Origin of the sequence: Nocardiopsis sp. MT53, assembly GCF_019598965.1 — a bacterium.
GTDB classification, from domain to species: Bacteria; Actinomycetota; Actinomycetes; order Streptosporangiales; family Streptosporangiaceae; genus Nocardiopsis; species Nocardiopsis changdeensis.
Map to the genome: position 1 here is coordinate 172,717 of NZ_CP080599.1, position 230,686 is coordinate 403,402.

Genomic DNA, 230,686 nt, shown 5'->3' on the forward strand with positions numbered 1-230,686 from the left:
CCGTCGCCCCTCCTCCCCGTGCTCGGGGAGCGGTCCCGGCCGGGAAATCGACGAGATGCAGCGCCCGCCCCGCCCCGAGCCCGGGGGTGCGCGGGCCCGAGGAGCGACCACACCGTGCACCCCGATGACCAGAGCCGAGTGGACGAGTTCGCCGACTTCTGGGCTCCCGATCCGCCGGCCGCGACCTGGCGCGAGACCCTGGCCGACGCCGCCTCCGCCCTGTCCCCCTCCCGGCGCCGCCGCGCCGGCCGGGCGCGTGTCATCGCCGTCACCCTCTCCCTGGGGGCGGCGCTCGTCGCCCTGCCCCAGACTCCGGCGCTGGCCCTGCCCATGGAGCCGGAGAGCATGGAGTCCCTGCGCGAGCGCGCGGAGACCCTGGGCGAGGAGTACAACGGCGAGCTGCGCGACATGGAGGGCGTCATCCAGGAGGCCGAGCGCGCCACCGAGCGGGCCGAGGAGACCGCCGAGGAGGCCCAGGCCTCCAAGGAGCAGGTCCGCACCCTGGCGTACGCCTCCTACACCGGCAACGGCATCGACCCGTCCATGTCGCTCTTCGTCGACGCCGACCCCGACCAGGTCATCGACCGCGCCGTGGTCATCGACTTCCTGGCGTCGAGCAACCAGGACAAGATCGCCGAGCTGGAACAGGCGCTGGAGCGCGACGAGGAGGCCCAGGAGGCGGCCCAGGAGACCCTGGAGGAGGCCGAGGCCGACCTGGAGGCGCTGGAGGAGCGGCGCGAGGAGGTCCAGGCGATGATCGCGGACCACCCGAACCAGCCGATGGGCGGCCAGTACAACATCACCCCCCGGACCGAGCAGATGCGCGAGCTGGTCATCGAGGAGTTCGGCGAGGGCACGGAGGTCGGCGGGGTCGGCTGCTACCGGGCGGTCGGCGGCTGGGTCGTCGGCGAGCACCCCAAGGGCCGGGCCTGCGACTTCATGGTGGACGGCAACGGGTCGATGCCCTCCCAGGAGCAGGTCGACCGCGGCTGGGCCATCGCCGAGTGGGCCCGCGAGAACGCCGACCGCCTGGGGATCATGTACGTGATCTACCGCCAGCAGATCTGGGACGTCCGGCGCGGCGACACCGGCTGGCGCGCGATGGCCGACCGCGGCAGCATCACCGAGAACCACTTCGACCACGTGCACATCTCGATGTTCTGACCCGCTCCGGGACGGCCGGGCGCTCCGCCGCGCCCGGCCGTCCCGGGGAATGGACGGACGGAAACGAGCGGTGCACGTGATCGACACGAAACAGTGACGATTCGCTCTCGCTCCCCGGCCCCGGCCTGCCGCACCCCGGGGTGCGCCGAATAGGATGCTCACGTCCCCGGCCGGCGGCATGCACGTCGGCCGCCCCGGAGCACCACACCGGGGCCACCTGGAGACACACAGGGCCCGCTCCTCCCCCGCTCCCCCGTCCTCGCCCGCGGTTCGGTGGCCACGGAAGGCGCGCCCTGCCCGTGTGAACGTCACCGGCGTCCCTTTCGACCCGACTTCGGAAAGTCACACGAACCCACAGGCGCCGACACGCGTCCCAGACAACACGTCAACACATCATCCGGGCGAGGGGAGCCATGAGCGAAAACGGACCTTACAACCAGCCACCGCAGAACCCCTACGGCGGTGACGGCCCGGGAGGGCAGCCTCCCTACGGCCCGCCGGGCGGCCCCTACGGCGACCCCCACACGGGCGGTCAGCCGGGCTACGCCCAGCAGGGCGCGTACACGGGCGGCCAGCCGGCCTACGGTCCCCCCGGGGGCTACCCGCCGCCGCAGCAGCCCAAGAGCGGCGGCAAGGCCGCCCTGTGGGTGGTCATCGGCGGCGGCGCGGTGATCGTGGTCCTCGTGGTCGCGCTCATCGTCATGCTCGCCACCAACCGCGGTGACGAGGGCGGCACCGTCGCCTCCCCGCCGGAGGGGAGCACCGAGGCCAGCGACCCCGTCACCGACCCGGCCGGCGAGGAGCCGGTCGAGGAGCCCGCGGGCGGCGGCGGCCCGGCGGGCGAGCCCCCGTACTCGCTGCCCATCGAGCCCTGCGAGGCCCTGACCGACCGCGTGGCCGAGGGCCTGCTCATGGGCCAGGACGGCTCCAAGAGCACCAGCGACAACCGCTCCACCTGCTCCGACATCAGCGGCACCCCGCCGGAGGGCAACCCGGACACCATGTTCGGGACCTACGACGTGACGTACCAGACCCCCTACGCCGGGTCGGACTCCATCGAGGGCGCCAAGACCGACTACCAGGACGCCGTCTCCAACATCCGCGGCGAGGGCTCGTACTCCCTGTACGACTCCGAGCACCTGGACCAGGACAAGGAGCTCCCCCTGGGCGACGAGGCCGTCTTCATCACCACGAAGTACGACTTCCTCGGCCAGTTCGTCCCCCGCGCCGCCGTGCTGATCCGTTCGGGCAACATCACCATCGAGGTCACGTACACGATGAGCCCCTCGTTCAGCGCCTCCGACGACGACGTCGAGAAGTTCACGCTCCCCGACGACATCGAGGCGACCATGACCATGGCCGGCGAGGACGCCCTCGCCCTGCTCGAGTCCGCCTGACCCGGAGGCCACCGGGCGCACGGAAGAGCATGAAGGGAGGGGCCGCGGCGACCGCCGCGGCCCCTCCCCCTTTCGTTCCGGGACCGGTCCCCCCGGTGCGGCGCCTACAGGGTCCTACAGGGTCGAGCGGACCCGGCGGGCGGCCTCGACCATGTTGCGCAGGGCCTGTTCGACCTCCTCGTAGCCGCGGGTCTTCAGACCGCAGTCCGGGTTGACCCACAGCTTCCCGGCGTCGATGTGCTCCACCGCCAGGCGCAGGGACGCCTCGATCTCCTCCACCGACGGCACCCGCGGGGAGTGGATGTCGTACACGCCCGGGCCTATGCCCCGCCGGTAGCCGCGGCGGCCCAGGTCCTCCACCAGCTCCATGCGAGAGCGGGCCGCCTCGACGCTGGTCACGTCGGCGTCCAGCTCCTCGATGCCGTCGACGATCAGGCCGAACTCGGAGTAGCACATGTGCGTGTGGACGGTCGTCGACGGCGAGACGCCGGAGGTGGCCAGCCGGAAGGAGCCCACGGCCCAGTCCAGGTACTCCCGCCGCTTCTCCGCCCGCAGCGGCAGCAGCTCGCGCAGCGCGGCCTCGTCGACCTGGATGTGGCGGATCCCCGCCCGCTCCAGGTCGGCGACCTCGTCGCGCAGGGCCAGTGCCACCTGGCGGGCGGTGTCGCCCAGCGGCTGGTCGGTGCGCACGAACGACCAGGCGAGCATGGTCACCGGTCCGGTGAGCATGCCCTTGACCGGCTTCGCGGTGCGCGACTGGGCGTAGGTGGTCCACTCCACCGTCATCGGCTCCGGGCGCGAGACGTCGCCGAAGAGGATCGGCGGGCGCACGCACCGGGAGCCGTAGGACTGCACCCAGCCGTTCTCGGTGGTGGCGTAGCCCCGGAGCTGCTCGGCGAAGTACTGGACCATGTCGTTGCGCTCGGGCTCGCCGTGGACGAGCACGTCCAGGCCGATGTCCTCCTGGAGCGCGATGACCCGGTCGATCTCGGCGCGCAGGATCGCCTTGTACTCCTCCTCGCCCAGCTCGCCGCGGCGGTGCGCGGCGCGGGCCCGGCGCAGCCCGCCGGTCTGCGGGAACGACCCGATGGTGGTCGTGGTCAGTGCCGGGACGCCGGGGGCGCCGCGCTCCCGCGGCCGCTCGTGGGCGTCCGCGCCCAGGGCCTCCAGGCGGGCGCGCACGCGCGCGTCCACGAACGACGCGCCGGCCGGGGCCGGGGCGGCGGCGTAGCCGTCCCCGGTGCCCTCGGACAGCACCCTGCCCAGCAGCGCGACCTCACGGGTCTTCTGCTCCGCGAAGGCCAGCGCCGCGCGCAACTCCGGGGGCAGCGAGGTCTCGGCGTCCAGGTCGATGGGCACGTGCAGCAGCGAGCAGGAGGTGCTCACGGAGATCCCGTCGGCCAGGCCCAGCAGGGTGCCCAGGGTGGCGACGGCGGCCGGGACGTCGGTGCGCCAGACGTTGCGGCCGTCGACCACGCCCGCGACCAGGCGGGTGGAGCCCAGCCCGGAGACCGCGGTCAGGTCGGCGATGCCCTCGGCGTCGGTGACGAGGTCCAGGCCCACGGCCTCGACCGGGGACTCCTTGAGGACGCGCAGGGCGTCGGCGCCGATGGAGCCGAAGTAGGTGGAGACCAGGATCTCCGGGCGGTCGGCGAGCCCGCCCAGGACGCCGTAGGCGCGCTCCAGGTGGCCCAGGGCGGCGCGGCCCTCGTCGGTGGCCAGCACCGGCTCGTCCAGCTGCACCTGCTCGGCGCCGGCGGCGCGCAGGTCCGCCAGCACGCGGCCGTAGGCGTCCAGCAGGTCGTCGAGCAGCGCGATGGGCGACCAGCCCCGCGGGGCGTCGTCGGCGGCCTTGGACAGCAGCAGGAAGGTCAGCGGGCCGACCAGCACCGGGCGGGTGGGGTACCCGGCCTCCAGGGCCTCGCGGAACTCGGCGACGGGCTTGTCGCCGGCGACGCGCGGCCGCACGGCCGGGGAGAGCTCCGGGACCAGGTAGTGGTAGTTGGTGTCGAACCACTTGGTCATCTCCAGGGGCGGGGCGCCCTGGACCCCGCGGGCCAGCGCGAAGTAGCGGCGCAGCCGCCCGTCGGCGTCGGCGGCCGCGCACGGGTCCTCGAACCGCTCCGGGACCAGGCCGAACAGGACGGCGGTGTCCAGCACCTGGTCGTAGTAGGAGAACGTGTTGGAGGGGATGTCGTCGATCCCGGCGGCGCGCAGCCGGGCGTAGGTGTCCAGGCGCAGGCCGGCGGCGGCCTCCTCCAGGTCGGCGGCGGTGGAGGCGCCCTTCCAGTAGGACTCCTCGGCGCGCTTGAGCTCGCGGTCGGGGCCGATGCGCGGGTAGCCGTGCACCGTGGACCGCACGGCGGGTCCGGGGGTGTTCATGAAGCTTCTTCTCCCTCGTCGAAAGCCGGGCACCGTGCCCGGGGTCGGCGAGGGGGCACGCCGGTGGGGCGCCGCTCGACGGGCGCCCACGGGTGCCGACCTCGGCCCTCCCTCGGGGCACGGGACCACCGGCGGCACGGGTGCGCCGCCGGGTGGAGGCAGGTCTTCGGACTCACGGGCGCGACCGGTGGGCCACCGGTCCCCTAATGCCCGCCGCTTCCCGGTCCCCGACCTCTCCGGTCGGTCCACCAGTGCTCCATGGCGGGGGTCGTTCCCGTACACCGCTGCGGGGCAGTCCCGGATTCGCACCGGGTTCCCTCTTGCGACGCGCGCCACCGGCCCGGGATCGCCCCGGGCGGAAGGATGGCGCACGAACCTTCCACGCCTGCGAGTATAGGGAGACATCCCCTCGCCCCTGCCCCCCGGCATGCCCCCTGTGCCCCTCGCCGCCCCGGAGTCCGAACCCTCCGCCCGTGGGCGGCGTCACACCCGATGAAGACGTCGCACGGTGGCGCCCCCGCCGGCCCCGTGCACGTTCGTCTGCGAAATGGACGCGGAGAACCCCTGGTGAACAAGCTGCCCCGAACCGCCATGACCCCCGACCACCCGGTCATCACGGTGGGCGTCTCCCTCGTGGTCCTGGCCGGCATGGTGCTGTTGTCGGTGCGACCACCGGAGTCGTTGGGGGCGGGCCCGGCCGGGGGCGTGGCGCACGGCCTGGCCGACGCCATCGAGCAGCGCATCCCCGCCACCGGCGAGCCCGACGCGCTGACCGTGGTCGACGAGGCCGCCCTGACCGGGGTGGAGACGGAGGAGCTGGAGTACGACGGGGTCGCCACCGAGGTGTCCTTCCCGGTGCTGCCCAACGCCGAGCCGCTCACGGAGTTCCTGCGCGGGAGGCTGGGCGCCGACGTGGAGGCGTTCGACGCCGCCAACCCGGGCGCGGAGTCCTACACGGCGGGGTGGAACATCACCGCCGCCTCCGACGGCCTGGTCGGCGTGCGCATGACGGGCGAGGAGACCGACTCCGAGGGCACCCGGGAGTTCCACTCCACCTACTGGTACGACACCGGCGACGGCGTCACCCGCGGCTCGCAGTCGCTGCTGGCCGGACAGGACGAGCTGGCCGCCCTCAACACCCTGGTGCGCGACCGCCTCGGCGACGCCGCCGAGACGGGGACGGTGCTGCCGGTGGCGTCGCTGTACGACTCGGTCGGGTTCAACCCCGACGGCGACCTGGTCGTGGAGTTCGACACCGGGCAGGTCGCCCCGGCCGACGCCGGACCCCTGACCGCGGTCGTCGAGCGCGCCGAGTCCGAGCCGCTGCTGTCGGACTTCGGGCGCCGGGTGCTGCGCGCCGCCACCACCGGGGTCGAGGAGTTCGCCGTCTCCGCCGCGCCCGGGGAGGGCCCCGGCGTCGCGGACGAGCCGGTCCCGGGCGTCATCTCCCCCGTGGACGAGTCCGTCGACTGCGCCGACCCCGAGGTCAAGTGCGTGGCCCTGACCTACGACGACGGCCCCGGCGGGGGCACCCCCGAACTGCTGGACACGCTCGCCGAGTACGACGCCAAGGCGACCTTCTTCGTCACCGGCCTGCCGGTGATGGAGCACCCGCACACGGTGCGGCGCACCTACGCCGAGGGGCACGAGATGGCCAACCACACCCTGAACCACCCCGACCTGGCGGGGCTGGGGGCCGACGGCGTCCACGACAACCTGAACAGCGTGCAGGCCCTGGTGTACCGGGAGACCGGGTACACGATGGACCTCATGCGCCCGCCGTACGGGTCGACCAACGACGGCGTCGCCTCGGTGACCCGGGACATGGGCCTGGCCCAGGTCCTGTGGAGCATCGACACCAACGACTGGAAGGACCGGGACCCCTCCGTGGTCGCGGACCGGGCGATCGCGGGCGCCTCGGACGGGGCGATCATCCTCATGCACGACATCCACCCCACCACCATCGCGGCCTCGCACAAAATCATCCGCGAGCTGGACGCGCAGGGGTACACGATGGTGACCGTGTCGCAGCTGCTGGGCGACGCCGAGCCCGGCGAGCGGTACGTGGACGGCGTGCCCGACGAGCCGCCCTCGGACGCGCCCTCGGACGGCGCCGGGGAGGACTCCGGGGAGTAGGCCGCGCCTTCCGGGCCCCGGGCGGACCCCCGCAGGGGTCCGCCCGGGGCACCGCGCGCGGCGGCGGCGGTCACCGAGAGCGCAGGGGCTGACCACATGTGGTCAGCGTCACGGCCGGGCCGCCGGATTCCCCTATGTTGCACCCAACAGCCCCGGTGCACATGTTCTGGATGAGGGAGTCCGGTGTTCTCGTCGAGCCGTACGCGTCCGCAGCAGCCCCTCCCCCGCGGGGTGGGAGCCGCACGCCGGCACCCGTGGGCGGTGGGGGCCGCCGTGGCCCTGGTGCTCCCCCTGGCCTCCTGCCAGAACCCGCCGGCCGCCGCCCCGGAGGAGGCCGACGGCGAGGCCGTCACCGTACTGGTCGACGGCCCCGGGGACGTGGTCACCGAGTGGAGCGGCGAGGGGGACGACTTCCCCGACCACCCCTACATCCCCGAGGACGTGGAGATCTCCGTCGCCCACCCGGAGTTCCCGGGCGCCGAGGCGTTCTCCACCGCCCTGCACGGGCACATCGACCGGGAGGTCATGGACTTCCGCGGGGCCAGCCGGGAGCCCGTGGGCCTGGAGATCGCCTGGGAGGTCGTGGCCGCCGGCGAGGGCGTCCTGGGCGTGCGCCTGGTCGGCACCGAGGAGGACCTGCACGGGAGGCGCCAGACGTACGCGACGTACTGGTACGACGAGTCGACCGGGCACACCGGGTACGCCACCGAGCTGCTGGCCGACGACGCCGCGCTGGCGGAGCTGAACGACCTGGTGGGCGAGGAGCTCGCGGACCACCCCGACGTGGACCCGCGGGGGCTGCTGCCGGTCATGCGCACCTACGACTCGATCGGGTTCAACGCCGCCGGCGACCTGGTCGTGGAGTTCGACGACGGGCACCTGTCGCCCGTGGTCGAGGGGCACCCGCCGGACGCGTCCCCGGGGCGGATCGCCGCGGTCATCGACGCCGAGCGGGCCGGACCGCTGCTGTCGGACCTGGGCGAGCGGGCCCGGAGCGCGTCGCTCACCGAGGAGCCGGTGCTGTCGGTGTCCGAGCCCGACACCGCCCTGGAGTCCGCCCCGGTGCCCCCGGGCGTGGTGACCGAGCGCGGCCCCGACGTGGACTGCACCGACCCCGGGGTCGAGTGCGTGGCGCTGACCTTCGACGACGGCCCGGTGGAGGCGACCGCGCACGTGCTGGACATCCTCGCCGAGCAGGAGGTGACGGCGTCGTTCTTCCTCAACGGCGACCCGCTGCTGACCCGGCCGTGGCTGGCGCGGCGGATCTACGCCGAGGGGCACGAGCTGGGCAACCACAACGACCTGCACGAGAGCATGACGGAGGAGTTCACGCCGGAGGAGCTGCCCGCGCAGGTGGCGATGGTCGGCGCGGGGATCCGCCGCCAGACCGGGTACACCGTGGAGCTGTTCCGCCCGCCGTTCGGGGCCACCGACGACGGCGTCAAGGCGGAGCTGGCCCGGCAGGAGCTCGCCGAGGTGATGTGGACGGTCGACAGCGAGGACTGGACCGGGTCCGACCGGGACACGGTCGCGGACCGGGTGGTGGACCTGGTGGAGCCCGACGGGGTGGTCCTGCTGCACGACCCGCAGCCCACGACGGTCGCGGCCCTGCCGGAGATCATCGAGCGGCTGCGCGAGAAGGGCTATGTCTTCGTGACCGCGTCACAGGCCTTCGCCCCCGAGGCCGGCGGCACCTACCCCCCGGACTGGGACGGCAGCTGGTGACACGCCGACGGCCCGGGCCGGGGCGGGATGCCCCGGGCCGGGCCGTCGGCGGTGGTCCGTGCGGTGCGGGTCAGGCGGTGGCGGCGGGGCTCGCGGCCGGCGCGGTGTCCGGGACCTCGGAGCCGACGGCGTCGGCGATCGAGGTGTACCCGGCGGCGCGGACCAGGCGGGCCAGGCCGCGGTGGACGCGGCGCGGCCAGAGCGGGCCGCCGTAGATCATGCCGGTGTAGCCCTGGACCAGGGTCGCCCCGGCCCGGATGCGGGCCCAGGCGTCCTCGGGGGTGTCGATGCCGCCCACCGCGACCAGGGTGAGCCGGTCGCCGGCCCTGGCGCGCAGGCGGCGCAGCACCTCCAGGGAGCGGTCCTTCAGGGGCGCGCCGGACAGGCCGCCGCCCCCGGCCGCCTCGACCTCCTCGGCGGAGGAGGCCAGGCCCTCGCGGGAGACGGTGGTGTTGGTCGCGATGACGCCGTCCAGCCCCAGCTCCAGGGCCAGGTCGGCGACCGCGTCGACGTCCTCGTCGGCCAGGTCCGGGGCGATCTTGACCAGCAGCGGCAGCTCCGGGCGCCCGGCCTCGGCCAGCGCCCCGCGCACGGCGGACAGGATCGGCCGCAGCCGCTCCACGCTCTGCAGGTTGCGCAGGCCCGGGGTGTTGGGCGAGCTGACGTTGACCACCATGTAGTCGGCGTAGGGGGCCAGCCGCCGGGCGCTGAGCGCGTAGTCGCCCTCGGCCTCCTCCTCCGGCGTGACCTTGGTCTTGCCGATGTTGATCCCCAGGATCGGGCCGGGCCCGCCCCGCCGGTGGTGCAGGCGCTCGGCGACCAGCGCCGACCCCTCGTTGTTGAAGCCCATCCGGTTGACGATCGCCCGGTCCTTCACCAGGCGCGTCAGGCGCGGGCGCGGGTTGCCCGGCTGCGGCTGGGCGGTGACCGTGCCGATCTCGACGAACCCGAAGCCGAGCGCGCCCAGGGCCCGGGGGCCCTCGGCGTTCTTGTCGAACCCGGCGGCCAGGCCCAGCGGGCCGGGGAACTCGCGGCCGAACGCCCGCACGGCCAGCTCGGGCTCGCGCGGGCCCAGCACCCGCTCGGCCGCCGCGGCCGCGCCGGGCACGGCGGCGGCGCAGCGCAGGGCGCCGAAGCTCACCTTGTGGATCGTCTCGGCGTCCAGGTGGCGCAGGACCGAGCTGAAGAGGATCTGGTAGAACACGACTGTAATTTAACCGTTTCCGTCGCTCTCGCGCTCGGCGAGAAAGCGTTCGAGTTCAGCGCCGAGCTCCTCGGCGGTGGGCAGGCCGGCCTCGTCGTCGGCCAGCGGGAGCACCCGGCGGTCCTCCGGGTCGGTCCGCGAGGACATGATGTCGTCGTACTGGCGCTCCAGGTTGACGACGATGCGCTGGACCTCCTCGGAGGCGCTCACCTGTTCGGCGATCTCCACGTCCGTGGCCTGGGCGACCTCCTCCAGGCCCGTGGCGGGCAGGGACAGGCCGGTGGCGTCGGCGATGTACCGCAGGGCGGCCAGCGCCGCGCGCGGGTAGGTGGACTGGGCCAGGTAGCTGGGCACGTGGACGGCGTAGCCGAGGAAGTCGTGCCCGGCCTCGCCCAGCCGGAACTCCAGCAGCGACACCGCACTGCCGGGCACCTCGACCCGGCCGATCCAGGGCGTGTGGCCCTCGACCAGCTCGGGGCGGGTGGAGTGCGGAGTGACCGTGGCCGGCCGGGTGTGCGGCACGGCCATGGGGATGCCGTGGACGCTCAGGGACAGCGACACCGAGAAGCGCTCCACCAGGCCGATGACGGCGGCGGTGAAGGCCTCCCACTCGCGGTCCGGCTCCGGGCCGTGCAGGACCAGGAACGGGCTGCCCTCGGCGTCGCGCATGCGGTACAGGGCCAGCTTGGGGGCCCGGTACTCCGTCCAGGTGTTCTCGACGAAGGTCATGGGCGGGCGCCGGGCCCGGTAGTCGACGAGGCGGTCCACGTCGAAGACCGCGATCTCCTCGGCCTCGAAGCGTTCGAACAGCTCCTCGACCATCTGCCTGCCCGCGTTGCCTGCGTCGACGAAGCCGTCCAGGGCGACCAGCATCGCCAGGCCGGCGACGTCGTCGAAACCGGGTCGGAGTTCGTACAGATCTGCTGGGTTGCGCACCGGGGTCTCGTCTCCAGAAAGCTCGGGGTTTCAGGGGGCCGCGTGGCAGTCCAACACCGACCGGCGTCACCGTGTTCCCGGTCGTCCTCGGGCCGTTCACCCCGGTATCCCAGATTACCGACCCGTATTCACCACCGCTGCCCGAGGACCCGCAGGGAGCGCAGCCGGTTGAGGAGCGCCGCGACCTCCTGCCGGCGCGGCAGCGCGTAGTCGCCGCCGAAGTCCGCGCCCAGCCGGGTGACCCCGTGTTCGGCCAGCTCGGCCTCCAGGGCGTCCAGGGCCTCGGCGAGCGTGCGGTCCCGCAGGTCGAGGGCGCGCAGGGCCAGCCCGGCGCCGATGATCTGCCCGGGGTCGACGAACTGCTCGACGGAGCGCACGTCGACGTCGTCGTCGCCGAAGACCAGCACGTCCATGTCGCGGCGCTTGATCCGGGACCGGCCGCGCGCGTCGGAGGGGTCGACCGAGCGCGGGTCGACGAGGCGGGCGCGCGGAGCGGTGAACACCGCGTCCGTCCGCTCCCGGGCCAGCTCCCGCGCGCGCTCCCCGACGTCGTGCGGGTGGTAGGCGTCCATCATGACCACGTGGTCGGCGACGTCGAAGTAGTCGCCGCTGCCGCCCATGACCAGCACCGTGGAGACGCCGTGGTCGCGGTACAGCGGCCGCACCAGGTCGACGAACGGGACGAGGGGCTCGCGGTCGCCGTGCACCAGGGCCTGCATGCGCTCGTCGCGGATCATCAGGTTGGTGGCGGTGGAGTCCTCGTCCACCAGCAGGGTGCGCGACCCGGCCTCCAGCGCCTCGCAGATGTTGGCGGCCTGCGAGGTGGAGCCCGAGGCGTTGTCGGTGCGAAAGTCCGCGGTGTCGGCGCCGGTGGGCAGGTTGCGCACGAAGGAGCCCACGTCGACCCGCTCCACCCGGCGGCCCTCCTCGGCGCGGATCTTGACCGCGTCGGCGCGGGTGACCACCAGTTCGCGCCCGTCGCCCGGCACGTGGTCGTAGACGCCCCGCTCCAGGGCGTGCAGCAGGGTGGACTTGCCGTGGAAGCCGCCGCCCACGATGAGGACGACGCCCTCGGGCACGCCCATGCCGGTGACCGTGCCCCGGTGCGGCAGGTCCACCGACACGCGCAGGCTGTCGGGCGAGGAGAACGGGACCGCGCCCTCGGCCATGGGCTCGTCGCTGATCCCGCTGCGGCGCGGCAGGACCGCCCCGTCGGCGACGAACGCGACCAGGCCCCGCTCCGCCAGCGCCGAGCGCAGGGCGACCGTGTCGGCCACGCTGTCGGCGAAGGCCCGCGCGGCGTCCCGGTCGACCGCCTCCCAGTACAGGTCGTCGACCACCCCGGGCAGGGTGTCGCAGAACTCGCGCTCGGCGGCCCGGCCGTCGATGCGGCGGCCGCGGCCGGGCAGGTCGATACCGATGCGCAGCTCCAGGCCGCCGCCCTCGGTGACCCGGCAGGAGGAGCGCTCCAGGACCTCCTGCCCGCCGGTGTCGATGCGCAGCAGCGAGCGCCGCAGCAGCCGCCCGGCCCGGCGGCCCAGGAAGTCGGCGGTGGCCCGGCGGCGCACGGGGTCGGCCCAGGCGTCCTTGGGAATGCCGGCGTCGGGCAGCGCGACCAGGATCCGCGAGGGCGGCGCGAACGGGTCGGCCTGCACCCGCTGGACGGTCAGCGTGAAGTCCCCGAAGTCCCAGTCCCCCCTGAGGGACTTGTAGCGGCCGTAGGAGTCGCCGTCCATCCGCAGCAGCTCCCGCGAGAGCCGCTCGTCGTCGCGCACCCCCTGGAGGGGCTCCGGCTCGGGCCGGCGCCCGCCGCCCCGGCCCCCGTGGCCCCCGCGCCCGCCCCGGCCGCCCCCGTACCGCTCCGCCATCTCCCGCTCCCCCGAACTCAGGTTCCGTGCTCCCCGCCAGGTTAGGCCGTCCCGCCCGCCCCCGCCCGCCCCCTGTGGACGACGCCCCGCATGCCGGCCGGAGCGGTGGCGGAGCGCACGTGAAAGGGCCGGGCCCGGTGCGACTTCCGGGTCCGGCCCTTCGGGGTGGGACACGGCCCGCGGCGCCAAGGGGGTGCACCGGGGCCGTGCGGACACCTCCCCGGGAGGGGTGGGGAGGTGCCACGCCTTCATTTTTACCGGAACTCGATCTCCCGCGCGGGGGAAACCTCGATTCCGTCGGCCCGCAGTTCCCGTTCGACGGCGGCGGCGCGCTCGGCCGCGCTCGCCCCGTCCGCCGGGAAGGTGCCGTGGGCGCCCGCGGCGAGGACCACGCGGTAGCCCTCGCCGCGGGCGCGGCGGCCCGTCGCGGAGATGCAGTACTCGCTCTGGAAGCCCGCCAGGACCAGCCCGCGGGCGCCGGTGACGGCGAGCGCCTCGGCCAGCCCCGGCGAGGTGAAGGCGTCCGGGCCGGTCTTGCGGAACACCGGTTCGTCCTCCCGGGCCGGGAAGGTCGGCTGCCAGCCCTCGCCGAACGGCTCGTCGGGATCCCCCTCGTCCCCGTCGTTGAGGACGTGCACGACGGGGGTGCCCGAGGAGCGGGCGCGGTCGAGGAGGGAGGCGAGCTCGGCGCGCAGGGGCCCGGCGTCCGGGACCGCCTCGGCCCCCTCGAGGAAGTTGTCCTGCACGTCTACGAACACCAGTACGAACGACATGCCCCTATGGTGACACAGCTCACCGGCCGCCGGTCGCCTTTCCGGCGGCGCGGCGGAAGGCGAGGTCGCGCCCGTCCACCGGCGGGTCGGCCGGGTCCTGCACGAACACCGCGAAGAGCCGGTCGGTGTCCCGCAGGTCGTCCAGCAGGTCCCGCCAGGCGAACAGGTTGGGGTGGTCGAACACGGTGCACGCCTGGGCCGGGGCGAGCCCCCGCTCGGCCGCGCGCAGGTCCTCGGCGGTCAGGTCGTACACGGCGGTGCCGCGGGTGTGCCCCAGGACCCGGCCCAGGACGACGGCGGGCAGGCCGTGCATCGCGCCGGGGACGTTGACCACGGGGAAGGCCGGCTCGCCGTCGCGCTCGCGCCCGACGGCGAAGGCGGACGGCCGCTCCCAGCCGGGGTGCCCCTCCTCCAGGCGGGTCCGTGCGGCGTGGATGTCGTCTTCGGTGACCCACTGCTCCATGGGTGCTCCTCGCGTCGGGGGGCGGGGGTACGGGAGCGGGAGGGGTGCGCGCCCACCGCGCACCCCTCCCGCTGCGTCCACGTTAGAGGTTCAGCTCCCCCCGGGCCACCGAGACCGCGTGACCGCCGATGAGCACCCGGTCACCCCGCCACTCCAGCAGCAGGTCACCGCCGCGCGCCGACGCCTGGTGGGCGGACAATTCCTTGCGGCCCAGCCGCTCGGCCCAGAACGGGGCGAGCACGGTGTGGGCGCGGCCGGTGACCGGGTCCTCGGCGATGCCGACCCGGGGGGCGAACACGCGGGACACGAAGTCCACGCCCTCCTCCGCCCGGGCGGTGGGGATGACCAGGTGGTAGGGCAGCCGGCCGAGGGCCGCGATGTCGGGCTCCAGGCCGCGCACCGTCGCCTCGTCGGCGACCTCGACGAGGAGGTCGTCCGCGCCGCCCAGGCCGACCCACAGGGGCTCGGTCCCCAGCGCCTCGGCCAGCCCGTCGGGGGCCGCGACGGGCACCGGGGGCTTGGCCGGGAAGTCCATCCACAGGCGCCCGTCGCGTTCGGCGACGGTGAGCAGGCCGCTGCGGGTGGTGAACCGGTACGGCCCCGGGACGCCGAGTTCGACCAGGGCGTGGGCGGTGGCCAGGGTGGCGTGTCCGCACAGGTCGATCTCGACGGTGGGGGTGAACCAGCGGAGTTCGTAGTCGGCTCCGGGGTCGTCGACCGGGCGGGCGAAGGCGGTCTCCGAGAGGTTGAACTCGGCGGCGACCCCCTGGGCCCAGGCGTCGTCGTAGGCGTCCTCCAGGACGAGGACGGCGGCGGGGTTCCCGGCCAGCGGCCGGTCGGTGAAGGCGTCGATCACGCGGTAGTCGGGCATGGGCCCATCCTGCCGACGCCGGACCCGGCGGGAAAGGGCCACTCGCGGGGCCAATGGCCCCTCCCCTCACAGGGGCGGCTCGTCCAGGATGAACATGGTCTGGGTGCTCTTGACCTCGGGGATGCGCTGCAGGCGCTCCAGGACGAAGGTGCGCAGGGCGCCGGCGTCGGCGACCCGGACCAGCAGCAGCAGGTCGACGTCGCCGGAGACGAGGGCGGCGTGGTCGACCTCGGGGATGTCGCGCAGGTACTCGCGGAACCTCTCCCAGGAGTGCTGCTCGATGCGCACCGAGACGTAGGCCGACAGGCCGATGCCGTACTTCTCGGGGTCGATGACGGCGGTGAACCCGCGGATGACCCCTTCGTCGCGCAGGCGCTCCAGGCGGGAGTAGGCGTTGGCCCGGGAGATGTGGGCCTGTTCGGCCACGGCCCGGATGGACATGCGGCCGTCGTCGCGGAGCAGGGAGATGATGCGGCGGTCGGTGTCGTCCAACGGCACGGCCATGTGTCTTACCTCATACCGCTCAGGCCGCGCTCCCATGAGACCCGGGGGATCGCGCGGCGGCGCTACTGAGCAGTTCGTCCAGTATCGGCGTGGGGGCATCGACAATATGGGGTGATTCGCCTCATATTCAAGACACGGAGTACACCGATCCGGGAACGCCTCCGGAGACCGCCGACGGCAATGGCGCCGCCGGAACCCGCGGTCCCGGGAGTGACAGGGTCGGCGGGCGGGCCGGTCGACGGCGACCGGCGCCGCCCCCGGACATGCCGAAGGGCCGTGGTCGTCGAGACCACGGCCCTTCGTCGGCCCGCCGGGTCGCGTGCCCCGGAGAGTCCTTTGTCCGTGAGGACACCTGGCGTCTCGGGCTCCCCGCGATCACGGGGACCCGGCAGGCCGGGCGGGGATGTCCCCTACCCGCGGCCTCGCAGGCGGTCGAACAGGGAGCCCAGGCTGTGGCGGCCGCTGCTCTGGGCGGTCAGGCCGCGGCCCTCGTCCTCGGCACCGGCGTGGGCGCCGGCGGGACGCCGGTTCCAGGCGAAGAACAGGGCGATGAGGATGGCCGGGATGATGGCCAGGGCCAGCAGGCCGGTCCCGCCCAGGACGCCGTCGCCGGCACCGGTGAGCTGGACGCCGGAGAGGTCGTTGGCGGCCGTCTGGGCGCTCACGCCGGAGTCGTCGGAGCCCTCGGAGTCGTCGGAGTCCGCGGCCGCGGCCTGCTCCTCGGCCTCCTTCTTCTCCGCCTCCTCCTTCTTCTCGGCCTCGGCCTTCTCGGCCTTCTCCTGCTCCTTCTTCTCCGCCTCTTCCTTCTTCTCCTCCTCGGACTCCTCGTTGAGGACTTCCTCGGGGATCGGCGAGACGGCGTCCTCGCACTTGTTGTCGGGCTGCTGGAAGGGGTGCGGGGCACCCTCGGTGCCGTTGCCGTCGCCCCACTCGGTGATGTAGTACTCGACGCCGTAGAGGTGGCCGTTGCCGCCGCTGACGGTGTAGTTCGTGTCGTCCCAGGTCTCGCCGGTCAGTTCGGCGAAGGTCTTGCCGTCCATGTCCAGCAGGACGTCGCAGTCGTTGGAGGGGACGCCGGGACCGCGGTCACCGATGAAGAATTCGGCCTTCTTGCCCTCGTAAACGACGTAGCCCTCGGTACCCAGCGGCCAGCTCGGGCTGGAGAAAAGGCCCTTCTGCATGGGCTCGCCGCCTGCGGGCGCGCCCGTGTCACCGTTGATGCCGGAACCGTCGTCCCAGAAGTAGGTCGCGGTGACTTTGCCGTACTGGATGGGAGTTTCGTTGCTCATTGAGTATCTGCCAGGTAGACAACAGGGCCGAGAAGACCTTCGGGCACGTCGCAGCAGTTCACCGGGCATGCTCGGGCACGCCTCGGAAAGGGCGACATGACAGGGCTCTCCCGCCGTGGAAATCGGCGGGTGGGAATCGGAAAGCGCCGATGGACTTCGGCGGTCCGCGGGGCCGGCTCATGGAGCGGGCGGCCCGGATTCCCGGAAAGGGTCTCGATTCCCCTGCGGCTCACAGGCCGGTCAAGGGCTCGGCACCACTTCGTAGAAGACTCATAACGAAGCGATCACGAGGACACTAACCCAGGTTTAAGCAAAGTGCGCAAGGATTCCGGGTAAAATGACGATCCGTGTTCACCCGGGCACGGTCCGGGTCGTTTCCCCGAGGCCTCCGGGAACAGCGGAACCCCCGTCGTGGCAGGGGTTCGGGCCCGCCCGGGGACGGCGGGCGGGCCCTGTCCGTGGCCCTCGTCACGGATTCCCTCCGACACGCCGCGAAGGCCGCCGGACCCCTTACGGGGACCGGTGTACGCGCCGGTAGGTCACGGCGGTCCCGGCCCGGGCGGCGCGGGCGCGCACACGGGCGCGCATCGTCAAGCCAGGGCAATCCGCCCTCTCCGGCAGGGTCACCGGGAGGGCGGGTGTTCCCCTCCCGACGCAAAGAACCCCGGGGGCCGCAACCCCCGGGGCCGTCTCCGGACTCAGGTCACCTGCCCGCGCCGGGCAAAGCGCTCCTCACGCCACTCCCCCGTGCGGACCACCTCGTGCAGGGCCTCGGTCGCGTCCCACACGTCCGTGTACCGCAGGTACAGCGGGGTGAAGCCGAACCGCATCACGTCCGGCGCCCGGAAGTCGCCGATCACACCGCGGGCGATCAGCGCCTGCACGATCGGGTACCCGGCGCCCTCCTCCGGCTCCACCAGGGCGACCTGGCTGCCGCGCCGGGCGTGCTCGGCCGGGGTGACCGAGGAGATGCCGGCCTCCGCCGCCCGGGCCAGGAACAGGTCCGTCATCGCCAGGCTCTTGGCGCGCACCAGGGCGAGGTCGGCCCGGGCCCACACGTCCAGGCTCGCCTCCAGGGCGGCGTCGGCCACCAGGGGCTGCGAGCCGCTGAGGAAGCGCGACACCCCCGGGGCGGGCTCGTAGTCGCCGGTGAAGTCGAAGGGGCGGGCGTGCCCGTGCCAGCCGCTGAGCGGCTGGTCGGCCGCGGCGTGGTGGCGGCGGGCGGCGTACAGGAACGCGGGGGCGCCCGGGCCGGCGTTGAGGTACTTGTAGGTGCAGCCGACCGCGAAGTCGGCCCCGGAGGCGGACAGCTCCACCGGCACCGCCCCGACGCTGTGGCACAGGTCCCAGATCACCAGGGCGCCGTGCTCGTGGGCCAGCCGGGTGATGCCGGGCATGTCGCGCAGGGTGCCGGTGCGGTAGTCCACGTGGCTGAGCAGCAGCACCGCCACGTCCCCGGCGGCCAGTTCGCGCTCCAGGTCCGGGCCGTCGGGGTCCACCCGGCGCTGGACCGCCCCGGCCAGGGAGACGGCGCCCTCGGCGACGTACAGGTCCGTGGGGAAGTTGCCCGCCTCGCCCAGGACGACGGAGCGGTCCGACATGCGCAGCGCGGCGATGACGCACTTGAACAGGTTGGCCGAGGTGCCGTCGCCGACGATCACCTCGTCGGGGTCCGCGCCGACCAGCGGGGCGACCTTGGCGCCCAGGGTGCGGGGCTTGTCCCACCAGCCGGCGTCGTTCCAGCTGCGGATGAGGTCCTGCCCCCACTCCCGCTCGATCATGTCGGCGACCCGGCCCGGGGTGCTGCGCGGCAGCGCGCCCAGCGAGTTGCCGTCCAGGTAGATCACCCCGGCGGGGAGCACGAACTCGTCGCGCAGCGGGGCCAGCGGGTCGGCGGCGTCGAGCGCGGCGCACTCCTGCCGGGTGGTGGGCGTCATCGGGCGTCCTGCTTCCTGCTCATGGTGGTTCGGTGTCACGGGGCCGGGCTCAGATGGTGCTGCGCAGGGACCACAGCTCGGGGAAGACGTCCTTCTCGACGTTGCGGGCCAGCCAGGTGAGGCCGTTGGAGCCGCCGCTGCCGGGCTTGCCGCCCATGGTGCGCTTGACCGCCATGAGGTGCAGGTGGCGCCACCGCGTCACCCGCTCGGCGACGTCCATCAGGGCCTCGGCCAGCAGGTAGAGGTCGTTGCCGGGGTTGTCGTCGGCGTAGACGCGCGCCCACGCCTCCTCCACGCGCGCGTCGGGCGCGTACTCCTGCGTCCAGTCGCGCTCGGCGGCCCCGGCGGGCACCGGCAGGCCGCGCCGGCGCAGGAGGCGCAGCGCGGCGTCGTACAGGCTCGGCCGCTCCAGCAGGTCGCGCAGGTCGGCGGCGACGCCGGCCATGCCCTTGTGCGGGCGGATCATGGGGGCGGACTTGTTGCCGAGCACGAACTCCAGCTTGCGGTAGCCGAAGGACTGGAAGCCCGACGCCTCGCCGAAGGAGTCGCGGAACCGGTTGAACTCGGTGGGGCTCATGTCCCCGAGCAGCTTCCAGGAGTCGTTGAGGACGTCCTGGGCGGCGGTGGCGCGGCGCAGCCAGGCCAGCGCGCCGGGGACGTCGTCGTTCTCCAGGGCGTCGCGGGCCCGCTCCCAGCGCTCCTGGACCAGGACGAACAGCAGCTCCATGATCTGGGTGCCGATGATGAACGCCGTCTCGGCGGGCTCGTCGGTGCGCGGGTTCTGCAGGCGCAGCAGCGTGTCGATCCCGGCGTAGGCGACGTAGGGGGTGTTGCGGTCGAAGGACAGGGTGGGCTGCCCCGCGTTCTCCTGCGCCCGCCGGGCCCGGGCCTCGGCATCGGTGCCCTCGACATCGGCGGGGATGTACGGGCACTGCTGTGCGGACGTCGTGGTGAGCATCGGGAGGACCCCTCGTGTACTGCGCGGAACGTGCTGGGTGCACACGGCGCCGCCCGTGGAACCCCCGTCACGGCGCTGTGTACGTCAGCACACATGATCGAGCAGAAGAGGGGGGAAAGGAATGGACGTTGCACTCCAAAGCAGGACATCAACCTGGTATCCATAACATGTCCGGAAAATCTACTTTTGGATTGCAAAGCATGGCCTCACGAGCGCCCACGGCGCTGGACGGCGTCGACCAGCGGATCCTCGCCGAGCTCCAGCGGGACGGCCGCCTGTCCTTCAACGAGCTGTCCCGCCGCGTCAACCTCTCGGCCCCCGCCGTGGCCGACCGGGTGCGGCGCCTCACCGACCGCGGGGTGATCACCGGCTACCATGCGCACGTGGACCCGGCCGCCGCCGGCCTGCCGGTGACCGCTCTGGTACGCATGCAGTGCTTCGGCGCGCACTGCCTGCTGCGCGAGCCGGGGTCGCTGGAACGGCCCGAGATCCTCCAGGCCCACCGGGTCACCGGCGACGACTGCTGCGTCCTGCTCATCGCGGTGCGCACCATGGAGCACTTCGAGGAGGTCATCGACGGCCTCGCCGCGCACGGCCGCCCCTCCAGCACGATGATCCTGTCCAGCCCGGTGCCCTGGCGCCCGGTCTCAGCCCCGAGGACCCCATGAGCGTGCTCATCGACACCCCCGTCTGGCCCGGCCCCCGCGGCTGGCTGTTCGCGCACCTGGTGAGCGACAGCTCCTACGCCGAACTGCACGACTTCGCCCGTGAGCTGGGCGTGCCCGAGCGGGCCTTCGACCGCGACCACTACGACATCCCCGAGCACCTGCACGCCCGGGCCCTGGCCCTGGGCGCCGAGCACGTGACCGGGAAGGAGCTGGTGACCCGGCTGCGGGCCGCCGGCCTGCGCCGCCCCAGGCTCCGGGCCTAGGCCGCGCCCTTGTGGACCCCCGCTCCGCTCCGGCCCGCCCGTCGAGTGGCGGAAGGTCCTCGACGGGCGCCTCACGCGCTCCGCGGGCCGTCCGGGGACGCCGCCTCGGCGGCCAGCCGGTCCAGTTCGGCGAGCATGTTGGACCGGGCCCTGGCCTCCCAGTGGATGCGGCCGAACTCGGTGTGGAATATCTGCGGGGCGTCCAGCATGCCGCGCAGCACCCGGGAGCGGCCCTCCCGGAACGCCTCCTCGGGCACCCGGCGGTACTCGGCGCGGACCGCCGCCGTGTAGGCCAGGTACTCGTCCGGGGCCCCGGCCAGGACGGACAGGTCGGCGTCGGAGAGCACCTGCCCGTCGGAGTCGTCCGGCCCGGGGGCGTGCTCCCTGGTCATCAGGACCAGCCGGGCCACCTCACCGACCCGCTCGGGGGCCAGGCCCAGCATGGGGAGCAGCTCGCGGGCCAGCCCGGCGCTGCGGTCCTCGTCCAGTCCGGGCTCGGTCTCGTACACGGCGTCGTGGAACCAGACCGCGTAGCGGACCAGGTCGGGCGAGACCGCCTCTTCGGCCAGGATGTCCACGGCCCGCAGCGTCGCCCACAGGTGGGTGAGGGTGTGGTAGCGCCGGTGGGGCTCGCTCCAGCGCGTCAGGAGCTCGCGCCCCACGGCCCGGGCCTGCGGGGAGTCCCCGGCCAGCCGTTCCCAGGAGGCTTCGAGCAGGATCCCCTCCTCCTCGTTGAGCATCCGTGCCCTCCTCCTCGGCCGCCGCCGCGGCCTCCGTCTCCCGTCGCGTCCGCCACAGTCTCCCCTACCCGGGTACCGCGGTTCGAGTCCCGTACCCCGTTCCCGGCCGACGCGCCTCAGCCGTCGGCGGTGAGCCCCGCCTCGTAGGCGAGGATCGCCGCCTGCACGCGGTTGCGCAGCCCCAGCCGGTTGAGGATCGCGCTGACGTAGCTCTTGACGGTGCCCTCCACCAGGAACAGGCGGTCGGCGATGTCGGCGTTGGACAGGCCCGCGCCCACCAGGGCCAGGACCTCCCGCTCCCGCTGGGTCAGCTGCTCGACGCGGGTCCTGGCCGCGGCCTCGCGGGCCGGGCGACCGCCGCCGAAGCGGTCGATCACCTGCCGGGCCACCTGCGGGGACAGGTAGGCGCCGCCGTCGGCGACCGCGTGCACGCCGGTGATCAGCTCGCGCGGGTCGCCCGCCTTGAGCAGGAACCCCGAGGCCCCGTCGCCCAGGGCGCGGGAGATGTAGGCGTCCTCTCCGAAGGTGGTGAGGACGACCACCGCGGTGGACGGGGCCAGCCGGCGCATCTCGGCCGCCGCGGCGAGCCCGTCCAGGCGGGGCATGCGGATGTCGACCAGGGCCACGTCCGGGCGGTGGGAGACCGCCAGGTCCACCGCCTCCCGGCCGTCGGCGGCCTCGGCCACCACCTCGATATCCGGGTCGCTCTGCACGATGGCCCGCACCCCCGCGCGGATCATCGCCTCGTCGTCGGCGATCAGCACCCTGATCACGTGTGCTCTCCTCATGGTCGTCGTCGCGGGCCCGGCGGGCGCGCTCACCGTATCGGTGCCTCGCCCTTGGCGGACAGCCGGCCGTCGGTGAAGCACAGCTGGTAGAACACCTGGTCCTCGTCGAACAGGTCGGCGCTGCTGCGGTAGTAGCTGCACACGGCCCCCTCGGGCACCGCGCCCTCGGCCAGCTCCCGGGCGTCGAACGGCACCGAGAAGGGCGGCAGCGCCTCCTCGACCTCGCTCTGCGGTGTCCCCGGGCGCAGTGCCCCGAACTCCTCCGGTGTGAGGGTGGTCTCCTCCATGCTCGCGGCCATCACCCAGAAGACCAGCGCCGCCAGCCCCGCGACGGCCGCCAGGGGCACCGCCACCAGGGCCATCGACCAGCCGCGGATGCGGCGCCGCGCGGCCCGCTGGAGCCGGTCGATGGCGGTGTCCTCGTCCTCCTCGGCCGCCTCGCCGGGCGGCGCGGCCCCGCCCCGCCGGGGGATGACCGCGCACACCTCCCAGGCCCCGTCCCCGGTGGGGCCCGCGGCGAAGGCCCCGCCGGCCAGCCGGACGCGTTCGCGCAGCCCGATGAGGCCGCGCCCGCCGCCGACCCCGTGCCGCCCCGCCGCCGCCTCCTCGGGGACGGGGTTGACCACCCGCACCTCCAGGCGCTCCCCGTCGCCGGCGATGGAGACCGCCACCTCCGCTCCCGGGGCGTGCCGGGTGGCGTTGGTCAGGGACTCCTGGACGACCCGGTGCACCGCCCGGCCCACCATCGGCGCCAGGGCCGCGGTGTCGATGTCGCGGACCAGGGCGATCCGCATGCCGGAGTCGCGGGCCCGCTCGACGAGGTCGGCGACCCCCTCCCCGGTCGGGGTGACGGGGTCGGGCTCGGCCTCGGTGCGCAGCACCCCGATGATCTCCCGCAGGTGCTCGGTGGCGGTGACCGCGGTGGCGCGCAGTTCGGCGACGGCCTCGCGGTGGCGCTCCCCCAGCCCGGGGTCGACCTCCAGGGCCCCGGCGCGCAGGGCGATCAGGCTGAGCTCGTGCCCCAGGGAGTCGTGCATGTCCTGGGCGATCCGCGAGCGCTCCCGGCTGCGGGCCTGCTCGGCGACGAGCCGGTGCTCGCGGCGGAGCTGGCGGGCGTGCTCCCACCCCGCGGCGGCCAGCTCGGTGTGCTGGCGGCGGTGGGCCCCGAGCAGCCAGGCGGGTCCGGTGTTGACCAGCAGGGTGACGACCGCCACCGCCCACGTGCTCAGCGGGTAGGCGCCCCACAGCAGCGGCAGGGTCCCCAGCACCAGGGCCGCGGCGGCCAGGGCCAGGGCGGGGCGCGTGTCGGGCGAGCGGCGGCCCGCGAGGTAGGAGACACAGGCCAGCAGCAGCCCGCCGCAGAAGAACCAGAACGAGGCGGCCGCGGACACGACCAGGGCGGCCGGGGGGTGGCGGCGGGCGAGCAGGGCGGCGGCCGCCGCCACCGCCACTCCGGTCGCGCCCCGGGCGGCGGCCTCGCCCGCACCGGTCGCGCCCACTGCGAAGACCACCACCGCCTCGCCCGCGAACAGCAGGGCCGCGACCGCCCCCAGGGCCGCATCGCCCAGCGCGGCGGCCCGGGTGGGCGGCCCCGGCAGCGGCCGCACCGCGCGCCGCAGGGCGCGGCGGGCACGGGTCGCTCGGGTCGGGGCGGGTTCTTCCATGCCACCGAAGCTACCGACCGGCACGCCGCCCCCGGTACCCACGAAAGTCAGTTCCGGTACGACCGGCGTTGCCTATCATGGGATGAATTGCGGTCCCCTTCCGTGGTCCCCCTCGTCGCGTCGTGCTGGTACCCGGAAAGCGCCCAGGACGAGCGCGCGGGACGGGAACCACGAAAGGGGCGGACGCATGTCGCCGCTGGAGACGCTGCGCCGGATGCACCACCTGGCCGGATGGCCACTCCTCACGGCGAGCTTCATGGCCCGCCTGCCGATCTCGATGTCCCTCATCGGCCTGCTCACCCTCGTCACCGGGGCGACCGGCAGCGTGGCCGCGGGCGGGGCGGTGACCGGGGCCTTCGCCCTGGGCGAGACCGTCGGCGGGCCCGTCATCGCCCGGTTCGCCGACCGCCACGGCCAGCGCCGCCCCCTGCTGGTGATGTCGCTGGTCGACGCCGTCCTCATCGCGCTGCTCGTGGCCGCCGTCCTGGCGGGGTACGGCCTGCCCGTCCTGGCCGGGCTCGCCGCCCTGGCCGGCCTGTGCCTGCCCCAGGTCGCCCCCATGGCGCGGACCCGGTGGGTGGTGCTCATCCGCCGGCGCGGCGACCGGGGCGTGGAGCGGGAGCGCTCGCTGGCCGCCGCCATGTCGGTGGAGGGCGTGCTCGACGAGGCCGCCTTCGTCCTGGGCCCGGCCCTGGTCGGGGTCCTGACCGTGCTGGTCTCGCCCACCGCCAGCGTGCTGGGCGCCGCCGTGCTCATCGGCGTGTTCGGAACGGTGTTCGCGCTGCACCCCACGGCGCCGCCCGGGTCCGCGCCGGTCCGCGGCCGGGGCGGCCGGATCGCCGTGCCCGCCCTGCTGGTGCTGACCGTGCCCATGTTCTGCCAGGGCCTGTTCTTCGGCGGCATGTCCACGGGGGTCACCGCGTTCGCCGCCGAGTCGGGGTACGGCGACCTGTCAGGGCTGATGTACGCGGTGATGGGCGCCAGCAGCGCCGTGGCGGGCCTGCTGATGGCCTCCCTGCCGGCGGGCTTCACCCTCACCTCCCGCGCGCGGGTCGCGGCCGGGGCGCTGTTCCTGCTCTCCCTGCCGCTGTACCTGCCGCACGGGGCGGCCACCCTGGCCCTGGCCGTGTTCGTCCTGGGCGCCGCGATCGGCCCGCACCTGGTGACCCTGTTCGCGCTGGTGGAGAGGGCCGCCCCGGCCAGCCGCCTGTCGCAGTCGATGGCGATCGTGCTGAGCAGCCTCATCCTGGGCCAGGCGCTGGGCTCGGCGGTGGCCGGGACGCTGGCCGACGCGCACGGCTACCAGGGGGCGTTCGCCCTGGCCACGCTGGGCGGGCTGGTCTCCCTGCTGGTGACCGTGGCGGTCATGCGGACCCGCTGGTACGGGCGCTCCCCCGAGGCCGGGGAGGCCCCCGGATCCGGGGGCGCCGCGGACATACCGCCCCACGGGAGTGATACCGGGAACATCAGGCGTTAAACGAGCGTTAAAAGACGACCTGCAGATCCTGACGACCCTTAGGCTCGGACCTTGTGCTCGGACTCATGACCATCCTCGACTCCCGCCGTTCGAAAGAGGACGACGTGCCACAGCTCACCGGACTGGCCCGCATCACCCTCTCGGTGCGCGACCGCGACGAAAGCGTGGACTTCTACCGCGACGTGCTCGGCTTCAAGGTCAAGTGCCGCCGCGACCACGACGGCACCCTGCGGACCGAGTGCCTGCACCCCGCCTCGGGGCTGCTCCTGGCACTGATCCAGCACCGGAACAACTTCAAGAACCGGTTCGACCGCAGGCACTGCGGCCTGGACCGGCTCACCCTCGGCGTCGCCAACCTCGGCGAGCTGGAGGCGTGGGAGGAGCGGTTCGCCGACAAGGACGTGGACCACCTGCCGATCGTGCACGGCGAGGAGGGCTCCACGCTGCTCTTCTACGACCCCGACGGCACGGAGCTGGCCCTGTTCACCCGCGCCGACCTGGAGGAGGACGCGGGCTGACAGGGCCCGTCCCTCAGCGCTCGCACTCCACCAGCTTCAGGCGCACGTCGCGCTCGGCGAGTTCGTCGACGGCCGAGCGCGGGAGCCGGTCGTCGGTGATGATGAGGTCGAACTGCTCCAGGCTCGCCACCCGGAAGGTGCCGAACTTCCCGTACTTGGTGCTGTCCACGGTGAGCACGCTCTTGGAGGCGATGCGCAGCAGCTGCTGCTTGGCCACCACCTTGGCCTCGGACGGGGTGGTCGACCCGCGCTCGGCGTCCCAGGAGCTGCTGGCGATGAACGCCAGGTCCACGTTGACCTGCTTGAGGAACTCGGCGGTGAAGCGGCCCACCGACGAGTGGTCGGAGTGGGACACCACGCCGCCGGTGTGGATGAGCTCGATGCCCGGGTACTCCATCAGGTGGCCCACGACGTTGAAGTCGCTGGTGATGACGGTGAGCCCGACCTTGTCGGTGAGCATCGGGACCATCTGGAGCGTGGTCGTGCCCGCGTCGAGGTAGATGGTGAAGTTCTCGCGCACCAGGTCGGCCGCGGCCCGCGCGATGGCCCGCTTGGCGGGCACCTCCAGCTGGGCCTTGGCCAGGTAGGACGGCTCGCTCTTGAGCCGCGCGGCGAGCCGCACCCCTCCGGTGACCGACAGGACCTTGCCGTCGTTCTCCAGTGCCTGGATGTCGCGACGGACGGTCATGTGGGACACGGACAGCATCGAGGTGAGCTCGTTGATACTCAGCACATGCCGCTCCTGGAGGAGCTTGAGGATGTGCTCTCGTCGCTGGTCCGGAATCATCGTTCGCCTCACACTCGGGGGCCTGGCCGCTGCGCCGTGCGGTCACGACGCCGTGTAACAAAGTTTCCCAGTTCGCGGCACCGGGGACGGCTGTCCCACGACGTGAGTCCGCTCGCAATCGCGCGGGAACCCCCCGGACACACCGCCGTTCGCGCCCCGGCGGCCGCCCGCCGCAACCGGTTTCGGCGTTTTTCCTGTTTGCCCCACGTGCGCCGGTGGTTTTTGCCACCCTTGACAGCATGACGTTGTCCATCGCACTGCGCGGAGACACCGCACGTTTCCCCGGGAACACGCTCCCGGCCCTGCGCTCAGCCTGGCGCGCCGGGGCCGACCTGGTCAAGATCGACGTCCACCTGACCTCCGACGGGTACCCCGTCCTGGTCGACGAACGCACCGTGGCGACCCCGGGGTCCCCGCCGCGGCCGGTGGCCGAACTGACCCTCGCCGAACTCGCCGGAGCCCGCGACGACGTGGACCGGCGCATCCCGACACTGATGGAGGTCACCGCGGAGTTCACGGGTGACGAGGGGCCGCCCCTGCTGGTGGACTCCGCCACCCCGGAGGCCGCCCTGGCCGCGGACACCCTGCTGCGCGACCGGGTCACCGCCCGGGTCCTGCACACCGGCTCCACCGAGACCCTGGCCGCCCTGCGCGCCCAGAACCCCGACGCCCGCCTCATGATCGCCTGGGACCAGCCGACCCCGCCGTCGGAGTCGGCCCTGCGCGGCCTGCGGCCGACGTACCTGGGGACGCACCACACCCTGATCACGCGGGACTCGATCGGGGAAATGCACCGATTCGGATATTCGGTCGCCGCGTGGACGGTGAACGATTTCACGGAGATGGCGCGTTTGGTCGGAATGGGAGTGGACGCCATCGCCACCGAACGGGTGGACGACCTCGTCCCCCTCACGACCGGCCGCGTCCAGGGGGGAGTGCAGACGACGGGGCAGCTCTGAGCCGCTTCCGCGGCCTCGTGCGCACCGTGGCGCCCCTGGGGAGGAGGCGCCACGGAGGGCATTTCACGCGACATTTCTCGCATGGTTCACATGTGTCACCGAACTTCGCCATTAATCACCGAGTTCTGCGGTTCCGCCCGTTTCGCCGTGCGATCGCGGATATCCTCGAAAGCGATTCACGCAAGGAACCCTGACGCGCGCCGCCGTCCCCTCGACGGTGCGCCCCCGAGCGATGAGACACCGACACATGACGGCCGACATCTCCCCTCACGCGCTCCGCGCGACGGCCCCCGTCCTGGACTGTGCCGCCAGGCTGTTCGCCGAGCACGGCTCCCGAGGCCTGCCCATGTCCGACCTGACCCGCCGCATCTCGGCGGAGACCGGGACGGACCCCGCCTCGCTGCGTCGTGTCTTCCCCACCCGCTTCGACCTGGCCTACGCGGTGGTCCTGCGCGCGGCCCGGGACCGGGTGGAGCGCCAGCTGGCCGCCGACGACCCCGCCGCGGGCGCCGTCGAGCGCATGTCCGCGCTGGTGGTCCGGCACGTGGAGACAGGCTGGCGGCACCGGACCGCCACCGCGCTCGCCCACGAGATCCTGCCGACCCTGCGCGCCATCCACCAGGAGCGCCACCGGGAGATCGGCGCCCTCCACCGCACCTACCGCGAGCACATCCGCCGGATCATCGTCGACGGCGTCCTGGCCGGCGCCTTCCACGTGGACGACCCGGGCCGGGCCGCCGACGAGGTGCTGGACACCTTCGACTCCCTGCTGCACTGGTACCGCCCCGAGGGCGGGCTCAGCCTGGCCGACCTGGGGGCCGTCTACGTGGACCTGGTCATCCACCACCACCTGGGCTGTCCGCGCTGACCTCGTCGGGGGAGCCGCCGTCGGCGCGGGGGCGGCCCATCAGCGCGTCGAGGTCGATCGACTCCGCCAGGGCGCGCAGGCCCGCGTCCCCGGGGTGGATGTGGTCGCCCGAGTCGTAGGCGGGCAGCAGCCGGGTCGGGTCCTGCGGGTCGCGCAGCACCGCGTCGAAGTCCCACACCCCGTCGAACGGCGACGAGGGGTCCTGCGCCCGCGACCGCAGGTGCGCGTTGACCGTCTGGCGGGCGGCCTCCACCTGCGCGGTGCAGCGCGCCTCGCCCGCGCACGGGCCCAGGGTCGCCACGAACACCCGCATCCCGCGCTCGCGGGCCGAGGCCGCCAGGTCCTCCAGCCCCGCGATGACCTGCTCGGGCGGGGTGCCCCAGCGCAGGTCGTTGATCCCGGCGAAGAGGACCAGCGCCTGCGCCCCGTGCTGGCCGAACACGTCGCGGGGCGCGCGGTGGAGCCCGGAGACCCCGGAGGCGTTCACCGAGACCCCCTCGCCCGGGTAGGCGTCGCTCACCACGTGGTTGCCCGTGATGCCCAGGTTGAGGACGCCCGGGTGGGGCAGGTCGGCGCGGGCGTGCAGGCGTGCGCTGAGCACGTCCGGCCAGCGCCTGTGCGCGTCCCGGGTGGAGCGGGCGCCGTCGGTGATGGAGTCGCCGAACGCGACGATCGCCCCGGGCGCGTCCATGACCTCGATACCGGTGAGGAAGGGCCACTGGTAAAGGCGGCCGGTGAACGGGGCGCCGGTGGTGTCCAGGGTGTGGTCGCCGCCGCCCGGCTCTCCGAGGTAGCTCGTGTCCCCCGCCGCGTAGTGCAGCGGCGCGGCGTACACGGGGTCGGGCAGGTAGAGGCTGACCAGGGCGTCGGTCTGCGGCGGCAGCAGCAGGTCGACGGGGTCGCTGTAGACCTGTCCCCCGGCCGGGATGGAGACGTCGGAGCGGCCGCCGAAGGTGAGCGGGACGGCCGAGCCGTGCGTGGCGGCGCCGGTCCCGCGCAGGGCCACCGAGGCGGCGCCGATGGTGACCGGCTCGGCGGCGAACGTGTTGTCCAGGCGGATCCGGACCCGGTGGCCGCCCGTGGTGCTGCGCACGGCCAGGCGGACCGTCTGGTCCTGCCAGGGCCCCACCTCCATGTAGGCCGAGGTGGCCCGGGCCCAGGTCCCGGTCCAGCCGTGGTCGGCCGCGCGGGTCCCGATGGAGAAGACGTGCAGGTCCCCGGGGTCGGTCTCGGGCAGCACCAGGTGGGAGACCTCCCGCCCGGGGTCGGCGGGCACCGAGCGCGCGTACAGGCGCACCGAGCCCAGCACCGTGTCCGCGCCGTCCGTGACACCGGTGTCGTCGGCGTCCGTGTCGGCGTCGTCGGTGTTGGCGTAGGGCAGGACCAGGGCGGCGTCGCCGGCCGGGCCGCTGACCCAGTCCGGGGAGGTGAGGGCGAAGGGCTGCTCGGTGCCGTCGGTGTAGACGATCCGGCCGCTGCCGCCGACGGGGGCGCCGCCCGCGCCGGTGGCCGTGACCAGGAACGTCAGCGACTCGTGGCGGCCGTGCAGGCGTACCTCCTGACCGTCGGCGACCAGGTGGTCCGGGCGCCCGGGCGCGTAGTCGGGGACCTCCAGGGTGGTGCCCAGCAGGGTGATCTCACGCCCGGGCGTCCATCCGGCCAGGGCCAGGGCCTGGGCGGAGAGGCTGTTGCCCGCGCCGTCGAGGTCGACGTCGGCCGTCGAGCCGTCCCGGGAGACGCCGACACGGTCGAGGAGGCTGCTGAACGGGCGGCCCGGGGGCGCGGCCGGCGCCTGCGGGGCGGGCTCGGTGGGCCGGGCGTCCACGTCCCGGGAGACGGTGGCGTGCAGGACGGTCACTAGGGCGGCGCCCACCAGGACGGCGGCGGACGCGCGCAGCAGGCCCCTGTTCCAGGGGCCGGGCCCGCTCTGCCGGGACCCGCGGTGCGCTCCGCGCCCTCGTCGCCGCTCGTCCACACCACACCCCTCACGGTCCGCCGGACACACCCCTGCTAACGATCCGTCCGACGGCGCCGGGTTCGGGATGGTTGGTGAGACGTGGGCCACCACCGGGACGGAGAGGGGGGCCGCCGCCGGGTTCAGGGGCGGGAAGGGCCCGCACGCGCTCCCGCGGGCGGAACGGGGTAGGCCGGGCAGGACTCGAACCCGCGACCCAGGGATTATGAGTCCCCTGCTCTAACCAGCTGAGCTACCGGCCCGCCGTCGTCGACGCACGTCATCCTAACAGGGTGTGTCCGACGTTTCCGAGTCGTGAATGCGCTGCCGCGCAAGGGATGGCGGGCCCCGGGCCGCCGCCGGGGCGCGTTGGGCGCACCTGGGTCGCGGTGTGCGGCGCGGTGCGGTCTAGTGTGGTGTGGTGCGGCGCGCGCCCGGCGACCCCGGCGCCCGGTACCGGCGCCGCTTCGTACCCGTTGGTAACATCGCGGGTCGCACATCGTCGTCAGGAGAGTTCACGCCATGTCCAAAGCACCCGTCAACGTCACCGTCACCGGCGCCGCCGGTCAGATCGGCTACGCCCTGCTGTTCCGGATCGCCTCCGGCCAGCTGCTCGGCGCCGACACCCCGGTGAAGCTGCGTCTGCTGGAGATCCCCCAGGCCGTCAAGGCCGCCGAGGGCACCGCGATGGAGCTCGACGACTGCGCCTTCCCGCTGCTGCAGGGGATCGACATCTTCGACGACCCGCGCCAGGCCTTCGCGGGCGCCAACATCGCCCTGCTCGTGGGCGCCCGCCCCCGCGGCCCGGGCATGGAGCGCGGCGACCTCCTGGAGGCCAACGGCGGCATCTTCAAGCCCCAGGGCGAGGCCATCAACGCCGGCGCCGCCGACGACATCCGCGTCCTGGTGGTCGGCAACCCCGCCAACACCAACGCCCTCATCGCCCAGAGCCACGCCCCGGACGTCCCGGCCGAGCGCTTCACCGCGATGACCCGCCTGGACCACAACCGCGCGCTCACCCAGCTCGCCAAGAAGCTCGACGTGTCGATCAACGACATCAAGAAGCTCACGATCTGGGGCAACCACTCCGCGACCCAGTACCCGGACCTGTTCCGCGCCGAGGTGAACGGCGCCAACGCCGCCGAGGCCGTCAACGACCAGAAGTGGCTCGAGGACGACTTCATCCCGACCGTCGCCAAGCGCGGCGCCGCGATCATCGACGCCCGGGGCGCCTCCTCGGCCGCCTCGGCCGCCAACGCCGCCATCGACCACGTCTACGACTGGGTCAACGGCACCCCCGAGGGCGACTGGACCTCCGCCGCCATCCCGTCCGACGGCTCCTACGGCGTGCCCGAGGGCCTCATCTCCTCCTTCCCCGTCGTCTCGCGCGGTGGCCGGTGGGAGATCGTGCAGGGCCTGGAGATCGACGAGTTCTCCCGCGGCCGCATCGACGCCTCCGTCCAGGAGCTCGTCGAGGAGCGCGACACCGTCAAGAAGCTCGGCCTGGTCTGAGGACCGGCGGGTCCCGGGGGCCGGCCGGCCCCATGAGACCCCGACCGCCGCACGGCGGGCGCGCCCCGGGGCGCGCCCGCCGTCGCCGTGTCCGGCCCCCTACCAGCGCTGGAGCGGGCAGTGGACGGGAGCGGGCAGTATAGAGACCGTGAGTCTCATTGATGCGCTTCCGGCCGAACCCGAACCCGACTCCCTCTACGAGGCGTTCGCCGCCTGGGCCGAGGAGCGGGGCCTCACCCTCTACCCGCACCAGGAGGAGGCGCTCATCGAGGTCGTCTCCGGCTCGAACGTCATCCTCAACACCCCGACCGGCTCCGGCAAGAGCATGGTCGCGACCGGCGCCCTGTTCGCCGCGCTGGCCCGGGACGAGTGCGCGTTCTACACCGCGCCCATCAAGGCCCTGGTGTCGGAGAAGTTCTTCGACCTGTGCAAGATCTTCGGCACCGAGAACGTCGGGATGATGACCGGCGACGCCAGCGTCAACTCCGACGCCCCCATCGTGTGCTGCACCGCCGAGGTGCTCGCCCAGATCGCCCTGGCCGAGGGCGCGGACGCCGACATCAACACGGTCGTCATGGACGAGTTCCACTTCTACGCCGAGCCCGACCGCGGCTGGGCCTGGCAGGTGCCGCTGCTGGAGATGCCGCAGGCGCAGTTCCTGCTGATGTCGGCGACCCTGGGCGACGTCACCCGGTTCGAGGAGGACCTGGAGAAGCGCACCGGGCGGTCCACCGCGGTGGTCACGTCCGCCGAGCGCCCCGTCCCCCTCTACTACGACTACCGGGTCACCCCGCTGCACGAGACCCTGGAGGAGCTGCTCCAGGGCGGCGACGCCCCCGTCTACATCGTCCACTTCACCCAGGCGCAGGCGATCGAGCGGGCGCAGTCGCTCACCAGCATCAACATGTGCACCAAGGAGGAGAAGGCGCAGATCGCCGCGGAGATCGGCGACTTCCGCTTCACCACCCGGTTCGGCCGCAACCTGTCCCGGTACGTGCGCCACGGCATCGGCGTCCACCACGCCGGGATGCTGCCCAAGTACCGGCGGCTGGTCGAGCGGCTGGCCCAGCGCGGGCTGCTCAAGGTCATCTGCGGCACCGACACCCTGGGGGTGGGCGTCAACGTGCCCATCCGCACCGTGATGTTCACCGCGCTGAGCAAGTACGACGGGGTGCGGGTGCGGCGGCTGCGGGCCCGGGAGTTCCACCAGATCGCCGGGCGGGCGGGCCGCGCCGGGTTCGACACCGTCGGCAACGTGGTGGCGCTGGCGCCCGAGCACGTCATCGAGAACGAGAAGGCCCTGGCCAAGGCCGGGGAGGACCCCAAGAAGCGGCGCAAGGTGGTGCGCAAGAAGGCGCCCGAGGGCTTCGTGTCGTGGGACAAGGCCACGTTCGAGAAGCTCATCGAGGCCGAGCCCGAGCCGCTGACCTCCCGGTTCCGGGTGAGCAACGCGATGCTGCTGAGCGTCATCGCCCGCCCCGGCAACTGCTTCACCGCCATGAAGCACCTGCTGACCGAGAACCACGACGACCGCAAGGCCCAGCGCAGGCACATCCACGAGGCGATCGCCATCTACCGGTCGCTGCTGGACGGCGGGATCGTGGAGACCCTGCCCGAGCCGGACGGGCAGGGCCGCACCGCCCGGCTCACCGTGGACCTCCAGTCCGACTTCGCGCTCAACCAGCCGCTGTCCACGTTCGCGCTGGCGGCGCTGGAGCTGCTGGACCGCGAGTCGCCGTCCTACGCCCTGGACGTGCTGAGCGTGGTGGAGTCCACCCTGGACGACCCCCGGCAGATCCTGGGCGCCCAGCTCAACAAGGCGCGCGGCGAGGCCGTGCAGCGGATGAAGGAGGACGGCGTCGAGTACGAGGAGCGCATGGAGCTCCTGGAGGACGTCGACTACCCCAAGCCGCTGGAGGAGCTGCTCTCCCACGCCTACGACACCTACCGGCGCGGCCACCCGTGGGTGGGCGACCACCCGCTGCGGCCCAAGAGCGTGGCCCGCGACATGTACGAGCGGGCGATGACCTTCACGGAGTACGTGGGCCACTACGAGCTGGCGCGCTCGGAGGGCCTGGTGCTGCGGTACCTGGCGGGCGCCTACAAGGCCCTGGACCAGACGGTGCCCGACGACGCCAAGACCGAGGAGCTGCACGACATCATCGCGTGGCTGGGCGAGCTGGTGCGGCAGGTGGACTCCAGCCTCCTGGACGAGTGGGAGCAGCTGACCAACCCGCAGCAGGAGGTGCCGCAGGAGCAGGTGCCCGAGGAGCGGGTGCGCCCCGTCACCGCCAACCCGCGCGCCTTCCGGGTGCTGGTCCGCAACGAGCTGTTCCGCCGGGTGGAGCTGGCCGCCCGCCGCCGCTACCAGGAGCTGGGCTCCCTGGAGGACGCGGGCGAGTGGGACGCCCAGGCCTGGCAGGAGGCCCTGGAGGAGTACTACGACGAGCACGACTCCATCGGCACCGGCCCCGACGCCCGCGGCCCCAAGATGCTCCTCATCGAGGAGGAGGACGGGCTGTGGCGGGTGCGGCAGATCCTCGCCGACCCGGCCGGGGACCACGACTGGGGCATCTCCGCCGAGGTGGACCTGGCGTCCTCCGACGCCGAGGGGCGCGCCGTCGTCCACATCGCGGACGTGAACCGGCTCTGATCCGCAGGGCCCGCGCGCGCCGGACGGGCCGCGCGGGCCGGCTCAGCCGAGCAGGTGGGCGTTGACCTCGCGGACCCCGTCCGCGAGGTCGGGGCGCTCCAGCACCGTGCGGCCGGCGGCGCGCAGGCGCTCGGCGCCCACGCAGTCGACGAATACCGACGGCTCGCGCCAGGCGAAGACCACCCGCGGGACCGGGGTGGTGAGGATGAGCGACGCGCACGGCAGCGGGCGTGAGGAGCGGGAGCTGCACGGCTCCAGCGACGAGTACAGGGTGGCCCCGGCCAGGCGGGGGTCGTCCGGCCCGACGTCGCGCAGGGCCGCCTCCTCGGCGTGGTCGTGGGGGTCGTCGCGGCGCGAGTAGCCCTCGCCGAGCACCGTGCCGTCGGCGGCCACGACCACGCAGCCGACGGAGAACGCGGTGTCCGAGGGCGGGCACAGCCGGGACAGGTCGACGGTGCGGCGCAGCCAGTGGGCGTCCGCGTCGCCCGCGGCGGGCGCGGGCCCGGCGCTCACGCGGCACCCTCCGCGTCGAGGCGGTAGCGCAGGACCGCGATGTCGCCGACCGCACGGGCCTCCACCAGGCGCATCGGCGCGGCCGGGGTGGCCGTGAAGGCCCCCGGGTGAACGAAGGACGGGGCGTCGGCCTCGCCCACGAAGAACGGGGCGACGGCCAGCCTCAGCTCGTCGACCAGCCCGGAGGTGAGGAACAGGGTGTGGATGCGGCCGCCGCCCTCCACCAGCAGCCGCCGCACCCCGCGGGCCGCCAGGTCGGCCTGGATCGCCTCCACGGTGGGCGGGTCCCCGGCGTCCACCACGTCGACCGGGGGCAGGCCGCCGGGGCGGCCCGCGAACCGGTCCCGGGCGCGCCCGACCCCGTCGCCGCCGGTGTAGACGACCGCTCCGGCGTCCCCCGTGGTGAAGAGCCGCGCGCCGGGGTCGAGGTCCCCGGTGCGGGTGACGACGGCCTTGAGCAGGTTCTCGGTCAGCCCCCGCTCCCGGCGGCGGGCGCGCAGCCGCTCGGAGCGGACCAGCAGCCGGGGGTCGTCGTTGCGCAGGGTGCCGGCGCCGACGAGGATCGCGTCGCACTGCGCGCGCAGTTCGTCGATCTCGGCGAAGTCGGCCTCGTTGGACAGGCGCAGCCGCTCGGGACCGGTGTCGTCGATGCGCCCGTCGACGGACACGGCGCAGCTGAGGATGGTGTGGGGACGGTCCATGGGCCCAGGCTAGCGGCGTCCGCGCGGCGGGTGCGCCCGGTCGGCGCGCGGTATTCGCCGGCGCTCGGGACCTTGTGCCATTTCGGCGGCCGAAACCGATTGTCGCAGGCCGTGGGCGCGCTCTCGAATTTCTCTCCGCGTCGGCCGGGATATGGGACAACGACCGATATTCGTGTTCGGAGGGGCCGCGGCGGTCCACGGGGGCGCCCGCCCCGGGGGTACCACATGCGTCACCTCAGCCCCACCGGGCTCCACTCGGAACCGGAAGATGCTTCGTGGCAAGGCTTCTCGCGCTCCGCGAGCACGGAACCCGATTCCTCGCATAATTGGACATCGGTCATATAAGTGCCACTAACCCCAAGGTGGTCGCAACCTGCCCCGGAGACCACGACAAGGGCGTACGTCCCGCTGTTTTTTACGACCGGTGTCCCCGACTCGGTTAACAACCGAGCCAACGATGAATAGAATCCTCCTGTCGGCCACACTTCCCCACCTCAGACAAGAGGACGGCGATGTCGCGATTCACCTCCCCCGATTTCCTGAGGCAGGCGGGGACCCGTCAGGAGCACGCCAATCCCCCACCCGCCGTCGACCTCACCCGGCCGAGCCTGGCCCGGTTGCACTCCTTCCACCTCAAGGGCAAGGACCACTTCGAGGTGGACCGCGACCTCGCGGTCGCCGCCGAGCAGGCCGCCCCGGGCTTCCAGGACCTGGTCCTGGGCGAGCGGGCGTTCCTCCAGCGCGCGGCGCGCCACCTCCACGAGGATGCGGGCATCGACCAGTTCGTGCAGTTCGGCGCCGGACTGCCCGCCCCCGGGGACCCGCACGAGATCCTCCCGCGGGCCCGGGTCGTGTACGCCACCGACGACCTCATGGTGCTGGCCCACCACCGGGCGCTGGTCCGCGAGGACCGCGCCGCCGCCGTGGAGGGGGGCCCGACCCGCCCGGCCGACCTGTTCGCCGACCCCGTCCTGCGCGACCTCATCGACCTGGACCGCCCGGTGGGCGTGCTCATGGCGGGCGCCCTCTCGCACGTGGCCGACGTCGACACCCCGGGCGCGCACATGGCCGCCCTGCGCGGGCTGCTGCCCGCCGGCAGCCACCTGGTGTTCAGCCACTACCACCGGCCGGACGCGGCGGTCTTCCCCAAGGACGCCAACCGGGCCGAGCAGCTCCAGAACGTCTTCCGCCGCCACCTCAACTCCGGCTACTGGCGCACGCGCGAGGAGATCCTCGGCCTGCTCGACGGCTGGGAGATCCTCAGCCCCGGCCTGCTGGAGGTGCAGCGCTGGCGGACCCTGCCGGTGGCCCCGCCCGTCCCGGGCAGCTACCAGATGCCCCAGCGCAACCGCCGCCTGCTCTACGGCGCCGCCGCCCGCGTCTGAGCCGCCGGGCCGCACCCGCGGCTCGGCCTGCACCTCTCCGACGGCCGCCGCACGACAGCGCCGTCACGCCGTCCGACACACGCGAAAGGGCCCCTCTCACCCGAGAGGGGCCCTTCGTCATGGCTCCCGCGATTGGACTCGAACCAATAACCTGCCGGTTAACAGCCGGCTGCTCTGCCAATTGAGCTACGCGGGATCGCGTGTCGGGAACAGCCTAGCGCCCCCGCCGAGGGAGGCGCCAACGGTTTTCCCCTGCTCCCGCGATTGGACTCGAACCAATAACCTGCCGGTTAACAGCCGGCTGCTCTGCCAATTGAGCTACGCGGGATCGCGTTCACCAGGGGCCCTGCGGGCCGTGGCGACACCAATAGACTAGCGCCCTTCCGGAGTACTCGTGACCGGTGTCGGCCCGTGTGGGCGCCACCACGACAGGGTAACGTGCGAGACACGGAACACCACGACCGTCTCCGAGGCCTGAAGAGGGTACCCATGCGCTACCGGATCACTTTCGTCGCCGGACTCGCCATCGGCTACGTCCTGGGCGCCAAGGCCGGCAGGGCCCGTTACGAACAGATCGTCCGCACCGCCCGCAAGGCGGCCGACAGCCCCGTCGTCCAGGAGGTCGCCGGACTGGTCGGCGCCCAGGTGAGCAGTGCGGGCCGCACCGTGTACGACAAGACCGTCGCCAAGATGCCGATCACCTCGGTACGCGACTTCCTCGCCCGGCCCACCGAGGAGGAGATCGACCTCATCGAGTGGGAGACCGTCAACGGGGAGCCCCCGAGGCGCAACGGCGCCAACGGCCACAACGGCTCCGCGGAGCACTAGATGGGCCTGCTGGGCCGGGGCGTCCCGGCCGCCGTGCGCTCCCGGCTGGAGCGGGGCGAGCGCGTGCTCGCGCACGCTCCCGTCTCCACCGGGGGCGGCGCGGTGCTGGCGGCCACCACCCGCGCCCTGCACCTGCCCGACGGCCGCACCGTGCCGTGGCAGGACATCGACCGGGCCCGCTGGTCGCGCGAGGAGTTCTCCTTCGTCGAGGAGGGCAGCGGCGAGCACACCGTCGCCCTGCGCGACGCGGTGGACTACCGGTCGCTGGCCGAGGCGGTCTCCGAGCGGGTCACCGCCACCATCCTGGTGAACCGGTTCGTCCCCTTCCCCCGCCCCGACTCCACCACGGGCTTCCGCCTGGTGGCCCGGCGCAGCCCCGGCGGCAGCGACGCCTCCTGGCGCATCCACCTGGGCGAGGGCCTGGACGAGAAGGACCCCCGCCTGCCGGACGCGGTCTCCCGCGCCCTGGACCTCCTGCACGACCAGATGGGCGTCTAGGACCCGCTCATCGGACGCCCCGCTCCGCCGGGCAAGGCGGCCGGGCTGCGGCCGCAGGACGTCCGTCGGGGGCAGTGGCGGGCGACGCTCGGGCCGCAGGGCAGCGGAGGTTCTCAGAACACCGTCTAGATCGTTGATGGGAAATCCCTGAACCCGCTGCGCGCATGGCGAAGGGCGTCGAGGATCAGAGTGTGACCAATGACCTTGACGCCCTTCTGACAGCACTCTACGTCCATCTCGACGACCATGTGCTCCCTTCGGCGAACCAGCGCCGCGGCCCGGGCCGCCCCCGAAAGCTCACCGACGCCGAACTCGTCTGTGTCGCCCTGGCCCAGGTCCTGCTCAGGTGTGACTCCGAACGCCACTGGATGCGGGCGGCACCGGCCCGGATCGGGCACCTGTTCCCCCGCCTGCCCGGCCAGTCCGAGTACAACCGCCACCTGCGCGATGCGGCCCCGGTCCTGCTCAAGGCCGCGATGTGGCTGGCCCGCTCCGTCCCGACCTGGTGGGAGAACCTGCGGTTGATGGACGGCACCCCGGTGCGGTGCGGGGCCTCTCGCGTGACGGTGGACCGCTCCGGCCCGGGCGAGGTGGCCGGGTACGGGCGGGACGTGTCCCACCACGCCTTCTACTGGGGTGCCAAGCTCGTGCTCATCACCACCGCGGAGGGGTCGGTGTGCGCGTTCTCCCTGGCCCACCCCAAGGAGTTGGACGAACGCAAACAGGCACTGCACCTGCTGCACGTCCGACCGTGCGCTCCGGGGCCGGCGGTGATCGTGTGCGACAAGGGCTTCGCCGGGGTCGGTATCGAGACGGCGGCCGCCGGGTTGGGGTTTGCCCTGGTGCGTCCGGCGCTCAAGGGCGAATCCGTCGAGGGCCGGTTCCCGGGCTGGTTGCGTCAGAGGATCGAGGCCGTCATCTGGACGTTGAAGAACCAGCTCGGCCTGGAGCGCCACCAGGCTCGCACCAGTGAGGGGCTGTGGGCGCGGGTGTGCCAGCGCATCTGCGCGCTCAACGCCGCGATCTGGCACAACTGGCTGGTGGGTGCCCCGGTCAAGCGGTCGTTGATCGCCTACGACCACTGACCAGGACACATTTCCCCATCAACGATCTAGGGCCGGTCCCCGCGCGCGTCCAGGCCGCGGGCGAGGAGCTCGGCCAGGTGCAGCGGGCGGCGCCCGGCGCCCTGGAGGATCTGGGTGCGGCAGCTGTAGCCGTCGGCGAGGACGAGGGTGTCGGCGCCGGCCGCGCGCACGCGGGGCAGCAGCTCGCGCTCGCCGATGGCGGCCGAGACCTCGTAGTGGCCCTCGGTGAACCCGAAGTCCCCCGCCAGCCCGCAGCAGCCCGCGTCCAGCACCTCCCCGTCCACGCCCGCCCGGGCGATCAGCTCGCGGTCGGCGTCGAAGCCCAGCACCGCGTGCTGGTGGCAGTGCACCTGGGCCAGGGCGGCCGCCGGGATCCGCGGCGGGCGCCAGTCCGGGGCGTGCTCGGCGAGGAAGCCGGCCAGGGTGTGCACCGCCGCGGCCACCCGCTCGCTCTCCGGGCCGGGCACCAGCTCCACCAGGTCGTGGCGCAGCGCCGCGGTGCAGCTGGGTTCGAGCCCCACCACCGGCAGCCCCTCCTCCACCAGCGGCCCCAGCGCGCGCAGGGCGCGGCGCATCACGGCGCGGGCCGTGCCGAGCTGTCCGGTGGACACCCAGGTCAGCCCGCAGCACACCGGCCCCCGCGGCAGGACCACGGTGAACCCGGCGTCCTCCAGCACCCGGACCGCCGCCGCCGGGATCCCCGGGTCCATGTGCTCACCGAAGGTGTCGGGCCACAGCACCACGCGCGGCCCGCCGGTGCGCGCCCGCCCGCGGGCGGCGCGGCGCCGGAACGCCCGGGTGAACGTGGTGCGCGCGAACCCCGGCAGGTCGCGTTCGGCCGCCACCCCCGCCAGCCGCTTGGCCAGCCGGGAGACCCCCGACAGCCGCAGCGCCCGGTCCAGCTCGGCCGGGGCCAGCGCCGCCAGCCGGGCCCAGACCGGCAGCCACCCCATCGAGTAGTGCGCCGCCGGGCGCACCCGCCCCCGGTAGTGGCGGTCCAGGAACTCCGCCTTGTAGGCGGCCATGTCCACGTTGACCGGGCAGTCGCTCAGGCAGCCCTTGCAGGACAGGCACAGGTCCAGGCTCTCGCGCACCTCCTCGGAGGCCCAGCCGTCGGTGACCACCTCCCCCACCGCCATCTCGAACAGCAGGTGGGCCCGGCCCCGGGTGGAGTGCCGCTCCTCCCGGGTGACCTGGTAGCTGGGGCACATGACCCCCGGGCCGTCGTGCCTGCGGCACTTGCCCACCCCCGAGCAGCGCCGCAGCGCCCGCGCCGGGTCGCCGCGGTCGTCCCGGTAGGCCAGCGTCGCCTCGTCGAGCAGGGGCAGCGGGCGCGCCGCCAGCCGGACGTCGGCGTCCACCGGGGCCGGGTCGACGATCACCCCGGGGTTCATCACCCCGGCCGGGTCGAAGAGCCGCTTGAAGTCGGCGAAGGCCCGCAGCAGCCCCGGCGGGTACATGCGGGCGAGCAGGCCCGAGCGGGCCCGGCCGTCGCCGTGCTCGCCCGACAGCGAGCCGCCGTGCGCCACGACCAGGTCGGCGGCCTCCTCCAGGAACCCCCGGTAGGCGGTGCGGCCCTCCTCCGTGGTGAGCTCGAAGTCGATGCGCACGTGCAGGCAGCCGTCGCCGAAGTGCCCGTAGACCACCCCGTACCGGCCGTGCCGCTCCATGAGGGCGTCGAAGTCGCGCAGGTACCCGGCCAGGTTCTCCGGGGGCACGGCCGCGTCCTCCCAGCCCGACCAGGCGTCCTCCCCGGCGGGCGTGCGCTGGGTGAGCCCGGCCCCCTCCTCCCGGATCCGCCACAGGGCGCGCTGATGGGCCGGGTCGGACACCACGAGGGAATCGGCCGGGCGGGTGGCGACGGGCAGCGCGGCGAGCATGTCCCGGGCGGCCCGCCCGGCGTCCTCGGGGTCGGCCCCCGCGACCTCCACCAGCAGCCAGGCGCCGCCCTCGGGCAGGGCCACCCGGGTGGTGCCGGGCCGCCCGTCCAGGACGTCGACCATCCGGCGGTTGATGCCCTCGACGGTGAGCGGGGCGTGCCCGAGCAGGTCGGGGACGGCGTCGGCGGCGGCCGGGGCGTCGGGGTAGCCCAGCACGGCCAGCGCCCGGGCCCGGGGCGCCTCCACCAGCCGGACGGTGGCGCGCAGCACGAAGACACAGGTGCCCTCGGTTCCGACCAGGGCGGCGGCGACGTTGCGCCCCTTCTCCGGCAGCAGCCGGTCCAGCGAGTAGCCCGAGACCCGGCGGCGGAACGCGGGCATGGCGGTGCGCAGCTCGGCCCGGTGCTCCTCGGCGAGGCGGGCCAGCCCCCGGTACACCTCGCCCTCCCGGCCGGGACGGCGGGCCAGCTCCTCGAACTCCCCGGCGCCGTGCCGGGAGCCGACGGTCATCCGGGTGCCGTCGGGGAGCAGCACCTCCAGGGAGACGATGTTGTCGGCCGTGGTGCCCCAGGCCACCGAGTGGGAGCCGCAGGAGTTGTTGCCGACCATCCCGCCGACGGTGCAGCGGCTGTGCGTGGCGGGGTCGGGTGCGAAGGTCAGGCCGTACCCGGCGGTGGCCGCCCGCAGCTCGTCCAGGACCACCCCCGGCTGGACGGTGGCCGTGCGGGCGACCGGGTCGATGTCCTCGATGGCGGTGAGGTGGCGTGAGGTGTCGACGACCACGCCCGGGCCGATGGCGTTGCCCGCGATGGAGGTGCCGCCGCCGCGCGGGGTGACGGGCACGCCGTGGGCGGCGCAGACCCGGACGGCCGCCGCGCAGTCCTCGACCGTGGCGGGCAGCACCACCCCCAGCGGGACCACCCGGTAGTTGGAGGCGTCGGAGGTGTACAGGGCGCGGGTGCCGGGGTCGAAGGCGACGGTCCCCCGGACGGCCTCCTCCAGGTCCCGGCGCAGGGACTCGGTGTCGGCGGACGGGGCGGGCTGCGGGGTCTGCTGCGGGTCGGCCATGGCGCCAGGGTGGCCCCCCGACCGCACGGGGCGCAACCGCGCCGCGCGCTCAGCGCAGGGCCTCGTCCATGGCGCGCACGAGGTCGCCGGTCGGGTCCATGTCCAGGTTCCACACCATGAGGCCGCCCAGGCCGCGGCCCAGCACGTAGTCCCCCTTGATCGCGATGACGGCCGGGTCGTCGTAGGCCCACCACTGGTCGCCCGCCCGCACCGCGAAGGCGCCCGCCTCCTCGTCCAGGTACCGCTCCCCCTCCAGCTCCTCCAGCTCGGAGAACGCCATGGTCGGGCCGTCGTAGGCGTCGTCGGCCGGCCGGGCCGGGAGGCCCAGCCCGTCGCCGGAGCCCTCCACGCCCTGCCAGCCGCGGCCGAAGGCGGGGATGCCCAGCACCAGCTTCTCCGGCGGCGCCCCCAGGTCGACGAACCGGGTCACCGCGGCGTCGGCGCTGTTGGCGTCGGGGTCCGCCGCGGGCGGGTAGAGGTTGGAGTGGTAGGCGGTGACCTCGCTCCAGGGGCCGGAGAAGTCGTAGCCCTGCACGGTGGCGAAGTCCAGGTGGTCGAAGATCTCCGGGTCGTAGGCCCCGGCCTGGTCCGGGGCGCCCGACAGCGACGCCGACAGGGTGTACTCGCGGCCGGTCTCCTCCGACAGGGCGTCGAGCTGGCGGCGGAACTCGGCGACCAGCAGCGTGAAGTTGGCGGCGTCGCCGGGGTCCTCGACGTTGTGCGGGTTGCCGGCGCCGCCCGGCCACTCCCAGTCCAGGTCGATGCCGTCGAAGATCCCCGCGGCCGCCCCCTCCCCGCCCTGGGGCTCGCCCCCGCGCACCGGCAGGTTCCCCCGCAGCCACAGGTCCACGCAGGAGGACACGAACGCCCGGCGGGACTCCTCGGTGCGGGCGGCGGTGGAGAAGTGCCGCGACCAGTTCCAGCCGCCCAGGGACAGGCTGGCCCGCAGGTCGGGGTACTCGCCCTGGAGCAGGCGCAGCTGGTACAGGCTCCCGGCCAGTTCCTGCTCGTACTCGTCGGCCTCGCCGCTCACGCTCTCGCGCGCGGAGTAGCGGCGCTGGTACAGCTCCCAGGACTGCTCGTGGCCGCCGGGGACGTGGCACAGGCCGTCCTCGGAGATGTCGCCGAAGGCCCACATGAGGCGGTCCAGGCGGGCGGGGGCCCCGCTGTCGGCCAGGTTCCCGACGGTGAAGTCGCGGTTGGCCACGTTCCAGTCCGCGAAGTAGCCGATGCGCAGGGGCCGGTTGCCGTTGGCGATGACGAAGACCCCCGTGATCAGGAGCGCGGCCGCGAGGGCCGCGCCCAGGGCGAGCAGGCGCCGCCGGCCCGGGCGGGCGTTCCGGCGCCGGTGGCTCCGTGGCGGTGTGGCTTTCACCCTTCCGACCGTAGGGGCACCGGGTCACGAAACCCGCCGGTTCGGCCCGCATCGGCCACATCAGGCCGCGCGGGCGCCCGCGGGAACCCCTCCCCGCCCCCGGCCGTTGTAGGCCCGGGCGCCCGGCGGGACCCGGGGAGCGCGCTACAGGAAGTCCCGCAGGGTGCCGGCCCGGGAGGGGTGGCGGAGCTTGGCCAGGGTCTTGGCCTCGATCTGGCGGATCCGCTCGCGGGTCACCCCGAACTCGCGGCCGACCTCCTCCAGCGTGTGCGGGTGGCCGTCGGCCATGCCGAAGCGCAGGCGCAGGATGCGCTGTTCGCGGTCGGACAGCCCGGCCAGGATCTCGGTCAGGTGCTGCTGGAGCAGCGTGAAGGCGGCGGCCTCCACCGGGACGACGGCGTCGGAGTCCTCGATGAAGTCGCCGAAGTCGGCCTCCTCGTCGCCGATCGGCGCCTGGAGGGAGACGGGTTCGCGGGCGATCCGCTGGATCTCCAGGACCCTCTCGCCGCCGAACCCGGCGGCGTGGGAGATCTCCTGGATATTGGGCTCGCGGCCCAACTGCTGGTGCAGCTGGTGCTGCACCCGGACGAGTTTGTTGATGGTCTCGACCATGTGCACCGGAATACGGATCGTGCGCGCCTGGTCGGCGATCGCGCGGGTGATCGCCTGGCGAATCCACCAGGTGGCGTAGGTGGAGAATTTGAAGCCTTTGGTGTAATCGAACTTCTCCACCGCGCGAATCAGTCCGAGGTTGCCCTCCTGGATGAGGTCGAGGAAAAGCAGACCCCGCCCCATATAACGTTTGGCGATCGACACCACCAGCCGGAGATTTGCCTCTATGAGTGCTCGCTTGGCCTTTTTGCCCGCTTCTATGATCGCGTCGAGTTCGTCCCCCGTGCGCACTCCTTCGACCGGTTCGCACCGTTGCGCGTACAGGCCGGCCTCGACCGCCTTGGCCAGCTCCACCTCCTCCTCGGCGGAGAGCAGCGGGACCCGGCCGATCTCGCGCAGGTAGAGCCGTACCAGATCCGACCCCGAGCGCCGTCCCGGGTCGGGGACGAGGGGCGTCTCCTCGCCGTCGGACACCTCCACCCCGGCCCGGGCCAGCAGGGCGACCGCCTCGTCCAGGGAGTCGGGGGGCGCGTCCAGGCGTTCCAGGACCGACGCGACCTCGCCGCGGCTGACCGTTCCCCGGCCCGCGTCGGGGAGCAGCCGCACCACCTGACGAATGGGCGGAATTTCATTGGTCACAACCGTGGGAGCCACCACACCATTGTGCACGTCCGCCCGCCGCCGACGGGAGGAGCATTATTGTCACCTTCGTGCTACATGCCCCCGGCGAGCTCCTCCTGAAGGGCGCGTTTGTGCTGTTGGAGGGCCATGAGCTCGGTCAGCAGCCGCTGCTGTTCCCCGGCGTCCCCGGAGCCGCCCAGACGCGACAACTCCGACTGGAGGTTTGACTCGCGGCGATTGATGGAATGAGTCCTGACTGTGCCCAGAATTTGCCGGGCGGAATGCTCGTCGAGTTCTCCGTACAACTCGAGTTGTTCCACCGCCAAACGGGTCACGAAATCGCGCTGCGCCTCCGTGGGGGCCGCCTCGCGCAGCCGCGCCGCCCAGGACGCGGGGTCCCCCGCCGCGGCCACCCCGCCCTGCCCGGCGATGAGCGCCAGCATCGCCCGGTGCTGGGGGACGGTGAAGTCCTCGGCGGTGAAGGAGTCGAACCCGGCGGCCAGGCCGGGGAACTGCACGGCCACCTTCAGCGCCAGGCGCTCCCGCTGCAGGGACGGGTCGCCCAGGTCGTAGGGCGCCTCCCGGGCGTCGGGGGTGGGCACCGGGCCCGCGGCGGGGGCCGGCGCGGACCGGGCGCCCCGGGCCGTGGCCCGGCGGATGTGCTGGTTGACCCGGTTGAGCACGAAGGCCTCGTCCAGGGTGCCCAGCCAGCGGTCCAGGTTCTTGCCGTAGAACCGGCGCACCCCGTGGTCGCGGATGCTCGCCACCACGGGGGCGGCGGCGTCCAGGGCGGCGATGCGCCCCTCGGGGGCGGAGAGGTCGTACTCCTCGATGACCTTGCGGATCATGAACTCGTACAGCGGCAGCGGGTGGTCGACCAGGTCGACCACCGCCTGGTCGCCGTGGTGCAGGCGCAGGTCGCAGGGGTCCAGGCCGTCGGGCTGGACGGCCACGAACGTCTCGGAGGCGAACCCGTGCTCCTCGGCGAAGGCGCGCACCGCGGCCTTCTGCCCGGCGGCGTCGCCGTCGAAGGTGAACACGACCTTCCCGCCCTGGTTGCTGCGGCCCAACAGCATCCGGCGCAGGATCTTCAGGTGGTCCTCGCCGAACGCGGTGCCGCAGGTGGCCACGGCGGTGGTCACCCCGGCCAGGTGGCAGGCCATGACGTCGGTGTAGCCCTCGACGATGACGGCCTGGTTGCGCGCGGAGATGTCCCGCTTGGCCAGGTCCAGCCCGTACAGCAGGCGGCTCTTGTGGAAGACGGGGCTCTCGGGGGAGTTGAGGTACTTGGGCCCGTCCTCGGCGGGGTCGAGCTTGCGGGCGCCGAACCCGACCACCTCGCCGGTCACCTCCCGCACCGGCCACAGCAGTCGGTTGCGGAACCGGTCGTAGGCGCCGCGCCGCCCCTGGGCGGCCAGCCCCCCGGAGATCAGCTCGGCGTCGGTGAACCCCTTGCGGCGCAGGTGCGAGGTGAGGTTCTCCCACCCGGCGGGCGCGTACCCGAGCCCGAAGTGCTCGGCGTGCGCCCGGTTGAACCCGCGCTCGCTCAGGAAGCGGCGGGCCTCCACCGCCCCGGGCGAGAGCAGCTGCTCGGCGTAGAACTCCGCCGCGGCCCGGTGCGCGTCCAGCAGCCGCTGCCGCTTGCCCTCGTCCCGCCGCGTCGAGCGCCCCCCGCTCTCCTCGTACCGCAGCGTCACGCCGATCTGCCGGGCCAGCGACTCGACCGCCTCCGCGAAGGCCAGCCCCTCGATCTTCTGCACGAACGAGATCGCGTCCCCGCCCTCCCCACAGCCGAAGCAGTAGTACAAATTTTTGGAGGGGGTGACGTTGAAGGAGGGGGACTTCTCGTCGTGGAAGGGGCACAGGCCCTTCAGCGAGCCGCCGCCCGCGTTGCGGAGCTGGAGGTACTCGCCGATCACGTCCGCGATGGGGGTGCGCTCGCGCACCAGGGCGATGTCTTCGTCTTTGATCCGGCCTGCCACGCCTCCCAGGGTAGTTCTCACCCGGGACGGTCCGGTCGGCGGTCCGCGGTCGGGGCTTCCCGTGGAGGCCACCCCGCGTCCACCTCACCGTGGGGTGGGGGACGACTGCGGCGGGCATGATGGGCAACCCCCTTTTCTCCACGTACCAGGAGGAACCGCACGGTGAGCCCCATCCCCCTCCCCTCCGGCCGGCGCGCACGGCTGCTGCTCGGGGCGGCGAGCGCGGTCGTGGTGGCCCTGGTCGTCGCCATCGGAGCGGTGCTGGTCGACCGGTTCGCCGGCGGCACCACCGTGGTCGAGGGCGTCGTCGGGTCCGAGAAGGTCGACTTCTTCCGCGACGAGGAGGTCGTGGCCCGGCTGGCCGAGCTGGGCTACGAGGTGCGGGTGCGCCCGCGCGGCTCGCGCCTGATGGCCCAGGACACCGAGGGCTCCGACTTCGTCTCCCCCGGCTCGGACACCGCCGCCGACCACATTCGCCGCCTGCACGGCGTCTCCACCGAGCACCGGCTGTTCAGCACGCCGATGGTGCTGCTCTCCTACGAGCCGCTCGCGGAGGCGCTGCGCGAGGCCGGGGTCGCCCGCAGGTCCGAGGAGGACGGCACCTGGTCGTTCGACGTGGCCGCCTACCTGGAGCTGACCGGCGAGCGCACCCGCTGGCGGGACCTGCCCGGGGACTCGGTGGGCTCGGAGAACCGCAACGAGGTGCTGGTGCGCACCACCGACCCGCGCACCTCGAACTCGGCGGGCATGTACGCCGCGGTGATCTCCTACCTGCTCAACGGCGAGGAGGTGGTCCCGCCCGGCGGCCCGGACCCGGGGATCACCTCCCGCCTGTCCGACCTGTTCCTGGCCCAGGGCCAGCCGCCGGAGTCGTCCCAGCAGCCCTTCGAGCAGTTCCGGGACCTGGGCCCGGGGCACACCCCGCTGCTGTGGGCCTACGAGGCGCAGTACGTGCACGCCATGGTGAGCGGCCCCGCCCTGCCCGGGGACGCGGTGCTGATGTACCCCGAGCCCACCGTGTTCTCGGTGCACGCCCTGGTCCCGCTGACCGACGCGGGCGACGAGGTGGGCGCGCTGCTGGCCGAGGACCCCGAGCTGCGGGCGCTGGCGACCCGGCACGGGTTCCGCGCCGAGGGCGGCGACGCGTTCGCGGACCTGGTGGCCGAGCACGGCCTGCCGGTGCGCACCCGGGTCGACGACGTGGTCAACACCCCGACCTACGAGGCCCTGGAGGCTCTGCTGAGCGGGATCGAGGACGCGTACGAGGACAGCGGCATGGGTCCGCCCGCTCCCGAGGAGCGGCGCCCGGCCGCGGGTCCGGCCCGGGAGGAGGGCGAATGAGGCGCGCTGTGTCCGCCGCGGCCCTGGCGGTGGCGGTGGCGGCCTCCGGCTGCACCGCGTCCGGTTCCGGCGGCGAGGACGCGACCCTGCGCATTCTGGCGGGCAGCGAGCTGGCCGACATGGAGCCGCTGCTGGAGGAGACCGCCGAGCGGACGGGGGTGACGGTGGCGATGGAGTACACCGGGACCCTGGACGGGCTCGCCCGGGTCGCCGCGGGCGAGGCCGAGGAGTTCGACGCGGTGTGGTTCGCCTCCAACCGGTACCTGCACCTGTACGACGGCGGCCGCGACCGGGTGCGCGAGGAGACGCCGGTCATGCTCTCCCCCGTCGTGCTGGGGGTGCGGGAGCCGCGCGCCGACGACCTGGGGTGGTCCGAGGGGGCCGAGGTGACCTGGTCCGACGTGAACGGGGCGGTGCGCGACGCGGAGTTCACGTACGGGATGACCAACCCGGGCGCCTCGAACTCGGGTTTCTCCGCGCTGATCGGGGTGGCGTCGGCGCTGGCCGACAGCGGCAGCGCGCTGACCGCCGAGGACGTGGAGCGGGTGGGCCCGGACCTGGCCGGGTTCTTCAAGGGCCAAGAGCTGACGGCGGGCTCATCGGGCTGGCTGGCGCAGGCGTTCACCGAGCGGGCCGACGACGAGCGGCCGGTGGACGCGCTCATCAACTACGAGTCGGTGCTGCTGTCGCTGAACCGGGACGGCGCGGACCTGCGCCTGGTCTACCCGGCCGACGGGGTCATCACCGCCGACTACCCGCTGACCCTGCTGGCCGGTCCCGACGAGGAGGCCGAGCAGGGGTACGGGCGGCTGGTGGAGGACCTGCTGTCGGAGGAGGTGCAGGCCGACATCGCGGAGCGGACGCTGCGCCGCCCGGTGGTGTCCGGTGTTTCGGGGGCGGACCTGCCGTCCCTGGTGGAGCTGCCGTTCCCCGCCCACCGCGAGGTGGTGGACGGGCTGGTCGCGGACTACTTCAGCGATCTGCGCCGGCCGGCGCGCACGGTGTACGTGCTGGACGTGTCGGGGTCGATGAAGGGCGACCGGCTGGAGGAGCTGAAGGAGGCGCTGGGTTCGCTGACCGGGACCGGCGGGGGGTCGCTGGAGCAGCGGGTGCAGGCGTTCCAGGAGCGCGAGGAGATCACGCTGCTGCCCTACTCCACCGAGCCGCACGAGCCGCGGACGTTCGTGGTGGAGCCCGGCAGGCTGGACGAGTCGCTGGGCGAGGTGGCGGACGCGATCGGGGGGCTGGAGGCGCTGGGCGACACCGCGACCTACGACGCGGTGCTGGCGGCCTACGGGCTCGTCGAGCGGGCCCCCGAGGACGACCACCTGACGTCGATCGTGCTGATGACCGACGGCGAGGTCAACTGGGGCATGGGGCCGACGCCGTTCGCCCGGGGGCTGGAGGAGCTGTCGCCGGAGGCGGCGCGGGTGCCGGTGTTCACGGTGCTGTTCGGCGAGGCGGGCGAGGACGAGATGGCGGACCTGGCCGAGCAGACCGGGGGCCGGGTGTTCGACGCGCGCGAGCAGAGCCTGGAAGAGGTGTTCCGGGAGATCCGCGGCTACCAGTGACCGGTGCTGGCCCGCGGGCGCAGGGTCGCGGCGGGTGCCTGTACGTCGGGGGCGCCGCGGCCCTCCAGCCGTTCCAGCAGAAGGCGGGCGGCCCGCTCCCCGACCGTCCGGGCCGCGGTGTCGGCGGTGGTGAGGGAGGGGACGAGGTGGGCCGCCTCGGGGCGGTCGCCGATCCCGGCGACGTGGACGCGGCCGGGGACCGCCGGGCCGGTGTCGGCGAAGGCCCGCAGCACGCCGAGGGCGAGGGTGTCGTCGGCGGCCAGCACTGCGGTGACGTCTTCTCCCGAGGCCCGGCGGGCGGTGATGAGGCGTCCGGCGGCACGGCCCGCGGCGGGCCCGGTGCCGCCGGGGACCGGGACGGGGACGGCGGCCCCGGCCTCGGCCAGGGCGGCGCGCCAGCCCGCCTCGCGTTCGGCGGAGCTGTGGGAGCCGGGGATCCCGGCGACGTGGTGCACGGTGCGGTGGCCCAGGCCGAGCAGGTGCCGGGTGAGGGCGCGGGCGGCGCCGCGGTGGTCGGGGGCCACGGCGGGCCCCAGGGGGGTGGCGGGGCCGTCGACGACGACGGTGGGCGGCGGGTCGGCGAGGGCGCCCAGGAGGTCGAGCAGGGCCGGGGGCGGGGCGACGGCCAGGCACCCGTCGACGACCCGGTCCAGGAGCCGTTCCGCGGCGGCGGGGTCGTCGGGGGGCACCGCGGTGACGAGGAGGGTGCGTCCGGCGGCGCGCACGGCCGCCTCGATCCCGGCGAGCAGCAGGTCGGTGTCGGGGCCGGGGGCGAGGAGGGCGCCGATGAGGCCGCTGCGCCGGGTGACCAGGGCGCGGGCGGTGGCGTTGGGCCGGTAGCCCAGGCGGGCGATGGCGGCGCGGACCCGTTCGGCGGTCTCGGGGCGTACGCCGGGGTGCCCGTTGACCACGCGTGAGACGGTCTGGTGCGAGACGCCGGCCAGGCGCGCGACGTCGATCATGCCGGGGGTGCCGCTCCGTGCGGGCAATGGGGGGTGCGCCCTCTCCGGTCGCCGCTTCGTCGGGGCGTCCGGCGCCGGGTGCGCCCGCGGGGGCGCGCGGGGCGCGGGCGGCCGCGACCTGTTCGTGCAGAGCAGTGTGCGCGGCTCCCGGCGGGCGCGTCAAGGGGGCCTGCGGCCGGGTCCCGGGGGCCCGGTCAGGAGGTCAGGCGTTCGTGCAGGGCGATGGCGGAGGTGTCGGTGAGCGAGGCGACCTGGTCGATGACGGCGCGCAGGGCGGCGGCGTCGTCGGGGGCGTGGGTGAAGGCGTCGCGGAACTGCGGGTCCAGGGCCTGGGGCGCGTTCTTCCACAGGGCGTCGACGAGTTCGGTGATGAGCAGGCGTTCGCGGGCCTGGTAGGCCAGGGCCTCCTCGCGGGCCATGACGAAGTGGGCGGCCACGGCCTTGAGCAGGGCGCATTCCAGGAGGGCCCGGCGGGGCACGATGAGGGTGGCGCCGTAGCGGGTGAGGCGGCCGGGGCCGTGCGCCTCGCGGGTGGCCTGTTCGGCGGCCCGGCAGAACCGGCCGATGAGTTCGCTGGTGAGGTTCTTGAGCCCGGCCAGGGAGGCGAGGTCGCCGGTGAACTCGGTGGGCCAGACGGGGGCGGCGAGCAGGTCGGCGTAGACCTCGTCGAGTTCGGCGGGGTCGGCGGTGTCGCAGTAGCGGTCGGCGGCGATGCGAACGACCTCGGCCCGTTCGGCGGGGCTGCGCAGGGCGGCCATGGAGACCAGTCCGGCGTGCAGGGCGTCCTCGACGTCGTGGACGGAGTAGGCGACGTCGTCGGACCAGTCCATCACCTGGGCCTCGAAGCAGGTGCGCCCGGCGGGGGCGCCCTCGCGCAGCCAGGCGAAGGCGTCGGCGTCGTCGGGGTAGCAGTTGAACTTGTGGGTGTCGCCGCCCCCGCCGCGGTGCCAGGGGTACTTGACGGTGGCGTCGAGGGTGGCTCGGGTGAGGTTGAGCCCGGCGCTGGTGCCGTCGGGGTCGATGACCTTGCCCTCCAGGCGCACGAGCAGGCGCAGGCTCTGGGCGTTGCCCTCGAACCCGCCGCAGTCGGCGGCGGCCTCGTCCAGGGCGCGCTCCCCGTTGTGGCCGAAGGGCGGGTGGCCCAGGTCGTGGGAGAGGCAGGCGGCCTCGACGAGGTCGGGGTCGCAGCCCAGGGAGTTGCCGAGTTCGCGGCCGATCTGGGCGCACTCCAGGGAGTGGGTGAGGCGGGTGCGCGGGAAGTCGCTCACCCCGGGCCGGACCACCTGGGTCTTGGCGGCCAGGCGGCGCAGCGCGGAGCTGTGCAGGACCCGGGCCCGGTCGCGCTCGAAGGGGCCGCGGGCCCGGTTCTTGCGGTTCTCCGGGGTACGTCTCCGGATGTCGCGGCCGGTGTAGCCGGCGACGGCGCCCTCGGCGCCCGAGGTGGTGTGCATAGGTCTGCGAGCCTACTTCCCGACAGGGACGGAACGCGTCATCGGCCCTGTTCAGGCCGCGTTGACGCGGATGTCGCTGCTGTCGTTGAAGATCCAGTAGTACCAGAGGGAGGCGGTCTCCCTGGTGATGTACCAGAGCTGGGTGCGCCGTTCGATGACGGCGGGTCCCGAGCGCGAGGGCGAGGTCCCCGACTCGATGCCGTGGTCGGAGGCCATCACCTTGGAGCGCAGGCTGTGCCAGGGGTCGGAGACCAGGGTGGCCTCGTCCCAGCCGTTGTCGGAGAAGACGGCGGAGACGGCCCGGACGCTCTGGAGGGTGTCGCTGCCCTCCTCCACGGCGATGATCCGGTCGGCGGGGATGCCGACCTCGACGAGCCAGTTGCGGCCGGCGGCGGCCTCGGTGTAGTTGTCGCCGGGCTGTTTGCCGCCGACGGTGACGATCATGGGGGCCACGCCCTCGAGGTAGAGGACCTGGGCGTGGCGCAGGCGGGCCTCGAAGACGGGCGAGGGGACGCCGTTGTACTGGCTGGCACCGAGGACGACGATGGCGTCGGTGGCGGCGCGGTCGTCCTGGCGGGCGGTGTACCAGACCCAGCCCCAGGTGGCGGGGGGCAGGGCCAGGGCGGTGAGCAGGAGCGCGGTGACGATCCAGCGCAGGCGCAGGCGGCGCCTCCTCCGGGGGCGCGGGGTGGGGCCCGGGCGGCGTCCCCGGCGCGGGGGCCGTGCCGTGCCGGGCGGTTCGGGCGGCCCGGCGTCGCGGGCGGGCGGCGGGGTGTCCGGGCGGAGGGCGCCGCGGCCCCCGGGCCGGTCGCGGACGAAGCGCCGGGTGAAGCCCCGGGGCCCGTCGGGCGCGTCGGCCCCGGCGGGGTCCGCGGGGTCCGCGGGGTCCGGGGCGTCGTCCGCGGCCGGGACGCCGCGGGTGAACTCGCGGGTGGTGGAGGACCGCGGGGCCCGGGAGAACTCCCGGGTGTCCGAGACGTCCGCCGCGGGGGCGGATCCGCGGGCGGCGAAGGGGTCGGAGCCGGTCCCGCGGGAGAACACGGCGGTGGCGTCGGCGTCGCCCGGCCCGTCCGGGCCGCCGGGGCCGGACACGGCGACGGGCTCGTCCAGGGGGGCGGCCGGTCCGGCCGCCGGGGCGGAGGGGCCCGTCACGGAGGCGGGCAGGTCGGCCCGGGACATGACCCGGGTCGCATCGTCATCGGGCGCGGCGGAGGACGGGGCGGGTTCCTCCCACGTCTCGTCACCGCGTCCGTCGTTCGCCGTTCGCACCGGCGTACCTCCGCACTCGTTCTTCTGGCCGGGGTCGATCACCCTTCTGGGACGGCTCGCGGGCACCGCCGGTTCTCGGCGGAGGGGTCCCGGGCAGCCCGGACGGGGGTGTGGAGGGAAGGGTGAGGAGATCACACCGGCGATCAAGAATGTATCACGAAAGGGTCACGGAAGCTCTTCGTGGCCGTATCCGCCCCGGGGACACGAGTTTAGGGGCACGGAGCCCGGCGGCGTGCCGGGGGTGCCGCCGCCCGCCCCCGCGGGCGGCGGCGACACGGGAGGTCAGCCCGCCTGGTGTCCGGCGGCACGCCCGGCCTCCAGGCGCGCGACCGGGACGCGGAACGGCGAGCAGGACACGTAGTCCAGGCCGACCCTGTGGAAGAAGTGCACCGACGCGGGGTCGCCGCCGTGCTCGCCGCACACGCCCAGCTTGATGCCGGGGCGGGCGGCCCGCCCCTCCTCCGCGGCGATGCGGACCAGGCGGCCCACCCCGTCCACGTCCAGGGACTCGAAGGGCGACACGCCGAACACGCCCTTCTCCAGGTAGGCGGAGAAGAACGACGCCTCCACGTCGTCGCGCGAGAAACCCCACACCGTCTGGGTGAGGTCGTTGGTGCCGAACGAGAAGAACTCGGCGTGCTCGGCGATCTGCCCGGCGGTCAGGGCGGCGCGGGGCAGCTCGATCATGGTGCCGACCGGGAAGTCCAGCTCCAGGCCGTTCTCCTCGCCGACCTCGCGCAGCACCCGCAGCGCGTCGTCGCGGATGATCTCCAGCTCCTGGACCGTGCCCACCAGCGGGATCATGATCTCCGGCCGGGGGCGCCCGCCCGCGCGGACGCGGTCGACGGCGGCCTGGGCGATGGCCCGGACCTGCATGGTGAACAGGCCGGGGACGACCAGGCCCAGGCGCACGCCGCGCAGGCCCAGCATCGGGTTCTGCTCGTGCAGCCTGTGCACGGCCTGGAGCACCCGCAGGTCGTTCTCGTGGCTCTCGCCGCGGGCCTCGGCCACGGCCACGCGCACCGACAGCTCGGTGATGTCGGGCAGGAACTCGTGCAGCGGCGGGTCGAGCAGGCGCACGGTGACGGGCAGGCCGTCCATGGCCTCCAGGATGCCGTTGAAGTCGGCGCGCTGGAGCGGCAGCAGGGCCGCCAGGGCCTCGGTCTGCTCGTCCTCGGTGTCGGCCAGGATGAGCCGCTCCACCAGCTGGCGGCGGTCGCCCAGGAACATGTGCTCGGTGCGGCACAGGCCGATGCCCTGGGCGCCCATGCGCCGGGCGCGGGCGGCGTCCTCGGCGGTGTCGGCGTTGGCGCGCACCCGCATGCGGCGGGCGGCGTCCACGTAGTGCATGAGCCGGTCCACGGCGCGCACCAGGTCGTCGGCCTCGTCGGAGGCGGGGTCGATCTCGCCCTCGAAGTAGCGGACCACCGGGGAGTCCACGACGGGCACCTCCCCCAGGAACACCTTGCCGCTGGTGCCGTCGATGGAGATGACGTCGCCCTCCTCGATCACCTCGCCGCCCGGCGCGGTCAGCCGCCGGTTCTTGGTGTCGATGTCGATCTCCTCGGCGCCGCAGACGCAGGTCTTGCCCATGCCGCGGGCGACCACGGCGGCGTGCGAGGTCTTGCCGCCCCGGCTGGTGAGGATGCCCTCGGCGGCGATCATGCCCTCGAGGTCGTCGGGGTTGGTCTCGCGCCGGCACAGGATGACCTTCTCGCCGCTGCGGGACCACTTGACCGCGGTGTAGGAGTCGAACACGGCCTTGCCGACGGCCGCGCCCGGGGAGGCGTTCATGCCGCGGCCCAGCAGGTGGGCGCCGCCCGCGGCGACGGCGGCCTCGTCGAAGCGGGGGAACATCAGCTGGGCGAGCTGGTCGCCGGTGACCCGCTGGACGGCCTCGTCCAGGGTGATCATGCCCTGGTCCACGAGCTGGTCGGCGATGCGGAACGCGGCGGCGGCGGTGCGCTTGCCCACACGGGTCTGGAGCATCCACAGCCTCCCGCGCTCGATCGTGAACTCGATGTCGCACAGGTCGCGGTAGTGGTTCTCCAGGGTCTCCATGATCCCCATGAGCTGCTCGTAGCTGCGGGGGTCGATGCCCTCCAGGTCGGCGAGGGGCACGGTGTTGCGGATGCCGGCGACGACGTCCTCGCCCTGGGCGTTCTGGAGGTAGTCGCCGTAGACGCCCTGCTGGCCGGAGGCGGGGTCGCGGGTGAAGGCCACGCCGGTGCCGGAGTCCATGCCGAGGTTGCCGAAGACCATGGAGCAGACGTTGACCGCGGTGCCCAGGTCGGCGGGGATGCGCTCCTGGCGGCGGTAGAGGACGGCGCGGGGGGCGTTCCAGGAGTCGAAGACCGCCCGCACGGCGAGGATCATCTGCTCGCGGGGGTCGGTGGGGAAGGGGCTGCCGGTCTGCTCGTGGACGATGGCCTTGAAGCGGTCCACGAGGGCGCGGAAGTCGGCGGCGTCCAGGTCGAGGTCGTCGGTGACGCCCTTGGCGGCCTTGGCCTCGTCGATGGCGTCCTCGAACAGCTCGCCGTCGATGCCCTGGACGGTCTTGCCGAACATCTGGACGAGGCGGCGGTAGGAGTCCCAGGCGAAGCGCTCGTCGCCGCCCTGGCGGGCCAGGCCGACGACGGACTCGTCGTTGAGGCCGATGTTGAGGACGGTCTCCATCATGCCGGGCATGGAGAATCTGGCGCCCGACCGCACGCTGACCAGGAGCGGGTCGTCGGCCTGGCCGAGGCGGCGGCCCATGGCCTTCTCCAGCTCCTCGAGGTTCTCCTCCACCTCGGCCTCCAGGCCCGCGGGGAAGCCGCCGCTGGAGAGGTAGTGGCGGCAGGCCTCGGTGGTGATGGTGAAGCCCGGGGGGACGGGAAGGCCGAGGTTGGTCATCTCGGCGAGGTTGGCGCCCTTGCCGCCGAGGAGGTCCTTGAGGTCCTTGTTGCCCTCGGTGAACTTGTAGACGTACTTGGCCACGGGGGTTCTCCCTCGTTCGCTCGGCGACACCCCTGCGGGGTCGACCCTGGTGCCCGGATGGGCGCGACTCTATCCACTCCCTGCACGGCCACCCCTTCATGAACCACCTTTTTATTGCATTTTCCCAGCTCATGGGCTTTAAAAAGGTCTAGACCAATGGTCCATGAAGGGTGCACGTACCCCTTGACCTCGAAAGACACACGGGAGAGGGCAAGGGTCGGGGACTCCGCTGGTCACGGCGCCCGGAACGCACCCTAGCGGGTCCGGGGGGATCGGAACAGCGGCGGCCGACCCGAATCGACCACTCCGCGCCCGCGACCCCCGCGAAGACGGCACTGTGCCGCTCGACACACCCCTACCTTCAAGTAACCTACGGTTCCGTAAGTTAGGCTTCGAACAGGGCCCGACACCGTGCCGGGCCCGGGGATTACGGGGAGTGGAACGTGTCCAGGGACAAGGCGCGGGGAACCGGATACGCGCGGTCGCGGCAGCAGGAGGGCAGCCTCCCCGAGCGGGCCGCCGCCGCGGCCGAGGGGTTCGTGGAGGCGGTCAAACCCCGCCTGCGCGGCTGGCTGCACCTGGGCACCGCCCCGCTGGCCCTGGCCGCGGGCATCGTCCTGGTGGCCCTCTCCCCCACCGCGCCCGCCGTCGCGGCCAGCGCGGTCTACGCGCTCAGCTCGGTCCTGCTCTTCGGCACCTCCGCGATCTACCACGTGGGGCGCTGGTCGCCGCGGGCGCAGAAGGTCCTGCGCCGCATGGACCACTCGAACATCTACCTCATCATCGCGGGCACCTACACGCCGTTCATCGTGCTGGTGCTGGAGGGGACCCTGCGCACGGCGATGCTCGCCCTGGTCTGGGGCGGGGCGATCGCGGGGGTCGGGTTCAAACTGCTGTGGCTGAACTCCCCGCGCTGGCTGTCCACCGCGCTGTACCTGGCCATCGGCTGGGTGGCGGTGCTGTTCATCCCCGAGCTGGTCGCGGGGACCCACCCGGCGACGTGGATCCTCATCCTGGTCGGCGGGGTGCTCTACAGCGTCGGCGCGGTGGTCTACGGCATGAAGTGGCCCGACCCGGCACCCCGGTGGTTCGGCTTCCACGAGATCTTCCACTCGCTGACCATCGCCGCGTTCGTCTGCCACTACATCGCGGTCTCGTTCGTGGTCTACACCGCCGGCTGAGCGGCGGCCGGGCCCGAAGGCCCGGCCGCCCCCGGTCAGGCGAAACCGAACACCGGCGGGAACACCAGCACGACCACCGCGGCCCACGCCGCGTAGACCGGCAGGTAGGCCGTCTGCCACCGCTCGACCGCCGCGAACGGCCGGCGGCCGCGGACGAAGCCCGCGAGCAGCCACGCCGACCACACCAGGTGGACCAGCAGCACCAGGTTGAGCCCCAGGGCCGCGGTCTTGTTGGCGGTGAACCCGAACTCGGCGATCCGGGTCAGCATCGCCGTCAGCGCCACCGCGTTGACGGCGAGCGCCGCCCCGACCAGCGCCAGCTGGAGCCAGTCGAAGACCCCGGGCGGGGCCAGCGGGTCGCGGGCCGAGACCGAGTACAGCAGCAGGAACAGGACCAGCACCAGGATCGCGTCCATCAGGATGAGCAGCTCGCGGTCCACCGTGGTCAGCGGCCCGTTCACCAGCAGCACCACCAGGTCCGCCAGCAGCATCACGAGCGCCAGCGGGGTGAAGACCCGGGTCAGGACCGGTGCGATGTTCTCCACCACGCCCTTCTTGGCCTCCACCAGCCAGGCGGCCACCAGCAGCGCGCCGGGCCCGCCGAACGGCAGCAGCCAGTCCTCCATGAACGGTTCGAGGTCCACGCCGGCCAGGGAGAGCACGCCGGCGGTCAGCCCGAGCAGGACCATGGACCCCAGCATGATCAGCGCCAGGTACATCGCCAGCTCGCCGGTGAACCGCACGAAGTCCATCCGCCGGTCGTGGGAGCGCCAGTCCCCGCCGGTGTGCAGGACGCCCGCGAGCAGCCACAGCAGGACCGGGGCGTGCGTGAACGCGAGCACGCCGGTCATCCCGGGCGCGGGGTACGGCCCACCCGTGGTCTCGAAGGGGTACAGGTCGACCGCCAGCAGCGGCACCGCCGCGACGGCCGCCGTCACCGCCCACACGCGCCAGGGGACGCGCCGCTTCCACGCGAACCACCCGGCCAGGAACGGCAGGACCACGAAGGCCAGGTTGCGGACCAGCACGAACTCGTCGTCGACCAGGGTGGCCAGCAGCTTGACCGCCAGCCCGGCGCCGAGCGCGAACGCGATCATCACCGCGAGCTCGCGCCAGCGCGCCGGCCCGCCCGCGCCGTCGTCGGCCTCGGGGACCAGGACGAGCTGCTTCCAGAGGCGTTCGGAGTGCTCCCGCGCGAACTCCCGCGACACCTCGTCCAGGTTGCCCATGCGCTTGACCGCCACGAGGAAGGCCTCCTCGGCGTCCAGGCCGTTCGCCTCCAGGTCGGCGATCCGCTCGCGCAGGTGGTCCTCCATCTCCTCCACGTCCGCGGCGGAGATGGCCTTGCGGCGGCGGACGAAACCGCGCCACTGGTCGATCTGCTCCTCCACGCCGCCCGTCATGCGATCCCTCCCGCCGGTGCCGCGCCGCCCGGGAGCGGGTGGTGTGCGGCGGCCTCCCAGACCTGCTTGAGCGTGTCCGCGACGACGCTCCACTGCGCGCGCCTCTCGGCCAGCGCCGCCAGCCCCTCCTCCGTGATGGCGTAGTGCTTGCGGCGGCGCCCCGCCTCGGACGTGCCCCAGGACGCCCGGACGTGGCCGTTGCGCTCCAGCCGGTGGAGCAGGGGGTAGAGCATCCCGTCCGTCCACTGCATGCGCCCGCCGGAGAGCTCGTTGACGCGTTTGACGATCGCGTAGCCGTAGGACTCGCCCTCGGCCAGGATGCCCAGGACGAGCGGCGTGGCCGAGGCCGCGACGAGGTCCTTGTCGATGTGCATGCGCCTTCCTCATACCTAGTTCTGCTAGGGATGGTAACCCTAGCAGACCTAGGCATAGAAGAACTAGGTATCCGGTGCGCACCGGTCCGTCGTCACGATTCGCTTACGCGGTAGGGCAAACCACGACAAACAACCCTTTGCCGCCCGGGCCCGACCGCTAGGTTGGGCACAGGGTCCCCTCGGCCGTGTGCGGCCGGGGCCCACAGAGGCGGCCGGAGACCATCCCCCCGGGTCCGGCCGTCTCGCCCACAACGACGGCGCCGCCCGTGCCCCCTCGGGGCACGGGCGGCGTTGTGGCGTGCACGCGGGGCGCCGGCCGTTCCGGAGCGGCACCGCCGGGAACGGCGGTCGCCCGCCCCCGCCCTCGGCGGGCGGTGGCGGGCGACGGGGCCGTGCGTCGGCGGGGCGCCGGTCAGCAGCCGGGCAGGCGCTCGAACAGGTAGGTCTCCACCCGGTCCAGCGACACCCGCTCCTGGGACATGGTGTCGCGCTCGCGCACGGTCACCGCCTCGTCCTCCAGGGTGTCGAAGTCGACCGTGACGCAGAACGGCGTGCCGATCTCGTCCTGGCGGCGGTAGCGGCGGCCGATCGCGCCGGCGTCGTCGAACTCCACGTTCCAGCGGCGGCGCAGCCGCGCGGCCAGGTCGCGGGCCTTGGGCGACAGGTCGGCGTTGCGCGACAGCGGCAGCACCGCGGCCTTGACCGGGGCCAGGCGCGGGTCCAGGCGCATGACGGCGCGCTTCTCCAGCTTGCCCTTGGCGTTGGGCGCCTCGTCGACGTTGTAGGCGTCGAGCATGAACGTCAGGACCGCGCGGTCGACACCGGCCGCGGGCTCGATGACGAACGGGGTGTAGCGCTCGTTGTTCTCCTGGTCGAAGTACGACAGGTCCACACCGGAGGCCTCGGAGTGCGTCTTGAGGTCGTAGTCGGTGCGGTTGGCGATGCCCTCCAGCTCACCCCACTCGCTGCCGATGAAGTTGAACCGGTACTCGATGTCCACGGTGCGCTTGGAGTAGTGGGACAGCTTCTCCTGCGGGTGCTCGTACAGGCGCAGGTTGTCCTTGGCGATGCCCAGGTCGACGTACCACTGCAGGCGGGTGTCGATCCAGTACTGGTGCCATTCCTCGTCCGAGCCCGGCTTGCAGAAGAACTCCATCTCCATCTGCTCGAACTCGCGGGTGCGGAAGATGAAGTTGCCGGGGGTGATCTCGTTGCGGAACGACTTGCCGATCTGGCCGATGCCGAAGGGGACCTTGCGGCGGGCGCTCTGCTCGACGTTCTTGTAGTTGATGAAGATGCCCTGGGCGGTCTCCGGGCGCAGGTAGGCCAGGCCCTTCTCGTCCTGGACCGGGCCCAGGTAGGTGCGCAGCAGGCCGTTGAACATGCGCGGCTCGGTGAAGGAGTTCTTGGCGCCGCAGTTGGGGCAGGACAGCGCGGACAGGCCGCCCTCCGGCTCGTGGCCGTGCTTCTCCTCGTAGGCCTCGATGAGGTGGTCGGCGCGGAAGCGCTTGTGGCAGGACTGGCACTCGGTGAGCGGGTCGACGAACTCGCGCACGTGGCCGGAGGCCTCCCAGACCTCACGGGCGAGGATGACGCTGGAGTCCAGGCCGACGATGTCGTCGCGCTCCTGGACCATCGTGCGCCACCACTGGCGCTTGACGTTGTTCTTCAGCTCCACACCCAGCGGGCCGTAGTCCCAGGCGGCGCGCAGGCCACCGTAGATCTCGCTGGAGGGGTACACCAGACCCCGTCGCTTGGCGAGGTTGACCAGTGCGTCCATTGCCTCTGACTTTGCGGCCATGGGGTGACTCTCCATCCGGCTGGCGGTCGGTGGATCGCAGTGCGCGATACATCGGTGTGTACTGGGAAAGGGGTCGCCCACCGGTACCGGGAGTGGCCACGGTGAGTGCCCGTCCACCCAGGCTAGAGCACCGGCCGGGCCCGCGCGCACGGATTGTTCGGTCAGGAAGCGGGAGGAGTCGGGCTTTCCGCGTCCATGATCTCGAAGGCGGTCGGCTCGTCCAGCGCCCGCGACAGCAGCGGCACGGCGTGGACCTTGACGTCGAAGTCCGAGAGCGCCCGCCGGTAGAAGCCCGCCCCGTCCCACTCCGTGACCACCGTCCACAGCGTGGGCTCGTCGGCGGCCCGTCCCAGCCGGTGGCCCCGGTACCCGGGGCGGCGGGAGAGCACTTCGACCGCCCGGGCGGCGTCGGCGCGGAAGGCCTCGACATCGGCCTCGGACACGGAGTAGCGGGTGATGACGATCACGCCCCCATTCTGGCGCACCGCGCCCCCGTCTCCGTACGGGGGACGGGGGCGGCGGGGCGGCGGGCACGGGCCCGCCGCCCCGGCCGGCGTCAGTCGGCGCCGAAGACCCGGTCGACCACGCGGCGGGCCGCACCGCCGTCGTCGAGCGGGCAGAACTGCTCCACGAACGCCCGGTAGGCCCGGGCGCTGTCGCGCGCCACGTCGTCGATCCCGCGCAGGGCCTCGATGACCTGGTCGGACTCCATCAGCAGCGGCCCCGGCGCGGTCTCCTCGAAGTCGAAGTAGAACCCGCGCAGGTTGTCCCGGTACCCCTCCAGGTCATAGGTGAAGAAGAGCATCGGGCGCCCCGTGTTGGCGAAGTCGAACATCATCGACGAGTAGTCGGTGATGAGCACGTCCGTCACCAGGAACAGCTCCATGATCTCGGGGTACAGCGACACGTCGTGGACGAAGTCGCGGCCCACGATCGGCACGCTGTCCACCACGCGCGGGTGGCGGCGCACCAGCAGCACGTGGTCCTTGCCCAGCTCGTCGTACAGCCGCTGGAGGTCCAGGTGCAGGTCCAGCTTGTGCTTGCCGCGGGTGTAGTACTTGTCGTCGCGCCAGGTCGGCGCGTACAGCACCACCTTCTTGTCCTCGGGCAGCCCGAGCCGGGCGCGGGTGCGCTCCGCGATCGCGTCCCGCTCGGGCGAGAAGAAGACGTCGTTGCGCGGGTACCCGGTCTCCAGGATCTCGCCCTCGAACCGGAAGGCGCTGCGCAGGATGGGCGTCGCCCACGGGCTCGGGGACACCAGGTAGTCCCACTGCCGCGTCTCCCAGGCCAGCTTGTCGAAGTAGTCCCGGGACTTGCCGCGGATGTTCTCCACGTCGAAGCCGATGCGCTTGAGCATCGACCCGTGCCAGGTCTGCACGACGGTCTGGTCCGGGTGGCGGTGGAACCACGCCGGCTGCCGGGAGTTGGTGACCAGGTACCGGCTGCGCGCCAGCCCCTCGTAGTACTCGCGGCCGCGGTGGCGGACCCGGGTGAGGTCCTCGGGCAGGTTCACCTGCCCGTCGGCGACCAGCCACGACATGGGGTGGTCGGCCCAGCGCTCGCGGCGGCGCAGCTCGGCGTAGATGCTCTGCGGGCTGTCGGAGTACTGGCGGCCGGTGTAGGTGTCGAAGAGGACGCCGTCCACGACCGGTTCCAGCCGCTGCGCCGGGTAGAAGGTCTCGCGCAGCTCGCGCTGGGCGAAGGTGCCCTGCTCGGCGGGGCGCAGGTCGCCGCCGACCTGGAGGACCGGGATGCCCCGGCCCTGGTAGGAGAGGGTGTAGCCGCGCTCCGCGGTCTGCATCTCCAGCGGCAGCGAGGCGAGCAGGTCCTCGGCGAACTCCACGCCCACGTCCGCGTGGCGCTCCCCCGACTCCGGCGTGTCCACCCGCCCCCACAGCTGGTACCCGCCCGCGGGCAGCGACAGGGTCCCGGACAGCGTGGGGACGTCGGCCGGGGAGAACCGGGCGGTGAACCGCTCCCCGGAGCGCTCCACCTCCAGCGCGTGCTCCTCGTCGCGCCCGCGCGCCTTGGCGACCAGGCTCAGCTCGGCGGCGGCCCGGAAGACCCCGGACAGCACCAGGGTCCGCCCCTCCCAGCGGGCCTCCTCCACCGAGGGCCGGGCGTGGCCCGCGCGCAGCCGCAGGTGGCCGACGGCCGAGCGCAGCACGGACAGTTCGCGGCGGCCGTCGCCGTCGGCGTAGGCGGCCGGCGCGACCTCCTCCGGCACGACCAGGGACACCACCTGCTTCTCGCGGGTGACCAGGTGGGCGTCCCAGGTCTCCTGGCGGATGACGCCGCCGCACTCGTCGACGGCGCGGTCGTACAGGTCGCCAGCGGCGATCCTGGCCTCGAACCGGCCGCCCTCGGACTCCAGCGGCACGCTGACCGTGGCGGTGCCGGGCCGCCGGGTCAGTCTCAGCTCGACGGCCTCGGCCGCGGGTGCGGCGACGGGTTCGCCGCGCAGCTCCAGCACCCCGGCGCGCTCGTCGAACCGGTGCCCGGTGATCCTGGCCAGGCAGGGCTCCACACTGATGACCAGCTGCTGGTCGCGGCTCCAGTGCGGGCGGACCCACACCTCCTCGTCGACCCGCTGGTAGGCGGGCCGCTTGGCGGGGCCGGGCACCGGGTTGGAGACGGTCCGGCGCCGGGTGATGCCCCGGTTGAGGACGACCAGTTCGATCTTCCAGTCGGAGGCGTCCCAGCGGCCGGAGTCGCGCAGTCGGCGCGGGTCGACGATGACGGTGAAGCCGCCGTAGTCGTGCCGGGCGGCGTCGAGCACGTCGGGCAGCCGGTACTCGGCGGCGCGGCGGATGCGCACCGGCAGGCGGACCCGGCGGCGGTCGTCGGAGCGCACCGCGTAGGCGGTGACGTGCTGGTGCCAGCGGCGGTGGGCGCGCAGGTGGCGGATGCCCAGCCGGCCGCGGATGTGCAGCCGCCCGTCCTCCCAGGCGATCTCCTCGGTCTTCTGGCGGACCTTGATGTCGTCGTCGACGCGGTAGATCTCTCGGGGGACGGCCTTGGCCGGGTCCTCGGACTCGAAGAAGGGGTAGCGGATGTAGTAGCCGAACCCGCGCCGGACCAGCGTGGCCTTCTTGATCTCGACGCTCTTGGCGAAGGTGGCGACCTCCAGCACGTCCTCGACCCGGTGCTTGCGGACCAGGTGGTACAGCAGGCGGTCCAGGACGCCGAGGCCGTCGAGCAGGCGGGCGGGCACGTGGTCGAGGTAGGTGTTGACCAGCGCGACGGCGGTGGCGCGGGTCTCCTCGTCGGCGTCGTCGAGCCGCATCAGCAGGCGGTGCAGCTCGCCGTGCAGGAGCGTGCGGTCCCACAGGTCGCGGTCATGGGTGGCCAGTCCCTCGGCGAGCCGGGTCATGGCGCCCAGTCTGCGGGTGAGGGTGTCCTCGTCCAGGGGGAGCGCCTCCCGCTCGCTGCGGCGCCTGAGCAGGGCGGGCCCGGGCAGGACGTCCACGGTGCGGGCGGACAGGGCGGCGCGGCGCAGGCCGAGGTCGGCGTCGTCGGGGTGCAGGCCGTGGTCGGTGAGGGAGTTCCAGAAGTCGCGCCGCCACAGCTTGTTGCCCAGGACGCCGTCGGAGGCCAGTCCGGGGATGTTCCGGGGGTCCTCGGCCAGGCGCGGGCGGGCGTAGTGGCGGCGGTGGCGCTTGGAGGGCGCGGCGCCCAGCTCGTCGAACATGTACACGTTGCCGACGACCAGGTCGGATCCGCTGTCCAGGGCGCTGCCCAGCAGGTAGGAGAGCGCGTAGCCGGTGAGGGCGTCGGAGCCCTCCAGGAAGAGCAGGTGCCCGCCGCGGGCGGCCGCGGCCCCGCGGGCGCGGGCAGCGGGCGCGTCCGGCGCGGGGTCGTCGGCCAGCAGGACGGCGGTGACCCCCGCGGGGGGCGCGGCGGCGAACGCCGCGGCGACGGCCAGGGCGTCCTGGGCCCGGTCGACGGCCTCGTCCCCCTGCTCGCCCTCCTCGCCGGGGGCCCCGTTGCCGGGGGCGGTGCCGTCCTGTTCGTTCTCGTCGTCCTCCTCGTCCGGGGCGGCGTCGGACACGGCCGTGCCGGGCGCGGAGGCGTCGGGCGCTCCGGTGCGGGGCGCAGCGGTCGCCGGGCGGACGGGGACGAGGACGACCTCGATCCCCGCGTCCGCACCGGACGCGGGCTCTCCCCCTCCCGGGAGGCCGGTCTGGCGGCCCAGGGAGTCGAGGCAGTGCTGGAGATGGGGCTCGGTGACGTCGAACGTCACGATGACTGTCGGTTCGGGCACGGAAGTTGACACCCTCCGAAGGGTTCGCGCATGCGGGACCCGGCAGATGCGGCTCGCGCGTGGACGGTAACGGTGCTGGGAGCTTTTCGTGGTTCTCTTTTCACCCTGAGTGAGAGGTCCCTCGACGGGGGTGTCCTCTCCGGGGGATGGGGAGGCCGCGCGGGGCCGGTCGGGTTCGACGTCGGCCGCGGGCCGGAGCCCTGCACTAGGGTTTCGGTACAAGTATCACAGGAGTGGGAATCGGGCGCTCCGGACGGGTATCGGTCGTGTGACGACCCGGCCCGATGCCACCCGAGAGCGAACGGACCCCCATGGCACCTCCCGAACACGGTGATGACAAGCGAACGGACGAGGGAGGCGCTCCCCTGCCCTCCGGGGACTCCCTGTACACCCCGGGCGCGGGGCCGGTGCGCCGGGCGGTGGAGCGGCGCAGCGCGGTGCCCCTGGTGTGGCTGCACCGGGCGCCGCGGTGGCTGTCGCCGGTGCTGCTGGGGGCGCTGTTCGTGGCGGGGCTGCTGGCCCCGGGGCTGGCGGGCGGGCTGTGCCTGCTGCCGGTGGCGCTGTTCCTGGCCTGGCTCGCGTACCTGACCTGGCCCTCGCTGGACTCCCGGCAGCGGGCCCCGCGGGTGCTGATCGTGGTGGTGATCGCGGTGCTGGCGGTGGCCCGGTTCCTGGGGTTCTGAAGTGTTATCCCCCCGAGTCCGGGTATTTTGACAATCATTTTCGTTTTCGTGATAATGGGGTTCGTGTACGCCCAGATCAGGGACGAGTCGGTCCCGCCCGCCTTCCAGGCCATCGACGCCCGCGTCTCCTACGACGGGGTCCCCGTCCTGGACGGGGTGAGCACGGCGATACGGGCGGGCGAGACCGTGGCCGTCCTGGGCCCCAACGGGTCGGGCAAGTCCACCCTCATGCGCGCGATGCTCGGCATCGTGCCGCTCTCCTCCGGCGAGATCCGCGTCCACGGCGCACCGCTGTCCCGGTTCCGGGACTGGCGCCGGATCGGGTACGTGCCCCAGCGGCTCACCGCGGGCGGCGCCGTGCCCGCCACGGTGCGCGAGATCGTCTCCTCCGGGCAGGTCGCCGCGCGCCGCCGGCTGTCGCTGCCCACGCGCGCCGACCGGGCCGCGGTCGACGAGGCCCTGGCCGCCGTCGGCCTGACCGACCTGGCCCGCGCCTCGGTGCGCGAGCTGTCGGGGGGCCAGCAGCAGCGCGTGCTCATCGCCCGCGCCCTGGCCGGGCGCCCCGACACCTTCGTCATGGACGAGCCGATGGCCGGGGTGGACCACGAGAACCAGCGCGCGCTCGCCCGCACCATCACCCGCCTGCGCGACCAGGGCTCCACCGTCGTCCTGGTCCTGCACGAGCTGGGACCGCTGGAGGACGTCATCGGACGCTCCGTGGTGCTGGAGTCGGGCCGGATCGTGCACGACGGCGCCCCGCCCGCGCCGACCGGCGAGTGCGCCCGGCCCGGCCACGAGCACCAGCACCCCCACCCCGACCCCAACGACCCCGACCCGCGGGCGGCCGAGCCGTCCTCCCCCGCGGACCTGATGCGACTCGAGGTGCCCGGCCGTGATTGACCTCCTCCAGTACGAGTTCATGCGGCGCGCGCTGATCGCCGCGGTGCTGGTCGGCCTGATCACCCCGGTCATCGGCACCTACCTGGTGCAGCGGCGGCTGGCCCTGCTGGGCGACGGCATCGGGCACGTCGCCCTGACCGGCGTGGCCCTGGGCCTGCTCACCGGCACCTCGCCGCTGCTCACCGCCGCCATCGTGTCGATGATCGGCGCGGTCCTCATCGAGGTGGTGCGGACGCGCACCCGCACCAGCGGGGACGTGGCCCTGGCGCTGCTGTTCTACGGCGGCATCGCGGGCGGCGTGCTCCTCATCGGGCTCACCCCGGGGGCGAGCAACGCCACCCTGACCGGGTTCCTGTTCGGCTCGGTGAGCACCGTGAGCGAGGAGGACCTGTGGGTCGTCGCGGTGCTGGCGCTGGGCGTGGCCGCCGTGGTCGCGGTGTTCGGCCGCGAGCTGTTCGTGCTGTGCCAGGACGAGGAGGTGGCCCGGGCCCACGGGCTCCCGGTGCGCTTCCTGAGCGTGCTGCTGGCCGTTACCGCCGCGTTGACGGTGGTGATCGCGATGCGCGTGGTGGGCCTGCTCATGGTGAGCGCCCTGATGATCGTCCCGGTGGTCGCCGCCCAGCAGCTCACCCGCAGTTTCCGGGTGACGATGTCACTGGCCGTGGTGATCGGCCTGCTGTCCTCGCTGGGCGGGCTGAGCACCGCGTTCTACGCCGACCTGGCCCCCGGCGCCACGATCGTGCTGCTGGCCCTGGCCGTCTTCGTCGTGGCGGTGGGCGTGGGCGGGGTCCTGCGCCGGGCCTCGGGGCACAGGGCCGCCAGCACCCGGCCACCCGCCGTCACCGCGGAGGCCGGTACGATGCCCGAGAGCGATCCGGGGAGGGTGAGCCGTTGAGTACGACGACACGACGTGAGGCGGTCCGTCGGGCGTTGAACGCGTCCAGCGGTTTCCGCAGCGCCCAGGACCTGTACGCGGACCTGCGCGCCGAGGGTTCCAAGATCGGCCTGACCACCGTCTACCGGGCGCTCCAGGCGCTGAGCGACTCCGGCGAGATCGACGTGCTGCGCACCGACGACGGCGAGGCCGTCTACCGCGCCTGCGGCAGCGAGAGCCACCACCACCACCTGGTGTGCCGGGTGTGCTCGACCGCCGTGGAGGTGGAGGGGCCGGCCGTGGAGCGCTGGGCCGCCGAGATGGGCGAGGCCCACGGGTTCACCGGTGTCACCCACAGTGTGGAGATCTTCGGGACCTGCGCGTCCTGCTCCCGCCGGAGCTGAGGGCTCCGCGCGCCCGCGCCCGTCCGAGAGGCGACCCCATGGACGACCACCCCCTGCTGGGGCCGGAGATCGACGTCCGCTCCCTGTTCCCCGCGGAGCGGGCCGCCCTGCTGTCCCTGCTGCGCTCCCTGGAGCCCGGTCAGTGGAGGGCCGAGGCCGTGCCCGGCTGGAGCGTGCGGGACCTGGCCGCCCACCTGCTGGGCGACGACTACGGACGGCCGACCTGGCGCCGGAGGCGGCCGGGCCGGTGCTGGACACCTTCCTGCGCGCCCTGCCCCACACGCTGCGCGGGTTCGGGGCCGAACCCGGCACCAGGGCCCGGGTCGTGGTGGAGGGCCCCGCGGGCGGGACGTGGACGGTGGTGCGCGCCGGCGGGGGCTGGGCGCACGACCCGTCTCCGGGGGCCCCGGCCGCCGCGACCGTGCGGCTGGACGCCGACACGGCCTGGCGGATGTGCACGAGGATGATCGACCCCGGTGAGGCCGCCGCGCGGGGCGTCCTCACCGGGGACCGGGAACTGGCGGCCGCCTGCTGCCGGATCGTGTCGATCCTGCGCTGAGGGCCGGCGGGCCGGTGCGGGATCCCGCCCAGGGCCGCTCCCCGGTCAGTGCTCCCGGCGCAGCGGCTCCAGGGCCGGGCGCTTGGCGGTGACGTTGTCGCCGGAGGAGCGGCCGGTCAGGCGGCGGTGGATCCACGGCATCAGGAACTCGCGCGCCCAGTGCAGGTCCTCCTGGCGGGCGGCCCGCCAGTCGCGGGGCTCCGCGGGCGGCCACGGCTCCTTCCAGTCGCCCTCGACGGGCACGCCCAGGACCTCGCACACGCGCAGGGCCAGGCGGCGGTGGCCCTCCGGGGAGAGGTGGAGGCGGTCCCAGTTCCAGGCCCGGGGGTCGTCGAGGATCCGCATGCTCCACACATCGACCACGTCGCAGCCGTAGCGGTCGGCGATGGCGCGCATGTGCATGTTGTAGGTGGCGATCTTGCCGCGCATGTGGCGCATGACCGGCTGCCAGTTGGTGTCGAAGCCGGTGAAGACCACGATGCGCGCGCCGGTGCGGGAGAGTTCCGCGATGGCCTCCGCGAAGACCACGGCCACCGCGTCGGGGTCCGAGCCGGGGCGGATGATGTCGTTGCCGCCGGCGCAGAGGGTGATGAGGTCGGGGGAGAGTTCGACGGCGCGGGGCAGCTGCTCGTCGACGATCTGCCGGATCAGCCGGCCGCGGACCGCGAGGTTGGCGTAGCGGACCTCGCCGACGTGGTCGGCGAGGTGCTCGGCCACCCGGTCCGCCCAGCCGCGGTACCGCCCGTTGGGCACGCTGTCGCTGTCCGGGTAGGGGTCGCTCATGCCCTCGGTGAAGCTGTCCCCGAGGGCGACGTAGGACAGGATGTCCTTCTTGGTGAGGTCGTTCGTCCCAAAGCCGCTCATGGTAGACGATGATGCAACCACGCGCCATGGTTACGCGACAGTAGGTTTCCGCTTTTTCGGGTTTTGAGCGTGACGTCACACCCGCGGATCCCCCATGAGCGGCTTCGGGACCCGGTCAGCGCTCCTTGGTGACGAGCGTCAGCTCCGGGCGCTTGGCGGTGACGGTGTCACCGGAGGAGCGGCCGGTCAGGCGGCGGCCGATCCACGGGCCCAGCGACTCCCGGACCCAGGTCAGGTCCTCCCGGAGCGCCTCCGCCCGGCCCACCGGCTCCGCCTCGGGCCAGGGCTCGTCCCAGCGCTCGGCGACCGGGACGCCCAGCACCTCGGCCACCCGCAGCGCCAGGCGGCGGTGGCCCTCCGGGGACATGTGCAGCCGGTCGGCGTCCCAGGCGCGGGAGTCGGTCAGCACGCCCATGGACCACTGGTCGACCAGGAGGCAGCCGTGGCGGTCGGCGATCGCGCGCACGTTCATGTAGTAGCGGGCGAACAGGCCGATGGTGCCGCGCATGTAGCCGGTGGCGATGTTCACGCCGGTGAACAGCACCACCTGCGAGCCGTTGGCGCGCAGCCGGGCCACGGTGCCGTCCAGGATCCTGGCCATCCGCTCCGGGTCGCCCGCCGGGCGCAGCAGGTCGTTGCCGCCCGCGCACAGGGTGACCAGGTCGGGGGCCATCTCCAGGACCGGCGGCAGCTGGTCGGTGACGATCTGGCGCATCAGCTTGCCGCGCACGGCGAGGTTGGCGTACCGGACCTCCCCCAGGTGGTCGGCCAGGTGTTCGGCCGTCCGGTCCGCCCAGCCGCGGAAGCCCGAGCCGTCCGGGTAGGGGTCGCCGACCCCCTCGGTGAAGCTGTCACCGATCGAGACCAGCGACATCCCCGGGCGCAGCAAAGGCGCGTCCTGCCCCGCCATCCCTCATTCCCCCTCTTCTTCGGGTACGGCCACCGGGTTCGGTTCGGCGCCGCCGTAGCGGCGGTCCCGGCGCGCGTAGATCTCACAGGCCCGCCACAGGTCGCGGCGGTCGAAGTCGGGCCAGAGCGTGTCCAGGAAGACGAACTCGGCGTAGGCGGACTGCCACAGCAGGAAGTTGGACAGCCGCTGCTCGCCCGAGGAGCGGACGAACAGGTCCACCGGCGGGACCTCCGGCGAGTACAGGTGCCGGGAGAGGGTGTCCTCGGTGATCTTGTCCGGGGAGATCTCCCCGGCCGCGGCCTTGCGGGCCAGCGCGCGCACGGCGTCGACGATCTCGGCCTGGCCGCCGTAGTTGACGCAGAACTGGAGGGTGAGCGCGGTGTTGTCGCGGGTCAGCTCCTCGGCGTCGCGCAGCTCCTTGATGACGCTCTTCCAGAGCATGCCCGGGCGGCCGGCCCAGGTGACGCGCACCCCGCGGGCGTGCAGCTCGTCGCGGCGGCGGCGGATGACGTCGCGGTTGAAGCCCATGAGGAAGCGGACCTCCTCCGGGGAGCGCTTCCAGTTCTCCGTCGAGAAGGCGTACGCCGACAGGTTGGGGATGCCCAGCTCCAGGGCGCCCTCGATGACGTCGAAGAGGGACGCCTCACCGGCCTTGTGGCCCTCGGTGCGCGGCAGGCCCCGCTGCTTGGCCCAGCGGCCGTTGCCGTCCATGACCACGGCCACGTGCCGGGGCACCAGGTCGGCGGGCAGGCCGGGAGGACGCGCCCCGCTCTCGTGCGGGACGGGTGCGGTGTACCCCCGCCGGTTACCGGTGTCGAAGCTGAACAGACTCAAGAACGCTCCACATGGCGCAGTGATCGGATTCCGTTTTCCAGGTGCCACTGTAGGTACGCCGCGACCAGGCCGCTGCACTCGGTGCGGTGCCGTGGGTCGCTGGCGTCCGCCGCCGCCCAGTCGCCGCCCAGCAGGGACGACATGAGGCGGACGGTCTCGGCCGAGGGGTGCACGCTGCCGTGGGGGCGGCACACCGAGCACACCGTTCCGCCCGCGTGGATCGCGAAGGACCGGTGCTCGCCGCGGTCGCCGCAGCGGGCGCACTCGGACAGGGCCGGGGCGTACCCGGCCACGGCCAGGGAGCGCAGCAGGTAGGCGTCCAGGACCAGCCGGGCGTCGTGCGTGCCCTCGCCCAGGGTACGCAGTGCGCCCAAGAGCAGGAGGAACTGGCGCAGGGCCGGGTCCTTCTCGACGGCGACGACCTTCTCCGCGGTCTCCAGCATCGCGGTGGCGGCGGTGTACCGGGAGTAGTCGGCGACGATCGCCTCGCCGTAGGCGCGGACGGTCTCGGCCTGGGTGACGACGTCCAGGGTCCGTCCGGTGTGCAGTTGCAGGTCGACGTGGGTGCAGGGCTCCAGCCGGGCACCGAACCGCGACCGGGTGCGCCGCACGCCCTTGCCCACCGCCCGCACCAGGCCGTGGCGCCTGGTCAGCAGGGTGATGATGCGGTCGGCCTCGCCCAGCTTCTGGTTGCGCAGGACGACGCCCTCGTCACGGTAGAGGCTCACTCCCCCATTGTCGCGGATGCCGGTGACCGTCCTCGCGCCGGGCCGGAGCACATATGACGGACGCGCACCGCCTTGACCAGGTTGATCACGTTTTGGATTCCCTTTTCAAGATATTTGGTCTACTCTCACGCGCTAGACGTGACCCGCCGGGTCGGCCGCCCTTCCCCCGCGGCGCCCCCGGCGCCGCCACGCGGAGGCGCGGCCCCCTCGCGGCCGGACCACCGAGATCTCACGTGGCGATGGGCGAACCCAGAGCCGCCCCAGGGTACGAACCCGGCTTCGGGCGGCGAACCCGCCCGTATCCCGCACACACCGGAGGAGAGCGATTATGGCGCGCGGTCGTCGAGGAAAACGGCGGGCAGGCCCCCGGCGCTCCCAGCGCAGAAGGCCGGTACCCCTGGCCGTCACCCTGGCGGCGGTGCCGGTGGGGCTGACCCTGGCCGGAACGCTCCTGGTCACAGGGTTCGGCGAGGAGCTGAACCCGTTCCGGACCACCGCGGACGGCTCGGCCCTGCCCGAGGACGGTGCGACCTCGTCGGTCGGCACCGAGGCGCCGCCGGTCCCGGACGCGTCCGAGGACCCGGACTTCTTCGTGTCCCCGGACGCGCCCGCCCAGGAACGCACCCCGTCGGGGGACAGCGAGCCGCAGAGCGCCGACGTCACCGCCTCGTCCTCCCCCGAGGACACCGGGACCGAGGACGCGGACGCCGACGGGAACCGCGGTGGGAACGCCGGCGGGGCGGGCGGCTCCGGCGGAGGCGGCGGGTCCGGGGGCTCGGGCGGTTCCGGCGGGGGCGGCGGCGGTGGCGGCACGGGGACCTCCTCCGCGGTCACCGACGAGGTCGTGCGCCTGGTCAACGCCGAGCGGGCCGACGCCGGGTGCGACGCGCTGCGCGTGGACTCGCGGCTCACCGCCGCGGCCCAGGAGCACAGCGAGGACATGGACCGGCGCGACTACATGAGCCACCAGAGCCCCGAGGGCGAGGGCCCCGGCGACCGGGCCCGACGCCACGGGTACGACGCCTGGGGCGCCGAGAACGTCGCCAAGGGGCAGACCAGCGCCGCCCAGGTGATGGACGCCTGGATGAACAGCCGGGGCCACCGCGACAACATCCTGAACTGCGGCCTGGTCGCGATCGGCGTGGGCGAGTCCGGCAACGCCTGGACCCAGCTGTTCGGCTGGGAGTGAGTCCGGCCCACGGCTCCTGTACGGGGCGGTCCGCGTTTCTCCGCGCGGACCGCCCCGCCCTCTTTCGGGGCCCGGAGAGTGGGAGCGCTGAACCGTTAGCAGCGGAGCCCTCGAAGAGGGTTGAGAAGGAAGCGCTCCCGGTGCCGGGAGCACCGGGTGAGGAGAGTGGCCGGGCTGTGTCTTTCCGGAGAGGGATAAGAGAAGGAAGCCCGCCCGTGGGCCTTGCGGGCCGGAGCCTCACCCGGTGTGGGGGCGGAGGGTGCGAGGGCTGGGTGCGAAAATAAGAAGGAAGCCCACCCGTCGCCCACCACCGCCCTCAACGGACGCCTTCGGCGACGGACCTTTTCGCGGTGCCGCCCTGGCCGGGCCCGCCATGGGCCCGACCGGGAGAGCGGGGAGTGAACCGGCTGCGGTTTTCTTAAAGAGAGAAAAAAGGAGAAGGAAGCCGGTTCGGGGCCGCTCCGCCCACAACGTTAGCGAGCGGGGCGGCCCGGCGCCACCGGGTTTTCAGGACGCGGGACCGGGCTCGGGACCGGTGTCGGGGAGCAGCGAGGCCAGCGTCGGCAGGGTGATCGCCCGCACCCCGTCCGGCAGCCCCTCCGGGAGCTCCGTCCCCAGGTAGCCGACCCGCAGGCCCCCCGTCGCCAGCCCCTCCGCCTCCTCCTCGGTGAGCGGGCCCGCCTCGCGCACCCGGACACCGCGTTCGGCCATCATGCCGACGAGGTCGCCGACGGTCAGGTACCGGCGCGAGAGCACGCCGCGGGCCAGCAGGTTGCCCGGGACCCCGGTCTCCTCGACCCGGTTGAACTGCTCGTCCGCCGCCAGGAACAGGTGCATCCAGCGGGCCGACCAGGTGCCGTCCTCCCCCTTGGCGAAGGCCAGCGGCACCAGCACCCGCGACTCCCCCTCCAGGTCGGAGCGGACCCGGACGGTCCGCGGCTCGAACGGCATCCCCTCCTGCGCGGTGTCCAGAGACATGTAGCCGAAGAACGCCTCGGGCAGGAAGGTGAACCGGTCGCCGCTGTACACCAGCACCTGCGGCACCACGTACCGCACCCCCGGGTCCAGCGCGGCGAGCTCCAGGTCGATCATCTCGGTCGCGCCGCCGGGCGCCGGGGCCTCGACCAGGTCGCCGGAGTGCACGGCCCCGGTGTCCTTGAGGTTGGTCCAGGAGACCTGGCCGAGGGGGCCGAAGTCCTCGCCGAGCAGCATCACCGACAGGTCCAGGTCGGTCGTGGTGTCCGGGCCCTCGACCCAGTGCACGAAGAAGCGCAGGCGCTCCCCCTCCACCGCGGTCACGCTGCCCCGCGGCAGCACGCCCGTCCCCTTGCCGGCGCCGCGGCCCGAACGCGGTACCGCCACGTCCCGCACCGCCGGGTCGACGAGGAGCAGGTCCACGTCGGGCAGGCGGTCGGCGATCAGCGCGTCCAGGGCGGCGGTCACCGCGGCCGTGTCGGCCTCGGGCAGCGGCGGCCGGGTGTCGGGGACCGTCCACCCGCGGGCGGTCTCGTTGGCGAACAGCCGCACCGAGCCGGGCAGGCTCCGGTTGGCGAGCTGCTCGCGGGCCGAGGCCAGCACGCGGCCCGACACCCGGTGGCCGACCGCGTTCAGGCGCTCCACCAACAGGTCGGTGACCGCGGATCCACCCGCGACGATGATCCGGTCCAGGGAGCGGACGAGGGTTCCGGGCGCCCCCGCCAGGAGGTGGACGGCGGCCGCCACGTCCCCGGACCCGAACGCGGCCTCCACCCGGGCGGCGAGGGTGCGCACGCGCTTGTCGCCCCGGGCCACCGCGAACACGTCGCGGGCGTGGCCCAGCGCCGGGTACTCGTGCGGGTGCAGCCCCTCCCCCAGGCGCTTCCAGCCCTGCACCCGGCGGCCCACGTCGGCCAGCTTGCCGGGATCGGCGGCGACGATGCCGTCCAGCGCCGTCAGCAGCAGCCGGCGCTCGCGCCGGGTGAAGGAGCGCAGGCGCGCGGGCGCCACCAGGGTGGGGTCGCCGTCGGACAGGGCCTGGGCCAGGCGCAGCACGTCGGTGACGGTGTCGAGCACCGGGGGGCGGCCGGCCAGGACCCGGGCGGCGTTGACCACGGCCCGGTTCTCCCGGACGGGGATCGCGGAGGGCTCGTGGTCGGGGCACTGCGCGGCCAGGCGGCCCAGCAGGTCGCGGTCGGCGTCGGAGAGCGGCACCGTCGACCCGGCCAGGTCCGTGTAGAGCAGGCGGGCCTCCTCCTCGGGGGTGCCGCCGCGGTGCAGCAGGGTCCACCGGTCCTTCGCGCCGGCGACGAAGGCGTCGCGGACGGCCGCCAGTTCGGCGTAGGTGTGCCGCAGGCGTCCGTAGGAGGGCAGGGAGAGCAGGTCGAGGCCGTCGGGGCCCAGGACCACCGCGTCGCGGTGGGCCGGGTCGGTGACCGCGGCGACCAGGCACTCCAGCCAGAACTCCACGGTGTCGGGGACGTTCCGGGGGAAGTCCGCGAAGTACACGTTGTGCTCGGCGTCGGCGCCGACGAGGCCGCGGACGGCGGCGAGCAGGGGGTCGGCGGTGCGCAGCACCGCGTCGGGGGCCAGCCCCTCCAGGTGGGCGCGCAGGTCTGCGGTGAGCGCGAACCCGAGGGACAGCAGCGCGGCGTCCAGCCGCCGCACCGCGGCGGTGCCGTCTCCGGGCTCGGCCGCGGGAAGGGGGACCCGCAGGGTCCGCTGGATGATCTCGGTGTGCACCATGCCCGGAATGCTCCCATCGCGCGAACCCCCGTCGCCAGGGGTTTTCCCGCCCCCGATCGAGGTGTCCGGACGCGGTAATAGGGTGAGCGGCACCGCAGCGAACAGGTGGGAGGGCACGGGTGCGCGAGCTCAGTGAGCTGGTCGAGGTGGACCGGCCCGGATGGCCGGTGGTGGCCGCACACCTGGCGGACGCCAGGGTGCCGGTGCGGGTGCTGCCCGGCGACCCCGAGCGGGGCCGGACCTGCCTGCACCGGCTGCAGGTGACGGCGCGGTCGTTCCTGGGCGCGATGGCGCTGGAGAGCGGCGGCCTGCTCGTGGACGACGGCTGGCTGCGCGTGTACGGGGGCGGCGGCCCCGGGCTGCCCGGGCTCGGCGAGGTCAACGACCTGAGCGCCGCGGTGGTGCACGGCCCCCCGCCGCACCTGGTCGTGGGGCACGACGTGCTGGGCGGGGTGTTCGCGCTCAACGGCCCGGCCTGCGAGGACGACCGGTACCCGGGGCGGCCCGGGGAGATGGTGTACTTCGCCCCCGACTCCCTGCGGTGGGAGCCGCTGGAGGCCGCCTACTCGTCGTGGCTGCTGTGGATGCTCCAGGAGCACAACCTGGAGAACTTCTACGCCGACCTGCGCTGGCCGGGGTGGCGCGAGGCGGTCGCGGGGCTGGCCCCGAACCGGGGGCTGTCCTCGGTGCCGTTCCTGTGGACGGAGGAGGCCGCCGCGGACCCGGCGGCGGTGCGGCGGCGGCCGGTGCCGCTGGCCGAGCTGACGGGGCTCAACCGGGAGTTCGCCGCGCTCGTGGGCGAGCCCGACCCGGGGCCGTTCGGGACGCTGTGACGGGCGAGGGGCCCGCGGCCGGTGCCGCGGGCCCCTCGCGCGCGCGTGTCAGGCGCGGCCGATGGCGCTGCACAGGGCGCGCAGCGAGGCGGTGGTGATGCTGCTGTGGATGCCCACGCCCCACACCACGCGGCCGTCGATCTCGGCCTCCACGTAGGCGGCGGCGCGGGCGTCCCCGTCGGCCCCCATGGAGTGCTCGACGTAGTCCATGACCCGTACCTTGACGTCGACGTCGGCCAGGGCGTCGCAGAACGCGGAGATCGGGCCGTTGCCGGTGCCGACCAGCTCGCGGATCTCGCCGTTGACGCGGGCGTCGGCCTCGATCCGGTAGGTGCCCTCGGCGTCGGTGCTGGAGCGGTGCGCCAGGACGGCGACCGGGCCGTTCTCGCGCAGGTAGGTGTCGGAGAAGATCTCCCAGATGCGCTCGCCGGAGAACTCGCCGCCCTCGGCGTCGGTGAACTTCTGGATGACCTGGGAGAACTCGATCTGCAGGCGGCGCGGCAGGTCCAGCGAGTGGTCGCGCTGCATGATGTAGGAGACGCCGCCCTTGCCGGACTGGCTGTTGACCCGGATGACGGCCTCGTAGTTGCGGCCGACGTCCTTGGGGTCGATGGGCAGGTAGGGCACGTCCCAGCCGTATTCCCCGACGGGGACCCCGGCCGCCTCGGCGTCGGCCTCCAGCGCGGCGAAGCCCTTCTTGATGGCGTCCTGGTGGGAGCCGGAGAAGGCGGTGTAGACCAGGTCGCCGCCGTAGGGGTGGCGGGGGGCGACGGGCAGCTGGGTGCAGTGCTCGACGGTGCGGCGGATCTCGTCGATGTCGGAGAAGTCGATCCGGGGGTCGACGCCCTGGCTGAACAGGTTCAGGCCCAGGGTGACCAGGCAGACGTTGCCGGTGCGCTCGCCGTGGCCGAACAGGCAGCCCTCGACGCGGTCGGCGCCGGCCATGACGGCCAGTTCGGCGGAGGCCACCCCGGTGCCGCGGTCGTTGTGCGGGTGCACCGACACGACCACGTGCTCGCGCCGCGACAGGTTGCGGCTCATCCACTCGATCTGGTCGGCGTAGACGTTGGGGGTGGCGCGCTCGACGGTGGCCGGCAGGTTCAGGATGATCTCGCGGCCGGGGCCGGGACGCCAGACGTCCATGACCGCCTCGCAGACCTCCAGGGCGAAGTCGATCTCGGTGTCGATGAAGATCTCGGGCGAGTACTCGTAGCCGAAGTACTCGGTGTCGCCCAGGTACTGCTCGGCGAAGCGCATGACGTGGCGGGTGCCCTCGACGGCGATGGCCTTGCAGGCCTCGCGGTCCACCTTGAAGACGACGCGGCGGAAGGTCGGCGCGGTGGCGTTGTACAGGTGGACGGTGGACCGCTTGGCGCCGACCAGACTCTGCACGGTGCGCTCGATCAGGTCCTCGCGGGCCTGGGTCAGGACCGAGATCTGGACGTCGTCGGGGATCAGGTCGCCCTCGATCAGGGAGCGCACGAAGTCGAAGTCGGTCTGGGAGGCGGCCGGGAAGCCCACCTCGATCTCCTTGTAGCCCATCCTGACCAGCAGCTCGAACATCTCGCGCTTGCGGTCGGGGTCCATCGGCTCGATCAGGGCCTGGTTGCCGTCACGCAGGTCGGTGGACAGCCAGCGCGGCGCCTCGGTGATGGTCTTGGACGGCCAGGTGCGGTCGGGCAGGTCGACCGGGGTGAAGGGGGTGTAGCGCTGGAACGGCATGGGGGAGGTCTGCTGCTGGGGCACCATCTCGGTGGCTCCTCGGATTCGCGGCGTGGTCAATGGTCGACCGTGGACAAGCCGAAGCCCCGCGGCGAGGGAGCCGACCCGTACTAACGACCCCCGCCGCGGCCGCTAAGAAGGAGCAGCTCGCACAGCATGATGGGCTCACGCTAGCAGAGCGTCCGGAAATCCTGGTACTTCCTGTCCACACTTTGGGACGAGCATCACGTGACCTGCGCCTTTCCCGGCGGACGCGTGTCGGCGATCGATCCCCCTCTGTCCGGGTCATCTCGATTTCGAGACAACCGATACCTTGATCTCGAGATACAGGGCAGAGGTCTGTACCATTGGGGGGAACCCTTCAGTGCTAGGGGGGTCGTTCGAGTCCCGCCGGGGGACCCAGGGTGCGGCCAACACCCGAGGCCGCCGTCGTTGCGCGCCGTTCACACGTAAGCCGCGACCGACGGCCGGGCCGGCCCCCCGGCGGGATTTCTCCTTTCCGGCACCCCGGTGCCGCCCCGGACGGGGTCAGGCGCCGGCGAGGTGCGGGTAGTCGGTGTAGCCGGTGCGGTCGCCGCCGTAGAAGGTGGCGGCGTCGGGCGCGTTGAGGTCCGCCCCCGAGCGCAGGCGCTCGTCCAGGTCCGGGTTCGCGAGCCAGGCCGAGCCCAGGGCGACGGCGTCGGCCCCGTTCGCCAGGGCCGCGTCGACGCCGGTCAGGTCCAGCCCCGTCGCCGGGTTCACCACGAGGGTGCCCTCCCACAGACGGCGGACCAGCGGGGTCAGCTCGGCGCCGCCGATCTGCGTGGTGTGCAGGAAGGCCAGGTCGGAGCGGTGGCGCAGCCCCTCCAGGAGGGCCGTGTACTGCGCGGCCGGGTCGCCGTCCGACATGCCGTTGTAGTTGTTCTCCGGCGAGATGCGCAGGGCGGTGCGGTCCGCGCCGATGGTGTCGGCGATGGCGTCCACCACCTCGATCGCGAACCGGGAACGGCGCTCGGCGTCGCCGCCGTACTCGTCGGTGCGGTGGTTGGAGCCGTCCGCGAGGAACTGGTGGACCAGGTAGCCGTTGGCGCCGTGGACCTCGACGCCGTCGAACCCGGCCTCGACCGCGTTGCGGGCGGCGTTGGCGAAGTCGTCGACGACCTCCTGGATCTCCGCGACGGTCAGCTCCCGGGGCTCCGGGTGCGGGAGCATGCCCGAGCCGTCGAACAGCTCCTGGCCCGAGGCGATCGGGGACGGGGCCACCGGCAGCCCGCCGTCGGGGTACAGCACCGGGTGGCCGATCCGGCCGGTGTGCATGAGCTGCGCGAAGACGAGCGAGCCGCGCGCGTGGACGGCGTCGGTGACGGGCTTCCACGCCTCCACCTGGCCGGCGTCGTGCAGGCCCGGGGTGTTGATGTAGCCCTGGCCGCGCACGCTGGGCTGGATGCCCTCGGTGATGATGAGGCCCGAGGAGGCGCGCTGGCCGTAGTACTCGGCGACGAGCGCGTCGGGACGGCCTTCGGCGTAGCAGCGCGACCGGGTCATCGGGGCCATGAACAGGCGGTTGGCGGCCTCGTGGCGGCCGACCTTGATCGGCTGGAACAGGGAGTCGTCCACGGTTCTCCTCCGGGTCTCACGTGTCGGGGGCGCTCGCCCCCGGGGACGTTCCGAAGCTAGGCCGGGGCGCCGTCCGGCCGCTTGCCGCGCGCTGTCCGTCGGCTGTCGTGACCCCGGTCTCACCGTGAGGAGCGCCGCGGAACCGCGCGTATAGGCTCTCCGGTATGCGATTCGGGGTGCTGGGGCCGCTGGCCGTGTGGACCGACGGGGGTTCGTCCGTACGCGTTCCGGGGGCCAAGGTGCGCGCCCTGTTGGCGCTGCTGCTCGTCCACCGCGGCGAGTCGGTCTCGGCCGACCGGCTGGTCGACGAGCTCTGGGACGCCCCGCCGCCCGATCCTGCCGGCGCCGTGCAGACGGCGGTCTCCCGGCTGCGCGGTGCCCTGGAGCGCGGCGAGGCCGGGTTCCGGACCCGGCTGGAGTCGGGCCCCTCGGGCTACCGGCTGCGGGTGGACGCCGACGCCGTGGACGCGGGCCGGTTCGAGGCCCTGGTGTCCCGGGCCCGCGGCGGCGGCCCCCGGGAGCGGGTCCGGCTGCTGGACGAGGCGCTGGAGCAGTGGCGCGGCCCGGCACTGGCCGACCACGCGGACGCCGCCTTCGCCGCGGCGCCCCTGGCCCGCTGGGAGGAGATGCGCCTGGCGGCCCTGGAGGACCGCGCCCGGGCCAGGCTCGACCTGGGCGAGGGCCCCGAGCTCGTCGCCGAGCTCGGCGGACTGGTGCGCGCGCACCCGGCCCGGGAGCGGCTGCGGGCGGCGCACATGCTCGCCCTGTACCGGGCGGGCCGCCAGGGCGAGGCCCTGGAGAGCCACCGCGGGCTGCGGGAGCTGCTGGCCGAGGAACTCGGCGTGGACCCGGGCCCGGAGATCACCCGGCTGCACTCGGACATCCTCGCCCAGTCCCCCGTACTGGACCCGGCCCCCGCGGTCGCGGAGGTCCCGGCGGCCCCGGCTGCGGCTGCGGCTGCGGCTGCGGCCGTCCACCACCCGCACGCCATGGCGCCCCCGGCCGATCCGGCCCCCGCCGCCCCTGCCCGGGGCTCGGTGCCCGCCCCCCTGACCGACCTGGTGGGGCGGGACGACTGCGTCGCCGAGGTGCGGCGCACCCTCGCCCGGTCGCGCCTGACCACCCTGCTGGGGCCCGGCGGCGTCGGCAAGACCTCCATGGCCCTGGCCGCGGTCGCCGTCGGCGACGGCCGCTTCGGCCCGGTGTGGTTCGTGGAGCTGTCCGGGCGCGAGGACGGGGAGGGGGTCGCCGAGGAGGTCGCGGCCGTGCTGGGCCTCCAGGACGAGGGGTCGCGGTCGGCCCGGGCGCGGCCGGTGGCCGCGCGCATCGCCGAGTCCCTGGGCGGCGGACCGGCCCTGCTCGTGCTGGACAACTGCGAGCACCTGATCGCGCCGGCGGCGGACCTGGCCGCCCGCCTGCTCGGAACCGTGCCGGGTCTGCGGGTCCTGGCCACCAGCCGGGAGCCGCTGGGCATCCCCGGCGAGCACCTGCACCAGGTGAGGCCGCTGGGGCTGCCGGACGGCACCTCACCGGAGGAGGTGGCCGCCTCCGACGCCGTGGCGCTGTTCGTCCGGCGGGCGGCCGCGTCGGTGCCCGGCTTCACCGTGGACGCGGCGAACGCCGAGGCGGTGGCCGGGATCTGCCGCCACCTCGACGGACTGCCGCTGGCCCTCGAACTGGCCGCGGCCCGGGTGCGCTCCCTGGGGGTGCACCGGCTCGCGGAACGGCTGGACGACCGCTTCCGGGTCCTGGGGGCGGGCGGGCACGACCGCAGGCGCACCCTGTGGGAGACCGTGGACTGGAGCTGGCGGCTGCTGACCGGCCCCGAACAGGCGGTGCTGCGCCGCCTGTCCGTGCCGACCTGCGTGTTCACGCTGGAGACCGCGGAGGCGATCGCCGCCGACCCGCAGGGGCCGCCCGGAGTGGAGCCGGCCGACGTCGCGGGGATCCTGGCGGGCCTGGTGGACCGGTCGCTGGTGGCGGTCGGCCAGGAGGGCACCCGGTACCGGCTGCTGGAGACGATCCGCGCCTACGCCGCGCGGCGGCTGGCCGCCGCCGGCGAGGAGGACGCCGTCTGGCACCGGTACGCACGGCACATCGCCGACCGCTCCGGACGGGGCGAGGCGGCGGACTTCACCCTGGACCCGCACCAGGCGGACGCGGACCGGCAGGCGACCGACGTGCGCGCGGTCATCGAGTGGTCGGCCGACCACGGGCACGCCGACCTCGCGCTGCGTGTGGCCGCCTACCACGGCTGGTTCTGGTACCTGCGCGGACGGTACCGGGAGGGGTGCCGCCTGCTGTCCCGGGCGCTGGCCGCCCAGGGCACGGGCTCCCCCGCGGACCGGGCCGAGGCCCTGCTCTGGCACACCGTCCTGGGGGTGGCCGAGTGCACCGACCACGCGGAGCACGCGCCGGCGCGTGAGGCCGAGCGGATCGCCCGGGGCCTGTCCGACCCCCGGACCCGCGCCCGCGCGCAGACCCTGCTGGTGTTCGTGACGGCCTTCTCCGACGCCGTCGGCCCCGGCGACGACTGGCCCGACGACCGGCTGTCGGAGGCGCTGGAGGTGTTCGAGGCGGCCGCCGACCCGTGGTGGACCGCGTTCGCGCTGCACCTGCGCGGGTGGCGGGCGCTGCGCCGCAGCGAACTGGGTCCCGCCCGCCGCGACGCCGACCGGAGCCTGGCCCTGTTCTCCCGCGCCGGGGAGCCGTGGGGCGAGGCCCGGGCGCACAGCCTGCTGGGCGTGGTCGCGGGCATCGAGGGCTCCTACGCCGAGGCCGCCCGCCGGCACCGCAGCGCCCTGGGGATCGCCGAGGGCCTGGGGCTGTGGCCGACGGTGGTCGACGAACTGGGCCGCCTGGCCCGGGTCCACCTGCTCAACGGCGACCTGGAGGCCGCCGACGCGCACAACCTGAGGGCCCTGCGGATCGCCGGCGAGCAGGCGTTCCGGGCGGGGCGGAGGTTCACCGTCGCCGGGCTGGGGATGACCGCCCGGCGCCGCGGCGACCTCGACACCGCGCGGGAGCACCTGGAGGAGGTGCTGGCGGTGCACCGGCAGGACGGGTACCGGCCGGGGCTGGCGTTCGCGCTGGCCGAACTGGGCTTCACCGCCGAGCAGCGCGGGGACGCCGGAGCCGCCCGCGACCTGCACCGCCAGGGCCTGGAGCAGGCCCGGCTCACCGGGGACCCGCGCGCGGTGGCCCTGGCCCTGGAGGGGCTGGCGGGGGTCGCCGCCCTGGAGGGCGACGGCGTCGCCGCGGCCCGGCTGGTCGGCGCCGCCGAGCGGCTGCGCGAGGCCGCCGGGGCGCCGATGCCCGCCGCCGAGCGGTTCGACGTGGACCGCGTCCTGGCCGCCGCCCGCGCCCTGGCGGGTCCCGAGGCCGTCGGGGCCGCCCGGGCCGCGGGCCGCGCCCTCCCCCCGGAGGCCGCGGCCGCCGAGGCCCTCTCCCCCGCCCCCCAGCCGCGGTAGACGGGTGGCCGGATGCGGCCAGGCGGGGACGGGGTACCCGCGGCGGGCGGGGCGGACCGGGCGGGCGTGACGTGGGGTTTCGCCGCTTTCAGCGGCAAACATTCCTATATGACTCAGAGATCATGAATGTTGACAGAACGTGGTGATCTCTTCTGCAATGTCGCCACCGTGTCCGATCGCCTCACCCCCGCTCACGGAGGCATCCCGTGGAGACCACCCGTTTCCCGTCCCCCCGGCGCGCCCGCATCCCCTCGGGCGTGCGCCGCACCCTCGTCCCCCTGACCGTCGCCGCGCTGATGCTCGGCACCCTGGCCGCCGGGAGCGCGACCGCCGAACCCGAGTACGACCTGTACATCGTGGACGGCGCGAGCACCCCGCGGGACCGCACCGCCATCGCCTCGACCGGCGCCGCCATCGACCAGGTGGCCGCCGAGGAGGTCCTGGTCACCGCCACCCCCGACGACGCCGCGGAGATCGCCGCGCTCGGCTTCGGCGTGGAGGTGCTGGAGGTCTCCGGGACGTTCGCCGCCCCCGACCCCGGTTACACCGACTACGCCGAACTCCTCGACCTCGTCGACAAGGTGGTCGCCGACCACCCCGACCTCGCCGCCCCGAGCGTCATCGGCACCTCGCACGAGGGCCGCGACATCGTCGCGGTCAAGATCAGCGACAACGCGGCGGCCGACGAGGACGAGCCCGAGGTGCTGTTCACCCACGCCCAGCACGCCCGCGAGCACCTGACCGTCGAGATGGCCGTCTACCTGATGGACCTGCTCACCGACGGGTACGGCACCGACGAGCGCATCACCGGGCTGGTCGACGGCCGCGAGATCTGGATCGTCCCCAACGTCAACCCCGACGGCTCCGAGTACGACATGGCCGGCAGCGCCTGGCGGGACTGGCGCAAGAACCGCCAGCCCAACGCCGGGACCTCGGCGGTCGGCACCGACCTCAACCGCAACTGGGACTACGAGTGGGGCTGCTGCGGCGGCTCCTCCGGCAACCCGAGCAGCATCACCTACCGCGGCCCGGCCCCCGAGTCCGCCCCCGAGGTGCGGGTCATCGCCGACTTCGTGCGGAGCCGGGTGGTGGGCGGCGAGCAGCAGATCACCGCCGCCATCGACTTCCACACCTACAGCGAGCTCATCCTGTGGCCGTTCGGCCACACCTACTCCGACGTCACCGACGGGATGACCCGCGAGGAGTACGACACGCACGCGGCCCTGGGCGCCCACATGGCCGACGCCAACGGGTACACGCCCCAGCAGTCCAGCGACCTGTACGTCACCGACGGCTCGATCAACGACTGGCTCTGGGGCGACCAGCGCATCGTCAACTTCACGTACGAGATGTACCCCCGGTCGGCCTGGGAGGGCGGCTTCTACCCGCCGTCCTCGGTGATCGACCGGGAGACCGAGCGCAACCGGGAGGCCGTGCTGCGGCTGCTCGACTACGCCGACTGCCCGTACCGCATCATCGGCGAGGAGGAGGCCTACTGCGGCTGACCCCCGCGCGGACGGCCCCTCCCCCCGAGCCAGTAGGGGGAGGGGCCGCTGTGCACCGCGGACACAGGTGCAGGAGGAACCCGTCCGCGGCGGCCTGTGAGAGCGATGGCGCCCACGGCCCGGAGCGAACGTCTTCGAGGACGAGGGCGGCCGGCCGCCAGGCCGTCCGTTGAGGGTGGTGGCGGGCGACGGGTGGGCGGGGATGTGAGCGCAGGGCCGAGGGTTCCCGTTCTCCGGGCGCCATCGCACGGGACGAAGCGGAGCAAAGGCCCGAAGCGAGCGGCGTCGACTACGCGCCGGGGACCGGCTCGAACTCCTTGACCGCGTCGATCGCCGGACCGTGCGGGGTGTTGGCCTCGCGCTCGATCATGATCTCGACGAGCACCGGGCGGGAGGTCGACCTGGCCTCCTTGCGGGCCCACTCCAGGGCGTCGCGGATCTCCCCCGGCTCCCAGACGCGGCGGCCCGCGCAGCCGTACGCCTCCATGATCTTGACGTTGTCGGTGCCGTACTCGTCGTAGTGGATGTCCACCTGGTAGTTCATCTCGTAGGGGATGGACGCCTGGCGGATCAGGCCCAGGTACTCGTTGTTGAGCATGATGATGACGTAGGGGACGTTGTACTGGGCGGCGACGGCCAGTTCCTCGACCATGTACTGGAACCCGTAGTCGCCGACGATGCCGACGACCTCGGCGTCCGGGTCGGTCTCCTTCAGCGCCTTCTTGACGCCGATGGCCGCGGGGATCTCCCAGCCCAGGGGGCCCGCCTGGCCGCAGATCTGGTAGCGGCGCGGCTTGTACGCCTTCTGGTGCTGGCCGCCCCAGATCTGGTACAGGCCGATCGCGGTGACGAAGTAGGTGTCCTCGTCGAAGACCTCGTTGATCTCCTTGTAGACGCGCGGCGCCTTGACCGGCACGCTGTCGAAGTCCTCGCGCCGGGTCAGGGTGGCCTTGAGCTCGCCGACCCGGTCGATCCAGGCCCCGACCCCGGCCCGGGCCTCCCGCCGCTTCGCCGCGGCCAGCAGCTCGCGCAGGAAGAGGCGGGCGTCGGAGACCACGCCCAGGTCTGGCTCGAAGACCCGGCCGATCTGGGTGGCCTCGATGTCGACGTGGATGAACTTTCGCTCGCCCCGGTAGACGTCGATCTGGCCGGTGTGCCGGTCGGCGAAGCGCGCGCCCACCGCCAGGACCAGGTCGGACTCCAGGAACGAGGCGTTGCCGTACCGCTGGGAGGTCTGCACGCCGGTCATGCCCGCGTACAGCGGCGAGTCCTCGTCGAAGGAGCCCTTGCCCATGAGGGTGACCTGGACCGGGACGCGCAGGTACTCGGCGAGTTCGCGCAGCTCCCCGGAGGCCTCGGCCAGGATGACGCCGCCGCCCGCCAGGATGAGCGGGCGCTCCGCCTCCAGCAGCAGGTCCAGGGCGCGCTCGACCCGGGGCAGGTGGGGCTCGACGGTGTTGACCTTGAGCGGGGCGTCCAGCTCGGGGTCGTAGTCGATGAGCTGCTGGGCGATGTCGACGGGGATGTCGACGAGGACCGGCCCCGGGCGGCCCTCGCGGGCGATCCGGAACGCCTCGCGGAAGATCCACGGGGCGGTCGCCGCCTCCTTGATCTGCACCGCCCACTTGGTGACGGGCTTGGCGATCTCGACGATGTCGACCGCCTGGAAGCCCTCCTTGTCCAGCAGGTCGGTGCGCTGCTGGCCGGTGATGCAGACGATCGGGATGGAGTCGGCGATCGCGGTGTACAGGCCGGTGATCATGTTGGTCCCGGCGGGGCCGGAGGTGCCGATCGCCACGCCGACCTTGCCGGTGGTGCGCGACCAGCCGTCGGCCATGTGGGTGGCGCCCTCCTCGTGGCGGACGGTCAGGTGCTCGATCCCGCCGACGTCCTCCAGCGCCTTGTAGAGGGGCAGGATGGCGGCGCCGGGGCAACCGAAGGCGGTGTCGACGCCCTCGTCCTTCAAAACCTCGACGACCGCGTTCATCACGGGCATCCGTGTCATGGCTGTTCCTTCAGTGCTAGGGGGGAGTTCCGGGGACGGGCCGGCTCCGGACGGTCACGCGGTGCGGCCAACACACGCGGCCGCCGGGCGGCCCGGGGCGGCGGAGTGCTCTGCTCCGCCGCGCGGTCGCCTACTGCTCGCGGCCCGAGAGCTGTTCGACGATCTTCAGCAGCGCGGAGTGGTCGAGGCCGCCGTGGCCCTGCTGCTTGAGGGCCGCCACGTACTGGGCGACCTGGGAGCCCAGCGGGATCACCACTCCGGCGGCGTGCGCGGAGTCGGTGACGATGCGCATGTCCTTGTCGTGCAGGGCGATCCGGAAGCCGGGGGCGAAGTCGCGCTCGCGCATGGCCCTGCCCTTGCGCTGGAGCACGGTGCTGCCCGCGAGCCCGCCGCCCAGGACCTCCAGGCCGGCCTCGGTGTCGACGCCGTGGGCCTCCAGGAAGACCAGGGCCTCGGCCAGCAGCTGGATGTTGCCCGCGACGATGAGCTGGTTGGCGGCCTTGACGGTCTGTCCGGCGCCGTTGGGGCCGACCAGGACCGGGGTGGTGCCCAGGACGTCGAAGAGCGGGCGGGCCGCCTCGAAGTCCTCCTGGGAGCCGCCGACCATGATGGACAGCTTGGCCTCGATCGCCCCGGCCTCGCCGCCGCTGACCGGCGCGTCCAGGACCCGGAACCCGCGCTCGGCGCCGGCCTCGGCCACGGAGCGCGACACGTCGGGGCGGATGGTGCTCATGTCGATGATGAGCGTGCCGGGCTTGGCGTTCTCGAACACGCCGCCCTCCCCGAGCAGCAGCGCCTCGACGTCCGGGGAGTCGGGGACCATCGTGATGACGGCGTCGGCGTCGGCGACCGCCCCGGCGACGCCGCCGCCGCGCAGCCCGCCCTCGGCGACGAGGGCGTCCACGCGCTCGGGGGTGAGGTTGTGGCCGGTGACGGTGTACCCGGCGCGGACGAGGTTGACGGCCATGGGCAGGCCCATGATGCCGAGTCCGATGAAGGCGACCTTGCGGATGGACACGGTGTGCCCCTTCCTGTTCGTGGCTGTGGGTGCGGGCGCGCGGTTCAGCGCAGGCGGCCGAAGCTCTGCGCGGTGGGGACGGTGGGCTTGTACTCCAGGCCCACCAGGCCCTGGTATCCGCCCTTCTGGGCGGCGGTGAGGAGGTCGTCGATGGGCAGCTCGCCGGTGCCGGGCTCGCCGCGGCCGGGGACGTCGGCGATCTGGACGTGCCCGAACTCGGCGGCGTGGTCGCGGACGACGGCGGCGACGTCGTCGCCGTTGGCGGCCAGGTGGTACAGGTCGGCCAGCAGGGCGACGTTGCCGGCCCCGGCGGCCCGGGCCTCCGCGACGAAGTCGAGGCCGTCGCGGGCGGTCTTGAGCGGGTAGTCCTCGGCGCCGCTGAGGGGCTCGATGAGGACGGTGCCGCCGACCCGGGCGACCGCCTCGGCGGCGGCGACGGTGTTCTCCAGTGCCAGGCGGTCCTGCTCGGCGGGGTCCACCCCGGCCTGGCGCAGGCCGTACAGGGCGTTGAACCCGGTGGTGCCGGTGCGCTCGGCGATCGCGGTGACGACGTCGAGGTTGGCGCGGAACTCGGCGGAGCGCGCGGGCTGGGAGAGCACGCCCCGGTCGGGCCCGGGCAGGGCGCCGGCGAAGAAGTTGAGGCCGGTCAGCCGTACGCCCGCGGCCTCGATGGCGGCGATGAACGCGTCGACGTCCTCCCGGGGCGGGGTGGCGCTCTCGAAGGGCCACCAGAACTCGACGGCGTCGAACCCGGCCTCGCGGACGGCCCGGGGGCGCTCGTTGAGGGGCAGCTCGGTGAAGAGCATGGAGCAGTTCACCGTGTACCCGAGGGTGTGGCTCATGCACGGCCTCCGTGGTTACTTCCGCAATGTGGAACTTGATTTTCGCTTTAAGGAATGATTTGAGTGTGCGTCGGGTCGCCCCGGTTGTCAACACCCCCGCGGCCGACCGGCCGCCGCCGACCGCGCCGACCGCCCCCGACACCCTCCGGACCGCGACCGCCTCCGCACGTTCGGCGGATCTTTTGCCCATGTCATGAATCCGCTTGTTTTTCACCGAAAGCCCCTTGCGAGTGTTGACAAGGTCACACTGCCATCAACTAGAGTCCCTGCAATCCGTAATACGGAATCGCATGTCTGCACTATGAAAGCCCGGCTTCGGCCGGGTCACGGGAGAACCCCATGCCCGAAAGCACCTCGGCGGAGCCGGACACCCGGCCCGACCAGGGTCTGGACCGGCTCAACGCCCTCTCCGAGGAGGCATTGCGCGCCGAGCTCGCGCAGTGCCTGGACGTGGAACGCTGGGTGCTGGCCGTCGCGGCCGCCGCCCCCTACGCCGACCGCGCCGCCCTCCTCGACACGGCCGACGCCCACGCCCGCGAGATCACGGCCGACGAGGTCGCCTCCGCGCTGGCCCGCCACCCCCGCATCGGGGAGAAGGCCCGGGGCCGGGGCACCGAGGCCGCCTGGTCGCGCGGAGAGCAGTCCGCGTTCGCCTCCGAGACCGACGACGCCGCCGTCCGCGTCCAGCGGATCTTCCAGTACGCCCAGCAGGAGTACGAGGAGAGGTTCGGGCAGATCTACCTGGTCTGCGCCAGCGGCCGCGGTCCCCGCGACCTGCTGTCCGACCTGGTCGGACGGCTCGGCAACGACCGCGACACCGAACTGGCCGTCGTCGGCGGCGAACTGCGCCGGATCGCCGCCCTGCGCCTGGTCAAACTCCTGGAGGCCGAAGGATGAGCCACGTCACCACGCATGTCCTGGACGCCGCGCTCGGCCGCCCCGCGGCCGGCGTCCCCGTCCGGCTGGAGGCCGCGGCCGACCCCGGCCGCTCCTCCTGGAAGACCGTCGCCGAGGGCGTGACCGACGGCGACGGCCGGGTCGGCGACCTGGGCCCCGAGCGGCTCGCCGCCGGATACCACCGGATCACCTTCGACACCGCCGCCTACTTCGGGGCGACGGGGCAGCGGGGGTTCTACCCCGAGGTCTCCATCGTGTTCGACCTCGCCGACGAGGACGCGCACTACCACGTGCCGCTCCTGCTCAGCCCGTTCGCCTACTCCACCTACCGGGGCTCCTAGGCCCTGTTCCCGAACACCCCCCTGCGCCGCCGGGCACGGACCCGCAGCGCAGCGGAGGTTCAGGGGAACACGGCGACGGACACCCGAACGCAACCGAAAGGACACGCCTCAGGACACGGCGGCACGCAGGATCACAGACTCAGGGTGCGTGATAGGTCCTTCCGCATGACCAGCGGTCCTCCCTCGTACGCACAGCGTTCACACGCGAACGACGAAGACTTATCCACACGGATGGAGTTCACCCTGATGGGCATCAGACTCGGAGACAACCAGTACGGCAAGGCCGAGGTGCGCCTCGTCCACGTCGACCGCCAGACCGACGTCCACCGGATCAAGGACGTCAACGTCACCTCCCAGCTGCGCGGCGACCTGGAGGACGTCCACACCGTCGGCGACAACGCCACGTGCCTGCCGACCGACACCCAGAAGAACACGGTCTACGCCAAGGCCCGCGAGTGGGGCGGCGTCGGCGCCGTCGAGGACTTCGCGCTGCGCCTGGCCCGCCACTTCGTCGACGAGCACGACTACGTGCACGGCGCCCGGCAGGAGATCGAGGAGTACTCCTGGGAGCGCATCGTCACCTCCGACGGCCCCCACGACCATTCCTTCGTGCGCAACGGCGCCGAGACCCGCACCACCGTCGTCACCAAGGACGGCGGACGCGAGTGGGTCGTCTCCGGCTTCACCGGCCTGACCGTCCTGAAGTCCACCGGCTCGGAGTTCCACGGGTACCCCAAGACCCGCTACACCACGCTCCAGGAGACCACGGACCGCATCCTGGCCACGGACGTCACCGCCCGCTGGCGCTACATCGGCACCGACCACGACTTCGACAAGGCCTACGCGTCCATCCGCGCGCTGTGCCTGGAGGCCTTCGCGAACACGCACAGCCTCGCCCTCCAGCAGACCCTCTTCCAGATGGGCACCGCCGTCCTGGAGGCGCACCCCGAGGTCGCCGAGATCCGCTTCTCGATGCCCAACAAGCACCACTTCCTGGTGGACCTGTCGCCGTTCGGCCTGGACAACCCCAACGAGGTGTTCTTCGCCGCCGACCGCCCCTACGGCAAGATCGAGGCCGTCGTCGAGCGCGACGACGCCCCCGAGCCGGGCGATGCGTGGAAGTCCGTGCCGGGCTTCGTCTGATCCCCGCCCTCCCCCGGGGCCCGACGTGCGGCCGGGCCCCGGACCCGCCCCCCGATCCGAGGTGACCCCTCGCCTGCCCGCAGCGCAGCGGGCTGCCCGCCTCCGCCGTGCCCCGGCACGGGCCGCAGGCGGCGCGATTCGTCGGGCGCACGCGCCCGAGAGACCGACCACCCCCCGTGGTCACCTGAACAAAGGCTGGAAACTGGCCATGTCGAACAGTCCGTCCGCGAAGGACTCGGCCACAACGAACGCCCCCGCCCCGCGCCCCGAGGACGAGAAGCTGCCGCCCCGGCTGCTGCTCGTCTACGGGATCCAGCACATCCTCACCATGTACGCCGGCGCGGTCGCGCCGGCCCTGGTCATCGGCGCCGCCGCCGGACTCGCGAACGACCCCGCCTCCATGGGGATACTCGTCAGCGGCGCGCTGCTGGTGGCCGGGATCGCCACCCTCATCCAGACCGTCGGCCACCGCCGGATCGGCGCCCAGATGCCGATCGTGGTCGCCGCCTCCTTCGTCCCCGTCAGCGCCGTCACCACCCTGGCCGCGGGCGAGAACGGCGAGAACCTGCCGGTGGCGTTCGGCGCCTCCCTGGCCGCCGGCGTCTTCGCCCTGTGCCTGACCCCGTTCTTCGGGCAGCTCATCCGCTTCTTCCCGCCGATCGTCACCGGCACGATCATCACCGTCATCGGGGTCAGCCTGATGCCGGTGGCCGCCCGGTGGATCATGGACGGCGGCGTCCACACCGGCGCGGACGGCGCGTCGGTCCCGGCCGCGCCCCTGGCCAACCTGGCCCTGGCCGGGGTCACGCTCGCCGTCATCCTCCTGGGCTCCCGGGTGCTGCCCGGGATCTGGGGGCGGCTGTCCATCCTGCTCGGCATGGTGGTGGGCACCCTGGTGGCGCTGCCCCTGGGCATGGCCGACTTCAGCCGGGTCGGCGAGGCCGACATCGTGTTCAACCCGACCTCGGTGTTCTACTTCGGCGCCCCGCAGTTCCAGCCCGCCGCGATCGCCACGATGTGCGTGATCATGCTGGTGGTCCTCACCGAGGGCGCCTCGCACATCATCGCCGTCGGCGAGATCACCGGGACGAAGGTGGACGCCCGGCGCATCTCGGCTGGCCTGCGCGCCGACGTGAGCGGGTCGATCATCGGCCCGATCTTCAACTCCACCCCGACCAGCTCGTTCGCCCAGAACATCGGGCTGCTGGCGCTCACCGGGATCCGCAGCCGCTACGTGGTGGCGGTGGGCGCGGGCATCCTCATCCTCCTGGGGATGTTCCCGATCCTGGGCGGCGTGATGGCCGCCCTGCCCGCCCCGGTCCTGGGCGGGGCCGGCCTGGTGCTGTTCGGCAGCGTGGCCGCCAGCGGCGTCAAGACGCTGGCCAAGGTGGACTTCACCCGCAACCTCAACCTGGTGCTGGTGGCCGCGTCGGTCGGGGTGGCGGTCATCCCGCTCGCCTACCCGACGTTCTACTCCTTCCTGCCCCCGTCCGTGGAGATGATCGCCCACTCCGGGATCATCGGCGCCGCGGTGTCGGCGATCCTGCTGAACATCTGCTTCAACGTGATCGGCGGCGGCGACCGGGCGGAGCCGGCCGCGATCGACACCCGGGAGATCGGCTCGGCCGGCCCGGGCGAGGCCAAGTACACCGACCAGGCGGGGGCCGCCTACCGCGAGGAGGACCCCGACCGGATCTGAGCCGGTCCCCCACGGCGGGGGCGGGTGCGTGCCATCGGGGCGCACCCGCCCCCGTTCCCTTTCCCGTTCACCGGAGCCGAATGGTATGCCTGTGACCATGACCGACTGGGACCTGCGCAAGCTGCGCGTGCTGCGCACCCTCGACCGGGTCGGGACGGTGCGCGCCACCGCCGAGGCCCTGTCCACCACCCCCTCCGCCGTCTCCCAGCAGCTGTCCGCCCTGTCCCGCCAGGTGGGGGTGGAGCTGCTGGAGCCGCACGGGCGCCGGGTGCGGCTCACCGACGCCGCCCGGGTGCTGCTGCGCCACACCGACATCGTGCTGGCCCAGCTGGAGCGGGCCGAGGCCGAGCTGGACGGGTTCGCCCGCGGCGGGGCCGGGACGGTGCGGGTGGGCGCGTTCGCCACGGCCGTGCCCGGGCTGGTGGTGCCCGCGCTGAGCGCGGTGCGCGACGCCCACCCGGGGCTGGCGGTGCGGGTGCACCAGGCCGAGGCGTCGGAGGTGTACGACCTGCTGGCCGCGGGGGAGATCGACATCGGCCTGTCGCTGGCCGCGCAGGCCCCGACCGGGCGCGACGACCGCTTCGAGCGCGCCGGCCTGCTCACCGACCCCATGGACGCGGCCCTGCCCGCCCGGCACCGGCTGGCCGGGGCCCCCGCGCTGCGCCTGCGCGAGCTGGCCGGGGAGCCGTGGATCTACGGCGCCGACGGCCCGTGGCGGGACATCACGGTGGCGGCCTGCGCCCAGGCCGGCTTCGCCCCGGAGCAGGCGCACGTGGCCTCGGACTGGCGGGCCATCCTCGACATGGTCGCCGCCGGGCTCGGGGTGGCGCTGGTGCCGCGGCTGGCGGCGGCCGGGGACAGCCCCGGGGTGGCCCTGCGGGTGCTGCACGAGGACCGGCCGCGGCGGCACGTGGTGTGGGCGGTGCGCGCCGGGTCGCGGGAGCGGCCGCAGATCGCGGTGGCGCTGCGGGCCCTGGTGGACCGCGCGGCCGCCCTCGCCACCGCGAATGTTCAGTTCGACTGAACACGGTGATCGGAAAGTTTCGCTGGAAATGACCGTTTCCTCCTGCCAATCTGAGGATGTCCGAAAGATCCCTCGCTCGGCAGGAGGACCATGAGCACCACCCCCGACTTCGATCCGCGCGCCTACAACGCACGCCCCTACTCCGGCGGCGACCCCTACGCCGACTACCGGCCCACCGACCTCGACCTCGGCGGCCTGGTGGACCTCGCGGACCGCAGGCTCGGGGGCGCCGTGGTCGCCGCCAACGACGAGTTCTTCGCCCACCGCGAGAACATGCTGCGGCCCGAACCCGCCGAGTTCGACCCCCACGCCTTCGGGCACAAGGGCAAGGTCATGGACGGCTGGGAGACCCGGCGCCGCCGCGGCCCGGCCGCCGACAGCCCCCACCCCTCGGCCGACGACCACGACTGGGCGCTGGTCCGCCTGGCCCTGCCCGGCGTGGTCCGCGGCGTGGTCGTGGACACCGCGCACTTCCGCGGCAACCACCCCACCGAGGTGAGCGTGGAGGCCGCCCACGTGGAGGGCACCCCCACCACCGACGAGCTGCTCAAGGCCGAGTGGACCGAACTGGTGGCGCGCACCCCCGTGTACGGGCACGCCGCCAACGGGTTCGAGGTGGCCGACGGGCACCGCTGGACCCACCTGCGGGTCAAGCAGTTCCCCGACGGCGGCATCGCCCGCCTGCGCGTGTACGGCGAGCCGGTCGCCGACCCGGCCTGGCTGGCCGCCCTGGGCTCCTTCGACCTGGTCGCGCTGCTCAACGGCGGCGCGGTGGAGGACGCCTCGGACCGGTTCTACTCCTCCCCCGAGAACATCATCGCGCCGGGCCGCTCCCAGAAGATGGACGACGGCTGGGAGAACCGGCGGCGCCGCGACGACGGCCACGACTGGGTGCGCTTCCGGCTGGCCGCCCAGGGCGAGATCCGCGCCCTGGTCCTGGACACCTCCTACCTCAAGGGCAACTCCGCCGGGTGGGTGACGGTGCTGGGCCGCGACGCGGAGGGGGACGACCCCGAGGCGTGGTTCGAGATCCTGGGCCGCACCCGGCTGGAGCCGGACGGCATCCACCGGTTCGTGCTCCCGGCGCCGGTGACCGCCACGCACGTGCGGACCGACGTCTTCCCCGACGGCGGCCTCGCCCGCCTGCACGTGTACGGATCCCTGACCGAGGCCGGGACCGCCGGCCTGGAGCGCCGGTGGGCACGGACCCGCGCCTGACCGAGAGCCGGGGGCCGGTGTTCGGCGGTCGGCCGCCGGCCCCCTCCCCTCCGCCGGCACGGGGAGAGGACGGAGGGCGGCGCACCCGCACGGGTGCGCCGCCCTCCCCCGTCGTCTCAGGAGCGCTCGATCATCCGCCCCGCCGTGGAGTCCCCGGTGACCTCGGCCCCGCGCAGCAGGGTGCGCCGGACCCGGCCGGTGAGCACCGCGCCGTCGTAGGCGCTGACCGGGTTGCGGTGGGCCAGCTCCCGGGCGTCCACCCGCACCTCTTCCTCCGGGGCGAAGAACACCAGGTCGGCGTCGGTCCCGGCGGCGATCGCGCCCTTGCCGGACACCCCGGCCACCCGGGCGGGGGCGGCCGACATCCAGGCCACCACCTCGGCCAGCGGGACACCGCGCCGCCTCGCCTCGGTCCACATCGCGGGCAGCCCCACCTGGAGACCGGAGATCCCGCCCCAGGCGGTGCCGAAGTCACCGGTGTCCAGGTCCTTGAGGTCGGGGGTGCTCGGCGAGTGGTCACTGACCACACAGTCGATCAGGCCCTCGCGCAGCGCCCGCCACAGCAGGTCGCGGTTGCCCTCCCCGCGGATCGGGGGACAGCACTTGTACCCGGTGGCGCCGGCCGGGACGGCCTCGGCGGCCAGGGTCAGGTAGTGCGGGCAGGTCTCCACCGTGAGGCGGACGCCCTCCTCCCGGGCCCGCGCGATGAGCGGCAGCGCCGCGGCGCTGGACAGGTGCAGGATGTGCGCCCGCACGCCGGTGCGCCGGGCCGTCTCGATCACCAGGGAGATCGCCCGGGTCTCGGCGTCGTCGGGCCGCGAGGCCAGGAAGGCGGCGTAGTCGCGCCCGGCGGCGACCGGGGCCGCGGCCAGCACGTCGGGGTCCTCGGCGTGCACGATGAGCAGCCCGTCGAACGCGGCGATCGCCTCGGCGGCGGTGGCCAGCTCGGCGGCGGACAGGTGACCGAACTCGTCGACCCCCGAGGGCGACAGGAACGACTTGAACCCGAAGACCCCGCGCTCCCACAGCGCGGCCAGCTCCCCGGTCCCGCCGGGACGGCTGTTCTCCGGGACCGCGCCGCCCCAGAAGCCGACGTCCACCGCCAGGACGCCGTCGGCGGCCGCCCGCTTGGCGTCCAGCCCGGCGACGGTGGTCGTGGGCGGGACGCTGTTGAGGGGCATGTCCACCAGGGTGGTCACCCCGCCCAGGGCGGCGGCCCGGGTGGCGGAGGCGAAGCCCTCCCACTCGGTGCGGCCGGGTTCGTTGACGTGCACGTGGCTGTCCACCAGCCCGGGCAGCAGCACCTCGTCGGCGGCGGCGCGCAGCTCGCGCGCCCCGGTCAGCGGCGCGTCCGCGCCGTCCAGGACCTCGACCACCGTTCCGTCGCGCACCCCGAGGGTCACCGGGCGCTCCCCCCGCGGGGTGAGGGCCCGCTCGGCGCGGACGACCAGATCGAGACGGTCCATCTCCTACCTTTCCTTCACGGGGACGCCCGGACCCCCTCGGGGGTCCGGGCGTCCCGACAACGGCCGCACGGGGCGGCCCGGTCCGGCGCCCGTTCCGTGCCGGGGCGCCGGACCCGGTCAGCCCACCCGGCGGGTGGCCAGGGCCAGGAGGGTGTCGGCGTCGGTGCCGGTCGCCTCGGCGACCTCCCCGCCGTCCAGGGCACCGCAGCGCAGCCCCTGGGCCAGCACCGAGGCCAGCGCCTGGGCGGTGGCGGGCTCGTCGGCGACGTTGCCGCCCTCCACCGATCCCAGGTAGGCGCGCAGCCGCGCCGCGGCCGGCGCGAACGCCTCACGGTAGAACACGAATCCGGCCAGGTGGCGGATCGGCAGCTGGCGGGGGTGCAGGTCCCAGCCCTGGTAGAAGCCGCGCTCCAGGGAGCGGGACACCAGGCCGGCGTGCAGCCGCCAGGCGGCGTGCACCTCCTCGGCGGTGCCGACCGGCAGGATGTTGCTGCCGCCGTCGGAGAGCCACACGCCGGTCCCGGCGGCGGCCACCTGCATGACGGACTTGGCGTGGTCGGCCACCGGGTGGGCCAGGCTCTGGTGGGCGGCGGTGATCCCGCAGGCGGCGCTGTAGTCGTAGGTGCCGTAGTGCAGGGCGGTGACCCGGCCCGCCCCGGCGGCGATCATCCGGGGAACGGCGACGGTGCCGTCGGCGAGCAGGATCGACTGGGGGGTCTCGATCTGCAGCTCGAAGCCCAGCCGCCCCTCCTCCAGGCCGTAGCGCCGCTCCAGCCGCCCGGCCAGCCAGGCCATCGCCTCCACCTGCTCGACGGAGGTGATCTTGGGCAGAGTGAGGACCAGGCCCTCGGGCAGGGAGCCGTGCGCCTCCAGGAGGGTGCGCAGGAAGAGGTCGAGGGTGCGCACACCGCGGTGGCGGCCGGCGGCCTCCATGCCCTTCATCCGGATGCCGAAGTAGGGGGTGGCCTCCCCCTTGGCCAGGTCCGCGGCGAACGCCTCGGCCACGGCGCGGGTGTGGGCGTCCTCCGCCTCGTCTCCGGGGGCGCCGTAGCCGTCCTCGAAGTCGGCGCGCAGGTCCTCGACGGGCTCGGAGGCGAGCTTGGCGCGCACGCGGGGCAGGGCGTCGGCGACGGCCGCCTCGTCCAGGCCGGTGATCCGGGCCAGGTCGGCGGGTTCGGGGGCGTACTCGTCGAGCGAGGCCAGCGCCTGCGCACCCCAGTCGGCGGCCAGGCCCGGGCCGACACGGTCGGCGGGCACGTAAACGCTGTGCACCGGCTGCCGGGCGCCGCGCGCACCCGGGTACTCCCTGCCCAGGCGGGCGTCCGCGTCGGCGAGCCGGGAGTCGAGTCCGGCGACCAGATCAGCAAGGTCCCGGGGGGTGTCCTTGGCCACGTCCGATGTCCTCCTCCGTGGTCGGCGCGTCTTTGCGAGGCACGCGCAAATTCCTATATGCGGATACTAACTTCTACTATCCGGAAGAACAAGGGTTCAGGGCGGCCCGGACCACGGGTCCCGGGAGTTCCCTCGGAAAGCAAGAGCGAAAACCCTCTTTCGTATTGCAAAATAAGGAGGGTGACCGCAGCGGCCCACAGCAGGGGAGCACCAGCCTTGGCAGCCTCACAGACATCCGGCGCGGACCTGGCCCGCCCCGACGACCCGGTCCGGCGCACCGGCGGGGTCCAGTCCCTCGACCGCGCGTTCGCGCTGCTGGAGATCATGGCGGACGCCGGCGGGGAGACCTCCCTCAGCCAGCTCGCCGACGCCTCCGGCCTCCCCCTGCCCACCATCCACCGGATCATCCGCACCCTGGTCGGCAACGGGTACGTGCGCCAGCTCCCCTCCCGCCGCTACGCCCTGGGCCCCCGCCTCATCGGCCTGGGCGACAAGGCCGCCAAGATGCTCGGCACCTGGGCCCGCCCCCACCTGGCCCAGCTCGTGGAGGAGCTCGGCGAGACCGCCAACCTCGCCATGCTCGACGGCGACAAGGCCATCTACGTCGCCCAGGTGCCCTCGCCGCACGCCATGCGCATGTTCACCGAGGTCGGCCGCCGCGTCCTGCCGCACTCCTCCGGGGTCGGCAAGGCACTGCTCTCCCAGCTCGGCGACGAGGAGGCACTGGCCACCGTCCGCCGCACCGGGATGCCCGCCGCCACCAACCGCACCATCACCGACCCCGAACGGTTCATCGCCGAACTCCACACCATCCGCCACAACGGCTACGCCATCGACGACGGGGAGCAGGAGATCGGCGTGCGGTGCGTCGCCGTCCCCGTCACCGGGGCCCCCTCCGGGATGGCCGTGTCCATCTCCGGCCCCGAGGCCCGGGTGAGCTGGGACTTCGTCAACCGCGCCGCCCCCATCGTCCAGCAGTGCGCGGCCACCCTGGCCGGGGACCTCAACAACCAGAACCCCCGGGACTGAGCCCGCCCGGGCCCCGCGCCCGGCGCGGGCCCCGGAACGCGAACGGGCCCCGGAGCGGTCGCTCCGGGGCCCGTTCGCGCACACCCTGCTACGTCGGCTGGTCGAAGCCCAGCTTGCGCAGCTGCTTGGGGTCGCGCTGCCAGTCCTTGGCCACCCGCACCCGCAGGTCCAGGAACACCCGCTGCCCGAGCAGGCCCTCGATCTGCTTGCGGGCCCGCGAGCCCACGTCGCGCAGGCGGGAGCCCTTGGTGCCGATCACGATCGCCTTCTGGCTGGGGCGCTCCACGTACAGCGAGGCGTAGATGTCCACCAGCTCCTTGCCGGGCCTGGTGTTCTCCCGCTCCCCCATCTCGTCGACGACCACCGCGATCGAGTGCGGCAGCTCGTCGCGCACGCCCTCCAGGGCGGCCTCGCGGATCAGCTCCGCGACCAGCATCTCGTCCGGCTCGTCGGTGAGGTCGCCGTCCGGGTACAGCGGCGGCCCCTCCGGCAGGTGCGAGCACAGCACGTCGGTGACGGTCTCCAGCTGGTAGGAGGCCTGCGCCGACACCGGGACGATGTCCGCCCACTCCCCCAGCCGGTCCACCGCCATCAGCTGCTCGCCCACCTGCGCCCTGTCGGCCAGGTCGGTCTTGGTCACCAGCGCGACCACCGGGGTGTTCGTCTGCTCGGCCAGCTCTTTGGCGATGTAGGTGTCACCGCGCCCGATCGGCTCGTTCGCGGGCAGGCAGAACGCGATGACGTCCACCTCGACCAGCGTGGACCGCACCAGCGAGTCCAACCGCTCCCCCAGCAGGGTGCGCGGCTTGTGCAGTCCGGGCGTGTCCACGATGATCAGCTGCGCGTCGGGCCGGTGCACGATCCCGCGCACCGTGCGCCGCGTCGTCTGCGGCCGGTTGCTGGTGATCGCCACCTTCTGGCCGACCAGGGCGTTCATCAGGGTGGACTTGCCCACGTTCGGGCGGCCGACGAAGCACGCGAAACCGCTGCGGAAGCCCTCCGGGTAGGAGGGCATCGTCAGCGGCACCCGCAGCTTCTCCAGGTCGAGGTCGTTCATGTGTCCTTCTTCAGCGGCGGATGATGCCCGCCGGCACCCCGTCGGGGGCGGCGATCACCACCGTCGCGGTCTTGAGGTCGTCCAGCACGGCGCGGTCGGCCCCGTCGAGCTCCGGCTCCGCGGTGACCACCACCGCGGCCTCCAGCGCGGTCGCCTCACCGGAGACCGCCGCGGCCACGGCCGCCTGGAGCGCGCTGAGCTTCAGCGAGGGCAGCGACACCGTGGTCGCCACGTAGGTACGGCCGGTCTCGTCGCGCACCGCGGCGCCCTCGGGCGCGGCGTTGCGGGCCCGCGAGGCGCGCGCGAGGGTGACGAGCTTGGTGTCCTCGGCGCCCAGGGTCGTGTCGCTCACTGTTCCGTGCTCCTTGTGTTCTTGTTCCCGTCCCGCTCGTCCTCACCCTGTTCTCCGGGAAGGCGTTCCACGAGGACGGTCGTCATCCGGTTGCGGCGGCTGCTCTTCCCCTCCAGGGTGAGCCTGAGCCCAGCGTATTGCGCCTGGGCCCCGCCCGCCGGGACCCGCCCCAGCACGAACGCCACCAGGCCGCCGACCGTCTCGACGTCGTCGACGTCCAGGTCCTCGTCCGGGAACAGCTCGGCCAGCTCGCCCAGCGGCAGCCGCGCCGTCACCCGGACCCGGTCCTCGTCCAGCCACTGCACCGGGGGGATCTCGTGGTCGTACTCGTCGGTGATCTCGCCGACGATCTCCTCCACGATGTCCTCCAGCGTGACCAGCCCGGCGGTGCCGCCGTACTCGTCGATGGCCACCGCGACGTGGTTGCGCTGCTTCTGCATCTCGCGCAGCAGCTCGTCGATGGGCTTGGTGTCGGGCACGTAGGTGGCCGGGCGCATGACGTCGCCCGCGGTCAGCGGCACCTCCCCGCCGGGGTTGCCCGCCGCCGCAGCCCAGCGGTCGCGCAGCCGGTCCACCAGGTCCTTGAGGTAGACGATGCCGACCACGTCGTCCTCGTCCTCCCCGGTGACGGGGATGCGCGAGTACCCGCTGGCCAGCGCCAGGGTGAGCACGGCGTCGGCGTCGGCCTCCCGCGAGGTGAACACGATGTCGGGGCGGGGCACCATGACCTCGCGCACCGACGTGTCGTCGAGCTTGAACACCGAATGGATCATCTGGCGCTCCTCGGGGTCGATGACCTCCCCCTGCTCGGCCAGGTCCACCAGCTGGCGCAGCTCCACCTCGGTGCTGAACGGCCCCTCCCGGTCGCCCTTGCCGCGCGGGGTGAGCGCCCGCCCGGCGCCCACCAGCAACTGCGCCAGCGGGCCCACCACGACCTGGACCGGGTACACGATCGCCACGGAGGCGCGGGCCAGCTGCCCGGAGAACTGGCGGCCCAGGATGCGCGGGGTGACGGCGATCAGCACCGACTCCACCACGACCATCGCCACCGCCGTCAGGACCAGCGCGGGCCAGCCCAGTCCCAGCAGGAAGACCATGCCGACCGCGGCGGCGATGACCGCGCACACCTCGCAGACCACGCGCAGGAACAGCAGCACGTTCAGGTGGCGGGTGGGGTCGGCGGCCACCTTCTCCCAGCCCCGGCCGGTGCCCTCGGGCAGGCCCACGGACGCCACCCGGGTGACGGCGACCTCGGCGGCCACCAGGAACCCGGCCACGGCGGTGAGCGCCAGGGCGACGGCGAACGACGTGATCCATTCGACGGGGTCGCCGGTGGTCAGGGCGGCGACATCGGGCCACACCGACGGTCTCATCAGGCGGTCTCGTTCCCCTCCGCGGCCCGCTGGGCCTCGCTCTCCCGCCAGGAGGCGAGGATCTCACCCTGGAGGCCGAACATCTCCTTGTGCTCGTCCGGCTCGGCGTGGTCGTAGCCCAGCAGGTGCAGGATGCCGTGCGTGCACAGCAGGTCGATCTCCGCCTCGGTGCTGTGCCCGGCCTTCTCGGCCTGGCGCTCGGCCACCTGCGGGCAGATGATCACGTCACCGAGGACGCCGGGCTCGCTGGTGCGGCCGGGGCCGCCGGGGCGCAGTTCGTCCATGGGGAACGACAGCACGTCCGTCGGTCCGGGCTCGTCCATCCAGCGCACGTGCAGGTCGGCCATCGGGCCCTCGTCGACCAGGACCACGGACAGCTCGGCCAGCGGGTGCACCCGCATGGCGTCCAGGACGTACCGGGCGAGCCGGGAGAGCCGCTCCTCGTCCACGGTGGTGACGCCGGACTCGTTGGCGACGTCGATACTCATCGGTTGCGGATGCCTCACTTGATCGTTGCGGTCGGGCGCCGCAGGGCGGGCACCCCTAGGGCAGCGGAAGCGGTGAGCGCGCACGCGGCGCGCCCACCGGCTCCGTTGCCACCCCTTAGTCTGCCCGCTGTCGTGGGTGGGCGCTCCCGGTCCCGGTCTCGCCCGGGGTGTCGGGGGCCTCGCGGCGGGGCGACAGGCCCCGCCCCCGGCCGCCGCGGCGGTCGCCCTGACCGCCCCCGGCGCCGTTCTGCCGGTCGGCGTCGTAGCGCCCGTAGGCGTCGACGATCTGCCCCACCAGCTTGTGCCGGACCACGTCCTCGCTGCTCAGCTTGCAGAACGCGATGTCGTCGATATCACGCAGGATCGTCTCGATGGTGCGCAGCCCGCTGGCCTGCCCGCTGGGCAGGTCCACCTGGGTGACGTCGCCGGTCACCACGATCTTGGACCCGAACCCCAGCCGCGTCAGGAACATCTTCATCTGCTCGGGCGAGGTGTTCTGCGCCTCGTCCAGGATGATGAAGGAGTCGTTCAGCGTGTTGTGCGTGAGCAGGAAGTCGTCGGTGACGTAGAGGGAGTCCTCCGCCGCCACCTGGATGCAGACGCACTCGGCGGTGCCCGCCGGCTCGATGGCGTCGACGAACCGCATGGGGCGGCCGCCGCCGGTGGTGTCGTAGCGCTCCCGCTTGCGGGCCAGCCGGAACGGGGCCACGCCCTCCGGCAGCCGCAGGTCCAGGATGTGCGCGTCCTGGCGGTGGAAGACCTCCCGCCCGCGGGCCAGGCCGGGCGTCCGGCCCTGGGCCGGGCGGACCCGGCTGTAGACGACGCCGCCGAGCGAGCGCACCAGGAACCGCACCGCGTCCGCCAGCCGCGGCGAGGCGGTGGTGTACTGGACGCGGCAGGTGCGGCCCTTCTGCACGACCGGCCCGCCGTCGGAGTCCAGCAGCCCCTGGAGCAGGGAGAGCCGGACCTCGGCGGTGTTGTACAGGTAGTCGTCCGGGACGAACTTGGTCCCGGAGTCGGCCCCGCACAGCCCCAGCTCGCGCATGACCGCCGTCACCGGGTTGGCGATGGTGATGACGTCGCCCGGGGCGCTCTCCCGGTTGAGGACGTAGTCAACGCCGGACTTGTGGCGCACCCGGATCCCGGGCAGCGCCGCGCCCAGGGCCTCGACCAGCTCGGGGTCGCGGGTGGCGAAGCTCGGCGTGGTCTTTCCTGTCAGGCAGCCGTCCCCGAGCAGCAGCCCCAGGGCGTAGGGGTCCATGGGGACCTCGCGCTCGGGGAACTCCACCGGCCGGCTGAGCAGCGGCAGCTCGTACTTGCGGTAGTGGGAGCTGCGCAGGCCGCTCTGGGCGATCTCCTTGGCGGTGAGCACCCGCGGCGGCCTGCCGCGGCGGGCGTCATCGCGCGTGCGGACCGTCCACAGGTGGTCCTCGGAGCACAGGGTGGACGACCCGTCCTGGGCGGAGAAGCGGTAGATCGCCTTCTCCCCCTGCGGGTACACCCCCAGCACCGGGGTGGGCCTGCCGTCGGAGCCGACGACCAGGTCGCCGACCTCCAGCTCGCCGATCGGCCGGTAGCCGTCCGGGGTGAGCACGGGCGTGTCCACGGGCTGCGCCCTGCCGCGCATGTACGCCAGGGGGGCGACCTCGATGGTGCCGGCGGCCATCAGCTTGGGGATGGAGTCCGGGTCGAGCATGTCGTGCAGGGCGTCGTAGAGCGGCCGCAGGTAGGGGTCGATCTTGTCGTAGAGGGTGCCGGGCAGGAAGCCCAGGCGCTCGCCGGCCTCGACCGCCGGGCGGGTGAGGATGATCCGGTTGACCTCTTTGTCCTGCAGCGCCTTGACCGCCTTGGCCATCGCCAGGTACGTCTTGCCGGTACCCGCCGGGCCGATCCCGAAGACGACGGTGTGCCGGTCGATGGTGTCGACGTAGCGCTTCTGGTTGACCGTCTTGGGGCGGATGGTCTTGCCGCGGTTGGACAGGATGTTGGTGGTGAGGACGTCCGCCGGGCGCTCGGTCCCCGGTGAGCGCAGCATGTGGACCATGCGCTCGATGGTGTCCGGGGTGACGTGGGTGCCGCTCTTGGCCAGCTCGATGAGCTCTTCGATCAGGCGGACGACGACGGCGGTCTCCTCCGGGGAGCCGCTGATGGTGAACTCGTTGCCGCGGACGTGGATGTCGCTCTCGAAGGCCCGCTCCAAGGCTCTGAGGAGTTCGTCCCCCGAGCCGAGCAGGTTGATCATCGTGTGCTCGTCGGGCACCACGACCTTGACCTGGGCGTCCCGTCGCGGATGCGTGTGCGTTGTCTCGGCCATGGTGTGGCCTTGCGGCCGCTGTCCCTGCCCTTCGGGGTCGGGCGTCCCGACGGCGGGTGGGGCGCCTCATGTGACGGTCCGGGCCGCTTGCGCTGCGGCGCCGGCGGGGCCCCGGGCCGGGGGTCGGCGAACCCCCTCAGCCTCCTCAGGCCCACGGCCACGAGTCTAGCAAGGCACCCCGCACCCGCTCGATCGGTTATTCGCGGGTCATCCCGGGGGCCAGTTGAGGCCGCGCCCGCCCAGGAGGTGCCCGTGGAGGTGGAAGACGGTCTGCCCCGCGCCGCTGCCGGTGTTGAACACCAGCCGGTAGCCGCTCTCGGCGACGCCCTCGTCCTCGGCGACCGCGCGGGCCTCCCGCACGATCGCGTCCAGCAGTCCGGTGTCGGTCTCGGCCGCGGCCCCGGCGTCGGCGTAGTGCTCGCGCGGAATGACCAGGACGTGGGTGGGCGCCTGGGGGTTGATGTCGCGGAACGCGATGGTCCGCTCCCCCTCCCGGACGATCTCGGCGGGCACCTCCCCCCGCACGATCTTGCAGAACAGGCAGTCGTCCTGTGTGGTCATCGGCAACCTCCGTCGCATCGGGTCCGCACCATGATGCCGCAGGCCGGGCCCGGGGGCCGCACGCGTCCGTTCCACCCGGAAAGGGACGGTTCCCGCCGCGGCCCGCCGGAAGCGCGATAGGCTTCCCTCCCGTGCGCGTCGGCGGCTCGAGCACCGTCCATCTCGGCCCCGTTCGGGCGTGTTCGGGTTGAATCGCGCCCCTACCTGGAAAAGAAGAGGTATGCCCTTTCGTAAACCCCGCGACAAGGGTGTGCGTCGAACTGATGTGACGACAGAAACCATGGTGGCCGGAGCCACCACGGCGCCCCTGGCCGTGGAGTGGGACGCGGACCATGCCGTGACGGAGCTCTACCGGGAGCACTACCGTCCGCTCGTCCGTCTCGCCGCCCTGCTGGTCCGGGACCACGCGACGGCCGAAGAGGTCGTGCAGGACTCGTTCGTGGCCATGCACGGCGCGTGGCGGCGCCTGCGCGACCCCAACAAGGCCCTGTCCTATCTCCGCCAGGCGGTGGTGAACAAGGCCCGGTCCGTGCTGCGTCACCGTGCGGTCGTGGAGAAGCACGCTCCCAAGGCCCTGCCCGACGCCCCCAGCGCCGAACACGGCGCACTGAACCTGCTGGAGCGCGAGGCCGTGATCCGTGCCCTGCGCAAACTTCCCACCCGTCAGCGAGAGGCCATCGTGCTCCGGTACTACGGCGACCTGTCCGAGGCTCAGATCGCGGACGCCATGGGGATCAGCCGGGGTGCGGTGAAGAGCCACACATCCCGTGGCATCTCCGCGCTCCGCTCTGTTCTGGAGCAGACGACATGAGCAGCCCTACAGATCCCGCGAACGACGACTTCGAAGCCCTACTGCGGCAGGCGCTGAAGGCGGAGGCCGACACCGTCGTGCACTCGCCCGAGGCCCTGAACCTCATCCGCGAGCGGACCGCCGCCCGCCGCGGCGGCGCCTGGTTCGGGCTCCCGTGGCTGCGTCCGGCGCTGGCCGTGGCCGGTGCCGTGCTCATCGCCGCCTCGGTGGCCATGTCCACGCCCCAGGTGCGCGAGCAGGTGCTGGAGATGGTGCCCGCGGGCGCCGACAGGTTCGGCACCCCGCCGGAGCAGGACGGCGGCGGGGTGGCCGCGCCCACCCTGGAGGAGGAGGCCCCCGCGCCGGAGCCGCAGACCTCCGCGCCGGAGCCCTCCCCCGAGCCCTCGACCGAGCCGAGCGCGCCCGCCGAGGGCGGGGAGGACGGCGGCGGCCCCACCGCGACCTCGACCTGCCCGTCGGTCCCCCCGACCGCGTCGGCCGACGACGAGGAGAAGGAGGAGGACACGGGCGGGCAGAAGGACGAGGAGTGCGCCCCCTCCGAGGAGCCCTCCTCCGGCGGCACCGGCGAGCCCGGTGGCGGCACCGGCGGTGAGGAGCCCGGTAGCGGCACCGGTGGTGGTTCCGGCGGCGACACCGGTGGCACCGGCGGTACCGGCGGCGGTTCCACCGGCACCGAGGGGACCGAGCAGCAGTCCTCGTCGGGCGCGTCCGCCACGGAGTAGCGCGTGGACGTGGAGAAGGGGGCCTCCCGGGTCTGATTCCGGGAGGCCCCCTTCTTCTGTTTCTGTGTGCGGCCGTCTCGGCGGCGGCCGGATCCCGCGGCTACCAGCGCCCGGTGCGGGTCTGGAGCACGGAGAGCGCGGCCACCCCCGCCGTGGAGGTGCGCAGGACGGTGGGGCCCAGCAGGGCGCGCACGGCGCCCGCGGCGTCGAAGGCGTCCAGTTCGGCGTCGGAGAAGCCGCCCTCGGGGCCCACCACCAGGACCACGCCCGCCCCGTCGCCGTCGGTGGGGACCGGCACCTGCGACAGCCGCAGGCCGGCGTCCTCGTGCAGGACCACGCCCAGGTCGGCGGCGGCCAGCAGTTCGGCGACGGCGGTCCGGTCGGCGGGCTCGGCCACCTCGGGCAGCCGGGCCCGGCGGGCCTGTTTGGCGGCCTCGCGGGCGGTGGCCCGCCACTTGGCCAGTGACTTGGCCGCCCGGTCGCCCTTCCAGCGGGTGATGCTGCGCTCGGCCGACCAGGGGACGATCGCGTCGACCCCGGCCTCGGTCATCGTCTCCACGGCGGTCTCGCCGCGGTCGCCCTTGGCCAGGGCCTGCACCACGGTCAGCCGCGGGCGCGGAGCGGGTTCCAGGGTCCGTTCCAGGACCCGGCAGACGATGTGGTCCCTGCCGGTGTCGACGACCGTGCAGCGCAGCCGCAGTCCCAGCCCGTCGGACAGGTCGACGGCCTCACCGGCCCGCAGGCGCCGCACCGCGGCGGCGTGGTGCCCTTCCGGGCCGGTGAGGGTGACGGTGTCGGCCGCCAGCTCGGCCGTGTCGGCGAGGAAGACCGGCGGCGTCACTTGGCGCCGAAGGCGTCGCGGAGCTTGGCGAACAGGCCGCCGTGGCCGGGGCTGAACCGGCCCGGGGCGCGGTCCTCGCCGCGCAGCTCGGCGAGCTTGCGCAGCAGCCCCTCCTGCTCCTCGTCGAGCTTGCCCGGGGTCTCCACGTCGACGCGGATGCGCAGGTCGCCCCGGCCTCCGCCGTCGAGGTGGGTGACGCCCTTGTTGGGCAGGGTGATGACGTGGCCGGAGTTGGTGCCCGGGCGCAGGTCGATGTTCTCGGTGCCGTCGAGGGTCTCGAAGGCGAAGGAGGCGCCCAGCGCGGCCGCCGTCATGGGGACGGTGACCGTGCAGTGCAGGTCGTCGCCGCGCCGCTCGAAGGTGGGGTGCGGCCGCTGGACGATCTCCAGGATGATGTCGCCGCGCGGGCCGCCGTTGGGGCCGACCTCGCCCTCGCCGGCGAGCTGGATGCGGGTGCCGTCGTCGACGCCCGCGGGGATCTTGACGGTGCGGGTGACCTTCTCTCGCACCCGGCCCTCGCCCGCGCAGTCGGGGCAGGGGTCGGGGATGACCGAGCCCTGGCCGCCGCACTGGGGGCAGGGGCGGGAGGTCATGACCTGTCCGAGGAAGGAGCGGGTGACCTGGGAGACCTCGCCCTGACCGTGGCACATGTCACAGGTGGTGCGGTGGGTGCCGGCGGCCGTCCCCTCGCCCTGGCAGGTGGCGCACAGGATGGCGGTGGGGAAGGTGATCTCCTTGGTGACGCCGAACGCGGTCTCGGCCAGGTCCAGCTCGACGCGGATCTTGATGCTGCGCCCGCGCCGGACGCGCTCGCGGGGACCGCGCCCGCCCGCCTGGCCGCCGCCGAAGAAGGCGTTCATGATGTCGTCGAACGGGAACCCGGCGGCGCCGCCGAAGCCGCCCGCGCCGCCCCCGCCCGGGGCGAAGGGGTCCTGGCCCATGTCGAACATCCGGCGCTTGTTCTCGTCGGAGAGGACCTCGTAGGCCTGGGTCACCTCCTTGAAGCGCTCCTGGGTGGCGGGGTCCGGGTTGATGTCCGGGTGCAGCTCGCGCGCGAGCCTGCGGTACGCCTTCTTGATCTCGTCCTTGGAAGCGTCGCGACGCACACCGAGGACCTGGTAATAGTCTCTGGCCACTGAGTTACTGTCCTGCCAAAATCTGTCCGACATACCGAGCAACGGCGCGTACCGCCCCCATCGTCCCGGGGTAGTCCATCCGGGTGGGTCCCACGACACCGATCTTGGCGAGCGACTGGTTTCCCACACCGTAGTCGGCCGACACGACCGAGGTGGACCGCAGCCCCTCGTGGAAGTTCTCCGCGCCGATGCGCACCGTGAGCATCGACGGGTCCTTCGCCTCACCCAGCAAACGGATGAGGACCATGTTCTCTTCCAACGCCTCCAGGACGTCCCTCAGGCTGGCGGCGAAATCGACGGCCGCGAGGTTGGCCGTGCCCGCGAGGACCAGCTTCTCCTCGTGGCGTTCGACCAGGCTCTCCAGCAGTACGGACAGGACGGACGCCGCCATGGCGCGGTTCTCCTCGGGAACCTGCTGGGGCAGGTCCTCGACCGCGCCGGGGACCTCCGCGAGGTGCAGGCCGGCGGTGGCCCGGATGAGCATGCCGCGCAGGTCGGCGACCGCGTCGGCGTCGACCTCGCCCAGGCCGTCGATGACGCGCTGCTCGACCCGGCCGGTGTCGGTGATGACCACCAGCATGAGCCGCTGGCCCGCGAGGGGCACCAGCTCGACGTGCTGGACGGAGGAGCGGGTCAGCGACGGGTACTGGACGATCGCCACCTGGCGGGTGAGCTGCGCGAGCAGCCGGACCGTGCGGGCGACGATCTCGTCGAGGTCGACGGCGCCGTTGAGGAACGACTCGATGGCGCGGCGCTCCGCGGCCGAGAGGGGCTTGACCGAGGACAGGCGGTCGACGAAGAGCCGGTACCCCTTGTCCGTGGGCACGCGCCCGGCACTGGTGTGGGGCTGGGTGATGTACCCGTCCTCTTCCAGCGCGACCATGTCGTTGCGGATGGTGGCCGGGGAGACCCCGAGCCGATGGCGGTCGGCGAGGGCCTTGGACCCCACCGGTTCGTTGGTGCTGACGAAGTCCTCGACGACGGCACGCAGGACCGCGAGCTTGCGCTCATCCAGCAACTCGCCACCTCCTGGCACTCGATGGTCCTCAGTGCTAATTCTATGCCCGGACGCAAACCCCGGCCGCTCCGCGGGCGGGTGCGGCGCCGGCGCGGCGCCTTCCCCGCCGGCGGGGGGCGCCGTCTGTAGACTGCACCACCGTGGCTACCAAGGGAACCGGCCGGTACGGCCGCGATGTGCTGGCCTCGGCGCGCAACCGACCCGAGCGGAGGGTCCGCGAGGTCCCGCTCGACCGCGACCTCGTGGTGGAGGACGCCGGGGAGGCGTTCTGCGGCGCGGTGGTCGGCTGGGACAAGGCGACCGTGACCCTGGAGGACCGGTACGGGCGGCGCCGGGTGTTCGCACTGGAACCGGCCGCCTTCCTGGTGGACGGCGAGCCGGTGACCCTGGTGCGGCCGTCCGCCGCGCCGCGGGGGCCGCTGCGCAGCGCCTCCGGCTCGGTCGCCGTCCAGGGCCTGAGGGCGCGCACGGCCCGGGAGGGCCGGATCTACGTCGAGGGCGCCCACGACGCGGAGCTGGTCGAGAAGGTGTGGGGGCACGACCTGCGCGTGGAGGGGGTGGCCGTCGAGTTCCTGGAGGGGGTCGACGACCTGCCCGCGATCGTGGCGGAGTTCACCCCCGGCCCGGGGCGGCGCCTGGGGGTCCTGGTGGACCACCTGGTGCCGGGGTCGAAGGAGTCGCGGATCGCCGAGCGGGTGCGGGGCGGGGACGTCCTGGTGGCGGGCCACCCCTACGTCGACGTGTGGCAGGCGGTGCGGCCGGCCGCGCTGGGCATCCGCGCCTGGCCCGAGGTGCCCAGGGGGGTCCCCTGGAAGGAGGGGGTCCTGGAGGCGCTGGGCTGGCGGATGAGCACGGGTGAGGCGTGGCGCCGGATCCTGGGTTCGGTGCGAACCTATGCTGACCTGGAACCGGCCCTGTCGGGTCGGGTGGAGGAACTCATCGATTTCGTCACCGGCCCGCACGGACCGTGACCCCCCTTGCGCCTAGGATTCAGACCGGACACGAGGCCGGTTTCTGCCTCCGGTCGTCGGTACGGCCCGGTAGACACGAGATAGCGCCCCTCACCAGCGGAGCCGAGGAAGAGCATGAGCGAGACCCCGACGAATCCCCCGTCCCCGGAGGACCCGAACCAGGGCCCGCCCTCCGGCGAGCAGCCGCAGGCGCCGTCCCCCTACTCCCCGGAGTACGGTGAGCAGCGGGGGCAGGAGCAGTACGGCGCGCAGCCGTCCGGCGGGTACCCCGCCCACGGCCCCTCGGGAGAGCAGCCGGGGTACGCGCAGCCCTCCGGCTCCCAGCCCGGGTACGGCCAGTACGGCCAGCCCTCCGGCGGACAGCCCGGCCACGGGCAGTACGGCGGGCAGCCCTCCGGCGAGCAGCCGGGCCACGCGCAGCCCTCCGGCTCCCAGCCCGGATACGGGCAGTACGGCCAGCCCTCGGGCGGACAGCCGGGGTACGGACAGTACGGCGGGCAGCCGCAGTACGAGCAGCCCCAGGCGCAGCCCCCGCAGGCACAGCAGCCGCAGTACGGACAGGGCCAGCCCGGCTTCGCCCCGGCGCCCGGCGCCCCGCCCTACGGCCCGCCTCAGCCGCAGGCCCAGCCGCCCTACGGGGACCAGGGCCCGTACGGCGGGGCCCCGCAGCAGCCGCAGCCGCAGGGTCAGCCGCAGTACGGTGTACCCCAGGGGCAGCCGCAGTACGGGCAGCCGCAACCCGGGGCCGGTGCCTCCGGCGCCCCGGTCCAGAACGGCGACAACGACGTCCTGATGGCGATGCTCGCCCACCTGTCCGGCTTCATCATCGCCTGCCTGGGCTGGATCCCCCCGCTGGCGATCTACTTCGCCAGGCGGAACACCTCGCCGTACGTGCGCCACCACGCCTCCGAGGCGGCGAACTTCCAGATCACGCTGCTCATCCCGTACATCTTCGCCGGGGTGGTCTTCATCGGTCTGGGTATCTTCTTCCCGAACCTGTCGTGGATCGGTTCCCTGCTGATCGCCCTGATCTGGATCGTTTCGATCGTGTTCGGCGTCCTAGGAGCCAACGGAGCCAACAAGGGGGCGTGGTACCGCTACCCGTTCAGCATCCGTCTGCTCAAGTGACCGACCGCACCCGCGAACGCACCCGTCCCTAAGGAACCCGAGATGTCCTACCCCAACACGCCACCGCCGGAAGACCCCTACGGCCAGCACCCGCAGCAGGGCGGCCAGGACCAGTCCGGCGGCTACCCCGCGCCCGGTCAGCAGAACCCGTCCGGCGGCTACCCCGCGCCCGGTCAGCAGAACCCGTCCGGCGGCTACCCCGCGCCCGGCTACCAGGGCCAGTCCGGCGGCTACCCGGCGCCCGGTCAGCAGGACCCCTCCGGCGGCCACGCGGCACCCGGCTACCACGACCCGTCCGGCGGCTACCCGCCCCCCGGCGCCCAGCAGCCCGGCGGCTACCCGCCGCCGCCCGGGGCCCCCGGGGGCTACCCGCCCCCGGGCGGGTACCAGGACCAGACCGGCGGCTACCAGGCGGCCGGCTACCCGCACGGCGGCTACGGCGCCCAGCCGGGCTCGGCCACGGGCGCCCCGCCCAGCCAGGACGAGCGGCAGTTCGGCCTGTTCGCCCACCTGGGCGGCGGCCTGCTCGGCTTCATCGTCCCGCTGATCATCTACCTGATCAAGCGCGAGGAGTCGCCGTTCGTCCGCGACCAGGCGGCCCAGGCCCTCAACTTCCAGCTGCTGGTCCTCATCGGCTACGTGGTGTCCAGCATCCTGATGTTCGTCTTCATCGGGATGATCACCTGGTTCCTGTGCTGGGTCGCCGCCGTCGTCTTCGGCATCCTGGGCGGCGTCGCCGCCAACAAGGGCGAGTGGTACCGCTACCCGTTCAACGTCTCCTGGATCAAGTAGGCCCACTGCTCCGCGGACGCCGCGAGGGGCCCGGTCCTCGGACCGGGCCCCTCGTCGTGTGTCCCCCGCCGCGCTCGCGGCGGGCGCCGCTCAGGTGAGGTCGCGGACCACGGCGTCGGCGAGCAGCCGTCCCCGGCGGGTGAGCACGGCGCGGCCGGCGCGGTGCGCGTCGGCGTCCAGCAGCCCCTCGGCGACGGCGCGGGCGGCGGCCTCCCGGCCCGGGGGTTCGAGCAGGTCCAGCGGGCACCCCTGCTCGATCCGCAGCTCCAGCAGCACCCGCTCGAAGCGGCGCTCCTGCTCGGTGAGCACCTCGCGGGCCTGGGCCGGGCTGGAGCCCTGGGCCAGGCGGGCGGCGTAGGCGGCCGGGTGCTTGACGTTCCACCAGCGCGTGCCGCCCACGTGGCCGTGCGCGCCGGGGCCCACGCCCCACCAGTGGGCGCCGGTCCAGTAGAGCATGTTGTGCCTGCTGCGGCCCTCGGGCGTGCGCGCCCAGTTGGACACCTCGTAGGGGGTGAACCCGGCCTCGGCGAGCACCGTGTCGGCCATGAGGTAGCGGTCGGCCATGGTGTCGTCGTCGGGCTCGGCGAGCTCGCCGCGGCGCACCCGGGCGGCCAGGCGGGTGCCCTCCTCCACGATGAGGGAGTAGGCGGAGACGTGGTCGGGGCCGGCGGCCACGGCGGCGTCCAGGGAGGCCCGCCAGTCGTCGTCGCCCTCCCCCGGGGTGCCGTAGATGAGGTCGAGGTTGACGTGCTCGAACCCGGCCTCGCGGGCCCAGGCGACGCACTGCTCGGGGCGGCCGGGGGTGTGGCCGCGCTCCAGGACGCGCAGGACGTGCGCCCGGGCGCTCTGCATGCCGAACGACACCCGGGTGAACCCGGCCTCGCGCAGGCGGGCCAGGTACTCGGGGGTGACGGTCTCGGGGTTGGCCTCGGTGGTGACCTCCGCGCCCGGTTCCAGGCCGAACCGGTCGGCGATGGCGGCGAGGATGCGGCCCAGGTCGTCGGCGGCCAGCAGGGTGGGGGTCCCCCCGCCCACGAACACGGTGCTCACCCGGGGCCGGGGGCCCGCCAGGACCCGGTCGGCCAGGGCGATCTCGGCGATGGCCTGGTCGGCGTAGGTGTCGCGGGAGGCGACCGCCGTTCCGTCGCGGGAGACCAGCTCCTCGGCGGTGTAGGTGTTGAAGTCGCAGTAGCCGCAGCGGGTGACGCAGAAGGGCACGTGGACGTAGAACCCGAGCGGCCGGTCGCCGAGTTCGGCGAGGGAGGCCTCCGGCAGGTCGCCGGTGCGCGGTACGGGTTCGCCGTCGAGGGCAACGGAAGGCATGTACCCAGTGTCACCGACCCGCGTGTGTGCCCGGTCCCGGCGGGTCGCGCCCCGGCCCGGCCGGGGGTCAGAGCGCGGAGCCCTGGACGGCGGCGCCGTCGGGGGTGCGGGGGGCGCCCGGCCCGGCGCCGGGGGCGATGCCGGTGGAGCCGCGCACGACCAGCTCGGGGCCGAACACGAACTCGGTGTGGGAGACGGGGTGCCCGGCGATCTCGTCGCACAGCGCCCGGGCAGCGGCCAGCGCCATGGCGTGGACCGGCTGGCGCACGGTGGTCAGCGGCGGGTCGGTGAACGCGATGAGCTGGGAGTCGTCGTAGCCCACCACGGAGAAGTCGCGGGGGACGCGCAGGCCGCGCTGGCGGGCCGCGCGGATGGCGCCCAGCGCCATCATGTCGGAGCCGCACACCATCGCGGTGACGCCGCGGTCGATGAGCCGGGTGGCGGCGGCGTGGCCGCCCTCCACGCCGAACAGCGACAGCTCCACCAGGTCGGCCCCGTCCAGGCCGTGGTCGCGCAGCGCCGCGTGGTAGCCCTCCAGCTTGCGGCGCACCGGGACGTAGCGCTCGGGGCCGCTGGTGAACCCGATGCGGGTGTGCCCCAGGGCGACCAGGTGGTCGACGGCCAGGCGCCCGGCCTCGCGGTCGTCGCAGGAGATGAACGCCGCGGGGATCTCCTGGGCGAACCCGTTGACCAGGACGATGGGCAGCCGCCGGGAGACCAGGGAGCGGTAGCGCTCGTGGGAGGCGGTGGTGTCGGCGTGCTTGCCGGAGACGAAGAGGATGCCCGAGACGTTGCGCTCCAGGAGCAGCTCGACGTACTCGTCCTCCGTTATCCCGCCGGGGGTCTGCGTGCACAGGACGGGGGTGTAGCCGCGCTGGGCCAGCGCCCCCTCGGCCGCCTGGGCGAACATCGGGAAGACGGGGTTGTCCAGTTCGGGGATGACCATCCCCACGAGGCCCGCGGAACGCTGGCGCAGCCGGGCGGGGCGTTCGTATCCGAGGACGTCCAGCGCGGTCAGGACGGCTTTGCGGGTTTCGCTGCCAACGCCCGGTTTGTCGTTGAGCACCCGTGAGACCGTCGCCTCGCTGACACCTGCGTGCCGCGCGATGTCGGCAAGTCGTGGACCCATGGGCGCAACTGTAGTCGAGATGGTCGTCACATGGTTGAAAGTTGGCGGTAACCTTGCGCAAGAACTTGCAGCCACCGATCGGGAAGGACCCCCACGATGACCCACGAGTCGCACTGGTGGCGCGACGCGGCCATCTACCAGATCTACGTGCGCAGCTTCGCCGACGCGAACGGGGACGGCGAGGGCGACCTCGCGGGCATCCGCGAGCGCCTGCCGCACCTCGCGGAGCTCGGCGTGGACGCGATCTGGTTGACCCCCTTCTACGTGTCCCCGCTGGCCGACGGCGGCTACGACGTGGCGGACTACCGCGACGTCGACCCCCGCTTCGGCACCCTCGGGGACTTCGACGCGCTGCTGGAGGCCGCGCACGGCCTGGGAATCCGCGTGATCATCGACGTGGTCCCCAACCACACCTCCTCCGCGCACCGGTGGTTCCGCGAGGCCGTGGCGGCCGAGCCCGGCGACCCCGCCCGCTCCCGGTACATCTTCCGGGACGGCAAGGGCCCCGACGGCGAGCAGCCGCCCAACAACTGGAAGTCGATCTTCGGCGGGGCGGCCTGGACCCGGCTCAAGCGCCCGGACGGCACCCCCGAGCAGTGGTACCTGCACCTGTTCGACGCCGAGCAGCCCGACCTGGACTGGACCTCCCAGGAGGTGCACGACGAGTTCGACGACGTGCTGCGCTTCTGGCTGGACCGGGGTGTGGACGGCTTCCGCATCGACGTCGCGCACGGCATGGTCAAGGACCCGGCACTGCCCGACATCGCCGAGGACGCCAAGGCGGACCTGCTCGACGGCAGCACCTCGCTGCCGTACTTCGACCAGGACGGCGTGCACGACATCTACCGGCGCTGGTCGGCGATCGCCGCCTCCTACCCGGGCGAGCGCACGATGGTCGCCGAGGCGTGGGTGGAGGACGCCGCGCGGGTGGCCCGCTACCTGCGCCCCGACGAGCTGCACCAGGCGTTCAACTTCGAGTACCTGACCGCCCCGTGGGACGCGGCGCGGCTGCGCGAGGTGATCGACGGCTCCCTGGCGGCCAACGGCGCCGTGGGCGCGACCACCACGTGGGTGCTGTCCAACCACGACGTGACCCGCCACGTCACCCGGTTCGGCGGCGGGGAGCAGGGGCTGCGCCGGGCGCGCGCGGCCACGCTGCTGATGCTGGCGCTGCCCGGCTCGGTGTACCTGTACCAGGGCGAGGAGCTGGGCCTGCCGGAGGTCACCGACCTGCCGGAGGACGCGCTCCAGGACCCGACCTGGGAGCGCTCGGGCCGTACCGAGCGCGGCCGCGACGGCTGCCGGGTGCCGCTGCCGTGGGAGTCCGGCGAGGCGCCGTTCGGGTTCGGCCCCGCCGGCTCCACGCCGTGGCTGCCGATGCCGGAGGGCTGGGGCGGACTGGCGCGCGACACCCAGCGCGGGGTGGAGGGCTCCACCCTGGAGCTGTACACCCGGGCGCTGGGGCTGCGCCGGGAGCTGGACGCGCTCGGCGACGGGGCGATGGGCTGGCTGGACGCCCCCGAGGGTGTGCTCTTCTTCGAGCGCGAGCCGGGCGTCCGGGTCGCGGTCAACCTCGGCGCCGAGCCGGCGGAGGTGGCCGCGGACGGCGAGGTGCTGCTGGCCAGCGGCCCGGTCCCCGCGCCGGCCGGGGGCGTGCTGTCCCTGCCGGGCGAGACCGCCGTCTGGCTGCGCGTCTGACCCGTTCGAGCAGCGAACCGGCGGCCGGGCGTCCTCGCGGCGCCCGGCCGCCGCCGCGTCCGGCCCCGTCGCCGGGACGGGCGGGACCGACGGCGGGCGGGACCGACGGCGGGCGGGACCGACGGCGGGCGGCCGGTACGGACCGGTTGCCGAAAGAACGGCCGGGTTGCGTCGGGTTCTTACAGGCGCCAGGGGAATGGTGTGACCAAATGGTGCGAAGTCACAGATATGATCATCCCAGAGTGACCCCGCAACGACGCACCGGATCGGATCACACCGTCGTTTCCATGGTGTTTCCACATCTTTATCCCTGGCGCCTGCAAAGTCTTTCAATGCTTGCAAGTTATTGCTAACGTCACATCACCACGCACGGCGGAGGCAGGCACCGGAACCCCCGGCGGACCGCACGCACGACCTCCTCAGTCCGTCCTCCCGGAAGGAAGACACCATGAGATTGCGCAGCGCACCGGCGTTCGCGGCCCTCGCCGCGACCGCCCTGATGGCGACCGCCTGCGGAGGCGGCGGCGAGGACGCCCAGGAGGGCACCGACACCACCCTCGTCATCTGGTCCGACCCCGAGCGGGCCGCCGCCATCGAGGCCGCCGCGCAGAGCTTCGCCGACACCAACGGCATCAAGGTCGACGTGCAGCAGCTGGCCTTCGGCGACATCCAGGGCGACCTGCTCAACGCCCACCAGGCGGGCAACGCCCCCGACATCTTCATCGGCGCCCACGACTGGACCGGCAACCTGGTCCGCAACGGCGCCGTGCAGCCCGTCGAGCTGCCCGAGCACCGCGCCGAGACGCTGGACGAGACCTCGGTGCAGGCGCTCACCTACGACGGCCAGCTCTTCGGCGTGCCGTACTCGCAGGAGAACATCTTCCTCATGCGCAACACCGCGCTGGCCCCGGACGCCCCGGAGACCTTCGAGGAGCTCGTCGAGGTCGGCACCTCCCTCAAGGAGAGCGGCGAGACCAGCGAGGTCCTGTCCATGGCCGTGGGCCAGGAGGGCGACCCCTACCGGATGAACGCCCTGTTCACCTCCGCCGGCGGCTACCTCTTCGGCCAGGACGACGAGGGCAACTGGGACCCGACCGACCTGGGCCTGAACAGCGACGAGTCCATCGCCGCCATGGAGAAGATCGCCGAGTACGGCGAGGCCGGCCAGGGTGTGCTGCGCCGCTCCATCGACACCCAGAACGACGCCGCCCTCTTCTTCGACGGCGAGGCCCCGTTCTTCATCGCGGGCCCGTGGAACATCGGCGACGCCGACGCCGCCGACCTGGAGTACGCCATCAGCCCCATCCCGGGCTTCGAGGGCGAGGGCCCGGCCCGCCCCTACATCGGCTACCAGGCCTTCTTCGTCACCGAGGGCAGCGCCAACAGCGCCCTGGCCCAGGAGTTCCTGGCCAACCACGTGACCGACCCGGCGTTCATCCTCAGCCTCTACGAGTCCGACCCGCGCACGCCGGTCCAGCTCGAAGCGCTGGAGGAGGTCTCCGCCGACGACGCCAACATCGCCGCCATCGCCGAGGCCGGCGCCGAGGGCATGCCCATGCCGTCCATCCCCGAGATGGGCGAGACCTGGGAGCCCCTGGGCAAGGCCGAGGCCGCGATCATCGGCGGTGCCGACGTGCGCGAGACCATGGAGAGCACCCACGAAACGATCGCCGAGAAGATCGGCGGCTAGGAGTGTCCTCCCGCAGCAGCGCGGGCGCCCCCGCCCCGGGGGCGCCCGCCCGCACGTCACTGCCCGGCGGCGCCTTCGCCGGCTCCGGCTCCCTCTGGGGCCAGGTCGTCAAGATCGCCCTGCTCGGCCTGTTCACGGCCCTGGGGGTCTGGGCCGCCCTGCCGCTGTACGTCGGCGGCAACTGGGCGGGCATCGCCGTCGTCGCGGCCGTGCTCGTCCTCGTCTACTGGGTGTACCTGTCCAAGAGGACGGTGCCGCTCAAGTACCTGCTCCCCGGTGTCCTCCTCCTGATCACGTTCCAGATCCTGCCGGTGCTCTACACCATGAGCACCTCGGTCACGAACTTCAGCGACGGCCACCGCGGCGACAAGGAACAGGCGATCGCCGCCATCGAGGCGTACTCGGTGACCCGCGCCGAGCAGGGCCGCGAGTTCGGCCTCACCGTCGCGACCACCGGCGACCCCGAGAGCGGCGAGCTGGTCTTCCTCCTCACCGACCCCGAGGGCGCCGCCTACGCCGGCGACATCGAGGGGCTGCGGCCCCTGGACGAGGCCACCGTCGACCCCGCCTCCGGCCGGGTCACCGAGGCGTTCGGCTACACCGTCCTGTCCCCCGCGCAGGTCAACGCGCGCAGCCAGGAGCTGGAGGAGTTCGCCGTCCCCGTCGGCGACGGCGCCGGCATCCGGGCCAGCGGCCTCTCCACCGCCTACGAGGGTCGGGCCACCCGGGTCTACGACGCCGGGTGCGACTGCATCACCGACGCCTCGACCGGGGTCGTCTACACCGCGGACGACGAGCGCGGCGCGTTCTACAGCGAGGACGGCGAGCGGCTCGCCCAGGGCTGGCGCGTGAACGTCGGCTTCGACAACTTCGCCCGGTTCCTGTTCAACCCCACCTTCGCCTCCTCGTTCTTCTCCATCCTGGTGTGGAACATCGGCTTCGCCGTGGCCGTCACCGGCCTGGTGTTCGTGGTGGGCCTGGCGGTCGCCCTCACCCTGCACGTACCGAAACTGCGGGGGAAGCAGGCGTACCGGATCCTGGTGGTCCTGCCGTACGCGATGAGCTCGCTGGCCATGTACCTGCTGTGGCGGGACATGTTCAACACCGACTTCGGCCTGTTCAACCAGCTGCTCGGCACGAACGTCGACTGGTTGGGCGACGCCTGGACGGCCCGGTTCGCGGTGATCCTCGCCAACGTGTGGCTCGGCTACCCGTACATGTTCCTGGTCGCCACCGGCGCCCTCCAGGCCATCCCGCGGGAGCTGACCCAGGCGGCGCGGATCGACGGGGCCGGGGCCTGGCAGGCGTTCCGGCACGTGACCCTGCCGATGCTCATGGTCGCGATGACGCCGATCCTCATCGCGACGTTCGCGTTCAACTTCAACAACTTCAACGCGGTGTGGCTGATCACCAAGGGCGGGCCGTTCCCGCCGGACGACCCGTCCGCGGGGGCCACCGACCTGCTCATCACCTACACGTACCGGATGGCGTTCAGCCAGGCCACCGCCGAGTACGGGTACGCGGCGGCGCTGTCGGTGATGATCTTCGTGATCGTCTCGGTGATGTCGGTGATCAGCCTCAGCCGCAGCAAGGCCCTGCAGGAGGTGGACCGATGACCGCGACGACCCGGGGGTACCGGCGCAGTACCGGCTCCGCGTTCGCGCTGTGGGCGGCGCGGTTCGGCTGGCGGCACGTCGTGATGATCGCCGTCGCGGCGTTCGCGCTGTTCCCCGTGCTGTTCGTGGTGTCGGCGGCGGTCAACCCCGTCGGCACGCTCAGCAGCGCCCGGCTCTGGCCGACCGGGGCCGGGCTCGACAACGCCGTGGACCTGTTCCGGAACACGCCGTTCACGACCTGGTACGCCAACTCGCTGTTCTTCGCGGTGGCCAACGCCGCGGCGACGGTGTTCCTGTCGGCGCTGGCCGCGTACGCGTTCAGCCGGATGCGGTTCCGGGGCCGCCGGGTGGGGATGATCGGCCTGCTGATCATCCAGATGTTCCCGCAGTTCCTGGCGATCGTCGCGATCTACCTGATGTTCAGCACCGTCGGCGAGTACCGGCCCGAGATCGGGTTCGACACCCGGTGGGGGCTGCTGCTGGTGTACCTGGGCGGGGCGCTGAGCATCAACACGTGGCTGATGAAGGGCTTCTTCGACACGGTGCCCACGGAGCTGGACGAGTCCGCCCAGATCGACGGGGCCACCCACGCGCAGGTGTTCTTCCGGATCATGCTGCCGCTGGTCACGCCGGTGCTGGCGATCGTGGGCCTGCTGGTGTTCATCTCCACCATCAACGAGTTCCTGATGGCGAGCGTGTTCCTGCGCGACACCGACGCCAAGACCCTGGGGCTGGGCCTGTACCAGCTGGTGGAGTCGCAGCGCAACGCGAACTTCGGGATGTTCTCGGTGGGGGCGGTCATGCTGTCCCTGCCGACGCTGATCGTGTTCTGGTTCCTCCAGAGGTACATCACCGAGGGGCTGACCGCCGGAGCGGTCAAGGGCTGACAGGGGCCTCGGCCCGCCGTACACGCGACGAGGGGCGCCTCCCGAGGGGGGCGCCCCTCGTCCGTGCCCGCCGCTGCCTGACCGGCACAACAACGCAGGGGCGCCCCGTGGCGGGGCACCCCTGCGCGGCGTTCTCGGCGGGAGGACTACTTCTTCTTCTTGTCCTCGCCGCTGGTGTCCGTGGACAGCGCGGAGATGAAGGCCTCCTGGGGGACCTCGACCCGGCCCACCATCTTCATGCGCTTCTTGCCCTCCTTCTGCTTCTCCAGCAGCTTGCGCTTACGGCTGATGTCGCCGCCGTAGCACTTGGCGAGCACGTCCTTGCGGATGGCGCGGATGTTCTCGCGGGCGATCACCCGGGCGCCGACGGCCGCCTGGATCGGCACCTCGAACTGCTGCCGGGGGATGAGCTCGCGCAGCTTCTTGGTCATCTCGACGCCGTAGGTGTACGCCTTGTCCTTGTGGACGATCGCCGAGAAGGCGTCCACGGCCTCGCCCTGGAGCAGGATGTCGACCTTGACCAGGTCGGCGCGCTGCTCGCCGGTGGGCTCGTAGTCCAGGGAGGCGTAGCCCTTGGTGCGGGACTTGAGGTGGTCGAAGAAATCGAAGACGATCTCCGCCATCGGCAGGGTGTAGCGCATCTCGACGCGGTCCTCGGACAGGTAGTCCATGCCCTGCATGTCGCCGCGCCGCTCCTGGCACAGCTCCATGATCTGGCCGATGTAGTCCGAGGGGCTGAGCACCGTGGCCTTGACCATCGGCTCGTAGATCGCGGCGATCTTGCCCGCCGGGAACTCGCTCGGGTTGGTCACCACGTGCTCGGTGCCGTCCTCCATCTCCACCCGGTAGACCACGTTGGGCGCGGTGGAGATGAGGTCGAGGTTGAACTCGCGCTCCAGCCGGGCGCGGGTGATCTCCAGGTGCAGCAGGCCCAGGAAGCCGCAGCGGAAGCCGAAGCCCAGCGCCGCCGAGGTCTCCGGCTCGAACACCAGGGCGGCGTCGTTGAGCTGGAGCTTCTCCAGGGCGTCGCGCAGCACCGGGTAGTCGGTGCCCTCGATCGGGTACAGGCCCGAGAACACCATGGGCTTGGGGTCCTGGTAGCCCGACAGCATCTCGGTGGCGGGCCGGTTCAGGGCGGTGATGGTGTCACCGACCTTGGACTGGCGCACGTCCTTCACACCGGTGATGATGTAGCCGACCTCGCCCACGCCCAGGCCGTCGCACTTGGTGGGCTCGGGCGAGCTGACGCCGATCTCCAGGATCTCGTGGGAGGCCCGGGTCGACATCATCTGGATGCGCTCGCGCGGGCTGAGGCGGCCGTCCACCACGCGGACGTAGGTGACCACGCCGCGGTAGGTGTCGTAGACCGAGTCGAAGATCATCGCGCGGGCCGGGGCGTCGGCGTCGCCGATCGGCGGCGGGATCTGCCGGACGATCTCGTTGAGCAGCTCCTCGACGCCCTCGCCGGTCTTGGCGCTGACCTTGAGCACGTCGGAGGGCTCGCAGCCGATGATGCCGGCCAGCTCCTCGGCGTACTTCTCCGGCTGGGCGGCCGGCAGGTCGATCTTGTTGAGCACCGGGATGATCGTCAGATCGTTCTCCAGCGCCATGTACAGGTTGGCCAGGGTCTGGGCCTCGATGCCCTGGGCGGCGTCCACCAGCAGGACCGCGCCCTCGCAGGCGGCCAGCGAGCGGGAGACCTCGTAGGTGAAGTCGACGTGCCCGGGCGTGTCGATGAGGTCCAGGGTGTAGGTCTTGTCGTCCAGCGCCGTGAACGGGATGCGCACGGCCTGCGACTTGATGGTGATGCCGCGCTCGCGCTCGATGTCCATGCGGTCCAGGTACTGGGCCCGCATCTGACGGTCCTCGACGACGCCGGTGATCTGGAGCATCCGGTCGGCCAGCGTCGACTTGCCATGGTCGATGTGCGCGATGATGCAGAAGTTGCGGATCAGCGCGGGATCGGTCCGGTTCGGCTGTGCCACCGTGCTCCGTTCGACTAAGGGTTCGGGGTGTGCGGCCCGCGGGGCCGTCGTCCATCCTCCCACGGAGGAGTGCGCGCCCTCCCCTTGGGCGGGCGGCGGACGGTGCGACAGTATGGTCGCGCACGCGGGACTGTCCGGTGTCCAGATTATGCGACCTCCGAGCCACTCGGGGCGCGCGAACCGTGGGGGTGGCGGCGGTGAAGTGGTTTCTGACCCGGCTGCTGGCGGGTGCGGCGGCGGTCGCCGTCGTCCTGGCCGGAGTGGGGGTGCTGCTGGCCGCCCAGTATTCGGGGACCCCGGCGGCGTGGGCGGTCTCCCAGGGGACCGACGCCGTGTGGGTGGACTCCGCCGACGACGCCGGGGACCTGCGCGCGCTGCTGGACACCGGCGCGGTGGACACCGTGTACCTGCTCGCCGGGGAGATCGGCGCCGACGGGGACGTGACCGCCACCGACGACCTGCGCCCCCTGGTGGAGGGGTACCCGGACGTGCGGGCGCTGGCCTGGCTGCGGCACGCCACCGAGGGGTCGTCGCTGCTGAGCGACCGGTTCGACCGGCAGGCCCGGGAGAGGCTCGCCCCGGCCGCGGCGCAGACCGCCGAGGGGTACGCGGGGGTGCACCTGGAGATCCGGCCGGTGACCGTCAACGACCCGTCGATGCCGGCGCTCGTGGAGATGGTGCGCGGGGAGCTGGGCGGGGACGCGGTGCTGTCGGTGCTGGCGCACCACGTGGAGCTGGCCCCGGGCGGGCGCATCCCGTCCTTCCTCATGAACGGCGAGGAGAAGTACTGGTCCAAGGGGTACCTGGCGCGGGTGACCGAGCACGCCGACGAGGTGGTGCTGCCGGGGACGGACCCGGGGATGCCCGCGGACGCCATGGACGGCGGGTTCACGGTGCGGCAGGTGACCGAGGCGGTGTCGGCGCTGAGCACCCGCGAGGAGGTGACGGTCCGCTTCGGGGTGCCCCCCGGCGAGCAGGCGGAGACGGCGCTGGCGGCGATCCGCATCGGCACGACGCGGGCGCAGGCTCCCGAGCGGGTGCGCCTGGGGGTGAGCCTGTCCGATCCGGCGGACCTGCGGCTCTACACGGCAGGGTGGCTGGGCTGAGCAGTGGGCGCCATGCGGCATACTGGAAGTCCGTGTCTCGGACTTCCACGTTCTTTCAAGCCCTGTGGAACCACACACCCGGCGTCGACGCCCGTGTCGGCCGCTCACGGAACGGCTGCCCGTGAGCAGAGCCCGCGGATCGACCGGCGCACAAGCACAGATCAACTGGAGCACGTTTTCGCATGGCGAACATCAAGTCGCAGAAGAAGCGCATTCGGCAGAACGAGAAGGCCCGTGTCCGCAACCAGGCGGTGCGCTCTTCGCTGAAGACGGCCGTCCGCCGGTTCCGTGAGGCTGCCGAGACCGGGAACGTCGAGCAGGCCACCGTGGCCCAGCGCTCCGCCGCCCGCGCCCTGGACAAGGCCGTGAGCAAGGGCGTCATCCACAAGAACCAGGCCGCGAACCGCAAGAGCGCGATCGCCAAGCGCCTGCACGACCTGCAGAGCGCCTAGAGCCCTTCCCCGAAGGCCCGGCCCCGTGCGGGGGCCGGGCCTTCGGGTTATCCACAGGCCGCGCACACCCGCTGGCACACGGTGACCGGGCTCCCTACCTTGGGCTCATGACCCCTCGAAACGACCAGCAGGAACGACTCCGGGCCCTGGGCCTGGACGCCTCACCGGCCGCGCGCCGGCTGCGCGCCCGCATCCCGCGCCCCGCCCCCGAACCCGCCGAGGGCATCCCGAGCGCCCCGTACTCGGTGGACGCCTGGCCCGAGCGCGACCCGCACGACCGCGCCCCGGCGCCCCCGGACCCGGAGCCGGACGCCGCCCGCACCGTGCGCACCCCGCCGCCGCGCGACCCGCCCCCGTGGACCGGCGCCCGGCTCCCCCACCCGCCCCTCACCGACGGCACCACCGAGCGCCTCCACCCGGCCCGCCCCCGCCCGTCCGGGGCGCCCCCGACCACCGCCCCGCCCTGGGACACACACCCCACCCCGGAGCGCACCCGCAGCGGGAGCGACCCCACCCCGGACGGTGGCCCCCCGCGTGCGGGCAGGGCACTCCCGGACCACGACACACACTCCATGGCCGGGCACCCCCGGAACGGGAACGGACCGCCCCCGGACGACGGCTCCACCCACCCGGCCGAGGCGCCCCCGCCCTGGGACACACGCCCTATCCCGCAGCGCCCCCGGAGCGGGAGCGTCCCCGCCGCGGCCTACAGCCTCTCCTACACGACCACCCCGGACCACGACACACGCTCCATGGCCGGGCACCCCCGGGACGGGCGCGACCCCGGCCCTGACGGCAGCCCCCCGCGCCCGGGCCGGGCGCTGGCGCGTGACGGGGACGAACCCACCTCGGGCGATGGCCCTCTGCGTGCGGGCGGGACGCCTCCTGGCCGAGACGCACGGCCCACGGCGGGGCGCTCTCGGAACGGGCGCGGCCCCGATCCGAACGGCGGCTCCACGCACGCGGGCGGGACGTCGGCGGGTGACAGGGGCGAGCCGGGGCACGAGGGGCTCGGCACGGTGTCGGCGTGGCGGCGCGCGGGCGCCGGGGCGCGGCGGCGGGCCGACGGGGACCCCGGCTCCGGGGTGCGCGGGGGCGCGGACGGCGCTGCCCCTGCCCGGCGGGACGGGGAGGAGCGGATCCCTCGGGTGCCGAGCGGGTACACCGAGTTCCTCCCCCCGCGGGGCGGGCTCGTGGAGCGGCTGGCGCGGCGGTGGCCGCCCGAGGCGACCATGTCCCGGCGGGCCGTGGCGGCCCTGCTCGTCGTGGCGGTGGCCGCGGTCGCCGCCGTGCTGCTCCTGCGCGAGCGCCCCACAGAGGTCGTCGCGCCCGAGACCGTCGCGCACACGCTCCCCGCCGAGGCGGCCACGCCCAGCGCCGCGGCGGCCTCCCCCGAGGCGGACGTGGTCGTGCACGTGGGCGGCGAGGTCGAGGACCCCGGGCTGTACACGCTGCCACCCGGTTCGCGGGTGGCGGACGCGGTGGAGGCCGCCGGGGGCGCACTCCCCGACGCCGACATGGACCTGCTCAACCTGGCCCGCTCCCTGGTGGACGGCGAGCAGATCCTGGTGGGCCTGCCGCAGCCGGAGGCGGCGGCCCCGTCCGCGGGCACCGCCGGTGGCCCGCTGGTGAACATCAACCAAGCCGACGAGACGGAGCTGGAGACGCTGCCCCGCGTGGGCGAGGTCACCGCGGTCAACATCGTCTCCTACCGCGAGGCCAACGGGCCGTTCACCAGCGTGGACGACCTCCTCAACGTCGACCGCATCGGCGCCAAGACCCTGGAGGAGATCCGCCCGCACGTGACCGTCGGCTGAGGACCGGGGCCCGGAGCGCCCCGGAAGGAGGTGGTGGAGGTGGTGGTGTGGCTGGGGACGGACGGGTACGGGGTGGGGCGGCCGGTGGACCTGCGGTCGGTGGTGCCCGCCGCGGCCGCGTGGGCGGCCGCGCTGGCCGCCCCCGCGGCACCGCCCTGGGCGGCGTGGGCGCTGGGCGGTGCGGCCTGGTGCGCGGCGGTGCTGGTGTTCCTGCTGGCGCGGGCGCCGGCCGAGGCGCTGGCGCTGACCACCGCCGCCGCGCTGGCCTGCGCCGGGACCGTCGCGGTGGTCGCCGGGGTCCAGGTGCACCGGGTGGCGGTCGGCGCGGCCCGGGCCGCCGTGGAGGCGGGCGGCGAGGTGGAGTTCACCGCCCGGGTCACCGGCGACCCGCGGGCGCGCGCCGGGACACCGCGGCCGGGCCGGCCGGAGTGGCTCGTCCACGCGCGGGTGAGCGCAGCGGACGGGCGCCCGGGGAACGCCGAACCCGTGGTCCTGCTCGCCTCCGGCCGGGAGTGGCCCCGGCTGCTGCCCGGCCAGTCCCTCACCGCCCGCGGCGTGTTCGTCCCCGCCGAGGACGACCCCTTCCTCGGCGCCCTGGTCCTGGTGCGCGGCCCGCCCCTGGAGGTGGCCCCGCCCGACCGGTGGCAGCGGTTCGCCGGCGACGTGCGGGCCGGGCTGCGCGGCGCCGCCGCCGGCCTGCCCGAGCCCGAGCGCGGGCTGTTGCCCGCCCTGATCGTCGGCGACACCTCCGGGGTGGACGAACAGGTGGCGGAGGACTTCCGGGCGACCGGGATGACGCACCTCCTCACCGTCAGCGGCGCCAACCTCGCCATCCTGACCGGGGTGGTCGTGGCGCTGGGCCGCCTGGTGCGCGCGCCGCCGTGGTGGACGGTGGCGGGCGGGGCCGTGATGATCTGGCTGTTCGTCCTGGTCTGCCGCCCCGAACCCAGCGTGGTGCGGGCCGCCTTCATGGGCTCCCTCGCCCTGCTGGCGCTGGCGACCGGCCGCACCCACATGGCGCTGGGCGCGCTGGGCGTGACCGTGGTGGGGGTGCTGTTCGCCGCCCCCGCCCTGGCGTCCTCCTACGGCTTCGCGCTGTCGGTGCTGGCCACCGCGGGCATCGTGCTGCTGGTGCCGCGCTGGACCCGGGAGTGGTCGGCGTCGGTCCCCCGGGTGGTGGCCGAGGCCCTGGCCGTGGCGGTGGCCGCGCACCTGGCGGTCGCCCCGGTGGTGGTGACCCTGTCCGGTGAGGTGTCGTGGGTGGCGGTCCCCGCCAACGTGCTGGCCGCCCCGGTGGTGGCGGTGGTGACGGTGCTGGGCTCCCTGGTCGCCGCCCTGGCGGTGGTCGCGCCGACGGCGGCGGCCGCGGTGGCGGTGGTGCCCGGCTGGGGCGTGGCCTGGATCGCGGCGGTGGCGCAGGCGGGCGCCCGCGTCCCGTACGGGGCGCTGCCCTGGCGGACCGACCTCGCGGGGGCGCTGCTGCTGGCCGTCCTGGTGGTGGCGCTGGTGGTGTCCCGGGGCCGGGTGCGGCGGGTGCTCGCCGCCGGGACGGCGGCGGTGCTGCTGCTGGCCGCCGCGGCGCGCTGCCTGCCCGGCGGGTGGCCGCCGCGGGACTGGGCGGTGGCGGCCTGCGACGTGGGCCAGGGCAGCGCCTTCGTGCTGTCGGTGGCTCCCGGTGCCGCGGTGGTGGCGGACACGGGCCGCGACCCCGAGGCGGTCGACGCCTGCCTGGAGCGCCTGGGCGTGCGCGAGGTCCCCCTGCTGGTGCTGAGCCACGACCACGCCGACCACGTGGACGGCACCTCCGGGGTGCTGAGGCACCGCCGGGTGGACCGGGCCCTGGTCCCGCCGGGGTTCGGCGGCTCCCCGGTGGGCGGGCTGCTCGCGGGGGCCGGGGTGGAGCAGGCGGCCGCCGAACGCGGGGACCGGCTGCGCGTGGGCGCCTGGACGCTGCGCGTCCTGTGGCCGCCGCCCGGCTTCCGCGGCTCCGTCAACGACGGCTCGGTGGTGGTGCGCGCCGATGCCCCTCACCTTTCGGTGCTGCTGCCCGGCGACGTCGAGGAGGAGGCGCAGCGCCGGCTGCTCGGGGAGCCGCTGGCCGTGGCGGTGCTGGCGGTCCCCCACCACGGGTCGGCCGCGCAGGTCCCGGAGTTCCTGGAGGCCACGGGGGCGCGGATCGCGCTGACCTCAGTGGGCGCCGACAACCCCTACGGCCACCCGGCGCCGTTCACGCAGAGCGTGCTGCGCCGGATGGGCGCGCTGGACCTGCGCACCGACCTGTCGGGGGACATCGCGGTGGTCGGCACCGGCGAGGGCCCCGTGGCGCTGGTCCGGGGCCCCGACCGGTCGCTTCGGCGCGCGGGAGGTCGGTGGGGCGTGGCATGCTCGTGGTATGCCTGCACCCGCCCCGATCACGCTCATCGTCGGCGACGAGGAACTCCTCGTCGACCGGGCCGTCGCCGCCATCGTGGCCGCCGTCCGCGCCGAGGACCCGGAGGTGGACGTCCACGATCTGGTCCCCGCCCAGGTGGGCCCGCACACCCTGGTGGAGGTCACCTCGCCGTCGCTGTTCGGCGACCGCCGGGTGGTCGTGCTGCGCTCCTCCCAGGACCTGGTCAAGGACCTGGCCGAGACGGTGACGGCCTATCTCAAGGACCCGGCCGACGACGTCACCCTGGTCCTGACCCACGCGGGCGGCAACAAGGGCAAGGCCCTGCTGCAGGCGGCGCAGAAGGCGGGGGCGGCCCGGATCGACTGCAAGGGCCCGACCAAGGGCCCCGAGCGCGTGGCGTTCGTCAAGGCCGAGTTCTCGGCGGCGGGCCGGCAGATCACCCCGGACGCCGCCCAGGCGCTGCTGGACGCGGTCGGCAGCGAACTGCGCGAGATCGCGGCGGCCTGCACCCAGCTGATCGCCGACACCGAGGGGCGGGTGGACGCCGCCGCGGTGGCCCGCTACCACTCGGGCCGGGCGGAGGCGTCGGGGTTCACCGTCGCGGACCGCGCGGTCGAGGGCCGCCTGCCCGAGGCGCTGGAGCAGCTGCGCTGGTCGCTGGCGGTGGGCACCGCCCCGGTGCTGATCAACAGCGCGCTGGCGGGCGCGGTGCGCGGCATCGCCGTGGTGGCGGGCCCCTCGCGCGGGGGCTCGGACGCCGACCTGGCCAAGAGCGCCAAGGTGCCGCCGTGGAAGCTGCGCACCCTGCGCCAGCAGGCGCGCGGCTGGTCCCCGGCGGGCATCGGTCGGGCGATGGCGGTGGTGGCCGAGACCGACGCGCTGATCAAGGGCGCGGGCCGCGACCCGGAGTACGCCCTGGAGCGCGCCGTCATCGAGATCGCCCGGGCCCGCGGCCGCCGCTAGGCCCTGCTTCTCCGGGCGGGTCGAGGCGCGGAGCCGGACCGAGGCTCCGGCACGGCCGCGTCGGGGCCCCCGGCCCGCCCGTCCCGGCGGTCACGCCCCGGGTTCCGTCCGGACAGGCCGGTCACCCGCTCCACGGCAGGCGACCCGGCCTTGCCCTCGTACCTGTCGGCCTCGGTTCCGGGTTCCGCCCGGACAGGCCCACCGCCCGCTCCACAGCGCAGCGCTCGCGGCAGGCGGCCCGGCCTCGCCTTCGTACCTGTCGGCCGCGGTCCCAGGTCCCGCCCGAACAGGCCAGCGCCCGCTCCGCGGCGCAGCACTTGCGGCAGGCCCCGGCCGCCCCCTCGTCCCGGACGGTCGCGGCCCCGGGTCCCGTCCGGACAGGCCGGCGCCCGCTCCGCGGCGCAGCGCTCGCGGCAGGCCCCCGGCCGGGGCCGCCCGCCGGCGCACCTCAGCTAGTGGATGGTGCGGCCGCCCTGCCACACGTGCAGGGCCTTGAGGCCCATCGACCACGCGAACGCGCCCTCGTGGTCGGCGTCCCACTGGACCAGGTCGGCGAGGCTGCCGGGGGTGAGCATGCCGCGGTCGGCGATCCCCAGGGCGCGGGCGCCGCCGACGGTGGCGGCGTGCAGCGCCTCCTGGACGGTCATCTGGAACATGGCCACGGCCAGGGAGATGATGAGCGGCATGGACGTGGCGCCGCTCTGCCCGGGGTTGTGGTCGGTGCCCAGCCCGACGGGCACCCCGTGGTCGAGCAGGGACCGCACCGGCGGGCGGCGGCGCTCGTGCAGCGAGGTGGTGGGGCAGGCCACCACGGGGGTGCGGGTGGCGGCCAGCGCCAGGATGTCCTCGTCGTCGGTCTCGTGCAGCAGGTCCACCGAGGTGCAGCCGAGCTCGGCGGCCATGCGCACCGCCCCGTGGCGGGGGCGCGAGCAGGCGTGCAGCGTGGTGCGCAGCCCGACGGACTGGCCCACGGACAGCAGCATCCGCGCGTCGTCGGTGGTGAACTGCCGGTTGTCGCAGTAGACGTCCACCCCGTCGGCGCCCACCTGGGCGGCGTCGGCCAGCCAGGAGGCGGCGGTGGCGACGTACTCGGCGGGGCGGCCGAAGAACTCCGGCGGCACCCCGTGGGCGGGGAAGAACGTGATGTGCAGGCGCGGCATGCCGGGCTCCTCCTCCAGGGAGCGCAGCAGGCGCACGTCGGCCAGTTCGCCGTCGCGGGTCAGGTGGTAGCCGGTCTTGGCCTCGACGGTGGTGGTCCCGGTGATGACCCAGTGCCGCAGCCGCTCCCGCACGGCGTTGCACAGCGTCCAGGGGTCGGTTCCGCGCGTGATGGTGACGGTGGTGGACACCCCGCCCCCGGCCGCGAAGATGTCCCCCTGGGAGGCGCCCTTGGCCCACATGCTGACCTCGGCGTAGCGGTCGCCCGCGTAGACGGGGTGGCAGTGGGCGTCGATGAGTCCGGGCGTGATGAGCCCGCCGCCGATGTTGATGATGTCGTCGACGTCGGTGAGGTCGTCGTAGACCCCGGGCAGGTGCTGGGGCAGTTCGGCGGCGGGGCCGACCCAGGCCACCCGCTCGTCGTCGATCAGGAGCGCCGCCTTGGTCAGCATCTCGTCGCCGGTCCACAACCGACCGATGTTGCTGAGGAGTACGACCGCCATGGTCAGCCGCCGGTCAGTTCCGCCGCGTGGAGGGAAGGGAGGGGTCGTGCAGGGAACGGGCGGACATGGCGACCTCGTATCTGGAACGATCCGACAGGGCCGACGGGGGCGGCCGGGGGCACCGCCGCGCGGGTCGGGGATCGCGGCGCGCCGGGCGCGCCGTGTCCGCCGGGCTCTGGGGCTGCGGCAGGTGCTCCAAAACCGTAGTCCATTCCCGGACTCCGTGTACACCTCTCCACAGGGACGAATGCGAGCGTTCCGCCGTATACCTCGCGAGAGGCCGACGTGACGAACCCCATGTCCGCCCGCGGCGACCTGCGGACATCCGATGTCCGGCGGGCACGCGGACCCCCGTTCGCGAACGTGAGACCCCTCCGGCCGCGGCGCATCCGGCTCCGGACGCACGGAACGGGCCCGGCCGTGCGGCCGGGCCCGTTCGAGGGCCGGTCAGGCGGTGCTGAGGGCGAACTCCTCCAGCCTGCCCGCCAGGACCTGCGAGACGAAGGCGTGCAGCTCGGTGCCCTCCTCGGTGTGCTCCTCCGCGAGGACGCGCCCCTCCTCGTGCACCTTGGCGACCAGGTCGCCGCGCGAGTAGGGCACACGGACGCGCACCTCGTGCGCGAGCTCGGGCAGCGACTCGGCCAGGGCGGTGACCAGCGCGGCCACGCCCTCCCCGGTCCGGGCGGAGACCTCGACCATGTCGGGGTAGCGGGTGCGCAGCGCCTTGAGCACGTCCGGGTCGGCCGCGTCGACCTTGTTGACCACGATCAGCTCGGGCACGTCGGTGGCGTCGATGTCGGCGAACACCTCGCGCACCGCGGCGATCTGGCTCTCGGGGTCGGGGTGCGACCCGTCGACCACGTGCAGGATGAGGTCGGCGTCGGCGACCTCCTCCAGGGTGGACCGGAACGCCTCCACCAGCTGGTGCGGCAGGTGCCGGACGAACCCGACGGTGTCGCTGAGCGTGAACGCCCGGCCGTCGGGCGTGCGCGCCTGGCGGACCGTGGGGTCCAGGGTGGCGAACAGGGCGTTCTCCACCAGGACTCCGGCGCCGGTCAGCCGGTTGAGCAGGCTGGACTTGCCGGCGTTGGTGTACCCGGCGATGGCCACCGAGGGCACCTGGCGGGTGCGGCGGACGTCGCGCTTGACGTCGCGGGCGATGCGCATGTGGGCGAGCTGCCTGCGCAGCTTGGCCATCTTGTCGTTGATGCGCCGCCGGTCGGTCTCGATCTTGGTCTCACCGGGACCGCGCAGGCCCACGCCGCCGCCGGCGCCGCCGCCACCGGACCCGCCGGCCTGGCGGGACAGGCTGTCGCCCCAGCCGCGCAGGCGCGGGAGCAGGTAGTTGAGCTGGGCCAGTTCGACCTGGGCCTTGCCCTCGCTGCTGCGCGCGTGCTGGGCGAAGATGTCCAGGATGAGCGCGGTGCGGTCGACGACCTTGACCTTGACGACGTCCTCCAGCTGGCGCAGCTGGCCGGGGGTGAGCTCACCGTCGCAGATGACGGTGTCGGCCCCGGTGGACTCGACGATGTCGCGCAGCTCGGCGGCCTTGCCCTTGCCGACGTAGGTGGCGGGGTCGGGCTTGGAGCGGCGCTGGGTGAGGCCCTCCAGGACCATGGCCCCGGCGGTCTCGGACAGCGCGGCCAGCTCGACCAGCGAGTTGTCGGCGTCGGCCTGGGTGCCGCTGGTCCACACGCCGATCAGGACGACGCGCTCCAGCCGCAGCGACCGGTACTCGACCTCGGTGATGTCGGTGAGTTCGGTGGACAGCCCCTGGACGCGGCGCAGCGCGTGCCGGTCGGCGAGTTCCATCTCGCCCTGGTCGGGGACGTCCCCGTACGGGTGACGGTCGCCGCCGGTGTCGCGACGGGACCCCTCACCGCTGTCGGTCCCGTTCCCGTCGGCGAACGTGTCGTGGAGCCTCTCCTCGTCGGCGGCCTCGAAGGCCGCGCGGGTGCTTCCACGGGTTTCAGCAGTACTCATATCCCTCCAGGTGGGTCAACGCGATCACCGGGGTGATTCTTCCCGGTCCGCGCCGCGCGGACCACCCCGTCGATGGTGACACGCGCTTCCCGGCGGGGCACCTGAATTATCGCAGGCCACGTGGCGGAAGACACTCTGCCGTCGCGGGGTCCTCAAATGCCTTCTATCGGCCTGGACACAAGAACCGCGGAAGTTATCAGAGAATTTTCAACAAGCTTCACGCTGTGCGAAACTTCGTAGTCATGCAGGGTGGGGGCTGCGTTGACCCCGCCTCATCGACAACGGTAGCGTTTTCCACATCCCAGAAGCTTGTTTCGTATTGCGGAAGGTTTGCCATGGGCGCCACCCACGGGGTCGAGATCACCGGCCCCCTCAACGACCGGTTCGACGAGATCCTCACCGACGAGGCGCTCGCCCTCGTCGCCGAGCTGCACCGCGCCTTCGAGGAGCGCCGCCAGGAGCTCCTGGCCGCGCGCAGGGTCCGTGAGGAGCAGGTCGCCTCCGGTACCGACCTCGACTTCCTCCCCGAGACGAAGCACATCCGCGAGGACGACTCCTGGCGGGTCGCCCCGCCCGCCCCCGGCATCACCGACCGCCGCGTCGAGATCACCGGCCCTACCGAGCGCAAGATGACCATCAACGCGCTCAACTCCGGCGCCAAGGTGTGGCTCGCCGACTTCGAGGACGCCAACACCCCGCTGTGGGAGAACATGATCCAGGGGCAGCTCAACCTGCGCGACGCCCTGGACCGCACCATCGACTTCACCTCCCCGCAGGGCAAGACCTACGCCCTGAAGGACGACGGGGAGCTGGCCACCATCGTGGTCCGCCCGCGCGGCTGGCACCTGGACGAGAAGCACATCCTCGTCGACGGCCAGCGCACCAGCGGCGGCATCGTCGACTTCGCCCTCTACTTCTTCCACTGCGCGCAGCGCCAGCTGGACAAGGGCAAGGGCCCGTACTTCTACCTGCCCAAGATGCAGAGCCACCTGGAGGCCCGGCTCTGGAACGACATCTTCGTCCTGGCCCAGGAGCGCCTCGGCATCCCCCGCGGCACCATCCGCGCCACCTGCCTCATCGAGACCATCCCGGCCGCGTTCGAGATGGAGGAGATCCTCTACGAGCTGCGCGAGCACTCCGCGGGCCTGAACGCCGGCCGCTGGGACTACCTGTTCAGCATCATCAAGACGCACCGCACCCGGGGCCGGGCCTTCGTGCTGCCCGAGCGCAACGCCGTCACCATGACCGCGCCGATGATGCGCGCCTACACCGAGCTGCTGGTCAAGACCTGCCACAAGCGCGGCGCCCACGCCATCGGCGGCATGGCCGCGTTCATCCCCTCCCGCAGGGACGAGGAGGTCAACAAGGTCGCCTTCGCCAAGGTCCGCGACGACAAGTCCCGCGAGTCCGGCGACGGCTTCGACGGCTCCTGGGTCGCCCACCCCGACCTGGTGCCGATCGCCATGGAGGTCTTCGACGGCGTCCTGGGCGAGAAGCCCAACCAGATCGACAGGCAGCGCCCCGAGGTCGAGGTGACCGCGGCCGACCTGCTGGCCGTGGACCGCACCCCGGGCGGCGTCACGCAGGCGGGCCTGCGGGGCAACATCAACGTCGCGCTGCAGTACCTGGCGGCCTGGATGGGCGGCAACGGCGCGGTGGCGATCCACAACCTCATGGAGGACGCCGCCACCGCCGAGATCTCCCGCTCCCAGATCTGGCAGTGGCTGCACAACGGCATCACCCTCGACGACGGCCCCGAGGTCACCGCCGAGCTGGTCACCCGGATCATCGACGAGGAGCTGGCGGCCATCCGCGAGTCCCAGGGCGCCGCCTTCGACGAGGGCCTGTACAAGCAGGCCAAGGAGCTGTTCTCCGAGGTCGCGCTGGCCGACGAGTACATCGACTTCCTCACCCTGCCCGCCTACGAGCGCATGCCGTAGGACGCACCGGGCCCCGCGCCCCGCATCCGGCGGCCTCCCACCGGGAGGCCGCCCCGCGGCGGCCCGGGCCACCGGCCCACGGGGCGGCGGTCCCTCCGGACCGCCGCCCCTGCGTGTACCTCACCGACGGCACATTCCGCCCAACGAAAGAGAAATTCCGCACGCCCCTCTTGTGTCTCGGGCCACACGGCCGTAGTTTTCCCTCGCGGGGCCGTCCACACAGAGGTCTGACCGCACCCGCGCCGACAGCCCGGGAGGCGCCATGCCCGACACCGCCGACCCGATCCCGGCCGCCGTGGCCGCGCTCGTCCCCCGCCTGCGGGAGATCTGCGGCGAGGACGGCGTCCTGACCGACGCCTCGCGGCGCCGCGTCTACGACAGCGACGGCATCACCCACCACCGCGAGGTCCCCGGTGTGGTGGTGCTGCCCACCACCGCCGAGCAGGTCGCCGCCGTGGTGGGGCTGTGCGCCGAGACCGGGGTGCCGTTCGTCCCCCGCGGGGCGGGCACCGGACTGTCCGGTGGCGCGCTCCCCCACCCCGAGGGCGTGCTGCTGACCACCTCCCGCATGCGCCGCATCGTCGAGGTCGACCCCGACAACGAGTGCGCCGTGGTCGAGCCCGGGGTGACCAACCTCGACGTCAGCCGGGCCGCCGCGCCGTACGGCTACTACTACGCGCCCGACCCCTCCAGCCAGCAGGTGTGCTCGGTGGGCGGCAACGTCGCCGAGAACTCCGGGGGCGCGCACTGCCTCAAGTACGGGTTCACCGTCAACCACGTGCGCGGACTGGACGTGGTCACCCCCGACGGCGCCCTGGTCCGCCTGGGCGGCAAGGCCTCCGAGGCGCCCGGCCACGACCTCATCGGCGCGTTCATCGGATCCGAGGGCACCCTGGGCGTCGCCACCCGGATCACCGTGGGCCTGACCCGGCTGCCCGAGCGGACCGTCACCCTGCTGGCGGCGTTCACCTCCATGGACGCGGGCGGGCGCGCGGTCGGCGACATCATCGCCGCCGGGGTGCTGCCCTCGGCGATCGAGATGATGGACGCCCTGGCGATCGAGGCCGCCGAGGCCGCCGTGGCCTGCGACTACCCGGCGGGCGCCGCGGCGGTGCTCATCGTGGAGCTGGACGGCCCTGCCGCCGAGGTGGAGGCCGAGCTCGCCGAGGTGACCCGGCTGTGCGCGGCCGCGGGGTCGTTCGAGACCCGCACCGCCGCCGACGCCGACGAGCGGGCCCGGATCTGGAAGGGCCGCAAGTCGGCGTTCGCCGCCGTGGGCCGGATCAGCCCCTCCTACATCGTCCAGGACGGGGTGGTGCCCCGCACCGCCCTGTCCGAGGTGCTGCGCCGCATCACCGAGCTGTCGGAGGAGAGCGGCATCCGGGTCGCGAACGTGTTCCACGCCGGGGACGGCAACCTGCATCCGCTGGTGCTGTTCGACGACGCCGAACCCGGGGCGGGCGAACGCGCCGAGGAGGTATCGGGGGCCATCCTCGACCTGTGCGTGGAGCACGGCGGGTCCATCACCGGCGAACACGGGGTGGGCGTGGACAAGGCGTGCAAGATGCCGCGCATGTACTCCCCCGACGACCTGGCGACCTTCGACCTGTTCCGGAGGGCCCTGGACCCGGAGGGCATCGCCAACCCGTACAAGCTGCTGCCCACCCCGCGCCTGTGCGGGGAGAGGCCGGGCGTGCGCACGGGTGTGCACCCGCTGGTGGAGTCGGGTCGGGCCGAGCAGTTCTGAGCGAAGGGACCGGTGTGACGCGGCAGGGGATCGAGGGCGTCCGCCCGGGCGGGCCGGAGGACGCCGTGTGCGGCGTCGTCCCGGCGCGCGCGGCGCGCCCGCGGGACGTGGACGGACTGGCGGGGCTGCTGGCGGAGGCGGCCCGGAACGGGTGGTCGGTGGCCGTCCGCGGCGGCGGCACCGCCCTGGACTGGGGAGGCCGGCCGGCCTCCGCCGACCTGCTGGTGGACACCGGAGGGCTGGTCCGGATCGACCACGACGCGGGCGACCTGGTGGTGGAGGTCGGCGCGGGCACGCCGGTGGCCGAGCTCTCGGCGGTGCTCGCGAAGGCGGGCCAGCGCCTGTCGGTCGACCCGGTCCGTGCCGGGGGGACCGTGGGCGGGCTGCTGGCCACCGGCCTGTCGGGGCCGCGGCGACTGCTCACCGGAGCGCTGCGGGACCTGGTCATCGGCATGACGGTGGTGCGCCCGGACGGGGTCATGGCGCGCAGCGGCGGCCGGGTGGTCAAGAACGTCGCCGGCTACGACCTCGCCAAGCTGCACGTCGGCGGGTACGGCACCCTCGGGGTCATCGCCTCCGCCGCCTTCCGCCTGCACCCCCTGCCCCCGGCGCTGCGGCTGCTGGAGCTGCCGCTGCCCTCCCTCGCCCACGCCGAACGCCGCCTCACCGTGCTGCGGGCGAGCCACGCCGTGCCCGCCGCGGTGGAACTCGACTGGCCCGTGGAGGGGCGGTCGCGCCTGCGCGTCGTGCTGGAGGGCACCCCCGAGGGCGTCGACTCCCGTGCCGCCGGGCTGCTGGAGTCCCTGGCCCCCGGGCTGCCCGCCGAGGAGGTGCGGGTGGCCGACCGGCTCCCCGACGACTGGGGCCTGCTGCCGGCCGAGGGCACCCTGATCCGCCTGTCCGTGCCCCCGGCGGAGGCCGCCGCGGCCGCGGCCCGCGCCGCCGAGCTGGGCGGGGCCGTGGACACCGACGTGCGCACCACCGGGTCGGCGCGGGCCGGGACGCTGGTCACCGCCGTCCCGCCGGGCGCTTCCGTGGCCGCCGTCACCGTGCTCCTGGAGGGGCTCCGCTCCCACTCCGGCTGGACCGCGACCGTCGTCCGGGCGGAGGAGCACCTGCACGCGGCGGGCATCGACCTGTGGGGCGAGGTGCCCGGACTCGCGGTGATGCGCGCGGTCAAGGACGCCATGGACCCCGGCCACCGCATGGCACCCGGGCGCTTCGTAACCGGCGCCCCGCACACCCCCAGGGAGGAATGACCGTGACCGACCTGCCCGACCCCGCCGCCGACCGCCCCTTCGAGGAGCTGCTGGGCGACTGTGTGCACTGCGGCTTCTGCCTGCCCACCTGCCCCACCCACGTGCTGTGGGGGCAGGAGATGGACTCCCCGCGCGGGCGCATCCACCTCATGGCGCAGACCCACGACGACGTGCTCACCGAGGCCGCCGTCGGCCACTTCGACAACTGCCTGGGCTGCCTGGCCTGTGTGACCGCCTGCCCCTCGGGGGTGGCCTACGACGCCCTCATCGACCGCACCCGGGTCCGGGTGGAGGAGGAGCACCGGAGGCCGCTGCCCGAGCGGGCGCTGCGCGGCGCGGTGTTCGCGCTCTTCCCCCACCGGCGGCGGCTGCGCATGCTGCGCGGCCCCCTGCGCGCCTACCAGGCGTCGGGGGCGTCCGCGCTGGTGCGCCGGTCCGGGCTGCTGGACCGGGTCTCCCCCGCGCTGGCCACCATGGAGCGCGTCGCCCCGCCGCTGTCGGCCCCGCCGCCCGCCCTCCCCGAACTGGTCCCGGCGGTGGGCCGGGCGCGGGCCCGGGTGGGGATGCTGCTGGGCTGCGTGCAGGACGCGTTCTTCCCCGACGTGAACACCGCGACGGCGCGGATCCTGGCGCTGGAGGGCTGCGACGTGGTCGTCCCCCGCGACCAGGGCTGCTGCGGCGCGCTCTCGGGCCACGCCGGGCGGGGCGCCGAGGCGGCGGGGTTCCTGGAAGCGCTGATCGGGGCGTTCGAGCGCGCCGGCGTGGAGCGGATCGTGGTGAACTCGGCGGGCTGCGGCTCGGGGATGCGCCACGCCGAGCGGGTGCTGTCCCAGGCCGGGGCCGACGACTCCCTGGTGCGGCGGGGCCGGGCGTTCGCCGCCAAGGTCGTGGACCTCACCGAGTTCCTGGTGGACCTGGGGCCGGTGGCCGAACGCCACCCGCTGCCGCTGCACGCGGCCTACCACGACGCCTGCCACCTGTCCCACGGCCAGGGCGTGACCCGCCAGCCGCGCGCGCTGCTGGCGGGCATCCCCGGGCTCACGCTGTCCGACCTGCCGAACAGGGAGATCTGCTGCGGCTCGGCGGGCGTCTACAACCTCTTCAACCCCGAACCGGCCCGGGAGCTGGGCGACCGCAAGGCCGCCGACGCAGCCTCGACCGGCGCCCGGCTGCTGGTGTCGGGCAACCCCGGCTGCTCGCTGCAGGTCGCCTCGGCCCTGGAGAGGGCGGGCACCCCGATGGCGGTGGCGCACACCGCCCGGGTCCTGGACGCCTCCCTGCGCGGCCTGTCCGTGCGGAGCCTGCTGGGAGACGGCTGAGGCGGGTCAGAGCAGGGAGGTCTCGCCCTCGGCCACGATGACGGCCGGCCCGCGCAGGCGGGCACCGTCGGCGTCGAGGAACACGGTGCACTCGCCGCCCGGGACGCGCACCCGCCAGGTGGCGCCCTCCCCGGGCGGGGTGGCGGCCGCCGCGGCGGCGACGATGCCGGTGCCGCAGGAGCGGGTCTCCCCGGCGCCGCGCTCGTACACGCGCATCCGCAGCACGCCCGGGGCCTCCTCGTTGTACACCTCGACGTTGGCCCCGGCGGGGAACGCCTCGGGGTCCAGCGCCGGCAGGGTACGCAGGTCCACCTCGGCGACCGGCGCGGACACCTCGCAGGCCAGGTGCGGGTTGCCCACGGAGATGCGGACGCCCTCCACCGTGCGGTCGGCCAGCCGGGCCGCGGAGGTGCCCAGCCGCTCCACGCGGCCCATGTCTATGGTGATGTCGCCGTTCGCCTCGACGGTGACCTCCTTGGCCCCGTCGCGGGTGCCGACCTCGAACCGGTCCGCGTCCACGAGCCCGGCGTGGCGCAGGTAGCGGGCGAACACCCGCACCCCGTTGCCGCACATCTCGGCGATGCTGCCGTCGGCGTTGCGGTAGTCCATGAACCACTCGGTGCGCTCGGCGGTCCGGGCGGACGGGGCGAGCGCCTCGCCCAGGAGCCGGGTGCGCACCACGCGCAGGATGCCGTCGCCGCCGATCCCGGCGCGCCGGTCGCACAGCAGGCGGACGTCCGCCTCCGTGAGGCGGAGCTCCCCGTCGGGGTCGGGGAGGATCACGAAGTCGTTCTCGGTTCCGTGGCCCTTGGCGAATCGCATGCGCCCAGCGTAGTGCCCGCACGTGCCCGGCGACGCCCACGGGCCGCTTAGGCTGGGGGGATGATCAAGGTGATCGCGGTCGTGGGTCCGACCGCCGTGGGCAAGTCCGACCTGGCAGTGGAGCTGGCCCTGCGCTTGGAGGAGCGCACGGGGCGCCGCGGCGAGGTGATCAACGCCGACTCCATGCAGCTGTACCGGGGGATGGACATCGGCACCGCCAAGCTCCGATGGGAGGAGCGGCGGGGCGTGCCCCACCACCTGCTCGACATCTGGGACGTCACCGAGCCCGCGGACGTCGCCAGCTACCAGACGCTGGCGCGCGAGCTGGTGGAGGACTGCGCCGACCGGGACGTCCTGCCGATCCTGGTGGGCGGCTCCGGGCTGTACGTGCGGGCGGTCCTGGACCACCTGGAGTTCCCCGGCACCGACCCGCAGGTGCGCGGCCGGCTGGAGGCGGAGCTGGCCGAGGTGGGGCCGGGGGTGCTGCACGCCCGGCTGGCCGAGGCCGACCCGGCGGCGGCGCGGGCGATCCTGCCCGGCAACGGGCGCCGGATCGTGCGGGCGCTGGAGGTCATCGAGCTGACCGGGCGGCCGTTCACCGCGACCATGCCCGACCACGCGTCGTTCTACCCGTGCACGCAGATCGGTCTGACCTCCCCGCGCCCGGACCTGGACCCCCGTATCGACCTGCGGGTGGACCGCATGTGGGAGCAGGGCCTGGTCGACGAGGTCCGCGAGCTGGACCGTCTGGGGCTGCGCGAGGGCCGCACCGCGTCCAAGGCGCTGGGGTACGCCCAGGCGCTGGCGCAGCTGGACGGGGAGCTGTCGGAGGAGGAGGCGCGGGCGGCGACCGCCCAGGCCACCCGCCGGTTCGCCCGGCGGCAGGAGTCGTGGTTCCGCCGCGACCCGCGGGTGCGCTGGCTGTCCTACGACGCGCCCGACCTGGTGGAGCGGGCGCTGCACCAGGTGGACACGGCACTGTCGGCGACCGGCGACGAGCCCGGCGAGGCGCTGGTGGACATCGCGACGATGGTCCCGCGGAACCTGTAACCGCGACCGGAACACCTGGGGGCGTGCCCGAAGGCACGCCCCCGCTTTCTTTTCCGCCCCTTCCTCCCCCCTCGCCTCCCGCGCCCCTCCCGCCGGGACGGGGGCTTGCCAGGGGCACCGCGACGGCCTATTTTTGACTGCGTGACCAGATTTGAAATCTGGTCACGCGGTCACGGATCGCGCGACCACGGATCGGGGGTGCGGGAACATGAGGGCATGGGCCGACAGGTCTCCCGACATTCCCCGAGCCACAGGAGCGACAGTGGTCACGACCGCAGGAACCCCCCGCGACGCCGAACGCGCCCGCCGAGCGGTGCGCATCCTCGACGCCGCGGGCGAACTACTCCTCTCGCTGGGCTACGGCAAAATCACCATGGAGGACGTGGCCCGCCGGGCGGGTGTCGGCAAGGGCACGGTCTACCTGCACTTCCCCACCAAGGAGGTGCTGTTCGGGCTGGTCGTGGTCCGGGTCCAGCTGGAGGTCGGCACCCGGCTCATCGAGGCCATGAGAACCGACCCCGCGGCGATCATGCCGGGGGCCACCGCCCGCTGGATCTACCTGACACAGCACGAGACCCCGCTGGTCAAGGCCATCCTCGCCCGCGACCCGCAGACCCTGGGCGGCATCGTCGAAACGGTCGGCACCACCCAGAGCGGGCTGATCGGCCTGCGGGCCCGCGTGATGCAGGAGTACTTCACGGTCCTGCGCGGGCACGGCCTGCTGCGCACCGACCGACCGGTCGAGGAGCAGAACTACCTGTTCGTCTCGTCCGTCCTGGGCGGGCTGGTCGCACCGCCCCTGCTGTCCCGGCAGTCCTACCCGGTCCCCGAAGCGCGGGTGCGCGCCGACATCCTCGGCGAGTCCGTGCGGCGGAGCCTGGAGGAGGACGCCGACCCCGACGCGCTGCTCGCCGCCCGCCCCGAGGTCCTCGCCCTGTTCGAGGGGCTCATGGGGTGGGCGCGCAAGGCGCTGGAGGAGTACCTCCCATCCACCGAGTGAACGCCCGGGAGGGCACATGAGCACTCAGACCCTGTTCGAACTGACGGCCCCGCCGGCCGACCTCGACCACGTCGAACTGCTGGAGCGCGTCCGCGCCGCCGGACCGCGGGCCCGCGCCACCATGGGCGGCATGGAGATGCGGCTGGTCGTGGACGACGCCGACGCCCGCACCATCCTGAGCGACCGCCGGTTCGTGGTCAACGCCGAGAACCTGCCCGGCGAGCGGACGGTGCCGTCCCGGCCGGAACTGCTGCTGGCCATGGGCATGCGGCCCGAACTGATCACCCACATCAGCGAGGGCCTGCTGGACAAGGACGGGGTCGACCACGTCCGGCTGCGCAAGCTGGTCTCGCGCACCTTCACCGTGCGCCGGATCGAGGCGATGCGCCCGCGCATCCGCGCCATCGCCGAGAAGCTCATCGCCGGCCTGCCCGACCGCGCCGAGGGCGCGTCCGTGGACCTGGTCGACCACTTCACCTACCCGCTGCCGATCGCCGTCATCTGCGACCTGCTCGGGGTGCCCGAGGAGGAGCGGGCGCCCTGGCGGGAGTGGGGGCACACCCTCACCTCGTTCAAGTTCTCCGACCTGGAGGAGATGAACGGGACGGTCGGCTCCCTGGTGGACGCCTCCCGGCGCCTCATCGCGCTGCACCGCGAGCACGAGTACGACGACCTGCTCGGCGACCTGGTCCGGGTCCGCGACGAGGACGGCGACCGGCTCTCGGAGGAGGAGCTGATCACGATGATCATCACCCTGGTCGTCGCCGGTCACGAGACCACCGCCAACCTCATCGCCAACGGGACCCACGCCCTGCTCACCCACCCCGACCAGCTGGCCGCGCTGCGGGAGGACCCCGGCCTGATGCCGTCGGCGGTCCACGAGATGCTGCGCTGGTGCGGCCCGGTGTTCCAGACCCGGCCGCGGTTCGCCACCGAGGACGTCGAGCTGTCCACCACGACCATCCCGGCGGGCACCGCCGTGATCGCCATGGCCGCGGGGGCCAACCGCGACCCCCGGGTGCACCCCGAGCCGGAGCGGTTCGACATCACCCGGCACCGGGGCGAGCCCGGCGAGGCGCACCTGGCCTTCGGGCACGGGCTCCACTACTGCCTGGGCGCGGCGCTGGCCCGGGCGGAGGGGCAGGAGGCGCTCGCCGCGCTGCTGGCCGCCTTCCCCGGGCTGGCGCTGGACCCCGCGCGCCCGCCGGTGCGCCAGCCCAACCTGGCGTTCGTGCGGTTCGAGGACCTGTACGTGCTGCTCTAGGACGTGCGGGCCGGGGCGGCGCCACGCCCCGGCCCGCACCCCCGGCCCAACGACCTACGGGGCGCCCGGCCTGCCGATGGACTTCGCAGACCTGGAGGCCGAGCCCCGGGGCCGACCGGTCCGGGGACGGCGACGGCCCCGGTGCTCGCGCACCGGGGCCGTTCCACTCCTCGGGTCAGACGAGGTCGCAGCCGCCGACGGGGGCGGGCTGCTCGGCGGGCCTGCCGACGCGCGGCATGCCCAGCAGGACCTCGGGCCTGCGGTCCGCGACGGGCTCGCCGTTGCGGGCGGCCCAGGCGTCCCCGGCGCGGGTGCGGCGCAGGTCGCGCACCCCGGAGTCGGACACCAGGTGGTGCGGCGCGGCGTAGGTGACCTCGACGGTCACCACGTCGCCGGGCCGGGGCTCCTCGGCGTCGCCCACGGCGAAGTGCACGAGGCGGTTGTCGGGGGCGCGGCCGGACAGGCGGCGGCGCTCGCCGTCCTTGCGGCCCTCGCCCTCGGCGACCAGCAGCTCGACCTCGGTGCCGACCAGCTTCTTGTTCTCCTCCCAGGAGATCTGCTCCTGGAGGTCGACCAGCCTCTGGTAGCGCTCCTTGACGACCTCCGGCGGCACCTGGCCGTCCATGGTGGCGGCGGGGGTGCCGGGGCGCTTGGAGTACTGGAACGTGAACGCGGCCGCGAAGCGGGCCTCGCGGACCACGTGCAGCGTCTCCTCGAAGTCCTCCTCGGTCTCGCCGGGGAAGCCCACGATGATGTCGGTGGTGATGGCTGCCTGCGGCATGGCCTCGCGCACCTTCTCCACGATGCCCAGGAAGCGCTCCTGGCGGTAGGAGCGGCGCATCGCCTTGAGGACGCGGCTGGACCCCGACTGCAGCGGCATGTGCAGCTGCGGCATCACGTTGGGGGTCTGCGCCATCGCCTCGATGACGTCGTCGGTGAAGTCGCGCGGGTGCGGGGAGGTGAAGCGGACCCGCTCCAGCCCCTCGATCTCACCGCAGGCGCGCAGCAGCTTGGAGAACGCCTGCCGGTCGCCGAAGCCGCTGCCGTAGGCGTTGACGTTCTGGCCGAGCAGGGTGATCTCGCTGACGCCCTCGGCGACCAGGGCCCGCACCTCGGCGAGGATGTCGCCGGGGCGGCGGTCCTGCTCCTTGCCGCGCAGCGCCGGGACGATGCAGAAGGTGCAGGTGTTGTTGCACCCGACCGAGATCGACACCCACGCCGCGTACGCCGACTCGCGGCGGCTGGGCAGCGTGGAGGGGAAGTGCTCCAGCGACTCCGCGATCTCGACCTGCGCCTCCTTCTGGACGCGGGCGCGCTCCAGCAGGGCCGGCAGGGAACCGATGTTGTGGGTGCCGAACACGACGTCGACCCAGGGGGCGCGCCGGACGATCTCACCGCGGTCCTTCTGCGCCAGGCAGCCGCCCACGGCGATCTGCATGCCGGGGTTGGCGTCCTTGACCGGGCGCAGGTGCCCGAGGTTGCCGTACAGGCGGTTGTCCGCGTTCTCCCGGACCGCACAGGTGTTGAAGACGACGATGTCCGCGGTGGTGTCCTCGGCTGCGCGCGCGTACCCAGCGTCCTCCAGCAGACCGGAGAGGCGCTCGGAGTCGTGGACGTTCATCTGGCAGCCGTAGGTCCGCACTTGGTAGGTACGACTCTGGCTCACGTCCTCAGGCTATCCGGTGTCGCGGACCGCCCAAGGCCGCCGCGGAGGGGGTCACTCTCCGCACCCCGCACCCCGGAACCGGTTTAGTGACCTGTCGAACGGATATCGGACACATGAACTGCGAGAAAGGTGCTGTCTTCTGGTGACCGAACAATGCGGCCTCCAGAACGGCTGGAAACGATTCCAGTACAGTGAGTGACGAAACGCGTACCTACGCTCCGTCCGCATAACGGTTTCATCGATCACGCCGTAACAACTCAGCCACTCCGTTTGCGGCCCACGTTTTTAGTGATGACACCGCAACATCGACCCACTAGGTTCCGACCATGACCTCAACTCCTCTCGTCGTGCTGGAGAACGTCAACAAGCACTTCGGCGACCTGCACGTGCTCCGCGACATCAATCTGACGGTTAACTCCGGCGAGGTGGTAGTCGTCATCGGGCCGTCCGGTTCCGGCAAGTCGACACTGTGCCGCACGATCAACCGCCTGGAGACGATCGACTCCGGCGTGATCACCCTCGACGAACAGCCGCTCCCGGCCGAGGGCCGCGCGCTCGCGCGCCTGCGCAGCGACGTGGGCATGGTGTTCCAGTCCTTCAACCTGTTCGCGCACAAGACCGTGTTGCAGAACGTGACGCTGGGACCCATGAAGGTGCTGCGCAAGCCCAAGGGCGAGGCCGAGGCCCGCGGCATGGAACTGCTGGAGCGGGTCCGTATCGGCAACCAGGCCCACAAGTACCCGGCGCAGCTGTCCGGCGGACAGCAGCAGCGCGTGGCCATCGCCCGTGCCCTGGCGATGAATCCGAAGGTCATCCTCTTCGACGAGCCGACCTCCGCCCTGGACCCGGAGATGGTCCAGGAGGTCCTCGACGTCATGACCGACCTCGCGAGCGAGGGCATGACCATGGTCGTGGTCACCCACGAGATGGGATTCGCCCGCCGCGCCGCCAACCGGGTCGTGTTCATGGCCGACGGCGAGATCGTCGAGGAGAACACGCCCGACGAGTTCTTCACCAACCCGCAGTCGGAGCGGGCCCAGGACTTCCTCTCGAAGATCCTGACCCACTAGCAGTCCCCCCGGCCCACCGGGCCATGAGCTTCGCACGCATCTCAAGGAAGAGGTATCCCCAATGCGAGTCCGTCGCATCAGCACCGCTCTGGGCAGCGCCGCGGCCCTGGCGCTCGCCCTCACCGCCTGTGGCACCGCCGAGGTCGGCGGCGAGGGCGGCGAAGGCGGCGGCGAGGGCAACGGCGGTGGCGACACCATCACCATCGGCGTCAAGTACGACCAGCCGGGCCTGGGCCTGGACGAGGGCGGCACCCCCGTCGGCTTCGACGTGGACGTCGCCACCTACGTCGCCGGCGAGCTCGGCTACACCCCGGACCAGATCGAGTGGACCGAGGCCGCCTCCGCCAACCGCGAGTCCTTCCTCCAGCAGGGCACCGTCGACCTGATCTTCGCCACCTACTCGATCACCGACGAGCGCCGCCAGGTCGTGGACTTCGGCGGCCCGTACTACATCGCCCAGCAGGACATCCTGACCCAGGCCGACAACACCGACATCAACGGCCCCGAGGACCTCGAGGGCAAGACCCTGTGCTCGGCCTCCGGCTCCCGCTCGGCCAACAACATCGTCGACTCCGAGGAGGACGGCGGCCTGGGCGTCGACGCCCAGCTGCGCGAGGCCGGCAACTACTCCGAGTGCCTGGAGCTGCTCGGCAACGGCACCGTCGACGCGGTGACCACCGACAACACCATCCTCGCGGGCTTCGCCGCCCAGAACCCGGGCGAGTACCGGATGGTCAACAACCCGTTCGGCGAGGAGAAGTACGGCGTCGGAATGCCCGAGGGCTCCACCGACCTCTGCGAGCAGGTCAACGCGGCCATCACCAAGATGTGGGAGGAGGGCGCGGCCACCGAGTACCTGGAGACGGCCTTCGGTGAGACCGACTTCGCCTTCGAGGAGACCCAGCCCGCGCTCGACACCTGCGAGTAAGTCCGCCATCTGACCCCGTCCGGGAGGTGGGGCCGGGACGTCCCGGCGCCACCTCCCGGCCCTTGACCGGCTGGGACCCATGGAAGCCTTTCTCAGCAATATCGACAGGGTTGTCGACGGTTTCTCATGGACCGTCCGGCTCACCCTCCTCAGCGCCCTGTTCTCGTTCATCCTGGGCATCCTGCTCACCGCGATGCGGGTCTCCCCCGTCCCGCTGCTGCGCGGCCTGTCCACCGCCTACGTGGAGGGTGTCCGGAACACACCGTTGACCCTGGTGCTGCTCTTCTGCGGCCTGGGCCTCAACAGCGCCCTGGGGCTGAGCTTCAGCGACACCGTCGCCCTTGACGTGTTCTGGTGGGCGGTCATCGGACTGTCCGCCTACACCTCCTGCTTCGTCTCCGAATCCCTGCGGTCGGGTATCAACACCATCCCGCTCGGACAGGTCGAAGCAGCCCGTTCCCTGGGTCTGACCTTCACCCAGAACCTCCGCCTGATCGTCATCCCCCAGGCACTGCGCACCGTCGTGGGCCCGCTGGGCAGTGTGCTCATCGCGCTCACCAAGAACACGACCGTCGCCTCCGTCGCGGGGCTGGGCGTCCAGGAGGCGTCCCGGCAGATGAAGCTCATGTTCGACCAGGGCATCGCGCCGGTCCTGCCGACCTTCGTCGGGTTCGCGATCGGCTTCCTGATCCTGACCCTGCCGACGGGTTACTTCTTCGGCTGGCTGTCCAAGCGCGTGGCGGTGGTCCGATGAGCGCCCAGACCTCGGTCCTCTTCGACGCCCCCGGCCCCCGCGCACGGCGGCGCAACGTCCTCTACACGGTCCTGACCGTGCTCCTGGCCCTGGTCGGCCTGGCCGTCCTGTACCTGGGGTTCAACCGGACCCTGACCGACCGGGAGGGGCCGCTGTTCTCGGCGGCCACCTGGGCGGTCAACCCGGACGGCCAGTGGGCGGCCGACATGTGGGAGCCGTTCCTGCGGCCCGACACGTGGACCGGCTACGTCATCCCCGGTCTGCAGAACACCCTGACCGCGGCACTGACCGCGTCGGTGCTGGCCGTCGTGTTCGGCCTGGTCTTCGGTATCGGCCGGATGTCCGAGCACGCCTGGATCCGCATCCCCGCCGGGGCCGTCGTGGAGTTCTTCCGCGGCATCCCGCTGCTGATGCTGATCTTCTTCACCATGGCGCTGCCGATCGTCGCCTGGCAGGTGTTCAACATCCCGACCGGCACCTTCCAGGTGACCGCGCTGGCCGCGGTCGTCACCGGCCTGACCCTGTACAACGGGTCGGTGCTGGCGGAGGTGTTCCGGGCGGGCATCCTGGCGGTGCCCAAGGGCCAGTCCGAGGCCGCCCAGGCCATCGGCATGACCCGGACGCAGACGATGTGGCAGATCCTGATCCCGCAGGCGATCACGTCGATGATGCCGGCGATCGTCGCCCAGCTGGTGGTCCTGCTCAAGGACTCCGCGCTCGGCTACATCGTCGCCTTCCCGGAGCTGCTGCGCAGCTTCACGCTGCTGGCGACCCGGGAGAGCAACGTGATCCCGGCGGCGATCATCTGCGCGATCATCTACATCATCATCAACATCGCCCTGAGCCGGCTGGCGATCTGGCTGGAGCGCCGCAACGCCCGGCGCGGCCGGGCCTCGGCCCGGCCCACCGCGGCCGGCGGCGCCCCGACCGCGGTCGACGCCACCGGGACGGCCGCCGGTGCGGCCGCCGCGGAGGGCCCCGCCGAGGGGCCCGACGGCACGGCTGGGCCCGAGAAGCCCTAGTCCCCGGCACCCGTTCGACGGCCCCGTCCACCCCGTGGACGGGGCCGTCGGCGTTCCCGCCCCGGCGGGTCGGGCGGACCCTCACAAGACGGATACGGGATCCGGCGGGACTGCACACGCGGCCCCGCGAGGACTAAGGTCGACATGTCATCGGATACACCCCACGACCCATCCTGAGCGGGATATGTCTGAACTGTCGAGCCACGGCTCCTGGCCATCGCCCATCAGCGCCGCCGACGTCGCCCGTGGGGTGCGCGCCCTCGCCTTCCCCTCCGTGGTGGGCGACGAGGTGTGGTGGGAGGAGAGCCGGCCCGAGGAAGGCCGCCGGACCATCATGCGGCGCGGCGCCGACGGCACCCTGACCGAGCTGCTGGCCGCCCCGTGGAGCGTGGGCAGCCGCGTGCACGAGTACGGGGGCCGGGCCTTCCGCCCCGTGCCCCGGCGCGACGACAAGGCGCTGGTGCGCATGGGCGTCGTCTTCGTCAACTCCCCCGACCAGCGCCTGTACCTGCTGGAGCACGGCGCCGCCGCGCCGGTCCCGCTCACCCCCGAACCGGACGGGCCCGCGGCGTTGCGCTACGCGGAGCCGACGCTGGGGCCCGACGGCCGCAGCGTCCTGTGCGTGCGCGAGCAGCACTCCCAGGGCACGGTGCGGCGGTCGATCGTGTCGGTGCCGCTGTCGGGCCGGGGCGCCTCCGACCCGTCCGCCGTGCGCGAGATCGTCTCGGGCGCCGACTTCTACGCCTCCCCCACCCCCTCTCCGGACGGGACCAGGCTGGCGTACGTGCGGTGGAACCACCCCAAGATGCCCTGGGACGGCACCGAGCTGCGGATGGGCCTGTTCGACGGGGACGGGCTGACCGGCGAGTACACGCTCAAGGGCTCCTCGGAGGAGTCGGTGGTCTCCCCGGTGTGGATCGACGACACCTCCCTGTACGCGGCCTCGGACTGGCCGGGCTTCTGGAACCTGTACCAGGTGGGGCTCACCGGCCCGGCGATCGCGCTGTACCCGGCCGAGGAGGAGTTCCACTCCCCGCCGGGGCGGCTGGGCGACCGGTCGTTCTGCGTGCTGGACTCGGGGAAGGTGGTGGCGCTGCACGGCGACGCCGACATGGCGCCGGGCGTGTACGACCCCGACACCCTGGACCTGGCCCCGGTGGACACCGACCTGACGTCGTGGTCGATGCTCGACACCGACGGGCGCACCGTCGTGGGCGTGGCGGCCTCGCCGACCGTCCCGCAGTCGCTGGTCCGGCTGGACCCGGCCACCGGGCGGGTGGAGGTGCTGCGCGGGTCGATGGAGTCGGTCCCCGACACCGCCTACCTGCCGGTGCCCCGCAAGGCCACGTTCCCGGGCCGCTACGGGGCGCCGGTGCACGCCAACGTCTACCCGCCCACCCACCCGGAGCACACGGAGGCGGGACCCGCGCCGTACGCGGTGTGGGTGCACGGCGGCCCGGTGTCGCACGCCACGACCGCGTTCGACCCCCTCAAGGCGTACTTCACCAGCCGGGGCATCGGCGTGGTGGACGTCAACTACGGCGGGTCCACCGGGTACGGGCGCTCCTACCGCAAGCGCCTGCACAAGGAGTGGGGCGTGGTGGACGTCGAGGACGTCACCGCGGTGGCCCGGGCCCTGGTGGAGCGGGGCGAGGCCGACCCGGAGCGGCTGGCGGTGCGCGGGCCGAGCGCGGGCGGGTACACGGCGCTGGTGGCGGTCACCGGGGACGTGTTCGCCTGCGGGGTGTCCTACTTCGGGGTGACCGACCTGCTGGGGCTGGTGCGCACCACCCACGACTTCGAGTCGCGGTTCCTGGACACGCTGGTGGGCCTGCTGCCGGGGTTCGTGGAGCGCTACCGGGAGCGTTCGCCGATCAACCTGGCCTCGGAGATCGACGTGCCGGTGCTGCTGCTCCAGGGCCTGGACGACCCGGTGGTGACCCCGGACCAGGCGTTCGCCATGGCGACGGCGCTGGGCGGGCGGAAGGTGCCGTACGCGCTGGTGGAGTTCGAGGGCGAGGCGCACGGGTTCACCGGGGAGAAGGCGCGCAGGGAGTCGCTGGAGGCCGAGCTGGCGCTGTACGCGCGGGTGTTCGGGTTCACGTCGGACGCGCCGCCGCTGGAGCTCGCCACCGAGCCGCCCGCCCCGCGACCCGAACCGGAGCCCGAACCCGAGCCAGTCCAGGCCCCGCCGGACGGCGCGGAGGCCCCCGGCGGGGAGCCCGCCCCGGAGCCGGACGCCGCGGCGCCGGTCGCCGGGCCGGCCGCCCGGACCCCCGAGGCCTGACCGCTCAGTCGGTCGGGACGCCGATGCGCAGCCGGTTGCCGTCGGGGTCGCGCAGCTCCAGCTCGCGGCCCCACGGCGCCTCCTCCACCGGGACGCCGAACTCGGCGGCCACGGCGTCGATGTCGTTCAGCCGCAGATAGACCAGGGTGTCCGGTCGCGCGTCTCCTTCGTGCTCCGACAGGAACAGCCGGACCCGCCCCCGGCGCACCTCGACGAACGCCGGGAACCCCGGCTCGAACCGGTGCTCCCAGCCGAACGCGAACCCCAGCCGCGTGTACCACCGCGCCGCCGCCTCCGCGTCGGCCACCCGCAGGATCGGGACGACCTCCTCGGTCATGTCGCCTCCTCCGTCACGAAACCGACCGTGGTCGCACTCCCGCGACCGCCGGTCGCGGTGGAGACGGCGGCCGGGGAAGGCCAGGCGCGCGGTCTCGACCGCACGGGCCGGGTCTGAGGCGAAGACCGCGTCGAAGTGCTCATTCCCCCGGCGCGCGCCCAGCTCGCGCGCCTGTCCCCGGCCCGGCGGGGAGGGCTCTCCGGGTCCCCGCCCCGTGGCGGTGCCCGCCTCTTTGTCGGTCGTGGTGGCGTGCGTCTCGTACACCGGGGTGAGACTCACTCCGGGAAGTCCGGGTCGAGGTCGAGGCCCTCAGCCTCCAGTTCCTCGCGGACGATCCGGTAGGACAGGCCGCCGCCGTAGCCCTTGCGGGCCAGGACGCCCAGGGCGCGGCGGACGCGGGTCTCGCGCTCGCGGCCGCGGCTGCCGGAGAGGCTGCGCCGGGCCAGGGCCCGGGCGGCGGCCGCCTCCTCCTCGTCGCCGAGTTCGGCGACCGCGTCGCGCACGGTCTCCTCGGCCACACCGCGGGTGCGCAGCTCACGGGTGAGCGCGGCACGGGACAGGCCCCGGCCGTGGTGGCGCGAGCTCACCCAGGCGCGGGAGAAGACGGCGTCATCCACCAGTCCGGCCCGCGTGCACTCCTCCATGACCACGGCCACGACCTCTTCCTCGTGGCCGCGGCGGAGCAGGCCGGCCTCCAGCTGCGCGGCGGTGCGCGGTTTGTGCGCGAGCATCCGCAGGGCCAGGGTGCGGGCCCTGTTCAGTGCCTTCTCCCCGCCGGACGACGGCGCGGCGTCGGGGCCGTCGCCGTCCGGCGGGGTGTCGGCCTCACGCATCCGTCGCGGGCGCCTTGACGGTGGTGGTCTTGGCCGGGGCCTTCTTGGCGGGGGCCTTGTCGGCGGCCGCCGGAGCCGCGGCGGGGACCGTCTTGTCGGCAGGGGCCTTGTCGGCGGCCGCGGCCTTGGGGTCCTCCGGACCCGAGGCGCTGTCGTCGCCGGTGGAGACGCCCAGCTTCTCCTTGATCTTCTTCTCGACCTCGTTGGCGATGTCGGAGTTGTCGCGCAGGAAGTTGCGCGCGTTCTCCTTGCCCTGGCCGAGCTGGGTGCCGTCGTAGGTGTACCAGGCGCCCGACTTGCGCACGATGCCGTGCTCCACGCCCAGGTCGATGAGGCTGCCCTCGCGGGAGACGCCCACCCCGTACAGGATGTCGAACTCGGCCTGCTTGAAGGGCGGCGCGACCTTGTTCTTGACGACCTTGACGCGGGTGCGGTTGCCGACCGCGTCGGTGCCGTCCTTGAGGGTCTCGATGCGGCGCACGTCCAGGCGCACCGACGAGTAGAACTTCAGCGCCCGGCCACCGCTGGTGGTCTCCGGGGAGCCGAACATCACGCCGACCTTCTCGCGGAGCTGGTTGATGAAGATCGCGGTGGTGCCGGTCTGGTTGAGCGCGCCGGCGATCTTGCGCAGCGCCTGCGACATGAGCCGGGCCTGCAGGCCGACGTGGCTGTCGCCCATCTCGCCCTCGATCTCGGCGCGGGGCACCAGGGCCGCCACGGAGTCGATGACGATGATGGAGACGGCGCCGGAGCGGATCAGCATGTCGACGATCTCCAGCGCCTGCTCGCCGGTGTCCGGCTGGGACAGCAGCAGGTTGTCGGTGTCGACGCCGATCTTCTTGGCGTACTCGGGGTCCAGCGCGTGCTCGGCGTCGACGAACGCGGCGATGCCGCCCAGCCGCTGCGCGTTGGCCACCGCGTGCAGCGCGACGGTGGTCTTACCGCTGGACTCGGGGCCGTACACCTCGATGATCCGGCCGCGCGGGATGCCGCCGATGCCCAGCGCCACGTCGAGGGCGATCGCCCCGGTGGGGATGGCCTCGATGGGCGGACGGTCGTCGTCGCCCAGGCGCATGACGGAGCCCTTGCCGAACTGCCGCTCGATCTGCGCGAGGGCGGTTTCGAGAGCCTTCTCTCGGTCTCCAGATGCCACGGGATACCCCTGTTGGGTCGATGCCTTCTTCTTCATGATGCGCACGACGCTACGCGGTCGGTCCGACAATCGCGATGTCCGGCGTCGGCCTGTGGAAAACCCAGCCTACCCGAACCCCTGTTCGATTTCCGTTCGAACGCGCGAACGCGTCCCCCCTCTTCTCCCCTGTGGTCAGCGCGCCGCGGCCGGGAGGTCGAACGCGTCGCAGACGGCCCGCCAGACCTCCTTGGCCGCGACCCCGTCGGCGAGCGCCCCCTCGACGGTGCGCGAGCCCAGCCCCTCGATCACGTAGTCCTTGGCCAGGCTCTGCGCGTACGCCTCGCCGAACTGCTCGTACATGTTGTGCCAGAAAACAGTCAGTCTCATCGGCCCCAGTATCGTCGATCCCCCGCTCCGGTGTCGGCCGTCGTCCACAGGCCGCCTCCCCGGAATCGTCGCCCCCGGGGTGCAGACTGAACGGATGACACCGTCCTTCTTCGGGCCCGCCACCCGGGCCTGGTTCGAACGCGCCTTCCCCGGCGGACCGACCCCGGCCCAGGAGGGCGCCTGGGCGTCGGTCGCGGGCGGGGAGGACACCCTCGTGGTGGCCCCGACCGGGTCGGGCAAGACGCTGGCGGCGTTCCTGTGGTCGCTGGACCGCCTGCTCTCCTCCCCGGTCCCCGAGGACCCGGCCCGCCGGTGCCGGGTGCTGTACGTCTCTCCCCTCAAGGCGCTGGCCGTGGACGTGGAGCGCAACCTGCGCGTCCCGCTGGCGGGCATCTCGGCGGCCGCCGCGGAGTCGGGCGCCCCGGTGTCCCCGGTGTCGGTGGGCGTGCGCACCGGCGACACCCCGGCGGACGAGCGGCGGCGGATGGCCACCCGGCCGCCGGACATCCTCATCACCACCCCCGAGTCGCTGTTCCTGGTGCTGACCTCGCGGGCCCGCGAGGGGCTGGCCGGGGTGGAGACGGTGATCGTGGACGAGGTGCACGCCCTGGCGGGCACCAAGCGCGGCGCCCACCTGGCCCTGAGCCTGGAGCGGCTGGAGGAGCTGGTGGACCGGCGCACCCTGCGGATCGGCCTGTCGGCGACGGTGCGCCCGGCGGAGACGGTCGCGGAGTTCCTGGGCGGCGCCGCGATCGTGGCGCCGCCGGACGCGCCGCACCTGGACCTGAGCGTGGCGGTGCCGGTGTTCGACATGGAGGAGCCCCACCTGCCCCCGCCGCCCCGGGCCCTGGGTCCCGGGGACCCGGAGGAGACCGGCGCGGAGGTGGAGCCGCCGAAGGCCCCCGGTCCCCCGGTCCCGGCGGACGCCTCCCCCGCGGGCGCCCCTCCGGCCGCGGGTCCCCCGGCCGGCGCCGGCTCGCTGTGGCCGCACCTGGAGCGCCGGGTGCTGGACCTGGTGGAGGAGCACCGGTCCACCATCGTGTTCACCAACGGCCGGCGGACCGCGGAGCGGCTGTGCGCCCGCCTCAACGACCTGTACGCCGAGCGCCACGGCGCCGACCTGCCGCCCGCGGAGGTGCCCGCGCTCGTCATCGCCCAGTCCGGGAGCAGCCGGGGCGCCGCGCCGGTCATCGCCCGCACCCACCACGGGTCGATGTCCAAGGCCGAACGGGCGGTGGTCGAGGACGACCTCAAGGCGGGGCGGCTGCGCTGCGTGGTGGCCACCTCCAGCCTGGAGCTGGGTGTGGACATGGGCGCGGTGGACCTGGTGGTGCAGGTGGCCGCGCCCCCGTCGGTGGCGTCCGGGCTCCAGCGGGTGGGGCGGGCCGGGCACCAGGTGGGCGGTACCTCGCGCGGGGTGTTCCTCCCGGCGTTCCGGGGCGACCTGCTCACGACGGCGGTGGCGGTGGAGCGGATGCGCGCGGGCGACATCGAACCGCTGCGCATGCCCCGGTCGCCGCTGGACGTGCTGGCCCAGCAGATCGTCGCGATGGTCGCGATGGACGAGTGGCCGGTGGCGGAGCTGGCCGCGGTGGTGCGGCGGGCCGCCCCGTTCTCCGACCTGGCCGACAGCGTGCTGGAGTCGGTCCTGGACATGCTGTCGGGCCGCTACCCCTCCGACGAGTTCGCCGAGCTGCGGCCCCGCCTGGTGTGGGACCGCCGGGAGGGCGTCCTGCGGGCCCGGCCCGACGCCCAGCGGCTGGCGGTGGTCGCCGGGGGCACCATCCCCGACCGGGGCATGTACACGGTGCACCTGGCCGGCGCGGAGGGCGCGGAACAGGACGGGACCGCGCCGAAGGCGTCCGTTGAGGGTGGTGGAGGGCGACGAGAAGGAGGGACCGCGCCGAAGGCGTCCGTTGAGGGTGGTGGAGGGCGACGAGAAGGAGGGACCGCGCCGAAGGCGTCCGTTGAGGGTGGTGGAGGGCGACGGGTGGGCCCGACCCGGGTCGGGGAGCTGGACGAGGAGATGGTGTACGAGTCCCGGGTGGGCGACGTGTTCGTCCTGGGCTCCACCACCTGGAGGATCGAGGGGATCACCGCCGACCGGGTGCTGGTCTCCCCGGCCCCGGGCCGGCCGGGCCGGATGCCGTTCTGGAAGGCCGATGCCCAGGGCCGCCCGGTGGAACTGGGCCGGGCCATCGGCGCGGCGGTGCGCAGGCTGGGCGAGGCGCCGCGGGAGGCGGCGGCGGAGTTCGCGGGGCTGGACCCGTGGGCGGCCCGCAACCTGGCGGCCTACGTCGGCGAGCAGCGGGACGCGACCGGTCACGTCCCCGACGACCGCACGGTGGTCATCGAGCGGTTCCGCGACCAGGTGGGCGACCGGCGGGTGGTGGTCCACTCGCCGCTGGGCGACCGCGTGCACGCCCCCTGGGCGCTGGCCGTCGCCGCGCGGATCCGGGAGCGGTACGGGGTGGAGAGCCGGGTGCTGCACGGGGACGACGGGATCGTGCTGAACCTGCCCGACACCGTGGGCGGCCTGGACGAACCGGGGGTGCTGGCCGAGCTGGTGGCGGTGGACCCCGAGACCGTGGAGGCGGTGGTCACCGACGAGCTGACCGGGTCGGCGCTGTTCGCGTCCCGGTTCCGCGAGTGCGCGGCCCGGGCGCTGCTGCTGCCGCGGCAGCGGCCGGACCGGCGGATGCCGCTGTGGCAGCAGCGGCTGCGCGCCTCGCACCTGCTGTCGGTGGCGGGCCGCTACGGGTCGTTCCCGATCGTGCTGGAGACGGCGCGCGAGTGCCTGCAGGACCTGTTCGACGTGCCCGCGCTGGTGGAGGTGCTGCGCGGGGTGCGCTCGCGCGACGTGCGCGTGGTGGAGGTGGAGACCGACCGGGCCTCGCCGTTCGCCCGGTCGCTGCTGATGGAGTACACGGCGGCGTTCCTGTACGAGGGGGACGCCCCGGCCGCCGAGGCGCGCGCCGGGGCTCTGGCCCTGGACCCGTCGCTGCTGTCGGACCTGCTGGGCCGCACCGACCTGCGGGACCTGCTGGACCCGGGGGTGGTGGCGGAGGTGGACGGCCTGCTCCAGCGCACCGCCGCCCCGGTGCGCGACGGGGAGGCCGCGGCCGACCTGCTGCGGGAGCTGGGGCCGCTGACGACGGCGGAGGCCGCCGCCCGGGGCGTGCGCGCGGAGTGGCTGGCCGCCCTGGAGGAGGAGGGCCGCGCGGTGCGGATGCCGCTGCCCGGCGCCGTGGAGCCGCCCGCGCCCGCCGGGGGCGACGCGGCCGGGCCCGGCCCGGCGGCGCCCGCCCCGGACGGGGGCGGGCCGGTGGAGCGGTGGTGCGCGGTGGAGGACGTCGCGCGGCTGCGGGACGCGCTGGGGGTGCCGGCGGCCCCGGGGGTCCCGCGGGCGCTGCTGGAGCCCGCGGCCGATCCGGTGCGCGACCTGGTCTCCAGGTACGCGCGCACGCACGGGCCGTTCACCACCGCCGCGGCCGCCGCCCGGCTGGGCCTGGGCGAGGAGGCCGTCGCCGGGATGCTGCGGGTGCTGGCCCGGGAGGGGCGGGTCTCGCGGGGCGGGTTCCGCCCCGGGGGCACCGGGACGGAGTGGTGCGACGCCGACGTGCTGCGCCGCCTGCGGCGGGGGTCGATCGCCCGGCTGCGGGCGGAGGTGGAGCCGGTCGACCCGGCGGCGCTGGCCCGGTTCGCCCCGGCCTGGCAGCGGGCGGTGCCCGGCGAGCGGTGGCGCGGGCCGGACGCGGTGTTCGAGGCGGTGGAGTCGCTGCGCGGAGCGCCCGTCCCGGCCTCGGCGCTGGAGTCGCTGGTGCTGCCCTCCCGGGTGGAGGGCTACGAGCCGCGGATGCTGGACGAGCTCACCCAGGCCGGGGACGTGGTATGGGCGGGCGCCGGTCCGCTGCCCGGCGGGGACGGCCGGATCGTCCTGCTCCCCGCGGACGAGGCGGCGGAGCTGGCACCCGCCCCGGTGCTCCCCGAGCCGGATTCGCCGGAGCACGCGGTGCTGTCCGCGCTGCGCGAGGGCGGCGCGCTGTTCTTCCGCGACCTCGCCGACCGGGTGACCCGCGACGGCGGGATCGGCGCCCCCTCGGACGCCGACCTGGTGGCGGCGCTGTGGTCGCTGGTCTGGAACGGCGTGGTCGCCAACGACACCCTGGCCCCGGTGCGCGCCCTCCTGGGCGCCGGCGACCCGGTGCGGCCCCCGCGGAGGCCGCGGCCGGGCCGGGCCCCGCGGGCGGTGCTGCCGACCCGGTCGGGGCCGCCGACGGCGGCGGGCCGCTGGTCGGTGCTGCCCGAGCGGGAGCCCGACCCCACCCGGCGGGTCCTGGCGTCGGTGCAGGCCCGGCTGGAGCGGCAGGGCCTGCTGGTCAAGGGCTGGCAGGGCGGCGGCATCTCCCCGGACGAGTACTGGGTGCTGCGGTCGATGGAGGAGGCCGGGCGGGTGCGCCGCGGCTACTTCGTGGCGGGGCTGGGCGGCGCCCAGTTCGCCCTGCCCGGCGCGGTGGACCGCCTGCGGGCGCTGGCCGGGGAGAACCGGGGCGGGGCGGTGGCGCCGGTGGTGCTGGCCGCCGACGACCCGGCCAACCCGTTCGGCCGCGAACTGCCCTGGCCGGAGGCGGGCGAGGGCGGCCGCCCGGCGCGGACGGCGGGTGCCGTGGTGGTGGTCGACGACGGGCGGCCCACCCTCTACACGGGCCGGGGCGGGCGCTCCGCGCTCACCCTGGGGGCCTCCCCGCACGAGCTGGCCAGGGCCGCGGCCGCCCTGGCCGAGGTGGTGCGCACCGGCGCGCTGGGCACGGTGACGGTGGAGCGGGCCGACGGGGCCGAGGTGTTCGGGACGCCGCTGGACGCCGCTCTGGTGTCCGCCGGGTTCCACGCCACCCCCAGGGGGCTGCGGCTGCGCCCGTGAAAAACCCCTGGTGGCGGTGTTCGGGCCCGGGCATGATGGCGGGCGTTCACACAGGGGGGAGCACGATGGAGATCAGGCCGATGGGGCCCGGGGACGAGGCGGGCGCGGTGGCGGCGTCGCTGGCCGCGGACACGCTGTTCGCGCAGGCCGGGGTGGTGCTGCCGCCGGACGATCCGCGCGAGGTGTTCGAGCACGCCGAGCGGGTCCTGGTGGCGGTGGCGGACGGCGCGGTGCTGGGGCTGGCCGCCACCCTGCGGCTGGACGGGGGCGTGCACCTGGAGCAGCTCGCGGTGCACCCCGACCACGGGCGGCGCGGGGTCGGGGCGGCCCTGCTGGAGGCGGTGTGCTCCGGGGCGTCCGCCGCCGGGTCACCCCGGGTGACCCTGACGACCTTCCGCGACCTGCCCTGGAACGGCCCCTGGTACGCGGCCCGCGGCTTCGCGGTGCTGCCGCCGCGGGAGTGGGGGCCGGGGCTGCGCGGCCTGTGGGAACAGGAGGAGCCGATCCGGGTGCGGCCGCGGGTGGCCATGGCCCGCCCCGCGGGGTGACCCGCCGGGGGCGCGGTCGCGGCCCGGCCGGTCCGCCCGCCCCTCCCCCACCGTGCGGGGGAGGGCGCGGCCGTGACCGGCCGGGGGCCGGACCGCTCAGACCGTGGAGGAGAACACCTCGTCGCGGGCGTGCTCCAGCGCGTGCAGCAGGGCGCCGCGCACGACGGGGCCGCCCTCGACCGCGCCCAGCGCGATCTCGGTGGCGTTGGGGGCGATGCGGGCCGTGGCCGCCTGCACCCGCTCGGCGAGCTTGACGCCGCCCGCCTGGGCGACGTCGCCGCCCAGCACGACCAGGCCGGGGTCGATGATGACGCTGACGGCGGCCACCCCGCGGGCGAGCCGCTCGGCGAAGGCGTCCAGGAACGCGTCGCCCTCGGGGGTGCCCGAGGCGGCGGCGCTGCGCACCACGTCGACGACGTTGTCGCCCGGCACGCCGTGCTCGGCGGCCAGGCCGACGACCCGGCCCGCCTTGACCAGCGCCTGGAAGCCGTGCGGCAGCTCCCGGTTCACGTCGTCGCGCAGGGACTCGTAGCCCCCGGACAGGCCCAGGTCGCCGGGCATGGGGGCGCCGGGCACGGGCAGGTAGCCGATCTCGCCCGCGCCGCCGGAGCGGCCCCGGTGGATGCGGCCGTCGATCATGGTGGACATGCCGACGCCGCCCGCGGCGCTGAGCCAGATGAGCACGAACTCCGGGACCCCGGCGGCGGCGCCCTCGGCGTGCTCGGCCAGGGCGGCCAGGTTCACGTCGTTCTCGATCATCACCGACCGCTTCAGGTCGGTGCGCAGCGCCTCCAGGATGCCCTCGTGCCAGGAGATGAGGTCGAAGGAGAAGCGGATGTCGCCGGTCCGCGGGTCGACCACGCCGGGGGTGCCGATGACGCAGGCGCGGAGCCTGTCCAGCGGCACCTCCGCCGTTTCGACCAGGCGCATCACGGCCGTGTGGACCAGGGCGACGGGGTCGTCGGAGGTGCTGGGGTCCACGGTGACGTCGCCGACGATCCGGCCGGTGATGTCGGCGATCGTGGCGGTCACCCGGCGGGCGCTGACGTCCAGGGCCGCGACGTAGGCGCTCTCCGGGACAACGGCGTAGAGCGCGGCGTTGGGGCCCCGCCCGCCGGCCTGGCTCCCCACGACGCGTACCAGGTCACGCTCCTCCAGCCGGGCGAGGAGCTGGGACGCGGTTACCTTGGAAAGACCGGTCCTCGTACCCAGCTGCGTGCGCGTCAGCGGACCGGCGGACAGCAGCAGTTCCAGCGCCGCACGGTCGTTGAGCTGGCGTAGCAGCCGGGGAGTCCCCGGACGTTGAGACATAACCGTGACACCTCACCCTGTTTTTATTAGGAAAGTTTCCTGTTAATTTAGCTCACAACCTCACAGGAGGTCACGTCCTGGCAGGTCCGAGTTCATCCGGACCCTCCGGTACCCGCGCCGGCGGGGCGGCAACGTGCTATCCCAGCACACCCCCACAGAGACGTCGAACCGTGGGATGACGTTCCATCATCCCAGGCCGGTTCGAGCACAGGCGTCGAACCCCGGCGCGTCGTGCGAAGGGAGATAGGTTCAACATGAGGTTCCCCAAGATCGCCGCGGCTACGTCCGTGGTCCTGCTCGCCGCCGCCTGCGGCGGTGGCGGTTCCGACTCCGATGGCGGTGGTTCCGCCGACAGCCTGACCGTGTGGGTCATGGGCACCTCGCAGCCGCCCCTCGTCGAGTACTTCGAGGGCGCCGAGGCCCGGTTCCAGGAGAACAACCCGGACGTCGAGGTCAACGTCGAGTTCATCCCCTGGCCGGACGCCCAGGAGTCGATCACCAACGCCCTCGCCGGCGGCGACGCTCCCGACGTCATCGAGATCGGCAACGACCAGGTGTCCGGCTGGGCCTCGCAGGGCGCCCTGCTCGACATCACCGAGCAGGTCGGCGGCTGGGACGCCGCGGCGGAGATGGACCAGAACGCCCTGGAGTACGGCACCTACGACGGCGTCCAGTACGGCGTTCCGTGGTTCTCCGGCGTCCGCACCCTGTACTACCGCGCCGACTGGCTGCAGGATCTCGGCCACGAGCCCCCCACCACCTGGGACGAGCTGCTGACCGTCGCCGAGGACATCGAGGCGGAGTACGACGTGCCCGGCTTCGCCGCGCCGACCGACTTCACCAACGGCATCGCCTCCTTCATCTGGAGCAACGGCGGCGAGATCGCCACCCAGAACGCCGAGGGCGAGTGGGAGGGCCACCTCACCGACCCCGCCACCGTCGAGGCCGTCGAGTTCTACGCCGACCTGACCAACGACGGCATCTCCCCGCAGAGCTACGTGGGCGAGAACGAGCTCGTGCCGCTCGCCGACATGGCCAACAGCCAGGTCGGCATGTACATCGACGGCAGCTGGGCGCTGACCTCCATGGAGGAGCAGGCCGAGGACCCGGCCGTCCTGGAGAACATCGTCGCCGCCCCGATCCCGGGCGCCGACGGCATCGCCCCGGCCTTCGCCGGCGGCTCCGCGCTCTCCGTCTTCTCCACCACCCAGTACCCGGAGCTCGCCTTCGAGCTGCTGACCGTCCTGGGCGACCAGGAGGGCGGCCAGGGCTACGCCGACGCCGCGGGCTTCTTCCCGGCCTACCCGGAGCTGCTGGCCGGCGACGAGTACCAGAAGGACCCGGCCCGCGTCGCCTCCGCCACCCAGATGCAGCACACGCAGTTCTTCCCGAGCACCCCGCGCTGGACCGCGGCCGACCAGGACAGCAAGATCCTGCCGGGCGCCGTCCTGGAGATCGTCAACGGCGGTGACCCCGAAGAGGTCCTCGCCGCCGCGAACGAGCAGCTGACCACCATCCTCAACGAGCCGGTCGAGTAGCCAGCTCCTCCTCACAGCGCAGAGCCGGACGCGGGCGGGGCCCCGGGGCCCCGCCCGCCACCCGGCGCAACCACGCCTCGATTGAGAAGACCATGGCACACACCGTCGAACGAGCGGCCGACCGAGGGAAAGAGGGCACCGTCCGGGTGACCGCCGATTCCGCGCCCAAGCGCCGCCGCAAGCCGCCCACCCCGTACCTGCTCATCGCCCCGGCACTGATCCTGCTCGCAGTCGTGCTGCTCTGGCCGATCGTGCAGATGGTGTGGTACTCGCTCACCAGCTTCACCACGCGCAACCTCCTGCCCAACCAGCCCGGGCCGGAGTGGAACAACTTCGCGCACTACCAGCGGCTGCTGACCGACCCCGAGTTCTGGACGATCCTGCGCAACACCGTGGTCGTCTGCGTGCTGATGGTCGGCATCACGATGGTGCTGGGAACCCTGATCGGCATCCTGCTGCACAAGCTGCCCAAGTGGTTCTCCACGATCGTGTCCGTCGGCATGATGCTGGCCTGGGCCACCCCGGCGCTGAGCGCCTCCCTGGTCTTCCGCTGGCTGTTCCTGCCCGAGCGGGGCCTGGTCAACGTCACGTTGGACCGGCTCCCCGACTGGCTGGTCGGCAGCGGGTGGCTGGAGTACAACTGGTTCCTCCAGCCGGGATCGCTGTTCACGATCCTCATCACCGTCATCGTCTGGCAGTCGTTCCCGTTCGTGGCCGTCTCCGTCCTCGCCGGGCTCAAGAGCATCCCGAACGAGCTGTACGAGGCCGCGAAGATGGACGGCGCCTCCGCGTGGAAGTCGTTCTGGAACGTGACGTTCCCGATGCTGCGCCCGCTGTTCGCCCTGCTGCTGGTCCTGCAGATCATCTGGGACCTGCGGGTGTTCACCCAGCTGTACATCCTGGCGAACAGCTTCCAGAACAAGGACGTCTACCTGCTCTCGTACTACATCTACCAGCAGGGCTTCAGCGCGAGCCCGGCCAACTACGGCATGGGCTCGGCGATCGCGGTCGTGATGACCCTCATGATCCTCGCCGTCACCGCGTACTACCTGCGCATCATGATCCGCCAGGGGGAGACCCGATGAGCGCGACCAGCACCGCCGCCCCGAACCGCGGGGGCTACCGCCGCAGCCCGCTGCGCCGGCTGCGCTCCCTCCCGCTGTACCTGGCCGGCGCCGCCGTCTTCCTGTTCTCCGTCTTCCCCGTCTACTGGATGGTCGCCACGGCCTTCAAGCCGGTCGGGGAGATCTTCACGCGGAACCAGACGTTCTTCCCGCAGGCCCCGACCCTGGAGCACTTCGACCGGGTCCTCAACGGGCAGCTGATCCCGGGCGTCAACTTCTGGCAGTTCCTGGGCAACAGCCTCGTCGTCACCCTCGGAGCCGTGGGGATGGGCGCGTTCCTGTCGCTGCTGGCCGCGATGGCGGTGGCCCGGTTCCGCTTCAAGCTGCGGACCGCGTTCATCATCCTGCTGCTCATCATCCAGATGGTGCCGATGGAAGCGATGATCATCTCGATCTTCATCAACTTCCGCCAGCTGTCGGACGCCACCGGCGCCCAGCTGCTCGGCAACCTGTCCGGCCTGCTCATCGTGTACACGGCGGTGTCCCTGCCGATCACGATCCTGATGCTGCGCGGCTTCGTCGTCGCGGTGCCCAAGGAGCTGGAGGAGGCCGCGGCGATCGACGGCGCGAGCGGGTGGACGATCTTCTGGCGCATCCTCATGCCGCTGGTGGCGCCCGGCCTGGTCGCGGCGAGCATCTTCGCGTTCATCACCGCGTGGAACGAGTTCATCGTCGCGCTCACGTTCCTGGGCCGCAGCACGGACAACTACACGCTGCCGCTCACCCTGTCCTACTACTTCGGCCGCTTCGGCACCGAGTGGGGCCCCATCATGGCGGCCTCCACCCTGCTGACCATCCCTGTGATGATCTTCTTCCTGTTCGTCCAGCGGCGGATGGTCTCCGGCCTCACCATGGGCGCGGTCAAGGGCTGACGGCCCGATCCCACGAGGCGGGTCCACGAGGGCGCAGTGGACCCGCCTCGGGCGCGCCCGCGCCCCACCACCACCCCTTCACGTCCTTCGTCTGCCCTCATCCATGGGCACCCGTGTTCACCGAACGGAGTCCGTCATGTCGCTCGATCCGACCCTGACGCGCTTGGCCAACGCCACTCTTCTGGTGCCCTTCGAGTCCCACCACGCCCCGCGCTGGATTCTGGAAGGCCTGGCGGACGGCATCTCCGGCGTCTGCCTCTTCCACAACAACCTCGACACCCCCGAACAGATCACGGCGCTGAACGCGGAGCTGGCGCAGGCCGCGGACAACCCCCTGATCAGCCTCGACGAGGAGGGCGGGGACGTCACCCGGATCGGGCAGGAGCACGGCAGCGACTACCCGGGCAACGCCGCCCTGGGCGCCGTGGACGACCCGGAGCTGACCCGCGCCACCCTGCGGTCGCTGGGCGGCAGGCTCGCCCAGCTGGGCTTCAACATGAACCTCGCGCCGTCGGTGGACGTCAACGTCGCCGACGACAACCCGGTCATCGGCACCCGCTCCTTCGGCTCCGACGCCGCGCTGGTGGCCCGGCACGGGGCCGCGGCCGTACTGGGGCTCCAGGAGGCCGGGGTCGCCGCCTGCGCCAAGCACTTCCCCGGGCACGGCGCCACCTCCCAGGACTCCCACCACACGCTGCCGCAGGTGGAGGCGGACCCGGAGGTGCTGCACCGGCGCGAGCTGGCGCCGTTCCGGGCCGCCGTCGAGGCCGGGGTGCAGTCCGTCCTGACCGCGCACATCGAGATGGCCGGGCTGGGCGTGACGGGTCCGGCCACGCTGGCCCCGAAGGTGCTCAACGACCTGCTCCGCGGCGAACTGGGCTTCGACGGCGTCATCGTCAGCGACGCCATGGACATGCACGGCGTCAGCGGCCGGATCGGCATCCCCGAGGCGAGCGTACTGGCGGTGGCCGCCGGCTGCGACCTGCTGTGCCTGGGCCGGTTCGTCTACGCCGACCAGGTGGCGGCGATCCGCGCCGCGCTCGTGGAGGCGGTGCGCGACGGGCGGCTGCCGGGCGAGCGGCTGGAGGAGGCCGCCGACCGCAACCTGCGCCTGCGCTCCTGGATCCGCGACGCCGCCGCGCGCCGCACCGCGGCCGCCGAGTCCGCGGAGGTGGGCCTGTCCGGCGCCCGCCGGGCGCTCCGGGTGACGGGCGAGCTGCCCGCGCTGGAGTCCCCGTACGTGGTCGAGGTCGACGCGCCCGCCGGCATGGCCGTGGGCGACGTGCACTGGGGCCTGTCCTCGTGGTTCCCCGACACCGAGCGGGTCTCCCCCGACGTGTCCCACGCCGACCGGCTCATCGCCGCCGCTCAGGGGCGGGACCTGGTCGTGGTGGTCCGCGACGCGCACCGCTACCCCGAGGCCCGCGAGCTCGTCGAGCGCCTTTTGGGAGCCTTCCCAGGGGCCGTGGTGGTCGAGATGGGCCTGCCCGTCTGGCGGCCCTCCTGCGGCGCCCACGTGAGCACCTACGGCGCCGCCCACGTCAACGGCCGCAGCGCCGCCGAGCTGCTCGGCGGCGTCGCCCCGGCCGTCCACCACGCCTGACCGGGCGCCGCCTCCCCGTGTCCGCGCCCGCCCGCCGAGGGCGGCCGCGGACAGGCCGTGCCGCACCGCAGGCGTCCCCTGGGGCGCCGACGGACGACAGACCTGTGGAACCACGCCGCGGGTGTCCCTCGAGGGCGGCGGCGGACGACAGGCGAGCAGGACCGCACCGCAGGAGCCCGTCGAGGGCGGCCTGTGGAGGACGAGCAGTCCGCGCCGCGGGTGTCCCCTGGGGGCGCAGGCGGGCGGGAGCGTGACGGGTCCGGCGGCCCGGGCCGGGGACCTCCAGGACCGGCCCGGGCCGCCGTGTGTCCGGCCCTGCCGCACGGGCGGCCCGGAACACTCCCTCCGGGCGGATCGTCACCGATGTCCCCGCGACCCGGTAGGAGAAGTACCCTTGATCACGCAGCATCCCGGCCCGTCGGCACACTCGCGGACGCCCGGTGCCCCATTCGCCCTTCTAACCACGGCATAATCACAGCATGCGCCTTTCAGCCCGGGTCGACTACGCGCTGCGCGCCGCAGCGGAACTCGCCGTCGCCAGCGAAGGACCGGTGACGGCCGAGCAGCTCGCGCGAGCGCAGGCCATCCCCGGAAAATTCCTCGAGAACATCCTCACCCAGCTACGCCGGGCCGGGCTGGTGCGCAGCCAACGCGGCCCGGTGGGCGGCTACTGGCTGGCCCGTCCGGCGGCCGAGATCTCGCTCGCCGACATCATCCGCGCGGTCGACGGGCCGTTGGCCAACGTGCGCGGGGAACGCCCCGAGCACGTCGACTACGACGGTGCGGCCCGCAGCCTCCAGCAGGTGTGGATCGCCCTGCGCGCCAGCGAGCGCGCCATCCTGGAGGGGGTCAACCTCCAGCACCTGGCCACCAACGAGCTGCCGGAGCAGGTCCGCACCCTCGCGGAGGACCCGGAGGCCTGGGTGAACCATACCCACCGGTAGCCACCGTACGATCACTTATAGTGAGAACCATGCATACGCGAAAGGAGCCGACCGTCGGTCGGCTCCTCTCGTGAATCCGTTGTCCCCCGCGGAGGAGGACGGTGTGGTTGTCCGTGGACCGGACGTGGGGTGGCGGGCCGCTCAGACCCCCACCATGTCGGGAACCTGGGGAACGCGATCCGGAACCGGTCCGATGCCGAGGTCCTGCGCGGGGACGGGGTCGGTCGTGACCGCGTCCTCCAGCAGCGCCGCCTCCTGCAGCTCGACCAGCGCGAGCTGGTCGGACACCTCTCTCAGCACCTGCGAGAGCGGGACCCCCAGGGCCCCGCAGATCGACGAGAGCAGCTCGGAAGACGCTTCCTTCTGCCCCCGCTCGACCTCCGACAGGTAGCCGAGGGACACGCGTGCATCGGCCGACACCTCGCGGAGGGTGCGGCCCTGGCGCTGTCGCAGCCGCCTGAGCACGTCACCAAGTAGGTGACGAAGCAGGACCATCATTCGCGCTCCCTCCCACCGGTAGCGACCTTCATATACAACACCGTACCTGCCCCACGCCCGATTCGGGCACCTCTTGTCGGCCTGTTCGCTGGAGGGGGAACCGCCTCTTGACAGGGTTTCGTTCCCCCGTACGAGGAGAAGGAACCGGACCGGAGGATCAGGGCCGGGTGTTCCCCGCCACGTCGCCGTGGACGGCGGAGTCCAGGAGCTCCAGTGCACCTTCGACCGTTCGGTATCGGATACCCGAACGGTCACCGGTGAAACGGAAAAGCAGGGCCCGCGCATTCCCGTCGGGCCCGGCCAGGCCCGCGTACACGGTCCCCACGGGCCTGCCGTCCTGGGGTTCGGGCCCGGCCACACCGGTCACCGCGAGCCCGAAGTCCGCTCCCAGCAGGCGCCGGACCCCCGCCGCCATGGCCTCGGCCACACCGGGGTGGACGGCGCCCTCGGCGGCCAGCAGGTCCTCGGGGACGCCCAGCAGGGACGCCTTGGTGTCGGTGGCGTAGACGACCACCCCGCCCCGGTAGGTGGCCGAGGCCCCGGGGACGGAGGTCAGGTGGGCGCCGATGAGCCCGCCGGTGAGCGACTCGGCCGTGGCGCAGGTCATCCCGCGCTCCAGCAGGGAGCGGTGGACCCGGGCCGCCAGGGCCGCCGCGGCGGGCTCCGTCATCCCGCGGTCTCGCGCTTGCCGGCGCGGACCGCGCGGACGGCGTCCAGGACGTAGGTGACGCCGGTCCACAGGGTGACCGCCAGGGCGGCGGCCATGACCGCGTGGGCGACCCAGGTGAACACGTCGCTGAAGGGCAGGACGGACAGCGGGAACAGGTAGATGCTGATGGCGACGATCTGCAGGACCGTCTTGAGCTTGCCGCCCTTGCTCGCCGGCATGACCACGTAGCGCAGCACGGCGAAGCGCAGCAGGGTGACGCCCCACTCGCGGGCCAGGATCGCGATGGTCACCCACCACCACAGGTCGCCCTGGATGGACAGCACCACCAGCGCGGCCCCGGTGAGGGCCTTGTCCGCGATGGGGTCGACGATCTTGCCGAAGTCGGTGACCAGCCCGCGGCGGCGGGCCAGCTCGCCGTCGATGCGGTCGGTGACGGCGGCGAGCACGAAGACGGCGAAGGCGGCCAGACGCCACCAGGTGCCGTCCAGGAACATGAACCACACGAAGACCGGGACCATGACCAGCCGGCTCATGGTCAGGATGTTCGCGATGTTCCACAGCGGAACGTGGGGGGCGGGCGTCGCCGCGTCGTGGCTGCTCATCTGTCTCCGGCTTCCCCGGCTTCCTCGTCCTGCTCGGCGACCAGGTCCGCGCCGACGGCCTGGACCACGGTGGCCCGGACCAGATCGCCCGCGGCCAGTCCCTCACCGTAGAGGATGGTGCTCCCGTCGACCTCGGGGGCCTGGTGTTCGGAGCGTCCCTCGTAGGCCCCGTCCTCCAGGACGGTCTCGACCAGGACGGTGACCTCCTCGCCCACGCGCTCCTCGGCGCGCTGGGCCATCAGCTCCTCCGAGAGGCGGTTGAGGCGGTCCACGCGCTCGGCGACGACCTCCTCGGGCACCTTGTTCGGGTGCTCCCTGGCCTCGGTGCCGTCCTCGTCGGAGTAGCCGAAGACGCCGATGGCGTCCAGGCGGGCCGCCTCCAGGAAGGCGACCAGGTCCTCGAACTCGGCCTCGGTCTCGCCGGGGAACCCGACGATGAAGTTGGAGCGGGCACCCGCCTCGGGCACCCGGGAGCGCACGGTGTCCAGCAGCTCCAGGAAGCGCTCGCGGTCGCCGAAGCGGCGCATGCGGCGCAGCAGGGTCCCGCTGGCGTGCTGGAACGACAGGTCGAAGTAGGGCACCACGCCGGGGGTCCCGGTGAGCACGTCCACCAGCCCGGGGCGGACCTCGGCGGGCTGGAGGTAGCTGACCCGGACCCGGTCCAGCCCCTCGACCCCGGCCAGGCGCGGCAGCAGCTTCTCCAGCGCGCGCACGTCGCCCAGGTCCTTGCCGTAGGAGGTGGAGTTCTCGCTGACCAGGAACACCTCGCGCACGCCCTCGGAGGCCAGCCACTCGGCCTCGCGCACGATCTCGTCCGGGTGCCGGGAGATGTAGGCGCCGCGGAAGGCCGGGATGGCGCAGAAGGTGCAGCGGCGGTCGCAGCCGGAGGCGATCTTGAGGTTGGCCACCGGGCCGCCGGTCAGGCGGCGGCGCGGGATCGCGGCGCGGTAGGGCAGCTCCGTCCCGTCGGCCCCGGCGGCGTCGGCGAACCCGCCGTGGCCGGGGATGTGGAGCTGCGCGGAGCCGCGCTCGGCCGGGCTGATCGGCAGCAGGGTGCGCCGGTCGCGCGGGTCGTGCGGGACCAGGGTGCGGCCCTCGAGCACGTCGTCGAGGCGGTCGGTGATGGCCGCGTAGTCGTCGAACCCGATGACCTGCGCCTCGGGGAGCGCCTCGGCCAGCTCGGAGCCGTAGCGCTCGGCCATGCAGCCGGCGGCGACGACCCGGCCGCCGTTCTCGGCGGCCTCCAGCAGGGTGTTGATGGAGTCCTGTTTGGCGGCGTCGATGAACCCGCAGGTGTTGACGAGGGTGACGTCGGCCTCGGTGCCTTCGTCGACCAGCTCCCAGCCGCCCGCGGACAGGCGGCCGGCCAGCTCTTCGGAGTCGACCTCGTTACGCGCACACCCCAGGGTGACCAGCGAGACAGTACGGCGCGGTGACATGGCTTCCAAGCGTGTGGGAGAGCGTTTCGAGTGATCGCGGAGGCGTGCCGGGTGGTCCCGGGCCCCGCGGCGCGGCGCGACGGACGTCGCCCGCGACCCTCCACATTACCCGTTCCGGCCCACCCGCCCGAACCCCGGCCGGGATCATCCCTGGCCGGGGCGGGTGCGGGTTCCGGGCACGGGGTCAGCCGTCGAAGCCGTCGGCCCCGACGACCACCTCCTTGACCTCTCCGCTGCTTCCGGCGGTGCCGAGGTCCTCGCCGTCGACGGTGACCTCGACGCCCCCGGCGTTGCCCAGCCAGAGGGTCAGGGTGTCGTCCGTCACGTAGTCCCGGGCCTCTCCGGCGGCGAGGAACCCGGTGAACAGGTTCTCGCCCCCGGCGTCGGTCACCTTGACCCAGGTCCGGGAGGACGCGGTGAGTCCGACGGTGACCTCGTCGGCCTTCCCGGCCCGGGCGGGGTCGTCCCCGCCCTGCTGCTTGCCGGCGCCCTCCCCCGTGCCCGGGGCCTCGGGCAGGACCGCGGAGTCGACGGTGTCGGTCCCGGTCCCCTCGAAGGCGGTGCGCAGCGGCTCGCCGTCCCAGTCCTGCCAGGTCCGCACACCGATGACGATGCTCAGGACGACCAGGAGGGCGACCAGGGCCCAGGGCCAGTGCCTGCGGACGGCCTCGGCCCGGCCGCTCGCGGTGCGGGTGACCGGCGGCCGGGGCGCGGGGCAGTCCGCGGGTGCGGGCCTGCGCCGCCTGCCCGCGGGCCGGTCCCGCCCGTCCCGGGGCGCGGGCACCGCAGCGCCCCTCTCCCGGCGCCCGCCGCCCGCGGCGGCCGGCGCGGCCGCCTCGGGAGCGGGCCGCCTGCGCCGCGGCCCGGTGCCCCGTACCCCGCGGCGCAGCCGGTCGCCCCGCTCGAAGTGGTTCCAGCGTTCGGGCCCGGCGCCGGGCTCGGTGTCCTCCCCGATGACGCGCGGACCGGCCATCGGCGGGTCCTCGGCCTCCGCGGGCTCCTCCCCCGTCGCGCCCCCGGTCCGTGCCGCCGCGGCGGCGCGGGCCGCCGCGGGCACGGCGGCCGGGTGGCGGGGCGGGGGCACGAACACCGAGCCGCGGCGGCCGGCGTGCTCGCGGTCGAACTCCTCCAGCAGCGGCGCCGGGTCCAGGCGCAGGGCCCGGCACAGGCCCCGGATGTGGCCGCGGGCGTAGAAGTCCCCGCCGCACGGGACGAAGTCCTCCTCCTCGATCGCCCGGAGTACCGGTTCCCTGATGCGTGTACGGACGCTGAGGTCGGCGACCGTGAGTCCCGCCGCGACGCGGGCGGCGGACAAGGTGTGTCCGATCGTCGCCATACGCACTCCCCTCGCGACTGTATGTATCTGACGGGAACCACTCTGCCGCTCCCGGCGCGCGACACGCAGGCCACCACGCCCCATGAAGCCCCCAAGATCCCGCCAAATCGGACAGAATTACGGCCAGAATTTTCGTCCGGATACGGTCATCCCCTTGTCCCCGGGCCCGTGACTGCGATGATCTTGGACCACCCTCCCCGCCACCTCCCCCGAGACCGGACGATGACCCAGCACTTCTCCGCCGCCGAGCTCGCGGGCGACGCACCGGTCGCCGCGGCCCGCGACGCCCTCGACGCCTTCCGCTCCTGGAGCGGCGCCCACTCCGACGACATCGCCGCGCACGTGTACCGGTGGTCCTCCCACCTGCCCGAGGTCCTCGAACGGCACCGGCTGCTGAACCGGCTGCGCCGGAGCCTGGACCCCGGTGCGGCACGGGCCGCGCGGGCCGCGGAGCAGGCGCGGCTGCGCCGGCGCGCCCTGCGCCGCCACGCGCTCGCCCTGGGCGAGGTCCCCTCCCCCGAGGTCCTGGACCGGCTCACCGCCGACCCGCGGCGGCTGCCCCGGCCCGCCGTCCCCGTCCCGGTCGACGGCGTCGGCACCGCCCTGGAGCGGGTCCGGTCCAGCGCCTCCCTGGACCGGGTCCCCGGCCTGGGAACGCTGCGCGAACGGATGTCCCGGCTGTACGCCGCGCTGCCCGGGGAGGCGGTCGCCTCCGGGGCCATGGACCGGGCCGCCCGGACCATCGGCGGGGTGCTGGCCGTCGCCTCCCACGACACCCTCGGCGAGGACGGCGACACCGCGGCGGCGCACCTGCGGCGGGTCGTGCCCGGCGCCTACGCCCTCGCCGTCGCCCAGGCCGTCGTGGACCTGCCCGCGCACGCCCGGCACGACGCCCACCACCGGCTGCTGCCGCACCTGCTGACCGAGGCCGAGCCGGCCGAGGGGGTGCCCGACGACCCGCTGGCCGAGGAGCTGCACGCCGCCCACGTGCTGCTGCTGGACGGCTTCCCCTTCGCCGGCCACCGGGCCCTGTACCGGGCCACCGAGGTGATGTACCTGGCCCGTTCCCGGGCCGAGCGGCGTACCCGCGAGGACGCGGTCCGCGACGGCGGGGACGCCCTGCTCGCCGACGCGGTGCTGGAGACCGGGGCGGGCGCGATCGCCGCCACCCTGCTGGGTCGCCGCAACCCCCCGGCGGGCCTGCTCCGGCCGCACCTGGCCGCGGCGCTGGCCACCCGGTTCCGGCACGACCTGCTCGACCGGGAGCGCGACGCTGTGACCGGCCGCCTCACCACGTTCACGCTGGCCCCGCGGGACCTGGACGGCGACCCGCTGCACGACCTCTTCGCCGCCGAGGCCCACCTGGTCGCGACGGTGTTCGACGGGGACGCCGGGGTGGCCGACGCCCTGGCCCGGCACGGCGCCGGCCGGCTGGCCGGCCACCTGTCCCGGCGGGCCGGACTGGTGGAGGAGCTGCTGGAGGCGCACCGGGTGACGCCGGAGATCGAGGCGCTGCTGCGCTCGGCCGCCCGGCCGGCCCGGCGCGGCGCGCCGTCCGGAGCCGTCCGGGCGGCGCGCGGGCGGGCCAGGCCGGCCGCGGCGACGGACCCGCGCGCCTTCGCCGCCGACCGGTCCGTGTTCGTCGACGCCGCCCTGGCCCGGCACGCCTCGGGCAACGGCGCCCGCGGCCCGCGCGGGGTGCTGTCGCACTCCCCCGAGGGCCCCGGCGGGCCGCTGCGCCCGGCGCTGGCGCTGATGCTGGTCGAGGGCGCCGCGGCCGACCCCGAGCCGCTGGCGCCGCTGGTGGCCGCGGTGGAGCTGTTCCACACCGGGAGCCTGGCCCTGGACGAACGCGCCTCCCACCTGGCCGGGATCGCGCTGGTCTCCGGCGGGTACGGGCTCATGGCGCGGCTGGCCGCGACCCACCCGCCCGAGCGAGTGGTGGGGGCGATGGCCCGGATGGGCGCGCTGCTGGGACCCGAGCGCCTGTGCCGGGGCCGCTACCTGGACAGGGCCCTGGCCCGCGGCGGGGAGCCCGCCGGCGTCGCGGGGTTCCTGGAGGTGTACACGCTGACCGCCTCGACGGAGATCGAGATCGCCCTGGCCCCGACCGCGATCCTGCTCGGCCTGCCCGGGCACGAGGTGGACCTGCTGACCGCCTATGCCCACCACGCCGGGATCGTGCTGCGGATCCGCCGGGACCTGCTCGCCGGGTCCGGCGCCGACCGGCCCACCCTGGCCTCCGCGCACGGCCGCGCCACCGCCGCGCGGCTGCTCGCCTGGCACCGCGACCGGGCCGAGGCCGCGCTGGACGGCCTGGCCCTGGACACCGCCCTCCTGCGCGCCGCCCTGGACCACTTCGCCACCCGCAGGGTGTGAGGGCGCCGGGCCCTCAGCCCCCGCGGATGTCGGTGAGGACGGCGGGGAGGTCGTCGGGGGTGACGAGCACGTCGCGGGCCTTGGAGCCCTCGCTGGGGCCGACGACGTCGCGGCTCTCCATGAGGTCCATCAGGCGGCCCGCCTTGGCGAAGCCGACACGCAGTTTGCGCTGGAGCATCGAGGTCGACCCGAACTGGGTGGTGACCACCAGTTCGACGGCCTGCAGCAGCAGGTCCAGGTCGTCGCCGATCTCCTCGTCGATCTCCTTCTTCTTGGTGTCGGCGGCCGCGACGTCCTCGCGGTAGCTGGGCTCGGCCTGCTTCTTGCAGTGCTCGACGATCCCCCGGATCTCCTTCTCCGAGACCCAGGCGTTCTGCAGGCGGATCGGCTTGCCCGCCCCCATCGGCAGGAACAGGGCGTCGCCCTTGCCCACCAGCTTCTCCGCCCCGGGCTGGTCCAGGATGACGCGGCTGTCGGCGAGGCTGGAGGTGGCGAACGCCAGCCGGGAGGGCACGTTCGCCTTGATCAGGCCGGTGACGACGTCGACGCTGGGCCGCTGGGTGGCCAGCACCAGGTGGATCCCGGCGGCCCGGGCCAGCTGGGTGATGCGCACGACGGAGTCCTCGACGTCGCGCGGGGCGACCATCATCAGGTCGGCCAGCTCGTCCACGATCACCAGCAGGTACGGGTAGGGCTCGTACACCCGCTCGCTGCCCGGGGGGGCGGTGAGCTCCCCGGTGCGCACGGCGGCGTTGAAGTCGTCGATGTGCCGGTACCCGGAGGCGGCCAGGTCGTCGTAGCGGCGGTCCATCTCCCCCACCACCCACTGGAGCGCCTCGGCGGCCCGCTTGGGGTTGGTGATGATGGGCGTGATCAGGTGCGGGATGCCCTCGTACATGGTCAGCTCGACCCGCTTGGGGTCGACCAGGATCATCCGCACCTCGTCGGGGGTCGCGCGCATCATCAGCGAGGTGATGAGCCCGTTGATGCAGGTGGACTTGCCCGCTCCGGTGGCGCCCGCGACCAGCACGTGGGGCATCTTCGCCAGGTTGGCGACGACGTTGGTGCCCTCCACGTCCTTGCCCAGCCCCACCAGCATGGGGTGGTCGTCGGAGGTGGCCACCGGGGAGCCGAGCACGTCGCCCAGGCTGACGATGTCCTTGTCGGTGTTGGGGATCTCCACGCCGATCGCGGACTTGCCGGGGATCGGCGACTGGATGCGCACGTCGGCGCTCTTGACCGCCAGGGAGATGTTCTTGGTGAGCGCGGTGACCTTCTCGACCTTGACGGCCGGCCCCAGCTCGATCTCGTAGCGGGTGACCGTCGGCCCCCGGGTGAACCCGGTGACCTCGGCGTCGATGCCGAACTGGGTGAGCACGCCGGTGAGGGCGTCCACCACGTCGTCGTTGGCCTTGGTGCGCGGCTTCACCGGGCTGCCGGGCTTGAGCATGACGGGCGGGGGCAGCTCGTAGTCCCCCTCCACCACCCGGGAGGGGAGGGTGAGCTGCTCGGTGACGGCCGGCGCCGGGGTGGGGTCGGGGACGGGGAGCTTGGCGCGGCCCTTCTTCCCACCCTTGCCGGACCTGCCCGCCTCGGCCCGCGCCGCCTCCTCTTCCTCGTCGGTGAGCGCCGGGGCGATGGGCTCCTCGGGCAGCACCGGGCTGTCGTAGGGGCGCTCGTGGTCGCCCGCCACGGTCTCGGCCGCGGCCTCCGCCTCCTTCTTGCGGGAGCGGCGCTTGCGGGCGGGCTTGCGCTCCGGCTCGGCGCCCAGGATGCCGATGCCGGAGTCCGGCCCGGCGTCGCGCTCCATGAGGGCGCCGAACAGCGTGTGCAGCCGCTCGGGGATGCGCCGGATGGGGGTGGAGGTGACCACGAGGATGCCGAACACCAGCACCAGGGCCAGCAGCACCCCGGTCAGCCAGGGGGTGATGACGGCGCTGAGCGGACCGGAGGCGACGAACCCGATGAGGCCGCCGGCGTCCTGGAGCGCCTCCAGCCCCTCGGAGGGCTGCGGGATGCCGTTCGCGATGTGGATGAGGCCCAGCAGGCCCAGCAGGATGGCACTGGTGCCGATGAACAGCCGCCCGGCGTCGCCCTCCCGGGACGCGCCCGGGGTGCGCATCAGGCGGATCGCCAGCGGCAGGAACAGCAGCGGCAGGATCGGCGAGAACGTCCCGAACGCGCCGACCACCACTAGGCGGGTGTACTCCGGCAGCGGGCCGGCGCTCTCCCACCACACGGCCGCGGCGACCAGCACCCCGGCCGCCAGCAGCAGCAGGCCCGCCCCGTCCCGGCGCAGGTCCGGGTCCAGGTCGCGGGCGCTGCGGCCCACGGCGCGGGCGGCCCCGCCCACGGTGTGCGCGACGAGCTTCCACAGCACCAGCAGGAACTGGCCGAACATGGTGACCGCGAAAGCGATGGGCCCGTCGGGCATCCGGTTGGCCGCGGGTCTGCGGGCCGCGGGCTTCTTGCGCCCGGAACCGCCTGAGGAGGCGCGCGGGGCCATCGGGGTCACCTCCGTACAGGGGGAGCGGTTCACGACCGGCGGGCGCATTCCCCGCCACGGCGGGCAGCCTATCGAGTCGTCCACCCCCGGATCCCGTCTCGGGCACGGCGTGTCGCGCGAAGCGCCGAACGGTCCGGGACCGTTCGGCGCTTCGTGCGGGTACCGCTCCGGGTCAGACCTCGACCAGGACCGGGATGATCATCGGGCGGCGGCGGTAGGTGTCGTTGACCCACCGGCCCGTGCTGCGCCGGATGAGCTGGCGCAGCTGGTGGGGGTCGTTGACCCCGTCCTCGGCCGCCTTGTCCAGGGCGTGCTGGATCTTATCGATGACGTCGTCGTAGGCGTCGGCGCCGATGCCCGCGCCCCGGGTGTGGATCTCTGGCTCGCCGAGGATCTTGCCCGTGCCGGAGTCCACGGCCACGACGACGGAGATGAAGCCCTCCTCGCCGAGGATGCGGCGGTCCTTCAGCGCGGCGTCGGTGACGTCGCCCACGGAGGAGCCGTCCACGTACACGTACCCGGCCTGCACGGCGCCGACGATCTTGGCGCGGTTCTTGTACAGGTCGACGACCACGCCGTCCTCGGCGATGACGATCCGGTCCGCGGGGACCCCGGTCATCTTGGCCAGGTCGGCGTGGGCGCGCATGTGCCGCCACTCGCCGTGCACCGGCATGAAGTTGCGCGGGCGCACCATGTTGAGCACGTACAGCAGCTCGCCGGCGGGGGCGTGCCCGGACACGTGCACCAGGGCGTTGCCCTTGTGCACGACCTTGGCGCCCCAGCGGGTCAGGCCGTTGATGACCCGGTTGACCGAGTTCTCGTTGCCCGGGATGAGCGAGGACGCCAGCAGGACGGTGTCGCCCTCCTCGATGCGGATCTGGTGGTCCCGGTTGGCCATCCGGCTCAGCGCCGACATCGGCTCGCCCTGGGAGCCGGTGCAGATCAGCACGGCCTTGTCCGGCGGCAGGTCGTCGAGCTGGCGCACGTCGATGATGGTGTCGCCGGGGATGCTCAGGTAGCCCAGGTCGCGGGCGATGTTCATGTTGCGGACCATCGACCGGCCCACGAACGCGACCTTGCGGCCGTGCTTGGTGGCGGAGTCGATGACCTGCTGGACCCGGTGCACGTGGGAGGCGAAGCAGGCCACCACGATGCGCTTGTCGGCCTGCCGGAACACCTTGTCGATGGCCTCGGTCAGGTTGCGCTCGTTGATGATGAACCCGGGCTGCTCGGCGTTGGTGGAGTCCGACAGCAGCAGGTCCACGCCCTCGTCGCCGAACCGGGCGAACCCGGCCAGGTCGGTGAGGCGGCCGTCCAGCGGCAGCTGGTCCATCTTGAAGTCGCCGGTGTGCAGCACCGACCCGCCGGGGGTGCGGATGCCGACGGCCAGCGCGTCGGGGATGGAGTGGTTGACCGCGAAGAACTCCAGGTCGAACGGGCCGAAGTCGCGCCGCTCGCCCTCCTCCACCTGGACCACGACCGGCTTGATGCGGTGCTCGCCGAGCTTGGCGGAGATGAGCGCGAGCGTGAGCCGGGAGCCGACGATCGGGATGTCGGGGCGCTCGCGCAGCAGGAACGGGACGCCGCCGATGTGGTCCTCGTGGCCGTGGGTGAGGACGACCGCCTCGATGTCGTCCAGGCGGTCCCGGATGTAGTCGAAGTCCGGCAGGATCAGGTCGACGCCGGGCTGCTCCTCCTCGGGGAACAGCACGCCGCAGTCGACGATGAGGATCCGGCCGCCGAACTCGAAGACCGTCATGTTGCGGCCGATCTCGCCCAGGCCGCCCAGCGCGACGACGCGCAGGACACCGTCGCCCTGGGGCGGGGGCGAGCTCAGCTCGGGGTGCGGGTGGCTCATACGGAACCCTCCGTGAGGCGCTCGACGCGGACGGCGCTGGCCGGGACGGCCTGGTGCGGGGCCAGGCCGATGGGGCCCTTCACACCGGCGGCGGCCAGGTCCTCGCGCAGCAGGGCCTGGAGCTCGGCGGAGGCGTCGGCGAGCGGCGTGCGCACCGGGCCGGCGGGCAGGCCGAACAGGTTGAGGACCGCCTTGGTCGTGATCACGCCCTGGGTGCGGAACATCCCGGTGTAGACCGGGGTGAGCCGGCGGTGGATCGCCAGCGCCTGGCCGACCTCGCCCGCCTCGTAGGCGTCGATCATGTCCTTGAGGTCGCCGCCGACGATGTGGCCGACGACGCTCACGAAGCCGGCGGCGCCCACCGACAGCAGGGGCAGGTTCAGGATGTCGGTGCCGCAGTAGTAGGCCAGGTCGGTGCGCTCCATGACCCAGGAGCTGGCGCCGACGTTGTCCTTGGCGTCCTTGTTGGCCACGATCCGGGGGTGCTCGGCGAGCCGGACCAGGGTCTCGGAGGCGATGGGCGTCCCCGTGCGGTGCGGGATGTCGTACAGCATGACCGGCAGGCCGGTGGTGTCGGCGATCTCGGTGAAGTGCCGGATCAGCCCCTCCTGCGGCGGCTTGTTGTAATACGGGGTCACCGCCAGGAGGCCGTGGGCGCCCGCCTTCTCGGCGGCCTTGGCCAGCTTGACGCTGTGCCGGGTGTCGTTGGTGCCGACGCCCGCGATGATCTGGGCCCGGTCGCCGACCGCCTCGATGACGGCGCGCAGCAGCCGGTCCTTCTCCTCGTCGCTGGTCGTGGGCGACTCGCCCGTGGTCCCGCTGATGACGAGGCCGTCGTTGTGCTGCTCGTCCACCAGGTAGGTGGCGAGCCGGGCGGCACCGTCGTAGTCGAGCTCGCCGTCGTCGAGCATGGGTGTGACCATCGCGGTCAGCATCTTGCCGAACGGGCGGTACTTGGTGTTCACCATGGTGTGTGAAAGGCGCGCGGACCGCCGCCGCGTGGCGGCGGGATCCTGTGTCGCCCCTCCTCCTCTCGGTGTGTGCGGCCCCGCCGCGCGGGGCGGGACCGGTGGTGTGGCGTACGGATGGTGCGGAACCGTGTGTCCGCTTCCGCGACCGGGGCCGGGTCGGACCACTGCGGGGTCCGACGGGGGCGGTCGCGGAGAAGCCTGTGCCGGTCCTGTCCGGACCGCGTCCGTTCGGACGCCGGTGCCGGGACCGGGGTCGGCCCCGTCCTCGTGGGTCGAGGGAGGGGCCCGCATGTGAACCTACCCGCACCGCGTCCCGGCCGTCGGACCGGGACACGGGCGGGAACCCGCGGATTCGGGGCGGGCGGGTCGGAGCGGAGGTGCCGCGGCGGTCAGTCGTCCTTGCCGTCCGGCAGGAAGAGGCTGGCCAGCCAGCTGACGATGCCGACGACGATCGCGCCCCAGAAGGCGGGCCAGAAGCCGTCGATGTCGATGGGCAGGCCGAAGAGCCCCGCGATCCACTCGGTGAGCAGGAACAGCAGTGCGTTCACGACGAGGCCGATGAGCCCGAGGGTCAGCGCGTAGAACAGGCAGCCGACCGTCTTGACGATCGGTTTGATGACGGCGTTGACGACGCCGAAGATCAGGCCGAGTCCCAGGAAGACGAGGATGGTCTCCGTCGTGTCCGAGGTCGTGACCTCGATACCGCTGACCAGGTAGGCCGCCAGCCACAGGGCGAGCGCGTTCACGATGACTCTGATAATGAAGCTCACAACGTAGATGTTCCCACGCCGTGGCAAGGTCCCGAAACTCCGGCGTGGGTGCACTCGTGTCGATGACTCCCCCAGGAGGCCTGATCGTGTCCGGTGCCCAGTTCGTCCGTCCCGCCCGTCCCTCCGACGTCGACACCGTCGTGGACGTCCAGGTGGCCTCCTGGCGGGAGGTGTACGGAGGGCTGCTGCCCGGGGAGGTGGTCGCCGAGATCGGCGGCGAGGAGGCCCGCAGGGGCTTCCACGCGCAGTGGTCGGCCGCCCTGGAGTCGCCGCCCACCTCCAGGCACCGGCTGGTGGTCGCCACCGACGAGAACGACGGGGTGCGCACGGTGGTGGGCTTCGCCGCGTTCGGCCCGGCGGGCGACCCCGACCTGTGGCCCGCCACCGCCGCGGAGATCTTCGCCCTGCACGTGGACCCGGCCCTGACCCGGCGGGGGCACGGCGGCCGCCTGCTCAACGCGACCGTGGACCACCTGGTGGAGGACGGGTTCGTCATCGCGTACGTGTGGGTGCCCGAGGCCGACAACGCGCTGCGGGCGTTCTTCGAGTCCTCCGGCTGGGCGCCCGACGGCGCCCGCCGGGTGATCGACCTGGGCTCGGAGCTGCCGATGGTGCGCCTGCACGCGGGCATCGGATAGGGCGCGGCCCCGGGGCCCGGGAGCAGGCACTACCGTGGGGAGGTCGTAGCGGCGCCGCGCGCGCCGGCCGTCGAGCGGTGGAGGGACCCGGCAGTGGCCACGGTCAGCGAATGGATCTCGGGGATGCGTCCCCGGACGCTTCCGAACTCGGTCGTCCCGGTGGCGGTCGGTACCGCGCTGGCGTTCGCCCTGGGCGGGTTCGTGTGGTGGAAGGCACTGCTGGCGCTGGTGGTGTCGATGGCCCTCCAGGTGGGGGTGAACTTCGCCAACGACTACAGCGACGGCGTCAAGGGCACCGACACCGCGGAGCGGACGGGGCCGACCCGGCTGACGGCGACCGGCCTGGCCGCGCCGAAGCAGGTGCTGGCCGCCGCGCTGGGCAGCTTCGCGTTCGCCGGGCTGGTGGGCCTGGTGCTGGTGGCCACCACGTCGTGGTGGCTACTGCTGGTGGGCGCGGTGGCGATCGCCGCCGCCTGGTACTACACCGGCGGGCGCACCCCGTACGGGTACCGGGGCCTGGGCGAGGTGTCGGTGTTCGTGTTCTTCGGCGTGGTGGCCGTGGTGGGCACCGTGTTCGTGCAGCTGGAGGCCGCGCCCTGGGAGGCGTGGACGGCGTCGGTGCCGGTGGGGCTGCTGTCCTGCGCGGTGCTGGTGATCAACAACCTGCGGGACATCCCCACCGACCGGGAGACCGGCAAGATCACCCTGGCGGTGCGGCTGGGCGACACCGGGACGCGGCGGCTGTACGCGGGGATGGTCGTGGCGGCGTTCGCGGTGGCCCTGCCGCTGGTGGCGGTGTCCTGGTGGGTGCCGCTGGTGCTGCTGGCGGCCCCCCTGGCGGTGCCGCCGCTGCGCCGCGTGCTGGGCGGTCAGGTCGGCCGTGACCTGGTGGCGGGCCTGGGCGAGACCGGGCGGCTCCAGATGGCGTTCGGCGCGCTGCTCTCGGTGGCGCTGCTGCTGGGCTGACCGGCCCGCGCCGGTGGCCGGGTGCGGCCACCGGCGACTTGTAGGCGGCCCGTGACCGGGCGGAGACCCTTCCCCGCCTAGGTTCGGGGCATGGCGATCCCCCGCAGGACCGCCGCGGCACTGGCCGCCGCGGCGCTGACGCTGACCCTGGCCGCGTGCTCGGCCGCCGACAACCCGGCCGAGGGCCCCGGCTCCGGCGAGACCTCCCTCGACCGTGGCGGCGCGCCCCTGGAGTCCTCCTCCGCGCCCGCGACCACCGGTGGGCAGGTCCATACACGTGCCGCCGGACGGATCCGGCAGGCGGACGTGGAGGTGGACGTCCACACGCTGGAGCGGGTCGGCGAGGACCTCGTCGAACTGACCCTGACGATCCACGTCATCGGGGGCGGCCTCCTCGCCCGCGACCTCGCGTCCCCGGAGACCTCGGAGCAGGAGGTCACCGACATGGCGGCGTTCGAGCTCGTCGACGCGGAGAACGGCCGGGTGCACCGGGTCGCCACCGATTCCGAGGGGCGGTGCGTGTGTTCCCGGCTCGAACCGTCGCTGGAACTGTGGCCCGAGGACTCCCTGACCCTCAGCGCGACCTTCGCCGCTCCGCCGAAGGACGTGCACGAGATGGACGTGCGCGTCCCCGGCATGCCGACGTTCACCGGGGTCCCCGTTGCCTGAGGGGACCGACAGGGAGAGGACCTACTCCACGGTCCGCCTCAACTGCTGCATGGTGCTGCTGATCGGCCCCGTCATCGTTGTGACGCTCGTTCTCACCCTGGCCGTCCTGGGACTGCTCGACTGGGGAGAGTCCGCCAGGGAGCCGCGGGGCTATGTGCCCGAGGTGAACCGGAGCCCGGTGGCCACCGCGCCGGTGGTGGACGTCACGGCGCCGGTCGAGGAGGTCGAGGCGCCGGTGGACGGCATCGAGGCGCCCGTCGTGGACGCCCCCTGACCCCGGACGCGCGGCCGCCCCGGGCCGCGGCGCGGCCCGGGGCGGGAGGTCGGCGGCTCAGCTCAGGTCGAGCAGCGGCTCCAGGCCCACGGTCAGCGGGTCGGGCAGGTCGGCGACCCTGCGCACGCCCAGCAGCACGCCGGGCATGAACGAGGCCCGGTTCATGGAGTCGTGGCGGATCTTCAGGGTCTCACCATCGGTGCCGAACACGACCTCCTGGTGGGCGATCAGGCCCTGGATGCGCAGCGCGTGCACCCGCACCCCGTCCACGTCGGCGCCGCGGGCGCCGGGGATCTCGGCGGTGGTGGCGTCGGGCATCGGGCCCAGCCCGGCCGCCCGGCGGGCCCCGGCGACCAGCTCGGCGGTGTGGTACGCGGTCCCGCTGGGGGCGTCCGCCTTGTTGGGGTGGTGCAGCTCGATGATCTCGGTCGACTCGAAGTAGGGGGCGGCCTTGGCCGCGAAGTGCATCATCAGCACCGCGGCGATGCCGAAGTTGGGCGCGATGAGCACCTTGGCGCCGGGCCGGGCCGCCAGCATCTCGCGCACCCGGTTCAGCTTCTCCTCGTCGAACCCGCTGGTGCCGACGACGGCGTGGACGCCGCGGCCGATCAGCCACTCCAGGTTGTCCATGACGACGTCGGGGTGGGTGAAGTCGACGACGTAGTCGGCCCCCAGCACCCGCTCCCGGTCCTGGCCGGCGTCGGCGCCGCCGACGAACTCCATGTCGTCGGCCGCCTGGACCGCGTTGACGACCTCTGACCCCATGCGCCCTTCGGCGCCGAAAACTCCTACCTTGAACACGGCACGAGCGTATCGGATCGCCGCGGCCCCGCGTGGTGCGACCTGGGGCGGGACCGGTCGCGTGCGACGATCGGCCCATGACGGACGAGGACCGCGCGGACGGCCCGCCGGACGCCCGGCACCGCCTGGGCTCCCTGCTGAACGGGCTGCGCGCGACGGTGCTGGGCGCCAACGACGGCATCGTCTCCACCGCCGGACTGGTGGTGGGCGTGGCGGGCGCCACCCCGCACCGCGGCGCCCTGCTGGTGGCGGGGATCGCGGGCACCCTGGCCGGGGCGCTGTCGATGGCGGCGGGCGAGTACGTGTCGGTGAGCACCCAGCGCGACACCGAGCGGGCCGCGCTGGCCCGGGAGCGGCGCGAGCTGGCCGCCGACCCGGCCGGCGAGCTGGAGGAGCTCGCCGGGATGTACCGCGACCGGGGGCTGAGCGAGGAGCTGTCGCACCGGGTGGCCCGGGAGCTGACCGAGCACGACGCGCTGCGCGCCCACGCCGAGGTGGAGCTGGGGCTCGACCGCTACCGGGTGGACCCGTGGCAGGCGGCGTTCGCCAGCCTGTTCTCCTTCGTGCTGGGCGCCCTGGTGCCGCTGGCCGCGATGCTGCTCAGCTCCGATGCCTGGAGGCTGCCGGTGACGGTGGCGGCGGTCCTGGCGGCCACCGGCGCGCTGGGCGCGGTGAGCGCCCGCCTGGGCGGGGCCCTGCCCCTGCGGGCGGCGCTGCGGTGCGTGGTCGGCGGGTCCTTCGCGATGCTGATCACCTACCTGGTGGGCACGCTGGTAGGGGCGTTCACCTCCCTCTGAGGGCGCGGGGCCGGGCCCCGGAGGCGGCGGGCGGCTACGCGCGGGCGGGTCCTTCGCGATGCTGATCACCTACCTGGTGGGCACACTGGTGGGGGCGTTCACCTCCCTCTGAGGGCGCGGGGCCGGGCCCCGGAGGCGGCGGGCGGCTACGCGCGGGCGGTGGACAGGCTCAGCGCGAAGTCCCCGGCCGGGTCGGTCCACCAGTGCGTCGGCTCGAACCCGGCCTCCTCCAGCTCCTCCTCCAGGCCCTCCCGGCGGAACTTGGCGGAGATCTCGGTGCGCATCTCCTCGCCCGCCGCGAAGTCGACGTCCAGGTCCAGGGCGGCGACGCGCACGTGCTGGTCCACCCGCGAGCGCAGCCGCATCTCGATCCACTCCTCCTTCTCGTTCCAGCGGGCGACGTGCTCGAACTCCGACGGGTCGAAGTCGGCCCCCAGCTCGCGGTTGATCACGTTGAGGACGTTGCGGTCGAACTCGGCGGTCACCCCCTGCGCGTCGTCGTAGGCCGCGACCAGGCGGTCGGCGTCCTTGACCAGGTCGGCGCCGAGCAGGAAGGTGTCCCCCGGGCGCAGCACCGCCCGGATGTCGCGGAGGAACCCGGCCCGGGGCCCGGGCTCCTGGTTGCCGATGGTCGAGCCCAGCACGGCGATGGTCTGCCGCCCGCCGTCCTCGCGCACCGGCAGCAGGCCCAGGTGGTGCTCGAAGTCGCCGACCACGGCGTGCACGTCCAGGTCCGGGTAATCGTCGGCGACCCTGCGCGCGGAGGCGGCCAGGAAGTCGCCGCTGACGTCGACGGGGACGAACCGGGCCAGGGCGCCGTGGCGGCCCATGGCGTCCAGCAGCAGCCGGGTCTTGACGCCCGACCCCGAGCCGAGCTCGATGAGCGCCTCGGCGCCGGCGGCGCCGGCGATCTCGTCGGAGCGCTCCTCCAGGATGGCCCGCTCGGCCCGGGTGGGGTAGTACTCGGGGAGTTCGGTGATGTCCTCGAACAGGGCGCTGCCGCGTTCGTCGTAGAACCACTTGGGCGGCAGCTGCTTGGGGTTGGACGAGAGCCCTTCGGCGACGTCCCTGCGCAGGGCCTTGTCCAGGTCGTCGGCGGTCAGGTTGCGGTCGATGCGGAACACGGCGACTCCTCGGTCAGACGATGGGGTGGATCTCGGTCCGCTCCGCCGCGGCCACGGCCACGGAGCCTTCGGGCACCTCCCGCCAGCCCGGGGAGTCGTCGTAGGGTTCCGAGGCCAGGACGACGCCTCCCCCCGGTTCCCGCAGGGTGAACAGGGTGTCCCCGGCGGCGGTGCCCACGAGGGTCTCGCCGTCGGTCGCCAGCAGGTTGTAGCGCCCCTCGGAGTGCTCGCGGGCGTGGCGGACCACTGCGGCCAGCGCTCCGGGCAGGTCGCCGGAGGCCCGCCACAGGCGCACCACGTGCCCGAACAGGGGCGCGGAGTCCACCGGGGCGCGGGCGTCGAGCACCCCGGCCGGGGGCGGCAGCGCCGCCACCAGGGCGTCGTCGTCCTTGACCGCGCCGTTGTGGCTGAACAGCAGCCGCCCGGCGCGGAAGGGCTGGGCGCTCGCCTCGTCGGTGCCGAACCCGACGGTGGCGTCGCGCACCGCCGCCAGCACGCAGCCGGAGGCCAGGCCGCGGGCCGCCTCGGCGAAGGAGGTGTCGCCCCACATCGGCAGGGCGCGCCGGTAGCGCAGCGGTTCGGGGGTGTCGTCGGGGTACCAGCCCACGCCGAACCCGTCGGCGTTGACCGTGCCGTACTTCTGGAGCTGGGGCGCCCAGGACTGGACGTGGAGCGAGTGGGGCGCCGCGTACAGCAGGTCGTACAGCGTACGCGGCGGCCCCAGGTAGGCCAGGTGGCGGCACATCAGGCGGGCTCCGCGTCGCGGGCGCAGCGGAACCCGCTGAAGATCTGCCGCCGGATGGGCAGGTCCCAGTTGCGGAACGTGGAGCGGACCGCCGTGGGGTGGGTGGCCCACGAGCCGCCGCGCAGCACCTTGTACCCGGAGTCGAAGAACACCTCCGAGTACTCGCGGTACGGGAAGGCGCGGAACCCCGGGTAGCCGTGGAAGGTGGTGGAGGTCCACTCCCACACGTCGCCGATGAGCTGGTGCACGCCCAGCGGGGACGCCCCGTCGGGGTGGCGGCCCACGGTCGCGGGGCCGAGCCTGCGCTGGCCCAGGTTGGCGTGGCGGGCGGCGGGCTCCCCGTCGCCCCAGGGGTGGCGGCGGGACTCCCCGGTCGCCGGGTCGAAGCGGGCGGCCTTCTCCCACTCGGCCTCGGTGGGCAGCCGTTTGCCCGCCCACTCCGCGTAGGCCCGGGCCTCGTGGTAGTTGACGTGCTGGACCGGCTCGTCGGGCGGCACCAGCTCACGGCGGCCGAAGCGGCGCCTGGCCCACTCCTCGCCCTCGCGCTCCCAGAAGGCGGGGGCCACGGCCCCGCGCTTCTCCTTCCACTCCCAGCCCTCCCGGCTCCACCAGTGGCGGGTCTGGTAGCCGCCGTCCTCCATGAACTCCCGGTAGGCGGCGTTGGTGACGGGCGCGGTGTCGATGAAGTAGGCGGGCAGGTCGACGGTGACGGCGGGCTTCTCGTTGTCGTAGGCCCAGGGGTCGTCGTCGGTGCCCATCGTGAAGGGCCCGGCGGGGACCAGGGCCTCGGCCTCCGCGGGCGGGCGCAGGGGCGCGACGGCGGGCGCCTCCTCCAGCAGCACGGGGGCGCCCCGGCGCAGCTGGTGGGTGGCGAGCATGGTCTCGTCGTGCTGGTGCTCGTGCTGGATGACCATGTGGTAGACGAACCCGGCGTCCAGCAGGCCGGGCGGGTCGTCGGGCCCGCGCGGGGCGGGCACGGTGAGGTCGACGCCGTCCAGGGCGTCCAGGACCTCCCGGCGGACCCGCTCGTTGTAGTCGCGGGCCTCCTGCGGGCGCAGCAGCGGCAGGTCAACGCGCTCGGCGCGGGGGTTCTCGAAGGCGTCGTAGAGGTGGTCGATGTCGGGGCGCAGGGCCTCGCGCCCGGCGGCGGCCCGCAGCAGCCACTGCTCCTCGTAGTTGCCGATGTGCGCCAGGTCCCAGACCAGCGGCGACATCAGCGGCGAGTGCTGGGTGAGCAGCTCCTCGTCGTCGAGGGCGTCCAGGGTGAGGCCGAGGCTGCGCCGCCTGCCGCGGTCGAGCTCGGCGGCGATGCGCTCCTTGGAGATGTCCTGTCCGTTGTTCACCGAACTCCTCCACCGTGTCGGGAGTGGCGTTCCGCCGGCCCCGCGTGGGCGGGGCGCGGCTCGGGCACGCTCGGCCGCGTGTCGGCGGGGCTGAGCCCGCGCCGGGTGTGGCGGTCGGCGTAGTCGTCGACGAGGCGGGCCAGGCGCGTCGCGCCCATGCGGGGCAGGGCGTCGACGGCGGCGTCGAGGCAGCGGCGGGCGCAGGCGGCCAGGGCGGGGTCGGCCATGCCGTCGCGGGCCGCGCGCAGCCACAGCCTCCGGTCGGGGGCGGGGCCGCCGCAGAGCCGTTCCACGGCCTCCTCCGCGGCGGCGCGGGCGCCCGGGTCGTCGAAGAGGGCGGCGGCGACCGCGACGGGGACCGGCCACCAGCGCAGCGGCAGGGCGTCGATCATGCGCAGCTCCCACCAGCCGCGGGGGCGCACGGGCGGGAAGAGGGTGCTCAGGTGCAGTTCGAGGTCGGCCGGGGTGGCGGGGCGCGGGCCGTGCCCGGCGATCCACTCGGCGAGGGTGATGCCGGGGTCGGCCAGCCAGGAGCCGCCGCCCCCGGGGGTCTCGGAGACCGCCATGACGGAGGCCCGCAGGGCGTAGGCGGTCCAGGCGTCGGCCGGGTCGGCGGGGCTCCCGGGTTCCAGGACGGGGGCGGTGCGGTCGGCGTCCATGCCCGCCCAGATGGCCCAGCGGGTGGACTTCCAGCCGGTGGGGCGGCCGCGCCAGAGCGCGGAGTTGGCGAAGGCGGCGACCAGGACGGGGCCGAGCCGGTGCGCGAAGCCCCAGCGTTCGCCCAGGTCGGCGGGGTCGGCCCCGGAGTCCAGGCACACCTGGAGCGAGGCGGTCGCGCACATCATGGTGTGTCCGCCGTAGGTGCGGCGCTTGGCGAAGAACCGGTCCATGGCCTCGTACCGGGGCAGCCGGAGCTGCCGGTGGGGGGTGCGCACGGGGTCCAGTGCGGACTCGACCAGGCCCAGGCCGTCCTGGGCGAGGGTCTTTCCGAGGTGCTCCAGGTCCTCGGCGAGCGCTTCGTGCGCTCGGGCCGGGCCGGGCAGGGCGGGCGAGCTGAGCTCGATCTGTCCGCCGGGTTCGAAGGTGACGCGACTTCCCGCGGGCGGGGGGCCGGAGCCCTCCAGCAGCGCCGCGAGGCGTTCGATGGCGACGGTGGCGCCGGGTGCCGCGGTGTCGGTGACGAGCCACTCGGTCTCGGCTCCGACCTTGCCGGGAGGGCCTGTCTTGAAGCAGACCCCGTTGATGTACTCGTGGACGTCGTCCGTGGTCATGTGCGCCATGGGGTGCTCTCCCTCAGGACGTCGCCGCCCCGTGCGGAGCGGCGCCTCCCCTGTCTTCCCCCGGTCTCCCGCGCGGCGAACGTGCCGACCGTCCGGAAACGTGAACGGATGCGGACAGGTGCCGCATGTGCGACCTGTCTCCGGTTCGCGACATCCCCGGTGACTTCGCCCTTCCCGGGCGGCCGGGCCCCTCCCCCGCACCATGGAAGTGACTCACATCACATTTCAGGGAACCCGATCGCCCCGGGAGGCGGCCGAATCTCACCGTGCGGATGCGGGCCGGGACCTTCCGTTTACGGACGGCCCCGGTCCGATCCGGCCGCGCACCCGCTCCGTGCACGGCGGGGCGCCGCGGCGCGTGCCGCGGCGCCCCGCCGTGTGCGGGCGGCCCCGGGGGGCCGCCGGGACCCGTCACCGCCCGCCGGGAGGCGTCCCCTCCAGGGCGCGCGCCCAGTGGCAGGCCGTGGCGTGCGCACCCCCGTCACCGGGCAGGACCCCCGGGTCCTCGGTGCGGCACCGGTCGGCGACGCCCGCCCGCTCCGCCTCCCCCGAGGCCAGCACCGGGCAGCGCGGGTGGAACCGGCAGCCCCCCGGCACCTTCTTGGGGTCCGGCGGCTCCCCCGCCAGCACCACCGGCTCGCCGCCGGCCTCGGGCAGCACCGACAGCAGCGCCCGGGTGTACGGGTGCCGGGGCCCGGAGAGGACCTCCTCCACCGTCCCCAGCTCCACCACCCGGCCCAGGTACATCACGGCGACCCGGTCGGCGATGTTCCACGCCAGCCCCAGGTCGTGGGTGGCGATGAGGGCGGACAGCCCCAGCTCGTCGCGCAGGTCCAGCAGCAGGCGCAGGATCTCGCCGCGCACCGACGCGTCCAGGGACGCCACCGGCTCGTCGGCCACCAGCACCTCCGGCTCCAGCACCAGCGCCCCGGCGATCACCACGCGCTGCCGCTGGCCGCCCGACAGCTCGTACGGGTACCGGGACAGGAACCTCTCCGGCGGCCGCAGGCCCGCCCGGGACAGCGCGCGGGTCACCCGCTCGGCCTCGTCGGCCGTGGTCCCCCCGTGGATGCGCAGGCCCTCGGCGACCGACTCGTAGACCGTGCGCCGGGGGTTGAGCGAACCCGTCGGGTCCTGCTGGACCAGCTGCACCCGGTGCCGGTAGGCGCGCAGGTCGCGGGAGGAGTACCGCAGCGGGCTCCCCTCGAAGGACACCGTGCCCGCCGTGGGGCGCTCCAGGCCCAGCAGCACCCGGCCCAGGGTGGTCTTGCCGCAGCCGGACTCCCCCACCAGGGCGACGATCTCCCCGGCCGCCACGTCCAGGTCGACGCCGTCCACGGCCCGGGCGGCGGCGCGGCCGCCGCCGAACCCGGACGTGAAGACGACCCGCACGCCGCGGGCGCTCAGGACCGGCGTGCCGGTCCCCTCCCCGCCCTCGGGCGCGGACGCCGACGCGTCGGTCTCCGTGGTGCTCAACGGACCCCCTCCCCGACCGGGCCCACGTGCACGCAGGCGGCCTGCCTCTCGGACTCCCCGCGGGCGTCGGGCGCGACCGGCCACAGCGGCGGGTCGACCGTCGCGCACACCTCCTCCGACACCGGGCACCGCGGCCGGAACACGCACCCCGCGGGCGGGTCGGCGGGATCGGGCGGGTCGCCCGGCAGGCCGCGCGGGGCCCGCCGGGAGGCCGGGTCCCCGATCCTGGGGAAGGCCGCCCCCAGCGCCGCGGCGTAGGGGTGGGCGGGGGCGCCCATCACCTCGCGCGCCGGCCCCTGCTCCACGATCCGCCCCGCGTACATCACCGCGACCCGGTCGCAGGTGTCGGCGAGCACCGACAGGTCGTGGCTGATCATCAGCATCCCGATGCCGTGGTCGGCGACCAGGCGCTTGAGCAGGGCCAGGATCTGCGCCTGGATCATCACGTCCAGGGCGGTGGTGGCCTCGTCGGCCACGATCAGCCGCGGCTCGCAGGCCAGGGCCATCGCGATCATGACCCGCTGGCGCTGGCCGCCGGACAGCTGGTGGGGGTGGTCCGCGGCCCGGGAGGCGGGCAGCCCCACCTGGCCCAGGAGCTCGGCCACCCGGTCGGCGACCCTCTCCCTCGGCACCGTCCGGTGGATCAGCAGGGGCTCGGCGATCTGCTCGCCGACGCGCCGCACCGGGTTGAGCGAGTGCATGGCGCCCTGGAACACGATGGCGGCCTCCGACCAGCGGACCGCGCGCAGCCGCCCCCACCGCATGGTGAGCACGTCCTCGCCGGCCAGCTCCACGGCCCCGGTGACGCGGGCCGTGGCGGGCAGCAGCCGCAGCAGGGCCATGGCCACGGTGGACTTGCCGCTGCCGGACTCCCCGGCCAGGCCGAGCGTGCCGCCCGGCTCCAGGGAGATGTCGACGCCGCGCACGGCGGGGACCTCGCCGCCGCCGGAGCCGTAGGTCACGTGCAGGTCCCGCACGTCGAGAAGGGAGGTCATCGCCGCTCCCGGAGTCGGGGGTCGAGGACGGCCTCCAGGGCGCGGCCGCACAGGGTGAACGCCAGGGCGACCAGGGCGATCGCCAGCCCCGGAGGCACCATGTACCACCAGATCCCGGAGCTGATCGCGCCCGCGTTGCGGGCGCTCTCCAGGATCCCGCCCCAGGAGATGGTGGTGGGGTCGCCCACGCCCAGGAAGGCCAGGGTGGACTCGGCGATGATGGAGGTCGCCACCAGCAGGGTGGTCTGGGCCAGCACCACTGGCATCACGTTGGGCAGCACGTGCCAGGCCATGACGTGCAGGTGGCCGCCGCCCAGGGCGCGGGCCCGCTCCACGTAGGGCCGGGCCTCCACCGCCAGGGTCTGGGCGCGCACCAGGCGCGCGGTGGCGGGCCAGACCGTCAGGCCGATGGCGAGGATGATCGTGCCGGTGCCGCGGGGCAGGACCGCGGCCAGCGCCACGGCCAGCACCAGGGTGGGCAGCACCAGGAACCAGTCGGTGAGGCGCATCAGGACCGACGACAGGAGCCGCCCCGCGGTGCCGCCGGACGCCCCGAAGTGCCCGGCGGTCATGCCGACCAGGGTCCCCAGGGCCACCGAGACCGCGGTGGCCAGGAAGCCGACCGTCAGCGAGACCCGGGACCCCCAGATGATCAGGTCGAGGATGGACCGGCCGTAGTCGTCGGTGCCCAGCGGGAAGCGGGCGCTGGGCGGCTCGAAGGCGGCGCCGGGCGCCCGGGTGACGGTGAGGTCGGCCGGGTCCACCAGCAGCGGCGCGCACAGGGCGAGGACGACCAGGAGGAGCAGGCCGACCAGGCCGACCATCCCCGCGCGGCGGCGGGAGTACTCGCGGGCGAACGAGCGCAGCGCCTCGCGGCGCCTGCGGCGGGCCAGGGCCCGCGGGGACGGGGGTGCGGCGGACGGCGGGGCCGCGGCTGTGTTCATGGGCGCACCCTGGGGTCGAGCAGCGGGTAGACCAGGTCGGCGACGAGGTTCATGACGATCACCGAGGCCGCGAACACCACGAACAGGCCCTGGACCAGGCCCAGGTCGGGCACGCTCAGGCCGGAGTAGAAGAGGCGCCCCAGCCCCGGCCAGGAGAACACGGTCTCGACGAGGATGACCCCGGAGACCACCTGGCCCAGGTTGAGGAAGACGAGGGTGACGGTGGGCAGCAGGGCGTTGGGCACGGCGTGCCTGCGGCGCACCAGAGCGTCGGTCAGGCCCTTGGCCCGCGCGGTGGTGAGGTAGTCGGCGTCCTTCTCGTCCATGAGGGACGAGCGCATGATCATCAGGTACTGCGCGTAGATGACCGCGACCATGGTGGCGACCGGCAGGACCATGTGCCAGGCCGTGTCCAGGGCGACGTTCCAGAACCCGGTGACGCCGGGCGCGGTCATGCCTCCGGTCGGGAACAGCCCGGGCAGCGGGTCGCGGCCGGACGCGAACAGGACGATGAGCAGCAGGCCCAGCCAGAACGTGGGCACCGACCAGAAGAACAGGGCCACCGTGGTGTTGACCCGGTCGCCCGCGCTCCCGGGCCGCCAGCCCGAGCGCACGCCCAGGAGCAGGCCCAGCAGGGCGGCGATGACGGTGCCGGTCCCGGCGAGCAGGACCGTGGGCCCCAGCGCGTCCAGGATGAGCTCGGCGACCGGCCTGCGGTACTGGAACGAGGTGCCCAGGTCCAGCCGGAACAGGCCCAGGGCGTAGTCGAGGAACTGCTGCCACAGCGGCTGGTCCAGGCCGAACTGGCGGCGCAGCTCGGCGCGCTGTTCGGCGGAGACCTCGCGGCCCTCGGTCATGGCGCGGACCGGGTCGCCGGGCAGGATGCGGAACAGGAAGAACCCGGCGACGACCACCCCGGCCAGGGAGAGCACGGCGGTGAGCAGCCGGCCGCCGACGTAGCGGAGCACGCGCCCTGCGCGGCCGCGGCCGGCGGGCCGCGCGGGCCCGGCCGGGGCGGCGGAGGGGACCTCCTCCGCCCCGGCGGTGAGAGGGGCGCCGGTCACTCGCGGTCCTCCGCGGTGGCCCGGCGGCGGAACAGGAGGAACGCGCCGCCGGCCACGAGCACCAGGGCGACCGCGCCGATGCCGATCCACATCCCGGTGGAGACGCCGCCCGCGCCCGCCTGCTCGGCGCCGCCCTCCGCGGGCTGGGCCGCCCAGAACGCCCAGTAGCCGTCCTGGCCCCAGATGTTGCCGCCCTCGGCGGGCTGGGGCAGCAGGGTCCCCTCCTGGATCTGGTCGGTCCGGTAGGCCTCCCGGATGTCCGGGTAGGTCAGGACGTTGACGACGGCCTCCTCGTAGAGGATGCGCTGGAGGTCGTGGATGATCTCGGCGCGCGCGGCCCGGTCGTACTCCTGCAGCTGGTCCGCGTACAGCTCGTCGTACTCCTCGTCGCAGAAGTACGCGTCGCCCTGCATGGTGCCCGGTTCGGTGGGCAGCGCGTCGCAGGTGTGGATGCTGAACACGTAGTCGGGGTCGGGGTTGACCGTCCACCCGGTGAAGATGAGGTCGTACTCGGCGGCGTACAGGGCGTCGCTGAGCACACCGGGGTCGACGGTGAGGTTCTCGACCTCGATGCCGATGTCGGCCAGGCGCTCCACGATGACCCTGCCCGCGCTGACGTTGTCGGGGCGGTCCTGGTGGACGTGCATGCGCAGTTCGAGGCGGTCGCCGTCGGGCGAGACGCGCACGCCGTCGTCGCCCATCTCGTAGCCCGCCTCGTCGAGCATGGCGTTGGCGGCGTCCGGGTCGAAGTCCAGGATCGCCTCGTCGCCCTCCGGCGACCAGTGGAAGTCGGTGTAGCGGGCCGGGATGTAGCCCCCGGCAGCCGTGGCGCGGCCGCCGTGGGCCTTGTCCACGATCTCCTGGTTGTCGATCGCCATCACGATGGCCTGGCGCAGGGTGCGGTCCGCGAGCGCCGGGTGGCCGTCGCCGAACTCCTCGCCGTCCTGGGTGACGGCGCCGGGGTTGATGGTGAACGCCTGGAACCGCTTGCCGTCGGCGAAGTTGACGGCGATGTCGGAGGTCTCCTCCAGGGCGTCGGCCTGGGCGGCGGTCAGCTCGTAGACGAAGGAGACCTCGCCGCTGCGCAGGGCCTCGACGGCGGCGTCCTTCTCGGGGTAGTACCGGAAGACGAGGTTGTCGAAGCCGGGGGCGCCGTTCCAGTGGTCGGGGTTGGCCTCCAGCGTGATGCTCTGGCCGCGCTCGTGCGAGGTGAGGACGAAGGGGCCGCTGCCCACGCTGGGCAGGGCGTCGCCGTCGGCCGGGTACTCGGCGAAGGCGTCGCCCTCGCTCTCGACGATGGGCTCCCACACGTGGCGGGGCACGATGGGCACCGTCAGCGACTCCATGGTGGCCTGGGGCTCGGAGAGCTCCACGACCACGGTGTGCTCGTCGGGCGCGGTGACCTCCTCGAACCCGGCGACGTAGTTGCCGTTGGCGATGGCCGCGGACTCGTTCTCCATGATCGTGGTGAGCGTCCACACCACGTCGTCGGAGGTGAGCGGTTCGCCGTCGGAGAAGGTGACGTCGTCGCGCAGGTGGAAGGTCCAGGTCAGGCCGTCCTCGCTGGTCTCCCAGCTCTCCGCCAGGGCCGGGGCGGGGTTGCTCGTCTCCTGGTCGTTGGTGACCAGCGAGTCGTAGACGTGGGACAGGATGTTGGTGGTGACGGCGAGCTGCGCGGTGAACGGGTTGAAGGAGTCCACCTGCTGGGCGATCGCCACCGTGAGCGTGCTCCCGTCCGCGGGGGCGGGGGCGGCGGAGGCGGGGGCGGCCGCGGTCCCGACGACCAGCAGCAGAGCGGTTCCCGTGGCCGCCGCCCTACAGAGCGGCGACACGGTCGGAGGGTGATGGGAGTGCATCTGGGCCCCTGTCAGGATCGTGGGGTGGTGGCCTGGGCCACCAGGGGGTAGTTGGTTGTCTACCAACGGACCGAGAGAAGCGTCAATGACCTACAAGGTGCGCCGTGACATCGCAATACATTCGCGGCCGAGCACAGTCACAGAGGGGTTTCCCGGGCGTTAAGTGTCAAATGGGCAGACCGTAATGACCCCGCCTTGGCACTGTTGTTCGTACTCCGCTACGGTTCCCGCCATGATGGGGCACTCTCACGCACTGAGCGGCGTGGTCGGCTGGATGGCGGTCGTACCGCTCGTCCAGGGGACGCAATTCCTGGGTCTGGACTTCAACCTCGGCCCGAGCGAGATCATCGCCGGCTCCCTGGTGTGCGCGGGAGCGGCCCTGCTCCCGGACGTGGACCACAAGAGCGCGACGGTCACCAAGACCTACGGCAAGGTCACCGAGGTGCTGAGCGACATGCTGTCGTTCCTCTTCGGCGGCCACCGGATGGGCACCCACTCCTTCTTCTTCGCGGTCCTCATGGGCGTGCTCGTGCAGCTCCTGGCCCTGTGGTCGGAGCTGGCGGTGCAGATCTTCGTGTTCCTGCTGATCGGCATCGCGCTCCAGGGCCTGGGTTTCGGACTGGACAAGAACCGGACCGCGTCGGGGGTCATCAACGCGCTGGCCACGGCGGCGATCACCCTGGCCCTGTTCTCCGCCGGGACCAACTACACCTGGCTGGGGCTGGCGGTCGCCTTCGGTGTGGTCCTGCACTTCCTCGGCGACATGATCACCAAGATGGGCGTGCCGATCTTCTGGCCGTTCTGGAAGAAGCGCATCGGCCAGAACCTGGGCTTCAAGACCGACGGGCCGGTCGAGCAGAAGGTGGTCACCCCCCTGCTCACGGTCGGCGTGATCGTCGGCTCCATCTACCTCTTCGACTGGCCGGCCCTGCTCCCCGAAGGGCGCTGACCCCGCCCGGCTCCCCCGTTCACCGCCCCGCCCGTGTCGGCGGGGCCTTTCGCTGTCCGGACCCGGGCCCGGGCTAGGGTGGGCGCCGTGACACGAACCACAGAGAGCCTCACCCCGGAACTGTACGAATACCTCGTCGCACAGGGCACTCCGGTCGACGGCGTGCTGGCCGACCTGGTCGAGGAGACCGCCCGCCTGTTCCCCGAGAGCAAGGGGATGCAGATCGGGCCCGAGCAGGGCACGTTCACCACCCTGCTCACCCGGATCTCCGGCGCCCGTGACGCCGTGGAGATCGGCACCTTCACCGGCTACTCGTCGATCTGCCTGGCCCGCGGCCTGCCCGAGGACGGCACGCTGCTGGCCCTGGACGTCAGCGACGAGTGGACCTCCGTCGCCCGCCGCTACTGGGAGCGGGCCGGGGTCGCCGACCGGATCACCCTCCGGCTGGGCCCGGCGCTGGAGACCCTGCGCTCCCTGCCCGCCGAGGCCCGGTTCGACCTGGCCTTCATCGACGCGGACAAGGAGGGCTACGTCGACTACTGGGAGGAGCTCGTCCCGCGCATGCGCGCCGGCGGGATCCTGCTGGCCGACAACACGCTCTCCCACGGCCGTGTGGTCGACGGCGCCGACACGACGGCGCGCGTCCAGGGCATCCGCGACTTCAACGCCCGCCTGGTCGCCGACGACCGGGTCACCCAGGTCCTGCTGCCCATCGGCGACGGCCTGACCCTGGCCCGCAAGAACTGAGCCGTGTTCTTCTGAGCCTCCGCTCCGGTTCGTGCCCGGCGCCCCTGGAGGGCGGGGACCTCGCGAACCCGCGGCGGCACAGGGGAGCGTTCGGAAAGAAGGCACCGGGCGGCGCGGCGCCGTCCGTACCATCCGTACGGCTGTGCGCGGTATCGCCTCCCCGGGCGACGGTTTCCCCACCCGGAACCGTCGCCCCTTCGATAGTGTCCGGTTCCATGCGGTTGCTGCACACCTCCGACTGGCACCTGGGCCGCTCCTTCCACCGGGAGAACCTCCTCGACGCCCAGGCCGCCTTCCTCGACCACCTCGTCGACACCGTCCGGGAGCGGGCGGTCGACGTCGTGCTCGTGGCGGGCGACCTCTACGACCGGGCCCTGCCGCCGGTGGACGCCGTGCGCCTCTTCGACCGGGCGCTGGGGGGCATCCGGGACACCGGCGCGCGGGCCGTCCTCATCGCGGGCAACCACGACTCCACGGCCCGGCTGTCGTTCGCCTCCGGGCTCATCGACGCCTCCGGGATCCACCTGCGCGGCACGCTGGACGGCATCGGCGAACCGGTGCTCATCGAGGACCGGCACGGGCCCGTCGCGTTCTACGGCATCCCCTACCTGGAGCCGGAGATCGCCCGCCACCACTGGGGGCTGGACGAGCGCGGGCACCCGGCGGTCCTGGGGCACGCCATGGACCTGGTCCGCGCCGACCTGGCCCGGCGGCCCGGCACCCGCTCCGTGGTGCTCTCGCACGCCTTCGTCGCGGGCGGCGAGCCCTCCGACAGCGAACGCGACATCTCCGTGGGCGGTGCCTCGCACGTGCCCGCCTCCGTGTACGCCGGCGTCGACTACACCGCCCTGGGCCACCTGCACGGGCGCCAGACCCTCACCCCCGCGGTCCGCTACTCCGGTACCCCGCTGGCCTACTCCTTCTCCGAGGAGCACCACCGCAAGGGGTACTGGCTGGTGGACCTGGACGCCGACGGCCTGGGCGGGGTCGAGTTCGTCGACGCCCCCGTGCCCCGGCCGCTGGCGCGGATCCGCGGCCGCATCGACGACCTGCTCGGCGACCCCCGCTGGGAGCGGTACACCGGCCACTGGCTCCAGATCACCCTCACCGACCCCCGCCGCCCCGCCCAGCCGATGGACCGGCTGCGCGAGCGGTTCCCGCACACGCTGGTGCTGGAGTTCGCCCCCGAGGGCGGCGCGCCCGCCACCCGGCCGGTGGCCGCACCGGTGGCGGGACGGGCCGAGCGCGCGGTGATCGGCGACTTCGTGGAGTGGGCGCGCGGCGTCCCCGCCACCCCCGAGGAGACGGCCCTGGTCGAGGCCGCCGTCGAAGAGGTCCGACTCCGGGAAGGACTGCGCTGATGCGCCTGCACACCCTGACCGTCCGGGCCTTCGGGCCGTTCGCGGGCACCGAGACCGTGGACTTCGACCGGCTCGGCGCCAACGGGCTGTTCCTGATCCACGGGCCCACCGGGGCGGGCAAGACCTCGGTGCTGGACGCCGTCTGCTTCGCCCTGTACGGCTCCCTGCCCGGGGCCCGCGGCAAGGACGACTCCTACAAGAGCCACCACGCGCCCCTGGACCGCCGCCCCGAGGTGCGCCTGGAGTGCACGGTGCGCGGCCGCCGCGTCCGCGTCACCCGGTTCCCGCGCTGGGAGCGGCCCAAGAAGCGGGGCTCGGGCACCCTGGTGGAGAACCAGAAGGTCGTCGTCGAGGAGCTCGCCGGCGAGCGCTGGGAGGGCGTGACCACCCGCCCGGACGAGGCCGGGCAGTTCATCGGCGACCTGGTGGGGCTCACCCTGGACCAGTTCTGCCAGATCGTCCTGCTCCCCCAGGGGGAGTTCTCCCGCTTCCTGCGCGCCTCCGCCAAGGACCGGCGCGCCTCGCTGGAGCGGATCTTCAACACCGGCGTGTTCCGGGAGCTGGAGGACTGGTTCGCCGAACACGCGACCCGGCTGCGCCGGAAGGTGGAGGCCGCCGACCTGAGGGTCCGCGAGAGCGCCGGGCGCATCGCCGAGACCGGCCGCTCCACCGCCCCGGAGGACACCGAGGAGCTGTGGGCCTGGGCGAGCGAGCTGGCGGCGCTGACCGCGGCCGTGGCCGACGAGGTCGCCCCGGTGGTGGACTCCGTGGCCGGGGCCCGGGAGGAGGCCGCCCGCGCCCTGGCCGAGGCGCAGGCCCTGGACCGGCGGCGCACCCGGCTGGCCCGTGCCCGGGCCGGGCTGGACGAGCTGCTGGAGCAGGCGGAGTGGCGCGCCCGGGTCGAGGCCGGGCTGGCCGCCGCCGAGCGGGCCGCCGCCGTGCTCCCGCTGCTCGGCGAACGCGACGCCCGGCGCACCGCCCTGGCCAAAGCCGCTCTGGTCCGGGACCAGGCCCGGTCCCTGCTGCCCGCGGCGTTCGCGTCCGCGGCGGGCGCGCCGGAGCTGCGCGCCGCCGAACGCGGGTGCCGGGACTCCCTGGCCCGGGCCGAGCGCCTGCGCGCGGACGCGCGGCGGCTGCGGGAGCGGCGTGAGGCGATCGCCCGGTTCGACCGGCACCTGGCCAGGATCGACGAGACCCTGGAGCGGGCGCGCACGCACCTGGCCGACCTGCCCGCCGCCATCGCGGACCTGCGCGGGCGCCTGGGCGAGGCGCAGGGCCGGGCGGGGCGGGTGGAGGCGGCCGAGGCGGCGCTGGCCGCCGCCGCGCAGCGCCGCGACGCCGTCGCCGAGCACGGCCGGCTGTCCGCCGAGCTGGACCGGGCCGAGGCCGCGCACCGCGAGGCCGTGGACGCCGCCCAGGCCGCCCGCGAGCACGTGCTGTCCCTGCGCGAACGGCGGATCACCCACATGGCCGCCGAGCTGGCCCTGGGGCTGGCGGAGGGGGAGCCGTGCGCCGTGTGCGGTTCCGCCGAGCACCCGGCCCCGGCCCTGGCCGCCACCGGCTCCCTGGTCACCGCCGGGGAGGAGCGCGCGGCCCAGGCCGCGGCGGACGAGGCCGCCCAGCGCCGGTCCGCCGCCCAGGAGCGAGTGGCCGCGCTGCGCGAGCGGGCCGCCACCGCGCTGGAGCGCGCCGAGGGGCGCGACCCCGGCACGGCCGCCGCCGAGGTGGCCGAGCTGACCCGGCAGCGTGACGAGGCCCGCGCCGCCGTCGACGAGGCGCGGCGGACGGAGGAGGAGCTGGAGGGGCTCGCCGACCGCCTGGAGCGGACCCGGGCCCACGAGGCCGAGCAGGCCCGGCAGCGGTCGGAGACCGCCGCCCACCGCGACGGCGCGGTCGAGGAGTGCGACCGCCTGGCGGCCGCCCTGCACGAGGCGCTGGGCGGGGAGGACGTCGACCTCGACGCCCGGGTGCAGGACCTGCACGCCGAGGCCGAGCTGCTGGCGGAGGCCGCCGCGGCCGTGGAGGAGCACGGGCGGGCCGCGGGCGAGCTGGACACGGCCGAGGCGGCCCTGGCCGAGGCGCTGGCCGGGGCCGGGTTCGCCGACGGGGCCGCGGCCCGCTCGGCCGCCCTGGACGAGCGCGAGCGCCGGGAGCTGCGGTCCCAGGCCCGCCTGCACGACGACGCCCTGGCGGCGGTCCGTGCGGCGCTGGAGGACCCCGAGCTGGCCGCCGTCGCCGACCTGCCGCCCCCGGACCTGTCCGCGCTCAAGGCCGCCGCCGACGAGGCCGCCCTGGCCGCCGAGCGGGCGGTGACCCTGCGCGGGCTGTGGCGCCAGCGCGCGGACCGGCTGGCGGCCCTGCGCGCGGAGCTGCGTTCGCGGCTGGACGACTGCGGCCCGGTGCTGCGCCGGTACCGGATCGCCGAGGGGATGCGGGCGCTGACCGCCGGGACGGCCAAGGACAACACCGACGGGGTACGCCTGTCCGCGTACGTGCTGGCGGCACGGCTGGAGCAGGTGGTGGCGGCCGCCAACGACCGGCTGTACACCATGTCCGACGGGCGCTACGAGCTGCGCTACACCGTGGACAAGACCGTCAGCGACGGCCGGGCCCAGAAGGCCGGCGGGCTGGGCATCCGGGTGGTGGACGCCTGGACCGGCGCCGAACGCGACCCGGCCACCCTGTCGGGCGGCGAGACGTTCTTCAGCTCGCTGGCGCTGGCCCTGGGGCTGGGCGACGTGGCGAGCGCGGAGGCCGGCGGGGCCGACATCGACACCCTGTTCGTGGACGAGGGGTTCGGCACCCTGGACGAGGACACCCTGGAGGAGGTCATGGACGTGCTGGACCGGCTGCGCGACGGCGGCCGCGCCGTCGGCGTGGTCAGCCACGTCGCCGACCTGCGCCACCGCATCACCGGGCGGCTCCAGGTGGTCAAGACCGCCGCCGGGTCCCACATCCGGCACGCCGGCTGACTCCGGTAGGAGCATCCCGGGGACGGGGTCCGGCCGACCGGTGGGAGAATGACCAGCGTGAATTCGCTGGTGGACATCGCTGTGTTCGGAATCGTGGGCGCCATCATGATGGCGGCCCTGGTCGGTCTGCTCCTGGTGGCCTCGGGCCGCGCGGGCGGGGTCTCGCCCGGGGTCCAACGGGGCTTCGCGGCCGCCGCCCTGGCGCTGCTGGTGGCGGTGCCGACGCTGGCCGCGATCAACGTGCTGGCGTCGGGGGCGGGCTTCTGGCGGGCGTTCGCGGTGGCCGCCTGTGTGGCGGCGATCGCCGCCGCGGTCAACATCGGCCTGTCGCCGCTGGTCGCCAGGCGCCAGGGCAGCGCCGGGACGGTGCTGCGGCCCTCGCTGCCGGTGTTCGCCATCGGCCTGGTGCTGTGCCTGGCCCTGGGCCTGGTCACCGCCGGCCTGGCCGCCCTGTTCGCCTGAACCCCTGCGACCCCGGGGCCCGCGGACCGTCCGGTCCGCGGGCCCCGTCCGTTTCAGCGGCCCTCGGCGGCCTCGCGGGCGCGGACCAGCGGGATGACCTCGGCGAGGGCGTCGTCGCCCCGCCCGCCCAGCGCCACCACATGTGTGAAGCCGTAGCGGTCCCGGCGCCGGACCAGGGCGTCCGCCATCTCCTGCGGGGTGCCCATGAGCAGGTAGGGGTTCTCCCAGAGCGGTTCGTGGTCGGGGACGACGCCCGGCCACACCAGCTTCACCAGGGCGGCGGCGCTCTTCTCGACGTCGTCGGTCACCTCGACGTGCTGGAGGAGGACGCTGAGCTCGATGTCGCGCCCCGCGGCGCGCTCGCGCACCAGCGCGACCCGCTCGTCGGTCTCCTCGGCGCCCCCGACCCGGAAGACGCCCATGCGGGCCCCCTTGCGCTGGGTGAGGCCGGCGACGCCGACGATGTCGGCGCGTTCGGCGGCCAGGGCCAGGGTGGCCGCGCCGTGCCCGCCGATGAGCAGCGGCGGGCGGTCCTCCCCCAGCCGGGCGTCCAGCCCGTCCACGGCGGCGGCCAGGTCCGCCAGTCGCTCCGCGTGCGCGCGCCAGGGGATCCCGGCGTCCTCGAACTCCCACTTCATGTGGCCGGCGCCCAGGCCGAGCTCGAAGCGGCCGCCGGAGAGCCGGTCCAGGGTGACGGCCTCCCGGGCCAGCAGGGCGGTGTTCCAGAACTCGTTGTTGAGCACGTAGGTCCCCAGGCGCAGCCGTTCGGTGGCCGCGGCGGCGGCGCCCAGCAGGGTGAACGGCCCGCCGGTGTCCAGGTGGTCGGGGGCCAGCAGCAGGTCGTAGCCTCGCTCCTCGACGGTGCGGCAGGTGTCGGTCCAGGTCCGGGCGGTGTCCGCGTCGATGATGTTGACGCCGAAGCGCATCCTTCGCATGCCCCGATCAGACACCATCGCCGCCCCCGGCGCCAGGGTTCTGCGCAGAGGGGCCCGCGGACCGGACGGTCCGCGGGCCCTCGCGTGCGGCCTCAGGCCTCGTCGGCCCTCTTCTCCGCCGGCTCCCCGGCGGGCGCCTCGGCCGGGGCCTCGGTCGGAGCCTCGGCGCCCGACATCGCCTTGTTCCGGCGGTCGAGTTCGGCCAGGTAGGCGTTGTAGGCGTCCAGGTCGGCGTCCTCGGAGCCGTCGCGGCGGGCGTGCCGCTCCCGGCGGCGCTCCTGCTTCTCGTCGTCGCGGGACCACTGCACCACCAGCGCCAGCATGACCAGCAGCGTCGGGATCTCGCCCAGCGCCCAGGCCACGCCGCCGCCCGCGTACTGGTCCTCGGCCAGGTCGTCGACCCACGGGACGTCGAACTGGCCGTAGAAGTCCATGGCGATGGGCGCCGTCTGCATCATGATCGAGATGCCGAAGAACGCGTGGAAGCCCATGGCCAGCAGCAGGAGCAGGATGCGCAGCAGGTAGGGCATCTTGCGGGGCGCCGGGTCGACCCCGACGATCACCCAGTAGAAGAGGAACCCCGTGAGCAGGAAGTGCACGCCCATGAACAGGTGGCCGAGGTGGTCGTTCATCAGCGTCGGGAACAGCGGGGTGAAGTACAGCGCGTAGGGGCTGAACACGAACAGCGGCGTGGCCACCGCCGGGTGCGTGACCACCTTGGAGAACCGGCTGTTCAGGAACAGGTTGAGCCATTCGCGCGGACCCCGGTCGCCGCGCCGCTTCGCCGGGCGCAGCGCCCGCAGCGCCAGGGTGACCGGCGCGCCCAGCACCAGCAGGATCGGCGTGAGCATCGACAGCACCATGTGCTGGATCATGTGCGCGGAGAACAGCACCATCGCGTAGGTGGCGTACCCGCTGAGGTGCGCGACCACGATGGTGAGCAGGCCCGCCGCGAAGGCGACGGTCCGCCCGACCGGCCAGGAGTCGCCGCGGCGCAGCAGGCGGGTGACCCCGGCGGCGTACAGGCCCCCGGCGACGACCACGAGCATGATGAAGAACAGGTCCGGCCGCCACAGGGTGAGCAGGTTGACCAGGTCCATGGGCGGGGGGACGGGGAAGCCGAGGATGAGCGCGGCCGGGTCCACCCGGCTGTCCAGCGGCGGGGGCGGCGCGGTGCGGCCCAGGCCGACGGAGACGCCGATGACGAGCGCCATGACGAGGACCTCGACCGCGGCGATGCGCAGGAACAGCAGGCGCCGGTAGGCGGGCCGGGCCGGCTCCCCGGCGGCGCCGCCCGCCCCCTTGAGGGCGAACTCGCGGTGCAGGTACCCGAACGCCCCCAGGACGGCGAACAGCACGGCCTTGACGACGATGATCAGCCCGTACTCGGTGCGCACCAGGGCGTCGAACGACTCGATCCGGGCCAGGGCGCTGGCCAGGCCGCTGATCGCCACGCCGATGTAGGCCCACAGGGCCAGGCGGCTGAACCGGGCGGCCGCGATCTCGACGGCATCGCCGTTCGCGCGCATCGCGTGGTAGGTGAGCAGGGCCAGGCCGCCGGTCCACACGCTGATCGTGACGACGTGCATGGCCAGGCCGGTGACGGCCAGCTCGTGCGACCCGGAGGAGGCGGAGTGGCCGGTCAGCGCGGGCGGTGTGAGGGCGACCAGGGAGAGGATCAGCAGCCACAGGGCCCCGGTCGCGCCGGTGACGGTGCGGCCGAACAGCAGGATGCCCGTGGTGAGCAGGATGACGAACATCAGCGCGATGCCGCCGGAGACCGATCCGGCGTAGGCGGTGACCTCGTCGACGCTGACCTGTCCCAGCGGCCGGGCCAGGAACTCCGACGCCTGGAAGTACAGGGTGGCCACGGCGCCCGCGGCCCAGGCCAGGGCGCTCCAGGTGGCGGCCTGCACGTAGCCGGTGGCCTGGCGGGACAGCCGTCCCTTGTCCGAGGGCAGCAGGACGACGGCCAGCAGCAGCGTCCCGACGGTGAGGACGGCCGCGGCGTCCATGACCGCCTTGGACAGGGGCAGGCCCCAGCGCACGGCGTCGCCCGCGTCGGGCAGGCCGGGGATGATCTCGGGGAACGCGGCGCCGCCCAGGACCAGGGTGATGCTCAGCCCGGCCAGGCACAGCAGGGCGGCCACCGCCGCCAGGACCGCCGTCGTGGACGTGCGGGGCGCCCCGGTGCGGTCCGGGGACTGGGTGATCTTTGCGGGAGGAGCCACGTGCCACTTCCGTCGTCGAGGTCGTTCACAGGGGGGATGCCGTCGGGGGCGGCTCGGCGCACTCCAGGGTAAACCGTCCGCTACGGGGTGCCGGTCGGGGGTGGGGCGAGGATTCCGGCTGTGCCGGGGCCGCGGCGGGAAGTGGTGTTCGCCCCTCCCTTGCGTGTTCTTCGCGATACTCTCGGTGCTCCCGGTCGAGACGCAGGTCCTCCGCTTCCTCGTCTTCCTCGTCGTCCGTGTGCGGTCCCTCTCCGCACCGCCTCTCGCGTCCCTGCCGTCGCACACATCTGAAGGGGAAGAAGCGATGACCGATTTCGAGACCGTGATCCGGTCCAGGCGGGTGGTCACGCCCGAGGGGGTCGCCCCGGCCGCGGTCGGCGTCCGGGACGGCCGGATCGAGGCGGTGGCCGGCCCGGGGGCCCGCTGGTCGGCCCGCGAGGAGGTCGACCTGGGCGACACCGCCCTGCTGCCGGGAGCGGTGGACCTGGGCACGGGGGTGTACGACCCGGGTCTGGAGGCGGCGGACTGCTACCGGGAGGCGGGCGCCGCGGCGCTGCGCGGCGGGGTCACGACGCTGGTGGTCTCCCCCGCCCCGGCGCGCCCCGCGGTGATCTGCGCCGACGACCTCCAGGCGCAGCGCCGGGCGGCGGCCGGGTCGCCGGTGGGGCTGTACTTCCTGGGCGGGGTCACCTCGGGCAGCGGCTCCCTGGACCTGGCGGACCTGCGGGCGGCGGGCGCGGTGGCGTTCCAGTGCTCGCTGTCGGACGGGGGCGCCCCGGACATGGCCGCGCTGGACGACGCCTGGCTCCGCAAGGCCATGGCGGAGCTGGCGGCGCTGGACGCGGTCCTGCTGGTGCACGCCGAGGACGCCCGCGAGCTGGGCACCCCGCCGCTGACGGCGGAGCAGCGCCCGCCGCGGGCCGAGCGCCGGGGGCTGGAGCGGGTGATCTCGGCGGCGCGGTCGGTGGGGACCCGCACGCACGTGGTGCCGTTCACCGCCGCGGAGTGCGCGGCGCTGCTGTCGGCGGCCGGGTCGATCGGGGTGGGGCTGAGCGCGCAGACCTGTCCGCACTACCTCTGCCTGCCCGCGGAGGTGCTGGACCCGGAGTCGCCCGCGCACGCCTGCCGCCCGCCGCTGCGCTCGGACGCCAACCGCAAGGCGCTGTGGAGCGCCCTGCTGGAACCGGGCTCGGCGATCACGACGGTGTCCTCCGGGCACCTGCCCGCGCACGGGCTGTACACGCTCCGGTGGAGCCTGTCCGCGCTGTGGACGGCGGCGCGGCGCCGCGGCGCGGGCCTGGACCTGCTGTCCCGGTGGACGGCGGCGGCGCCCGCGGAGCTGCTGGGGCTGGCGGGCAAGGGGCGCATCGCCCCGGGCTGCGACGCGGACCTGGTGGCGTTCGCCCCGGAACGGCCGGTATCGGTCCCGGGCGTGGATCGGAGCCCCTACGCGGGTAGGGGTCTGGTCGGAGAGGTCGGCCCGGTCTGGGTCGCGGGGATGCGCGCGCCCTCGGGCGACAGTGGCCCGCCCCACACCTGGGCTTGACACCCTGTCAACAAGATCGCCGACACGCTGTCAGGTTGGCGATGGTGTGGCTGTGCCTTCACCGGTGACAGTGGGGGTATCAACGGAGATATCCAGGAGGAACCGTGCGCGTCGGCGTGCCCCGTGAGATCAAGAACCACGAGTACCGTGTGGCCATCACCCCGGCCGGAGTTCACGAACTGACCCGCCGCGGACACGAGGTGTCCGTCGAACGCGACGCGGGCCTGGGCTCCTCCATCACGAACGAGGAGTTCGAGGCGGCGGGCGCCCGCATCCTCGACACCGCGGACGAGGTGTGGGCCGAGGGCGACCTGATCCTGAAGGTCAAGGAGCCCGTCGCCGCCGAGTACCACCGGATGCGCGAGGGCCAGACCCTCTTCACCTACCTGCACCTGGCGGCCTCCCGCGAGTGCACCGACGCCCTGCTGGACCGCGGCGTGACCGGCATCGCGTACGAGACCGTGCAGCTGCCGGACGGCTCCCTGCCGCTGCTGGCCCCGATGTCGGAGGTCGCCGGCCGGCTGGCCCCGCAGGTCGGCTCGGTCACCCTCCAGCGGCCCAACGGCGGCCGCGGCGTCCTCATGGGCGGCGTCCCGGGTGTGCGCCCGGCCCGCGTGACGGTGATCGGCGCCGGCGTGTCCGGCCTCAACGCCACCCAGATCGCGGTGGGCATGGGCGCCGACGTCACGGTGCTGGACCTCAACGTCGACAAGCTGCGCCACGTCGACGCCCTGTACCGGGGCCGGGTCAAGACGGTGGTGTCCAACGCCTTCGAGCTGGAGCTGTCGGTCCTGGAGTCGGACATGGTCATCGGCGCGGTGCTGGTGCCGGGCGCCAGGGCGCCCAAGCTGGTCTCCAACGAGCTGGTGTCCCGGATGCGCCCGGGCGCGGTGCTGGTGGACATCGCCATCGACCAGGGCGGCTGCTTCGAGGACTCCCGTCCCACCACCCACGACGACCCGACCTTCCGGGTGCACGACACGGTCTTCTACTGCGTGGCGAACATGCCGGGCGCGGTGCCCAACACCTCCACGCACGCGCTGACCAAGGACACGCTGCGGTACGCGGCGGCGCTGGCCGACAAGGGCTGGCGGCGGGCGCTGGCCGAGGACGCCGCGCTGGCGGGCGGCCTGAACACCTACGCGGGCGAGGTCGTCTCCGCGCCGGTGGCCGAGGCCCACGGCCTCAAGCACCGCCCCCTGGGCGAGGTGCTGGTCTAGGGCCCCGCCTCCCCGGCCGCGGGTCCGGGCCCGCGGGCCCGGAAGGGCCCACGGCGCGGGGACGTTCGGGCAGGTCCGTGCGGCTCGGGGTGGTCGGCCGGGGCGGGCGCGGGTACCGTCGAGGAAGGACGGAGCCCGTGTCCGGCCGCGGGCCGGAAGGACCGAGACGGGCCCACGAGGACCGAGGTGGGACAGCGTGGGACACACCGGCTCGACGACCGCGACCCGGATCGTCGAACTCGAACTGATCCGGCTGCGGCCCCGGGGCCGGGGGCGGCGCGACGACGGGGACGGTCCCGTGCTGGTGCGCGTCGCCGACGGCGAAGGCGTCAGCGGCTGGGGCGAGGTGCCCTGGGCGACCCCCGACCAGTGGGCGGCGCTGCGTTCGGCGTACGCCCCGGCGCTGCTGGACCACGGGTGGGCGCGCCCCACCCAGGCGGGCAAGGCCTGGGCGGACCTGCCCTGGGACCCGGCGCTGGCCGGCGCTCTGGACACGGCCTGCTGGGACCTGTGGAGCCGCCAGCGCGGCACCCCCCTGGCGCACGCCCTGGGCGGGGAGCGCACGGCGCTCACGGCGGGGGTGACGGTGCCCCGGACGGTGAGCGTGGAGACGCTGTTCACCGAGGTCAACCGCCAGGTGGGCGCGGGTTTCCGGCGTGTCCGGCTGGAGGTCGCGCCGGGCTGGGACACCGAGGTGGTGCATGCGGTGCGGTCCCGGTTCCCGTTCCTCGTGCTCCAGGTCGACGCGGGCGGCCGCTACTCCGAGGAGGAGGGGCACCTGGAGGCGCTGCGGGCGCTGGACTCGCTGGAGCTGCTGGCGATCGAGGACCCCTTCCCCGCCGACGACCTGGGCGCGTACGCCCGGGCGGCGGCCGAGCTGCGCACCCCGGTGGCGCTGGGCCGGCCGCTGCGCTCCCTGGCGGACCTGGAGCGGGCGGTGGGCGCCGAGGCGGGGAGCGCCGTGAACGTGGACGTGTCCCGGCTGGGCGGGCTGACCCCGGCCCGGCGGGCGGTCGACCTGGCCGTCGACGCCGGGTGGAAGGTCTGGTGCGGGTCGTCGGCGGCGACCGGCGTGGGCCGGGCCGCGACGGTGGCGCTGGCCTCGCTGGCGGGCGCCTCGCTGCCCGTGGAGATGCCCGGGGCGGGGCACCGGGGGCGCGACGGCCTGGTGGCGCCGCCGGTGCGCGCGCACGAGGGCGTCGTGGCGGTCCCCCTGGCCGAGAGCGGGCTGGGCCACGGCGTGGACCGGCCGGCGGTGGCCGAGCGGACCGCCGAGGCGCTGCTGGTGGACGCGTCGGGGACCCGCACGGCGGTCCGGGGACGTTGACCCCTCCCATAACCGAACACTGTTAGGTAGAGTTGCCGCACCATCCGACCGAGGACTGTGGAGGCGTGGTGCGCGTTTTCGCCGATATCGACGAGGTGATCGCCGCCCAGGGCGAGCACCTGGGGTACACCGACTGGATCACCGTCGACCAGGAACGGATCACCCGGTTCGCGGACGCGACCGAGGACCACCAGTGGATCCACGTCGACGAGGAGAAGGCCGCCGCGGGCCCCTTCGGGCGGACGATCGCGCACGGGTTCCTCACCCTGTCCCTGCTCGCGCACTTCTCGCAGTCGGTCATCCGGATCGAGAAGAAGCCGTCGATGTCCATCAACTACGGCCTGAACAAGGTGCGCTTCCTCCAGCCCGTCACCGTCGGCTCGCGGCTGCGCGACGGGGTGGAGGTCCTCTCGGTGCAGGAGAACGCCAAGGGGTACCTGGTCACCACCAGGCACACGGTGGAGATCGAAAGCCAGGAGGGCCCGGCCCTGGTCGCCGAGTCCCTCGGCCTCTGGGTGCCCTGACGCTCCAGATGCCCTGACGCCCGAGGGGCCCGACGCTCCAGGCGCCCTGGCGCCGCCCCCGCACGCGCGAAGGGCGCCGGGGATGCCCCCGGCGCCCCTCTTCCGCTCCCCCGCTCAGCGGGCGATGCGGCGCAGCAGTCGGCGGCCCAGCCCCGGGGTGAACCAGCGCAGCTTGCGCTCGGTCCGCTCGGCCCGGCGGCGCAGCCGGTCGATCTCCCGGTGGGCCCGGCGCAGCTCCGCACGCAGCTCGACCGGGGTCGGCTCGGGCTCCGCGGCCGGCTCCGCGCGCACGGTGCCCCAGGTGGCCTCGGCGTCCTCGGGGACCTCCACGTACCGGTTCGCGGACGTCCACTGCAGGCCGCCCGTCTCCTCCACCACCCGGTCCAGGCCCGTGCCCTCCGCCTTGGGCGACAGGTGGCGGGCCCGGGCGAAGGCCGCGGAGCGCTCCAGGCGCAGCACCCCGTCGCCGGCCCGCAGCGCGCCGGGCACGGGGGCGCACACCAGCCCGGCCGACTTGCGGTCGGCCAGCCGGACCAGGTCGGCGACCATGCCCGGCAGCGGGCGCACCCCGGTGGGCACGTGGAGGCGGAACGGCACCCGGCCGTCGGGGGCGGGCACCTCCTCCACGCACCGCACGCGCAGGTCGGCCCGGTAGGTCTCGCGGATCAGCCGCAGGTCCAGCAGCTCCTCCGCCAGCGGCGAACGGCGCCCCTCCGACAGCTCCTCCCACGGCCCGGTCAGCCACACCCGCACGTCGGGCGCGGTGCCGGCCAGCAGCGGGGCGACGGTGGCGTCGACCTCCTCCAGGGTGCGGCCCGCCGCGTCCACGACCACCTCGGCCCGGGGCACCTCCCACACCCGGGCGGGGCCCTTGTTGCGCAGGTGGAAGTCGGGCACCCGGTTGGCGACGTAGGGTGCGCGGAAGCGCATACCCGCGCTGCGCCTGTCCTGCATCTGGGACCGGCCCAGGTGCCAGGAGTCCGCCTCGTCGTCGGGGACGAACAGGGCCCCCCGCTCGGCCAGCCGGTGGCCGAACTCGCTGTCGCCGCCCAGGACCAGGTCCGGGTCCATGCCCCCGGCCTCCTCGAACAGGCCGCGGTGCAGCGAGCCGGTGGCCCCGACGTACACCTTGAAGGCGCCGTACCCGGCGGTGCGCAGCCCCTCGGAGTGCCCGATGAACTCCGCGACCCAGTGCGGTTCGGCGGCCTCCCGGTCGAACAGCGTCCCGGCCCGCCCGGCGCTCACCTCCTCGCGCACCCGCTCCGGGGCCAGGGCGCCCGCCGTCATCGACGGGTCGAAGTCCACGAACAGCTTGTGGCCCAGCACCACGGCGTAGTCGACCAGGTGGTGCCAGCGCATCTGCGCCTCGATGTGCTCGCGGTACACCAGCATGTCGGCGTCCAGCCGCAGGACCACCTGCCCGGAGGAGGCCGCGACACCGGTGTTGACCGCGTGCCCGGAGCCCCACGCCCCGGCGGCGGAGGTGATCAGCCGGGTGTTCTCCGGGCGCACCGGCGGCAGCTCCAGCGGCTCCGGGGAGCCGTCGTCCACCACGACCACCTCCGTCAGGTGCGCGGGGTAGCTCTGCCCGGCCAGCGACGCCAGCACCAGGGCCAGCTTCTCGGGGTGGCCGTGCGCCGGGACGACCACCGAGACCGTCAGGCTCGGCTCCCACCCGCCCAGCTCCGGCGGGTCGAGGAGTCCGTACTCGTTTCTGCGCACGCGCGGCTGGTCGGCGAAGTCCACCACGGGCCGCGGTCCGTGCTGGCGCGGGATGCTCTCAGAAGTGCTCAACGTGTCCCCCCGTGTGCTGCTCGGTGTGGGCGCGGTCGCCGAAGGAGGCGGGCTCCCCCTCCAGCAGGGCGCTGGGGCGCCGACCGATCCACTGCTCGGTGTGGTTGCGCAGGAAGTAGCCCAGGTCCACGTTCCAGGTGTGGCCGCCGCCCGCCCGGCGCAGGAGGTAGCCGAACCCGTGCGTGCGGTAGACGCGGCCGCCGGACCGGGTGACGGCGAGCAGGAACTGGCTATCGATGGCGCGGGGGCGGGGGCGGAAGCCGCCCACGTCCTCGATGACGACCCGGTCGGCGAGGATGGTGCTGCCGACGATCGCGGGGCTGGGCACCTCCGACCGGTAGCCGCGCCACACGGTCAGGTCCAGCTCCTCCAGGTAGGTGAAGTTCTGGCTGATGCCGACCACGTCGGCACCCGAGTAGGTGCGGGCCAGCATGAGGTCCGACAGGTGCTCGGGGCCGTACCAGTCGTCGTCGTCCCACTTGGCGATGACCGTCCCGGAGGCGCGGTCGACGGCCTCGTTCATGACGGCGCCGAACACCGTGCCCCCGTCGGCCTCGTGGACCACCAGCGGGATCCCGGTCGCCCAGAACCGCGCGATCTCGGCGGTCACCAGCCCGGCGGGGAAGCCGTGCAGGGCCAGCACGGTCTCGAAGCGGACGTGGCGCTGGCGGGCGATCTGGGCCAGGGCGAACCCGACCAGGTCGGGGCGGCGGGTGCACAGCACCACCGACACCCGGGTGTCCGGCGGGACCGGCAGCCCGGCCTCGGCGGCCAGGGACCGCCACCGGGTGCGCACCCCGTGGGTGCGCAGGGCGGCGCGCCGGAGGCGGATGCTGTGCTCCTCCCTCCGCAGGGCGTCGGTGAACACGTCCTCGCCGACCGAGGGGATCAGGTCGATCAGGTCCGCGCCCAGCCCGGCGGCCCAGGCGGGGGCGGGATCGCCGGCGATCGGGACACCGCCGGCGGCCAGCGAGGCGATGGCGCGCACCGCCGAGGCGTCGCCGCGGGCGGGCCAGGAGACGCGCACGCCGCGCAGGTGGCGGATGCGCTCCAGGTCGTTCTCGGTGACGGTCCCGTCCAGGGCGGGGCGCACCAGGACACCGGTCTCGTCGCGGATCACCAGGCGGCCGTCGGCCTCGGCGAACTCGCCCAGCGGGCCCTTGGTCTTCTTGGTGAACCCCATCGGGTTGACGAACCGGTCGTCGATGGGGGCGACCCGGGTGACGGGGTCGCCCGCGTACACCCGAGCCTCGGGAACCGCGGCGACGGGGGCGGGGCGGTCCACGACGGGGACCTCCACGTCCTCCCAGAACGGCAGGCCCTCCCCGTCGTCCAGGCGCAGCACCACGTCGGAGACCGGCGTGACCCGGTCGATCGCCACCGGCCCGGTGGCGCTCACACCCCGGGCGGCCACGTCGCCGGGGCGCCACAGCGCGGCGTCGGTGCCGTGCAGCCCGCCCAGGACCCCGATGCCGGGCCCGCGCCTGCGTCCGCGCGCACCGTGCACCACCGCGGCCAGGGCCTCGGCGACGGAGACGCCGCTGGGGAAGCACAGCTCACAGGCCCAGCCGCGGTGGTCGAAGCGGCGGACGCGCAGCTCGTGGAGGTCGTTCCACTCGTCGATGGTGGGCGGCGCGGGCACCAGCGGCCCCAGGTGGGCGGGGACGTGCCGCACGACCACGAGCAGGTGGGCGGTCGGCGGCAGCTGCGTGGCCACGGTGACGGCCCGCCGCAGGTCCGTGAGGCCGCCCGCCACGACGACGGTGAGGCCGGTCGAGGCGGACTCCCCCTCGCCGCCCACGCCCGGCACCTCCACCGGGCGGCCCATGCCGTACGCGTCGAGGTCGATCCGCAGATCGTTCGCTCTCAGGCGCAGCGAGGCGAGCTCGGCCCGGTCGGGGCCCAGGTCCCCGATGAGGCACAGCACGGCGGGCTCGTCCCCGCGTGTGCGCAGGGCCTGGCGGACGGCGGAGGTGATCATCGGGCGACCTCGATCGTCTCGGCGACAAAGAGCCGGCACTAACCGACCACGAGGCCTCATACTAGACACGCTTGTAACTTTTAGTGCCCTACCGTGCGCGTGTTGTCATAACCACTGCTCAGGAGCCACCCGAAACCCCCAAAAAAGCCACCCCGAAAGGCGACCCCCAGGCACGTCGGCGCGCGCCGGCCGGAGGGCTCCGCCCGCGCCCACCGGTTCCGTCCTCGGCGCGCCGGCGCGCGCCGGCGGACGGACCTCCCTGTCCGGAAGGGGACCGCGGGGGCGTACCCGGTGGCCCTACGCTCCATGCGGTGCCCGATCACCGCCGGGTCAGCGAGTCCAGGAGCTCACGGCCGTGCAGCCACGGGCCCAGGCCGCTGTCGGAGTTGATGTGCCCGCGCGCGCCCGCCGGGTGCCACCGCGCCTCCCACCGCTCCGCGAACCCGGCGGCCGCCTCGAGGGAGCAGTACGGGTCGTCGGTGCCGCCCACCACCAGGGCCGGGCACGGCAGCGGCCGGGCCGACACCTCGACGAAGGACGCGGCCGCCCGGCGCGGGAACGCCGGACCGCGCGGGTCGGGCGGTGCGACCAGGAACGCACCGGCCGTCGGACTCGAGGGGTTCCCGTCCAGCCAGGCGGACGCGGCCCAGCAGCCCAGGCTGTGGGCCACCAGCACGACGCGGCCGTCCCGGCCGGAGGCCTCCTCGTAGGCCTCCTGGACGGCGCCGACCCAGTCGTCCAGATCGGGGGCGGACCACGAGTCCGGGGAGATCCTCACCGCCGAGGCGCCCCAGTCCCGTTCCCACAGGGTCTGCCAGTGCCGCCCGTCCGAGCCGCCGATACCCGGGATGATGACGTACGCGACCACTGCCCGCCCTTTCACTCGCCGCTCCCCGCGATCCGGGGAGTGCCCGGAGCAGATTCTGCTGGATGTATCAGGGCGGTGGTGGCGACCCGAGCGATCTCAAAGGAAACGGTGCGGACGACGATGGAATCACTCGACCGGCTGGACCAGGACATCCTCGCCCTGCTCCAGACCGACGGCCGGCTGAGCGGCGCGGAGGTGGGGCGCCGGGTCGGGCTCTCCCAGCCCGCGGCCAGTGCGCGCATCCAGAGGCTGGAGAGGAGAGGCGTCATCACCGGCTACCGGGCGGTGGTCGACCCGGCGGCCCTCGGCCTGAACATCCACGCGGTCATCCGGCTGCGCGCCACGCACGCCCGGCTCTCACACGCCCTGGACTTCGCCTCCCGGACCCCCGAGATCGCCTCCACCCTCAGGGTCACCGGGGAGGACTGCCTCATCTTCGACGTCTACTGCCCTCAGGCGGGGCGGCTGGAGGAGGTCGTCGACGCGCTCGCCCGTTACGGCCCCGTCACCACGTCCCTCGTACTCCGCGCCTACCCCTGGAAACCGCTGACCGACGCCGGATCGACGGCGTGACGGACGGAGGGGATTCCGCCGAGCGGAGAGGGGCCGCCCCGGAGGGCGGCCCCCTGCTCAGCGGACGATCTTGCGGAGGACCCTGCGGCCCACGCCCGGCGTGAACCAGCGCAGCTTGCGCTCCGCGCGGCGGGCGCGGGCCCGCAGCTTCTCGACCTCCGCCTGCGCCTGCTCCAGCTTGCGGCGCAGCGCCTCCGGGCTCTCGTTCCTGCGCGCCGGGGCACCCGGCTCGGGCTCGGGGACCGTGAAGGCCTCCCCCGACAGCCAGTGGGCGCCGTAGAGCTCCTCCACCGCCCGGTCCACCGCCGCGCCGTCCGCGTCCGGGGACAGGTGCCGGACCCGGGCGAAGGCCGCCCGGCGCTCCAGGCGCAGCACCCCGTCCTCGGCGCGCGTGGCTCCGGGCGGCGGGGCGCACAGCAGGCCCGCGCGCTCCTTGTCGGCCAGCTCCGCCATGTCGGCCACGGCCGTGTCCGTCAGCTTCGTCCCCGCCGGGGCGTGCAGCACGAACGTGACCCGCGGGTCGGGCTCCGGGGCCTCCTCGACCAGCCGCACCCGGGGGTCGCCCCGGAACGACTCGCCGATCAGCCGCAGGTCCAGCAGCTCCTCGTCCAGCGGGGAGCGCCGCCCGTCGGTCAGCTCCCCCCACGGCCCCACCAGCCACAGGCGCAGGTCGGGCGTGGTCCCGTTGAGCAGGGCGGCGGCGGTCGCCTCCGCGTCCTCCAGGGTGCGGCCGCGGACGTCGATGACCGCGTCGACGTAGGGCACCTCCCAGGACCGGTCCGGGTTCTTGCGGCGCAGCCGGAAGTCGGGGACCCGGTTGGACACGTACGGGGTGCGGTAGCGCATCCCCGCGTCCCGGCGGGTCTGCATCTGGGAGCGCCCCAGGTGCCAGCTGCTGGTCTCCAGGTCGGGGATGAACACCGCGCCCTGCTGGGACACCCGGTAGGCGAACTCGGTGTCGCCGCCCAGCACCATCTCCGCGTCCATGCCGCCCGCGGCGTCGAACAGGGTCCGGTGCAGCGAGCCGGTCGCCCCCGTGAACACCCGGTAGGCCTGGTGGGCCGCGGTCCGCAGCACGTTGCTGCCGTCGATGATCTTCTCGACCCAGTGCGTGTCGGCGCCCTCGCGGTCGAACAGCTTCTCCGCCCGCCCCGCGGCGACCTCGTCGCGCACGTGCTCGGGGGTCATCGCGCCGGGGTCGAAGTCCACGAACAGCTTGTGCCCCATGGCCACCCCGTAGTCCACGAGGTGGTGCCAGCGCATCTGCGACTCCACGTGCTCGCGGTACACCAGCATGTCGGCGTCCAGCCGCAGGATCACCTGCCCGGAGGAGGCCGCCACGCCGGTGTGGAAGGCGTGGGCCGACCCCCAGCCGCCGGGGGCGGAGGTGATCAGCCGGGTGTTCTCCGGGCGCACCGGCGGCAGCACCAGCGGCTCCGGGGAGCCGTCGTCCACCACGACCACCTCCATGAGGTGCGCCGGGTAGCTCTGGCCCGCCAGGGCGGCCAGCACGAACGCCAGCTTCTCGGGGTGCCCGTGGGAGGGGATCACGACGCTGACCGACAGGGTCGGCGTCCACGCGCCCAGCGGGGCCGGGGTGAGCGGCGCGTAGTCGTTGCGCACCAGGCGCGGCTGGCCGGAGAAGTCCGCCTCCCCCCGCGGCAGGGTTCTCGGTGCGGTTTCGGCGGCCGGCTCCCGGCCGGTTTCCAGAGTGGTCAACGGAGTCCCCCCGTGTACTCGGTGACGGGTCGGCCGAAGGGCTCGGGCTCCCCCTCCAGGAGGGCGCTCGGACGCCAGCCGAACCACTGTTGGATGCGGTTGCGCAGGAAGAAGGCCATGTCCTCGGACCAGGTGTGGCCGCCGCCGGTGCGGCGGAGCACGTACCCCAGCCCGTGGCCGCGGTAGATGCGGCCGCCGCCGCGCATGACGGCGATGAGGAGTTGGGTGTCGATGGAGCGGGGCACCGGCCGGAAGCCGCCGGCCTCCTCCAGGACCGCCCGGTCCGTGAGAATGGTGCCCCCGGCGATGAACCGGCTGGAGGATTCGGACCGGCCCTCCCGCCAGAGGGTCAGGTCGACCTCCTGGAGGTAGACGAAGTCCTGCCCGACGCCGAGGAGCTCGGCACCGGAGTAGGTGCGGGCCAGGACGAGGTCGGCGAGGTGGTCGGGGCCGTACCAGTCGTCGTCGTCCCACTTGGACACGAGGGTCCCGGAGGTGCGGGCGACCGCGTCGTTGAGCACCGAGCCGAAGATCTTGTCGGCGGGGGCCTCGCACAGGACCAGGGGCCGCCCCGTGGCCTCGTACTCGGCGATGGCGGCGGCCACCTCGGGCAGGGAGGCGGGGAAGCCGTGCAGGGTGAGGACGAGTTCGACGTCCACCCCGCGCTGGCGGGCGATCTGGGCGAGGGCGAACCCGACCATCTCCGGGCGGCGGGTGCACAGGATCACGGACACCGTGGGCGCGGGGGGCACGGGCACCCCGGCCTGCGCGCCCAGGTCCCGCCACCGGGAGCGCGACCCGTGCAGGCGCAGGGCGGTGCGGCGCAGGCGGACGCTGTACTCCTCCCGCCGCAGCGGGTCGGCCAGCTCCTCGGCGTCGGCGGCGGTGACCAGGTCGGCCAGCGGCGCGCCGAGCGCGGCCGCCCAGGCGGGCGGCGGACCGGAGACGAGCGGGACCCCGCCGGCCGCCAGCGAGGCGACGGCGCGCACGGCGGCGGTGGGGCCGGTGTGCCCGGACCAGTCCACGCGGACGCCGCGCAGGTGCCGGATCCGGGACAGGTCCACGTCGGTGACGGTGCCGTCCGGGGCGACGACGGCCAGATCCTTCTTGCCCTGGCGGACGACGGCGCGGTCTCCATGGACGGTGAGGTCGCCCATCGGTCCGGAGGCGTCCTTGGAGAACCCGACCGGGTTGACGGAGAGCTCGTCGATGGGGGCGATGTCCGACGGCCCCGCGTTCTCGTGCACCCGGGCGCCGCCCGGCGCCGCGATCCGCTCCCAGGCGTCGGCGCCGGTGGTGCGCCGGTCCAGCACCGGGACCGCCTCGTCCGTCCATTCCGGCGGGGCGCCCTCCCCCACCCGCAGGGCCAGGTCGCCGACCGGGGTGACCCGGCGCAGCGGCACCGGCCCGGCCGCCTCCACGCCGCGGGCGCCAGTGTCGCCGGGCCGCCACAGCGCGGCCTCGGGGCCCGACAGCGCGGCCAGCGGCGAGATCGCCGGCCCCCGGCGCCGCCCCCGGGTGCCCGACCAGACCGCGTCCAGCACCTGCGGGGTCTCCACCCCGTTGGGGAAGAACAGCTCGCACAGCCATCCGCGGCGGCCGGCCCGGCGCACCCGCACCTCCTGGAGTTCGCGCCACTGGCCCATGCCGGGGGACGCGGGCAGCGGCGGCTCCTGGTGGCCGGGGGTGTCCACGATCGCGACCACCACCTGGACCGCGCGCGGCAGGTCGGCCGCGGCGGCCAGGGAGCGGTGCAGGTCGGCGGGGGTCGCGGCGACGACCGCGACCAGCCCGGCCTCGGGGCCGCTGTCGCGCTCCCAGAGGTTGCGCAGCTCCAGGGGCTCGCCCAGGACGCGGGCGTCCAGGTCCACGACCGCGTCCGCCGGGGCGAGCGGCAGTCCTTCCAGGTGGGCGCGGGCCCCGGCGCCGGTGTGGCAGAGCAGGGCGGTCTCGGTGCCGCGGGCGCGCAGGGCGTCCCGCAGGGCGGTGGTGATCATCCAGACCTCGTGGGTGTCGGTGCGGTGGTGCCGGGTGGTGCGGGGCGGGTCAGATCCCCTTGCGGCCGAACACGTGCGCCCCCTTCTCCGCCTGCTCCTCGGTGCGCTGGAACTCCGGGTGGGCGGCGAGCCAGCGGTCGCCGACCGCGCGCTCCTCCTCGCGGTCGGCGTCGTCCAGGACGAACACGACGTCCTCGGTGCAGTGCGCCAGCAGCCGCGGCAGCGCGGGGAAGCGGACCTGGAGGCCGGTGGCCTGGGGCGGGCCGTCGACGAACACCAGGCCCACCCCGGCCAGGTCGGCCAGGGCGGCGGTGTCGTACCAGAGGTCGGCGGTGGTGCGCTCCTCGCCGTCGACGGTGACGGTGTCCGGCTCGATCGGGGTGAGGGGGGCGTGGCGGACCTCGACGATGTCGTCGAGCCCGTGGGAGGCGACCAGGGCGCGGCTCAGCTCGGCGTAGCGGGCGTCGTGCTCCAGGGCGACGAGGCGGCCGCCGCCGGCCCGGCGCAGCGCGTAGCCGAGCCAGACACTGGAGGCGCCGCTGCCGCACTCCACGACGGTCGCGGGGCACAGCCGCTCGATGTGGCGGACCAGGACGCGCAGCACGTCCGGCGAGGCGGCCCAGCCGCGCAGCGGCGGCATGAACGGAGCGGTGTCCAGGTGGTCGCGCAGCTCGGTCCAGGCGACCTGCTGCTCGTAGTCGGCGCGGCCCTGGAGTTCGACGGCGCGGCGCAGCTCGCGGGAGGCCTTGGGCAGCGCGTGGTCGGTGACCCGGGTGACGCGCTCGCGCAGGTCCTTCAGGGAGCGCCGCGTCTCCAGCCGGTCCTCGCCCAGGGCCTGGGAGACCGTGCGGGCGTGCTCGCGCACCGACTCCTCCAGGGCGCGCACCGAGCGGCGCACCAGGACCAGGCCCAGGCCCAGGCCGCAGATCAGCGCGCCGAGCAGGGCCAGGGCGACCAGGGTGCCCGCCTCCACCCAGCCGACCAGGCCCAGGGCGGCCAGGGTGACCAGGGCGGCCGTGGCGAGGAGGCCGCCGACGGCGGCGACGGCCAGGAGGGGGCGCGACAGGCGGCGCAGCGAACGCACGGGCATCTCCAGGGGGGATGGCAGGACCGGCGGGCGCGGGGAGGGGTCCCGGGCGCACGGGGCCGGACGGTAAGGGGCGGGGCCGGCGCCACGGCTCGGTGACACGAAGGGCCCACCCGACTAAGACACCACCTCGTGGAGGGCGGCGAAACCCGCGTGCGGGGCAATTCCACTGTTGTTCACCGGAAGATCACCCCCGGCCGACCGCCGCGCCCTCAAGAGTTCGCTGTCGCGTTCCCCTGTCCGGTGGCCTCCACCAGCGCCTCCTCCAGGGCCGGGACGAGCGTGCGGGCGTAGGTGGCGGTCATGTGGGAGTGGTCCCAGTACACGAGGATGTTGCCGACGACCGCGTCGCAGCGGCCGCCGGGGCACACGTGCCCGGTGAGGTCCACCAGGGAGACGTTGGCGGGCAGCCTGCCCCGCTCGGCGAGCACGGCGGCCGGGTGGCGTTCGGCGTGCGAGTAGCCGACCGGGTCGCTGCACGCCCCGGCCGGGTCGTCCGGGTTGTCGGCCACGCACTCGGCCCCGGCGTAGGAGTGCCGGGGCAGGTCGCGGACCCCGATGACGTCGATGCCCATGGCGTCCAGCTCCCGCCAGCGCACCGGGAACCCGGGCAGCACGACCTCCCCGGCGGCGCTGGCCCGGGTGGAGGAGGTGAACACGGCGTCGGGGCGCAGCCGCTCCAGCTCCTCCATGGCCCGGGCGTCCCACTCCTGGCATTCGGTGAACACACGCCCCTGGGTGTAGGGGACCTCGGCGCTGAACTGGCACCCGCTCTTGGTGAACGACACCAGGCGCCACCCGTACTTCAGGGCGACCTCCTCCAGCGCCGGGTACCAGTGGGCGGTGCGCGAGGCGCCGACCATGGCGATCGTGTACTCGGCGTCCTCGGGTCCGGCCCAGCACACCTTCGGTTCGGTGGCCTTCAGGTCCACGTGGCAGCCCTGGAGGTGGTGGTCGGACAGGTCGTCCCGGGCGTCGAGGGGGTCGGGGACCACCGGCAGGTCGGGCAGCACGGAGGCCAGTTCGGGGTGGGTGACCAGGGCGGCCCCGGGGTAGTCGACGGGCTCGATGACGCGCTCGGCGCGCTCCCGCCTCTCCTCGGCCAGCCGGTCCGACCACTGGGAGCCGACGACCAGGGAGGGGGCGATGACCAGGACCGCCATCGCCGCCGACCAGACCGGCAGCCACGGCCGGGAGACCCTGCGGCTCAGGCTCTCGGCCCCGCCCTCGACGGCCTTGGCCGTGATCCAGGCCAGGCCCAGGGACAGGGCCAGCACGGCCGCCCCGCCCAGCGGGGTGGCCAGGGAGCGGCCGGTGAGCTGGAGGTACACCACCAGGACCGGCCAGTGCCACAGGTAGAGGGCGTACGACAGGCCGCCCAGGGCCGTCAGCGGGCGCCAGGCGAGCACCCGGTGGACCCCGGCCCGGCCGCCCCCGCCGCCGGCGACGATGACGGCGGCCGCGGCGAGGGTCGGCAGCAGGGCCGCGTACCCGGGGAACACCGTGGACACCGGCAGCAGCACCCCGCACAGGACCAGTGCGGCCAGGCCGCCCCAGCCCAGCGCCCACCGCACCGGCACGGGCGGGTTGATCCGGTGGACGACCAGGGCCAGCACCCCGCCCAGGGCCAGCTCCCACAGGCGGGCGCCGGTGTCGAAGTAGGCCCAGGGCTGGTCGACGGCGGTGATCCACACCGAGTACGCCAGGGAGGCCGCCAGCACCGCGCCGATCGCGGCCAGGGAGGCCCGGCGCATCCGGTCCCGCCCCGCCACCAGCAGCACCGCGCCCAGCAGCAGCGGCCACAGCAGGTAGAACTGGCCCTGGATGGACAGCGACCAGAAATGCTGCACCGGGCTGGGCGCGCCCTCCCGGGCCAGGTAGTCGACGGCCGCGGCGGCCAGCGCCCAGTTCTCGTGGTAGAGCGCGGACGCGTACACCTGGGCGATGACGTCCGGCCAGCGCGACCGCGGCAGCCACAGGTACGCCATGGCCAGCACCGCCGCCAGCACCACGCCGACGGCGGGGGTGAGCCGCCGCAGCAGCCGGGACCAGAACGCGAACGGGGCGATGCGCCCCTCGCGCTCCACCGAGCGCACCAGGGACCCGGTGATGAGGAACCCGGTGAGGAACAGGAAGACGTCCACTCCGCCGGAGACCCGGCCGAACCAGATGTGGTAGACGGCGACCAGCAGGACGGCGACGGCGCGCAGCCCCTCGATCTCCGGGCGGAAGCCGCCGCGCTGGGAAGCGGGGCGTTCGGCGGCACCGCGTTCGGGAGTGGACATGGACATGCCTCGAGAATGTGCGAGATGACGGGGAAGTGGCGTCGGATCATCGCCCACAGGGCGGAACGACCGGTGAACGCCCCTCCAACGCCCGGCGACCTGCGCCCGGCGACCTTGACCGAACCTCCGAAACGACCCGACCTCCCCCACCCCCGGAGATCCCCACCGTACGAACACGGTTCCCCACAGAAAGTACACCGCTACGGAGGGTGTACGGCGGTTTATTCCCGGCCCCGGGTGTCGCCCGTCCGACACCGGGGCCCCGGCCGCACGGCTGATAGCTTGCTGCCTAGCGATCCTTCGCTGGTAAGTGACGACGAACCGCTTCATCGGAAAGGTGCGCCTGAGATGTCTGCGCCATACACGCTCCCCGAGCTGCCCTACGACTACGCGGCCCTGGAGCCGTGGATCTCCGGTCAGATCATGGAGCTGCACCACGACAAGCACCACGCCGCCTACGTCGCCGGTGCCAACGGGGCGCTGGAGCAGCTGGCCGAGGCCCGCGACAAGGGCGACTTCGGTGCCGTGACCATGCTCGAGAAGAACCTCGCGTTCCACCTCGGCGGCCACGTCAACCACAGCGTCTTCTGGAAGAACCTGTCCGCCGACGGCGGCGACAAGCCCGAGGGCGAGCTCGGTGCCGCCATCGACGACCAGTTCGGCTCCTTCGACGCCTTCCGCGCCCACTTCAACGCGGCCGCGGCGAGCCTCCAGGGCTCCGGCTGGGCGTTCCTGGCCTGGGACGCGCTGGGCCAGCGCCTCATCATCGAGCAGCTCTACGACCAGCAGGGCAACGCCGCGCTGAGCTCCGTGCCGCTGCTCATGCTGGACATGTGGGAGCACGCGTTCTACCTGCAGTACAAGAACGTGAAGGCCGACTACGTCAAGGCGTTCTGGAACGTGGTCAACTGGGCCGACGTCCAGGAGCGCTTCGAGGCCGCCCGCAAGGTCCGGATCGGCTAGCCGACCGGCCCTGCCACAGCCGAGCCGCCCGCGGGACCCGTCCCGCGGGCGGCTCCGTTCTCTCCCCCGGAGAACGGGAACCTTCGCCCCTACACGGACCATCCTCGCCCACCCGTCGCCCGCCACCACCCTCAAAGGGCGGCCTGCGGCCGACGGTTCTCCACCTCGAAGACGTCCGCTCCGGGCCTCCAGAACCCCGTGGGGGGCTTCGCCGTCAGACCACCAGGGGGATCGGGGCCCCGACCGGGCCGTGGCGGTCGAGTTCGCGCCAGGCGCGGGACAGCCGCCAGACGACCTCCTCGCGCTCGACGGCGTCGAAGGCCACGGGCAGCCGGAAGTGCCGGTCGAACGGGCCGATGGGGGACGCGGACATCAGGCTGCCGGGCACCAGTTCGAGCCCGTGGCAGAGCGCGACCTGGGTGAAGGCCCGCGAGTCGATGCCGGGCAGCTCGACCCACAGGGCGGCGCCGCCGTCGGGGCGCCTCCACCGCCAGTCGGGCAGGTCGCGGCGGAGCAGCCCCTCCATGTGGTCCATGGCGGCGGCCAGCCGCTCCGAGCGCTCACGGGCGATCCGGTCGTAGTCGGCCAGCAGCCGCACGGCGACGATCTGGTCCAGCTGCGGTCCGGCCAGGTCGGCCAGGAGCTTGCGGCGGCTGAGCCGTACCGCCATCTCCACCGGGGCGCGCAGCCAGCCCACGCGCAGTCCCGCCCAGGCCACCTTGGACAGCGAGTCGACGCTGATGACCTCCGCGCCGCGGGGCGCGTAGGCGGCCAGCGGCGGCGGCTCCTGTGGGTGGCGGACGCCGGTGTAGGCGGCGTCCTCCAGGATCGGCGTCCCGGTCCGGGCCGACAGCTCCCCCAGTTCGCGGCGGCGGGCCACGGACATCATCGTGCCGGTCGGGTTGTGGTACGAGGGCATCGTGTAGAGCAGGTGGGGGGCGTGCTCGTCGACGGCGCGGCGCACCCCGTTGATGTCGATGCCCTGGTCGTCCAGCGGCACGGGCACGAACCGGGCGCCCCGGTCGCTCATCAGGTCCAGGCAGCCGGCGAACCCGGGGTCCTCCACCACCACCGGCGACCCCTTGCGCAGGTAGAGCTGGGTCACCAGGGCGATGGCCTGGTGGGCGCCGGTGGTGACGACGATCTGGTCGGCGACGGTGGGCAGCCCCCGGTCCGAGTAGAAGTCGGCGATGGCCCGGCGCAGCGCGGGCAGCCCCTGCGGGTAGTAGGTGCCCTCGTCCAGCAGCGGCCCCAGGTCGTCCAGGCTCTCGCGGACGACCTCGGCGAACCCCGGCATCGCGGGGGTGTTCATGCAGGTGGCCGAGATGAGCCCGGCGTCCTTCTGGATGAGGTTGCGGTACATGTACTGGCCGACGCCGTTGGCCGCCCAGCCGTCGGAGCGCACCGGCGCGACCCTCTCGCTGACCCGGGTGCCGCTGCCCTGCCGGCTGTCGAAGACGCCCTCGGAGCGCAGCAGGTCGTAGGCGGAGACGACGGTGGTCCGGCTGACCCGCAGCGCCGACGCCAGGACGCGCTCGGACGGCAGCCGCTCGCCGGGGGCGAGGCTGCCCTCGTCGATGAGCGTCCGAAGGGAGTCGGCGAGCCTGCGGTAGAGCGCGCCGTCCCCGGCGGACCACGCGCCGAGGAGGCCGACGAGGTCGTCCACCGTCCGGGAAGAGTCCATTACCGCCTCCATTGGCCCTGTGCGCCGCTTCTCTTCATATCCATACTGACAGAAATGGACCTCGAAGAGGAGTCGTGATGGCAGACCAATCCTTGGCCCTGGCCGAATCCAGGGTGATCCGGGGCGACCACGTCGGCCCGCTGGCGGAGGCGCTCCGGCTGCGGGCGCGGTCCACCGAGGGCCACATCGTCGAAGTGGACTCCTCCGGCACGGGGGACGAGGTCCGCGTCGTGTCCCTGTGGCGGGACCCGGTGGCCCTGCGGGCCTTCGTGGAGCGGACGCACCGCCTGCTCGTGGAGCACCGCGAGCGGCACGGCGCCTTCCCCTCGGTGGAGCGCACCCTGTGGTGGTCGGCGGACGGGCCCGGTCCGGAGGAGGTCCGCGAGCGCGAGGAGCACCTGCGCGCCCACGGACCCGGCCCGCGGGCGTTCACCCTCGCGTCGCCGGTCCCGGCCTCCAGTGGGGCAGGGCCCGCCGCGCCGTCTCCGCGAAGGAGCGCGGGTCCTGGTCGGCGCACCCCTGCGGCAGCGCCCCGACGACCGGCCCCGCACCCATCGTCGGCAGGTCGTCCAGATTGCACCGCATCGCCAGATCGGGCTCTGTCGGCCACGAGCCGATGACCACCCCGGCCGGGCGCAGCCCCCGCGCGCGCAGCGCCTCGGCGGTGAGGGCCACCTCGTTGAGCGTGCCCAGCCCTGCCCGCGCCACGACGAGGACGGGGGCGTCCAGCAGCACGGCGACGTCGGCCAGGGTCTGGCCCTCGGTGTTCAGCCGCACCAGCAGGCCGCCGGCGCCCTCGACGAGGACCAGTCCGTGGTCGCCCTCCAGGGCGCGGGCGGCGTCGGCGACGTCCTCGGCGCGCACCTGGGGCAGCCCCGCGCGGGCGGCCGCCGTGGCGGGGGCCAGCGGCTCGGGGTAGCGGGCGAGTTCGACCGGGGTCACCGACGGGACCAGGGCCGCGACGGTGTGCACGTCGCCGGGCTCCCCCGGCCCCACCCCGGTCTGGGCGGGCTTGAGCACCGCGACCCCGCCGCCGGCCACGGCGGCCAGCGCCGCGGTCACGACGGTCTTCCCCACACCGGTCCCGGTGCCGGTCACCACGAGGATCATCGGGACGCCTCCGCGGCCGCGACCATGCCCGCCGCCACCGCGGCGACCTCCTCGTCGGTGCACACGTACGGGGGCATGGCGTAGACCAGGTTCCGGAACGGGCGCAGCCACACCCCGGCCTCCAGCGCGGCACGGGACGCCTCGCGCATCCTCACCGGTTCCCCGAGCTCGATCACCCCGATCGCGCCGCGCACCCGGGCGCCGGGGACCCCGGCCAGCCCGGCCCGCAGCCCGCGCTCGACGCGGGCGACGGACTCCCGCCACCCCGACTCCAGCAGCAGCCGGACCGAGGCGACCGCGACGGCGCAGGCCAGCGGGTTGGCCATGAACGTGGGCCCGTGCGCCAGCACCGGCACCCGGCCCCGGGCGATCGTGCCCGACACCTGTTCCGTGCACAGCACCGCGGCCAGGGTGAGGTAGCCGCCGGTGAGCGCCTTGCCCAGGCACATGATGTCGGGCGCCACCCCGGCGGTGTCGGCGGCGAACAGGTCCCCGGTGCGCCCGAACCCGGTGGCGATCTCGTCGAAGACCAGCGGCACGCCGTGCTCGTCGGCCAGGGCCCGCAGGTCCTTCAGGTGCCGCGGGTCGTGGAAGCGCATGCCCCCGGCGCCCTGCACCAGGGGCTCCACGATGATCCCGGCGAGCTCGCGGGAGTGCCGCTCGGCCAGGGCCGCCACCCGGGCGGTATGCCCGGGGTCGTACTCCCGCGGCGGCGCGGGCGCGAACACCTGCCCGGGCAGCACGTCGCCCCACAGGGCGTGCATGCCGCCCTCGGGGTCGCACACGCTCATGGCGTGGAAGGTGTCCCCGTGGTAGCCGCCCCGCCAGGTGAGGAACCGGCTGCGGCCCGCCTCCCCGCGGGAGCGGTGGTACTGCAGGCACATCTTCATGGCCACCTCGACGGCGACCGAGCCGGAGTCGGCGAGGAAGACGTGGCGCAGCGGTTCGGGGGTGATCTCCACCAGCAGCTCGGCCAGCTCGGCCGCCGGGCCGTGGGTGAGCCCGCCGAACATCACGTGGCTGAAGTCGTCGGCCTGCGCGCGCAGCGCCGCGTCCAGGACCGGGTGGCGGTAGCCGTGGACCGCCGACCACCAGGAGGACATGCCGTCGACGGCCTCGTGCTCGCGCTCCCCGTCCCACAGCCGCAGCCGCGCCCCGTCCGCGCCGGTCACCACCAGGGGCGGCTCGGCGGGGGGCAGGGTCGTGTAGGGGTGCCACAGGTGGGCGCGGTCGACGGAACGTATCCACTCGGGCGTCATGTGGTCCCATTCTTCCGATCCGGTCCGCGGACCGGATCCGTGCAGACCTACCAGGTTCGGTGTCCGAACTTTGTGGGCTTCCACCGGTGACGCGGGGGGCGCGGACCCGGCAGAGTCGGTACCGCCTCCCTGGCACGAGGACCGGGCCGCCCCAGCGGGATTGGCCGCCGCTGGGTCGGTCCCTTCGTGCACCGGCTCCCCCGTCACCCCACCCCCTCGGAGTCGCCCGACGCCCCGTTCCCCGCACCGAAGGAGCACCCGCCCATGGACGGCACCGCCCTGTCACCGCCCCGCCGCCCGTGGACGCTCCGCTCCCGGAGCGCGGGCCCGGGCCCCTCCGGTGCGGCGCCGCACCCCTTCTCCTGGCTGTCGCAGGCCGCCCGGGCGCGGGCCCGGTCGGGGCTGTCGCGCCGGATCGTCCCGCGGCCGGCCGCCGAGGACGTGCTGGACCTGGCCGGCAACGACTACCTGGGGCTGCTGCGCCACCCGCGGGTGACCGCCGCCGCCGAGGCGGCGCTGCGGCGCTGGGGCACCGGTGCAGGCGGCTCGCGCCTGGTCACCGGCGACACCGAGCTCCACCACGAGCTGGAGCGGGAGCTGGCCGACTTCGCCGGGACCGAGTCGGCCCTGGTGTTCTCCTCCGGCTACACCGCCAACCTGGCGATGCTCACCGCGCTGACCGCCCGGGTGCCCGGGGCGGGCGCCGACGCCCCGGCCCCGCTGCTGGTGTGCGACCGCCACAACCACGCCTCGCTGATCGACGCGGCCCGGCTGGCCCGGGCGGGCGGCGCCCGGGTGGAACTGTTCGACCACGCCGACCCGGCCGCGGCGGCGCGCGCCCTGGGGTCCCGCGGGTCCGCCCCCGGGGCCCGGTCCCTGCTGGTCAGCGACACCGTCTTCTCCGTGGACGGCGACCTCGTCGACACGGCGGCGCTGCACCGGGCGGCCCGGGCGGCGGGCGGCGCCCTGCTGCTGGACGACGCGCACGGGTTCGGCGTGGTCGGCCCGGGCGGCCGGGGCGCCCTGGCCGCCGCCGGGCTGTCCCCGGCCCCCGACGACGTGGTGGTCTCGGTCACCCTGTCCAAGGCGCTGGCCGCCCAGGGCGGCGCCGTGCTGGGCCCGGAACGGGTGATCCGGCACCTGGTGGAGACCGCCCGCACGTTCATCTTCGACACCGGGCTGGCCCCGGCCTCGGCGGCCGCGGCGCTGGCCGCGCTGCGCCTGCTGCGCGCCGAGCCCGAGCGCGCGCGGGCGGTGCGCGAGAACGCCCGGCTGCTCTGCGACGGCCTGCGCGGACACGGGCTGGAGGCGACCTCCCCCGACGCGGCGGTGGTGTCGGTGACCGCCCCGTCCCCGGACGCCGCGGTGCGCTGGCGGGCCCGGTGCCTGGCGGCCGGGGTGCGGGTGGGCTGCTTCCGCCCGCCGTCGGTGCCCGACGGCCGCTCGCGCCTGCGGCTGACCGCCCGGGCCGACCTCACCGAAGCCGAGATGCACAGGGCCGTGGACGTCATCGCCGCGGGTCGCCCCGGGTAGTCTCGAGGCCGAGACAGACCGTCGGAGACAGGGGAGGCGGTGGCGGCGGTGCCCACCGGTGACGAGGTGTCCGGAACCCCCGGGGAGACCCCGGACCCGACCCCTCCCGAGGACTCCGGGAACGGGACCGGCAAGGCCGCCGGCAAGGCCGCCGGCAAGGCCCCGGACACCGGAGCCACGGCCCGCCCGGAACCCTCCGACAGCACCGCGAACCCAGAGGACCCAGAGGGCGCAGGGAGCGCCGAGAGCTCTAGGGCCGCGGCGGGCACGGAGACCGTCGGCGCCACCGCGAACACAGCGGCCCCAGGAAACGCCGGGGACGCAGGAGATCCAGAGGTCCCAACGGACACCGAGGGCACCGGGGCCACGGCGCGGCCGCCGCGGCGCCGCACCCGGCTGCGCACCCGGATCGGCGTCGGCGTGTCCCTGGTGCTGGTCCTCTCCCTCATCGTCATGCTCACCGTGCCCGCCGGCCGCGACTCCCTGCGCTCCCTGTGGTGCGAGATCACCGGCGGCGTGTGCCCGGCCGAGGACCTGCCCCCCATCACCGAGGAGGAGCAGGCCGACTGGCGAGAGCGGGTGAGCCCCCAGGACGGCGCCCTGTGGGGCAACTACGTGGCGCTGGGCGACTCCTACTCCTCCGGCGACGGCGCGGGCGACTACGCCCCCGAGACCGCCGTGCCCGGCGGCTGCTGGCGCTCGTCCAACGCCTACGCCCACCTCATCGAGGACGAGTTCGACTTCGCCGGGTCCCTGGCCTTCTACGCGTGCAGCAGCCACAAGGGCCGCGAGATGCTCGACGAGCTGGGCACCCCCGAGTCCCAGATCGAGCGGGTCACCGAGCACACCTCCCTGGTGACGCTCGGGATCGGCGGCAACGACCTGGGGTTCATCCCGGTGCTGCGCACCTGCATCGTGCGGATGCCGCTGCTGGAGAGCGGCGTCTGCACCGAGCAGGAGGAGGACATCGAGAAGCGCATGCGGCAGTTCGAGGAGACCCTGGACACCGTCATCGCGGAGATCCGCGAACGCGCCCCCGACGCCCGCCTGCTGGTGCTGGGCTACCCCCGGCTGTTCCCCGAGGAGCCGCCGGCGATGTACTACACGCTGACCGTCAACGACCAGCTGTGGCTCAACGGGATCGCCGAGCGGTTCAACGAGCGCATCCGGAACGCGGTGTACCGGGCCGACGGCGACGTCTACGGGTCCCGGGGCACCGGCAGCGTGGAGTACGTCAACACCTTCTCCGCGCTCGCCGGCCACGAGGTCAGCGCCGAGGACGCCTGGCTGAACGGGATCGTGCTGGGCCGGTTCGGCGAGGGGCTCAAGGTGGACCGGGCGACGTTCCACCCCACCGCGCAGGGGCAGATGTCGATCGCCGAGCGGGTGCGCCTGCAGATCGTCGAGGGCCCCGAGCGCGTGCTGTACGTGTCGCGGGAGACCCTGGAGCGGGTGGATGAGTCGCTGCTCAACACCGAGCTGGGCGGGCCGCTGGACCCGGTGCACGCGCCCTCGGGCGGCCCCTCCGACGCGGCCTCCGCGTCGCCGTCGGAGTCCCCCGTCAACGAGGCGGGCGGCTGACCGGTCCCCGGCCGGACGCGGCGGAGCCCGCCCCCGGTCCGGGGACGGGCTCCGCACGGGTCCGCGGGGCGGTCAGCGCCCGGCCCGCAGGTCCTCCAGCACCTCGGCGAACCGGTCCAGGCCCCAGTTGAGGTCCTCCTCGCTGATCACCAGCGGCGGGGACATGCGCACGGTGGAGCCGTGGGTGTCCTTGACCAGCACACCGTTGCGGGCCAGCCGCTCGCACATCTCCTTGCCGGAGGCGAGCGCCGGGTCGACGTCCACACCGGCCCACAGGCCGATGCTGCGCACGGAGAGCACGCCCTTGCCGACGAACTCCTCCAGGCGGCGGCTGAACACCTCGCCCAGCTTGCGCGCGTTCTCCAGGTAGGGGCCCTCGGTCAGCATCCGGACGACCGTGCTCCCCACCGCCCCGGCGAGCGGGTTCCCGCCGAAGGTGCTGCCGTGCTGGCCCGGCTTGATGACGCCGAGCACGTCCTCGTTCGCGACCATCGCCGACACCGGCAGGATGCCGCCGCCCAGCGCCTTGCCGAAGAGGTAGGCGTCGGGGACGACCCCGCTGTGC

General features: G+C 73.7%; 181 protein-coding genes, 3 tRNA genes, 6 pseudogenes and 1 riboswitch (1 of these 191 cut by a window edge). Of the genes and pseudogenes, 88 read left to right on the top strand and 102 right to left on the bottom strand.

The genetic code is table 11. From position 1 onward, the window contains the following. Positions 1-114 precede the first annotated feature (114 nt). The gene (locus tag K1J57_RS00775; protein WP_220562568.1) at positions 115-1,164 is read left to right on the top strand and encodes a hypothetical protein; all 1,050 of its coding nucleotides are present in this window, start codon (positions 115-117) and stop codon (positions 1,162-1,164) included. Between the two features lie 413 nt (positions 1,165-1,577). Then, positions 1,578-2,561, top strand: a complete 984-nt coding sequence (locus K1J57_RS00780) for a DUF3558 domain-containing protein (RefSeq protein ID WP_220562569.1) — start codon at positions 1,578-1,580, stop codon at positions 2,559-2,561. 114 nt (positions 2,562-2,675) lie between these two features. On the opposite strand, the gene metE is transcribed toward K1J57_RS00780, so the two are convergent. Then, positions 2,676-4,943 (bottom strand): 5-methyltetrahydropteroyltriglutamate--homocysteine S-methyltransferase, encoded by a 2,268-nt coding sequence (gene metE, locus K1J57_RS00785; protein ID WP_220562570.1) that lies wholly within the window; start codon positions 4,941-4,943, stop codon positions 2,676-2,678. A 157-nt stretch (positions 4,944-5,100) separates the two neighbouring features. Continuing rightward, positions 5,101-5,280, bottom strand: a riboswitch (cobalamin riboswitch). A 254-nt stretch (positions 5,281-5,534) separates the two neighbouring features. On the opposite strand from metE, the gene K1J57_RS00790 reads away from it, so the two are divergent. Together K1J57_RS00790 and K1J57_RS00795 are read left to right on the top strand one after the other, a co-directional pair. Beyond that, positions 5,535-7,079 carry a polysaccharide deacetylase family protein gene (locus K1J57_RS00790; RefSeq protein WP_220565276.1) on the top strand — a complete coding sequence of 515 codons (1,545 nt, stop codon included), beginning with the start codon at positions 5,535-5,537 and terminating at the stop codon, positions 7,077-7,079. A 273-nt stretch (positions 7,080-7,352) separates the two neighbouring features. Further along, positions 7,353-8,804 (top strand): polysaccharide deacetylase family protein, encoded by a 1,452-nt coding sequence (locus K1J57_RS00795; protein WP_255646767.1) that lies wholly within the window; start codon positions 7,353-7,355, stop codon positions 8,802-8,804. Between the two features lie 70 nt (positions 8,805-8,874). Here K1J57_RS00795 and K1J57_RS00800 read toward each other — a convergent pair whose 3' ends face one another. The 10 genes from K1J57_RS00800 to K1J57_RS00845 all read right to left on the bottom strand — a co-directional run bounded on the left by K1J57_RS00800 (position 8,875) and on the right by K1J57_RS00845 (position 19,607). Continuing rightward, the gene (locus K1J57_RS00800) at positions 8,875-10,008 is read right to left on the bottom strand and encodes a quinone-dependent dihydroorotate dehydrogenase (protein ID WP_220562572.1); all 1,134 of its coding nucleotides are present in this window, start codon (positions 10,006-10,008) and stop codon (positions 8,875-8,877) included. A 9-nt stretch (positions 10,009-10,017) separates the two neighbouring features. Beyond that, on the bottom strand, positions 10,018-10,944 hold the full coding sequence (locus tag K1J57_RS00805; protein WP_220562573.1) for a proteasome assembly chaperone family protein: 927 nt from the start codon (positions 10,942-10,944) through the stop codon (positions 10,018-10,020). Between the two features lie 128 nt (positions 10,945-11,072). After that, positions 11,073-12,812 (bottom strand): ABC-ATPase domain-containing protein, encoded by a 1,740-nt coding sequence (locus tag K1J57_RS00810; RefSeq protein ID WP_220562574.1) that lies wholly within the window; start codon positions 12,810-12,812, stop codon positions 11,073-11,075. A gap of 254 nt (positions 12,813-13,066) precedes the next feature. Then, on the bottom strand, positions 13,067-13,585 hold the full coding sequence (locus K1J57_RS00815) for an isochorismatase family protein (RefSeq protein WP_220562575.1): 519 nt from the start codon (positions 13,583-13,585) through the stop codon (positions 13,067-13,069). A 19-nt stretch (positions 13,586-13,604) separates the two neighbouring features. Then, positions 13,605-14,048, bottom strand: coding sequence for a hypothetical protein (locus K1J57_RS00820; RefSeq protein ID WP_220562576.1), 444 nt, complete (start codon positions 14,046-14,048; stop codon positions 13,605-13,607). An 82-nt stretch (positions 14,049-14,130) separates the two neighbouring features. After that, entirely contained in the window at positions 14,131-14,919 is a 789-nt protein-coding gene (locus K1J57_RS00825; protein ID WP_220562577.1) for a PhzF family phenazine biosynthesis protein, read from the bottom strand. 66 nt (positions 14,920-14,985) lie between these two features. After that, entirely contained in the window at positions 14,986-15,423 is a 438-nt protein-coding gene (locus tag K1J57_RS00830; protein WP_220562578.1) for an Lrp/AsnC family transcriptional regulator, read from the bottom strand. A 410-nt stretch (positions 15,424-15,833) separates the two neighbouring features. Continuing rightward, a complete protein-coding gene (locus tag K1J57_RS00835) occupies positions 15,834-16,712 on the bottom strand; it encodes a hypothetical protein (protein WP_220562579.1) in 879 nt (292 codons plus the stop codon). 698 nt (positions 16,713-17,410) lie between these two features. Further along, the gene (kynU, locus tag K1J57_RS00840; RefSeq protein WP_220562580.1) at positions 17,411-18,649 is read right to left on the bottom strand and encodes a kynureninase; all 1,239 of its coding nucleotides are present in this window, start codon (positions 18,647-18,649) and stop codon (positions 17,411-17,413) included. Positions 18,650-18,698: 49 nt separating this feature from the next. Beyond that, entirely contained in the window at positions 18,699-19,607 is a 909-nt protein-coding gene (locus K1J57_RS00845; RefSeq protein ID WP_220562581.1) for a tryptophan 2,3-dioxygenase, read from the bottom strand. A gap of 200 nt (positions 19,608-19,807) precedes the next feature. On the opposite strand from K1J57_RS00845, the gene K1J57_RS00850 reads away from it, so the two are divergent. Together K1J57_RS00850 and K1J57_RS00855 are read left to right on the top strand one after the other, a co-directional pair. Then, positions 19,808-20,275 carry an Lrp/AsnC family transcriptional regulator gene (locus tag K1J57_RS00850; RefSeq protein ID WP_220562582.1) on the top strand — a complete coding sequence of 156 codons (468 nt, stop codon included), beginning with the start codon at positions 19,808-19,810 and terminating at the stop codon, positions 20,273-20,275. Beyond that, positions 20,272-20,538 (top strand): DUF4031 domain-containing protein, encoded by a 267-nt coding sequence (locus tag K1J57_RS00855; RefSeq protein WP_220562583.1) that lies wholly within the window; start codon positions 20,272-20,274, stop codon positions 20,536-20,538. Before K1J57_RS00850 ends, K1J57_RS00855 begins: the two co-directional genes overlap by 4 nt. A 71-nt stretch (positions 20,539-20,609) precedes the next feature. Here K1J57_RS00855 and K1J57_RS00860 read toward each other — a convergent pair whose 3' ends face one another. The 3 genes from K1J57_RS00860 to K1J57_RS00870 all read right to left on the bottom strand — a co-directional run bounded on the left by K1J57_RS00860 (position 20,610) and on the right by K1J57_RS00870 (position 23,730). Then, the gene (locus K1J57_RS00860; protein ID WP_220562584.1) at positions 20,610-21,278 is read right to left on the bottom strand and encodes a metal-dependent phosphohydrolase; all 669 of its coding nucleotides are present in this window, start codon (positions 21,276-21,278) and stop codon (positions 20,610-20,612) included. Positions 21,279-21,394: 116 nt separating this feature from the next. Beyond that, entirely contained in the window at positions 21,395-22,051 is a 657-nt protein-coding gene (locus tag K1J57_RS00865) for a response regulator transcription factor (RefSeq protein WP_220562585.1), read from the bottom strand. Positions 22,052-22,095: 44 nt separating this feature from the next. Further along, on the bottom strand, positions 22,096-23,730 hold the full coding sequence (locus K1J57_RS00870; protein ID WP_220562586.1) for a sensor histidine kinase: 1,635 nt from the start codon (positions 23,728-23,730) through the stop codon (positions 22,096-22,098). Positions 23,731-23,917: 187 nt separating this feature from the next. Between K1J57_RS00870 and K1J57_RS00875 the strand changes: the two genes are divergently transcribed. Beyond that, on the top strand, positions 23,918-25,207 hold the full coding sequence (locus K1J57_RS00875) for an MFS transporter (protein ID WP_220562587.1): 1,290 nt from the start codon (positions 23,918-23,920) through the stop codon (positions 25,205-25,207). Between the two features lie 65 nt (positions 25,208-25,272). Beyond that, complete coding sequence (locus tag K1J57_RS00880) at positions 25,273-25,725, top strand: VOC family protein (RefSeq protein WP_220562588.1); 453 nt, start codon at positions 25,273-25,275, stop codon at positions 25,723-25,725. A 13-nt stretch (positions 25,726-25,738) separates the two neighbouring features. On the opposite strand, the gene K1J57_RS00885 is transcribed toward K1J57_RS00880, so the two are convergent. Then, positions 25,739-26,512, bottom strand: a complete 774-nt coding sequence (locus K1J57_RS00885; protein ID WP_220562589.1) for a DeoR/GlpR family DNA-binding transcription regulator — start codon at positions 26,510-26,512, stop codon at positions 25,739-25,741. 239 nt (positions 26,513-26,751) lie between these two features. Between K1J57_RS00885 and K1J57_RS00890 the strand changes: the two genes are divergently transcribed. Together K1J57_RS00890 and K1J57_RS00895 are read left to right on the top strand one after the other, a co-directional pair. Beyond that, positions 26,752-27,471, top strand: coding sequence for a glycerophosphodiester phosphodiesterase (locus tag K1J57_RS00890; protein ID WP_220562590.1), 720 nt, complete (start codon positions 26,752-26,754; stop codon positions 27,469-27,471). A 247-nt stretch (positions 27,472-27,718) separates the two neighbouring features. After that, positions 27,719-28,339 carry a TetR/AcrR family transcriptional regulator gene (locus K1J57_RS00895; RefSeq protein ID WP_220562591.1) on the top strand — a complete coding sequence of 207 codons (621 nt, stop codon included), beginning with the start codon at positions 27,719-27,721 and terminating at the stop codon, positions 28,337-28,339. Here the strand turns inward: K1J57_RS00895 and K1J57_RS00900 are convergent. Together K1J57_RS00900 and K1J57_RS00905 are read right to left on the bottom strand one after the other, a co-directional pair. After that, on the bottom strand, positions 28,308-30,314 hold the full coding sequence (locus K1J57_RS00900; protein WP_370634567.1) for a GDSL-type esterase/lipase family protein: 2,007 nt from the start codon (positions 30,312-30,314) through the stop codon (positions 28,308-28,310). The genes K1J57_RS00895 and K1J57_RS00900 overlap by 32 nt on opposite strands. Before the next feature lie 168 nt (positions 30,315-30,482). Beyond that, positions 30,483-30,556: transfer RNA gene (locus K1J57_RS00905), tRNA-Ile, on the bottom strand. Between the two features lie 259 nt (positions 30,557-30,815). Between K1J57_RS00905 and K1J57_RS00910 the strand changes: the two genes are divergently transcribed. Together K1J57_RS00910 and K1J57_RS00915 are read left to right on the top strand one after the other, a co-directional pair. Further along, positions 30,816-31,805, top strand: a complete 990-nt coding sequence (locus K1J57_RS00910) for a malate dehydrogenase (protein ID WP_220562592.1) — start codon at positions 30,816-30,818, stop codon at positions 31,803-31,805. 148 nt (positions 31,806-31,953) lie between these two features. Further along, on the top strand, positions 31,954-34,458 hold the full coding sequence (locus tag K1J57_RS00915) for an RNA helicase (protein ID WP_220562593.1): 2,505 nt from the start codon (positions 31,954-31,956) through the stop codon (positions 34,456-34,458). A 42-nt stretch (positions 34,459-34,500) separates the two neighbouring features. Here K1J57_RS00915 and K1J57_RS00920 read toward each other — a convergent pair whose 3' ends face one another. After that, a complete protein-coding gene (locus K1J57_RS00920; protein ID WP_220562594.1) occupies positions 34,501-34,971 on the bottom strand; it encodes a deaminase in 471 nt (156 codons plus the stop codon). Further along, the gene (locus K1J57_RS00925) at positions 34,968-35,672 is read right to left on the bottom strand and encodes a dihydrofolate reductase family protein (RefSeq protein ID WP_220562595.1); all 705 of its coding nucleotides are present in this window, start codon (positions 35,670-35,672) and stop codon (positions 34,968-34,970) included. The genes K1J57_RS00920 and K1J57_RS00925 overlap by 4 nt, the downstream gene beginning before the upstream one ends. Positions 35,673-36,184: 512 nt before the next feature. On the opposite strand from K1J57_RS00925, the gene K1J57_RS00930 reads away from it, so the two are divergent. After that, positions 36,185-37,057 (top strand): SAM-dependent methyltransferase, encoded by an 873-nt coding sequence (locus K1J57_RS00930; protein WP_220562596.1) that lies wholly within the window; start codon positions 36,185-36,187, stop codon positions 37,055-37,057. Between the two features lie 120 nt (positions 37,058-37,177). Here the strand turns inward: K1J57_RS00930 and K1J57_RS00935 are convergent. After that, positions 37,178-37,253 (bottom strand) — tRNA-Asn (locus K1J57_RS00935). Positions 37,254-37,312: 59 nt separating this feature from the next. Beyond that, a tRNA-Asn gene (locus K1J57_RS00940) sits at positions 37,313-37,385 on the bottom strand. Between the two features lie 161 nt (positions 37,386-37,546). Between K1J57_RS00940 and K1J57_RS00945 the strand changes: the two genes are divergently transcribed. The 3 genes from K1J57_RS00945 (at position 37,547) to K1J57_RS00955 (ending at position 39,468) form a co-directional block, all read left to right on the top strand. Continuing rightward, the gene (locus K1J57_RS00945; protein ID WP_220562597.1) at positions 37,547-37,885 is read left to right on the top strand and encodes a hypothetical protein; all 339 of its coding nucleotides are present in this window, start codon (positions 37,547-37,549) and stop codon (positions 37,883-37,885) included. Next, entirely contained in the window at positions 37,886-38,383 is a 498-nt protein-coding gene (locus K1J57_RS00950) for a hypothetical protein (protein ID WP_220562598.1), read from the top strand. Between the two features lie 191 nt (positions 38,384-38,574). Next, positions 38,575-39,468 carry a transposase gene (locus tag K1J57_RS00955; protein ID WP_220562599.1) on the top strand — a complete coding sequence of 298 codons (894 nt, stop codon included), beginning with the start codon at positions 38,575-38,577 and terminating at the stop codon, positions 39,466-39,468. 26 nt (positions 39,469-39,494) lie between these two features. Here K1J57_RS00955 and K1J57_RS00960 read toward each other — a convergent pair whose 3' ends face one another. The 4 genes from K1J57_RS00960 to dnaG all read right to left on the bottom strand — a co-directional run bounded on the left by K1J57_RS00960 (position 39,495) and on the right by dnaG (position 47,006). Continuing rightward, positions 39,495-42,416, bottom strand: a complete 2,922-nt coding sequence (locus K1J57_RS00960) for an FAD-binding and (Fe-S)-binding domain-containing protein (protein WP_220562600.1) — start codon at positions 42,414-42,416, stop codon at positions 39,495-39,497. A gap of 49 nt (positions 42,417-42,465) precedes the next feature. After that, a complete protein-coding gene (locus tag K1J57_RS00965; protein ID WP_220562601.1) occupies positions 42,466-43,791 on the bottom strand; it encodes a glycoside hydrolase family 18 protein in 1,326 nt (441 codons plus the stop codon). A 144-nt stretch (positions 43,792-43,935) separates the two neighbouring features. Beyond that, positions 43,936-45,012, bottom strand: a complete 1,077-nt coding sequence (gene rpoD, locus K1J57_RS00970) for an RNA polymerase sigma factor RpoD (RefSeq protein ID WP_220565278.1) — start codon at positions 45,010-45,012, stop codon at positions 43,936-43,938. A gap of 104 nt (positions 45,013-45,116) precedes the next feature. Beyond that, entirely contained in the window at positions 45,117-47,006 is a 1,890-nt protein-coding gene (gene dnaG / locus K1J57_RS00975) for a DNA primase (protein WP_220562602.1), read from the bottom strand. Positions 47,007-47,168: 162 nt separating this feature from the next. On the opposite strand from dnaG, the gene K1J57_RS00980 reads away from it, so the two are divergent. Together K1J57_RS00980 and K1J57_RS00985 are read left to right on the top strand one after the other, a co-directional pair. Continuing rightward, complete coding sequence (locus K1J57_RS00980) at positions 47,169-48,347, top strand: hypothetical protein (protein ID WP_220562603.1); 1,179 nt, start codon at positions 47,169-47,171, stop codon at positions 48,345-48,347. Continuing rightward, a complete protein-coding gene (locus K1J57_RS00985) occupies positions 48,344-49,918 on the top strand; it encodes a VWA domain-containing protein (RefSeq protein WP_220562604.1) in 1,575 nt (524 codons plus the stop codon). The genes K1J57_RS00980 and K1J57_RS00985 overlap by 4 nt, the downstream gene beginning before the upstream one ends. On the opposite strand, the gene K1J57_RS00990 is transcribed toward K1J57_RS00985, so the two are convergent. From K1J57_RS00990 to ppdK, 4 genes are all read right to left on the bottom strand, one after another. Next, on the bottom strand, positions 49,909-50,880 hold the full coding sequence (locus K1J57_RS00990) for a LacI family DNA-binding transcriptional regulator (RefSeq protein WP_220562605.1): 972 nt from the start codon (positions 50,878-50,880) through the stop codon (positions 49,909-49,911). The genes K1J57_RS00985 and K1J57_RS00990 overlap by 10 nt on opposite strands. A gap of 194 nt (positions 50,881-51,074) precedes the next feature. Further along, a complete protein-coding gene (locus K1J57_RS00995; protein ID WP_220562606.1) occupies positions 51,075-52,331 on the bottom strand; it encodes a deoxyguanosinetriphosphate triphosphohydrolase in 1,257 nt (418 codons plus the stop codon). 51 nt (positions 52,332-52,382) lie between these two features. Beyond that, positions 52,383-53,600, bottom strand: coding sequence for a YdcF family protein (locus K1J57_RS01000; protein WP_220562607.1), 1,218 nt, complete (start codon positions 53,598-53,600; stop codon positions 52,383-52,385). 282 nt (positions 53,601-53,882) lie between these two features. After that, the gene (gene ppdK, locus K1J57_RS01005) at positions 53,883-56,579 is read right to left on the bottom strand and encodes a pyruvate, phosphate dikinase (protein WP_220562608.1); all 2,697 of its coding nucleotides are present in this window, start codon (positions 56,577-56,579) and stop codon (positions 53,883-53,885) included. 443 nt (positions 56,580-57,022) lie between these two features. On the opposite strand from ppdK, the gene K1J57_RS01010 reads away from it, so the two are divergent. After that, on the top strand, positions 57,023-57,760 hold the full coding sequence (locus K1J57_RS01010) for a hemolysin III family protein (RefSeq protein ID WP_220562609.1): 738 nt from the start codon (positions 57,023-57,025) through the stop codon (positions 57,758-57,760). A 35-nt stretch (positions 57,761-57,795) separates the two neighbouring features. Here K1J57_RS01010 and K1J57_RS01015 read toward each other — a convergent pair whose 3' ends face one another. The 5 genes from K1J57_RS01015 to K1J57_RS01035 all read right to left on the bottom strand — a co-directional run bounded on the left by K1J57_RS01015 (position 57,796) and on the right by K1J57_RS01035 (position 65,602). Then, positions 57,796-59,163, bottom strand: coding sequence for a permease prefix domain 1-containing protein (locus K1J57_RS01015; RefSeq protein ID WP_220562610.1), 1,368 nt, complete (start codon positions 59,161-59,163; stop codon positions 57,796-57,798). Further along, entirely contained in the window at positions 59,160-59,537 is a 378-nt protein-coding gene (locus K1J57_RS01020; RefSeq protein WP_220562611.1) for a PadR family transcriptional regulator, read from the bottom strand. Before K1J57_RS01020 ends, K1J57_RS01015 begins: the two co-directional genes overlap by 4 nt. Positions 59,538-59,949: 412 nt before the next feature. Then, positions 59,950-61,338 carry a glycine--tRNA ligase gene (locus tag K1J57_RS01025; RefSeq protein WP_220562612.1) on the bottom strand — a complete coding sequence of 463 codons (1,389 nt, stop codon included), beginning with the start codon at positions 61,336-61,338 and terminating at the stop codon, positions 59,950-59,952. A 161-nt stretch (positions 61,339-61,499) separates the two neighbouring features. Further along, positions 61,500-61,805: an antibiotic biosynthesis monooxygenase gene (locus K1J57_RS01030; protein WP_220562613.1), complete on the bottom strand. Its 306-nt coding sequence runs from the start codon at positions 61,803-61,805 to the stop codon at positions 61,500-61,502. Positions 61,806-61,894: 89 nt separating this feature from the next. After that, positions 61,895-65,602 carry a CDP-glycerol glycerophosphotransferase family protein gene (locus tag K1J57_RS01035; RefSeq protein ID WP_220562614.1) on the bottom strand — a complete coding sequence of 1,236 codons (3,708 nt, stop codon included), beginning with the start codon at positions 65,600-65,602 and terminating at the stop codon, positions 61,895-61,897. A gap of 311 nt (positions 65,603-65,913) precedes the next feature. Between K1J57_RS01035 and K1J57_RS01040 the strand changes: the two genes are divergently transcribed. From K1J57_RS01040 to K1J57_RS33235, 5 genes are all read left to right on the top strand, one after another. Beyond that, positions 65,914-66,285: a DUF6703 family protein gene (locus K1J57_RS01040; RefSeq protein WP_220562615.1), complete on the top strand. Its 372-nt coding sequence runs from the start codon at positions 65,914-65,916 to the stop codon at positions 66,283-66,285. Between the two features lie 63 nt (positions 66,286-66,348). Continuing rightward, entirely contained in the window at positions 66,349-67,185 is an 837-nt protein-coding gene (locus K1J57_RS01045; RefSeq protein WP_255646769.1) for a metal ABC transporter ATP-binding protein, read from the top strand. Beyond that, complete coding sequence (locus tag K1J57_RS01050) at positions 67,178-68,080, top strand: metal ABC transporter permease (RefSeq protein WP_220562616.1); 903 nt, start codon at positions 67,178-67,180, stop codon at positions 68,078-68,080. Before K1J57_RS01045 ends, K1J57_RS01050 begins: the two co-directional genes overlap by 8 nt. Further along, entirely contained in the window at positions 68,077-68,463 is a 387-nt protein-coding gene (locus K1J57_RS01055) for a Fur family transcriptional regulator (RefSeq protein ID WP_220562617.1), read from the top strand. The genes K1J57_RS01050 and K1J57_RS01055 overlap by 4 nt, the downstream gene beginning before the upstream one ends. 247 nt (positions 68,464-68,710) lie before the next feature. Beyond that, complete coding sequence (locus tag K1J57_RS33235) at positions 68,711-69,022, top strand: SCP2 sterol-binding domain-containing protein (RefSeq protein WP_255646770.1); 312 nt, start codon at positions 68,711-68,713, stop codon at positions 69,020-69,022. Between the two features lie 45 nt (positions 69,023-69,067). Here the strand turns inward: K1J57_RS33235 and K1J57_RS01065 are convergent, their stop codons facing one another. The 4 genes from K1J57_RS01065 to recO form a co-directional block, all read right to left on the bottom strand. Then, positions 69,068-69,886, bottom strand: a complete 819-nt coding sequence (locus K1J57_RS01065; protein ID WP_220562618.1) for an SGNH/GDSL hydrolase family protein — start codon at positions 69,884-69,886, stop codon at positions 69,068-69,070. Between the two features lie 115 nt (positions 69,887-70,001). Beyond that, the gene (locus K1J57_RS01070; RefSeq protein ID WP_220562619.1) at positions 70,002-70,796 is read right to left on the bottom strand and encodes an SGNH/GDSL hydrolase family protein; all 795 of its coding nucleotides are present in this window, start codon (positions 70,794-70,796) and stop codon (positions 70,002-70,004) included. 3 nt (positions 70,797-70,799) lie between these two features. Then, the gene (locus tag K1J57_RS01075; RefSeq protein ID WP_220562620.1) at positions 70,800-71,630 is read right to left on the bottom strand and encodes an isoprenyl transferase; all 831 of its coding nucleotides are present in this window, start codon (positions 71,628-71,630) and stop codon (positions 70,800-70,802) included. Then, a complete protein-coding gene (gene recO, locus K1J57_RS01080; RefSeq protein WP_220562621.1) occupies positions 71,627-72,358 on the bottom strand; it encodes a DNA repair protein RecO in 732 nt (243 codons plus the stop codon). Before recO ends, K1J57_RS01075 begins: the two co-directional genes overlap by 4 nt. A gap of 328 nt (positions 72,359-72,686) precedes the next feature. On the opposite strand from recO, the gene K1J57_RS01085 reads away from it, so the two are divergent. After that, positions 72,687-73,547, top strand: coding sequence for a CAP domain-containing protein (locus tag K1J57_RS01085; protein ID WP_220562622.1), 861 nt, complete (start codon positions 72,687-72,689; stop codon positions 73,545-73,547). 507 nt (positions 73,548-74,054) lie between these two features. On the opposite strand, the gene K1J57_RS01090 is transcribed toward K1J57_RS01085, so the two are convergent. Further along, complete coding sequence (locus K1J57_RS01090; protein ID WP_255646771.1) at positions 74,055-76,268, bottom strand: hypothetical protein; 2,214 nt, start codon at positions 76,266-76,268, stop codon at positions 74,055-74,057. 119 nt (positions 76,269-76,387) lie between these two features. On the opposite strand from K1J57_RS01090, the gene K1J57_RS01095 reads away from it, so the two are divergent. Then, entirely contained in the window at positions 76,388-77,101 is a 714-nt protein-coding gene (locus K1J57_RS01095) for a DUF2625 family protein (protein ID WP_220562623.1), read from the top strand. 48 nt (positions 77,102-77,149) lie between these two features. On the opposite strand, the gene leuA is transcribed toward K1J57_RS01095, so the two are convergent. Together leuA and K1J57_RS01105 are read right to left on the bottom strand one after the other, a co-directional pair. After that, positions 77,150-78,850 (bottom strand): 2-isopropylmalate synthase, encoded by a 1,701-nt coding sequence (gene leuA / locus K1J57_RS01100; RefSeq protein ID WP_220562624.1) that lies wholly within the window; start codon positions 78,848-78,850, stop codon positions 77,150-77,152. A gap of 501 nt (positions 78,851-79,351) precedes the next feature. After that, entirely contained in the window at positions 79,352-80,419 is a 1,068-nt protein-coding gene (locus tag K1J57_RS01105) for an alkene reductase (protein ID WP_220562625.1), read from the bottom strand. Between the two features lie 164 nt (positions 80,420-80,583). Here K1J57_RS01105 and K1J57_RS01110 point away from each other — a divergent pair, with 164 nt between their 5' ends. Then, positions 80,584-83,889, top strand: a complete 3,306-nt coding sequence (locus K1J57_RS01110; protein ID WP_220562626.1) for a BTAD domain-containing putative transcriptional regulator — start codon at positions 80,584-80,586, stop codon at positions 83,887-83,889. A gap of 296 nt (positions 83,890-84,185) precedes the next feature. Then, positions 84,186-85,394 (top strand): M14 family metallopeptidase, encoded by a 1,209-nt coding sequence (locus K1J57_RS01115; protein ID WP_220565281.1) that lies wholly within the window; start codon positions 84,186-84,188, stop codon positions 85,392-85,394. Between the two features lie 289 nt (positions 85,395-85,683). On the opposite strand, the gene gcl is transcribed toward K1J57_RS01115, so the two are convergent. The 3 genes from gcl to K1J57_RS01130 form a co-directional block, all read right to left on the bottom strand. After that, entirely contained in the window at positions 85,684-87,399 is a 1,716-nt protein-coding gene (gene gcl / locus K1J57_RS01120; RefSeq protein ID WP_220562627.1) for a glyoxylate carboligase, read from the bottom strand. Between the two features lie 130 nt (positions 87,400-87,529). Then, on the bottom strand, positions 87,530-88,417 hold the full coding sequence (locus tag K1J57_RS01125; protein WP_220562628.1) for a 2-hydroxy-3-oxopropionate reductase: 888 nt from the start codon (positions 88,415-88,417) through the stop codon (positions 87,530-87,532). Between the two features lie 44 nt (positions 88,418-88,461). Further along, positions 88,462-89,259 (bottom strand): hydroxypyruvate isomerase family protein, encoded by a 798-nt coding sequence (locus K1J57_RS01130; protein ID WP_220562629.1) that lies wholly within the window; start codon positions 89,257-89,259, stop codon positions 88,462-88,464. 339 nt (positions 89,260-89,598) lie between these two features. Between K1J57_RS01130 and uraD the strand changes: the two genes are divergently transcribed. The 6 genes from uraD (at position 89,599) to alc (ending at position 95,581) form a co-directional block, all read left to right on the top strand. Next, positions 89,599-90,156 carry a 2-oxo-4-hydroxy-4-carboxy-5-ureidoimidazoline decarboxylase gene (gene uraD / locus K1J57_RS01135; RefSeq protein WP_220562630.1) on the top strand — a complete coding sequence of 186 codons (558 nt, stop codon included), beginning with the start codon at positions 89,599-89,601 and terminating at the stop codon, positions 90,154-90,156. After that, entirely contained in the window at positions 90,153-90,497 is a 345-nt protein-coding gene (gene uraH / locus K1J57_RS01140) for a hydroxyisourate hydrolase (RefSeq protein ID WP_220562631.1), read from the top strand. The genes uraD and uraH overlap by 4 nt, the downstream gene beginning before the upstream one ends. A 246-nt stretch (positions 90,498-90,743) precedes the next feature. Beyond that, positions 90,744-91,640 (top strand): factor-independent urate hydroxylase, encoded by an 897-nt coding sequence (gene pucL, locus K1J57_RS01145; RefSeq protein ID WP_220562632.1) that lies wholly within the window; start codon positions 90,744-90,746, stop codon positions 91,638-91,640. A gap of 208 nt (positions 91,641-91,848) precedes the next feature. Continuing rightward, on the top strand, positions 91,849-93,339 hold the full coding sequence (locus tag K1J57_RS01150) for a nucleobase:cation symporter-2 family protein (RefSeq protein WP_220562633.1): 1,491 nt from the start codon (positions 91,849-91,851) through the stop codon (positions 93,337-93,339). 97 nt (positions 93,340-93,436) lie between these two features. After that, complete coding sequence (locus K1J57_RS01155) at positions 93,437-94,363, top strand: LysR family transcriptional regulator (RefSeq protein WP_220562634.1); 927 nt, start codon at positions 93,437-93,439, stop codon at positions 94,361-94,363. A 90-nt stretch (positions 94,364-94,453) separates the two neighbouring features. After that, positions 94,454-95,581, top strand: coding sequence for an allantoicase (gene alc, locus K1J57_RS01160; RefSeq protein ID WP_220562635.1), 1,128 nt, complete (start codon positions 94,454-94,456; stop codon positions 95,579-95,581). A gap of 116 nt (positions 95,582-95,697) precedes the next feature. On the opposite strand, the gene allB is transcribed toward alc, so the two are convergent. Both allB and K1J57_RS01170 read right to left on the bottom strand, forming a co-directional pair. Next, positions 95,698-97,047 (bottom strand): allantoinase AllB, encoded by a 1,350-nt coding sequence (gene allB / locus K1J57_RS01165; RefSeq protein WP_220562636.1) that lies wholly within the window; start codon positions 97,045-97,047, stop codon positions 95,698-95,700. Positions 97,048-97,164: 117 nt separating this feature from the next. Continuing rightward, positions 97,165-98,439 (bottom strand): aldolase, encoded by a 1,275-nt coding sequence (locus K1J57_RS01170; protein ID WP_220562637.1) that lies wholly within the window; start codon positions 98,437-98,439, stop codon positions 97,165-97,167. A 324-nt stretch (positions 98,440-98,763) separates the two neighbouring features. Here K1J57_RS01170 and K1J57_RS01175 point away from each other — a divergent pair, with 324 nt between their 5' ends. Next, a complete protein-coding gene (locus K1J57_RS01175; RefSeq protein WP_255647092.1) occupies positions 98,764-99,468 on the top strand; it encodes an IclR family transcriptional regulator in 705 nt (234 codons plus the stop codon). Positions 99,469-99,556: 88 nt separating this feature from the next. Here K1J57_RS01175 and era read toward each other — a convergent pair whose 3' ends face one another. The 8 genes and pseudogenes from era to K1J57_RS01205 all read right to left on the bottom strand — a co-directional run bounded on the left by era (position 99,557) and on the right by K1J57_RS01205 (position 105,613). After that, positions 99,557-100,525, bottom strand: a complete 969-nt coding sequence (gene era, locus K1J57_RS01180; protein WP_220562638.1) for a GTPase Era — start codon at positions 100,523-100,525, stop codon at positions 99,557-99,559. 10 nt (positions 100,526-100,535) lie between these two features. Then, a complete protein-coding gene (locus K1J57_RS01185; protein WP_220562639.1) occupies positions 100,536-100,877 on the bottom strand; it encodes a cytidine deaminase in 342 nt (113 codons plus the stop codon). Beyond that, entirely contained in the window at positions 100,874-102,250 is a 1,377-nt protein-coding gene (locus tag K1J57_RS01190) for a hemolysin family protein (RefSeq protein ID WP_220562640.1), read from the bottom strand. Before K1J57_RS01190 ends, K1J57_RS01185 begins: the two co-directional genes overlap by 4 nt. After that, a complete protein-coding gene (ybeY, locus tag K1J57_RS01195) occupies positions 102,250-102,738 on the bottom strand; it encodes an rRNA maturation RNase YbeY (protein WP_220562641.1) in 489 nt (162 codons plus the stop codon). The genes K1J57_RS01190 and ybeY overlap by 1 nt, the downstream gene beginning before the upstream one ends. Positions 102,739-102,853: 115 nt before the next feature. After that, positions 102,854-103,273: pseudogene (locus tag K1J57_RS33240) on the bottom strand (PhoH family protein); the annotation flags it as partial. Positions 103,274-103,600: 327 nt separating this feature from the next. Further along, positions 103,601-104,365: pseudogene (locus tag K1J57_RS33245) on the bottom strand (phosphate starvation-inducible protein PhoH); the annotation flags it as partial. Then, positions 104,354-105,052 (bottom strand): annotated as a pseudogene (locus K1J57_RS34105) (PhoH family protein); the annotation flags it as partial. The pseudogenes K1J57_RS33245 and K1J57_RS34105, both read right to left, overlap by 12 nt. A 207-nt stretch (positions 105,053-105,259) precedes the next feature. Next, complete coding sequence (locus K1J57_RS01205; RefSeq protein ID WP_220562643.1) at positions 105,260-105,613, bottom strand: histidine triad nucleotide-binding protein; 354 nt, start codon at positions 105,611-105,613, stop codon at positions 105,260-105,262. A 280-nt stretch (positions 105,614-105,893) separates the two neighbouring features. On the opposite strand from K1J57_RS01205, the gene K1J57_RS01210 reads away from it, so the two are divergent. Both K1J57_RS01210 and K1J57_RS01215 read left to right on the top strand, forming a co-directional pair. Next, complete coding sequence (locus K1J57_RS01210; RefSeq protein ID WP_220565283.1) at positions 105,894-106,424, top strand: SigE family RNA polymerase sigma factor; 531 nt, start codon at positions 105,894-105,896, stop codon at positions 106,422-106,424. Further along, entirely contained in the window at positions 106,421-107,146 is a 726-nt protein-coding gene (locus tag K1J57_RS01215) for a hypothetical protein (protein ID WP_220562644.1), read from the top strand. The genes K1J57_RS01210 and K1J57_RS01215 overlap by 4 nt, the downstream gene beginning before the upstream one ends. A 100-nt stretch (positions 107,147-107,246) precedes the next feature. Here K1J57_RS01215 and K1J57_RS01220 read toward each other — a convergent pair whose 3' ends face one another. Genes K1J57_RS01220 through hrcA form a run of 3 tightly spaced genes read right to left on the bottom strand, consistent with a single transcriptional unit; the run spans position 107,247 to position 110,141 of the window. Then, entirely contained in the window at positions 107,247-107,987 is a 741-nt protein-coding gene (locus tag K1J57_RS01220) for a 16S rRNA (uracil(1498)-N(3))-methyltransferase (protein WP_220562645.1), read from the bottom strand. Then, positions 107,984-109,123 carry a molecular chaperone DnaJ gene (gene dnaJ, locus K1J57_RS01225; protein ID WP_220562646.1) on the bottom strand — a complete coding sequence of 380 codons (1,140 nt, stop codon included), beginning with the start codon at positions 109,121-109,123 and terminating at the stop codon, positions 107,984-107,986. Before dnaJ ends, K1J57_RS01220 begins: the two co-directional genes overlap by 4 nt. A gap of 4 nt (positions 109,124-109,127) precedes the next feature. After that, on the bottom strand, positions 109,128-110,141 hold the full coding sequence (gene hrcA / locus K1J57_RS01230) for a heat-inducible transcriptional repressor HrcA (protein ID WP_220562647.1): 1,014 nt from the start codon (positions 110,139-110,141) through the stop codon (positions 109,128-109,130). 140 nt (positions 110,142-110,281) lie between these two features. Here hrcA and K1J57_RS01235 point away from each other — a divergent pair, with 140 nt between their 5' ends. The 3 genes from K1J57_RS01235 (at position 110,282) to K1J57_RS01245 (ending at position 113,032) form a co-directional block, all read left to right on the top strand. Further along, complete coding sequence (locus tag K1J57_RS01235) at positions 110,282-111,112, top strand: DUF3097 domain-containing protein (RefSeq protein WP_220562648.1); 831 nt, start codon at positions 110,282-110,284, stop codon at positions 111,110-111,112. A gap of 798 nt (positions 111,113-111,910) precedes the next feature. Then, on the top strand, positions 111,911-112,240 hold the full coding sequence (locus K1J57_RS34110; RefSeq protein WP_220565284.1) for a DUF4870 domain-containing protein: 330 nt from the start codon (positions 111,911-111,913) through the stop codon (positions 112,238-112,240). A gap of 42 nt (positions 112,241-112,282) precedes the next feature. Further along, positions 112,283-113,032 carry a DUF4870 domain-containing protein gene (locus K1J57_RS01245; RefSeq protein ID WP_220562649.1) on the top strand — a complete coding sequence of 250 codons (750 nt, stop codon included), beginning with the start codon at positions 112,283-112,285 and terminating at the stop codon, positions 113,030-113,032. 90 nt (positions 113,033-113,122) lie between these two features. On the opposite strand, the gene hemW is transcribed toward K1J57_RS01245, so the two are convergent. Both hemW and K1J57_RS01255 read right to left on the bottom strand, forming a co-directional pair. Beyond that, entirely contained in the window at positions 113,123-114,355 is a 1,233-nt protein-coding gene (hemW, locus tag K1J57_RS01250; RefSeq protein ID WP_220562650.1) for a radical SAM family heme chaperone HemW, read from the bottom strand. Positions 114,356-114,422: 67 nt separating this feature from the next. Beyond that, positions 114,423-115,484 carry a LacI family DNA-binding transcriptional regulator gene (locus K1J57_RS01255; RefSeq protein ID WP_220562651.1) on the bottom strand — a complete coding sequence of 354 codons (1,062 nt, stop codon included), beginning with the start codon at positions 115,482-115,484 and terminating at the stop codon, positions 114,423-114,425. A 96-nt stretch (positions 115,485-115,580) separates the two neighbouring features. Between K1J57_RS01255 and K1J57_RS01260 the strand changes: the two genes are divergently transcribed. The 4 genes from K1J57_RS01260 to K1J57_RS01275 all read left to right on the top strand — a co-directional run bounded on the left by K1J57_RS01260 (position 115,581) and on the right by K1J57_RS01275 (position 121,375). Then, positions 115,581-117,182 (top strand): glycoside hydrolase family 13 protein, encoded by a 1,602-nt coding sequence (locus tag K1J57_RS01260; protein ID WP_220562652.1) that lies wholly within the window; start codon positions 115,581-115,583, stop codon positions 117,180-117,182. 448 nt (positions 117,183-117,630) lie between these two features. Continuing rightward, positions 117,631-118,872 (top strand): extracellular solute-binding protein, encoded by a 1,242-nt coding sequence (locus K1J57_RS01265; RefSeq protein WP_220562653.1) that lies wholly within the window; start codon positions 117,631-117,633, stop codon positions 118,870-118,872. 2 nt (positions 118,873-118,874) lie between these two features. Beyond that, on the top strand, positions 118,875-120,488 hold the full coding sequence (locus K1J57_RS01270) for an ABC transporter permease subunit (protein WP_220562654.1): 1,614 nt from the start codon (positions 118,875-118,877) through the stop codon (positions 120,486-120,488). After that, positions 120,485-121,375, top strand: a complete 891-nt coding sequence (locus tag K1J57_RS01275; RefSeq protein ID WP_220562655.1) for a sugar ABC transporter permease — start codon at positions 120,485-120,487, stop codon at positions 121,373-121,375. The genes K1J57_RS01270 and K1J57_RS01275 overlap by 4 nt, the downstream gene beginning before the upstream one ends. A 146-nt stretch (positions 121,376-121,521) precedes the next feature. Here K1J57_RS01275 and lepA read toward each other — a convergent pair whose 3' ends face one another. After that, positions 121,522-123,360, bottom strand: coding sequence for a translation elongation factor 4 (gene lepA / locus K1J57_RS01280; RefSeq protein ID WP_220562656.1), 1,839 nt, complete (start codon positions 123,358-123,360; stop codon positions 121,522-121,524). A 197-nt stretch (positions 123,361-123,557) separates the two neighbouring features. Between lepA and K1J57_RS01285 the strand changes: the two genes are divergently transcribed. The 5 genes and pseudogenes from K1J57_RS01285 (at position 123,558) to holA (ending at position 130,090) form a co-directional block, all read left to right on the top strand. Continuing rightward, complete coding sequence (locus K1J57_RS01285; protein ID WP_220562657.1) at positions 123,558-124,466, top strand: hypothetical protein; 909 nt, start codon at positions 123,558-123,560, stop codon at positions 124,464-124,466. Positions 124,467-124,648: 182 nt separating this feature from the next. Further along, positions 124,649-124,918, top strand: coding sequence for a 30S ribosomal protein S20 (gene rpsT / locus K1J57_RS01290; protein ID WP_220562658.1), 270 nt, complete (start codon positions 124,649-124,651; stop codon positions 124,916-124,918). Between the two features lie 107 nt (positions 124,919-125,025). Beyond that, on the top strand, positions 125,026-126,735 hold the full coding sequence (locus tag K1J57_RS33255; protein WP_255646774.1) for a helix-hairpin-helix domain-containing protein: 1,710 nt from the start codon (positions 125,026-125,028) through the stop codon (positions 126,733-126,735). 39 nt (positions 126,736-126,774) lie between these two features. Beyond that, positions 126,775-129,078, top strand: a pseudogene (locus K1J57_RS01300) (ComEC/Rec2 family competence protein); the annotation flags it as partial. 49 nt (positions 129,079-129,127) lie between these two features. Further along, positions 129,128-130,090 carry a DNA polymerase III subunit delta gene (holA, locus tag K1J57_RS01305; protein WP_220562659.1) on the top strand — a complete coding sequence of 321 codons (963 nt, stop codon included), beginning with the start codon at positions 129,128-129,130 and terminating at the stop codon, positions 130,088-130,090. A 452-nt stretch (positions 130,091-130,542) separates the two neighbouring features. Here holA and K1J57_RS01310 read toward each other — a convergent pair whose 3' ends face one another. Both K1J57_RS01310 and hflX read right to left on the bottom strand, forming a co-directional pair. Continuing rightward, a complete protein-coding gene (locus K1J57_RS01310) occupies positions 130,543-131,751 on the bottom strand; it encodes an amidohydrolase family protein (RefSeq protein ID WP_220562660.1) in 1,209 nt (402 codons plus the stop codon). A gap of 447 nt (positions 131,752-132,198) precedes the next feature. Continuing rightward, positions 132,199-133,734: a GTPase HflX gene (hflX, locus tag K1J57_RS01315; RefSeq protein WP_220562661.1), complete on the bottom strand. Its 1,536-nt coding sequence runs from the start codon at positions 133,732-133,734 to the stop codon at positions 132,199-132,201. A 335-nt stretch (positions 133,735-134,069) separates the two neighbouring features. Here hflX and aceB point away from each other — a divergent pair, with 335 nt between their 5' ends. From aceB to K1J57_RS01335, 4 genes are all read left to right on the top strand, one after another. Then, complete coding sequence (aceB, locus tag K1J57_RS01320) at positions 134,070-135,674, top strand: malate synthase A (protein ID WP_220562662.1); 1,605 nt, start codon at positions 134,070-134,072, stop codon at positions 135,672-135,674. Positions 135,675-135,936: 262 nt separating this feature from the next. Beyond that, positions 135,937-137,421, top strand: coding sequence for an FAD-linked oxidase C-terminal domain-containing protein (locus tag K1J57_RS01325; protein WP_220562663.1), 1,485 nt, complete (start codon positions 135,937-135,939; stop codon positions 137,419-137,421). 14 nt (positions 137,422-137,435) lie between these two features. After that, entirely contained in the window at positions 137,436-138,680 is a 1,245-nt protein-coding gene (locus tag K1J57_RS01330; protein ID WP_220562664.1) for an FAD-binding oxidoreductase, read from the top strand. Next, positions 138,677-139,999 (top strand): (Fe-S)-binding protein, encoded by a 1,323-nt coding sequence (locus tag K1J57_RS01335; protein WP_220562665.1) that lies wholly within the window; start codon positions 138,677-138,679, stop codon positions 139,997-139,999. The genes K1J57_RS01330 and K1J57_RS01335 overlap by 4 nt, the downstream gene beginning before the upstream one ends. A gap of 6 nt (positions 140,000-140,005) precedes the next feature. Here the strand turns inward: K1J57_RS01335 and dapF are convergent, their stop codons facing one another. Next, positions 140,006-140,821 (bottom strand): diaminopimelate epimerase, encoded by an 816-nt coding sequence (gene dapF, locus K1J57_RS01340; protein ID WP_220562666.1) that lies wholly within the window; start codon positions 140,819-140,821, stop codon positions 140,006-140,008. A 60-nt stretch (positions 140,822-140,881) separates the two neighbouring features. Between dapF and miaA the strand changes: the two genes are divergently transcribed. The 3 genes from miaA to K1J57_RS01355 all read left to right on the top strand — a co-directional run bounded on the left by miaA (position 140,882) and on the right by K1J57_RS01355 (position 144,135). After that, complete coding sequence (gene miaA, locus K1J57_RS01345; RefSeq protein WP_220562667.1) at positions 140,882-141,871, top strand: tRNA (adenosine(37)-N6)-dimethylallyltransferase MiaA; 990 nt, start codon at positions 140,882-140,884, stop codon at positions 141,869-141,871. Between the two features lie 262 nt (positions 141,872-142,133). Further along, a complete protein-coding gene (locus K1J57_RS33920) occupies positions 142,134-142,871 on the top strand; it encodes a TetR/AcrR family transcriptional regulator (protein WP_277615490.1) in 738 nt (245 codons plus the stop codon). 16 nt (positions 142,872-142,887) lie between these two features. Then, positions 142,888-144,135, top strand: coding sequence for a cytochrome P450 (locus K1J57_RS01355; protein WP_220562669.1), 1,248 nt, complete (start codon positions 142,888-142,890; stop codon positions 144,133-144,135). A gap of 175 nt (positions 144,136-144,310) precedes the next feature. On the opposite strand, the gene miaB is transcribed toward K1J57_RS01355, so the two are convergent. Further along, on the bottom strand, positions 144,311-145,756 hold the full coding sequence (gene miaB, locus K1J57_RS01360) for a tRNA (N6-isopentenyl adenosine(37)-C2)-methylthiotransferase MiaB (RefSeq protein ID WP_255647093.1): 1,446 nt from the start codon (positions 145,754-145,756) through the stop codon (positions 144,311-144,313). Positions 145,757-146,127: 371 nt separating this feature from the next. Between miaB and K1J57_RS01365 the strand changes: the two genes are divergently transcribed. From K1J57_RS01365 to K1J57_RS01385, 5 genes are all read left to right on the top strand, one after another. After that, a complete protein-coding gene (locus K1J57_RS01365; protein WP_220562670.1) occupies positions 146,128-146,871 on the top strand; it encodes an amino acid ABC transporter ATP-binding protein in 744 nt (247 codons plus the stop codon). Positions 146,872-146,932: 61 nt separating this feature from the next. After that, entirely contained in the window at positions 146,933-147,799 is an 867-nt protein-coding gene (locus K1J57_RS01370; RefSeq protein ID WP_220562671.1) for a glutamate ABC transporter substrate-binding protein, read from the top strand. Positions 147,800-147,878: 79 nt separating this feature from the next. Beyond that, positions 147,879-148,553: an amino acid ABC transporter permease gene (locus K1J57_RS01375; protein ID WP_220562672.1), complete on the top strand. Its 675-nt coding sequence runs from the start codon at positions 147,879-147,881 to the stop codon at positions 148,551-148,553. After that, complete coding sequence (locus K1J57_RS01380) at positions 148,550-149,575, top strand: amino acid ABC transporter permease (protein WP_220562673.1); 1,026 nt, start codon at positions 148,550-148,552, stop codon at positions 149,573-149,575. Before K1J57_RS01375 ends, K1J57_RS01380 begins: the two co-directional genes overlap by 4 nt. A 184-nt stretch (positions 149,576-149,759) precedes the next feature. Next, complete coding sequence (locus K1J57_RS01385) at positions 149,760-151,862, top strand: prolyl oligopeptidase family serine peptidase (RefSeq protein WP_220562674.1); 2,103 nt, start codon at positions 149,760-149,762, stop codon at positions 151,860-151,862. Positions 151,863-151,866: 4 nt separating this feature from the next. Here the strand turns inward: K1J57_RS01385 and K1J57_RS33265 are convergent, their stop codons facing one another. The 5 genes and pseudogenes from K1J57_RS33265 to K1J57_RS01405 all read right to left on the bottom strand — a co-directional run bounded on the left by K1J57_RS33265 (position 151,867) and on the right by K1J57_RS01405 (position 154,551). Beyond that, positions 151,867-152,199, bottom strand: a complete 333-nt coding sequence (locus K1J57_RS33265; RefSeq protein WP_255646775.1) for a glyoxalase superfamily protein — start codon at positions 152,197-152,199, stop codon at positions 151,867-151,869. A gap of 75 nt (positions 152,200-152,274) precedes the next feature. Next, positions 152,275-152,478: pseudogene (locus tag K1J57_RS34115) on the bottom strand (histidine phosphatase family protein); the annotation flags it as partial. Then, a complete protein-coding gene (locus K1J57_RS01395) occupies positions 152,475-153,032 on the bottom strand; it encodes a regulatory protein RecX (protein ID WP_220562676.1) in 558 nt (185 codons plus the stop codon). The gene K1J57_RS01395 and the pseudogene K1J57_RS34115, both read right to left, overlap by 4 nt. Next, on the bottom strand, positions 153,025-154,185 hold the full coding sequence (gene recA, locus K1J57_RS01400; protein WP_220562677.1) for a recombinase RecA: 1,161 nt from the start codon (positions 154,183-154,185) through the stop codon (positions 153,025-153,027). The genes K1J57_RS01395 and recA overlap by 8 nt, the downstream gene beginning before the upstream one ends. Before the next feature lie 171 nt (positions 154,186-154,356). Beyond that, positions 154,357-154,551 (bottom strand): DUF3046 domain-containing protein, encoded by a 195-nt coding sequence (locus K1J57_RS01405; protein WP_220562678.1) that lies wholly within the window; start codon positions 154,549-154,551, stop codon positions 154,357-154,359. 94 nt (positions 154,552-154,645) lie between these two features. Here K1J57_RS01405 and K1J57_RS01410 point away from each other — a divergent pair, with 94 nt between their 5' ends. Together K1J57_RS01410 and K1J57_RS01415 are read left to right on the top strand one after the other, a co-directional pair. After that, positions 154,646-159,472, top strand: coding sequence for a DEAD/DEAH box helicase (locus K1J57_RS01410; RefSeq protein WP_220562679.1), 4,827 nt, complete (start codon positions 154,646-154,648; stop codon positions 159,470-159,472). Between the two features lie 80 nt (positions 159,473-159,552). Next, on the top strand, positions 159,553-160,020 hold the full coding sequence (locus K1J57_RS01415) for a GNAT family N-acetyltransferase (RefSeq protein ID WP_220565287.1): 468 nt from the start codon (positions 159,553-159,555) through the stop codon (positions 160,018-160,020). 96 nt (positions 160,021-160,116) lie between these two features. On the opposite strand, the gene K1J57_RS01420 is transcribed toward K1J57_RS01415, so the two are convergent. Continuing rightward, on the bottom strand, positions 160,117-161,331 hold the full coding sequence (locus K1J57_RS01420) for an ROK family transcriptional regulator (RefSeq protein WP_220562680.1): 1,215 nt from the start codon (positions 161,329-161,331) through the stop codon (positions 160,117-160,119). A gap of 254 nt (positions 161,332-161,585) precedes the next feature. Between K1J57_RS01420 and K1J57_RS01425 the strand changes: the two genes are divergently transcribed. The 5 genes from K1J57_RS01425 (at position 161,586) to K1J57_RS01445 (ending at position 167,412) form a co-directional block, all read left to right on the top strand. Continuing rightward, positions 161,586-162,869 (top strand): extracellular solute-binding protein, encoded by a 1,284-nt coding sequence (locus K1J57_RS01425; RefSeq protein ID WP_220562681.1) that lies wholly within the window; start codon positions 161,586-161,588, stop codon positions 162,867-162,869. Between the two features lie 92 nt (positions 162,870-162,961). Further along, positions 162,962-163,954: a carbohydrate ABC transporter permease gene (locus tag K1J57_RS01430; RefSeq protein ID WP_220562682.1), complete on the top strand. Its 993-nt coding sequence runs from the start codon at positions 162,962-162,964 to the stop codon at positions 163,952-163,954. Further along, complete coding sequence (locus K1J57_RS01435) at positions 163,951-164,865, top strand: carbohydrate ABC transporter permease (protein ID WP_220562683.1); 915 nt, start codon at positions 163,951-163,953, stop codon at positions 164,863-164,865. The genes K1J57_RS01430 and K1J57_RS01435 overlap by 4 nt, the downstream gene beginning before the upstream one ends. Positions 164,866-165,001: 136 nt before the next feature. Beyond that, positions 165,002-166,468, top strand: a complete 1,467-nt coding sequence (locus tag K1J57_RS01440) for a glycoside hydrolase family 3 protein (RefSeq protein ID WP_220562684.1) — start codon at positions 165,002-165,004, stop codon at positions 166,466-166,468. A 479-nt stretch (positions 166,469-166,947) separates the two neighbouring features. Then, positions 166,948-167,412, top strand: coding sequence for an Rrf2 family transcriptional regulator (locus K1J57_RS01445; RefSeq protein ID WP_220562685.1), 465 nt, complete (start codon positions 166,948-166,950; stop codon positions 167,410-167,412). Positions 167,413-167,553: 141 nt separating this feature from the next. Here the strand turns inward: K1J57_RS01445 and K1J57_RS01450 are convergent, their stop codons facing one another. The 5 genes from K1J57_RS01450 to K1J57_RS01470 form a co-directional block, all read right to left on the bottom strand. Continuing rightward, positions 167,554-167,910, bottom strand: coding sequence for a helix-turn-helix domain-containing protein (locus tag K1J57_RS01450; protein ID WP_073375890.1), 357 nt, complete (start codon positions 167,908-167,910; stop codon positions 167,554-167,556). 157 nt (positions 167,911-168,067) lie between these two features. Continuing rightward, positions 168,068-168,580 carry a CinA family protein gene (locus K1J57_RS01455; RefSeq protein ID WP_220562686.1) on the bottom strand — a complete coding sequence of 171 codons (513 nt, stop codon included), beginning with the start codon at positions 168,578-168,580 and terminating at the stop codon, positions 168,068-168,070. After that, on the bottom strand, positions 168,577-169,182 hold the full coding sequence (gene pgsA, locus K1J57_RS01460) for a CDP-diacylglycerol--glycerol-3-phosphate 3-phosphatidyltransferase (protein ID WP_220562687.1): 606 nt from the start codon (positions 169,180-169,182) through the stop codon (positions 168,577-168,579). The genes K1J57_RS01455 and pgsA overlap by 4 nt, the downstream gene beginning before the upstream one ends. Then, the gene (gene rimO / locus K1J57_RS01465) at positions 169,179-170,621 is read right to left on the bottom strand and encodes a 30S ribosomal protein S12 methylthiotransferase RimO (protein ID WP_220565288.1); all 1,443 of its coding nucleotides are present in this window, start codon (positions 170,619-170,621) and stop codon (positions 169,179-169,181) included. The genes pgsA and rimO overlap by 4 nt, the downstream gene beginning before the upstream one ends. Before the next feature lie 184 nt (positions 170,622-170,805). Then, positions 170,806-171,957 carry a helix-turn-helix domain-containing protein gene (locus K1J57_RS01470; RefSeq protein ID WP_220562688.1) on the bottom strand — a complete coding sequence of 384 codons (1,152 nt, stop codon included), beginning with the start codon at positions 171,955-171,957 and terminating at the stop codon, positions 170,806-170,808. A gap of 222 nt (positions 171,958-172,179) precedes the next feature. Here K1J57_RS01470 and K1J57_RS01475 point away from each other — a divergent pair, with 222 nt between their 5' ends. Beyond that, positions 172,180-174,336, top strand: a complete 2,157-nt coding sequence (locus K1J57_RS01475) for a hypothetical protein (protein ID WP_220562689.1) — start codon at positions 172,180-172,182, stop codon at positions 174,334-174,336. 13 nt (positions 174,337-174,349) lie between these two features. Here the strand turns inward: K1J57_RS01475 and K1J57_RS01480 are convergent, their stop codons facing one another. The 4 genes from K1J57_RS01480 to K1J57_RS01495 all read right to left on the bottom strand — a co-directional run bounded on the left by K1J57_RS01480 (position 174,350) and on the right by K1J57_RS01495 (position 180,441). Further along, positions 174,350-176,842, bottom strand: coding sequence for a DNA translocase FtsK (locus K1J57_RS01480; protein WP_220562690.1), 2,493 nt, complete (start codon positions 176,840-176,842; stop codon positions 174,350-174,352). A 172-nt stretch (positions 176,843-177,014) separates the two neighbouring features. Continuing rightward, positions 177,015-178,700 carry a ribonuclease J gene (locus tag K1J57_RS01485; RefSeq protein WP_220562691.1) on the bottom strand — a complete coding sequence of 562 codons (1,686 nt, stop codon included), beginning with the start codon at positions 178,698-178,700 and terminating at the stop codon, positions 177,015-177,017. Next, positions 178,697-179,668 carry a 4-hydroxy-tetrahydrodipicolinate synthase gene (gene dapA, locus K1J57_RS01490; protein ID WP_220562692.1) on the bottom strand — a complete coding sequence of 324 codons (972 nt, stop codon included), beginning with the start codon at positions 179,666-179,668 and terminating at the stop codon, positions 178,697-178,699. Before dapA ends, K1J57_RS01485 begins: the two co-directional genes overlap by 4 nt. 392 nt (positions 179,669-180,060) lie before the next feature. Beyond that, positions 180,061-180,441: a phage holin family protein gene (locus K1J57_RS01495; RefSeq protein WP_220562693.1), complete on the bottom strand. Its 381-nt coding sequence runs from the start codon at positions 180,439-180,441 to the stop codon at positions 180,061-180,063. Positions 180,442-180,527: 86 nt separating this feature from the next. Here K1J57_RS01495 and K1J57_RS01500 point away from each other — a divergent pair, with 86 nt between their 5' ends. From K1J57_RS01500 to K1J57_RS01515, 4 genes are all read left to right on the top strand, one after another. Next, on the top strand, positions 180,528-181,079 hold the full coding sequence (locus tag K1J57_RS01500) for a GNAT family N-acetyltransferase (protein WP_220565289.1): 552 nt from the start codon (positions 180,528-180,530) through the stop codon (positions 181,077-181,079). A 93-nt stretch (positions 181,080-181,172) separates the two neighbouring features. Beyond that, positions 181,173-182,045: a 1,4-dihydroxy-2-naphthoate polyprenyltransferase gene (locus K1J57_RS01505; RefSeq protein ID WP_220562694.1), complete on the top strand. Its 873-nt coding sequence runs from the start codon at positions 181,173-181,175 to the stop codon at positions 182,043-182,045. Between the two features lie 90 nt (positions 182,046-182,135). Next, entirely contained in the window at positions 182,136-182,714 is a 579-nt protein-coding gene (locus K1J57_RS01510; RefSeq protein WP_220562695.1) for a hypothetical protein, read from the top strand. Continuing rightward, complete coding sequence (locus K1J57_RS01515) at positions 182,707-182,988, top strand: hypothetical protein (protein ID WP_220562696.1); 282 nt, start codon at positions 182,707-182,709, stop codon at positions 182,986-182,988. Before K1J57_RS01510 ends, K1J57_RS01515 begins: the two co-directional genes overlap by 8 nt. A gap of 57 nt (positions 182,989-183,045) precedes the next feature. Here K1J57_RS01515 and dapB read toward each other — a convergent pair whose 3' ends face one another. Then, positions 183,046-183,753 carry a 4-hydroxy-tetrahydrodipicolinate reductase gene (dapB, locus tag K1J57_RS01520; protein WP_255646778.1) on the bottom strand — a complete coding sequence of 236 codons (708 nt, stop codon included), beginning with the start codon at positions 183,751-183,753 and terminating at the stop codon, positions 183,046-183,048. A gap of 113 nt (positions 183,754-183,866) precedes the next feature. Between dapB and K1J57_RS01525 the strand changes: the two genes are divergently transcribed. Further along, on the top strand, positions 183,867-184,586 hold the full coding sequence (locus K1J57_RS01525; RefSeq protein ID WP_220562698.1) for a VIT family protein: 720 nt from the start codon (positions 183,867-183,869) through the stop codon (positions 184,584-184,586). Between the two features lie 146 nt (positions 184,587-184,732). Here K1J57_RS01525 and egtD read toward each other — a convergent pair whose 3' ends face one another. From egtD to K1J57_RS01570, 9 genes are all read right to left on the bottom strand, one after another. After that, entirely contained in the window at positions 184,733-185,710 is a 978-nt protein-coding gene (gene egtD / locus K1J57_RS01530; RefSeq protein WP_220562699.1) for an L-histidine N(alpha)-methyltransferase, read from the bottom strand. A gap of 13 nt (positions 185,711-185,723) precedes the next feature. After that, positions 185,724-186,455, bottom strand: a complete 732-nt coding sequence (egtC, locus tag K1J57_RS01535) for an ergothioneine biosynthesis protein EgtC (RefSeq protein ID WP_220562700.1) — start codon at positions 186,453-186,455, stop codon at positions 185,724-185,726. After that, positions 186,455-187,798, bottom strand: a complete 1,344-nt coding sequence (gene egtB, locus K1J57_RS01540; protein WP_220562701.1) for an ergothioneine biosynthesis protein EgtB — start codon at positions 187,796-187,798, stop codon at positions 186,455-186,457. The genes egtC and egtB overlap by 1 nt, the downstream gene beginning before the upstream one ends. Further along, entirely contained in the window at positions 187,795-189,078 is a 1,284-nt protein-coding gene (gene egtA, locus K1J57_RS01545; RefSeq protein ID WP_220562702.1) for an ergothioneine biosynthesis glutamate--cysteine ligase EgtA, read from the bottom strand. Before egtA ends, egtB begins: the two co-directional genes overlap by 4 nt. Before the next feature lie 411 nt (positions 189,079-189,489). Beyond that, positions 189,490-190,554, bottom strand: coding sequence for an ABC transporter ATP-binding protein (locus tag K1J57_RS01550; RefSeq protein WP_220562703.1), 1,065 nt, complete (start codon positions 190,552-190,554; stop codon positions 189,490-189,492). Next, positions 190,551-191,549, bottom strand: coding sequence for an ABC transporter ATP-binding protein (locus tag K1J57_RS01555; protein WP_220562704.1), 999 nt, complete (start codon positions 191,547-191,549; stop codon positions 190,551-190,553). The genes K1J57_RS01550 and K1J57_RS01555 overlap by 4 nt, the downstream gene beginning before the upstream one ends. Beyond that, positions 191,546-192,493 (bottom strand): ABC transporter permease, encoded by a 948-nt coding sequence (locus K1J57_RS01560; RefSeq protein WP_220562705.1) that lies wholly within the window; start codon positions 192,491-192,493, stop codon positions 191,546-191,548. Before K1J57_RS01560 ends, K1J57_RS01555 begins: the two co-directional genes overlap by 4 nt. Beyond that, a complete protein-coding gene (locus K1J57_RS01565; RefSeq protein WP_220562706.1) occupies positions 192,490-193,557 on the bottom strand; it encodes an ABC transporter permease in 1,068 nt (355 codons plus the stop codon). Before K1J57_RS01565 ends, K1J57_RS01560 begins: the two co-directional genes overlap by 4 nt. Beyond that, positions 193,554-195,413 carry an ABC transporter substrate-binding protein gene (locus K1J57_RS01570; RefSeq protein ID WP_220562707.1) on the bottom strand — a complete coding sequence of 620 codons (1,860 nt, stop codon included), beginning with the start codon at positions 195,411-195,413 and terminating at the stop codon, positions 193,554-193,556. The genes K1J57_RS01565 and K1J57_RS01570 overlap by 4 nt, the downstream gene beginning before the upstream one ends. Positions 195,414-195,645: 232 nt before the next feature. Here K1J57_RS01570 and K1J57_RS01575 point away from each other — a divergent pair, with 232 nt between their 5' ends. From K1J57_RS01575 to K1J57_RS01595, 5 genes are all read left to right on the top strand, one after another. Further along, entirely contained in the window at positions 195,646-196,362 is a 717-nt protein-coding gene (locus tag K1J57_RS01575; RefSeq protein ID WP_220562708.1) for a metal-dependent hydrolase, read from the top strand. 87 nt (positions 196,363-196,449) lie between these two features. Then, entirely contained in the window at positions 196,450-197,109 is a 660-nt protein-coding gene (locus tag K1J57_RS01580; RefSeq protein ID WP_220562709.1) for an O-methyltransferase, read from the top strand. Between the two features lie 215 nt (positions 197,110-197,324). Then, positions 197,325-198,470, top strand: coding sequence for an exonuclease SbcCD subunit D (locus K1J57_RS01585; protein ID WP_220562710.1), 1,146 nt, complete (start codon positions 197,325-197,327; stop codon positions 198,468-198,470). Beyond that, complete coding sequence (locus K1J57_RS01590) at positions 198,470-201,442, top strand: AAA family ATPase (protein ID WP_220562711.1); 2,973 nt, start codon at positions 198,470-198,472, stop codon at positions 201,440-201,442. Before K1J57_RS01585 ends, K1J57_RS01590 begins: the two co-directional genes overlap by 1 nt. Before the next feature lie 48 nt (positions 201,443-201,490). Beyond that, positions 201,491-201,904, top strand: a complete 414-nt coding sequence (locus tag K1J57_RS01595; protein ID WP_220562712.1) for a hypothetical protein — start codon at positions 201,491-201,493, stop codon at positions 201,902-201,904. A 53-nt stretch (positions 201,905-201,957) separates the two neighbouring features. Here K1J57_RS01595 and K1J57_RS01600 read toward each other — a convergent pair whose 3' ends face one another. Both K1J57_RS01600 and K1J57_RS01605 read right to left on the bottom strand, forming a co-directional pair. Then, a complete protein-coding gene (locus K1J57_RS01600; protein ID WP_220562713.1) occupies positions 201,958-202,839 on the bottom strand; it encodes a TIGR03621 family F420-dependent LLM class oxidoreductase in 882 nt (293 codons plus the stop codon). A gap of 92 nt (positions 202,840-202,931) precedes the next feature. Next, positions 202,932-205,070 (bottom strand): cytochrome c oxidase assembly protein, encoded by a 2,139-nt coding sequence (locus K1J57_RS01605; RefSeq protein WP_220562714.1) that lies wholly within the window; start codon positions 205,068-205,070, stop codon positions 202,932-202,934. Positions 205,071-205,374: 304 nt separating this feature from the next. On the opposite strand from K1J57_RS01605, the gene K1J57_RS01610 reads away from it, so the two are divergent. From K1J57_RS01610 to K1J57_RS01625, 4 genes are all read left to right on the top strand, one after another. Further along, the gene (locus K1J57_RS01610; protein WP_220562715.1) at positions 205,375-206,616 is read left to right on the top strand and encodes an amidohydrolase family protein; all 1,242 of its coding nucleotides are present in this window, start codon (positions 205,375-205,377) and stop codon (positions 206,614-206,616) included. 104 nt (positions 206,617-206,720) lie between these two features. Then, positions 206,721-207,836 carry an alanine dehydrogenase gene (gene ald, locus K1J57_RS01615; protein WP_220562716.1) on the top strand — a complete coding sequence of 372 codons (1,116 nt, stop codon included), beginning with the start codon at positions 206,721-206,723 and terminating at the stop codon, positions 207,834-207,836. A gap of 196 nt (positions 207,837-208,032) precedes the next feature. Continuing rightward, a complete protein-coding gene (locus K1J57_RS01620) occupies positions 208,033-209,163 on the top strand; it encodes an enolase C-terminal domain-like protein (RefSeq protein ID WP_220562717.1) in 1,131 nt (376 codons plus the stop codon). Positions 209,164-209,231: 68 nt separating this feature from the next. Further along, entirely contained in the window at positions 209,232-209,687 is a 456-nt protein-coding gene (locus tag K1J57_RS01625; protein WP_220562718.1) for a MaoC family dehydratase, read from the top strand. A 114-nt stretch (positions 209,688-209,801) separates the two neighbouring features. On the opposite strand, the gene K1J57_RS01630 is transcribed toward K1J57_RS01625, so the two are convergent. The 3 genes from K1J57_RS01630 to K1J57_RS01640 all read right to left on the bottom strand — a co-directional run bounded on the left by K1J57_RS01630 (position 209,802) and on the right by K1J57_RS01640 (position 214,345). Then, positions 209,802-211,481, bottom strand: coding sequence for a glycosyltransferase family 2 protein (locus tag K1J57_RS01630; protein WP_220562719.1), 1,680 nt, complete (start codon positions 211,479-211,481; stop codon positions 209,802-209,804). Continuing rightward, positions 211,468-213,462 (bottom strand): glycosyltransferase, encoded by a 1,995-nt coding sequence (locus K1J57_RS01635; protein WP_220562720.1) that lies wholly within the window; start codon positions 213,460-213,462, stop codon positions 211,468-211,470. The genes K1J57_RS01630 and K1J57_RS01635 overlap by 14 nt, the downstream gene beginning before the upstream one ends. Before the next feature lie 319 nt (positions 213,463-213,781). Continuing rightward, positions 213,782-214,345 (bottom strand): alpha/beta hydrolase, encoded by a 564-nt coding sequence (locus K1J57_RS01640; RefSeq protein WP_220562721.1) that lies wholly within the window; start codon positions 214,343-214,345, stop codon positions 213,782-213,784. Between the two features lie 105 nt (positions 214,346-214,450). On the opposite strand from K1J57_RS01640, the gene K1J57_RS01645 reads away from it, so the two are divergent. Continuing rightward, complete coding sequence (locus K1J57_RS01645) at positions 214,451-214,903, top strand: Lrp/AsnC family transcriptional regulator (protein WP_220562722.1); 453 nt, start codon at positions 214,451-214,453, stop codon at positions 214,901-214,903. A gap of 57 nt (positions 214,904-214,960) precedes the next feature. Here K1J57_RS01645 and K1J57_RS01650 read toward each other — a convergent pair whose 3' ends face one another. From K1J57_RS01650 to K1J57_RS01665, 4 genes are all read right to left on the bottom strand, one after another. Next, positions 214,961-216,622, bottom strand: coding sequence for a glycosyltransferase family 2 protein (locus K1J57_RS01650; RefSeq protein ID WP_220562723.1), 1,662 nt, complete (start codon positions 216,620-216,622; stop codon positions 214,961-214,963). Then, the gene (locus tag K1J57_RS01655) at positions 216,619-218,619 is read right to left on the bottom strand and encodes a glycosyltransferase family 2 protein (RefSeq protein ID WP_220562724.1); all 2,001 of its coding nucleotides are present in this window, start codon (positions 218,617-218,619) and stop codon (positions 216,619-216,621) included. The genes K1J57_RS01650 and K1J57_RS01655 overlap by 4 nt, the downstream gene beginning before the upstream one ends. A gap of 49 nt (positions 218,620-218,668) precedes the next feature. After that, positions 218,669-219,703: a class I SAM-dependent methyltransferase gene (locus K1J57_RS01660; protein WP_255647095.1), complete on the bottom strand. Its 1,035-nt coding sequence runs from the start codon at positions 219,701-219,703 to the stop codon at positions 218,669-218,671. Positions 219,704-219,918: 215 nt separating this feature from the next. Further along, positions 219,919-221,991 carry an acyltransferase family protein gene (locus K1J57_RS01665; RefSeq protein WP_255647096.1) on the bottom strand — a complete coding sequence of 691 codons (2,073 nt, stop codon included), beginning with the start codon at positions 221,989-221,991 and terminating at the stop codon, positions 219,919-219,921. A 348-nt stretch (positions 221,992-222,339) separates the two neighbouring features. Between K1J57_RS01665 and K1J57_RS01670 the strand changes: the two genes are divergently transcribed. Then, positions 222,340-222,954 (top strand): superoxide dismutase, encoded by a 615-nt coding sequence (locus K1J57_RS01670; protein ID WP_220562727.1) that lies wholly within the window; start codon positions 222,340-222,342, stop codon positions 222,952-222,954. 214 nt (positions 222,955-223,168) lie between these two features. On the opposite strand, the gene K1J57_RS01675 is transcribed toward K1J57_RS01670, so the two are convergent. After that, the gene (locus K1J57_RS01675) at positions 223,169-224,638 is read right to left on the bottom strand and encodes a PLP-dependent aminotransferase family protein (protein WP_220562728.1); all 1,470 of its coding nucleotides are present in this window, start codon (positions 224,636-224,638) and stop codon (positions 223,169-223,171) included. A 77-nt stretch (positions 224,639-224,715) separates the two neighbouring features. On the opposite strand from K1J57_RS01675, the pseudogene K1J57_RS01680 reads away from it, so the two are divergent. Then, positions 224,716-225,021, top strand: a pseudogene (locus K1J57_RS01680) (hypothetical protein); the annotation flags it as partial. Positions 225,022-225,067: 46 nt separating this feature from the next. On the opposite strand, the gene bioD reads toward K1J57_RS01680, so the two are convergent. Together bioD and K1J57_RS01690 are read right to left on the bottom strand one after the other, a co-directional pair. Then, entirely contained in the window at positions 225,068-225,748 is a 681-nt protein-coding gene (bioD, locus tag K1J57_RS01685) for a dethiobiotin synthase (protein WP_220562729.1), read from the bottom strand. Beyond that, entirely contained in the window at positions 225,745-227,007 is a 1,263-nt protein-coding gene (locus K1J57_RS01690; protein ID WP_220562730.1) for an adenosylmethionine--8-amino-7-oxononanoate transaminase, read from the bottom strand. The genes bioD and K1J57_RS01690 overlap by 4 nt, the downstream gene beginning before the upstream one ends. Positions 227,008-227,271: 264 nt before the next feature. On the opposite strand from K1J57_RS01690, the gene K1J57_RS01695 reads away from it, so the two are divergent. Together K1J57_RS01695 and K1J57_RS01700 are read left to right on the top strand one after the other, a co-directional pair. Then, a complete protein-coding gene (locus K1J57_RS01695; RefSeq protein WP_220562731.1) occupies positions 227,272-228,540 on the top strand; it encodes an aminotransferase class I/II-fold pyridoxal phosphate-dependent enzyme in 1,269 nt (422 codons plus the stop codon). Between the two features lie 66 nt (positions 228,541-228,606). Further along, positions 228,607-230,121 (top strand): SGNH/GDSL hydrolase family protein, encoded by a 1,515-nt coding sequence (locus K1J57_RS01700; protein ID WP_220565290.1) that lies wholly within the window; start codon positions 228,607-228,609, stop codon positions 230,119-230,121. A 72-nt stretch (positions 230,122-230,193) separates the two neighbouring features. On the opposite strand, the gene rocD is transcribed toward K1J57_RS01700, so the two are convergent. After that, positions 230,194-230,686, bottom strand: partial view of an ornithine--oxo-acid transaminase gene (gene rocD, locus K1J57_RS01705; RefSeq protein WP_220562732.1) — the end only. Its footprint extends 803 nt past the window's final position; the window shows 493 of its 1,296 coding nt (coding positions 804-1,296); its start codon lies beyond the right edge, outside the window; its stop codon occupies positions 230,194-230,196.

Coding starts and splice junctions, on each gene's coding strand:
- K1J57_RS00780 (WP_220562569.1), top strand. CDS start 1,578: ATGAGCGAAAACGGACCTTACAACCAGCCACCGCAGAACCCCTACGGC.
- K1J57_RS01525 (WP_220562698.1), top strand. CDS start 183,867: ATGACGGACGAGGACCGCGCGGACGGCCCGCCGGACGCCCGGCACCGC.
- K1J57_RS01205 (WP_220562643.1), bottom strand. CDS start 105,613: ATGACCACACAGGACGACTGCCTGTTCTGCAAGATCGTGCGGGGGGAG.
- K1J57_RS01485 (WP_220562691.1), bottom strand. CDS start 178,700: ATGAGCCACCCGCACCCCGAGCTGAGCTCGCCCCCGCCCCAGGGCGAC.
- K1J57_RS01665 (WP_255647096.1), bottom strand. CDS start 221,991: ATGTCCACTCCCGAACGCGGTGCCGCCGAACGCCCCGCTTCCCAGCGC.
- K1J57_RS01275 (WP_220562655.1), top strand. CDS start 120,485: ATGACCGCGACGACCCGGGGGTACCGGCGCAGTACCGGCTCCGCGTTC.
- metE (WP_220562570.1), bottom strand. CDS start 4,943: ATGAACACCCCCGGACCCGCCGTGCGGTCCACGGTGCACGGCTACCCG.
- K1J57_RS00960 (WP_220562600.1), bottom strand. CDS start 42,416: ATGGCCGACCCGCAGCAGACCCCGCAGCCCGCCCCGTCCGCCGACACC.
- K1J57_RS01420 (WP_220562680.1), bottom strand. CDS start 161,331: ATGTCTCAACGTCCGGGGACTCCCCGGCTGCTACGCCAGCTCAACGAC.
- egtC (WP_220562700.1), bottom strand. CDS start 186,455: ATGTGCCGCCACCTGGCCTACCTGGGGCCGCCGCGTACGCTGTACGAC.
- kynU (WP_220562580.1), bottom strand. CDS start 18,649: ATGACGCCCACCACCCGGCAGGAGTGCGCCGCGCTCGACGCCGCCGAC.
- K1J57_RS00850 (WP_220562582.1), top strand. CDS start 19,808: ATGGCCTCACGAGCGCCCACGGCGCTGGACGGCGTCGACCAGCGGATC.
- K1J57_RS01590 (WP_220562711.1), top strand. CDS start 198,470: ATGCGCCTGCACACCCTGACCGTCCGGGCCTTCGGGCCGTTCGCGGGC.
- miaB (WP_255647093.1), bottom strand. CDS start 145,756: ATGAACGTCCACGACTCCGAGCGCCTCTCCGGTCTGCTGGAGGACGCT.
- K1J57_RS00825 (WP_220562577.1), bottom strand. CDS start 14,919: ATGCCCGACTACCGCGTGATCGACGCCTTCACCGACCGGCCGCTGGCC.
- K1J57_RS01215 (WP_220562644.1), top strand. CDS start 106,421: ATGAGCAGCCCTACAGATCCCGCGAACGACGACTTCGAAGCCCTACTG.
- K1J57_RS01255 (WP_220562651.1), bottom strand. CDS start 115,484: ATGGGTCCACGACTTGCCGACATCGCGCGGCACGCAGGTGTCAGCGAG.
- K1J57_RS01325 (WP_220562663.1), top strand. CDS start 135,937: ATGCCCGACACCGCCGACCCGATCCCGGCCGCCGTGGCCGCGCTCGTC.
- K1J57_RS01595 (WP_220562712.1), top strand. CDS start 201,491: ATGACCAGCGTGAATTCGCTGGTGGACATCGCTGTGTTCGGAATCGTG.
- K1J57_RS01670 (WP_220562727.1), top strand. CDS start 222,340: ATGTCTGCGCCATACACGCTCCCCGAGCTGCCCTACGACTACGCGGCC.
- uraD (WP_220562630.1), top strand. CDS start 89,599: ATGCCCGAAAGCACCTCGGCGGAGCCGGACACCCGGCCCGACCAGGGT.
- K1J57_RS00870 (WP_220562586.1), bottom strand. CDS start 23,730: ATGGAAGAACCCGCCCCGACCCGAGCGACCCGTGCCCGCCGCGCCCTG.
- K1J57_RS01695 (WP_220562731.1), top strand. CDS start 227,272: ATGGACGGCACCGCCCTGTCACCGCCCCGCCGCCCGTGGACGCTCCGC.
- K1J57_RS01370 (WP_220562671.1), top strand. CDS start 146,933: ATGCGAGTCCGTCGCATCAGCACCGCTCTGGGCAGCGCCGCGGCCCTG.
- K1J57_RS01395 (WP_220562676.1), bottom strand. CDS start 153,032: ATGCGTGAGGCCGACACCCCGCCGGACGGCGACGGCCCCGACGCCGCG.
- K1J57_RS00845 (WP_220562581.1), bottom strand. CDS start 19,607: ATGCTCACCACGACGTCCGCACAGCAGTGCCCGTACATCCCCGCCGAT.
- K1J57_RS01585 (WP_220562710.1), top strand. CDS start 197,325: ATGCGGTTGCTGCACACCTCCGACTGGCACCTGGGCCGCTCCTTCCAC.
- K1J57_RS01115 (WP_220565281.1), top strand. CDS start 84,186: ATGCTCGGCACCCTGGCCGCCGGGAGCGCGACCGCCGAACCCGAGTAC.
- allB (WP_220562636.1), bottom strand. CDS start 97,047: ATGGACCGTCTCGATCTGGTCGTCCGCGCCGAGCGGGCCCTCACCCCG.
- K1J57_RS00950 (WP_220562598.1), top strand. CDS start 37,886: ATGGGCCTGCTGGGCCGGGGCGTCCCGGCCGCCGTGCGCTCCCGGCTG.
- K1J57_RS01190 (WP_220562640.1), bottom strand. CDS start 102,250: ATGAGACCGTCGGTGTGGCCCGATGTCGCCGCCCTGACCACCGGCGAC.
- K1J57_RS00810 (WP_220562574.1), bottom strand. CDS start 12,812: ATGGCGGAGCGGTACGGGGGCGGCCGGGGCGGGCGCGGGGGCCACGGG.
- uraH (WP_220562631.1), top strand. CDS start 90,153: ATGAGCCACGTCACCACGCATGTCCTGGACGCCGCGCTCGGCCGCCCC.
- K1J57_RS00885 (WP_220562589.1), bottom strand. CDS start 26,512: ATGATTCCGGACCAGCGACGAGAGCACATCCTCAAGCTCCTCCAGGAG.
- K1J57_RS00925 (WP_220562595.1), bottom strand. CDS start 35,672: ATGGACCGTCCCCACACCATCCTCAGCTGCGCCGTGTCCGTCGACGGG.
- K1J57_RS00855 (WP_220562583.1), top strand. CDS start 20,272: ATGAGCGTGCTCATCGACACCCCCGTCTGGCCCGGCCCCCGCGGCTGG.
- K1J57_RS01380 (WP_220562673.1), top strand. CDS start 148,550: ATGAGCGCCCAGACCTCGGTCCTCTTCGACGCCCCCGGCCCCCGCGCA.
- K1J57_RS01375 (WP_220562672.1), top strand. CDS start 147,879: ATGGAAGCCTTTCTCAGCAATATCGACAGGGTTGTCGACGGTTTCTCA.
- K1J57_RS01405 (WP_220562678.1), bottom strand. CDS start 154,551: ATGAGACTGACTGTTTTCTGGCACAACATGTACGAGCAGTTCGGCGAG.
- K1J57_RS01265 (WP_220562653.1), top strand. CDS start 117,631: ATGAGATTGCGCAGCGCACCGGCGTTCGCGGCCCTCGCCGCGACCGCC.
- K1J57_RS01070 (WP_220562619.1), bottom strand. CDS start 70,796: ATGGCGGGGCAGGACGCGCCTTTGCTGCGCCCGGGGATGTCGCTGGTC.
- K1J57_RS01025 (WP_220562612.1), bottom strand. CDS start 61,338: ATGGCCGCAAAGTCAGAGGCAATGGACGCACTGGTCAACCTCGCCAAG.
- K1J57_RS01470 (WP_220562688.1), bottom strand. CDS start 171,957: ATGGCGACGATCGGACACACCTTGTCCGCCGCCCGCGTCGCGGCGGGA.
- K1J57_RS00945 (WP_220562597.1), top strand. CDS start 37,547: ATGCGCTACCGGATCACTTTCGTCGCCGGACTCGCCATCGGCTACGTC.
- K1J57_RS00830 (WP_220562578.1), bottom strand. CDS start 15,423: ATGGCCGTGCCGTTGGACGACACCGACCGCCGCATCATCTCCCTGCTC.
- K1J57_RS01385 (WP_220562674.1), top strand. CDS start 149,760: ATGTCTGAACTGTCGAGCCACGGCTCCTGGCCATCGCCCATCAGCGCC.
- K1J57_RS01410 (WP_220562679.1), top strand. CDS start 154,646: ATGACACCGTCCTTCTTCGGGCCCGCCACCCGGGCCTGGTTCGAACGC.
- K1J57_RS00875 (WP_220562587.1), top strand. CDS start 23,918: ATGTCGCCGCTGGAGACGCTGCGCCGGATGCACCACCTGGCCGGATGG.
- K1J57_RS01575 (WP_220562708.1), top strand. CDS start 195,646: ATGATGGGGCACTCTCACGCACTGAGCGGCGTGGTCGGCTGGATGGCG.
- K1J57_RS00815 (WP_220562575.1), bottom strand. CDS start 13,585: ATGTCGTTCGTACTGGTGTTCGTAGACGTGCAGGACAACTTCCTCGAG.
- K1J57_RS01425 (WP_220562681.1), top strand. CDS start 161,586: ATGAGGTTCCCCAAGATCGCCGCGGCTACGTCCGTGGTCCTGCTCGCC.
- K1J57_RS01040 (WP_220562615.1), top strand. CDS start 65,914: ATGGCACCTCCCGAACACGGTGATGACAAGCGAACGGACGAGGGAGGC.
- K1J57_RS01610 (WP_220562715.1), top strand. CDS start 205,375: ATGACCGATTTCGAGACCGTGATCCGGTCCAGGCGGGTGGTCACGCCC.
- K1J57_RS01090 (WP_255646771.1), bottom strand. CDS start 76,268: ATGGTGCACACCGAGATCATCCAGCGGACCCTGCGGGTCCCCCTTCCC.
- K1J57_RS01445 (WP_220562685.1), top strand. CDS start 166,948: ATGCGCCTTTCAGCCCGGGTCGACTACGCGCTGCGCGCCGCAGCGGAA.
- K1J57_RS00930 (WP_220562596.1), top strand. CDS start 36,185: ATGTCGCGATTCACCTCCCCCGATTTCCTGAGGCAGGCGGGGACCCGT.
- K1J57_RS01210 (WP_220565283.1), top strand. CDS start 105,894: ATGGTGGCCGGAGCCACCACGGCGCCCCTGGCCGTGGAGTGGGACGCG.
- K1J57_RS01570 (WP_220562707.1), bottom strand. CDS start 195,413: ATGCACTCCCATCACCCTCCGACCGTGTCGCCGCTCTGTAGGGCGGCG.
- K1J57_RS01430 (WP_220562682.1), top strand. CDS start 162,962: ATGGCACACACCGTCGAACGAGCGGCCGACCGAGGGAAAGAGGGCACC.
- K1J57_RS33255 (WP_255646774.1), top strand. CDS start 125,026: ATGACCCCTCGAAACGACCAGCAGGAACGACTCCGGGCCCTGGGCCTG.
- K1J57_RS01155 (WP_220562634.1), top strand. CDS start 93,437: ATGACCGACTGGGACCTGCGCAAGCTGCGCGTGCTGCGCACCCTCGAC.
- alc (WP_220562635.1), top strand. CDS start 94,454: ATGAGCACCACCCCCGACTTCGATCCGCGCGCCTACAACGCACGCCCC.
- holA (WP_220562659.1), top strand. CDS start 129,128: ATGCCTGCACCCGCCCCGATCACGCTCATCGTCGGCGACGAGGAACTC.
- K1J57_RS00790 (WP_220565276.1), top strand. CDS start 5,535: ATGACCCCCGACCACCCGGTCATCACGGTGGGCGTCTCCCTCGTGGTC.
- K1J57_RS01175 (WP_255647092.1), top strand. CDS start 98,764: ATGGCGGACGCCGGCGGGGAGACCTCCCTCAGCCAGCTCGCCGACGCC.
- hemW (WP_220562650.1), bottom strand. CDS start 114,355: ATGCCTTCCGTTGCCCTCGACGGCGAACCCGTACCGCGCACCGGCGAC.
- hflX (WP_220562661.1), bottom strand. CDS start 133,734: ATGAGTACTGCTGAAACCCGTGGAAGCACCCGCGCGGCCTTCGAGGCC.
- K1J57_RS01310 (WP_220562660.1), bottom strand. CDS start 131,751: ATGGCGGTCGTACTCCTCAGCAACATCGGTCGGTTGTGGACCGGCGAC.
- rpsT (WP_220562658.1), top strand. CDS start 124,649: ATGGCGAACATCAAGTCGCAGAAGAAGCGCATTCGGCAGAACGAGAAG.
- K1J57_RS01260 (WP_220562652.1), top strand. CDS start 115,581: ATGACCCACGAGTCGCACTGGTGGCGCGACGCGGCCATCTACCAGATC.
- K1J57_RS01015 (WP_220562610.1), bottom strand. CDS start 59,163: ATGACGGGCGGCGTGGAGGAGCAGATCGACCAGTGGCGCGGTTTCGTC.
- K1J57_RS01365 (WP_220562670.1), top strand. CDS start 146,128: ATGACCTCAACTCCTCTCGTCGTGCTGGAGAACGTCAACAAGCACTTC.
- era (WP_220562638.1), bottom strand. CDS start 100,525: ATGAACGACCTCGACCTGGAGAAGCTGCGGGTGCCGCTGACGATGCCC.
- K1J57_RS33265 (WP_255646775.1), bottom strand. CDS start 152,199: ATGACCGAGGAGGTCGTCCCGATCCTGCGGGTGGCCGACGCGGAGGCG.
- K1J57_RS00895 (WP_220562591.1), top strand. CDS start 27,719: ATGACGGCCGACATCTCCCCTCACGCGCTCCGCGCGACGGCCCCCGTC.
- pgsA (WP_220562687.1), bottom strand. CDS start 169,182: ATGAGCAGCCACGACGCGGCGACGCCCGCCCCCCACGTTCCGCTGTGG.
- aceB (WP_220562662.1), top strand. CDS start 134,070: ATGGGCGCCACCCACGGGGTCGAGATCACCGGCCCCCTCAACGACCGG.
- K1J57_RS01245 (WP_220562649.1), top strand. CDS start 112,283: ATGTCCTACCCCAACACGCCACCGCCGGAAGACCCCTACGGCCAGCAC.
- K1J57_RS34110 (WP_220565284.1), top strand. CDS start 111,911: ATGCTCGCCCACCTGTCCGGCTTCATCATCGCCTGCCTGGGCTGGATC.
- K1J57_RS01645 (WP_220562722.1), top strand. CDS start 214,451: ATGGAATCACTCGACCGGCTGGACCAGGACATCCTCGCCCTGCTCCAG.
- K1J57_RS00890 (WP_220562590.1), top strand. CDS start 26,752: ATGACGTTGTCCATCGCACTGCGCGGAGACACCGCACGTTTCCCCGGG.
- K1J57_RS01020 (WP_220562611.1), bottom strand. CDS start 59,537: ATGCACATCGACAAGGACCTCGTCGCGGCCTCGGCCACGCCGCTCGTC.
- K1J57_RS01065 (WP_220562618.1), bottom strand. CDS start 69,886: ATGAGCGGCTTTGGGACGAACGACCTCACCAAGAAGGACATCCTGTCC.
- miaA (WP_220562667.1), top strand. CDS start 140,882: ATGATCAAGGTGATCGCGGTCGTGGGTCCGACCGCCGTGGGCAAGTCC.
- K1J57_RS01130 (WP_220562629.1), bottom strand. CDS start 89,259: ATGAGCCACACCCTCGGGTACACGGTGAACTGCTCCATGCTCTTCACC.
- pucL (WP_220562632.1), top strand. CDS start 90,744: ATGGGCATCAGACTCGGAGACAACCAGTACGGCAAGGCCGAGGTGCGC.
- K1J57_RS01510 (WP_220562695.1), top strand. CDS start 182,136: ATGGCGATCCCCCGCAGGACCGCCGCGGCACTGGCCGCCGCGGCGCTG.
- K1J57_RS01455 (WP_220562686.1), bottom strand. CDS start 168,580: ATGACGGAGCCCGCCGCGGCGGCCCTGGCGGCCCGGGTCCACCGCTCC.
- K1J57_RS00990 (WP_220562605.1), bottom strand. CDS start 50,880: ATGATCGACGTCGCGCGCCTGGCCGGCGTCTCGCACCAGACCGTCTCA.
- K1J57_RS01335 (WP_220562665.1), top strand. CDS start 138,677: ATGACCGTGACCGACCTGCCCGACCCCGCCGCCGACCGCCCCTTCGAG.
- K1J57_RS01675 (WP_220562728.1), bottom strand. CDS start 224,638: ATGGACTCTTCCCGGACGGTGGACGACCTCGTCGGCCTCCTCGGCGCG.
- leuA (WP_220562624.1), bottom strand. CDS start 78,850: ATGGTGCCCCAGCAGCAGACCTCCCCCATGCCGTTCCAGCGCTACACC.
- dapA (WP_220562692.1), bottom strand. CDS start 179,668: ATGGTGAACACCAAGTACCGCCCGTTCGGCAAGATGCTGACCGCGATG.
- dapB (WP_255646778.1), bottom strand. CDS start 183,753: ATGGGGTCAGAGGTCGTCAACGCGGTCCAGGCGGCCGACGACATGGAG.
- K1J57_RS00995 (WP_220562606.1), bottom strand. CDS start 52,331: ATGCACACCACCTCGGGCGCCGAGGGCGCCGTCGCCGGCTACACCGGC.
- K1J57_RS00985 (WP_220562604.1), top strand. CDS start 48,344: ATGAGGCGCGCTGTGTCCGCCGCGGCCCTGGCGGTGGCGGTGGCGGCC.
- K1J57_RS01085 (WP_220562622.1), top strand. CDS start 72,687: ATGGCGCGCGGTCGTCGAGGAAAACGGCGGGCAGGCCCCCGGCGCTCC.
- K1J57_RS01480 (WP_220562690.1), bottom strand. CDS start 176,842: ATGGCCCCGCGCGCCTCCTCAGGCGGTTCCGGGCGCAAGAAGCCCGCG.
- K1J57_RS01560 (WP_220562705.1), bottom strand. CDS start 192,493: ATGAACACAGCCGCGGCCCCGCCGTCCGCCGCACCCCCGTCCCCGCGG.
- K1J57_RS01655 (WP_220562724.1), bottom strand. CDS start 218,619: ATGATCACCACCGCCCTGCGGGACGCCCTGCGCGCCCGCGGCACCGAG.
- K1J57_RS01635 (WP_220562720.1), bottom strand. CDS start 213,462: ATGATCACCTCCGCCGTCCGCCAGGCCCTGCGCACACGCGGGGACGAG.
- rimO (WP_220565288.1), bottom strand. CDS start 170,621: ATGTCACCGCGCCGTACTGTCTCGCTGGTCACCCTGGGGTGTGCGCGT.
- dapF (WP_220562666.1), bottom strand. CDS start 140,821: ATGCGATTCGCCAAGGGCCACGGAACCGAGAACGACTTCGTGATCCTC.
- K1J57_RS01440 (WP_220562684.1), top strand. CDS start 165,002: ATGTCGCTCGATCCGACCCTGACGCGCTTGGCCAACGCCACTCTTCTG.
- egtA (WP_220562702.1), bottom strand. CDS start 189,078: ATGGCGCACATGACCACGGACGACGTCCACGAGTACATCAACGGGGTC.
- K1J57_RS01110 (WP_220562626.1), top strand. CDS start 80,584: ATGCGATTCGGGGTGCTGGGGCCGCTGGCCGTGTGGACCGACGGGGGT.
- K1J57_RS01555 (WP_220562704.1), bottom strand. CDS start 191,549: ATGACCTCCCTTCTCGACGTGCGGGACCTGCACGTGACCTACGGCTCC.
- K1J57_RS01355 (WP_220562669.1), top strand. CDS start 142,888: ATGAGCACTCAGACCCTGTTCGAACTGACGGCCCCGCCGGCCGACCTC.
- K1J57_RS01450 (WP_073375890.1), bottom strand. CDS start 167,910: ATGATGGTCCTGCTTCGTCACCTACTTGGTGACGTGCTCAGGCGGCTG.
- K1J57_RS01690 (WP_220562730.1), bottom strand. CDS start 227,007: ATGACGCCCGAGTGGATACGTTCCGTCGACCGCGCCCACCTGTGGCAC.
- ybeY (WP_220562641.1), bottom strand. CDS start 102,738: ATGAGTATCGACGTCGCCAACGAGTCCGGCGTCACCACCGTGGACGAG.
- K1J57_RS00880 (WP_220562588.1), top strand. CDS start 25,273: ATGACCATCCTCGACTCCCGCCGTTCGAAAGAGGACGACGTGCCACAG.
- K1J57_RS01150 (WP_220562633.1), top strand. CDS start 91,849: ATGTCGAACAGTCCGTCCGCGAAGGACTCGGCCACAACGAACGCCCCC.
- K1J57_RS01475 (WP_220562689.1), top strand. CDS start 172,180: ATGACCCAGCACTTCTCCGCCGCCGAGCTCGCGGGCGACGCACCGGTC.
- K1J57_RS00835 (WP_220562579.1), bottom strand. CDS start 16,712: ATGAGCAACGAAACTCCCATCCAGTACGGCAAAGTCACCGCGACCTAC.
- gcl (WP_220562627.1), bottom strand. CDS start 87,399: ATGACACGGATGCCCGTGATGAACGCGGTCGTCGAGGTTTTGAAGGAC.
- K1J57_RS00860 (WP_220562584.1), bottom strand. CDS start 21,278: ATGCTCAACGAGGAGGAGGGGATCCTGCTCGAAGCCTCCTGGGAACGG.
- K1J57_RS01435 (WP_220562683.1), top strand. CDS start 163,951: ATGAGCGCGACCAGCACCGCCGCCCCGAACCGCGGGGGCTACCGCCGC.
- K1J57_RS00910 (WP_220562592.1), top strand. CDS start 30,816: ATGTCCAAAGCACCCGTCAACGTCACCGTCACCGGCGCCGCCGGTCAG.
- K1J57_RS00820 (WP_220562576.1), bottom strand. CDS start 14,048: ATGGAGCAGTGGGTCACCGAAGACGACATCCACGCCGCACGGACCCGC.
- K1J57_RS01415 (WP_220565287.1), top strand. CDS start 159,553: ATGGGGCCCGGGGACGAGGCGGGCGCGGTGGCGGCGTCGCTGGCCGCG.
- bioD (WP_220562729.1), bottom strand. CDS start 225,748: ATGATCCTCGTGGTGACCGGCACCGGGACCGGTGTGGGGAAGACCGTC.
- K1J57_RS01600 (WP_220562713.1), bottom strand. CDS start 202,839: ATGCGAAGGATGCGCTTCGGCGTCAACATCATCGACGCGGACACCGCC.